The sequence below is a fragment of the Enterobacter cloacae complex sp. P18RS genome (assembly GCF_014982105.1).
Lineage (GTDB): Bacteria > Pseudomonadota > Gammaproteobacteria > Enterobacterales > Enterobacteriaceae > Enterobacter > Enterobacter hormaechei_C.
The window spans coordinates 56,833-287,518 of record NZ_JADCKV010000014.1; the positions used below are offsets into that span (position 1 = coordinate 56,833).

Below are 230,686 nucleotides of genomic sequence, written 5' to 3' on the forward strand. Positions count from 1 at the left end.
CAGCCGAACAAAGCGGGCAAAACAGCGCGCGCCGTTGCCGCACTGGGAAACTTCGCTGCCGTCGGCGTTAAAAATGCGGTAGTGAAAATCCAGGTCAGGATCGTAAGGCGGCTCCACCACCAGCAGCTGATCAAACCCCACGCCCACGTGTCGATCCGCCAGGCGACGGATCAATTCCGGGGAGAAAAAGACATTCTGCGTTACCGCGTCGACGACCATAAAGTCGTTGCCAAGGCCATGCATTTTAGAGAACTGCATCATTTGCTCCATTGCGCGGGTACAGAACGTAATTGTCAGAGATTGACCTGAGTCGGGCCGCCGTTATTGCCGCGATCGTTGGTATCCGGCGTAGATGACTCGATACCACTTTGCACCGGTTTTGTCGGCGGTGGTGCGTTTTTATCCTCTGGCGGGAAGTACAGTGGTCCCTTCAGTCCACAGCCGGTCAGGCTAAACAGAGTGACAAGAACGACAAGCGTTCGGAAGACGTTTTTCATGTAGAGGTTGCCCGTAAGTTCAAATCTGTTTCTATCATCGCAGGAGAAGACACAAAAGCAAGAGTTTGCAGCTTTCCTGCAACGGGAATTATTTAGCGTTATACTGCCGCCATCACGAAAAACAGGAATAAAACCATGAACGACAGTGAATTTCATCGCCTTGCCGATACCCTGTGGATGACCATCGAAGAGCGTATCGACGACTGGGACGGCGACAGCGATATCGATTGTGAAATCAACGGCGGGATCCTGACCTTAAGCTTCGAAAACGGCAGCAAGATTATTATTAACCGTCAGGAGCCGCTTCACCAGGTGTGGCTGGCGGCGAAACAGGGCGGCTATCACTTTGATCTGAAAGGTGACGAGTGGGTCTGCGATCGCAGCGGCGAAACGTTCTGGGATCTGCTGGAGCAGGCGGCGACGGCGCAGGCGGGCGAGGACGTAAGTTTCAGATAGTTGCGTTGCCCGGTGACGGCTACGCCTTACCGGGCCTACAACGACTCGAACCGTAGGCCGGGTAAGCGTTAGCGCCACCCGGCAACAGCGGCTCAAACCGTAGGCCGGGTAAGCATTAGCGCCACCCGGCAACAGCGGCTCAAACCGTAGGCCGGGTAAGCGTCAGCGCCACCCGGCAACAGCGGTTCAAACCGTAGGCCGGGTAAGCGTCAGCGCCACCCGGCAACAGCGGCTCAAACCGTAGGCCGGGTAAGCGATAGCGCCACCCGGCGAAAAGCCTCAGGAAAAATACTGCTGCAACAGCGGTGCAGTTTCCTGGTTAGCGGGCGCCGCAGGGGTAATCGCCTGCGTACGGAACGGGATCACCTGCGCTCGCCCATCCACATTCACAATCTGGTAGAACTGCGGCAGGTTGAAGTTGATAAAGCTTGAGCCGTAGGTAAAGCGATCGTGCGAGGACGAATAGAAGCGGCTGACGTCGCGCACCAGCTCCTCTTTGCTGCCTTCACAGTGGTGATACACCTCGGCACGGTTGGTTTCATCCAGAATGTAGATGTTAAACCCGGCGTTATCGCCCGACTCTTCGAAGAAGAACTGAATAATCCCTTCACTCGCAAAGCCATCCACCACCTGCGGCAGCTTAACGTGGTTGGTTTCCACCTGAACCGACAGGCCATGCAGTTTGTTGTGTGAAATCGCGCCGTAGAATTCAATGGCGTTCTCCAGCTTCTGCACCGACACGTTCAGGCGCTCAAAGAACAGCCCCCAGGTCTGGCCAGAGACGCGCAGCGCTTTAAAGCGCCCGGTTTCCTGTCGGGTGCTGGAGAGACGCAGTTCTATGCACTCAGACACCAGTTGCTGAACGCGGGTACGAATCAGGCCGCGCAGGTGCTGGCTGTAGCAGAACACCTCCACGCTGTCCGGCGGCGCGGCGTCCTGGTGCATCTTGCCGAGGATCGTTTTCAGCGCCTCGATCATCGCCTGCTCGCCGTTAAAGTGCAGGGTACGCACTTCGTTCCACGAGTTGCGGTACAGCAGATCCACGCTGCCCACCAGGCAGTTTTGCTGCTCGCCAAAGCTAAAGACGTCCAGCTTGCGGAAGTCAAAGTGAACCACCTGATTGCGGAAGGCCGCCGTCGGGTCGTATTCCAGGTTGACGATGATCGCCAGATGGCGAATCTCACACGGGCTGTAGAGCGCTTTTGGCGTCGGCGCAGGCAGACGCAGCGGGAAGTGGTGCGAGACATCCGCCACCATCTCCTGCAACTTGGCTAAATCGACCACCTCGTTGCCTTTGATAAACAACCGGGTACGTGAGGTGAGAAGGCCGTTAAACCAGGCCCAGGCCACCAGCTTGTTCAGGTAGCGGTTATATTCCAGCGGCTGATGGCTGATGATCGAATCCATGCTTGGCGCACGGTTGTACAGATACCACCCGGTGCGGTTCGCGCGGCCCGGCGGTACGTAGATAAAGGTCAGATTCGGTTCAGACAGGTCAGGCGAAATCTGTGGGTTAACCAGCGTTACCTTGCCCGGCAACGCTTCAAACGCGGCGTACAGTTTGCGGGTCAGCACCCCGATATCCTGTGGGCTGGCAGAAACGCTAAGGTTGTTACGGCGGGCAAAGCGGATCAGGTTGCGGTAGCTCTGCATCATCGCATCAAGCAGTTCGTTGTGCGCCTCACGCACCTGATCGATCTTCCAGTTGGCGCGGTTGTCGAGCATGGCGAGACGCTCTTCGTCCCATCCCCACTCTTTGACTAACTGGCTGACGACTTCACGACGCCAGCCCACGCAGGCGCGTTCGCGGCTCAGTTTTTCACAGACTTTGAGATAGAAACATCGACGCACCAGGTCAAGACGCGTGGCGTCCTCAATGGCTGTCAGGTATTCGGTGACGCGTTCCAGCATCATGCAGTAGGCATCAAGACCGTAGGAGACGATCTCCCCGTCGTGCAGACGCTGTTTAATATCTTTCGCCAGCAGGCGCGGCGTGGGGTATTCCCAGGAGTAGGCTTCCAGCAGCAGGGTTTTCAGCACCGCTTTGTACGGTGAATCAATGCTCTTATAAAGCTGCCAGAGGCTTGCGCCAAAGTACTCTTCGGCGGACAGGGAGCTCAGGCCGCCCAGATCCAGCCACTCGTTTGGCGTCAGAACGCCCTGCGAGTAAAGCGACATGACGTAGTCGTCATAATTCTCTTCTTCATCGCACGGCACCATATTCCACAGAATACGTTTCCCGGCCAGGCGAACGGCAGTACGGTAAAACTCATCCAGCAACAGGATGTGCTGAGTCGAGCCGCAGTCTTCACCACCCAGACTGCCGCTTTCGTTATGGCGGAAACGGTTTTCATCAATCAGGAAGAAGCTCACTTCCACGCCGAGCGACGCCGCCCAGCTCTCCAGCAGGCTGCATTTACGCTGCAACAGCTGGCGCTCTTCATTGTCGAGCCAGGACTGATGGCAGACCCAGATATCCAGGTCAGAAGAGCAACTTTGCCCAACCGATGACGTGCTGCCCATGGAGTAAACCCCGGTAATCGGCAGCTCGCCTTTCGGCGAATCCTGCGGCGGCATACCACGGTAGAGTTCAAGTTCAGTCAGGTAATGCTGTTGGGTTTCATCAGGCGTGAAGAGGCAAATGCCCTGGGGAACGTTACCATCAAGGTAACCCGGCATCAGCGGATGGTGATAGTGCAACAATGTTGGCAGTAGACTGTATACCTGCTGGAAAGCAGGGCCCATGGCAGCAAGCGCGCGATCCACACGCAATTGATTGATGGCATCCAGTCTCTGTTTCAGAGTCTCAATATAGAGGTACAAGACGTATCGCCTGATGTTTCCGGGTGTCGCACGCCAGTCAGAACACAAAAAGCAGCGGACCCGCAGTATTTCAAAAAATAACCGTTACCCTTTTTTCGCCTTTTGCTTTTCTGGTGGTACAGACGAAAAAATGGTCTAAAACGTGATCAATTTAACACCTTGCCGGTTGACCGTAAAGAAAGATGCGCTACATACAAGTGTAGCACCGTTCTTGACGTGTAAATTCCTGAATACGGCGATGGCTGACGAGTACGCCGCCCTGTCCCTCTCACTCTTCATCAACCGTAAAACTGCCATCCGAGTGTCAACAATGTTAGGATGGTTAGCGATTGATAATGACGGTAACAAGCATGTTAGACAATGTTTTGAGAATTGCCACACGCCAAAGTCCTCTTGCACTCTGGCAGGCACATTATGTTAAGCAGCGCCTGGAAGCCTGCCACACCGGATTACGCGTTGAGCTGGTGCCAATGGTCACGCGTGGCGATGTCATTCTGGATACGCCGCTGGCCAAAGTGGGCGGAAAAGGTCTGTTTGTCAAAGAGCTGGAGCTGGCATTGCTTGAAAACCGCGCCGATATCGCCGTGCATTCGATGAAGGATGTGCCCGTTGAGTTCCCGGAAGGGCTGGGGCTGGTGACCATCTGCGAGCGCGAGGATCCGCGCGATGCGTTTGTCTCTAATCGCTATGACTCGCTCGATGCGTTGCCGGCAGGCAGCGTGGTCGGCACGTCAAGTTTACGCCGCCAGTGTCAGCTGGCTGAACGTCGCCCGGATCTGGTGATCCGTTCGCTGCGCGGGAACGTCGGCACACGCCTTGGCAAGCTGGATAACGGCGACTACGATGCCATTATTCTTGCGGTTGCGGGCCTGAAACGCCTGGGGCTGGAAGAACGCATTCGCGTCGCGTTGCCGCCGGAGCTATCGCTGCCCGCCGTCGGCCAGGGTGCCGTCGGCATTGAGTGTCGTCTGGTTGATGCGCGCACTCAGGCACTGCTCGCGCCGCTGAATCATGACGATACCGCAGTTCGCGTAAAAGCCGAGCGCGCGATGAATACTCGCCTCGAAGGAGGCTGTCAGGTGCCAATTGGCAGCTATGCTGAATTAACTGACGGTGAGCTGTGGTTGCGTGCGCTGGTTGGCGCGCCGGACGGCTCACAGATGGTTCGCGGTGAACGTCGCGGCAAGCCGCAAGATGCCGAGGCGCTTGGCGTATCGCTGGCGGAAGAGCTGCTGAATAACGGCGCGCGTGAAATTCTGGCTGAGGTCTATAACGGAGAGCCCCCTGCATGAGCATACTTGTCACCCGCCCTTCTCCCGCAGGAGAGCAGTTAGTGAGCCGTCTGCGCGCACTGGGGCAGGTGGCCTGGAGTTTTCCGCTGATTGAATTCTCCCCCGGTCGCGAGCTGCCTGCGCTCGCTGACCAGATGCGTCTCTTGCAGGAAGGCGATCTGCTCTTTGCGCTGTCGCAGCATGCCGTGGAGTTTGCCCATGCGCAGCTGCAACAGCATGCCGTTAGCTGGCCTCACGCCCCCCGCTATTTCGCCATCGGGCGCACCACGGCGCTGGCCTTACATACCGCGAGCGGAATCGATGTTCGTTACCCGTTAGATCGGGAAATCAGCGAAGTCTTGCTACAATTACCTGAATTACAAACCATTGCCGGAAAGCGCGCGCTCATTTTGCGCGGCAACGGTGGCCGCGAACTGCTGGGCGAAACGCTGCGCGAACGCGGCGCAGACGTGACGTTTGTGGAGTGCTATCAGCGCTGTGCGAAACACTATGATGGCGCGGAAGAAGCAATGCGCTGGCACGCCCGCGGTATTAATACGCTGGTGGTCACCAGCGGTGAAATGTTACAACAGCTTTGGTCGCTGATTCCGCTTTGGTATCGCGAAAACTGGTTACTCCGCTGTCGGCTTCTGGTCGTCAGTGAGCGTCTGGCGAACCACGCCCGGGAACTGGGCTGGCAGGATATTCGGATCGCTGAAAACGCCGACAACGATGCGCTGCTGCGCGCATTACAATAACTCTCAAATGGGAAGCCATAATGACGGAACACGAAAAATCCTCCGCCGTGGTTGAAGAGACCAGGGAGACTGTGGACACCACGTCACAGCCAGAGACGACAGACACAACCGTTGAGAAGAAAAACGGCAGCAACAAAACCAGCCTCACGCTGAGCGTGATTGCCATCGCGATTGCGCTGGCCGCAGGCGTGGGACTCTACGGACTGGTGAAGAAACAAGGCACCAACCAGACGGCCACCAGCGACGCGCTGGTTAACCAAATCACTGCCCTACAGAAAGCGCAGGAGACGCAAAAAGCTGAGCTGGAAGGCGTGATCAAACAGCAGGCTGCCGCCCTCGCCGACGCGAACAGCAAACGTGAAGAGTTGACCAAACAGCTGAGCGAAGTGCAGGAAAAAGTCGCCACAATTTCGGGAACCGATGCCAAAACCTGGCTACTTTCACAGGCCGATTTTCTGGTGAAACTGGCCGGGCGCAAGCTCTGGAGCGATCAGGATGTCACCACCGCCGCCGCGCTGCTGAAAAGCGCCGACGCAAGCCTGGCGGACATGAACGATCCGAGCCTCATCAACGCTCGCCGCGCTATTACGGAAGATATCGCCAGCCTGTCCGCGGTTTCTCAGGTCGATTACGATGGTATCATCCTTAAGGTAAATCAGCTCTCCAACCAGATTGATAACCTTCAGTTGGCCGATAACAACGACGATGACTCCCCGATGGATTCTGACGGCACCGAGCTGTCCAGCTCCCTGAGCGAATGGCGTATCAACCTGCAAAAGAGCTGGCAGAACTTTATGGACAGCTTTATTACCATTCGCCGCCGTGATGAAACTGCCGTGCCGCTGCTGGCGCCGAACCAGGACGTCTATCTGCGTGAAAACATCCGCTCCCGCCTGCTGGTGGCTGCCCAGGCCGTACCGCGTCACCAGGAAGAGACCTACAAACAGGCGCTGGATAACGTTTCAACCTGGGTACGTGCTTACTACGATACCAATGACGCAACCACGACCGCGTTCCTTGAGGATATCGACAAGCTGAGCCAGCAAAACATCACCATGAACGTGCCGGACAAGCTGGAAAGCCAGCCGATTCTGGAGAAGCTCATGCAGACGCGCGTGCGTAACCTGCTGGCCCAGCCGGGCGTTCCGGCAGAGCGTCCGGCTGAAGCACCTGCCGCCGCGCCAGCGCCTGAAAGCGCGCCGCAAGGAGAGTAATGATGCTAAAAGTCTTCTTACTCTTCATCCTGCTGATCGCCGGGATTGTACTGGGGCCGATGCTCGCGGGTCACCAGGGTTATGTATTGATCCAGACCGATAACTACAATATCGAAACCAGCGTAACAGGGCTGGTAATTATTCTGATCCTGGGTGTGGTCGTTCTGCTGGCAGTGGAGTGGCTCCTGCGTCGTATTTTCCGTACCGGCGTACATACGCGCGGCTGGTTCGTTGGCCGTAAGCGCCGTCGCGCCCGCAAGCAGACCGAGCAAGCGTTGCTGAAGCTGGCCGAAGGCGACTATCAGCAGGTTGAAAAGCTGATGTCGAAAAATGCCGACCATGCAGAACAGCCGGTTGTTAACTATCTGCTGGCCGCTGAGGCGGCGCAACAGCGAGGCGATGAGGCCCGCGCCAATCAGCATCTTGAACGCGCGTCTGAGCTCTCTACTAAAGATCCGATTCCGGTTGAGATCACCCGCGTTCGTCTGCAACTGGCGCGCAATGAAAACCATGCCGCCCGTCACGGCGTTGACCGTCTGCTGGAAATTACCCCTCGTCACCCGGAAGTGCTGCGTCTGGCTGAGCAGGCATATATTCGGACCGGTGCCTGGGGCTCGCTGCTGGACATTATCCCTTCCATGGCGAAAGCCGACGTGGGCGATGATGAACATCGTGATGAACTTCAGCGTCTGGCCTGGATTGGCCTGATGGATCAGGCGCGCGCCGATCTCGGCAGCGACGGCCTGAAAACCTGGTGGAAAAACCAGAGCCGCAAAACGCGCCAGCAGGTTCCTCTTCAGGTGGCGATGGCAGAACATCTGATTGAGTGTGACGACCATGACACCGCGCAGGAGATCCTCCTCGACGGTCTCAAGCGACAGTATGATGACCGCCTGGTGATGGTCATCCCGCGTCTGAAAACCAACAATCCGGAACAAATTGAAAAAGCACTGCGCCAGCAGATCAAAACCGTGGGCGATCGTCCGCTGCTGTGGAGTACGCTGGGCCAGTCTCTGATGAAACACGGCGAGTGGCAGGAGGCGAGTCTCGCCTTCCGCGCCGCGCTGAAGCAACGTCCGGACGCATTTGATTACGCCTGGCTTGCTGATTCGCTGGACAAGCAGCATAAGCCGGAAGAGGCCGCAGCTATGCGCCGTGATGGGCTGTTATTGACGTTGCAAAATAACGGAACGCAGCAGTAATTAACAGGAGGCCAGATGGCCTCCTTTTTTACGCCCATAAAAAAACGCCTGCTATAAAAGCAGGCGTTAAAACAGGTCTGTAAGACAACATATTTGGTGCTTCACTCAACGTTGTGTCCATGGTGTCTGATGAGGCCGAAGCGACATCTGTCAGTGGACGATAAGCACCGTAAACGGCTCTGCGTCATTCCTGAGTTTATGAGGCCTTAAGGCGAACATAAGAGATGGAATGAGCATCTACACGCATATTATTGCATGTAATGTGCCAGTTTTACACGCAGAACTTTTACATCGCGCAACATTTTAAGATAAAAGGAAATTATGCTGTTAAGAACCGCCTGAAGCCATACAACATCGCGCTGAAGTCGGCGATATGTCGTCACCAGGAGACAGGTTAAGAGGTAAAATAATAAATTCTTAAATATTAACGGGTTATATGTCGCTGAATCGCGACAAGGATATAGAGTGTTGTCGGGGAAAGGCTACAGGATAAAAAACGCAGAAAACAAAAAACCCCGCCGAAGCGGGGTTCAAAATTGGTCGGCGAGAGAGGATTCGAACCTCCGACCCACTGGTCCCAAACCAGTTGCGCTACCAAGCTGCGCTACTCGCCGATGTACTGCTTTTTTGAATTTTTAGTTCAACTCATTAAAAGTCGTGGTGCGAGGGGGGGGACTTGAACCCCCACGTCCGTAAGAACACTAACACCTGAAGCTAGCGCGTCTACCAATTCCGCCACCTTCGCAATTCACAACTCTTTCAATAATGGGGTGGCTAATGGGATTCGAACCCACGACAACTGGAATCACAATCCAGGGCTCTACCAACTGAGCTATAGCCACCACTGTATTCTTTCACGCGGTTCTGACTACTTCTCAGACCACCGCAGCTCTAGCGCCGGGACTAAAATGGCGCGCCCGACAGGATTCGAACCTGAGACCTCTGCCTCCGGAGGGCAGCGCTCTATCCAGCTGAGCTACGGGCGCTTAGCGCCGTTGCGGGGCTGGATATTACGTACCTCCGTCCCCGCTGTCTAGTGCTTTTTTGAAAAAAATGCGCGTTTGGTTATGGTTTGCACATTTTGCCGCTTATTCCTCCACTTTATGGGCGGAGCCACGGCGGCCCAGGCCAAAAAGTTTATATGCAGCTGTGACGGCAGCCAGGAAGATCATCCCGACAAACAGCGACATGCGGGTATCTTCATTAAAGTACATTCCAATTAATACGCAAATCAGGAACGCCATCGTCAAATAGTTCGCATACGGGAACAGAATGGAGCGGAACGGATGGCTGGCGATCGCTTTTTTGTGCGCCTGTCGGAAACGCAGCTGGCTAATCAAAATGACAAACCACGGTACCATTCCCGGCAGCACGCTGGCGCTATAGACATAAACAAACACGCGCTGCGGATTCGGGATGATGTAGTTCAGGCAAGAGCCAATCAGCAGAATCACAATCGACACCGCTACGCCCGCCACCGGTACACCCACGCGGGAGACTTTACCCATCACCGCCGGCAGCTGTTTGTTTTGCGAGAGCGCGTAAAGCATACGCCCGCAGCTGTACATCCCGCTGTTACAGCCGGAGAGCGCCGCCGTCAGCACCACAAAGTTGATAATGGCGGCCGCCGCCGTGATGCCAATCTTAGCGAAGGTTAAGACAAACGGGCTGCCGGTGGTGCCGATCTCGTTCCATGGGAAAATGGTCACGATAACGAAGATCGCGCCCACATAGAAAATCAGGATACGCCACAGCACCTTGCCTACCGCGCTACGCAGCGTGACCTGCGGGTTTTTCGCCTCACCTGCGGTAATGCCGATCAGCTCAACGCCCTGATAAGAGGCGACAACGATACAGAGTGCGGTCAGGAAGCCTTTCCAGCCGCCGGCAAAGAAGCCGCCGTGTCCGGTCAGGTTACCGAAACCAATCGCGTGCCCGCCGTTACCGAAACCAAAGAAGATGACACCCAGACCCACAACAATCATCACGATAATGGTGGTGACTTTGATCATCGCAAACCAGAACTCGATTTCACCGTAAAGGCGAACGGCGGCAAGGTTCGCCAGCGCCACAAGCCCTACGGCGATGAGCGCGGGTATCCACTGGGCCATCTCCGGGAACCAGAACTGCACGTAGACCCCGATGGCGGTGATCTCCGAAATCCCGACGGCCATCCACATAAACCAGTACGACCAGGCCGTGAGATAGCCAAAGAACGGGCTCATATAACGGTGGGCGTAAACGGCGAAAGAGCCCGTTACCGGCTCCAGAAACAACATTTCGCCCATTGAGCGCATGATGAAGAAGACGAACAGCCCGGCAATAATATACGCCAGCAGGACGGAAGGCCCCGCCCATTTCAGCGTGCTTGCCGAGCCCATAAACAGGCCAACGCCGATAGTGCCGCCCAGCGCGATCAATTCAATATGTCGAGCTTCCAGCCCACGCTGAAGCTCCGGTTTTTTCTCTGCCATAAATCCTCGGTTGTGTTTGCTGTTTCCCGACTTATTGCCGGGTATTGTTTTGAGGGGTACTGAAATACGGAGCGAATGGTTTCTTAAATTCTGGCAAATGGCAAACAATGCATTAAAAAAATGAATGCATTGCACAGAAATCCAGCAGTTTTACAGGGGGGGTTGCAGCGCGAACAGCAGATCGCGCTGCATATTGATTACATTTTCCCGGTGTAGTGCCAGGCGAGGTAGCGCAGCAGACGAATCTGTCGTTTGATACGCGTCGGTTGAGAGAGCAGGCGGTAGAGCCACTCCAGCCCCAGGTTTTGCCAGACTTTGGGCGCACGCTTAACGTGGCCAGTAAAGACGTCGTAGGTGCCGCCAACGCCCATATAGAGCGCATCCGGGCTGACCAGACGGCAATCGCGCATCAGAATTTCCTGCCGCGGCGACCCCATGGCGACAGTGACAATTTTCGCCCCGCTGTCGCGCACGCGCTCATATAACGCCTGGCGATCTTCCGGCCTGAAATAGCCATCCTGGCTGCCCACGATGTTAACATTCCACTGGCTACGCAGCTTTTGTTCGGTCTGCGCCAGCACCTCTGGTTTGCCGCCAATCAAAAATACCGGCGTGCCTTCAGCGCCTGCGCGTTCCATAAGCCGCTCCCAAAGGTCAGCACCCGCCACGCGAGACACATTAGCGTCAGGAAACTTTTTACGAATTGAACGCACCACGCTAATACCGTCGGCATATTTAAACTCCGCGGCTTCAATCAGGCTTTTCACTTCCGCATTATCTTCAACCGCCAGCATTTTTTCTGCGTTGATGGCCACCAGCGTGCCCGATTTCATCTGCCCGTCCGCGAACAGGAAATCCAGCGCGTGTTGCATGTCACGCCAGCCAATAAGCTGTAGCCCACGCAGCGCATAACGCGGGGCTGAAGTTGTATCCGTCATGATAATCCCTACTCAGACTTGCGACAGCGTTGTGCTGCCCTGTGGCTCACGTCTGTGCACAAGCCCTGCACTGTCAAACAACCAGTACAGCAGTTTTGCCAGCAGCAGACAGAGACCGAAAACGACCATAAAAAACACCACGCGTGAGACGAACGAATCCAGTCCCTCGCGCGCCAGAACGATCATATTGAAAATGGCACCGAAACAGAAACTGTGCAAAACAGCGGCTTTGTAGCGGTTGGTCTCTTCATTACCCAGCGTATATAGCCAGTCGAACCATTTTATTATCAGCCCGACCGCGATCGCGCCCGGCAGGATAAACCACGTTCCGCCCATCACTACCAGCGAGCCAATCAGGGTTGGGGAAATCGCCAGGCCCGAATGGTTGTTCAGCACTTCCCAGGTAAAGTAGTTCGCCGTGTTCAGGACAATACCGGGACGGTCAGGCCACAGCCACGTCGGTATAAAGACATAGAAATCGCGAACAATCGGCGCCAGCCCCTGGAATTCGATTTTGTCGTAGTTTTGCAGCAGCAATGCCAGGTTTTCCCACGGCGAGAAGGTGTCGCGCGTCAGATACAGGAAGGTATAAAACGCTTCGTCGCCCGCCACGTTCAGTCCGTAGCGCTTCAGCGCCAGCCAGAACATCCCCACAATGCCAAAGACGCCTGCCGCCGCCAGCATCCACAGCGAGATCCAGCCGCGAATAATGCCGATAAACAGGAAAATCGCGAAGGCGATAATGATGTTGGCGCGGGTGCCGCCGACGATCATGTAGGTCAGAATGCCAAATGCGACGGTGCTGACCAGGAAGAACAGCCAGGCTTTACTGTCCTGACGCAGGAAAAAGACCACCAGCATCGCCGGAATGAAGAAATAGAAGAAACGCTTGAGCGCGACGCCGGAGACTTCGGCGGAGAAAATCTGGCTATAGGACTGCAACTTAAACAGTAAAAAGCCGTTATGCATGAAGAAAATCGCCACGCTGACGAGGGCGATGGTCATCAGCATAACCCACGTCAGATGGGTTTCTACCCGGTTCATGGTAAACAGCGGACGACGGGGTGTGGTGTCTTTCGCCGCGCGCAGGCGCGTTTTATAGGTGACGTAATACACCGCGTAGAAGCAGGTCGCAGAGAGCAGCGCCTGCAACAAGATTTCCGGCGGAGCGACGCCAACATCAAAGCGGAACACGAGGATGCTGGTCAGCGGGAAGCCAAAGAAAAAGGTCAGCAAAAACAGCAGCGAGAAGAATACGTTGAAGTTAAAACGTACGCGCCGGAATTCAAACCAGGTGAGCGTGGCGATAAACAGCGTGCTCAGCAGCCAGACCACCAGCAAGCCGCTAAATTGCAACTGGCTCATGCGTTGTCTCCTGAAGCAATACGCAGCGCGCGGTGCCACGGCGTGAGGTAGTTCGGGCTGAAAAAGTCGATGCTATTTTTATCCACCAGCGTGAGCTGACGCTGCGCTTCCCGTACCACCTCGACATTAAGCGTGTCAGAGGTAAACAGCACCGGAATATGCTGTTCGGCCATGTCCTGCCAGAACGGGTTTTCGCGGTTGAGCACGCACGGTACGCCCGCCTGAATCAGCAGACACAGCGTACCAATCCCCTGCTGACGGGCAAAGATGAAATAGCCCAGATCGCATTTTCGCAGCAGCGCGAGATAGTCATCAAATTCCAGCTTATCGCTGAGAATGTGCAGATTTTCCGCGCTAAACAGCGCAAGCCCCTGCTGGCGAACGTCATCGATGTAGGCGTCGTTATTGGCGGGATAGCCCATTGGCACCACCACGTTCACCGTATCGCCAAACTGCTGATGCACCGCCCGCAGCGCCGCGACATGCTCGTTACTGCGATCGCCTGAATTTCCCACCAGGATGGTCAGTTTGCCTTCACGAACCGCGTCATTCGCCATGGTATTCAGTGCCGGATCCATACGGGTCGGAAAATAGAGCAGTTCCCCGCGAACCTTCGGGTGCTGTTTAGCAAAATAGTTGAGGTCGCCACGGGTAGCAAAAACGCAGCCCACGCGCGCCTGCGCCAGACGACGCAGCGGATAGAAAAGACGGAACTTCCAGCCGTGGGAGACTTCGTAGAGATCCGCTCCCCAGATATGCCAGCTGAACTGGGAAGGTTTTATCCCGCCGCTTAACAGCGCCAGCCACAGCCCGGTATTGAATTGTCCGTGGAAGAAGAAACGCTGGCTTCGGTCCGCTTTGGCTTTCGCGACAACGGCTTTGGTCAGGGCCGCTTTGTCTGGCCAGAAGGTGATGTGCAATGCCGGACACGCCGCGCTCAGGCCGTTATCGCGTCCAACGACCATAAACTCGCGCGCATCGGGCGTGCCGGATGCCAGTTCATCGTTGAAGAACCGCAGAACGGTCTGGTTATGATGCGGGATATCCGATCCCAGTATGTGTATCAGTGCAGTCATGCGCGTTTACGCCAAAGTAAAAATACGCCGCAACAGGCAGCGAAATAAACGATATAAGTTGCCATATAGGCCTGAGCCGCCCCCAGCGCACCGTGGGTGGGGATCAGCCAGTGAGAAAATGCCGTCAGCAGCGCAAACTGGCCGATCTCTGCCAGGATATACAACCGCAGCGAAGCCTTCGCAATCACCAGATAGCCGAAAACGTATGCCCCCACTTTCAGCACATCGCCGACCAGTTGCCAGGCAAACAGATCGCGCATGGCGGTAAACTTCGCCGAAAACAGCAGCCAGATGGCGAAATCACGCAGTAACCAGACGGTAAAGCTGGCGATCGCAACTGCCGGCAACACAAAACGCAGGGAGCGAAAAATCTCGCGGGTAATATCCTGCCTGGAAGTCAGGCGCGATAAGGTTGGCAGTAAATAGACGCTAAAGGAAGCCGTAATAAATTGGAGGTAAGCATCTGAAATGCTGCTCACGCCCTGCCAGATCCCCACTTCATCCCAGCTGTAATGCGCTGCCAGCAGGTTTCGCATCATCACGTAGGCAACGGGAAGCGTTACTGAAGTGATGAGCGCCATCAGGGTAAACTTTCCTAGCTGCCCCGCCAGCATCTTGTCCCACTGCGGTTTCAGGTAATTCAGCGGGACATTGCCTCTGCGCATCAGCATAAACGCTGCCGGAATGACAACGAGCGCAGGCACCAGCGCCAGCCCCAGCAGTGCGCCTTCATAGCCGCCCAGCCGATAGCAAAAGTAGTAGGCGATAACGCCGATGATGCTGCCGAGGATCAGCGCCAGCGCATTCCCGGCGGCATCACGGAAGCCTTTCATCAGCGCCAGCAGCAGGTTTGCCCAGGCGATCCCCATCTGAACGAGCGCCACCAGGCGCACCAGCCCCTGATAATGCGTGTGTCCGAACAGCCCCTGGCTGATGGGTGCCGCCGCCAGCAAAAAGACGACGGCCAGCAACGTAGAGAAGCCCAGCACCATAGCAGAGGAGGTGCCCACCACCGTGCGGAGCTTTTCGGCATCGTCATGATGCTGCGCGACGTATTTGGTGACGCCATTGAATATCCCGGCTCCCGCCAGCACGCCAAGCACCGTGACCAGCTGGCGGAAGTTCCCTGCCAGCCCAACGCCTGACGGACCAAATGAGACGGCCAGCAGCTTGACGACCAGTAACCCGGCGCCAATTTTTACAAGCGTGGACGCTGCCGTCCACACCGACGCTTTTGCCAGAGACATATCAGGCGAAATAACTCAGAAGCGAATTGATCACCGTACGCTGGTTCACCGGCGCGAGGTTGTAGAACAGGGGCAGGCGGAGCAGACGTTCGCTCTCTTTGGTGGTGTAGCGGTCTTCACCGGCAAACATCCCGAAGGCTTCGCCAGCCGGGCTGGAGTGCAGCGGAATATAGTGGAATACCGCCATAATTTCCGCCTCTTTCAGCCAGGCAATCAGCTTGCTGCGATCGTCGTTATCGCGCAGCTTGATGTAGAACATGTGAGCGTTGTGGATGCAGTCTGCCGGAATAGTCGGCAGTTCAATACGTCCGGCTTTTGCCAGCGGCTCCAGCGCGTCGTAGTAGGTTTGCCACAGGGAGAGGCGTTGCAGATTGATTCGCTCTGCCGCTTCCAGCTGCGCCCAGAGATACGCGGCCTGCAAATCCGCCATCAGGTAGCTTGAGCCGATATCGCGCCAGGTGTACTTATCCACCTGACCGCGGAAGAACTGGCTGCGGTTGGTCCCTTTTTCACGGATCACTTCCGCACGCTCCACCAGGGCACGATCGTTAATCAGCGTCGCGCCGCCTTCGCCGCCTGCGGTGTAGTTTTTGGTTTCGTGGAAGCTAAAGCAGCCGATATGACCAATGGTGCCCAGCGCGCGCCCTTTGTAGGTGGACATCACGCCCTGCGCGGCGTCTTCCACCACAAACAGGTTGTGCTTTTTAGCGATGGCCATGATGGTGTCCATCTCACAGGCCACGCCCGCGTAATGCACCGGCACAATCGCCCGCGTTTTATCGGTGACCGCCGCTTCAATCAGCGTTTCGTCGATGTTCATAGTATCCGGACGGATATCCACAAACACGATTTTCGCCCCGCGCAGGACAAACGCGTTCGCCGTGGAGACGAAGGTGTAGCTCGGCATGATCACTTCATCGCCGGGCTGGATATCCAGCAACAGCGCCGCCATCTCAAGCGATGCGGTACAGGACGGCGTCAGCAGTACCTTGGCACTGTGAAAACGTTGCTCCATCCACTGCTGGCAGCGGCGGGTAAAACCGCCGTCACCACAGAGCTTGCCGCTGCCCATAGCAGACTGCATGTAATCAAGTTCAGTGCCCACCACGGGAGGCGCGTTAAATGGAATCATCTTGTCACCTGTATAACCAGTAGGCGGTGGCGTCGATGCTGGCACCACTCGCAATATAACGTTTAAGCGCAGCGGTGTTGCCCATCTGGGTTGCGACCCGCAGCGTCGATACCTGTTGTTGCTCCGCCCAGTGCAGCGCCGCCTGCATGAGTTTCTCGCCCATGCCGCGCCCGGCTAACAAACCGATGCGCGCCTCGTGCTCGTTGAGCCTGCGAAGCGAAACAAAACCCTGAATCTGCCCCCCGGCAGTACGGAACACCAGACAGACGTGGTCAAACGTGCCTTTGACCGCATTCTCTATCCACTGGGCATAAAAGCGGCCGCTGTCATCGGGCGCATACCAGGGCGCCCGGAAACGGCTCTGAGCGAAGGCCAGCGCCGCCATCTTACGCAGCGCGGGGATATCCTGCTCCGTTGCAATTTCCGCGCCCGGTGAGGCGTGGAGAGCCACGGTAACAGAGAGATCAACCTCACCCTCGACCAGCCGGAATCCGTGCTGCTGGAGGGCGTCCAGCAGATCGGCGCGGTCCGCCGGGATCTTAGCCTGTACGCGCTGCCAGGCGCTGAAATCTGCTTCCTGCAACGCAGGGGCATTGTCGCGCAGACGCACTATCGCTGAGGGACGCGCAAAGAATGCGCTTTCCCACTCAAGGGCCTCCAGCACGCCGTTGAGGATACTCAACGCCACACGCCTTTGGTATCAACAACATACTGCTGACGTACGGCATCACCGGAAACCGCTTTGAACGCATTGTGATCCACCAGCAGCACCAGCACATCCGCCGTCGCCAGCGCGTCATCCAGGGCGGTAAGGGTGCAGTGACCGGCAAGTTTTGCCGGCAGCGCATGAATATTCGGCTCAACCACCAGCGTTTCACCGCTGTGCCAGGCAGCGATCATTTCGGCAATTTCCATCGCCGGGCTTTCGCGCAGATCGTCAATATTCGGTTTGAATGCCAGACCAAAGCAGGCAATTTTCAGCTCACTGGCGCGTTTGCCGCTGTCGGCCAGGCAATCCGCGACCGTGGCTTTGACTTGGTTGATAACCCAGTGCGGTTTGTGGTCGTTTACTTCGCGCGCGGTGCGAATCAGGCGTGCCTGTTCCGGGTTCTGCGCCACGATAAACCACGGATCGACCGCGATGCAGTGCCCACCCACGCCCGGCCCCGGCTGAAGGATGTTCACGCGGGGGTGACGGTTGGCAAGGCGAATAAGTTCCCAGACGTTAATCCCCTGATCGGCGCAAATCACCGACAGTTCATTCGCAAACGCGATATTAACGTCGCGGAAGCTATTTTCGGTCAGTTTGCACATCTCGGCGGTGCGGGAGTTGGTCACCACACATTCGCCTTCAAGGAAAATTTTATACAGCTCGCTGGCGCGCGCGGAGCAGACTGGCGTCATGCCGCCAATCACGCGGTCATTTTTAATCAGTTCCACCATCACCTGGCCGGGCAGTACGCGCTCAGGACAGTAGGCGATATTGATATCGGCCTCGTCGCCCGCCTGCTGCGGGAAGCTGAGATCGGGACGCGCCTCGGCCAGCCACTGCGCCATCTGCTCGGTAGCCCCAACAGGTGAAGTGGACTCAAGGATAACCAGCGCCCCTTTCTTCAGCACAGGCGCAATGGATTTTGCCGCCGCCTCGACGTAAACCATGTCAGGCTCATGATCGCCTTTAAAGGGCGTTGGAACCGCAATCAGGTACGCATCGGCTTCTACCGGCGTGGTGCTGGCGCGCAGGAAGCCACCGTCCACCGCCTTTTTCACCACACGATCGAGATCGGGCTCCACGATATGAATTTCGCCACGGTTGATGGTTTCCACCGCGTGCGCGTTAATATCTACGCCAACGACCTGCTTTTGACGAGAGGCAAAGGCCGCCGCAGTAGGCAGCCCGATATAGCCAAGACCAACAACAGAGATGGTAGAAAAACTCATAGCGTTACCCGATTGTGTTTAAGTGCGTGCAAAATACGACCACAAGCCTGCCCGTCACCGTACGGATTGTGGGCCCGGCTCATCGCCTGATACTCTTCATCGTCATGCAGTAAGCGCGTGACCTCTTCGACAATACGACGCGGATCCGTTCCCACCAGACGCACGGTACCGGCAGTAACCGCTTCCGGGCGTTCGGTGGTTTCACGCATCACCAGTACCGGCTTACCGAGGGAGGGCGCCTCTTCCTGAATGCCGCCAGAATCGGTCAGGATCAGCCAGGCGTGGTTCATCAGCCAGACAAATGGCAAATAGTCCTGCGGCTCGATCAGGAGCACGTTTTCCACGTGGCCCAGGATACGGTTGACCGGTTCGCTGACGTTCGGGTTGAGGTGCACCGGATAGACAATCTGCACATCCTCGTTCTGCGCGGCGATTTCAGCGAGCGCGTGGCATATTTGCTCAAAGCCACGGCCAAAGCTTTCGCGGCGGTGGCCCGTCACCAGAATCGTTTTCTTGCCGTTATTCAGGAACGGATAGCGCGCAGCAAGTTCTGCCTGAAGCTCGCTGTTAGCCAGCACGCGGTCACGCACCCAAATCAGCGCATCAATGACCGTATTGCCGGTGACGAAGATCTTGCTGTCGCTGATATTTTCGCGCAGCAGGTTCTGACGTGAGTTCTCGGTTGGCGCAAAATGGTACATCGCCAGGTGACCGGTGAGCGTACGGTTGGCCTCTTCCGGCCACGGGGAATAGAGATTGCCGGTACGCAGACCCGCTTCAATATGACCAACGGGGATACGCTGATAGAACGCGGCCAGGCTGGTCGCCACGGTGGTGGTGGTGTCGCCGTGCACCAGCACCACATCCGGCTTGAACGACTCCAGAATAGGCTTTAATTCTTGCAGAATACGGCAGGTGATTTCCGTCAGTCCCTGTCCCGGTTTCATTATATTGAGATCGTAATCCGGGACGATAGAAAAGAGGGTTAAGACCTGATCGAGCATCTCACGGTGCTGGGCAGTCACGCACACTTTCGCTTCAATATCAGGATCTCTGGCCAGCGCATGAACCAGAGGCGCCATCTTGATGGCCTCCGGCCTGGTGCCAAATACGGTTAGTACTTTCACATCGATTCTCTTCGATTAGACGATGAAGGCCGCAGCCTTCATCGTAGACGGCGTTCTTAGTTTGTGCGGCGACGCAATAACGCTACGCCAGCGCCAGTCAGTGCGCCCACAATCCCCCACATGATCATCAGGAATGCGCGACGCGGACTATCGCGTTTTACAGGCTCTTCAGGCGTTCTTAAATAACGATAGGTCTGAAAACGCGGGTCCAGCGTTGGACCGACGTTGAGCGTATTGAGCATGGCGCGGTTTTGGTCGTAATCAAGGTCAAAGTCAGGGCCAACGGCCTGGATATTTTCCAGACGAGCCTGAAGCATTGGGCGACCAAGAAGGAACATTTCTGAATCCGGGAGTTCGTCAGCCGGAACATCCGTTTCGCTACGGGAAATATTGTGCTGTTCCGCAATCTTCAGCGCCTGCTCAATATTATGTACGCGACGGGCGAAGATAGCCTTAGCGACCTCTTCCTGACGTTTGACCTGCGCTTTCATCTGAATAGTACGCGCAGCCCAGGCGCCTTTCAGCTCGTCATTCAGATGACTGGCCGCGCGCTGGCTGGCAAAAGCAACGTACTGACGCAACAGGTTATTGGCGTCCGGCGCCGTTTCCGCAATCAGCTTCACGCTGTCGCTAACGTTACGGAGCACATCGCCAGGCATAAACTGAATGTTATTAATCAGGTCATCCAGCAGCGCGGCATCCGCTTTGCTGTTACCGACCATGCGCTGCTTGTAGTAGTCCGTCTGGGACCAGAAATCGCGACGTGTATCCCACGACGCCAGCTGCATCACAAACTCTTTGTAGGATTCATCCATCACCGAAGCCTGATCCGGGGTCGCCAGATTGGCCTTGATATCAAGATTACGCAGGAATTGCTGCTGGGAGTAGTAGCCTCCAAGCATATTCACCGTTGGTCGGTCTGTGATCGCCGTGGCGCTCCACTCTTGTTTTGCAAAGAAGGTGTAGGCAAGCGCTAACAGCGCGAACCCCAGGGCAATCCCCACAATCCACAGTTTGCCCTGCCATAACACGCGAAACAAACCACGAATATCCAGCTCGTTCTCAGTGCCCACTGATTTCGCTCCCGCCAACGGTTGAGTCATCATAGTCCCGGTTTTACTTAGTTAATGTTGTGTTTTTGCCACTGTTCCGACGCATCCTGCGTTTTAAACGTTTAATAAAACGCGCGACTTTCCATGCACGCTTGATGCAGTAACCGTACATGAAAAATGCTAGCAAGAATAATACCAACATTACCCATTCAGGAATGAAATGTGCGTATTCCGCGGCTACGCCAATCGCAGCCAGAATAGCAGCCGCAAGCGTAATCAACACAAATGCCTGACGAGACGTGAAGCCGGCGCGCATAATCAGGTGATGAATATGCTGCCGATCGGGAGAAAACGGGCTCATCCCTTTACGCAGACGGCGGTACATTATAGCGACCATGTCCATCAGCGGGATGGCGATAATCCAGAGAGCCGTTACCGGGCTGATAGGGTGCGTTTTACCCTGCGTGGTTTCCAGTAGGACCCAAATAACCGTAAAGCCAATCAGGGTACTGCCCGCATCGCCCATAAAGACTTTATAGCGACGCCCTAACACACCCAGATTCAGGCAGATGTAAGGCAGGATGGCGGCAATCATGGCAAAGCACCACATTGACAGGCTGTACTGGCCGTCAAACCATAAGATGATGCCGATAGCGCCAAACGAAACAGAGGACAGCCCACCGAGCAGACCGTCTATACCGTCAACCATGTTAAAGGCGTTGATAGCCGCCCACACGGCAAACAGCGTCAGGAAGAAGCCGAATGGCCCAAGCACCAGCTCCCAGGGACCAAACACGTAGCCCAGGCTTCTTAGATAGAGGCCGCCTACCACCATCATAATGATGCCAATGGCCGCCTGTACCGTCGCGCGGAACTTCACGCTGATATCAAAACGATCATCAAGGGCGCCGACCAGTACCAGCACACCGGCACATGCCAGGTAGAGTGCGGCATGGGGGATATAGTAATCCGCGATCCCGAATGTGAAACAGATGCCTGCGTATACCGAAATGCCGCCCACCAGTGGAATAAGCCCCTGATGACGTTTACGGAAGTTCGGTTTGTCCACTAACCCAATTCTTTTTGCTACCTTGCGCGCAATGAACAAAAAACAGGTTGTGAATAAAAAAATACTGATCAGCTCAGTTACAGCAGTGAGTAGATTCACAATGGATTGCTCTCAACAAATGTTAGTCCCGGAAGTATAACCATGAAGCCTCTGCCTCAGAAGGATTAAAGATGGCTCATCACAACTCCCTTTGTATGTTTTTCAATCAATTATTCCTTTGACTGTGCAAACCTTCTTATTGTCGCACCGACAGGTCTAAATTGGGAGTGTGTGGTAATAGCGTATAGTCCATAAATAAAAAACGCCACGTAAAAACGTGGCGTTTACTGGGATTATTTGCGTTACGAGCGTTTCATCATGTCGAAGAAATCGTCGTTCGTTTTGGTCATCGCCAGTTTGTTAATGAGGAATTCCATTGCGTCGATTTCGCCCATTGGATGGATGATTTTACGCAGGATCCACATTTTCTGAAGCTCTTCCTGAGTGGTAAGCAGCTCTTCTTTACGGGTACCGGAACGGTTGTAGTCGATCGCCGGGAAGACGCGTTTTTCTGCGATTTTACGAGAAAGGTGCAGTTCCATGTTGCCTGTACCTTTAAACTCTTCGTAGATAACTTCGTCCATTTTGGAGCCGGTATCGATCAGCGCCGTCGCGATAATGGTCAGGCTACCGCCCTCTTCCACGTTACGCGCCGCACCGAAGAAACGCTTCGGACGATGCAGGGCGTTAGCATCCACACCACCGGTCAGTACTTTACCGGAAGCCGGCACCACGGTGTTGTAGGCACGCGCCAGACGGGTAATGGAGTCGAGCAGGATGATCACGTCTTTCTTGTGCTCAACCAGGCGTTTCGCCTTCTCGATGACCATTTCCGCAACCTGAACGTGGCGAGAAGCAGGCTCGTCGAAGGTAGACGCAACCACTTCCCCTTTCACCAGACGCTGCATCTCGGTTACTTCTTCCGGACGTTCGTCAATCAGCAGCACCATCAGCACACAGTCTGGATGGTTGTAAGCAATGCTCTGCGCGATGTTTTGCAGCAGCATGGTTTTACCGGCTTTTGGCGGCGCCACAATCAGACCACGCTGGCCACGACCAATTGGCGATGCCAGATCCAGCACACGAGCGGTTAAGTCTTCAGTAGACCCGTTACCACGCTCCATGCGCAGACGAGAGTTAGCGTGCAGCGGCGTTAAGTTCTCGAACAGGATCTTATTGCGGGAGTTTTCCGGTTTGTCGTAGTTAACTTCGTTAACCTTCAACAGCGCAAAGTAGCGTTCACCCTCTTTTGGAGGACGAATCTTACCTGAAATGGTGTCACCAGTGCGGAGGTTGAAACGGCGGATTTGGCTAGGGGATACGTAGATGTCGTCAGGGCCGGCGAGGTAGGAGCTGTCTGCGGAGCGGAGGAAACCAAATCCGTCTTGCAGTATCTCCAGCACACCGTCGCCAAAGATATCTTCGCCACTCTTAGCGTGCTGCTTCAGGATGGCGAAAATGATGTCCTGCTTGCGCATACGAGCCTGGTTTTCCAGTCCCATATTTTCGCCGAGAGTGATCAGCTCAGAAACCGGCGTATTCTTTAATTCGGTAAGATTCATAATGGTGTGGGTTCTTAAACTCGGGGTGATTCTCGAACTTAATGTTGTGAATGGTATGGCAGGGTCATCCATGCCTGTTTAGCGGCCATCACCTCATGTCTGTTCGCTGTCTGGTCACAGGGAAAGAACGCAGAACTGAAACGACAAGACGGATTGAGTGACAAGCCCGGAATCTAGCAACTTCACGCACTGTTTAAGTTAACAACGGGAAGTATCGGGTAAAACAAGATTCAAACAACAAGATATGTTTAAAACGTAGTCATAGCTAACTTAGCACGACTAAAGCCGGGCGTCCAGAGCTCGCCGTTAATTAGGCGTTCTGGACGCTCAGCTGAGAAACCTTACGCCAGGTTAGCGTCCAGGAACTCTTTCAGTTGACCTTTGGACAGTGCGCCCACTTTGGTCGCCGCCACGTCACCGTTCTTGAACAGCAGCAGGGTCGGGATGCCACGGATACCGTATTTTGGCGCGGTGCCCGGGTTCTGGTCGATGTTCAGCTTGGCAACGGTCAGTTTGCCCTGATATTCGTCAGCGATTTCATCCAGAATCGGAGCGATCATTTTGCAAGGACCACACCATTCAGCCCAGAAATCAACGAGGATCAGCCCGTCAGCTTTAAGTACGTCCGTGTCAAAACTGTCGTCAGTCAGGTGAATAATTTTATCGCTCATATATAACTCCACAGGAATAAGCCTGGTACGTTGGTTTTGTCTCCACCAACGACGTGTTGATGTCGCATTAACCAACTAAAGGTTGACTTTATTTCACCGGATACGCTTTCGTAAAGCAATAGTAAGCTGATATTCTACCACACTATGAGCAAAACACATTTAACAGAACAGAAGTTTTCCGACTTCGCCCTGCACCCAAAGGTGATCGAAGCCCTTGAAACTAAAGGGTTTCATAACTGCACGCCCATTCAGGCTCTCGCCCTGCCGCTGACGCTGGCCGGTCGCGACGTTGCAGGGCAGGCGCAAACCGGTACTGGCAAAACGATGGCGTTTTTAACGTCAACGTTTCATTATTTACTTTCTCACCCGGCGATTGCAGACCGCAAAGTTAACCAGCCGCGCGCGCTAATTATGGCCCCGACGCGAGAACTGGCGGTACAGATCCACGCAGACGCTGAGCCCCTGGCGCAAGCCACCGGCCTGAAACTTGGCCTGGCCTATGGCGGCGACGGCTACGATAAACAGCTGAAAGTGCTGGAAAGCGGCGTCGATATCCTGATTGGGACCACCGGCCGTCTTATCGACTACGCCAAACAGAACCATATCAACCTCGGCGCAATCCAGGTCGTGGTGCTGGATGAAGCAGACCGCATGTACGATCTGGGCTTCATTAAAGACATCCGCTGGCTGTTCCGCCGTATGCCTGCGGCAAACCAGCGTCTGAACATGCTGTTCTCCGCTACCCTGTCATACCGCGTACGTGAACTCGCATTCGAGCAGATGAACAATGCGGAATATGTGGAAGTAGAACCGGAGCAGAAAACCGGGCACCGCATTAAAGAAGAGCTCTTCTATCCTTCTAATGAAGAGAAAATGCGCCTGCTGCAAACCCTGATCGAAGAAGAGTGGCCGGATCGCGCGATTATCTTCGCGAACACCAAACACCGCTGTGAAGATATCTGGGGTCACCTGGCGGCAGATGGGCACCGTGTGGGCCTGCTGACCGGCGACGTGGCGCAGAAAAAACGCCTGCGCATTCTCGACGAATTTACTCGTGGCGACCTTGATATTCTGGTCGCGACCGACGTGGCGGCCCGTGGCCTGCACATTCCAGCCGTGACGCACGTCTTTAACTATGACCTGCCAGATGACTGTGAAGACTATGTACACCGTATCGGTCGTACCGGTCGTGCCGGCGCAAGCGGTCACTCCATCAGCCTTGCGTGTGAAGAGTATGCGCTGAACCTTCCGGCCATTGAGACCTACATCGGTCACTCTATTCCACAGAGCAAATACAATCCGGACGCACTGTTGAGCGAGCTGCCGCCACCTAAGCGCCTTACCCGTCCACGCTCCGGCAATGGTCCGCGTCGTTCCGGCGGTGCACCGCGTAATCGTCGTCGTTCAGGTTAAAAAATATGCTCAGCTCCACCTCGCTTTATGCGGCAATTGATCTCGGTTCGAATAGTTTTCATATGCTGGTTGTGCGCGAGGTGGCGGGAAGCATACAAACGCTGACGCGCATTAAGCGCAAGGTCCGCCTCGCGGCGGGCCTGAGCAGCGATAATCACCTCTCCCCGGAAGCCATGGAACGTGGCTGGCAGTGTCTGCGTCTGTTTGCAGAACGTTTGCAGGATATCCCGCTCAGTCAAATTCGCGTTGTTGCCACGGCGACCCTTCGTCTGGCGGTTAACGCTGGCGATTTCATTGCCAGAGCACAGGAAATTCTGGGCTGCCCGGTGCAGGTCATCAGCGGTGAAGAAGAAGCGCGTCTGATTTATCAGGGTGTGGCGCATACGACCGGCGGCGACGATCGTCGTCTGGTGGTCGATATCGGTGGCGCCAGTACTGAACTGGTCACGGGCACAGGCGCGCAGGCGACGTCACTGTTCAGCCTGTCGATGGGCTGTGTGACCTGGCTGGAACGCTACTTTACCGATCGAAACCTTGCCAAAGAGAATTTTGACGAGGCGGAAAACGCGGCGCGTGCGGTCCTGCGCCCGGTCATGGACGAACTGCGCTATCACGGCTGGAAAGTGTGTGTCGGCGCGTCCGGAACCGTTCAGGCGTTGCAGGAAATCATGATGGCACAGGGAATGGACGAGCGGATCACGCTTGCCAAACTCCAGCAGCTTAAACAGCGCGCCATCCAGTGTGGTCGTCTGGAAGAGCTTGAAATAGAAGGGCTGACGCTCGAACGCGCGCTGGTTTTCCCCAGTGGGCTCGCCATTCTGATCGCCATTTTTACTGAACTCAATATCCAGTGTATGACCCTGGCAGGCGGTGCGCTGCGCGAAGGTCTGGTCTACGGAATGCTGCACCAGTCGGTCGATCAGGACATCCGTAGCCGTACGCTGCGTAACGTTCAGCGCCGCTTTATTGTTGATATCGACCAGGCACACAGAGTGAGTCAACTGGCGTCACTGTTTGCCGATCAGGTGAAAAAAAGCTGGGATATTGAACCGTTAAGCCGCGATCTGCTGCTAAGCGCCTGTGCGCTACATGAAATTGGTCTTAGCGTGGAGTACAAGCAGGCACCGCTGCACGCGGCCTGGCTGGTGCGTAATCTCGATTTACCGGGCTATACGCCCGCCCAGAAGAAGCTGCTGGCCACCCTGCTGCTAAATCAGACTAACGCCGTCGATCTCTCTTCCCTTCACCAGCAGAACGCTGTACCGCCGCGCGTGGCGGAGCATCTGTGTCGTCTGCTTCGCCTGGCGATCCTGTTTGCCAGCCGGCGTCGTGATGATTTGCTGCCAGCCATTACGCTGGCGGCAGACGATGAGAAACTGACGCTGACGCTACCGGAAAACTGGCTTGAGGATCATCCGCTTGGGGCGGAACTGATTGAGCAGGAGTACCAGTGGCAGAGCTATGTGCACTGGGCGCTTGATGTGAAGTGACCCTTTGAATCGTGCCGGGTGGCGGCTTCGCCTTACCCGGCCTGCAAATAGTTATCCCTTCTCTTTGGCTTTTGCCAGCATCGCGCGAATGTTTGCCACGTTTGCCTGCCCTTTGTGCATACGCTCTTCAGCGGTAATGACTTTACGCTCCTGCTCCCAGATAAGATCGTCCTGAGGCAACTCCAGCAGAAAACGGCTCGGCTCCGGGCGCACCAGCTCACCATACTGACGGCGCTCTTTGCACAGCGTAAACGTCAGCTCCTTCTGCGCACGAGTGATCCCCACGTAGGCCAGACGGCGCTCTTCGTCGACGTTATCTTCATCAATGCTGCTCTGGTGCGGCAATAAGCCCTCTTCCATTCCCACCAGATAGACATAGGGGAACTCCAGCCCTTTCGAGGCATGTAACGTCATTAGCTGAACCTGATCGGCCTCTTCTTCGCTTTCGCCGCGCTCCATCATATCGCGCAGCGTGAAGCGGGTGACCACCTGCGTCAGGGTCATGGGCTCGTCAATCTCAGATCCTTCAAGCATTTCGGTCATCCAGCTGAAGAGCTGGTTAACGTTTTTCATCCGCATCTCGGCTGCTTTCGGGCTGGCAGAGGTTTCATACAACCAGGATTCGTAATCAATGCCGTGGATCAGATCGCGTACTGCCGCCACAGGCTCGCGCTCTGCCAGACGCTGTACCTCACCCAGCCAGTGGGTAAAGCGGGTTAAGGCGTCATAGCCGCGCCCGGTCAGGGTCTGGCTCAGCCCCATATCGAAGCTGGCGGTGAACAGGCTTTTGTTGCGGGTCATCGCCCATTCACCCAGTTTTTGCAGCGTCGCAGAGCCAATCTCGCGTTTCGGCGTATTCACGATGCGCAGGAAAGCGCTGTCGTCATCCGGGTTGGTCAGCACGCGCAGATAGGCCAGCAGATCCTTGATTTCGGGACGCGAAAAGAACGACGTACCGCCGGAGATTTTGTAGGGGATGCGGTTCTGCATCAGCATCTTTTCAAAGACGCGCGACTGGTGGTTTCCGCGATAGAGGATCGCGTAATCCTTGTATTCAGTTTTGTTGACGAAGTGATGGGCAATCAGCTCGCCCGTTACGCGCTCCGCTTCGTTCTCTTCGTTGTTGGCGCTGAGCACTTTCAGCTCGGTGCCGTAACCCAGTTCGGAGAACAGGCGCTTCTCAAAGACGTGCGGGTTATTGGCAATCAGGATGTTCGCCGCCTTCAGGATACGCCCGGAAGAACGGTAGTTCTGCTCCAGTTTAATCACCTGCAACGCCGGGAAGTCTTTGCTCAGCAGCACCAGGTTTTGCGGACGCGCGCCACGCCATGAGTAAATCGACTGATCGTCATCGCCTACGACGGTAAAGCGTGCACGCTGCCCTACCAGCAGCTTCACCAGCTCGTACTGGCTGGTGTTGGTATCCTGGTATTCATCCACCAGCAGGTAACGAATTTTGTTCTGCCAGCGCTCGCGTACCTCTTCATTCCGCTGAAGCAGCAGCGTCGGCAGCAGGATCAGATCGTCGAAATCCAGGACGTTGCAGGCTTTCATATGCGCGTCGTACAGTCCGTAGCAGTGGGCAAAGATGCGGTCGCGCTCGCCTTTGGCGCTTGGCGCTGCCTGGGCCGGCGTCATCAGATCGTTTTTCCAGTTCGAGATCGTCGAGATCAGCTGTTGCAACAGAACTTTGTCATCTTCTATCAGCCCTTCCGTCAGCTCTTTAAGCAGCGCCACCTGGTCGGTGTCATCGAAGAGAGAAAAGTTGGACTTCATGCCCAGCGCCGCGTATTCGCGCTTGATAATATCCAGACCCAGCGTGTGGAAGGTGGAGATCATCAGCCCGCGCGCCTCTTTACGGCCCAGCGTCTGGCCGACGCGCTCTTTCATCTCACGCGCCGCTTTGTTGGTAAAGGTGACCGCCGCGATATGGCGCGCCTGGTATCCACAACCCCGAATTAAGTGGGCGATTTTGTTGGTGATCACGCGTGTTTTACCGGATCCCGCTCCCGCCAGCACCAGGCAGGGTCCGGTGACGAATTCGACAGCTTGTTGTTGTCCGGGGTTTAAACGCATAAATGGTCACTCAATGAAAGTCGGGAGAGGAGGAAAAACGCGTGGTAGTATACCGACCGTAAACTAGTCGACTCAAGGCACGATCATGGCAAAAACAGCAGCAGCACTGCATATCCTTGTTAAAGAAGAGAAACTGGCACAGGATCTGCTCGAACAGATTAAAAACGGCGCCGACTTCGGCAAACTGGCGAAGAAACACTCGATTTGCCCGTCAGGCAAACGCGGTGGTGACTTAGGCGAGTTCCGCCAGGGCCAGATGGTCCCGGCGTTTGATAAAGTGGTCTTCTCCTGCCCGGTGCTGGAGCCAACTGGCCCACTGCACACACAATTCGGCTATCACATTATCAAAGTGTTATACCGCAACTAATCAAAAGCCCGGTGCATTGACTCACCGGGCTTTTTTATTTAGGTGTTCCGGCGTTCAGATACCGTCGCCGTATTCGAAGGTGTGATGAATACCGTTGAAGTGCTGATCCATATCCATCGACGGCTTATCGCTGTCTGGCTTACCGACGATGCGCGCCGGGACGCCAGCGGCGGTGGTGTGCGGCGGTACAGGCTGGAGCACAACCGACCCCGCGCCAATCTTCGCGCCGCGTCCGACTTCAATATTGCCGAGGATTTTAGCGCCCGCGCCAATCATCACCCCTTCACGGATTTTCGGATGGCGATCGCCGCTGGTTTTACCGGTACCGCCCAGCGTAACGGATTGCAGGATCGACACGTCATCTTCGATCACCGCCGTTTCCCCGACAACAATGCCGGTGGCGTGATCGAGCATAATCCCGCGGCCAATTTTCGCCGCCGGGTGAATATCGACCTGGAAGGTCACGGACACCTGGTTTTGCAGGAAGATGGCCAGCGCGCGGCGTCCCTCATTCCATAACCAGTGGCCGATGCGGTACGCCTGTAAGGCGTGGAAGCCTTTGAGATACAGCAGCGGCGTGGAATATTTATCCACCGCCGGGTCTCGCGTGCGCACAGCCTGGATGTCGCAGGCGGCAGAAGCAATCATCTCCGGATCTGCGGCGTAGGCCTCTTCCACCACCTCGCGAATCGCAATAGCAGGCATGATAGGGGAAGCCAGTTTATTGGCGAGCATATAGCTCAGGGCGCTGCCGAGATTTTCGTGCTTAAGTAGCGTCGCGTGATAGAAACTGGCCAGCATGGGCTCACAGTCGGCCAACGCTCGGGCTTCGGCTTTAATATTATTCCAGACGATATCCAGTTCTTCACACGGCATTGCTTGCTCCAGACGATAGTTAATGACCAGCCAGTTCTGCGCTGGCTGGGTCATTCAGGTGACGATACTTCCCGGCTAATTGCTGCTGCGCTCGTCCTTGCGCGCACGACCTAATAAGGTCAATGCTGCCTCGCGCGCATTTTTTCCGCAATACAATACCTGATAAATTTCCTCGGTTATTGGCATTTCAACACCGAAACGGTGCGCCAGTTCGCGAACTTCTTTGGTATTGCGATAGCCTTCAACCACCTGACCAATCTTCTCCTGCGCGCTTTTTACATCGCTGCCCTGTCCGAGCATCATGCCAAAGCGGCGGTTACGGGACTGGTTATCGGTGCAGGTCAGCACCAGGTCGCCCAGCCCTGCCATTCCCATAAAGGTGGCCGGATCGGCACCCAGCGCTTCGCCCAGGCGGGACATTTCGGTCAGGCCACGGGTGATCAGCGCAGTACGCGCATTCGCGCCGAAACCGATGCCGTCAGACATCCCGGCCCCGATGGCAATGACGTTCTTCACCGCGCCGCCCAGCTGCACGCCGATAAAATCGGGGTTGCTGTACACGCGGAAGCTTTTGCCGCAGTGCAGCAGTTGCTGAAGATCGTCGGAAAATGCCTGGTCGGTGGACGCCAGCGAAATCGCCGTCGGCAAGCCCGCAGCCAGCTCTTTGGCAAACGTCGGCCCGGAGATCACCGCCAGCGGGATCGCTGTTCCCAGCGCTTCGCGGGCAACGTCCTGCAACAGACGTCCGGTTTCCGCTTCCAGCCCCTTCGTCGCCCACACAATACGCGCATCCGCACGCATCAGCGGCTTAATCTGACGCAGGACTTCGCCAAACACATGGCTTGGCACCACAATCAAAATATTGCGGCTGGCCGCCAGCGCGGTCGCGAGGTCGCTTTCCAGATACAGGGAGTCAGGGAACGGAACGTCCGGGAGAAACGCCACATTGCAGCGGTCGTGTTGCAACGTCGCGATATGTTTTGGATCGTGGCCCCACAGGACCACGTCGTGACCATTTCTTGCCAGGGTGATGGCAAGAGCGGTGCCGTAAGAGCCGGCACCGATCACAGTCATTGACGCATTAACAGTGCTCATCAGGCATCCTGATGTTGTTCGGTACCTTCGCCAGCCTGCTGCTGTAGATAGTTCATGAACAGCGCATCAAAGTTTACTGGCGCAAGGTTCAGTTGCGGGAATGTACCGCGAGAAACCAGGCTGGTGATGCATTCACGGGCATACGGGAACAGGATGTTCGGGCAGTATGCACCCAGGCAATGCGCCATCTGGTTGCCTTCGATGCCGCCGATGGAGAAGATACCGCCCTGCTGAACTTCGCACAGGAATGCGGTTTCTTCGCCCAGAGAGGCGGTCACGGTGACACGCAGTACGACTTCATACACATCATCCGCCAGCTGGGTGGATGCGGTATCCAGATCAAGTTTAACCTCTGGCTGCCAGTCTTTCTGGAAAACGTGCGGCGCATTTGGCGCTTCGAAAGAGACATCCTTGGTGTAGATGCGCTGGATCTGGAAAGTCATCTCGGTGTTGTTTTGTTCTGACATGGAAAAACCCTTTTTAATTGTCCTAAAGTCTCTAGCTCAGCAGCGGATCGAGTCCACCACGGGCGTCGAGCGCATACAAGTCATCACAGCCGCCAATGTGCTGCGCATCAATAAAAATCTGTGGAACCGTTGTGCGACCACTGCGTTGGATCATCTCTTCGCGTTTAATCGCGTCACCATCGATCGGCAGTTCCTTGAACGTTACGCCTTTGCTGGACAGCAGCGCTTTCGCTCGGTGGCAGAACGGGCACGTTGCTTTGGTGTAGATCTCAATATTGGCCATCACTTAACTCCTTATTTACCGCGCACTAAAGGAAGATTCTCCCCGCTCCAGCCGGAGATGCCTTCTTTCAGCACCGTTACGTTTTCAAAGCCTGCTTTATGCAGTGCGCTGGCAGATTCCTGCGCCTGCATGCCAGTGCCGTCAACAACAATAATCGGCTGGGCTTTATGCTTCTCCAGCTCACCAATGTTGTTCGCTTTAATTTCCGCGGGCAGCAGGTTGATAGCACCTGCGATGTGGCCCTTGCGGAAATCGTCGCGCTGACGCAGATCGACAACCACGGCGTCCTCTTTGTTGATCAGACGTGTCGCTTCACCGCGGGTGATCACCTTAATTTTAGACGTCAGTCCCTTAAATGTGGTGAACAGTACAGCGACCAGCAGGCCAATCCACGCGATGCTCAGAACCGGGTGGCGGCTAACGAATTGCATAATTTCTTGCATGGGGGGTAACAACTCCCGACTAAGTGATTAAAAAAACCAGGACAGGAGTATACCTGTGCGCTGTGGCAAATACAGCCAGCGACATAAAGCTAATCTATTTTCTGCGGCATGCCACGTAAAAAAAGCCTCAAAATGGCCTGAGAACAGCCTTGCCCCCGCGCTTTCTTTGATCTTCTGCGGCTATTTTATCGATTCAGCTGTAGTAAAATTACGCAAATTTTTTGTCTCTTGAGCATGAGGTTGTCGCAATGTCGGTTTCTAAAAAACCTATGGTACTGGTGATTCTGGATGGCTATGGCTACCGTGAAGATCAACAGGATAACGCCATTTTCAACGCCAAAACCCCGGTTATGGATGCGCTATGGGCAAAACGTCCCCACACCCTGATTGATGCGTCTGGCCTGGAAGTGGGTCTGCCGGATCGTCAGATGGGCAACTCTGAAGTGGGTCACGTTAACCTGGGTGCGGGCCGTATCGTTTATCAGGACCTGACGCGCCTGGACGTTGAAATCAAAGAACGTACATTCTTTGCCAACCCAACGCTCACCGGAGCGGTTGATAAAGCCGTTGCCGCAGGCAAGGCCGTTCACATTATGGGTCTGCTCTCTGCGGGCGGCGTTCACAGCCACGAAGATCACATCATGGCGATGGTAGAACTGGCCGCCGAGCGCGGTGCGGAAAAAATCTATCTGCACGCCTTCCTGGATGGTCGCGATACGCCGCCACGCAGCGCAAAAGGTTCTCTTAAAGCGTTTGAAAATAAATTTGCCGCACTGGGCAAAGGCCGCGTGGCGTCCATCGTTGGCCGTTACTATGCCATGGACCGTGACAACCGCTGGGACCGCGTTGAGCAAGCCTATGATCTGCTGACCCTGGCAAAAGGTGAGTTCCAGTTCCCGACCGCCGTTGAAGGCCTGGAAGCGGCTTACGCGCGTGATGAAAACGACGAATTTGTGAAGGCAACCGTGATCCGCGCTGAAGGCCAGGCCGATGCCGCCATGGAAGATGGCGATGCGCTGATCTTCATGAACTTCCGTGCTGACCGCGCGCGCGAAATCACCCGCGCCTTCGTCAACAGCGATTTCGACGGTTTCGCCCGTAAGAAAGTGGCGAAGATCGATTTCATCCAGTTGACTGAGTATGCAGCGGATATCAAAGCCCCATGCGCGTATCCACCCGCTTCCCTGGAAAATACCTTCGGCGAGTGGATGGCGAAAAACGATAAAACGCAGTTGCGCATCTCCGAAACTGAGAAGTATGCGCACGTGACCTTCTTCTTTAACGGCGGCGTAGAAGAGCCGTTTAAAGGCGAAGACCGCATCCTGATTAACTCGCCGAAAGTCGCCACTTACGATCTCCAGCCAGAAATGAGCTCTGCGGAGCTGACCGAAAAACTGGTGGCCGCGATCGAAAGCGGTAAATACGACACCATCATCTGTAACTATCCGAATGGCGACATGGTGGGCCACACCGGCGTGATGGAAGCAGCCGTTAAAGCTGTTGAAGCGCTGGACCACTGCGTTGAGCAGGTCGCAAAAGCGGTTGAATCCGTGGGCGGCCAGCTGCTGATCACCGCTGACCACGGTAACGCAGAACAGATGCGTGATCCGGCAACCGGTCAGGCGCATACCGCCCATACCAACCTGCCTGTTCCACTGATTTATGTAGGTGATAAATCAGTGAAAGCTGTGGAAGGCGGCAAGCTTTCCGACATCGCGCCAACCATGTTGTCGCTGATGGGTATGGAAATCCCTGAAGAGATGACTGGCAAGCCGCTGTTCATCGTGGAATAATCGCTCCCCATGAGGGGAAAGGCGATTTTTTCAATCACATGGGTCGTGAAGCCGCTTCGGTTATCAGTCAGACCTCTGCTTTGCGCCAGCGCACTCAGCGCTGGCGTATTGCTGTGCGCCGCATCCGCCCACGCGGATGACCGCGATCAGCTTAAATCCATTCAGGCCGATATCGCCGCCAAAGAGCGTGCGGTACGTCAGCAGCAACAGCAGCGCGCCACCCTGCTCGCCCAGCTTAAAAAGCAGGAAGAGGCCATTTCCGCCGCCGCGCGTAAGCTGCGTGAAACACAAAACACCCTTGCCCAGCTCAATAAGCAAATCGATGAAATGAACGCGTCGATTGCGAAACTGGAGCGTCAGCGCGATGCCCAGGAGCGGAACCTTGCTGCACAGCTTGATGCTGCTTTCCGTCAGGGTGAGCACACAGGCCTTCAGCTGATCCTCAGCGGTGAAGAGAGCCAGCGTGGTCAGCGTTTACAGGCCTATTTCGGCTATCTAAACCAGGCGCGTCAGGAGACCATTGCGCAGCTGAAACAGACGCGCGAAGAAGTCACCACGCAAAAAGCCGAGCTGGAAGAGAAGCAGAGCCAGCAGCAAACGCTGCTCTACGATCAGCAGGCGCAGCAGGAGAAGCTTGAGCAGGCGCGCAATGAGCGTAAGAAGACGCTCGCCGGGCTGGAGTCCTCTATCCAGGCAGGACAAAGCCAACTGAGCGAAATGCGCGCCAACGAATCCAGACTGCGTAACAGCATTGCCCGGGCAGAAGCCGCGGCCAAAGCGCGCGCCGAAAAAGAAGCGCGTGAAGCGCAGGCGGTGCGTAATAAGCAGCAGGAAGCCTCCCGGAAAGGCACCACCTACAAACCGACTGAAAATGAACGTTCCCTGATGTCGCGTACCGGCGGCCTCGGCTCCCCGCGTGGTCAGGCTTACTGGCCCGTTCGCGGTACGATCCTGCATCGCTATGGCGAACAGTTGCAGGGTGAGCTACGTTGGAAGGGGATCGTTATCGGTGCGTCTGAAGGTAGCGAAGTGAAAGCCATCGCCGATGGCCGCGTGATCCTGGCCGACTGGCTACAGGGTTATGGGCTCGTGGTGGTGGTTGAACACGGTAAAGGCGATATGAGTCTTTACGGCTACAACCAGAGCGCGCTGGTCAGCGTTGGCACTCAGGTGCGCGCGGGTCAACCCATTGCCCTTGTGGGCAGCAGTGGCGGTCAGGGCCGCCCGTCACTCTATTTCGAAATTCGTCGTCAGGGTCAGGCGGTCAATCCACAGCCGTGGTTGGGAAGATAGGTTTTGCTTCAATTTCGTCGAATTGTTGTTTCCGTAGTCAGCGCACTGGCGCTGGCTGCACCGGTTTATGCAGGCAAACTCGCGATTGTGATTGATGACTTCGGTTATCGACCACACTATGAAAATCAGGTGCTGGCGATGCCGCCAGCCATCTCTGTCGCCGTCCTGCCTAATGCGCCTCACGCGCATGAAATGGCGACCAAAGCGCACAATGGCGGCCATCAGGTCCTCATCCATCTGCCGATGGCCCCCCTCAGCAAGCAGCCGTTGGAAAAAGATACCCTGCGCCCGGACATGAGCAGCGACGAGATCGATCGCATCATCCGCGATGCGTACAATAAAGTGCCGTATGCCGTGGGTCTGAATAACCATATGGGCAGCGCGATGACCTCCAGCCTGTACGGTATGCTGAAAGTGATGCAGGCGCTGGAGCGTTACAATCTCTATTTCCTCGACAGCATGACCATCGGCAACAGCCAGGCGATGCGTGCCGCTCAGGGGACGGGTGTAAAAGTCATCAAGCGCAAAGTATTCCTGGACGACTCCCAGAACGAAGCGGATATCCGCGTGCAGTTCAACCGCGCGGTACAGCTGGCGCGCCGTAACGGTTCGGCGATTGCCATTGGGCATCCGCATCCGTCTACTGTTCGCGTTTTGCAGCAAATGTTGCCGGGCTTACCCGCCGATATTACGCTGGTGCGTCCGAGCGATCTGCTCAATGAACCTCAGGTGGATACTTCTCGTCCGGGTAGCGCGCAACCACCCGCAACGCAGCCGCGTAATCCATTCCGCGGCGTGAAGAACTGCACGCTGAAACAGCCGCCTGAACCGGTCTATGCAACCCGCTTCTTCTCGGTGATTGGCGAAAGCATCAGCAGCAGTACACTGGTTAAATACGTCCAGCAACAGTGGCAGGGTTGGGGAAAAAAAGCCTGATCGGCTAACGCCTATTCTGCCAGATAAGAGTCCGACTGCTCTTTTGCAACGGACTCTCTCTTTTCCCGATCCTGATACCAGGCCTTGAAATACTTCAAAAAACTGTACGCCGTGGCATAAAACCCTGTCACCACACCTACTTTGCCCTGACGCCACGCACCGCTAAACAGATACCATTTGAAAAATGCGCCAATAGCGCTGATCGCGCCGCGACCAAGAGAGGGACGTATCGTCTGATATTGAACCAGGCGAGTGGTATATCCGTTTAATTTATTAAAAAGTTCATGCAGCGAATAAAACGTATCATGTCTGACATAACCTGGAATACGTTCAGAACGGAGAAAACCTTCAACCTGATCGTCTACTGGCCGGTTATTAAATCGCGACTGCGTACGGTTAAAAAGACGCACCGGATAATCCGGTGATGAGACGGGATAAATCGTTCGGACATTTTCTCCCAAAACAAACCAGTGACGACATATCCGCCACGCCATATCCGGTTCGGGTTCATCGCCCATTTTTAATTTTAAAATAGCATCAACGGTTTCTTGATCGAGTATTTCGTCACTGTCCATGCACAGCACCCAGTCGTTGTGCGCATGGGATACGGCATGGTTCATCTGCTCGCCGTGCCAGCTATATTTTTTGAATATGGGCGACAATCCATAACTCTGGCAAATATATATCGTCGAGTCTGTACTTCCGGAATCCACTATAACGAATTCATCTGCTATTTTTAAAAGAGGAGGAATAACATCGTGCAACGTTCTTTCGGAGTTAAACGTTAATAAGCAGACCGTTATTTTAAACATATTTTCACTCTCTCAATAACAACATAAAATTTTTGCACTCATACTATCGAATTGAGAAGAGGCGATTAAAGTCTTAAATCGCACTTTTAAAATAAGCGTGTTTAAAACCTTTGCTTATAAAAAGGCAAATGAATACAAAAAATCTATTTTATTTCAGTAAATTCTTTATAATGCGGTCAGATGAAGGGTAGCATACGGATTCAGACATGCCGCAAAAACGTAAAATCCTCCTCCTGGACACGGGCAAAGAATGGGGGGGAGGTACCAACAGTATGCTTGAGCTTCTGAAGCGAATCAACCGCGACAAATTCGACATTACTTGTTGTTTTTACAGTGATTATAGTCGTGCTGAAGGTCAAACGATTGGCCAGGTGCTCAATAGCATTGGGATCCCGCTACTCGTTATCCCTCAACGTAAGCAACCGGCATGGGCAAAACTACTGAAAGAAGCGGGACGTGGTCTGCTGTTTTTCTCGCGTTCAGCGCGCAAAGCATTTACGCGGCATATCGATACCCTGTGGCGCATTCGCCCCAACGTCAGCAAGATTGAGACCATTTTCAGGGAAGGTGGATTCGATACGCTGTATATGAACAACCAGCCAGGCTCTAACGAAGAAGGGTATCTGGCGGGCGCAAACCTGCATGCGCGGATAATCCAGCACTGCCGGATTGAACCGGTGCTGACCCCGCCGCTGGTGAAGCTGGTCAATGCCCATGCCACAAAAATCATCGCCGTCTCGCACGGCGTTGAACGCGTGTTGCTTCAGCATGGCGTCCGGCCAGCGCTGTGTACCACGGTCAACAATGCTATCGACATCCACCAGCCTTTGCCCGACCGACGCGCGATGCGCCAGCGCCTGAACATTGATGACGACACGTTTGTGTTCGGCAGCATTGGCTCGCTAATCCCTCGCAAAGCCAACCACCATACGCTGGAGGCGCTGGCACAGTTCAGCCAGAGGCACCCGCAGGCAAAATGGAAGATGGTGCTGGTCGGTGAAGGGGCGGAGCGCGGCGCACTGGCGGCACAGGCTGACGCGCTGGGTATTGCTGAGCACGTCATTTTTACCGGTTTCCAGAACACGCCTTTTGACTATCTCGCCACCTTTGACGCATTTATTCTGGCTTCGAAGAGCGAAGGCCTGCCGCGCGTCGTGCTGGAGGCAATGCTGCTGAATATTCCCGTGATTGGTTCAAAGGTGACCGGCACGGCAGAATTGATCGATCATGAGTCGACCGGCCTGCTGTTTCCCTGGAGCGACGTGTCGCAACTTGCTCAACATCTGGATAATATCTGGCAGGATCCTGCTCTGCGCGCCCGGCTCGCCGCTGCCGCACACCAGAATGTCTGCAACATGTATGCCATTGAAAGCTATGTTAACGGTGTCGAGGCCGTTCTTGGCGCGCAATAACCAAACGAGAAGAACATGTTTAAATTCCTGAATGCTCGCTACCGCCACATTACCGGGCGTCATAACATTCCTTACGCTTCCCTTCCGGTCACGCGCGATCTCGTTGCGGTGGATTCCATTGTGATCCCGTGTACGGGCGCGGATTTCGTCGAAGAGGCGTTATTGTCAGCGACCTTTGCAGAGCGTTATGCCACCGACGTCAGCGAGATTGTTATCGTCAGCGATCAGCCTGAATCCGCTTTCGGCGAGCTGCCGCCAAAAACCCGCGTTGTTACCCTCACGCTTCCAAAACGTGAAGAAGGTTACCGCTATAAGCAGATCTACCTCAGTCGTCTGGTGAAGCTTAACGCTCCGTTGCAGGCGCGCGGTGAAGGTGTGCTGATGATCGACTCCGATCTCAACCTGCTTAAAATGCCAGAGATCAACATGGCGGATATGCACATCTACTCCAGCTTCCGTCAGGGCAAAATGATTGCCAAGCTGGACGGCGCGCCAGCGGAGAAAGTGCCGGCATATTACAAAGAAACGGTGCGTCCGTATCTGGTCGATCACGTTAACGGCGCGTTTCTTGCCGCCACCAAAAAGACCTGGCGCCGTATCTGCCCGCTGTGGCTGACGCTGTTCCAGGATACCTGGGAGCTGATGGACGACACGCAGCCGCCGACCGATCAGCTGCCGCTCGCTGCGCTGCTGGACATGCTGGATGTAAAAACGGTTAACCTCGGTGACTGGATGAACTGGCCGGTCTCCAAGAAGATCGGCGGTCAGGAAGCCGTTGTGCCGAAAGAGGTGATTGGCGCGCACGGTGGTTTCCCGCTTTCCGAATGGCAGAAGTATCTGGAATCGCCGGATAACAGGCTGCTGTTCAAAGGGCAGGACTACACCCGCAAGGTGCGTTACCTGACGGACGAAGAGAAAAAGAATCATTAAAAAAAGGGGCCGCTGGCCCCTTTTTAATTACTTATCCCAGCTCAGGATCACTTTCCCTGACTGGCCGGACCGCATTGCGTCAAAGCCCTGCTGGAACTCATCGATGGAGAAACGGTGAGTGATAATCGGGGACAGATCCAGACCGGACTGGATCAGCGCGGCCATCTTGTACCAGGTTTCGAACATCTCACGGCCATAGATGCCCTTAATGAACAGCCCCTTGAAGATGACTTTGTTCCAGTCAATGGACATATCTGACGGCGGAATACCCAGCATCGCGATACGGCCACCGTGGTTCATGGTGTCGAGCATGGTGCGGAACGCCGGTGGCGCGCCGGACATCTCCAGACCCACGTCAAAGCCTTCGGTCATGCCCAGCTCTTCCATCACATCGGTCAGGCTCTCTTTCGAGACATCCACCGCGCGGGTGACGCCCATTTTGCGCGCCAGCGACAGGCGGTATTCGTTCACGTCGGTGATCACCACGTTGCGCGCACCCACATGCTTCGCCACGGCTGCCGCCATAATGCCGATGGGGCCCGCACCGGAAACCAGCACGTCTTCACCCACCAGGTCGAAGGAGAGCGCCGTGTGTACCGCGTTGCCGAACGGGTCGAAGATGGAGGCCAGATCGTCAGAGATATTGTCCGGGATTTTGAACGCGTTAAACGCCGGGATCACCAGGTATTCCGCGAAGCAGCCCGGACGGTTCACGCCCACGCCGACGGTGTTGCGGCACAGGTGGGTACGCCCACCGCGACAGTTACGGCAGTGACCGCAGGTAATGTGGCCTTCACCGGAGACGCGATCGCCAATGTTGAAGCCTTTTACTTCCTGGCCGATACCCACCACTTCGCCGACATATTCGTGACCGACAACCATCGGTACCGGAATGGTTTTCTGTGACCACTGGTCCCAGTTGTAGATGTGAACGTCAGTACCGCAGATGGCGGTTTTACGAATTTTGATCAGCAGATCGTTATGACCGACTTCCGGCTCCGGCACGTCGGTCATCCAAATCCCTTCTTCCGCTTTCAGTTTGGATAACGCTTTCATCATACGTCCTCAGGCAATGACGCCCAGCTGTTTGCCGATGCGGGTAAAGGCTTCCACCGCACGTTCAATTTGTTCAGGCGAGTGCGCCGCAGACATCTGGGTGCGGATACGCGCCTGACCTTTTGGTACCACCGGGAAGAAGAACCCGGTCACGTAAATCCCTTCTTTCTGAAGCTCACGAGCAAATTTCTGCGCGACAACCGCGTCGCCCAGCATCACCGGAATGATCGCGTGATCGGCACCGGCCAGGGTGAATCCTGCGGCACTCATTTTTTCACGGAACAGGCGGGCGTTAGCCCACAGGCGGTCGCGTAGCTCAGCTCCGGATTCCACCATCTCCAGCACTTTAATGGAGGCAGCCACAATCGCCGGCGCCAGGGAGTTGGAGAACAGATACGGGCGGGAGCGCTGGCGCAGCCACTCGACCACCTCTTTACGCGCGGCGGTGTAGCCGCCAGACGCGCCGCCGAGCGCTTTGCCCAGCGTACCGGTGATGATATCCACGCGGCCCATTACGTCGCAGTATTCGTGGGAGCCACGACCGTTTTCGCCGACAAAACCGACCGCGTGAGAGTCATCCACCATCACCAGCGCGTCGTATTTATCCGCCAGATCGCACACGCCCTTCAGGTTGGCGATCACACCGTCCATGGAGAACACGCCGTCGGTGGCGATCAGGACGTGGCGAGCCCCCGCTTCACGGGCCTCTTTCAGGCGCGCTTCCAGCTCCACCATGTCGTTGTTGGCGTAGCGGAAACGCTTCGCTTTGCACAGGCGTACGCCGTCGATGATGGAGGCGTGGTTCAGGGCGTCGGAGATAATCGCGTCTTCTGCGCCGAGCAAGGTCTCAAACAGACCGCCGTTGGCGTCGAAGCAGGAGGAGTACAGAATCGCGTCTTCCATTCCGAGGAAGTTCGCCAGCTTTTGCTCAAGCTGCTTGTGGCTGTCCTGCGTACCGCAGATAAAGCGAACGGAGGCCATACCGAAACCGTGGGTGTCCATGCCGTTTTTCGCCGCGGCAATTAGCTCAGGGTGATTCGCAAGACCTAAATAGTTGTTCGCGCAAAAGTTGATCACATGGCTGCCGTCGGCAACGGTGATGTCCGCCTGCTGGGCAGACGTGATAATACGCTCTTCTTTGAACAACCCTTCCGCACGTGCGGTGTCGAGGTCGCTGTTTAACTGTTTGTAAAAATCACCACGCATTGCAATTCTCCAGACTCGGCAAATTTTGGCACATATTACCCAAACCAATAGTTCATGACGAGATGACGCAGTATCTCTTCTCGTTTTTGCAGCATAAATCACGCGTACCCCTGCTGCATATCGGTGAATGGCTGAAGCCTGAGCATTGTGATGATATGATAAAGAGATTAGCGTTCGGGATATTCCCCGACTCATACTTCAAAGGTTACAGTTATGATCATCGTTACTGGCGGCGCGGGCTTTATCGGCAGCAATATTGTTAAGGCCCTCAATGACAAAGGCATCACCGACATTCTGGTGGTAGACAACCTGAAAGACGGCACCAAGTTCGTGAACCTGGTGGATCTGAACATCGCTGACTACATGGATAAAGAAGACTTCCTTATCCAGATTATGGCGGGTGAAGAGTTCGGCGAGATCGAAGCCATCTTCCACGAAGGTGCGTGCTCCTCCACCACCGAGTGGGACGGCAAGTACATGATGGATAACAACTATCAGTACTCCAAAGAGCTCCTGCACTACTGCCTGGAGCGTGAAATTCCGTTCCTGTACGCCTCTTCCGCGGCAACTTACGGTGGGCGCACTTCAGATTTCATCGAATCCCGCGAATATGAGCAGCCGCTGAACGTTTACGGTTACTCCAAGTTCCTGTTTGATGAGTACGTACGTCAGATCCTGCCAGAAGCGAACTCGCAGATTGTCGGCTTCCGCTACTTCAACGTCTACGGGCCGCGCGAAGGCCACAAAGGCAGCATGGCGAGCGTGGCGTTCCACCTGAACACCCAATTAAATAACGGCGAAAGCCCGAAACTGTTCGAAGGCAGCGACGGCTTCAAGCGTGACTTCGTCTACGTGGGCGATGTGGCGGCAGTAAACCTGTGGTTCCTGGAAAATGGCGTGTCCGGCATTTTCAACCTGGGCACCGGCCGCGCGGAATCCTTCCAGGCGGTGGCAGACGCGACGCTGGCGTACCATAAGAAAGGCAGCATCGAGTACATTCCGTTCCCGGATAAGCTGAAAGGCCGCTACCAGGCATTCACCCAGGCGGACCTGACTAACCTGCGCGCCGCAGGCTACGACAAGCCGTTCAAGACCGTTGCCGAAGGCGTAACGGAATATATGGCCTGGCTGAACCGCGACGCATAAGCATGAAAATTCTGGTGATCGGCCCGTCATGGGTGGGCGACATGATGATGTCGCAAAGTCTCTATCGCACGCTCAAGGCGCGTTATCCCCAGGCGATAATCGACGTGATGGCACCCGCATGGTGCCGTCCGCTGTTATCGCGTATGCCGGAAGTGAACGAGGCGATCCCGATGCCGCTCGGACACGGGGCGCTGGAAATCGGTGAACGCCGCAAACTCGGCCACAGCCTGCGCGAGAAACGCTATGACCGCGCGTACGTGCTGCCTAACTCCTTCAAATCCGCCCTTGTGCCCTTCTTTGCGGGCATCCCGCACCGTACCGGCTGGCGCGGTGAAATGCGCTACGGCCTGCTGAACGACGCCCGGGTGCTGGATAAAGAGGCCTGGCCGCTGATGGTGGAGCGCTACGTGGCGCTGGCCTACGACAAAGGCGTGATGCGCAGCGCGAAAGATCTGCCGCAGCCGCTGCTGTGGCCGCAGCTCCAGGTAAGCGATGGGGAGAAATCCCACACCTGCAACGCATTTGGCATTTCGTCCGAACGCCCGATGATTGGGTTCTGCCCTGGCGCAGAATTCGGTCCGGCAAAACGCTGGCCGCACTATCACTATGCAGAGCTGGCGAAACAGCTTATCGATGAAGGCTATCAGATTGTGCTGTTTGGCTCGGCGAAAGATCATGAGGCGGGCAATGAAATTCTCGCCACGCTGAGCACCGAGCAACAGGCATGGTGCCGAAACCTGGCCGGGGAAACGCAGCTCGAGCAGGCGGTTATCCTGATTGCCGCCTGTAAGGCCGTGGTCAGTAACGACTCTGGCCTGATGCACGTCGCCGCCGCGCTGGATCGCCCGCTGGTCGCGCTGTATGGCCCAAGCAGCCCGGACTTCACGCCGCCGCTGTCGCACAAGGCGCGCGTGATCCGTTTGATCACCGGCTACCACAAGGTGCGCAAAGGCGATGCCGCAGAAGGTTACCATCAGAGCCTGATCGACATTACCCCGCAGCGTGTTCTCGAAGAACTCAACGCACTGCTGTTGAGCGAAGAAGGATAACGGATGCGGGTATTGATCGTTAAAACCTCCTCAATGGGTGATGTTCTGCATACGCTGCCGTCGCTGACGGACGCCATGCGGGCCATTCCCGGCATCCGTTTTGACTGGGTGGTGGAAGAAGGCTTCGCGCAGATCCCCACCTGGCATGAAGCGGTTGATCGCGTGATCCCGGTGGCCATTCGCCGCTGGCGCAAAGCATGGTTCTCCGCACAGATTAAAGCCGAACGCAAAGCCTTCCGCGAAGCGGTGCAGGCCCGGCGTTACGACGCGATCGTCGACGCCCAGGGGCTAGTGAAAAGCGCCGCGCTGGTCACGCGTCTGGCGCACGGCGTAAAGCACGGCATGGACTGGCAAACCGCCCGCGAACCGCTGGCGAGCCTGTTCTATAATCGTCGCCACCATATTGCGAAGCAGCAGCACGCCGTGGAACGTACCCGCGAGCTGTTCGCTAAGAGTCTCGGCTATGCAAAACCCGACCTCCAGGGTGACTACGCCATCGCACAGCATTTTCTGCGCGAAACGGACAAGGATATCGCGCCCTATCTGGTCTTCCTGCATGCCACAACGCGCGACGATAAGCACTGGCCGGAAACGCACTGGAGAAGGCTGATTGAACTAATGCAACCTTGCGGTATCCATATTAAACTCCCGTGGGGCGCTGAACATGAGCGGCAGCGAGCGGAACGTCTGGCAGCAGGTTTTTCCCACGTCGAGGTGTTACCCAAACTCACGCTGGCGCAGGTTGCCGCACAGCTGGCGGGCGCTAACGCCGTCGTTTCTGTGGATACAGGGTTAAGCCATTTAACCGCCGCACTGGATCGTCCTAATATCACGATTTTCGGCCCGACCGATCCGGGGTTGATCGGGGGTTACGGTAAAAACCAGCATCAGATGGTTAGCCCTACGCAACAAACGAAGGATATTAGCGCAGATGCTATTTTTTCATTTTTACAGGGCAGCCATCGGCTTTCCAACAGGGATATTTAACCCATGAGTTATGTATTTCTGCTGATTTTACTCTTTCCGGTGAAACTCATCCGGAAGCTGTTTCGAAAGGACACGGGCAAAAACCTTGTCATTCAGACAGCCAAAATCGGTGACTTTATTAATGCGACGCCTCTTCTGGCATATCTGCAAAAAAGCGATGTGTTGATCAGTCGCAGCGTTGGCGCGCTGGCGAAGCATGATGAGACTATTGAGCAGATCTATTTTATTGAGCAGCATAAGCGCAACCTGTGGCGTAAACTGTGCTTCGCGTGCAGGATCATGAACCGCTACGACAACGTCTACCTGCTACAGCCCAACAGCGTGAACCTCTTTTTTGCCGCCGTCTGCAATGCCAAAAACAAACAATTTTTAAGCATTTACACGCGCAGGTGGTATCACGGGATTTTCTATCTCGCAGCCGACGGCACCGTTGAGCATGGCAAAAAAACGCTTTCGGTGACGAACTACCTGAAACTGGCCGACCGCTCGCTCACGTGGCAAGACTCTCCCAAGCACGCCACAAAGCCACTCTTCAAGCCGACGACCTGGCCGGCCATTCTTGATAAACCTGGCGTTATCCGCATCGGCATCAGTATTGCGGCGGGCAATAAAGCCAAAACCGTCCCTCCGGTTATCTGGAAGCGGATTGTTGATCAACTTGCTGATTTACCCTGCGAGTTTTATGTCTTCGGCGCGCCAAACGAACAGTCGTGGATGGACGATATCACCCGTCTTTACGGTGACATCCCCAATTTTATCAATCTTATTGGCAAAATTTCGCTGGAAGAGCTTCCCTGGGCCATTTCTAAGATGGACTGCTATATCGCGTCTGACTCGGGGAATGTCTACATCGCAGACGCCGTCGGCGTGCCGGTGGTCCTGCTGTTTGGACCGTGTTGTCACTATGAACAGCGTCCGCTTGGCAATGTGATGCTGATCGGGAATGACGATAACATTTGTTCTTATGTGTTTGAAACGCGCTATTACTTCCCGCAAGAACGGGAAGCGCTATTCTCTGTCACTGACTCCGCGTTAAACGATCTTCAGCAGTTTATCCGTACATTACCAAAAGCCCGCTCACTGGCTAGCGCTACCGACGCTCAAGGAAACTAATTTTTATGGCTTTTTTAAGCGTCATTATTGCTGCGCATAACGCTGAAGCTACGCTGCACGCCACGCTTTCAAGCCTGCTGGCAGCAACCGATCAGGACACTGAAATTATTATTTTCAATGACAGTTCTGAGGATGCCACGCAGGCAATAATTGATGAGTGGTCGCCGAAATTTCCTCAGATCATAACGCGCACCGTGAACTTTCGTAACGTAGGCCGGGTAAGAAACAGCGCTGTCGCGCTGGCATCGGGTGAGTATATTACGATGCTCGACAGTGATGATTGCTTAAAGCCGGGCAGCCTCAGGGACGCAATAGCCTTCCTGAAAGCGCAACGTCCGGACATGTTACTGACTCGTTTGCTTGAGATTCGCGATCCCCGGAAAATAACGTCAGACTGGCAGGGATTTAATCCTGTGCCATTGTCACAACATGAAGCAATTACTCGTTTCTTACGTCATAAAGACTTTCAGGCACATCTCATTGGCCAGTTTATTCATCGTAGCCTTTACGAGAAAAATCCCATACCTCCGATGTTATGTTATGAGGATTTCGCTGTCTTCCCGGGAATGTTGATGCAATCGAGCAAAATAGCCTATCAACGCCAGGGGCATTATTATTACATCAAGCGTCGCGACAGTTTGTCGAGCAGTCTGGACGCCAGCAAAATTTCAACGCTTGTCGAATGCACGTTACAGATGGAAAGAAAATTTCCGTCACGCTACAAACATCTCGTCAATTGCCACTGGTTTGATATTTACAGCAACCATCGGTCCTGTCTGACAGACCAACAATTGCAGCTCGTGAAACAACGCGTAAAGACCATGTATACATTGTCTTTTTTCCTGTCCACCGATGTTCGTTTTAGCTACAAAAAAAGGGTTATTGAGGCGTTATGGAAAAAATAAAACCACACCTAACGACTCAATACGCCTGGCGGGCATAACTATTTTTTGTACTGGTAAAACTCCGCCAGCGTCATCCCCACGGTCTTATCTGATAACCAGGTAAAGAGTTGCTCCAGATCCTGATACAGCCCCTCAATCGCGGCCTCGTCTTTAAAAGTAGGGCTCCCGCCAGGCATAAATTCCGACGAATGCAGCATGAATTCCACGTAGTCATTCCCCTGAGCCAGGCACTGCTGCGCAACCTTAATCATCTCCGCCGCATTTCCTCCGGACGGACGTAACCAGTTAACTGACGGAGAACGGTATTTACCGCGCAGACGATCATAACCCTGCTTCAGGGAATTCAGCCATGCCGGGTGTTTATACTGGATGCTCATCGGCACTTCAAGGAGAGGGCTGTTTCCCGGCCGGGAAATGTCGTCTACGTCCAAAAAGTAGGCACTATCGGGAAAATGCTGGTAATTCGTTCCGCCATTACCCTGCGGGGCACCTTTCGCGTTGCGCCAGTTCACGCGCGGCGTAACGGAACAATCTACCTGATACCCCAGCTCAATCAGCAACTGGGCGTAACGGCTGTCGAATGCCCAGCGCCCGGCGCGATGGCTGAGCATTTTTGTCTGGAAAGTCTCTTCCAGTAAGCGGGTCATGAAGAGCACTTTCTCACGCATGACCTCGTCTGAAAACTCAATCAGATAAGGCTGCCAGCGCCAGTCATCACCGGTCAGATCGTGCTCCGGAGGGCTATTCCAGGCATGGAGATGCATTCCCACCTCACCCTGGCCGCGGGCTATGACCTCTTTCGCGAACTCAATGAATACCGGTTCGACTGCCATCTCGTAGTTGGTCAGCCAGACGGGCTTAAAGCCGAAGCGTTCACAAAGCGCCTGAAACCGCGCCAGGTAGCGCGCGTTTTCCGTTTTGATCACCCGGTGGTTCTGCCAGAGATTATCCCCTTCGGTATCGATCGTGATGATAAACGCTGGTTTTTTCATAATGAGCCCGCAAGACAAAATAGTTAGCGCTATGTTACGCACGCCCGAAAGCAGGAGTAAACCCTTCCAGGGAAATTCCTGACATTATGGAGAAAGAGTGCAAGTCGTTACCAGGTCTATTAGAATTGCCAATAGTACAACGCCGATAAGATGATGATGAATAACTTACCTGACACGCCTGATTTGCGCATTTTACTGATCAAACTTCGCCATCATGGTGACATGTTACTCACCACCCCCGTCATCAATTCATTACGCCAGAAATGGCCTGACGCCCAAATCGACGTGCTTCTCTATGAAGAGACGCGAGACATGCTCGCCGCGCATCCGGCAATCAGGACGATCTATGGTATCGATCGTAAATGGAAGCAGCTGGGGACGCTGAAGCACCTGCAAAAAGAGTGGCAGTTGCTTCGTGCTTTACGTGCTCAGCATTATCATCTGGTGATCAATCTTGCCGATCAGTGGCGCAGCGCGATTGTTACCCGCTTCACCGGCGCACCGGTTCGGCTCGGGTTCGCTTTTAACAAGCGCAATAATGCCTTCTGGCGTTTTTGTCACAGTGAACTGGTCTCGGTCGCCAGCCATCAGTCGCTGCACACCGTTGAACAAAATCTCTCCATACTGTCAGCGCTGCCGGTAATGGCCAACCCTACCGTGACCATGGCTTACAGCGCGGATGACTGGCGCCATGCTCACCAAAAGCTGTCGCAAAAGGGCGTGGGAGACCGCTACATCGTTATTCAACCCACTTCACGCTGGTTCTTTAAGTGCTGGGATGAAGGCAAAATGGCGCAAACTATCGCCGCGTTGCAACAGGACGGCCACACTATCGTCCTCACGGCGGGACCGGACAAGAAAGAGCTGGCGATGATTGACCGCATTCTTGCCGCCTCCCCGCAGACGGGTGTTGTATCGCTGGCAGGGCAGTTAACCCTGCGCCAGCTGGCCTCGCTAATCGATCACGCGATCCTGTTCATTGGCGTTGACTCCGTACCCATGCACATGGCCGCCGCTCTTCAGACGCCCTGCGTGGCGCTGTTTGGCCCGTCAAAATTGACGTTCTGGTCGCCATGGCAGGTTAACGGAGAGGTCATCTGGGCAGGTAACTACGGCCCGCTTCCCAACCCTGACGCCATTGATACAAAAACGACGGAACGTTATCTCGACGCCATCCCCGTTGATGTTGTCGTCTCCGCCGCAAGGAGATACCTGCAATGAAGCTTCATCGTCTGGCCATTGTGCGCCAAAAATATCGTCCGGATGGGGGAGCAGAACGTTTTGTCTCCAGGGCACTTACCGCGCTGAGCAATCAAAATCTTGAGCTCAACGTCATCACCCGCGAGTGGCAGGGCGAAAAGCAGGACGACTGGCATATTCATATTTGCGATCCCCGAAAGTGGGGCCGCATCAGCCGTGAGCGCGGCTTTGCACACGCCGCGCGCGCGCTGTGGCAGCAACAGCAGTTTGATATTGTCCAGAGCCACGAACGTATTCCGGGCTGCGATATTTACCGCGCCGGGGATGGTGTACATCGACGCTGGCTGCTACAGCGTACGCGTATTCTCCCCGCCTGGCGCGCGAAGCTGCTTATGCACGATCGCTATCACCGCTACGTGATGCACGCAGAACGTGAAATGTACCAGGCTCCCGAGTTGAAAGCCGTTATCTGTAATGCGGAGATGATCAAGCGCGAAATCGTCGAAGACTTTGATATTGACGCAAAAAAGATACATGTGATTTATAATTCAATAGATTCCAGCCGCTTCGTTCCGGCAGAAGAGAGGCAACGCGCTGTACTGCGTCAGCAATTTGGCTTACCCGCTGATGCCGTCATTTTCTGCTTCGTGGGTTCAGGGTTTGAACGTAAGGGGCTGGCAAGCGCTATTCGGGCTATAGCAGGAACCTCGGCGTGGCTGGTTGTGGTCGGTCAGGATAAAGCGGAAAGCCGTTATCGCGACCTCGCCCGTTCATTAGGCTGTGAGGGGCAAATCCGTTTCCTGGGGATGCAAAAAGAGACGCTGCCATTTTATCAGCTTTCTGATGGTTTACTGCTGCCGACGCTGTATGATCCTTTCCCTAACGTCATACTTGAAGCGATGGCCTGTGGTTTGCCCGTCATTACGTCAGAGAGTTGCGGTGGTTCAGAATTTATTGAGCAAGGCCAGAACGGGTTTTACTGTGATGCACTTGATATCCACACATTGAAGGAGGCCGTCATGTCCATCCCTTCACTGGAAAAAAATAACAATATGGGGCTTGCGGCGCGTGAACGCGTCAGAGAAGCAACCCCTGAAAAACTATCAAGTCAGCTTATTTCGCTTTATCAAAAATTACTGGATTAATAATGCGCATCCTAATGATTATTGATGGTTTACCCGGTGGAGGAGCCGAAAAAACGGTTCTCACCCTCTCCAGCGGACTGACAGAACTGGGGCATCAGGTCACCCTTTTCTCCTTACGGAAGGTGTGCGACTACGCCATTCCGGAAGGCATCGATTTTCAGGTTGTGCAGGATACCTGTAAAAAACCCTGGCGGAAGCTGACCGAGATCCCGCGTCGCGCCCGTTTGCTGGATCGCGCCATCGAGCAGGCAGAACGCAGCGGTAAATTTGACGTCGTGTTCTCACATCTGCATAAAACCGACCGTATCGTGGCGCACAGCCGCGTGCTGGATCGGGATAAGGTCTGGTTCTGCGTACACGGGATGTTCTCCTTCTCCTATTTGCGCCATCGCAGCGGGATTTCTCGCTGGTTTAAGCATTATAAGATCCGTCATACCTATGAAAACCGCAACGTGGTGGCGGTATCCGGCGCCGTGCTGCACGATCTGTCTGAAGTACTCGCGATCCCCCTGCGGCGCAAAGCGGTTATCCATAACCCCTTTGATATCCCTGAAATTCAGCGTCTGGCGGAAGCGCCCTTTGAGATGCAGGGGCAGGATTACATTATCCACGTTGGCCGTTTTCATGAACACAAACGTCACGACAGGCTGCTGCGGGCGTTTGCGCTGAGCAAGATCGACGCATCGTTGGTGTTGATGGGCAAAGGTTCTGACGCGAAAATAAATCAGCTCAAACAGCTTGCCGCTAAGCTGGGAATTGAAAACAAGATCGTCTTCCGCCCGTTCGAAACCAACCCCTACCCGTGGATCAAAGGGGCACGCCTTTTAGTGTTAAGTTCCGACTGCGAAGGTTTTGGTAATGTACTGGTAGAGTCCATTATCTGTCAGACCCCACCGGTGAGTACAAACTGCCCTGGCGGCCCTGCTGAGATCCTTACTGGCCCCCTGGCGCGTGGTCTGACAGCGTTAACCGACGAATCACTGGCGAAAACACTGGCAGAACTGTATGCCTCTCCGCCGGTTGTTGATCGCGAAACGATCGCATCGTTCGGTATCAACGCCATTTGCCAGCAATACATTGCTTTGGTCGACAACCAAAAATAATCAGGTTTCATATGCAAAATTCAGCGCCTTTATTAAGCGTGGTGGTGGCCGTTTATAACGGTGAAGCTTTTCTCGATCAGTTCTTTACCTGCCTTGTAAATCAACACATCGACAGTATGGAAGTCATCATCGTGAATGACGGTTCCACTGACCGCTCGATGCAGATTGTCGAAAAATGGCGCGAAAAGCTGCCACAGATGCAGGTTATTGAACAACCTAATCAGGGCGTGTCCATCGCGCGTAATACTGGCCTGGCCGTTGCGACCGGGCAGTATCTCTCTTTCCCGGATATTGATGATGTCTTCAAACCCGGCATGTACCAGCGTCTGCTGGATATGGCCGTCACGCAGAACCTGGATGTCGCCACCTGCAATGGCAACTACGTCTGGGAAAATAACAAAAAACCGTCTCGCCCTATCTTCCCTGAAGATAAGCTCGCCTCAACGGGCGTCATGAATGGCGCGGCATGGTTAAAAAAGGCGCTGGATTCACGTAAGTTCCTGCATGTGACCTGGCTGAATATCTATCGTCACGATTTTATTCGTCAGCACGGCTTCCGTTTCGAGCCAGGCCTGCGCCATCAGGATATCCCGTGGACGACTGAGGTGCTGCTTGCCGCGGAACGCGTTCAGTACACCAGCGAACGCTTTTACGACTACTACATTCACTCCGCCTCGGTATCGCACACCCCGGATAATGACGACACGCTGATTCGCTCTGCGCGCCATTATATGAAGATCCTGAAGATGCTTGATGCCATTAACCAGCGCTACCCGGATAAAGTGAAAAATATCCCGGCCTGTTACTGGCAAATCGCTAAAGAGGGTCTGGGAATTATTCATACCTTCGACAACATGAAGGATGAGGCGAAGAAATCAATGATAATCAAAGAGTTCTTCGACACCGGGATCTGGAAGCTCATCTGGAAAAGTGCCAAAAGCCCGCGTTTGCGCTGGCGCCTGGGCCGGCGCTACTTCCGTTTAAAACGGTATCTGGCATAAGAGATAGCTTTAGCACGCTTAAATGCTTAGAATTTCCCGGCCGAAACTAAAAAAACGGATAATCGCTTGGAATTGTTGTATACCGCCCTGCTCTACATCATTCAGCCACTGGTGTGGCTGCGACTGTTGCTTCGTAGCCGTAAAGCGCCTGCGTACCGTAAACGCTGGGCCGAACGTTATGGCTACTGCCGCAATAAAGTGGCGCCGGACGGTATTCTGCTGCATTCCGTGTCAGTCGGGGAAACGCTGGCCGCCATTCCACTGGTGCGTGCCCTGCGCCACCGTTATCCGTCACTGCCCATCACCGTCACCACGATGACGCCAACCGGCTCAGAGCGCGTGATGTCTGCCTTCGGTAAAGACGTGCATCACGTCTACCTGCCGTACGATCTCCCCTGCGCCATGAACCGTTTCCTGAATACCGTGCGCCCTAAACTGGTGATCGTCATGGAAACCGAACTGTGGCCGAATATGATTTCCGCCCTGCATGCCCGTAAAATTCCTTTGGTTATCGCCAACGCGCGTCTGTCGGAACGCTCGGCGAAAGGGTACGGCAAGCTGGGTAAATTTATGCGTCGCCTGCTCAGCAAAATCACGCTGATCGCCGCGCAGAACGAAGAAGATGCCGCGCGCTTTATCGCCCTCGGCCTGAAGCGCAACCAGCTTGCGGTCACGGGTAGCCTGAAGTTCGATATTTCCGTCACCCCTGAACTCGCCGCCCGTGCGGTAACACTGCGTCGTCAGTGGGCGCCGCGTCGCCAGGTCTGGATTGCCACCAGCACCCATGATGGCGAAGAAGCCATTATTCTTCAGGCTCACCGCCAGCTGCTGGAAAAATTCCCTGATTTACTGCTGATTCTGGTTCCTCGCCATCCTGAGCGTTTTAAAGATGCCCGCGAGATGGTGCAAAAAGGCGGTTTCAGCTTCACCCTGCGCAGCAGCGGCGAAATCCCCTCTGGCAGCACGCAGGTGGTGATTGGCGATACGATGGGCGAACTGATGCTGCTGTACGGGATCGCCGATCTTGCATTCGTTGGCGGAAGCCTGGTGGAGCGCGGTGGTCATAACCCGCTGGAGCCAGCAGCCCACGCCATCCCCGTACTGATGGGGCCACACACGTTTAACTTCAAAGATATCTGCGCGAAATTGCAGCAAGCCGATGGCTTAATCACCGTGACCGACGCGGATTCGGTGGTCAAAGAGGTCTCTACCCTTCTGACTGACGAAGATTACCGCCTGTGGTACGGTCGTCACGCCGTTGAAGTCCTGCATCAGAACCAGGGGGCGCTGACCCGTCTGCTGCAACTTCTGCAACCTTACCTGCCGCAGCGGAGCCACTAATGTCAACGCGTCTGTCGGTCGTGATGATCGCCAAAAACGCCGCCGACCTGCTTCCGGATTGCCTGGCCTCTGTTGCCTGGGCTGACGAAATCGTCATTCTCGACTCCGGAAGTACGGACAACACGGCGGACGTTGCCCGTGCAGCCGGGGCAAAAGTCTTTACCGACACCGACTGGCAGGGCTACGGTATTCAGCGCCAGCGTGCGCAGGGTTACGCCACGGGCGATTACGTGTTGATGATCGATACCGATGAGCGCGTCACCCCGGAACTCCGACAGGCCATTCAAACGGTGCTTGCCGCGCCACAGCCCGGCGCGGTCTACAGTATCGCGCGTCGTAACTATTTCCTGGGCCGCTTTATGCGCCACAGCGGCTGGTACCCCGACCGCGTGATGCGCCTCTATGCGCGCGAGCGTTATCAGTACAACGACAACCTGGTCCATGAATCTCTGGCCTGCGATAGCGCTCAGGTCATCCCTCTGACGGGCGATCTGCTTCATCTGACCTGCCGCGATTTCGCCAGCTTCCAGCGGAAACAGCTGAACTATGCCACCGCCTGGGCACAGGAGCGGCATACGCGCGGCAAGAAGGCCACGCTGACCGGCATCTTCACCCACACGCTGGGCGCGTTTCTGAAAACGCTGCTGCTGCGTGGCGGCGTGCTGGACGGCAAACAGGGCTGGTTACTGGCCGTAGTGAATGCCCAGTATACTTTCAACAAATACACCGAGCTGTGGGCGCTGAACCGCGGCTACTCAGAGAAAACGTGAGCCATGAGCACAAAAGCGATTTATCCGGGTACCTTCGATCCGATCACTAACGGTCATCTTGATATCATCACCCGTGCGGCGTGTATGTTCGACAAGGTGATTCTGGCCATTGCCGCCAGCCCGAGCAAAAAGCCGATGTTCGACCTGAACGAACGCGTGCAGCTTGCCACCGATGCGATTTCGCATCTGTCGAATGTTGAGGTCGTCGGATTCAGCGACTTGATGGCAAACTTTGCCCGTGACCGGCAGGCCAATATCCTGATCCGCGGTCTTCGCGCGGTAGCAGACTTCGAATATGAGATGCAGCTGGCACACATGAACCGCCATCTGATGCCGGAGCTGGAGAGCGTATTCCTGATGCCCTCCAAAGAGTGGTCCTTCATCTCTTCCTCACTGGTGAAAGAGGTGGCGCGCCATCACGGGGACGTTACCCACTTCCTGCCGGTTAACGTCCACCAGGCGTTGATGGAAAAGCTAAAGTAACCCTACTTCTGGCACTGACGGCAGTAAAACGTGGCGCGCTGAGCGTGCTTCGTGGCAATAATCGGCGTCCCGCAGGCTCTGCACGGCTCACCCTTACGGCCATAAACCTGCAACTCCTGCGCAAAATAGCCCGGCTTCCCGTCGCTTTGCAGGAAATCCTTCAGCGTCGTCCCGCCCTGCTCAATTGAGCGCAGCAGTACCGCTTTAATTACTCTGACCAGCAGCTCGCACTCCTGCGCCGACAGCGAGGAGGCCAGCCGATCGGGATGGATCCCGGCGGCAAACAACGATTCGCTGGCATAGATATTTCCCACGCCCACCACCAGCTTGTTATCCATCAGCCAGGGTTTAATCGGGGTTTTCTTTTTCGCGCACTTCTCTTTGAGATAATCCGCGTTAAACGCCTCTGACAGCGGCTCAGGTCCGAGATGCGCCAGCACGTTGTGTCCTTCCAGCTCTTTGGTCCACAGCCATGCGCCAAAGCGACGCGGGTCGGTGTAACGCAGCACTTTGCCGTTACTCATCACCAGATCAACGTGGTCGTGCTTTTCCGCAGGCAACTCTTCGGTGAGGATGCGCAGGCTTCCCGACATGCCCAGATGGATAATGATCCAGCCGTCAGGCAGCTCCAGCAGCAGGTATTTCGCGCGGCGCTGCACGCTCAGGACGGGTTTGTCGCTTAACGCGTGGATCTCATCGGACACCGGCCAGCGCAGACGCCCGTTGCGAACGACAGCATGAAGAATAGTCGCGCCAACCAGATGGGGCTCAATGCCGCGGCGGCTGGTCTCTACCTCAGGTAATTCAGGCATGGTTCCTCCGTTGAGATGCAGAATGCAAAAAACCCCGCAGTTGCGGGGTTTTTCAATACAAGGAGACTAAAATTATTTGATTTTAGCTTCTTTGTACAGTACGTGCTGGCGTACAACTGGATCGAATTTTTTCAGTTCCAGTTTTTCCGGCTTAGTACGTTTGTTCTTCGTGGTGGTGTAGAAGTGACCTGTACCAGCAGAAGAAACCAGCTTGATTTTCTCGCGAATACCTTTAGCCATGATTTATTTCCTCTTTAAGTACTTAGTACTTTTCGCCACGGGCACGCAGTTCGGACAGAACTGTATCGATGCCTTTCTTATCGATTACACGCATACCTTTAGCAGATACGCGCAGGGTGACAAAACGCTTCTCGCTCTCAACCCAGAAACGGTGAGAGTGCAGGTTCGGCAGGAAACGGCGTTTAGTCGCGTTCAGTGCGTGGGAACGGTTGTTACCGGTCACCGGACGCTTGCCAGTAACTTGGCAGACTCGGGACATGTCTATTCTCCAAAAATCAAATTAGCTCGAGCTTCGTATGGGGTATCGGCGCCTCGTCAGGCTTTACAGCCCGGTCATCGCATAGTTCTATTGAACTCTCGATTGCCAGGCCCAAATGCCAAACCCGAGATTCTCAAAGGTGGCGTAGTATACGCTGACTCGGCGGTGTGCTCAAGTCCCGAACAGACAAAGATCCCGATGGATCGCGAGAAAAGGCCTAAATCCAGCCACGTTCGGCAAAAGAAATGTACTCTCCGCGGCCAATTATCAGATGGTCCAGCACACGAATGTCCATGAATTGACAGCATTTGATAATACGTTCGGTAATTGCTTTGTCAGCTCTGCTTGGTTCTGCACAGCCAGAGGGGTGATTATGCGCGAGGATCACGCCGGCTGCATTCACTTTTATCGCTTCCCGCACAATTTCACGCGGATGCACCTCAACGTGGCTCAATGTTCCCGAAAAAAGGCGGGTATGTTTCAGTACCCGGTTTTTGTTATCGAGAAAGATCACCATAAAGATCTCCCGCTCCAGATCGGAGAGCTGGCTTTGCAGAAATTCGCGGGTCATGTCGGGGGTGAGGATCGGGTCTTCTTCCTCCATACGCACGTTGTAAAATCGCCGGGCCAGCTCGGCAATGCCCCGTAACTGGGCATATTTCGCCACGCCAATGCCCTCAACGTGCGTAAACGCCTCCAGCTCAGCGGTCAGCAATCCATACAGTGAACCGAAATGGTCTATCAGTTCTTTCGCCAGCGTAAATACCGTTTTCCCCGGCGTGCCTGTGCGTAAAAAGAGCGCCAGCAGCTCGTCGTCCTTTAACAACGTGACGCCATGACGCAGCATTTTTTCACGCGGTAACAGCAGTTCAGTCTCTTCCATGCCCGGCCTCCTTCTGTTTGCCATTATGCTGCCACAGGCAAATTCGGGGTTCGACGCTGGCATTTCGTTCTTGCGTAACGCCTCGCAAAGTGAATTAAGGACATCATCACCCCGTTTTAGGGATTGTGATAAAATGCCCGCTCTCTGGTGAAACCCAACAGGAAAGAATCATGATGAGCCTGGCCGGTAAAAAAATCGTTCTTGGCGTCAGCGGCGGTATTGCTGCCTATAAAACGCCAGACCTGGTGCGCCGTTTGCGCGAGCGCGGGGCCGACGTACGGGTCGCGATCACCGAAGGCGGCAAAGCCTTTATCACCCCGCTGAGCCTGCAAGCCGTCTCGGGATACCCGGTATCCGACAGCCTGCTCGACCCGGCAGCCGAAGCCGCAATGGGCCACATTGAGCTGGGGAAATGGGCCGATCTGGTTATCCTTGCCCCCGCCACGGCAGATTTAATTGCCCGCGTGGCAGCCGGTATGGCGAACGATCTGGTAACGACCATTTGCCTCGCCACGCCTGCGCCCGTCGCGGTTGTGCCCGCAATGAACCAGCAGATGTACCGCAACGCCGCTACCCAGCATAATCTGGACACGCTGGCCTCGCGCGGCCTGCTGATTTGGGGACCGGACAGTGGCAGCCAGGCCTGCGGCGACGTTGGGCCAGGGCGTATGCTCGACCCATTGACGATTGTTGATATGGCCGCCGCCCATTTCTCGCCTGTCAACGATCTGCAACATCTCAACATCATGATTACCGCGGGCCCCACGCGCGAGCCGCTGGATCCGGTGCGTTACATCACCAACCACAGCTCCGGCAAAATGGGCTTTGCGATTGCTGCCGCGGCAGCCAAACGCGGCGCGAACGTCACGCTAGTGAGCGGCCCGGTGTCGCTTACCACCCCTGCGTTTGTGCAGCGTATTGATGTAACGACCGCGCTGGAAATGGAAGCCGCCGTACAGGCACATGCTCAACAGCAGCATATTTTTATCGGCTGTGCGGCCGTCGCTGATTACCGCGCCGAAACCATTGCCGACGCTAAAATTAAAAAGCAAGGTGATGAATTAACAATAAAAATGGTGAAGAACCCGGATATCGTTGCCGGTGTCGCCGCATTGAAAACTCATCGACCTTACGTTGTTGGGTTTGCCGCAGAAACGAATAATGTGGAAGAATATGCCCGGCAAAAACGTACCCGCAAAAACCTCGATTTGATTTGCGCGAACGACGTATCGCTGTCCACGCAAGGATTTAACAGCGACAACAACGCATTGCACCTTTTCTGGCAGGATGGAGATAAAGTCTTACCGCTTGAGCGCAAAGAACTCCTGGGCCAACACTTACTGGACGAGATCGTTACCCGTTATGATGAAAAAAATCGACGTTAAGATTCTGGACCCGCGCGTTGGCGAGCAATTTCCGCTGCCAACGTATGCCACCTCCGGCTCTGCCGGTCTTGACCTGCGCGCCTGTCTTGATGACGCCGTAGAACTGGCGCCGGGTGCAACGACCCTGATCCCGACCGGGCTGGCGATTCACATTGCTGACCCGTCACTGGCAGCGGTGATCCTGCCGCGCTCTGGCCTGGGCCACAAGCATGGCGTCGTGCTGGGTAATCTGGTCGGCCTGATCGATTCTGACTATCAGGGTCAGCTGATGGTATCCGTCTGGAACCGTGGCCAGTACAGCTTCACCATTGAGCCGGGCGAGCGTATCGCGCAGATGGTGTTTGTACCGGTGGTGCAGGCAGAATTTAACCTGGTGGCAGACTTCGACGCTACCGACCGTGGCGAAGGCGGCTTCGGCCATTCCGGGCGCAAATAACCGCCCGACAAACACGCATCTCACAGCGCCATAATGCAATAACAAACCGCAAACGTCAGTTTGCGGGTCGCTGTGTGGTTGCCAGCCTGACAAGTGCTTATTTTCAGGGGTATTTTGTAACATGGCAGAAAAACAAACCGCGAAAAGGAATCGTCGCGAAGAAATACTTCAATCTCTGGCTCTGATGCTTGAATCCAGCGACGGCAGTCAACGCATCACCACCGCAAAACTGGCGGCCTCTGTGGGCGTGTCAGAGGCGGCGCTGTATCGTCATTTCCCGAGCAAAACCCGGATGTTTGACAGCCTGATCGAGTTTATCGAAGACAGCCTGATCACGCGCATCAACCTGATTCTGAAGGATGAAAAAGACACCAGCACGCGTCTGCGTCTGATTGTGCTGCTGATTCTGGGCTTTGGTGAACGTAACCCGGGTCTGACCCGTATTCTGACCGGCCACGCGCTGATGTTTGAACAGGATCGTCTGCAAGGCCGTATAAACCAGCTTTTTGAGCGTATCGAAGCCCAGCTGCGTCAGGTTCTGCGCGAGAAGAAAATGCGGGAGGGCGAGGGATATAATACGGATGAAACCCTGCTGGCAAGCCAGATCCTGGCATTTTGCGAAGGGATGCTCTCCCGGTTTGTGCGCAGCGAGTTTAAATATCGACCAACGGACGATTTTGACGCCCGCTGGCCGTTAGTGGCTGCTCAGTTACAGTAACGCCATCGCCGGATGGCGGCTTTGCCTTATCCGGCCTACGAACGGGTAGGCCCGGTAAGCGTAGCGCCACCGGGCAATTGAATTATACGCCAAACTCTTCGCGGTATTGACGCACCGCCGCCAGATGATCAGCCATCTCAGGCTTCTCTTCCAGATACGCAATCAGGTCTTTCAGCGTGATAATCGACGTGACCTTGCAGCCATAATCGCGCTCCACTTCCTGAATAGCAGAGATGTCGCCGCGCCCGCGCTCCTGACGATCGAGCGAAATCAGCACACCCGCAAGCGTTGCGCCGTTAGCCTGGATAATCTCCATCGATTCACGGATCGCGGTACCTGCGGTGATCACGTCATCCACCAGCATCACACGCCCCTGCAACGCACTGCCTACCAGATTGCCGCCTTCACCGTGGGTTTTGGCCTCTTTACGGTTAAAGCAGTACGGTACGTCGCGGTCATGGTGCTCCGCCAGCGCTACCGCCGTGGTGGTTGCAATTGGAATGCCTTTGTACGCGGGGCCAAACAGCAGGTCGAAATCAATCCCGGAATCCACCAGCGCTTCGGCATAGAAGCGGCCTAACAGTGCCAGGTCGCGCCCGGTATTAAACAGCCCGGCGTTGAAGAAATACGGGCTTTTACGCCCGGATTTCAGCGTGAACTCGCCAAACTTAAGTACCTGCTTGTTAAGCGCAAACTCAATAAACTGGCGCTGATACGATTTCATGGATTTGCTCCTTTGTCTTTTCAGTCTTACAGGCAAAAAAAAGGCGACTCATTGGTCGCCTTAAAATCAATTTTCTAACGCCGCTTTCTGCGTCGCTACAATAGATTCGATTCCCCCTCGGGCCAACGCCAGCAAGGTGAGCAGTTCTTCGTGGGTGAATGGCTCGCCTTCTGCCGTACCCTGCACTTCAATGATGCGACCATCTTCGGTCATCACCACGTTCATGTCGGTTTCTGCGGCAGAATCTTCAACGTATTCCAGATCGCAAAGCGCCTCGCCGTTAACGATACCAACGGAGACAGCAGCAACCATCCCTTTCATTGGGTTGGTTTTCAGCTTACCGGCGGCAACCAGCTTGTTCAGGGCATCTGCCAGCGCCACACAGGCACCGGTAATAGAGGCCGTACGCGTGCCACCATCGGCCTGGATCACGTCGCAGTCCAGCGTGATGGTGAACTCACCCAGCGTTTTCAGGTCAACCGCGGCGCGGAGCGCACGCGCGATCAGGCGCTGGATCTCCATAGTACGGCCGCCCTGCTTACCTTTTGCCGCTTCACGGGCATTACGGGTATGGGTTGCGCGCGGCAACATACCGTATTCGGCGGTGATCCACCCCTGGCCCTGACCTTTCAGGAAGCGAGGCACGCCCTCTTCAATGGACGCGGTGCAAAGCACCTTGGTGTCACCAAACTCAACCAGCACGGAGCCTTCAGCGTGTTTTGTATAGTTACGGGTCAGGGTGACGGGACGCACCTGGTTGGCGCTACGACCTGCTGGACGCATGATGGATTCTCCGGCTTGAAACGAATGTGGCTGCGCATTATACGGATAAAGGACGCTTATTCCTATCCTGAGAAGCCCCTGAAAGCTATAATCCCCCCATCTCTCCTTTAAAAACGGGAATGTCTATGATCCGCAGTATGACCGCCTACGCCCGGCGTGAAATCAAGGGTAGCTGGGGTAGCGCTACCTGGGAAATGCGCTCGGTAAACCAGCGCTATCTGGAAACGTATTTCCGTATGCCGGAACAGTTCCGCAGCCTGGAGCCTGTGGTGCGTGAGCGTATCCGTACGCGTCTGACCCGCGGGAAAGTGGAATGTAATTTGCGTTTTGAGCCCGATGCCAGTGCACAGGGCGAACTGATCCTGAACGAAAAGCTGGCAAAACAGCTGGTTAATGCGGCGAACTGGGTCAAAATGCAGAGCGATGAAGGCGAGATCAACCCGGTTGATATTCTGCGCTGGCCTGGCGTGATGGCCGCCGGAGAGCAGGATCTGGACGCGATTACCGCTGAAATCCTGGCTGCACTCGACGGCACGCTGGACGACTTTATAGTTGCCCGCGAAACCGAAGGCCAGGCGCTGAAAGCGATGATTGAGCAACGCCTTGAAGGCGTGAGCGCCGAAGTCGCTAAAGTGCGCGCTCATATGCCAGAAGTGCTGCAATGGCAGCGTGAGCGTCTTGTCGCCAAACTGGAAGAGGCGGAAGTTCAGCTGGAAAACAACCGTCTGGAACAAGAGCTGGTGCTGATGGCGCAGCGTGTGGACGTGGCTGAAGAGCTGGATCGTCTGGAAGCGCACGTTAAAGAGACCTACAACATTCTGAAGAAGAAAGAAGCGGTAGGCCGCCGTCTCGACTTTATGATGCAGGAGTTCAACCGCGAGTCGAACACGCTGGCGTCTAAGTCTATCAATGCAGAGGTAACCAATTCAGCGATTGAGCTGAAGGTCCTGATTGAGCAGATGCGCGAGCAGATCCAGAATATCGAGTAATTCCTTTCAGGGTGGTGTTGCCTCGCACACCACCCATTACTTTTTCTAATCCTTATTTAGCCTTACTTTCTTTTTCTCCCGCCTTATCACAAGCCCGCCAGGCATGCGTTGATAAATTTCTGTAGGGCAAACCCCCTCGCCTTAGAAAATCTCAATCGTGATCTTCCGCACAAATCGCTAATCTCCTCCTCTTCATTCCGGAGGGTTTATGCTGCTTCACATTCTCTATCTTATTGGCATTACCGCAGAAGCCATGACCGGCGCGCTCGCTGCCGGACGTCGCCGTATGGACACCTTCGGCGTGATTATTATTGCCACGGCCACCGCGCTCGGCGGCGGGTCCGTGCGCGATATTCTGCTTGGCCATTATCCGCTCGGCTGGGTCAAAAACCCTGAGTACGTCATTATCGTGGCAACGGCAGCCGTGCTAACCACGATTGTGGCGCCGGTGATGCCTCATCTGCGCCGCTTGTTTCTGGTGCTGGATGCGCTTGGGCTGATTGTTTTTTCCATCATTGGCGCACAGATCGCTCTCGATATGGGTGAAGGCCCGGTTATCGCCACCATTGCTGCCGTGATCACGGGCGTGTTTGGCGGGGTGCTGCGGGATATGTTCTGCAAACGTATCCCGCTGGTTTTCCAGAAGGAACTGTATGCCGGCATCTCCTTTGCCGCGGCGGTGCTTTACGTCGCCTTGCAGCACTATGTCACCAGCCACGATGTGGTGGTTATCTCCACGCTGCTGTTTGGTTTCACCGCGCGTATGCTGGCATTGCGCCTGAAGCTGGGCCTGCCCGTTTTTCATTACAAACACAATGCGCATTAATGTCAGAGCGGGCAGGCGCCGGATAATCAGTTACTCGAATAGTTGTAACCGTAGTGATGGTAGCCGTAGCCGTAAGCGTTGCTTGCCCGCTTAACGACGCCGTTGAGAATCACCCCTTTGGTATTGACGCCACTCTGCTCCAGACGCTGTACGCAGACCAGCATCTCCTTCACGCTGTTCATCCCGAAGCGGGCGACCAGCAGCGTGGTGCCTGCGCGACGACCGACAACCGCCGCGTCGGTGACCGCCAGGATCGGTGGCGTATCGATAATCACCAGATCGTAGCGTTCATTCGCCCAGTCCAGCAGCTGCTGGAAACGCGTATGCATCAGAAGCTCCGCCGGATTAGGGGGGATCTGCCCGCGCACGATGGTATCGAACCCGCCTTTATCGAAGGTCTGAACGCCCAGGGTATATTCCGCCTTACCGGACAACATCTCCGATAAGCCGCAGGTATTGTCGAGCTTAAACAGATCATGGGCATACCCGCGACGCATATCCGCATCAATATAGAGCACTTTCTGTCCCGCCTGCGCCACGACGGCCGCCAGGGTACTGCTGACAAAGGTTTTACCGCTGTCAGGCGTGGCGCCAGAGATCATCAGTATATTGTTCGCTGACTCCATCATCGCAAAATGCAGACTGGTGCGCAGGCCGCGAATCGCCTCCACGGAGAGATCGACCGGGTTATCCGCCGCCAGGAAGGGGATATGTTTGGTCTTATGGCGCAGCCCTGAGGACATAAAGTCTTTTTTGCGCAAACGCATCTTTTTAGCCAGCCATTCCGACAGCGGTACGGTGGCATAGACGTTAATCCCATGCTCCTCCAGCTGCTCCGGCGTTTCAATGCCCATACGCAGCATACTGCGCGCCAGGATCCAGCCCACAGAGACGAACAGACCCAGGAGAACCCCCAGAACGACAACCAGCGCTTTTTTCGGCTTGACTGGCTGCGGCCGGGTCACGGCCGGATCGATAATGCGGACGTTACCAATTGCGCTCGACCGGGCGATGCTCAGCTCCTGTTCGCGGTTAAGCAGCTGCTGGTAGATAACGCGTCCCGACTCCACATCACGGCTCAGGCGCAACACCTCCTGCTGGGTTGACGGCATGGACGATACCCGTTTATTCAGGCGGTTTTTTTCCTGCTCCAGCGTCTGGCGTTTCTCAATCAGCGCCCGGTAGGTGGGGTGATCTTTTTTGTAGAGCTGCGAAATTTCCGCTTCCCGGAAGGTCAGTTCATTGAGCTGATTGTCCGCATTCACAATCTGCTCCAGCACCGCTTTTGCCTCCAGGTTCAGGTCAACGGAGTCGTTTTGCTGGCGATAGCGGTTGAGCTTCTCCTCGGCCTGGTCCAGCTCGCTGCGCACCTGCGGAAGCTGCTGCTTCAAAAATTGCAGGCTTTTCGCATCCTGCGCCGCCTGGCGAGCCACGTTCTGTTGTAAATAGTTATCGGCGATGCAGTTAAGCACGCGCGCCATCTCATCGGGATCTTCCCCCGTGATGGTCAGGCCAAGCATCCCACTGTCCTTGCTGCGCTCGCTCACGGAAAAACGCAGCTGTAGCGCGTCAATGGCCTCCAGCTCGCTCAGCTGTGTAATCGTAAATTGCGTACCCGGCTTCGCCTGGATAGCGGCAATGGTAATGGCGATATTCGCCGCGCTCAGCGGCTGTCCCACGACGCCCTGTAACGTCACGTTATCGCCTTCCAGCTGATAGTGGCCCTTCTCGCCGACGGTCAGCGTCAGCTTTTGCGCCCGACCCGCGACAGGGGGAAGATTGAGCATACGGATATCGACGATGCCAGGCTGTTGCCCGGTGAGCCGCGCCCAGCCGCGTCCGACAAGGGGAAAATAGTTTTCACTTACCTGCGTGCGCAGGTTCAGGTCATCAATCGTTTTACCGAGGATCATGCGCGACTGGAGAAGCTGAAGCTCCGGCGCCGACTCAGGCGAGGAGTCAGGGATGAACTCGCTAAGGTTACTGAGTAGCGCGTTGCCCTGCTTCTGTTCCACCTGTATCAGTGCATCGGCCTGATAAACTGGTGTGGCAAAGAGCGCATAAAGCAGTGCCGCCAGCGTGAACAGCGCGGTAAGGATGAGAATAAATTTTCGGTGGTCGAGCAACTCACCCAACAGGCGCACAAGATCGATCTCGTTATTCGCGGCAGACGCATCATGGGCGTGAAGGTTATTTGTTGACATAAAACGTAACTATCCCGTGTGATTAACTGAGCCGTTTCGCCCATTCCAGACTGGCCTGCTCCAGCAGCCCATAAACATATTCAAATGCGTCCCGGTTTTTACGGTAGGGGTCCGGGATCTCTTTTCTGCCCGTCCAGTGACCAAAGAGCATCATTTTGCCGCGCGCCTCCGGTGCGATAGCCGTGACCTGCTCGATATGTTCCAGCTCCATCGCCAGAATCAGATCGTAGTCGCGCACCATGGCGGCGGTGAGCCTGCGCGCCACGTGGCCCTCAAGCAGGGTGCCGCGTTCGGCGGCGATCTCTGTCGCCTGTGAATCGGCGGTGCGCCCTTCCAGGCCACAAATTCCCGCTGAATCGACCCGGGCGGCGGGAAGCAGCCGGCGCAGCAGCCGTTCCCCAATGGGAGAGCGGCAGATATTGCCGGTACAGATCACCAGGATGGCGTTAAACGTTAGTTTGGCCATGTTCTGATATATCTCCCTGTTTCAGTCAGGTCATGTACGCCGGTAATGGTCGGCACAAGCTGAGAGATCACGCGGTTCCAGCGCACCAGCGGCGCGGTGGTGACATAGACGATGTCGTAAGGCTCAAGCTGAAATTCGGTGCTCAACACCATCGCGGTGGCATCCCGGGCGTTAAGCTGGTAGACGTTGGCGATTTTGCCGTTCTGCTTGCCCTGCAACGGACGAATCACAAAGATCCCTGTGGCGTCGGCCATATCCTGATTTACGCCCTGCGCATTACCCAGCGCTTCCGCCAGCGTCATGCCGCTACGGTCCATCTTCAGGGTGCTCTGTTTACCCACCTCGCCCATGACAAACACTTTCAGGTCGTCATTACGGGGAATGAAGAGAATATCGCCCGGATAGAGGAGTTTGTTCTGGGTGAGATCGCCGCGCTGCATCAGCGCGTAGAGAGAAATGTGCGTGTCCTGGCCGTTATGGGTCAGCACCACGTGGCGCCAGTCCGCCTCCGACGTCAGGCCGCCTGCCGCATTGATCGCATCCATTATGGTCAGCGGAATGTTAGTGATGGGCTGCTGGCCCGACTTAGCCACTTCGCCCGTCACGTAGGCTTTTTGCGAGCGGAACGCCGCGACGCTGACATCCACCTGCGGGCTCTCAATCACCGAGTCCAGCCGGGCGGCGATCTCATCGCGCACCTGGGCCAGCGTTTTGCCGACGACGCGGATTTTGCCGATATAGGGGTAGAAGATCGTGCCATCGGCATTCACCCAGTTGCCCGTATCGCTGGCGCTACGGTACTGACCTGCGGGGGTGGTCAGCTCCGGGTGGCCCCAGACGGTAACCATCAGCACGTCGCCGACGCCGATGCGATATTGGTAGTTCTGAAGCTGGCGATCCAGTTCAGGATTCGCGCGGGAGTCGACTTTGCCAGGCAGCAACTGCTCCACCAGCCCCGGCGTGAGCGGATAGACGTTGACCATCTTATTCAGATCGTAATTGCTGTCAGGCAGATCGATAATATCTTTGCCCTGGGTGCGAAGTCCCTGGCCCGGTACGATAGTACAACCGCTTAACGCCATCATAGCCAACGCAAGCACGGAAAATTTAACGTTTTTCATTCAGGAAAATCATCTGGTTAAGTAATGCCTGTTTCATCCGGTACTACTGCCCTACCGGGGTTTCGCGTTCTGACGTCATGTCATAGAGCTGATATTTACGGCCTAACGTCTGGCCGCCATCACGCGTGAGAGGCGTCCACGAGACCACCGCCCGGTTGCGATTTGGGCCGATCGTCATCAGATCAAGCGGGATCGAGATGTAGAAGCCTTTGCTAAAGCCACCTTCGCCATAATCCTCTTTCGAGACGTTGGTCAGCGCCGCCCAGGCGCCTACCGTCACGCCGCTGTCGAATCGCTTCGCGACGTCGAGGGTGGCGCCTTTATCCTTCGCCAGGTACTGCCCGACGCTCAGCTTCATCAGCACGCTGTTGAGCTTCGCCGGGTTCCAGTAGGCGGTGATAAATCCGGTTGGCGCGCTGTAGTCGGTGAAGCGCATCATGTCGTCCCAGTCGCGCTGCTTGACGTAGTTCGCATCCACGCCCAGCGCCCAGTCGCTATCAAGCGGGCGCCAGAGCGCCTCTACTCCCACACCGCCGTACATGGTTTCGAGGTAGCCGCCATAAATCTGGGCATAGAAGCCGTGCCCCAGCGCATCGACATAGTTGGCCTGTAAGTTGTTGATGTAGACGTCATTGCTGACATAATCGCGAATATGGGTTCTGACGCGCGGCAGGCTGGAGTCAGCGGGAAGCAGCGAGGATTTGAACTTGTCGTAGTTGTTATAGAGGTTGGCGAACACGCCGCCGTCGAGCAGCAGACGATCGGTCAGCCAGTAGCTGGCGCTGGCCATCAACCCCACCTGGAACATATAGAAATCTTCCGGACCGCCCAGCGACTGCGCCAGCGTCGGTTTGACGCTGTAGCTGAAGCGATCGGCGCGAATACGGTAGCCGCGCGCGAACGCTGTGGTATCCACAGGCTCGACGCGCTGCTGCCTGAGCGCCTCCTCCTGGCCGAGCGGCTGTCCCGCCAGCTGTTTGCGCAGGCTGGTGACATCGGTTTGCGTCGTGACCAGCGGCAGATGGTCACGCCGCTGGGTGATAGCGATCGTGTCGACCCCGTCGGGCAGGTTATTGATCAGAATACGGTTGGCGCGATCCACCGCTTCGCGCGGATCGCGATAGCGATACTGTTCGCCGGTCATGTATAAGGTATTGCCGTGCTGAAGGATCTCCGGCGCATCGAAGCCTGCGTTGTACTTAAGCGCGGTGAGCTGGTTTGCCGCCGAGGTATAGTCCAGCGTCTCGCCTGCCGGTGCCGGTTTCCAGGCCGGTTTCGGGTTATCACGCAGCGCGGGGCGCAGATCGTTAAAGTTGGTCCGCAGGGTGAAGCCAAACATCAGCGTATTGCCGCGCTCGTAGCTGAGGTTGAGATCGGCCCAGTCGGCAACGCGATAGACTGCCCCCACGTTGATATGGCTCGACTGCTTAATGGAGCCGGCAAAATCATCGGCATAATTGTTGCCGTCATACTCGAGCTTCAGGCGCAGGGGCTGCCAGGGCGTCTGATACTGGAGGCCGCCAAACAGCGACGTCGGACCACGAAACATATCGCTAAAGCTGATATCCCCGGCATCATGTGATTCGCCGCGGGTGCAATACTTATTGTTGTCGTGGCACAGCGGGTTACCCACGTTGTCGCTATTACCGGGATATCCCCAGGCTATTCCAAAGGTAAAATCGACCGGTCCGGCCATTTTACTGGCAACCAGATATTCACCGTCGAACAGGCCGGTGCCCGCAATATCGCGCTTGCCGAGCGCCACCTGCGGCAGGCTATAGTCCTCTTCCCACAGACGAACCTTAAAATCGAACGACTTATCCTTGTAGCTTTGATCGCCGCTGAAATCCTCGTCGCTGCTATATTTGCGGGTGCGGACGTCGGTATAACGAATCGTCCCTTCCAGCCACGGAAAGAGCACGACCGAAGAGGAGTAAAAACGATACTGGTCGTTATCGCGGTAGTTGACGCTGAATTCCCCTTCCCGACCAAAGCGCGCGTCGGGCATTTGCATCAGGCCGGTGCCGCCAAAGTCGGACTGTGAAGGTCCGGTCGGATCGGGCCAGGTACGCAGCTCCGCGTGGCAGGCAGAAGAGATCGCCAGAGCAAGGCCGCTCAGTAAAAAAAGTTTGTTCATCAGTCAGGTATCCGCCGCGTCAGGAGCGCAACGATTTGCTCATTCAGACCGGTAAAATCGTCCGGCACCGCCCGGGGATCAAACCCCACCCACAGAACAGCGCCCGGCTCTGCTTCAATATGGCGTGCGTTCCAGTACGCCACCGGCGCAACAACCGTACTGCCGTCAGGATCGATAACGGTCACGTTATTCCTGTCGGCGCCAGCCAGCCGCAGCTGCCCCTGTAAGTAATCCCTGATGCTTGCGCCCGGACGCCAGGCCAGTTTCCCCGGTGTGGCGACCGCCCCCATCAGCGTGACGGTGCGGGGCGCAGGCGAGACCCACAGATCGTAACGGCCCTCAAGGGAACGATCGCCGCGGGCGTCGGTACGCACGGCGTCTGGATCGAGGCTGATAAACTGCCGCCCGACGATCCGCAGGGAGCGGGTCTGTGTAGCGACAGCGCGAATGGTCGCGATCCGCTCGTCATCGGCGCGATTCTGCCAGGCTGAAAGCGACGCCAGCACCTGCTGTTGCGTCTGTTGCGCTCGCCGCGTGGCGGAAGGGGTTGCGATGACAGCGCCCTGCCACCAGACGTTGTTCAGCTGCGGCTGGGTGACCAGCCGGGAGAGCGTATCGGCCTGTCCAGCAGACCACGTTTTGCCCGGCTGATGCACGGTAACGACACTTGCGCATAAGGCGGGCAGGCTGAAGAGAGATAGCCCTACGCCAGGTAACCATTTTCTGAGTCTGTTCATGGGGCGGGCTTCAACATCGTCATGGTGACAGGGAATACGCCCGCGCCGAGCATCTGTTCGCTCTGGCGTACCTGGCCGGTGGCGGAATCAATCCAGAAGGTGTTATGCCAGCGACGATCGAGGCCGTCGGCCTGCACCGTCTCCTGCCAGACCTGACAACGTAGCGTGTTTCCGGCAAGGGTCAGGTTTTCCGTCCCGCTCAGGGAGAAGCGCGAGGTCAGGTGTGCGGAGCGATACCGCCCCTCTTCCTGCCAGCGCACATCACGCGACCACTGGCTGCCGTCGCGGAGCTGCGGCGTGTGGCGCAGCGGATCGTGCTCAAGGTTGGTTACCTCAAGCAGGTTATAAGGGAGCTTGAGCGTGTGGATAAGGCGACCGTTATGCGTGACGATCATCGCATTATCCTGCGATAACCACTTACTGTTTCCCTGTTCGATGTATCCGAGAACCACCAGGATCCTCGGGCCATTATCCAGACGCAGGTACATGGTTGAGTATGGGAGCACCTGAATCTGCCCGTCCGTTACCGTCACATCCTGGCGCCCGTCCAGGCTGGCGTTAAAGGTCTCAATAATGCTCTGCTGGCTCGGCGTACATCCCTGGATCAGCAGAGTCATGATGAGCAGAATAAACAGTCTCACCAGAAATCCTTGATTAAATAACATTGAAATCAATCAAATACCCGGCTTTGATATCGCCACCGGGTCAAGTCGTTGCGCTGTTCAGCGCAAGGCTATATCGCCTTGCGCACCAGCCTTAGCGGGTAACTGTCGTCGTGGAAGTACCATTGCCTGAGTCATCGCCACTGTCGCTTGCCGCGACAACGGCTAACGTCGCTACGCCGGCAATCGCAGCGGTGGTGACAACAGCGGTTGTCCCAATCGCGCCTGCCGCCAGTCCCCCCGTAGTGCCAGCGGTAGTTCCCACCGTTGCTCCGGTTGTTGTACCGGTTGTTGCTGCGCTGGTACTACCTGCTTCGGTGGTAGCGCCTATAGCAGGCAGGGCAGTCGCCAGCGTGAGTGCCGTCAGCACTGTACAAAGCGTCCTTTTCATTTTTGGTCCTCATTCAAATGAAGGAAAATATGAGCACCTGGAAACCAGGTCCCGGTTAACGGGCATAAAGCCCGGGGCTGAATTCCGGCCCGACAGGGACGGAAAATCATCCATGTAAAAGCCCTGGGCTCTGAACACCAGCGCATATAAACCGCCAGGATATATTTCGGTACCCTTAATTGCTTCAATTGGAGTTCAGATAGTTAACTCCCTCACGGGGTGCAAAAAGAAAGGAAAACGCAGAAGTGATGCGAAATGCACCCCAGCGGTAACTACCTTAAAAATTTTGGATAAGATAATTCTTATAATAATTTGACGCAATGATTTCCGGCAGAATAAATATGACTAATTGTTAACCAGAAAACACTCAACATATTATTAATAAAATAGTTAAGCAGCTGAAATTAAAAGCAAAAATACGAACAATACTCAGGCTGCATTGCCTATAACTCCTTCATTCCCGGCTATTGCCCTCGATTAATAGTGATTGAGATCAATTAAGCCGTTCTCTCAAAGAAAATAAAAACGCAAGCAGAGCAAATTCTGAAATTGGGTTCAGGGATAATATTTCCTCAAAATATATTTACCATGAATAATTCATTTATATTCATAATTATTGCGTATATAAACCGCGTCTCATAAATACGCTATTCACGGCAGCGGAAGTGTGCCCCCTCGCCAGTCTGTTCAGGAGCGCACGCAGATTAAAATCCACCGATGTGCTCTGCGGCCAGCCATTTTGCCAGGGCATCAATCTGAGGCTGATGCAGCCAGTTTACGATCTGGCGGGCCTTCTCCTGCCCGACACCCGGCAGCATCCGCCACTCCGCTTCGCTTCGCTGAATCAGCGCCTGCCAGGTGCGATCCCCTGCCGCCTTGAGCGTCGACCGGGCCAGCGGTATTCCCATCGCGGTGATCCAGCGGATAAAAGGTCGCTCCCGCGCCAGGTTAAACTGATGCCACAGCGCAGCGCCATGCGATGCCGATATCCCCGGCGTCGCGGTGAGCTGCGCCTGCGTGAGCTGTAGCCAGGAGAAGAGGTGCTCAAACCGATGCGCCTGATAGAGGGTCCGCCATCCTGATTCGCCCACTCCTTCGATATCTAACGCCTGCCTGGAACTTAGCCACGTCAGCCGGGCAAAAAATTGCTCCATGCACTCCGGGGAGGCATAGAAACAGGTTAAACCGTTATAGCGCGATGAGGGCGGCTGCGGTTTACGGCGATCCACATTGCGCCACACCACGTTATCCAGCCGGGGAATACCTTGTCCCGCCAGGCTTACCAGCACCTGATCGCCGGGGGCAATATCCAGCCTCTGCCAGCGGTTAACCGACCCTAAGCTGACGCGCTGTACGCGTTTATCGTCGAGCATCAGCGGCTCAAGCTGCGCAATCGCGGTGATCCGCCCGGTACGGCCAACGGTAAAGTGAATCGCTTTGACTTCCGTCACCTGGGCCACAGGAAGGTATTTCCATGCGACGACCCAACTCCCTTCCCCCGGCAGCCATCGCTCGCCCGGCGGCTCTGCCGAGGCGCGAACCACAATGCCATCCGTGGCGAAGGGCAACGAAGCCTTAAACCAGGCCGTCCGCTGCGCCTCCACATCAGCCGCGTTTTTAACCGGCACGGTATAGCGGGCCGTCAGGGTAAAACCTGCCTCCGCCAGCGCGGAAAGGCGTGCTTTCATCGCTTTTGGGCCGTTCGGCCAGGCCCAGATAAAAATGCCTGTCTGCTTCAGCGCTGCGCGATCGGTCGCGCGCATCATCGCTCCCGCTACCTTCGCACGCGCGTTCATCCCTCCCATCCGCTGCTGGATATGCCCCTCGCGCAGCAGAAAAAGTTCACCCTGCAACACGCTGTTGGCAAGCGGCCCGGCCAGCGTTTGCGGAATAGCGGGAATTATTCGCGCCTGTGCCGTCCACTCTTCCCCCTGTAAGCCGTCGCCCCGACTAATCGCCTGCGCCAGCTTGCCGTTTTTGTAGACCAGGGTGACCGCAACACCATCCACCTTTGGCTGTACCCAGAGATCCTGCTGCGTCGCCATCCAGCGGCTTAGCGCCTGCTTGCTTTCTACCTTATGCACGCCGGTATGGGCGAAGGGATGCTTCACCGTCCCACTGGCGGCTGGAAGATCGTCGTGCAGCGGTTCATCGTGAAAACAGCGCTGCCACTGTTTTAAGCGGGCGTTAAGCCTGTCGTAAACGTCGTCGCTCACCTCGCTGCGGCCCTGTTTCCAGTAATCATCATTCCAGCGGGTCAGCTGCGCCTTCAGGGCCGCGATCTCCTGCCCGGCTTTAGCCGGTGACCAGACCGGGCAGATTGCCATCGCCCCGCTGCTTAAGAAGATCATCAGTATGCTTATCCATTTCACCATTATTACCCCTCCCTGTTTTGCGAAGGGTATACCCTGCCCGGGAGCCGCAGACCAGCTGCAAAATTGCATTTTACGAGCGCGCTTCAGCGCATTGTTTTTATTGCAGCAAAAAGAAGGTAAAAGCTGAAAACGGCACGCAAAATTTAATCATCCAGGGGAAAAAGTGTGACAAAGGCTACGTCACACAGCGGCGACGTGTATAATAAGCCCGTATGTAGGACTTCTTCGTTAACACATACAAAAGACTCTCATGGCTCAAGGCACGCTTTATATTGTTTCTGCCCCTAGTGGCGCGGGTAAATCCAGCCTTATTCAGGCACTGTTAAAAACCCAACCGTTGTACGATACGCAGGTTTCTGTTTCTCACACCACGCGAGCACCGCGTCCGGGTGAAGTGCACGGTGAACACTATTTCTTTGTGAATCACGACGAATTCAGAGCGATGATTGGCAGAGACGCGTTTCTTGAACACGCAGAAGTTTTCGGTAACTACTACGGTACTTCGCGTGAAACCATTGAGCAGGTACTGGCGACCGGCGTTAACGTGTTCCTGGATATCGACTGGCAGGGCGCACAGCAAATTCGTAAGAAAATGCCTGATTCGCGCAGTATCTTTATTTTACCGCCATCGAAAGATGAACTGGATCGCCGCCTGCGTGGTCGCGGCCAGGACAGCGAAGAAGTTATCGCGAAGCGTATGGCGCAGGCAGTTGCAGAAATGAGCCATTACGCGGAATATGATTACCTTATTGTGAATGATGATTTTGATGCCGCGCTGAGCGATCTCAAAACTATCCTTCGCGCAGAACGTCTGCGTATGAGCCGCCAGAAGCAGCGACATGACGCATTAATCACCAAACTGTTGGCAGACTGAACCCACTTTCAGTATCATGCCCAGTCATTTCTTCACCTGTGGAGCATTTTAAGTATGGCACGCGTAACTGTTCAGGACGCTGTAGAGAAAATTGGTAACCGTTTTGACCTGGTGCTGGTCGCCGCGCGTCGCGCTCGTCAGATGCAGGTAGGCGGTAAAGATCCGCTGGTACCGGAAGAAAACGATAAAACCACCGTTATTGCACTTCGCGAAATCGAAGAAGGTCTGATCAACAACCAGATCCTCGACGTGCGTGAGCGCCAGGAGCAGCAAGAGCAGGAAGCCGCTGAATTACAAGCTGTTACCGCTATTGCTGAAGGTCGTCGTTAATTAAACCTGCGGGTCGCCCTTGTATCTGTTTGAAAGCCTGAATCAACTGATTCAAACCTACCTGCCTGAAGACCAGATTAAGCGTCTTCAGCAGGCGTATCTCGTTGCACGTGACGCTCACGAGGGCCAGACACGTTCAAGCGGTGAACCCTATATCACGCACCCGGTAGCGGTGGCCTGTATTCTGGCCGAGATGAAACTCGACTACGAAACGCTGATGGCCGCCCTGCTGCACGACGTGATCGAAGATACCCCTGCCACCTACCAGGACATGGAACAGCTGTTTGGCAAAAGCGTTGCCGAGCTGGTGGAAGGGGTCTCTAAGCTTGATAAGCTGAAATTCCGCGACAAGAAAGAGGCGCAGGCCGAAAACTTCCGCAAGATGATCATGGCGATGGTGCAGGATATCCGCGTCATTCTCATCAAACTGGCTGACCGCACCCACAATATGCGCACGCTGGGCTCACTTCGCCCGGATAAACGTCGCCGCATCGCCCGTGAAACCCTCGAAATTTACAGTCCGCTGGCGCACCGTTTAGGTATTCATCACATTAAAACCGAGCTGGAAGAGCTGGGTTTTGAGGCGTTGTACCCGAACCGCTATCGCGTGATTAAAGAGGTGGTGAAAGCCGCTCGCGGTAACCGTAAAGAGATGATTCAAAAGATCCTCTCTGAAATCGAAGGGCGTTTGCAGGAAGCGGGCATTCCGTGCCGCGTGAGCGGTCGCGAAAAGCATTTGTACTCTATCTACTGCAAAATGGTGCTCAAAGAGCAGCGTTTTCACTCGATCATGGATATCTACGCGTTCCGCGTCATCGTCCACGATTCAGACACCTGTTATCGCGTGCTGGGGCAGATGCACAGCCTGTACAAGCCGCGTCCGGGGCGCGTCAAAGATTACATCGCCATTCCAAAAGCGAACGGATACCAGTCTTTGCACACCTCCATGATTGGCCCGCACGGTGTCCCTGTTGAGGTGCAGATTCGTACCGAAGATATGGATCAGATGGCGGAGATGGGTGTCGCGGCGCACTGGGCTTATAAAGAGCACGGCGGCGAAAGCAGCACCACCGCGCAAATCCGCGCCCAGCGCTGGATGCAGAGCCTGCTGGAGCTGCAACAGAGCGCAGGTAGCTCGTTTGAATTTATCGAGAGCGTTAAATCCGATCTCTTCCCGGATGAGATTTACGTTTTCACGCCGGAAGGGCGCATTGTCGAACTGCCTGCGGGCGCGACACCAGTCGACTTCGCTTACGCCGTGCATACCGATATCGGCCATGCCTGCGTAGGTGCCCGCGTCGACAGGCAGCCTTATCCGCTGTCGCAGCCGCTTTTCAGCGGACAGACGGTGGAGATCATTACCGCGCCGGGGGCACGTCCTAACGCCGCCTGGCTGAACTTTGTCGTGAGCTCAAAAGCGCGCGCAAAAATCCGCCAGCTGCTGAAAAACCTCAAGCGCGACGACTCCGTTAGCCTGGGGCGTCGTCTGCTCAATCACGCGCTGGGTGGCAGCCGCAAACTGGCAGAGATCCCGCCAGAAAACATTCAGCATGAGCTGGAGCGTATGAAGCTCGCCTCGCTGGATGACCTGCTGGCAGAGATTGGTCTCGGCAACGCCATGAGCGTGGTCGTGGCGAAGAATCTGCAACAAGGCGAAACGACAGCCGTTCCTGCCACCACGCAAAATCATGGTCACCTGCCGATCAAAGGCGCTGACGGGGTGCTCATCACCTTCGCCAAATGCTGCCGTCCTATCCCGGGCGACCCGATTATTGCGCATGTCAGCCCGGGTAAAGGGCTGGTGATCCACCATGAATCCTGCCGTAACATCCGTGGCTATCAGAAAGAGCCTGAGAAGTTCATGGCGGTCGAGTGGGATAAAGAGACGGCCCAGGAATTTATCACTGAAATCAAGGTGGATATGTTCAACCACCAGGGTGCCCTGGCGAACCTGACGGCAGCGATCAACACCGCCTCATCCAACATTCAAAGCCTGAATACGGAAGAAAAAGATGGCCGCGTTTATAGCGCCTTTATTCGCCTGACCGCCCGTGACCGTGTGCATCTGGCCAATATTATGCGCAAGATCCGCGTGATGCCGGACGTCATTAAAGTCACCCGTAACCGAAACTAGCATTATGAATTCAAAACGTTACGAGCGAATCTGCGAAATGCTCGCCAGGCGTCAGCCTGATCTGACGGTCTGCATGGAGCAGGTCCATAAACCTCATAACGTCTCTGCTATCGTCCGCACCGCAGATGCCGTCGGCGTGCATGAAGTCCACGCCGTCTGGCCTGGCGCACGTATGCGTACCATGGCCTCCACCGCCGCAGGCAGCAACAGCTGGGTATCCGTGAAAACTCACCAGACTATTGGTGAAGCGGTCTCGCACCTGAAAGGGCGTGGCATGCAGGTTCTGGCAACCAACCTCTCTGCTAAAGCCGTGGATTTCCGTGAGATCGACTACACCCGTCCGACCTGCATTTTAATGGGCCAGGAGAAAACGGGGATCACGCAGGAAGCACTGGATTTGGCCGATCGGGACATCATCATCCCGATGATCGGCATGGTCCAGTCACTCAACGTGTCGGTCGCCTCAGCGCTGATCCTGTATGAAGCGCAGCGCCAGCGTCAGAATGCCGGAATGTACGAGCGCAGCAACAGCATGCTGCCTGAAGAGGAGCAGCAGCGCCTGCTGTTTGAAGGTGGCTATCCGGTGCTGGCTCGCGTTGCGAAGCAGAAGAAATTGCCTTACCCCCACGTCAACGCGCAGGGCGAAATTGAAGCCGATGCCGAGTGGTGGTCCACCATGCAGTACGCGGGGTAAATCATGAAAGGCCGCCTGCTGGACGCCATACCGCTCAACAGCCTGACGGGCGTGGGCGCGGCACAAAGCAGTAAACTGGCGAAGATAGGCCTGCACACCGTGCAGGATCTCCTGCTCCACCTCCCCCTGCGCTACGAAGACCGTACTCAGCTTTATAAGATTGGCGATCTGCTGCCCGCTATTTACGCCACCGTTGAAGGGGAAGTGCTGAACTGCAACATCACCTTTGGCGGACGCAGGATGATGACCTGCCAGATCAGCGACGGCACCGGCATTCTCACCATGCGCTTTTTCAACTTCAATGCGGCAATGAAAAACAGCCTTGCCACTGGACGACGCGTACTTGCGTACGGTGAAGCCAAACGGGGCAAATACGGCGCGGAGATGATCCACCCGGAATACCGCGTGCAGGGCGATCTCAGCTCACCTGAGCTACAGGAGACGCTCACGCCGGTCTATCCAACCACTGAAGGCATTAAGCAGGCTACGCTGCGCAAGCTCACCGACCAGGCGCTGGAGCTGCTCGATACCTGCGCCATTAACGAGCTGCTGCCGCCGGAGCTGGCACAGGGCATGATGAGCCTGCCGGAGGCGTTGCGCACCCTGCACCGTCCACCGCCAACGCTTCAGCTTGTTGATTTAGAAAGCGGTAAACACCCCGCCCAACGGCGTCTTATCCTTGAGGAATTACTGGCTCACAACCTGAGCATGCTGGCTCTGCGCGCAGGTGCGCAGCGCTTCCACGCGCAGCCATTAAGCCAGCGTGATGAGCTCAAAGATAAGCTGCTGGCCTCACTGCCGTTTAAACCCACCGGCGCCCAGGCGCGGGTGACTGCCGAGATCGAACGCGATATGGCGCTGGATGTGCCAATGATGCGCCTGGTGCAGGGCGACGTGGGTTCCGGGAAAACGCTGGTCGCCGCGCTGGCCGCTTTGCGCGCCATCGCCCACGGTAAGCAGGTGGCGCTGATGGCACCGACGGAACTGCTGGCCGAGCAGCACGCCAACAATTTCCGGAACTGGTTTGCCCCGCTGGGAATTGAAGTGGGCTGGCTGGCCGGGAAGCAGAAGGGCAAAGCGCGCCTTGCGCAGCAGGAAGCCATTGCCAGCGGGCAGGTGCAGATGATTGTCGGCACGCACGCCATTTTCCAGGAACAGGTGCAGTTTAACGGCCTGGCGCTGGTGATTATCGACGAACAGCACCGCTTTGGTGTTCATCAGCGTCTGGCGCTGTGGGAGAAAGGTCTGCAACAGGGCTTCCACCCACATCAGCTGATCATGACCGCCACGCCGATTCCGCGCACCCTGGCGATGACGGCCTATGCCGATCTGGATACCTCCACCATCGACGAACTCCCCCCGGGCCGTACGCCGGTGACAACGGTCGCCATTCCGGACACGCGCCGCAGCGACATCATTGACCGCGTGCGCAACGCCTGCACCCAGGAAGGGCGTCAGGCTTACTGGGTCTGTACCCTGATTGAAGAGTCTGAGCTGCTGGAAGCGCAGGCTGCCGAAGCCACATGGGAAGAGTTAAAGCTCGCCCTGCCGGAGCTGAACGTCGGTCTGGTTCACGGGCGCATGAAGCCTGCCGAGAAGCAGGCGGTGATGCAGTCGTTCAAACAGGGCGAACTGCATTTACTCGTTGCGACCACGGTCATCGAAGTGGGCGTGGACGTGCCGAACTCCAGCCTGATGATTATTGAGAACCCGGAGCGCCTGGGCCTGGCGCAGCTCCACCAGCTACGAGGCCGCGTGGGCCGTGGTGCGATCGCCTCTCACTGCGTGCTGCTCTACAAAGCCCCTCTGTCGAAAACCGCGCAGATGCGTTTGCAGGTATTACGCGACAGCAATGACGGCTTCGTCATTGCGCAAAAAGATCTGGAGATCCGCGGCCCGGGCGAATTGCTGGGCACGCGTCAGACGGGTAACGCCGAGTTTAAAGTGGCGGATTTATTGCGCGATCAGGCCATGATCCCCGAAGTACAACGCCTTGCGCGTCATATTCATGAACGCTACCCCGAACAGGCGGCAGCGTTAATTGAACGCTGGATGCCGGAAACCGAGCGGTATTCCAACGCCTGACGGTCAGCCAAACATCGGCAGCATCAGGTAGAGCTTAATGACCAGCGCGTTGACGATATCAATGAAGAATGCGCCCACCATCGGCACCACCAGAAACGCCATGTGCGACGGACCGAACCGTTCGGTGATCGCCTGCATATTCGCGATGGCCGTTGGCGTCGCCCCCAGACCAAACCCACAGTGGCCCGCAGCCAGTACCGCCGCATCATAGTTTTTGCCCATCATGCGCCAGGTAACAAAGATGGCATACAGCGCCATGAACACGGCCTGCACCGCCAGGATCGCCACCATCGGCAGCGCCAGCGAGGCCAGTTCCCACAGCTTGAGGCTCATCAGCGCCATCGCCAGGAACAGCGACAGGCTGACGTTCCCCAGCACGGACACTGCACGCTCAAAGACGCGGTAGAAGCCCATCTGCGCCAGACCGTTGCTCAGGATCACCCCGATAAACAGCACGCAGACAAAGGTTGGCAGTTCGAAAGCCGTTCCCGCCAGCCATTGCGCAACGATTTTGCCCACGGTAAGGCAGATGGCAATCATGGCGATGGTTTCAATCATTACCAGCGAGGTGATGCTGCGGCCAACGTCCGGTTTTTCAAATGCGGTCGGCACCATTTCATCGTCTGGCCTGCCTTCCGGCGTGGTGGAGTGTTTCACCAGATAGCGCGCCACCGGGCCGCCAATCAGGCCGCCAAGCACCAGGCCAAAGGTCGCGCAGGCCATTGCCACTTCCGTTGCGTTTTCAAAGCCATAGCGTTCGATGAACAGCTTGCTCCACGCCGCGCCCGTTCCGTGGCCACCTGACAGGGTAATCGACCCCGCCAGCAGACCCATCAGCGGATCCAGCCCCAGCAATGACGCCATACCGATGCCGATGGCGTTTTGCATCAGCAGCAGGCCCACCACAACAATCAGAAACACGCCCAGCACCTTGCCGCCCGAACGCAGGCTTGCGAGGTTAGCGTTCAGGCCGATAGTGGCAAAGAAGGCCAGCATCAACGGATCTTTCAGGGACATATCAAAATCGATTTCCCAGCCCATGCTTTTTTTCAGCACCAGCAGGGCCAGCGCCACCAGCAATCCACCGGCGACAGGTTCAGGAATGGTGTACTTTTTCAGAAAGGAAACACTGTGTACCAGCTTGCGACCAAGCAGAAGAACCAGCGTTGCGGCAACAAGGGTCGACAACGTATCGAGATGAATCATAAAAGGCTCCTGTTATGCGCGTGTTCCATACACACGCGGCGTTATCCTGGGCCGGGTGATGCTCGTCATGAGCCGCCGGCGCGAAAAGTGTAATTTTTTTTTCCTGTTCGTTGTAGAAAACCTGCTCACACCGGCAGATTTTCTCTCTTTTTTTTGCTGGCAATCGTTTGCTTTTACCAGGTGGTCAGCTAAAATGCCCGCTTTTCCACCGTGGGATTGCCGCCGATGTCTGTTAACACTCTGGAGTCTGCTGATGCACAACCGATTGCGCAGAAGCAAAACAGCGAACTGATTTACCGCCTTGAAGATCGTCCCCCGCTGCCTCAAACCCTGTTTGCCGCCTGCCAGCACCTGCTGGCGATGTTCGTTGCGGTCATCACGCCGGCTCTGCTGATTTGCCAGGCGCTGGGGTTACCGGCGCAGGATACGCAACACATCATCAGTATGTCTCTGTTCGCTTCCGGCGTGGCCTCCATCATTCAAATTAAAGCCTGGGGTCCGGTGGGCTCGGGTTTGCTGTCGATTCAGGGCACCAGCTTTAACTTTGTGGCGCCGCTGATCATGGGCGGTACGGCACTGAAAACCGGCGGCGCAGATGTCCCGACGATGATGGCGGCGCTTTTCGGCACCCTGATGCTGGCAAGCTGCACAGAGATGATCATTTCCCGCGTTCTGCACCTGGCGCGCCGGGTGATCACCCCGCTGGTCTCCGGCGTGGTGGTGATGATTATCGGCCTGTCACTGATCCAGGTGGGTCTGACCTCCATCGGGGGCGGCTACGCGGCAATGAGCGACCATACCTTCGGCGCGCCGAAAAACCTGCTGCTGGCAGGCGTCGTGCTGGCGATCATTATTCTGCTTAACCGCCAGCGTAACCCGTACCTGCGCGTGGCATCGCTGGTGATCGCCATGGCGGCCGGTTACCTGCTGGCGTGGGCGCTGGGCATGTTGCCGGGAAACACCGCGCCGACCAACAGCGCGCTGATCACCGTTCCAACGCCGCTCTACTACGGCCTGGGCATTGACTGGAGTCTGCTCCTGCCGCTGATGCTGGTCTTTATGATCACTTCGCTGGAAACCATTGGCGATATCACCGCCACCTCCGACGTGTCCGAGCAGCCGGTCTCCGGCCCGCTGTACATGAAACGTCTGAAAGGCGGCGTGCTGGCGAACGGACTGAACTCGTTTGTCTCGGCGGTGTTCAACACCTTCCCGAACTCCTGCTTTGGCCAGAACAACGGCGTGATCCAGCTGACCGGCGTGGCCAGCCGCTACGTGGGCTTCGTGGTAGCGCTGATGCTGGTGGTCCTCGGCCTGTTCCCGGCGGTAAGCGGCTTTGTGCAGCACATCCCTGAGCCGGTTCTGGGCGGCGCGACGCTGGTCATGTTCGGTACCATCGCGGCCTCTGGCGTGCGTATCGTCTCCCGCGAGCCGCTGAACCGCCGCGCAATCATGATTATTGCGCTGTCTCTCGCCGTAGGGCTTGGCGTCTCCCAGCAGCCGATGATTTTGCAGTTTGCCCCGGACTGGGTGAAAAACCTGCTCTCTTCCGGCATCGCCGCGGGCGGTATTACCGCTATCGTGCTGAATCTCATTTTCCCGCCTGAAAAGAACTGATGCCCACACGGCAGGCTGTCAATGCCTGCCGTGACATCTCTTTACACCATTCCCGCCTTGAGCATTGCGCATAAATCGTGCATAACACCCTTATGTGCGTTTCGCGGGAAGGAAGACCATGAAATTTATTGGAAAGCTGCTTATCTATCTTCTGGTAGCCCTGCTCATTGTAGTGCTCGCCTTTTATTTTCTGCTCCAGACCCGCTGGGGCGCATCGCAGGTCAGCAGCTGGATCACGGTGAATACCGATTACGAGCTCAACTTTGACCTGATGGATCACCGCTTTTCATCCCCTTCTCACATCCTTCTGGAAAACGTTACCTTCGGACGAGATGGCAAACCGGCCACGCTGGTCGCTAAAAAAGTGGATATTGGCTTAAGCAGCCGCCAGATCACCGACCCGCTGCATATGGATGCCATCACCCTGTTCGATGGCACGCTGAATTTATCGCCGCAGACGGCGCCGCTGCCGTTCCAGGCCGACCGTCTGCAACTGAATAACATGGCCTTTAACAGCCCGAATACGGAGTGGGATCTCAGTGCGCAAAAGGTGACCGGCGGCGTCAGCCCGTGGCAGCCCGAGGCGGGGAACGTACTGGGGAAAAATGCGCAAATCCAGATGAGCGCCGGGTCTCTCACCCTCAACGGCATACCGGCCAACAACGTGCTGATTCAGGGACAACTCAACGGCAAAGAGGTGGTGCTCAATACCATCGGTGCCGATATGGCGCGCGGCTCGCTGACGGGCTCGGCTCTGCGTAATGCCGACGGTGGCTGGGTTATCGACACCCTGCGTCTGAATGAGATCCGCCTGCAAAGCGACAAATCGCTGCTGGATTTCTTCGCCCCACTCTCCACCCTGCCTTCGTTACAGATTGGGCGACTGGAAGTGACCGATGCCCGTCTACAGGGGCCAGACTGGGCGGTAACCGACCTTGATCTCAGCCTGCGTAACCTCACCCTGAGTAAAGGGGACTGGCAAAGCCAGGAGGGACGGTTATCCATGAACGCCAGCGAATTTATCTACGGCTCGCTGCATCTGTTTGACCCTATCCTGAATGCGGAATTCTCCCCGCAGGGCATTGCGCTGCGTCAGTTCACCTCCCGCTGGGAAGGGGGCATGGTGCGCACCTCCGGCAACTGGCTGCGCGAGGGTCAGGCGCTGGTGCTGGACGACGTTGCCATTGCCGGGCTGGAATATACGCTTCCGGAAAACTGGAAAACGCTGTGGATGGACCCGCTTCCGGCATGGCTGAACAGCGTGACGCTGAAAAAATTCGGCCTGAGCCGCAACCTGGTGATCGACATCGATCCGGCGTTCCCGTGGCAGATCACCTCCCTCGACGGTTATGGCGCTAATCTGCGGCTGGCGCAGGATCACAAGTGGGGCGTGTGGGGCGGTAACGCAACCCTGAACGGGGCGGCAGCAACCTTTAACCGCGTCGACGTGCGTCGCCCGTCGCTGGCGCTGAATGCCAACGCCGCAACGGTAAATATTACCGACCTGAGCGCCTTTACCGAGAAAGGTATTCTGGAAGCGACCGCCACCGTGTCACAGCTGCCACAGCGACAAACCACCGTGAGCCTGAACGGGCGCGGCGTACCGCTCAACGTTTTGCAGCAGTGGGGCTGGCCAGCGCTGCCGATTGCGGGCGACGGCAATATTCAGCTCACCGCCAGCGGCAGCGTGCAGGCCAATGCGCCGCTGAAGCCGACGGTGAATGGGAAGCTGAGCGCGGTGAATATGGATAAACGGCAGGTGCAACAGACGATGACCGGCGGGATGGTGTCGACGGTGGCTCCGGCACAGTAAAAAGCCGGGTGGCGGCTTCGCCTTACCCGGCCTACGAGGTTTTGGTTCCTTCTACCGTGGGTGAGGGCATCAGACCGCATAATTACCGTAGGCCCGGTAAGCGAAGCGCCACCGGGCATTTTTCCAGCTCAGAGGTGAACCACCACCTCATCCCCCTCGGCTTTCACCACCACACCCCATTCGCTGCCCGCATGTGAACCGCCTTTTACGCCGCCGACCTTCTGCACGTTGCGCAAGCACACCGACCAGTTTTGCGCATCTCCCGCGCCGGTAAAGGTCACGACGTCGCCCTGACGTGACGCCTTCAGCGTAAACACCACAGAGCCTTCCGCCGCAGGCACTTCACTCACCGCCGTTGCGCCATCGCTCAGGTTAAAGAGCTGGAAGGCCGTCCCCTCGTGCCACGCATAGTCTGGCTTCTGGTTATTGTTACCCAGCGCCAGCAGCGTGTTGTCGCGCACATAGACCGGCAGGCTCTGGAAATCGTGCTGCTGCTTATGCCAGCGGCTACCCTCGATTTCATCGTTGTGCCACAGGTGCGTCCAGCGCCCTTCCGGCAGGTAGAACTGCACGTCGCCCGCCTCGGAGAACACCGGCGCCACCATCATTGAATCCCCCAGCATGTACTGGCGGTCGAGGTAATCGCACGCCGGATCGTCCGGGAACTCCAGCATCATCGCCCGCAGCATCGGCGTGCCGAACTCGCGGGCCAGCGCCGCCTGACGATACAGGTACGGCATCAGCTGACACTTCAGCTGCGTGAAGTGGCGCACCACATCGCAGGACTCGTCATCGTACGCCCACGGCACGCGGTAGGATTTGCTGCCGTGCAGGCGGCTGTGGCTGGAGAACAGCCCGAACGCGCACCAGCGTTTGTAGACGTGCGCCGGAGCGGTGTTTTCGAACCCGCCGATATCGTGGCTCCAGAACCCGAAGCCGGACAGGCCAATCGACAGCCCGCCGCGCAGGCTTTCGGCCATCGATTCGTAGTTGGCGTAGCAGTCGCCGCCCCAGTGTACCGGGAACTGTTGCGCACCCACGGAGGCAGAACGGGCAAACAGCACCGCCTCTTCTTCTCCCACCGTCTCTTTCAGCACGTTCCACACCAGCTCGTTATAAATGTAGGCGTAGTGGTTGTGCATCTTCTGCGGATCGGAACCGTCAAACCACTGGACCTCAGTCGGGATACGCTCGCCGAAGTCGGTCTTGAAGCAGTCGACGCCGATCTCCACCAGGCCTTTCAGTTTGTCCGCATACCACCTGCACGCGTCCGGGTTGGTGAAGTCGTAGATCGCCAGCCCCGGCTGCCATTTGTCCCACTGCCACAGGGAGCCGTCCGGGCGCTTCAGCAGGTAGCCCTTCTCTTTCAGCTCCCGGAAGATCGGCGATTTCTGGCCGATGTACGGGTTGATCCACACGCAGACCTTCAGCCCTTTCTCTTTCAGGCGGCGGATCATGCCTTCCGGATCGGGGAAGGTCACCGGGTCCCACTCGAAGTCGCACCACTGGAAGGCCTTCATCCAGAAGCAGTCGAAGTGGAACACGTGCAGCGGCAGGTCGCGCTCGGCCATGCCGTCGATAAAGCTGTTAACCGTCGCTTCGTCGTAGTTGGTGGTGAACGAGGTGGTCAGCCACAGGCCGAACGACCACGCAGGCGGCAGCGCCGGACGGCCGGTGAAGCGGGTATAGCGGTTCAGCACTTCTTTCGGCGTCGGGCCGTCGATCACGAAGTACTCGAGATATTCCCCTTCCACGCTGAACTGCACTTTGGAGACCTTCTCGGAGCCGACTTCAAACGAGACGTTCTCGGGGTGATTCACCAGCACGCCGTAGCCGCGGTTGGTCAGGTAGAACGGAATGTTTTTGTAGGACTGTTCGGTGCTGGTGCCGCCGTCGCGGTTCCAGGTTTCGACCGTCTGGCCGTTGCGCACCAGCGCGGTAAAGCGCTCGCCCAGACCGTAGACCGTTTCGCCCACGCCCAGATCCAGACGTTCGAACACGTAATTGCGGTCGGTATTGCTGTCCTGCACGTAGCCGTTGTTTTTCAGCTGGCTGCCGGTAATGCGCTGGCCGTTGCGCAGGAAATCCAGCCCCCAGAACTCGCCTTTGGCGACGCGCACGCTGACGCTGCCGCTTTTCAGCTCGGCAAATTCGGCGTTGTTTTCAATCTCAACTTTTACATCCTTCAGAACGTTCAGCGGATAGTGCGGGCCGTTGTTCAGCGCACCCTGGAAGTGCTCAATGCGCACCCCGACAATCCCTTCCTGCGGGGCAAACAGGCGCACCGTGAACATCAACGTGTCGAGCTGCCAGGTGCGTTCGCGCACGTCACGCGGCGCCACATACACCACCAGGTCATTGCCCTGCTGCTCCACGTCGAACACCTGCACCGGATAGGTCACATTCAGGCCCGGTTGAATAAGCCAGTTTCCATCACTGATTTTCATGCTTACGTCCTCTTAGTTCTGCAATTCTTTGCTGACCGGCAGGTTTTCAAACTCCTGCTGATTGCGGCGCGCGCCCTGCGCCAGCTCGCGCAGAATTTTGGTCAGGAAGGGGGTTTTCAGCGTGTAGTAGCGTTTGGCGATGATGGCGCTCAGCACGTAACAGATCGCCGGTGCCAGGGTAAACAGGCCGATGATGATGCTGATGGTCGCGCTGTTCTGGGTTTTGGCTGCCGCGTCGTAGCCGCCGCCTGCCAGCATCCAGCCTATCATCGCTCCGCCCAGCGCCAGGCCGAGCTTCAGCACGAACAGCGTGCCCGCAAAGCTGATGCCAGTCAGGCGCTTGCCGTTGGTCCATTCGCCGTAGTCGACGGTATCGGACATCATTACCCACTGAATCGGCGTCACCAGCTGGTGCAGCACGCCGATAACGAAGATGAAGCCGAAGGCTTTGTCATCACCGCCAATCAGGTTCACCAGCGGCATCATCAGCACCGTAGAGAGCATACCGCCCGCCGTCGCCAGCACAAAGCGCCAGGATTGAAGGGAGATACGCTGCGTCGGGTCGTTGGTGATCACGCCGCCCAGCGCGCAGTACGGGATATTGACCACGGTATAGAGCAGGGTCAGCAGCGTGTATGTGATGGCGGCGTAAACCATTTTTCCGTTAAGGCTGAGGTCCGGCGTGGTGTAGGCCAGCACGCAGACGATGCCGAACGGAATGGCGCCGAACAAAATCCACGGACGGAACTTGCCCCAGCGGCTGCGGGTGCGGTCGGCAATCAGCCCCATGCACGGGTCGGAGATCGCATCCAGTGCGCGGGCCAGCAGGAACATGGTGCCGACAAACCCGGCGGGAATACCAAAAATATCGGTGTAGAAAAACATCATATAAAGCATGACGTTATCAAAAATGATATGGCTGGCGGCGTCTCCCATGCCGTAGCCAATCTTCTCTTTTACTGACAGTACTTCGCTCATATTTTTATCCTTCACGCTGTAGGGGGCGCTGAGACCGGTTGCATTGGTTTTAAACCATTGTTTCAGGGGCGGGTATTGCGTTTTCTGGTTAAGAGATTACGTTTCTTGTTTTTTGTGATCGGGATAAAAGTTGATGAGCACGAAATGCTAACCTGAGGATTTTCTTAAGAATTAGCTGAAACAGGGGGGTTAAGGTCAAAAGAGAGGTGAAAAAAGTGGTGTGGGGTATGTGGTAAATGCCTGAAAGTAGCTATAATGCGCCCCGCCTCCATGTAGCAATGCAGGCGCGGAAGATCGTCATCTCCGGTGAGGTGGCTGGACTTCAAATCCAGTTGGGGACGCCAGCGTTCCCGGGCAGGTTCGACTCCTGTGATCTTCCGCCAAAAATGCTTTTATTTCATCATAATTCTACTTATCACCAACTCTCCACTAGGTTGGATATCAAACGGTTTTGATCTACTATATTCACTATAAATGCACGTTACATTATCGAAAAATAAACCTGCCAATGTGGATGAAATAATATGGGGTTTTGGCCCAAACTGAATAATTGTAATATTATATTCATTTTTTAAAGGTTGGATTATTTGGCATAAATGTTCAAACGTAATTGATAAACTTGCAATAGGTAGTTTTAAAAGATTACGACCTCCGGACAGTTGATGCTCAATAAAATCTTTATTTATTAACATAGCCTGTGTTTCATAATCTGGTAAAGACCCAGGGGAAGCAATTACGCCAAAAGTTAAATCTGGCTCAAGAAGATTGAAGAAACTTTGTGGCCCTATTTTATCAAATCCTAACATAAAGATAGCACATTTTTTCTTCTTAGTAATTGAAGAACCCTCACAACCAGGCAATATTTTTACATCACCTAATTCAAAATTTAAGAAGTCGTCATTTTTTGGATATTCAGCAGTAGCATAAACCAAATCAATAGTAAGCTTTTTAGAACAAACTTTTAAACAGTAATTTAATATCGCAGCATACCAATTCCTTGACATTGAACTGTAATCAACAATTATTCTAATTTCATTTTTTGTTATTTCCGATATTTTTTTATTTAGAATAGCATAAACTTGTTGAGTATGTGAGTGTTCAAGGTTTACAACAGTTGTTTTAGAGCCCCATTTTTTTTGCAATTTTTCATAGCTTTGTATCCGGCTTCTATTTTGTGAACTTTCATTAAAAGAAAGAATCACAACATCCGCAATTTTCTTTACATTAAGCAACTTTGAAATATAGGTGCAGCGAGGTTCATAACCCAATCCTAGAAATGCAACATCATATTGCGAATCCAGCATCTCGGCTCTCGATAAATCAAGTAATTTAATCTTCATCTTTGAACAACTCCATTTGATCTTCTTCACTCAACAGAGCGTTAGAATTAAAAATATTATGTAATTGGATGGGACGACCTACACGTGGGAACAGATTAAAGTTCGGAGTAAGGCAATTGGCTATTACAAATCGGCCTTCTTTTGATGGGAATAGGGACTTTGCATTTCTATCTTTTTTTACATAAGGATATAGTAACCCTAGATCTACTGCTGTTTTAATACACCCCCATTGTTCTTCCGATATAGAGTTATCTATCCTAAAAGACTGTGGTGTATCACTGCCAAGCTTCTCAACCAAACTTTTTTCTTTAAAATAACCCCCTATTTTATTAATAAACTCAAAAGCTTTAATCCCATCTTTTTCAAATTTAACAACCTCAAGCTCTCTATAGGAGTAACTTTTGATACGTTCGCTTTGGCTTGCATCAGGAATTCTCGTAGACTGATTCTTTAGATTTCCAAGCAAATGATTAAACAGTCTAAAGAGGCGCCTTGGATTACCGTCTGAACAGCGTGATATAATAGCAACTCCAGAATATAATGTTGAGGCAGAGTTGCCTGACTTATTATTATATTCTTCACGCAGGAGAAGCATCCCTCGCAACTTCCTAACTATAGCATCATCAAACTTACCGGGATCGCTAGCTAGTAAAGACTTAGCACGACTGATTGTGTCAGCATTGCAATGTTTTTCAATTAATTGAATGACATATTCGTTTTCGACGATATCAGGTGTTGACTGCGTTAGGATAGATTTTCCAACTAACTGTTCAAGCGTCAAAAAATTTTTATGATGGTATTTCAGCCGATTAACAAATAATTTTTCAGCGAAATCCTGAATGATTTTATCTGAAGCTTGCTGGTTAAGGTGAGATGTACCTAGTTTATCTATATATATATACTCAAGATCGTGTCCTATATTAATATTTGCGGCCACATTTGTATCTAGAGTATGATGTCTATAAGGCATAGTTGTTATTTTAAAGACCAAATCACTCGCTGATCGCATAAATGTGTTAAGCGTTTGATGATGATTTTTTGTTAGAAACTCAGCCTCATCAATGCATACAACCCAACGATTATTCTCTGGTAAAGATAATTTCCTTTTGATTATCCTAGATGCAAATTCAAAAGGTTTAAATAAAGTTGTGTGGAATACTTCGCCTATTCTGGTTTCCTCCACCGTCAAAGCGATTCCCATAGCCTCTTTATTAAATACTAAGTTTTTTCTAAACTCCACTTTCTCGAGTTCGTTTCTAATAAGATTCAAATTATTTAAAGAGTTATTTTCATCTGTAAACCAAACTTCAGAAATAGCTAGACAAATATCTCGCTCTACAAATAATTGTTCTATCTCATCTTCAATATAAGAGTCGATACAACTCCTGATAGTGTCAAGAAGTTTAGCACATAATGAAAGGTTAAGGCTCCAAATAAAATACTCTTCTTTTTTTAATTCATAGTTATTTAATGAGTTAACCCATTCAACTCTTAATGGAACATAAGTAGCTATGAAATTTTTCTCATCGATAATAGCTTTCGCTTTTGGATAAAAAGAGGCTAGTTTACTTAAATTTTCATGTGCTAACATTTTAACTAGCGCAGTTTTTCCAGATCCTCTGGAACCAAGTATTACTTGATTCTGACTAGTAAAAAGTGCTTCGAATGATTCTGTCCAAATAAATTCATTTGCAAGCTGGTTGGTATTTAAGCCTCTTGCATTTGAATTTTCAAATAATGTACTTAGCTCACTGAAATTCATATTAATTCTCCGCCCATAATAAAACGAAGCTATCATTTTTACTTGGCATTACCTCATACTTTAATTCACTAGAAAGATCATCAACAGCATGAGACAATAACTGTTTATTACAATATCTTAGATTCGGTTCTATTTTTACTAAATCGTGCCACTTAGCGTAATTACTTTTTTCTCTGCAACTTTGTATTATATGGCGAAGTTTAATCTTCAGTTGATTCCTTGAAACCATATAACCGTAATACTCTTCATGGCTAATATGGTCTCTGTCGAAAAGAGAACGCGTCCATTTATGGTTTGTAAAATATGACCAAGAAATTACTTTCCCCCTCGAAAAATTATTCTCGGGACAAAAATCGTGATGTTCAATTAAATGAAAAAAGTTGGCAACTCCATTATGCCAGTCTTTTAACTGAGCAGCAAAACTACCAGCACTTAAAATATTTACAAAAAAACCCTCTGAATCCATTTGAAAGTTATATCGTGGTATATGTTTATGACCATGAACAATGAAGTCGAATTCGTTGTGGCTTGCAAAACGCATAAAATCTTCCGCATTTTTCATTTGACTTAGATCAGGATCTGGAAATGTAGTATCTGTATAATTTTTGGGATGGTGATGTGTTAGTAAAATCCTAAACTTACGTTTATCTTTCGTCCTTAACTCATCCAATTTTGATTGTAACGTTGATAAACATCTAAGGTCTACCTCCCCAAATTTTACTTCTTTATCACAGCTGTCTAGCGCAGAAGAGTTAACACCAACGACGATTAAATCCTCATGTTCCCAAATAGCCGAATATGGATCAGAATAATAGGATGAAAAGGTTGAATTATATAATAAAGAGGAAAAAAAATCATTACTCCGAATATTAGCGTATTTTGCTAAGATGATTTTACTTTTATCAGAATATCTTTCGCTTGCATCTTTTTCCTGTTGCCAATTTCCATCATGATTGCCAGGGACGAAGAAAATATTGTTATCACTTATGTTTAATATATTCTTTATCTCTTTAATCCTTTCAGCTGCAATTTCAAACTCATATGATTCTGCGCGATTTGTGATATCTCCAGCAATTAAAAGATGCGTTGCTGTGATTTTCTCAGCGGTTACTAAGTCTTTAAAGTCCTGTATGAAATTTTCAGTAATAGCTGATGTCCCACTTACTTCAGTACAAAAATCTTTTGCTCTCGCTGTAGTACCCACATGTAGATCACTAATTACCAGTATTTTCATAATTAAACCATCTTCATATATTATACTGTTCAAGTTATTATATATTTATACGTTCATCATTAACCTTTAGGTATTTTACCCCGCAATAATAATTCTTTTCTTGCTAGCTCCTTCAACCAACTTGCGAGGCTCACCCCTTCCTCAGCCGCCACAGCATCCAACTGTTCCTTCAATGCCGGATCAATACGCATCTTAAACTGCGGAGACTGCCCGCCGCCTTTTGGTTTTTTTTCGCGCGATATGATTGACATGAGGCCACCTATCCATCTACTCTGATACATATAGGAGGCCACCTAAACCTCCTGTATTTCAACGCCCCGATGTGCGGGAACACAACCGGAGCGTCTAACCTCACCAACTATCAAGGAGTTGATTATGGCTGATTCGCATTCTACCCCAGACACCGACCAATCCGGAACCGAGCGTTCGTTAATTGTGGGATACCGCCCGAATGTTTTCGACAAATCCACGCCGAAAATCATCCTTTCCGGCAAGTGGCTGCGCGCGGCAGGTTTTGATACAGGACAGCAGGTCACAGTAAAGGTCATGAAAGGATGCATCGTTCTGGTGGCGTATAACGAGCAGGAGCAGCGTTTGCAGGATGATTATAAACGGACGAAAGCAAAGCTTATTGAGATAGAGGACGCGCTTGCAGCGATCCAAATTCCACATGCTGGAAAGCGCCTCGCAAAATCAAATACAAACCACCTGGCTTAACGGCTGTTTCTGGCATACTACCTGCCAGGTGCATTAGATGTGGAGGCGACATGGCAGATAAAGACGTAATCCAATCCCCGACAGGCGAATTTGTTATGTTTGCCAGTGATGATGGAACGGTTCGCATCACATGTCGCTTTGAACATGAAACACTCTGGCTGTCGCAAGCAGCCATTGCGTCTCTTTATCAGGTCACTCCTCAAGCTATTACTCAGCATATTAAAGCTATTTACGAAGAAGGTGAGCTTGAACAAAAAGCAACTTGTAAGGCTTACTTACAAGTTCAGCAAGAAGGTCAGCGCAAGGTCAATCGCAACACACTTCACTATAGCCTGCCCGTCATTCTCGCCATCGGCTATCGTGTCCGGTCCACGCGAGGCACACAGTTCCGCCAGTGGGCCACCCAAACGCTCCAGGAATACCTGGTTAAAGGCTTCGTTATGGACGACGAGCGCCTGAAAAATCCGCCTGTAGGATCTTCCGCCGTCCCTGACTATTTCGATGAAATGCTGGAACGCATTCGCGATATACGTGCCAGCGAACGCCGGGTCTATCTTCGCGTGAGGGAGATTTTCGCATTAGCTGCTGACTATCAGCCGTCGCTCAAAGAAACCACGCAATTCTTTCAGACCATCCAGAATAAACTGCATTTTGCCTGCACTGGGCACACCGCTGCTGAGTTGATTCACCAACGTGCGGACGCCACTCAACCGCATATGGGGCTGACCAGCTATAAAGGCGAAGAAGTCCGTAAAAGCGATGTCACCACCGCAAAAAATTATCTGTCTCAGGATGAGGTGAGCGAGCTTAATCGCGTCGTTAATATGTGGCTCGATTTTGCCGAAGATCAGGCCAAACGCCGCAAGCAGGTATTTTTACGAGACTGGCAAACCAAGCTCGATCAGTTCCTGCAATTCAACGACCGGGACGTTTTAGAAGGCGCAGGAAAAATCAGCAAGAAAGCGGCTGATGAAAAGGCGTGCTCAGAATACATCGAATATGAAAAAAAGCAGCGCCTGCTGAAAGAGGCCGAAGGTGAGAAAGATATTGTCGGCTTATTAAAATGGGATAAGCGGGCTAAGCGCTAATCCCGGTATTTCTGCTCAGCTTCATATGCAACAGCGGAAACGGATTCCCCTGCCCATCCAGTTCTGAACGCCCGACCTGCTCAAACCCCATATGGCGATAAAACGCCACCCCCTGCGGATTCTGCTCGTTCACATCCACTTCATTTACGCCGAATTCTGCAATGGCATATTGCAGCAGCATTTTCCCGATACCCTTCCCCCGGCTCGCATCATCCACAAACAGCATTTCAATGCGATTTTTATCCACGCCCAAAAAGCCGTGAATAATACCCACGTCATCCCGGGCAATCACAACCCTGAGATTAGGCAAATATGCGTTGAGCAATAACGGACGCAGCGCCGCGATATCGCTTTCCTGCAAAAAGCGGTGCGTGGCGCGAACGGACGACTCCCAGACTGCGACGAGACGTTCAAATTGTGAGGGGTGTGCGGCTTCTATTTTCATGATGATATTCCGGTTGAGTAAAGTTTCAGGGCAGCAATGTAATGATATTCAGCTCTGCGACGTGCGCCACACGCCAGGCGTACAACCATACTCCGTCTGAAAATGACGAATAAAGTGCGCGCAGTCGCTGAACCCCATCCGCTGCGCAATATCCGTCACGCTTTGCTGTGAGTTCTTCAGCAGCCAGCAAGCATAGCGCAGTCTGGCACTGCGGATAAATTCGCGGGCCGTTTTGCCGAATTCTGCGTGGAACAGACGGTTGAGCTGGCGTTCACTCAATGCCACTTCTCGCGCAAGCCCGGCGGTGGTGAGCGGCCGGGTCAGGAACTGTTCTATCAGCATGACGGCGCGGCGCAACCGCGAGTCAGGGATAAGCGCAAAATTCGCCGGACGCGGGGTGGCAATTTCATGCGGAACGAGCGACAAACGCTGACAGGTGGTGCTGGCGATATCATCCCCGGCATGGGCGCGGATAAGCTCAGTTGCCAGCGTCAGGGTGGAAATACCGCCCGGGCAGGTCAGCACATCGCCATCGTCGATGAAATCATACCCTTGCTCAGCATAAACCAGCGGGAAAGCCTGCCGAAATGCATCAAGGTGGAAAGGATGGATGGACGCTCGTCGTTCATTCAGCAATCCTTCCTGTGCGAGGACAAAACTGCCGGTGCCAATGCCAATGAGCGGAACCCCGGCATGGTGGGCATGTGCCAGATACGCTTTATCCCCCTGATACCCTAAGTCCAGATACTGCAATTCACCGCCGATAACAGCAAGGTAGTTAAAACTGTCCGGCGGCGCATGGGGAGAATCCGGTCTCATGACAATCCCCGCATTGCTGATAATCGGGATATCAGGAAATTCACTTATCAGGCTGATTTTAAATGCTAATTTATCCTGAGCTTTCGCTGCATAACGCAGCGCCTCCAGCAACCCGGAGACGGCCAGGAGTGAATAACGGGGCCATAATATCAACCCAATATGCAGACACTTTTCCGGTACTGATTTCCCCCCATCGGAGGAGTCAAATACACTTTTCATTTACTTGCCAAATTTAAAATTAATTACATTATCGCAACATGATCTGTCGCACTTTTTATTTCTAAGGTAATCCTGATATTTTAAATCAAGCATAAATGAGACGGGAGGAAAATATAATGTTTTTCTCGTTTATATCATTCTTTTTTTGAGCCACGACACACATATGTCGGTAATGTTCCTAAGGTAAAGATATAGTTACCATTATGTTGTTCATTGATCCGCATATAAATACTCTTGCCCGGATAGACAAAGAATTGCGGTTCATATTTTTCCAGCCAGCTGTCGTCGACATTATCGTCCGGGAACGTCATATTTTTTTCTGACGTCAGCAAATAGAGATGATCCTGTCTATCCACCCGAAAGGAAATTTTCCTGTCGATGGTTTTACCCGGATCGCTCTTTGCCCGGCCATTCATGCTCAGGGTGCCGAATTTCCCGTCGAAGGTGTAATTCAGCCAGACCGTCAGCGTCTCATCCGGATGGTGCTGGACCAGATTAGCCTGGCATGAAAAAGGCTGAACGTAAGTTCGGTGCCACAGGTAATAGCCCGTCAGCACGCCTGCCGTGACGAGGCCCGTCACGATGATATACAGCATCTGCCGAAAACGAGTCATGCTAGCTATCCTTCAGGAAATAATCAGATATGCAGCGGTTCGGTTCTTTCATTGGCCGGTCGCAGCGAATAACCGACGCACGAGGAAGCAGAGCGTACCAGCTGATGTAAACCCAGGGATATTGCGCGCATTCAGCCTTGAATTGTTCCACATAGGTCAGCGCGGAAGCGCGTTCAGCGTGGGTCTGAATGTCGTTCGCAAGATAAACGCGACAGGCTCCGACGGATGCCGCAAAACGGTAATCCTCAACAAAACGGTTTTCTGAGGCGTTCATATATCCCGTCACGCCTGCCCCGGCCAGGATGATCAACAGCCCCATGACAACAGCCAGCCAGCGCGTGGGCTTCCTGGCAACGGGCGTTGCTGGCTCGGAGGGTGCAGAGACCTCCTCGATCGCTGGCGCCTCTACACATTGTCCCTCTGCGGGTTGAGGCGCGACGGGTGAAGACTCTCTGACGGTTATTTGCGTGTCGCTTGCCAGCGTCAACCCAATCCGCGGAATGGTAACGATAGGGTCAGTTTCAAAACCAATCTTTTTGAGCCCTTTGCGCAGGATGGAGATGTTCTGGTAATAGGTATTGGAGGAGACAAGCATGCCGCGGCTTTGCCAGACAATATCAAGGAACTCTTGCTGAGTGACAATCGACCCCGCTCTGTCGATTAATAACAACAGGCATCGGCCTGCTGGCGAATTTAACACAACCACACGGTCAGGATTGTTGATATCACGTAACGTGCTGGCCGCAGGATGAAATTCGACGATATTATTTATAATGTAATGCTTATGCATAGGGGCAGTATGAATTCTCCGGTTAACAGATGTTGAACCTGGGTCACCGCATGTATGGGATGACATTCACGTCGGGATTAATGTGACTGATTAACGTCATGCTGTATATCTTCGCCATTGGCGAAAAATCTTAATTTATATTTCATCCCTTAAGCTTCACTGAACCTGCATAAGAACTCAACCCTTGTAGAATGCGGCTTGCAGAGCCGCTTCATCCGCGATCATCCTCATTATGATGTTTTGTGAAGTGAATTTCCGCTCCACAGAAGTATCTGACTACCGGCAGCATCTCATTTATCAGGGCCTCATCTTTTGGCGCGCTCCTCGCCTCTTGACATTGACAAATATCTACATAAAAAAACATTGTACGCCACGGACACGCGTGTCTGAAATATTCAGCACCCTTAAGCCTTAAGTTTTCTCAACCTGACCAATATCAATAACTTACATGGTTTTTGTATGCTTTTAAGCCACCTTTCTATCAGTTTTTATCGATGATAACATTCGTAAATTGTTATTCCCCGTCAGCAACTTCACACCCGCACTGACACCAAAAGACAAACTCCTTACAAAACATTTATCAAAGCTAAATTTTCATTAAAAATAGCGGCTATCATAATTTACAGAAAGCGAAGCGGAATAAGACCAATCAGAGGGAAGCGTCGTAACCGGTCTCGATCTTAGTAATTAATACAATTTTAGATTAATTCAGATTACCTCTTTATTGGCCGACGTATAGTAGGCCTACAGTATGCAATACGTCATTGCTTCGAGAATACTGGCGATAACCTTATAAATAATTCGCCTGATTACTATTATAAATCGAGGAATAACATGACGAACAATAGCCAAATAACACAGCATATAACTGTTGCACTGATGGGCGGCGATCATTATGCAAGAAACGGCATTAAAACGTTATTAAGCAGCATCCGCGACGACCTTCACATCATTATCATCGAAGGAGGTTATCAGGAACTGGATAAGGCGCTGTCGTCGATTCGTATCGATATCTTATTTATATCCGGCGCAGAGAAATACCATACAGGGTATGACTCACTGAAATATTTAAAAAAAATCAAAGTCACGCAGCCTGAAGTGATTATCTGCCTGTACTCAACCTCTGCCCATTCCCTGTTATGGGTCCGGGAAGATATTGATGCCTATATCTCGCTACAGAACACGGTTTATCAGTGGCGGATAAAGCTAGCAAAAATGGTCGATAGCCATTATCGGCCCCAAAAGCAGCCAGCGGCGTTATCGCTGACGCCTGGAGAAAGGAGGGTATTAAAGGAACTCAGGAACGGACTGGATATACGTTACATCGCAGAACTGGAGAAACTTTCTTATCGCCGCGTGAGCGCCTTAAAAAGCTCAGCGATAAGGAAACTCGGGCTCAGGAATAAGACAGATTTGCTGGTCTTTTTAACCAGTTAGACCTGCCGCTTTCAGAGCAAATCTCGTAATAAAAAAATCAAGGAACTATGAAATGAAAGCACGCCTTACTTGCCATTCTCTGCTGGCATTAAGCATTGCCGCCCTGCTGCCAGCGGGCTCAGCACTGGCCGCCACCACCAGCGGCGGCACGGTTAACTTCAGCGGTAAAGTGGTGACCTCCGCCTGTGCCATCAGCGCCGGTAGCGCCAATATCGACGTCGACATGGGTGAAGTGCGTACCGCCACGCTGGCTGCCGCAGGCAGTGAAGCCAGTACCGCAAAAGCCTTCTCCATCACCCTGGAAGATTGCGAAATCGCCGATACTTCCGCGTCCACGGAAGATAACCCTATTGCCGCAACGACCGTGGCTATCACCTTCACCGGTACACCGGACAGTACCGATGTGAATAGCCTGGCCGCGGGAGTAAACGGCGGCGCGGGCTCGGCGCAGCATGTCGCTATCCGTCTTTATGACGAACAGGGCAACGTCGTCAGGCTGGGTGAGCCGGCAGCAGCGATCCCCCTGCGTGCGGGGGCGAACATCCTGAACTTCAGCGCGAAATATTACTCCCCACTGGGCAACGCCACGGCGGGTGATGCCAGCGCGGTCGCCACCTACACCGTGACCTATTCGTAATCTTCAGGCCCGGTCTGCTGGCCGGGTCTGACTCAGCTTTCAGGAGACGCACTATGCGCGTAAACACATGGATTTGTCTGGCTGGCACGTTATGTTCATCCGCCGTGTACGCAGGCGGCGTGGGGTTAGGCGCAACGCGGCTGATCTACACCGGCGCGGCTACGCAGACGATGATGCAGGTAAGAAATACCCACCCTGATGCCACGTTTCTGATCCAGTCCTGGATGGAAGACGAGAAAGGGAGCCGTACCAACGACTTCGTCATCACGCCGCCGCTGTACGTCATGAAGCCCGCCAGCGAAAGCGCGGTGAAAATCATGTTCAGCGGCGACGCCCTGCCAGCCGATCGCGAGACGCTGTACTGGATGACGGTCAAAGCTATCCCACAGCAGGTTAAAAACGGTTCCGGCAATTCGCTGCAATTCGCCTCTGCCAACCGCATCAAGGTCTTTTATCGCCCGGAGCGGCTCAGGGAAGGTGCAGGGGAGGCATGGAAAAACCTTGCCGGCGCCTACCGCGCGGGCAAGGTCACGCTGACCAACCCAACGCCGTATTACCTCACCACCATTAACGTGAAAATTGATGGCAGGCCGGTGTCGCCCGTCATGGTACCGCCGAAATCCAGCGTGACGCTGGCAGACACCTTCAGCCATGCGAGCAGCTTAAGCTACCAGACGATTAACGATTATGGCGCCTGGACGCCCGTTACCCGCACGTCATTGTCCCAATAATAAAAACAGTAAGGCGTGACCACATGAAAATTAAAATCCTGTGCGCCACGGCGATCGCCCTGGTGATTCGGCAAGCCGTGGCTGCCGAAAGCGAGCTGCAATTTAATCCTGCGTTTCTCAACGGCGAGCGCGCCAACAGCGCCGATCTCGCCTGGGTCAACGCCGGGAGCGCGTTGCCGCCGGGCGAGTACAATCTTAACGTGTATATCAACACCCAGTTCGCGTTCACAGGTAACGTCACGTTTCGCGTCGCTGAAAACACCGCCGGTGAAGCCCTGCCGTGCCTTACGCCTGCGCAATTCGCCGCACTTGGCATCGACAGCCGTCAGGCTAAAGGGGGTGAGCTGCCGCCTGCGCAGCGCTGCATTTTTTTAACCCGGTCATTCGCCGATACCCGGTTTGATTTTGACCAGAGGACGCTTACCCTCAACTTCACCGTACCGCAAAGCGCGATGCGTGCTCTGCCGCGCGGGTACGTCAGCCCGGAGAGCTGGGAGTCCGGCATCCCTGCCGCGTGGCTGAACTATGTGGTCAATGGCGCGAATAATGACTACCGGGGCGAGACGCGCACGCGGGAACAACAGCTGTTTGTGAGCCTCAACAGCGGCGCCAACCTGGGCGCATGGCGGCTGCGTGATTTCACCACGTGGACCAAAGAGAGTAACGAGCTCACCCACGTCCAGACCTGGCTACAGCGGGATATCCGCGCCCTGCGTGCCCAGGTTTATGCCGGTGAAACGTTCACCTCATCGCAGGTGTTTGACGCCGTTGGCCTGCGTGGGGTTGCCCTGAAGACCGATGACAATATGTTGCCCGCCAGCCTGAGCGGTTACGCGCCCGAAGTGCGTGGCATCGCGCGCAGCAATGCCACGGTGACGGTTCGCCAGAACGGTAACGTCATCTATCAAACCTCCGTTCCGCCGGGGGCGTTTGTGCTGAAAGATCTCTATCCGACCTCTTCCGGCGGCGATCTCGCGGTCACCATTCAGGAGAGCGACGGTAGCCAGACGCAATACACCCTGCCCTTTGCCAGCGTGCCGAATCTGGTGCGTAACGGTCAGGTCAAATATGCTCTGGGGGCGGGGAAATACCGCCCTGCGGGCAATCAGATCTCGCCCTCCTTCGCGCAGGGCGAGCTGTTCCTGGGCTGGAGATACGGCCTCACGTTTTATGGCGGGGCGCAGTTTTCCGATCGCTACAACGGCCTGGCCTTCGGTATCGGGCAGAATCTCGGCCGCTTTGGCGCCTACTCCCTCGACCTCACCCATGCCCGCAGCCAGCTGGCTGATAACCAGCACTACACCGGTGATTCGGTGCGCCTGCGGTACAGCAAGCTGCTGAACGATATCGGTACGCGAGTCAATTTCTTCTCGCTGCGTTACTCAACGGCAGGGTTTTATACCCTCAGCGATACCACTTACAAAGGCATGGCGGGCGGAGCGCCAAAACAGACCGTGGAAGACGATGGCACCGTCACCACTCACTACGACACGGTTTACAACCTGCATATGTCGCGTAAGGCAAAAAATCAGCTGCTGTTGTCGCAGCCGATGGGCGAATACGGCGCGCTGTCGCTGTCCTGGGATCAACAAACCTACTGGAATACGTCAAAAACCACGCAAAGTTTGCAGTTCGCGTGGAACGCGACGTTTCGTAACCTGTCGCTTGGCATCAGCGCCCAGCGTAGCTCTGGCCTGTACGACAACAAGAAAGACAATATCCTCGCGTTATCCCTGTCGGTGCCGCTGGGTAACCCGGCGCTGTCGACCCGTCTCCGTTTTACCGCTACCCATGCGGATCCCGCCGGCACCACCGCCAGTACCGGTGTCAGTGGTTATCTGCCGGGGCAGGAGAATCTTTTCTATAGCGTCAACCAGCGCTACAGCGCGCAGCAGCACTACGGCGGCGATGCCGCGCTGCAATACGAGGGCGCGTGGGGAGACTATAACCTGGGCTACAGCTACGCCGGTGACTCCCGCAACCTCAGTTACGGGATGAGCGGCGGTGCGGTGCTGCATGAGGATGGTCTGACGCTGAGCCAGCCGCTCGGGAACACCAATATTCTGGTGAAAGCCCCGGGCGCCAGTCATGTCGCCGTGCTCAACCACAAGGGCATCAAAACCGACAGCCAGGGCTATGCGGTGATCCCGTACGCCACGCCGTATCGCGTTAATCAGGTTGCGCTGGATGTCACCACCGTGGGCAATGACGTGGAACTTGAGAACGCCATCGCCAATAAAATCCCCACCGACGGGGCACTGGTTCGCGCCACCCTCACCACGCGTCAGGGGGCAAAAGCGATGTTTATCGTACGTCACGCTAAAGACGTGCTCCCCTTCGGTACGCTGGTCTCGTCAGAGGATGACAAAGCCAGCGGTATCGTCGGCGACGGCGGCAGCGTGTATCTGACCGGCCTGTCAGCGGAGGGAACCTTGCATGCCGTATGGGGGCGCGACAGCGCCCAGCGCTGCACGATCCGCTATGCGTTGAACCCGCAGAATTATCACGCCCGCACCGGGCTTTATTCCCAGGAGGTCCTATGTCAGTAACCATCCGGTTCCTCCCCCTGATCCTGCTGATGTTCATCACCGTTCCCGCGCGCGGCTATGACGTGCTGGTTTCCGTGACCGGCAACGTGATCGGCAATACCTGCATTGTCTCGGAAGATTCGAAGAAGCAAAACGTGCCGCTGGGCACCCTCGGCGTGAAGCAATTTAGCGAGGCGGGCGCGGTCAGCAATATCAAAACGCCCTTCACGCTCACCCTTGAAGCATGCGGCCCCACCTTTGCTGGCGTGAAAATCCGCTTCAGCGGTACGCCGGATGACGAGAACCCGCAGCTTCTGAAAGTCGCTGACGGCGGCGCGACCGGCGTGGCGGTGCAGATTCTGGATAAAGACAGCGTACTTATCCCGCTGGACACCCAAACCGCTGCTTACGGCGCGGCGGGGGATGACAGCGTAAAAATGACCTTCTATGCGCGACTGGCCGCCACGGGTGCGCCGGTCAATGCCGGAGACGTTTCGGCAGTGGCGACCTGGACGACGGAGTATCAATAATGCGTTTACTGTTTTTAGCCCTGTTTTTCATGTCCTCTCAGGCACTTGCCCTCTCCTGGACATCGGATATTACCCTCTCGCCAACGCCCATGTCGTGGTCCGGCCCGGCAGACTCCATCGTGCCTGGAAAGACGATCGGCTCTGAATGGAGCGCCTCTGCGAGCGTCTCGGAAGTGTTCTGGTGCGGCCTGGTATTTACCTGCTCCAAAGGGACGCTGGAGCCGAGCAGCAGTATAACCGCCACCGGCATCACGGTTATTCTTGATGGCGCAAATTACATGGTATTTGAAACGGGCGTGCCCGGCATCGGCTTCATTCTTGGGCTTAAAGATTATAACGGCACCACCTATGTCCCGATGCAGACGGGCATTACGCAGAGCTATCCGGCCGATGGGACTAACGGTTACGCCACCGCACTGGGCTGGTCGGCAAAAGTGACGTTTATCAAGACCGGCGTTCCGCTGAAATCCGGCGTATACCAGACCCCGACCATTAACGCGGCGATCCTGACGGCCTATAACAACGAAGTGAAAACCGCGCAGGTGATCATCAACCCCACCACCATCACGGTGACGGCAAGCGGCTGCACGGTAGGCACGAAAAGCGCCAACGTCGACCTGGGCACCATTGATATTCACACGCTGCCCAGCGTAGGCAGCACCTCGCCGTCGGGGGAGTTTAACGTCAGCCTGACCTGCGATGAGAACGTGGCGGTTAACGCAGTGATGACCGATCAGACCACACCGTCAAATACCTCGTCGGTCGTGACGCTGACCGGGGACTCCACGGCCTCCGGCATTGGCGTACAGTTTTTCTATAACGGTACCGGGCCGCTGATGATGGGGCCGGACAGCTCGTCCGCAGGTACGACGGGACAGTTTTTCATCCAGACCACCAGCTCGGCACAAACGCTGTCCCTGCCGTTCCAGGCGCAGTACATCCGAACCGGTGAACTGGTCCCCGGCTCGGCCAACGCCCTGACAAGCATCACCTTTTCGTATCAGTAGGTTAGTGCTTCACCCACACCAGCTGATCGACCCGGAAGCCCAGCTCGCGTGCGGTGTTCAGGTAGTCCTGTTTTACCGCATCCGGAATGGTCGGGGTGCGCGATAAAATCCACAGATAGTCACGGTTCGGGCCGCTGACCAGCGCGTACTGGTACTTATCATCCAGCTTGATCACGTTATAGCCGCCGTAGAACGGGCCGAAGAACGATACCTTCAGCGCAGCCGTGGTCGGTTCGCCGGTAAAGTACGCCTTTCCTTCGCTCTCATTCCATTTTTTCTTCACCGGATCGTAGCCGCGGTTCAGTACGCTGATACCGCCATCGCTACGCTTGCCGTACGTCGCGGTGACCTGTTCCAGACCGCGCTCGAAGCGATTTTCCAGTCGGGCGACTTCATACCATTTGCCGAGATAGCGGCTGGCATCAAAGCCGGTAATGGGCTGCACGCCTTTCGGCGGCGTGGGAGATTTACAGGCAACCAGCGTCAGCGCAATGGCGACACCGGTAACGACAGGCCATAGCCTCATGAGAACTCCTTTCATTTACGCGGTTGGACGTTAAGTGTAGCGCACCCGTGCGGCGCTTCATCCCGTCGGGGAATATTCGTAGTATATTGAGACAACTCCTTCTCTTCGGATGCAGACATGGCTTACTCCATCGGCGAATTCGCCAGACTCAGCGGCATCACCGCCACCACGCTGCGGGCGTGGCAGCGACGCTATGGCTTGCTCAAACCCGAGCGTACGGACGGCGGTCACCGCCTGTACAGCGATGAGGACGTTCAGCAGGCGCTGAAAATCCTCGACTGGGTAAAAAAAGGCGTACCCATCGGTCAGGTAAAATCACTGCTGGAACGCCCTGCGCCGCGCCGCGCCAATAACTGGCAAACCCTGCAACAGGCCATGCTGCAAAAGTTGCAGGAGGGGAAAATTGAGTCCCTGCGTCAGATAATTTACGACGCCGGACGCGAATACCCAAGGCCAGAGCTGGTCACTAACGTGCTGCGTCCGTTGCGCAGCCAGATATCGGCCAACGTCGCCGCCGCCATGACGCTGCGTGAGATCCTCGACGGCATCCTCATCGCCTATACCTCGTTTTGCCTTGAGGGCGATAAAAAAGCGCCGGGCGATAACATCCTCATCAGCGGCTGGCATCTGAACGACCCCTGTGAGATCTGGCTTGAAGCTCTGACGCGCACCGGCCAGGGCCACCGCATCGACATACTGCCGGTTCCCCCTGCCGCGCTGGCCCCGGAAATTTTCCCGGACCGCAAATGGCTGCTGGTCACCAGCGGTAAACTTACCGCCGTGCGGAAAAAGCAGGTTGCGCAGTGGCAGCAGCAGGTTTCCCTTGAGGTGATTATCCTCTGATTATTTTCTGCTGAGGCAATCTTCACGAAAAGTTGAATATTTTTTCGCACAGCGAGTGCTAACGTTTTCCTGTCACCGACAACTCAACAGGAAAACACGATGAAAAAGACACTCCCTCTGATGATGCTGGCTACAATGGCTTTCGCGCCTGCCGCGTTCAGCGCCCCGGCAGGCACCCTGAGCGTTCACGTTCTGGACCAGCAAACCGGTATGCCGCCAGCGGATGTGGCCGTCACGCTGGAGAAGCAGGAGCAGGACAAGTGGACCCCGATTGCCAGCGGTAAAACCGACCACGACGGGCGCATCAAATCGCTCTATCCGCAGGATCAGGATATGGCGCCTGGCGTGTATAAAGTGACCTTCAAAACCGCCGATTACTTCCACGGTAAAAAGCTGGACTCCTTCTTCCCGGAAGTGCCGGTGCTGTTCACCGTCACCCGCACCAATGAAAAACTGCACATCCCGCTTCTGCTCAGCCAGTACGGTTACTCAACCTACAAGGGCAGCTGATTGCTCTTGATTTTAAAGACGATTTAAAAATAATCCCGCCAATACTTGGACAAATACGCATTCTTGTGTAACTTTTAGGTATGAGATCGGGAGGTGCACACCATGACAACAAAACCTGTGCTGGGTATTAGCGGATGTTTGACCGGTTCCGCCGTTCGCTTTGACGGCGGGCATAAGCGTATGGGCTTTGTGATGGATGAGCTGGCGCAGTGGGTCGCTTTCCGTCCGGTATGCCCTGAAATGGCTATCGGCCTGCCCACGCCTCGTCCGGCGCTGCGTCTGGTGATGACCACCGGCGGCGAGACAGAAATGCGGTTCAGCAAAGCGCCGCACGATGACGTCACGCAGAAGATGGCCGCATTTACGGCAGATTATCTGCCGAAAATCGGCGATCTGGCGGGTTTTATCGTCTGTGCAAAATCCCCCAGCTGCGGCATGGAGCGCGTGCGGCTGTACGACGAAAACGGCAACCGGGGCCGCAAGGAGGGTGTCGGGCTGTTCACCGCCGCCCTCCTTGAAACTTTCCCCTGGCTGCCCGTCGAAGAAGACGGTCGCCTGCACGATCCGGTACTGCGGGAAAACTTTGTTGAGCGCGTTTTCGCTCTCCACGAACTGAACGTAATGCGTAAAAATGGCCTGACGCGCCGTGCCCTGCTGGACTTTCACAGCCGCTATAAGCTTCAGCTTCTGGCGCACCATCAGGCAGGCTACCGTGAAATTGGCCCGTTCGTGGCATCACTGCACGAGTGGGACGATTTGGACGCGTTTTTCGTGGCCTATCGCGACAAGCTGATGACCATCCTGAAAAAACCCGCTTCGCGGAAGAATCACACTAACGTGCTGATGCACATTCAGGGCTATTTCCGTAACCAGCTGAACAGCCGCCAGCGTGGAGAACTGCGGGATGTGATCCTGCATTACCGGGACGGGCTGCTGCCGATCCTCGCGCCGCTGACGCTGCTGAAGCATTATCTGGCTGAATACCCTGACCGGTATCTGATGACGCAAAACTACTTTGCTCCCTATCCTGATGATTTGGGTCTGCGTCTGGCCGTTACCTGATAAGAAAGAAGCGAAGGCCCTGTTGACCCACAGAGGCCCAAAGCAGTACCCCGTTTAGACGACACCCTCACTGTCGTCTTTTTTTTGCGCTCAGCGTAAAATACTGTAATTCTGTACAGGTTAAGCGTGCACAGCGGAGTACCCCGATGATCAAAAATTTGCATATTCAGAACTACCGCTCAATTCGCGATATGTCGCTTGAGCTGGAACAGCTCAATATCGTGTTCGGCCCCAACGGCACCGGAAAATCTAATATTTATAAAGCGATTTACCTGATGCACAGCGCGGCGCAGGGGCAATTCTCCCAGGCGCTGGCGAACGAGGGGGGAATTTTGAAAGTGTTCTGGGCGGGAAAAACCCGCAGCGACCAGCTGCGACGCATGAACCTGGCGGTGGAAACGGAAACCTATGAATATGAGCTTCAGGTCGGGTTCGTGGAAAAGCTGCCCTACCCCTCACAGTTTCAGCTCGATCCGGTGATCAAGGAGGAATCTATCTGGCTCGGCGGACAGCACCGTCGCCCGTCGTCACAGCTGATGAAGCGTAAGAATCAGGCGGTTTTCCTGAACAACGTGCATCACGAAAAAGTGACCCACAGCGGTACGCTGTATGAGAACGAGTCGGTGTTCGGTCAGCTCGGTGAACCGCACCTCTACCCCGAAGTGTCGCAGATGCGCGAGTCCCTGCGTAACTGGCGATTTTATCACGAGTTTTCCGTCTCATCCGGCTCGGCGATCCGTGCCCCGCAGGTGGGCTTTCGTTCCCCGGTGCTGGCCAGCGACGGCGCGAACCTGGCCGCCGCGTTTCAGACCATTGTCGAAATTGGCGACGAGCTGCTGCTGATGCGCATTCTCGACCAGGCCTTCCCCGGCTGCGTGTTTTACAGCGACAACACCGGCGGGCGCTTCCGCATGATGATGCAGCGCGAGGGGCTGAGCAGACCGCTGGAACCGGCAGAGTTCTCCGACGGCACGCTGCGTTTTTTGTGCCTGGCGGTGGCGCTGTTAAGCCCGCGCCCTCCCGCATTCATCGCCCTCAACGAACCGGAAAACAGCCTGCATCCGCAGATGCTGCCCGCCCTGGCAAGCCTCATTGCCGAGGCCAGCCGCTATTCGCAGATCTGGCTCACCAGCCATTCGCCGGAGCTGGCGCATTTGATTGAGAAGCACCGATCGTTTTCGCTGTATCAGCTGTCGATGGCGGAGGGGGAGACGAGGATGGAGAGGCTGGGGTAATTGCCAGGTGGCGCTACGCTTACCTGGCCTACTGGCGAGTACGAAACGTCTTGCGCCACTCCGCCGGGCTGACGCCAAAGCGCGCCTTAAATTGCTGCCGATACGTCACCGCTGATAAAAACCCCACCTGCCCGGCGACATTTTCGATTGGCAGGTTGCCGGACTCCAGCAGGATCTGGCTGCGCCGCAGGCGCTCGGCGGTAAGCCAGTCGGCAACGCTCATGCCCGTCGCCTTGATAAAATGGCGGGTCAGCGTGCGCCGGCTCATCGACACCACTTCCGCAAGAGAGTCCAGGTTATGCGGTTCGGAAATATGCTGCTGAAGGTAGTCAATCAGACAGTTAATCCGCCCATCACGGGTATCTTTCGGCACAGGTTGCGCAATAAACTGCGCCTGCCCGCCCTCTCGGTGCGGCGGGACGATCATCCGGCGGGCAATCTGATTGGCGACGACGCTGCCAAAGCGCTGACGGATGATGTACAAACAGCAGTCGAGCGCGGCGGCGGTACCCGCCGAGGTAATCATATTGCCGTCATCCACGTAGAGGGCGTTGATATCCAGTCGGACGTCCGGAAATAGCGACTGGAACTGGCGTTCAAACTCCCAGTGTGTGGCGGCCCGTTTGCCGCTGAGTATGCCCGCATAGCCCAGCACAAATGATCCCAGACACAGCCCAACAATTTCCGCCCCGTTGTCTCTGGCCTGAACCAGGCTGTCGAGCAGCGTCTGAGGCGGGCGCTCCAGAACGTGCTGCCAGTAGGGTACAACCACAATTTCAGCCGATGCGATCGCGGAAAAATCCTGCGTCGCATGCAGGGCAAAACCGTCTTTCGAGTTCAGGAATCCCGGTTTTTCAGCGCAGATCGTGACGTTAAAGCGCTTTTCCCCGGATACAGTGTCGCCAAACAGGATGCAGGGGACGGAGTAGTGGAACGGGCTAAACCCGTCCACCGCGACAATGGCAACGTTAATAAGCGGCATCTGTCTCTCCTGTCCCCTTTAACAGTCAGAATATAACGGTTTCGCCGTCCTGGGGAATGCTCACCGCGTCACCTGCCTCGTTGGCATCAACATACTCGCGCAGCGCGCGGCGGGTCAGCAGGCAGTGGTTGAGAGCTTCCATATGGGTCGCCACGATTTTCGCCTGCGGCAGCAGGAAATGCACGTTAAGCAGATCTTCTTCCCCCATGATAATCGGCCCAAACCCAATGACATGAGCGTAACCGGCGTTGAGCACGACGATATCCGGCTGGTGCTTTTGCAGATCGGCCGCCACCGCATCGCGCCAGATGGTATCCCCTGCGATATAAAGCGTCTTCTCATCGGGATGACGGAACACCACGCCGCAGGCTTCCCCCAGAAACTCTGCCAGCTCCGGCACGGCGTAAGCGCGGTCAGTACCGTGCTGGCCGCCGTGGGTTTTCACTATCCGGATATCGCCGTACGTTGTTTCCCCGGTCATGATCGTCAGGTTGGTAAATCCCTGGCTGCGCAGCAGCGCGGCATCACTATCATTTTGCACGTAGATCGGCTTGCCTTTGGCGATCAGCTCAACGGCGTACTGATCCCAGTGATCGGCATGGGTATGGGTGACGATCACCGCGTCAGCATCCAGAAGCGTTTGAACGTCAACGGGAAGATCGACCATCGGGTTGCGAATATCAGCCCGCGCCGTGCCGGGAAAACCCGGATAAGTGCCTTTTGGCGCCAGCATTGGGTCGATTAAAAAGCGTTTTCCCGCGTAAGTGATAAGCTGGGTGGCATTGCGAATTTGCGTAATGTTCATGGGCTATCCTCCGGTTGGTATGAGAAGGAGAATAGCCCCAGGGTGCCGTTAAGAATGTGGGCTAAAGGGCGATGATCGATGAAATCGGGTCAATCAATAAACCGCTTGCGTACCCTTTCCAGCGGCGCAATCAGCAGATTGATAAGCGGCTTACGATCGATAACGATATCGGCGTTCACCGTCATTCCGCCCATCAGCATGCGCTTTTTCTTGTCCGGGTCGGTAAACCAGGAGGGGACGCGCACTTTAGCCAGGTAGTAGTTCTGCCCCTCCTGGAGCGGGATCAGCGCCGAATGGGCATCAATGTTTACCTCATAGAAATCGGACAACGTCGCCTCCACGGAACCGTATTTGTCCACGGGCCACGAGTCGAAGCGCAGCTTGACCTTATCGCCTTTCGCCACGCGCCCCACCCCCGTTGCCGGAACATACAGGTACCCCTCCATCGTCGCCGCGGTATTTTTACGGATCACCACCACCACCTCGCTATTTTGCGTAATGGCCCGGCCAGGCGGGAAGTTAATCGCCACCACGTAACCGTCGGAAGGGGCCAGCATCGCCATGGTGGAACTTCCCCGGCTGGACAGGTTGCGGTCAATTTCGCTGATGCGGTTTTTCACATACAGCTGCTCTTCGCTCAGAGAGTCAATTTGCGACTGGGTGCTGTCGGTCAGGCTGGTTTTTCGTGCCTCAAGCTCAAGAATAGTGCTCTCCTCCAGCGTCAGGTTGAGCTGCGCATTGAGCACATCGTTGTGGCTTTTATCGAGATCCACTTTGGATACATAGCCCTTCCCGGAGACGGATTTCCACGCCTCGTAGGTGTCGGTGCTGTTTTTTAACAACGCGCGCAGCTTCTTCACCTTATCGCGGGAAACGGCGATCTGCTTGTCAGTGAGAGCCAGCTGCTGCGCCAGATTTTTGCGATACGACGCAATCGAGTCCTCAATGGCCTGGATGCGCTGCTCGCTGCGCTTCTTCTCCGCTTCCATCTGCTGGCGGTCAAACTGCACCACCGAGCCCTGCTTGCCGCCATAGTCCTGTGACACGGTGAACAGCGGATCGTTTTCCTTCACGTACTGACCTGGCCGTACGGCAAAATCCACAAGCGTACCGGACTCCCGGGCGCGGACTTCCACATCGCCCTGCGCCGGGATCAGCACCCCGCGCGCCAGGGTGGTTTCCGAAAAGTTAAAGACAATCGCAAAGACCAGCAGGCAGAGAAAAAAGGTGATGAACAAGGTCAGCACGGCTTTCAGCCGTGGCGCGTTGATGTGATAGCTTTTTGAGAAATGATGCGGGATCAGCGCCCGCCGCTGTCGGCTTCGGTTTTTTAATTTCACGATATGTCATCCATGATAAATCACTGAAAGATCGTCCCATGCACTCCAGAGCGTGGGGGTTTTGCGCAGCGCGTTCAGCGTGTCGGCGGCGGCCTGACGGTAATCCTCTGGCGCATACGCCTGACTCTCCAGCCCAAACTCCGCCGCGTGCAGCGAACAGATCGGCAGCAGCGTTCGGACGCTGTAGCCATAGCGCGATAAAAACCGCGTTGAGACGTCCGTTAACCACGCCTTTTGATCCCCTGCCTGGGTGGAGAACAGCGGCGCATCCGGCAGGCGTTCGTCCATCAGCAGCACCGTCACCAGGCGGTGAGGGGCGAAAAACGAGCTGGCGCGTCGGCCTTCGTGCGCGGCCATTAGCTTATGCAGCGCAGGGTGACGGGTAATAAACTGAAAGCGCACATCGGCTGGCGCGGTGGCGAGCAGCGCATCCACGATCAGACCAAAGCCCGCCCAGCGCATTCCCAGAAGCAGGGTGCGAGATGAACTGTAAAACGCCTGCTCCTGCGTCCACTGCGCCACGTACGCGTGCAGATCGAAGCGGACGTTGCGCGCCCAAAGCGCGGGCGGGAAGATCTGCTCCACGAAGTTAAACCCGCTCAGCTCATGGGCGTTCTGATGCAGAAAATCAGCCGGGACATCGGTCTCCGGGCAGCGCATAAACTGGCTGTAGTTTTGCGTGATCCGGTTTGCCAGCAGCGTGCGCCCGGCCTGGCGCGCGCAGAGTCGCGCATAGAGACGCGGCAGAAACATCATTGCTCACTCTCCCGCAGGGTGCCGTTTTCCATGGTATAGAGACGCCCCTGGCAGCCCACCACGTCCGGCGAGTGGGTGACAAACACCAGGCCAATCCCCAGGCTACGCAGGTTCGCCAGCACTTTCTGCGCGGTCGTTTTATCCAGGTTCGCCGTCACTTCGTCACAGAGCAGAAGCTTAGGCTGGCTGTACAGGGCGCGCGCCAGAACCAGACGCTGCATCTCCCCGGCAGAGAAAAAGGTGTTCCCCGGCAGCATCTCCGTTTCGTAGCCGTGCGGCAGCCTGGCGACGACGTGGTCCACCTCCGCCAGCCGACACGCGGCAATGACCTGCTCTTTATCCGGTGCGCTGTCAAAGCAGGCGATGTTGTCCAGAATCGAGCCGGTGAAGAGAATATCGTCCGCATGGACGATGCGGATGTGCTGACGCAGCGAGGAAAGATCGCACTCCTCAATGGGGATCTTATTGATCCGCAGCGTGCCAGACGATGACAGCAACATGCCGGAGATCAGACGCAGCAGCGTGGTTTTTCCCGACCCGCTCTGGCCCACAATCACCGCTTCTTCGCCCTGCTTCAGGGTCATATTGATATGCTGTAGCGTGGCCTCCCGGCCAGGATAGGCAAATGAGACATCCTCAAATTGCAGACAGACCGGCGAGGTGACAATCCGCTTCCCAAACTGGCTGGTTTCAGAGGGGGCAAACAGCAGGTCGCCCACGCGATCCAGCGGCCCCTTGAGGGCATTTTTGTCCAGCAGCTTCTGCGCCACCTGCACCATGGCATCGGAAAAATAGCGCTTATAGCTGATATAGGCGTAAAGCATCCCGATGCTCATCTGCCCTTCCAGGATCAGCCACGCGCCAAAGCAGACCACCAGCAGCTGCTCGGCATTGATCACCAGCAGCGAAGCCACGTCAAAGCGGGCCAGCAGCCGCTCTTTACGCATCAGCCCGGCGATGTGCTCACGCTGTGATTTGTCCATCACCGCATCCCGGGCCTGCTCCATATTGTTCGCTTTGAGCGTAATGATCCCTTTCTGCGTCTCCACCAGCAGGGATTCATACTGGGCGGTGCGCTCGATGGAGTCATCCACCGCGCGTTGATAGGGGCCGATCAGCGAAAAGCGGATCAGGAAAAACACGCCCATCAGCAGCATCGTCAGCAGCGCAATTTTGACGTTATACAGCAGCATAAACAGCAGGCTGGTGACGGCGATCAGGCTGGAAAAGAGAATTTGCACGTAACCATTGCTGATGAACTCCGCGCAGGCGTGGAGCGATTTTTCAATGGCCAGCACGATGCCCGGCGGGCGCGAGCGGAACCAGCTGGTCTGGGTGCGCAGCATGTAGTGGCGCACGGACTGGCTTAAATCGTCATAGGCAATGTTACGCATCAGGATCTCAAGCAGCTGCTTGAGGAATTTACCGATGACTTCAAAGATAAAGACAATAGCGAAGATCGCGGTGAGCAGGATCACCAGATCGCTGTCGCTGCGGGAAATGGCCTCATCCATAATCAGCTGCACGTAGGTGGGGCTTGCCAGCATGGTGATGAGGGTAAAAATACAGAGCACAAACAGCAGCAGCTGGCGCTGGAACAGGCTCGGGGATTTATTGGCTAACCGGCCAAGCGTGAGCTTTTCATCCGGGGATTTCTTTTTGAAGCACGGCGTGGGCTTAAGCTCAAGAACATAGCCGGAAAAGAGTTTTTCCGCCTCTTTCAGACGGTAACGACGCACGCCGCTGGCGGGGTCGTGAACGGTCACGCTGCGGCTGTCGATCTTCACGATGACCACGAAATGGTTGCCGCGCCAGAAGGCGATGAGCGGCAGCTCAGACGTTTCTATTTCAGTGATTTCGCCTTTAAGCACCCGGCCAGACATATTTTTATCGCTGGCAAGGGTCATCAATTCCGCCATTGAGGTTCCCGCATCGGCGGAAACGGAAATCTCCCGGCGCAGCTGGCTGACGGAGACATGGTGGTCGTAGTGCCCCAACACCATCGCCAGGCAGGCCAGTCCACATTCGGTAAATTCATGCTGGCGAATAACAGGGGTCTTACCCTGTTTTTTATACTGAAAGAGCGAAAACATAATGATCCGTGGCTGAAATAAAAAAATGGCCCGGCAATGCGGGCCATGCGTACAACGTGCTTCTCGCTTAGGCGCTGAAGAAACCGCCGATGAAGCCGCCCACCAGGCCGAACACGCCGCCGATGGTGCCGCCCAGCGCGCCTAACATCTGGCTGCCCGCGTTATAGCCCGCGCTTGCGCCCTGAATAGCGGCAGCAAACGGATCCCAACCACCGATGATGGCCTGTGCTTTTTTGAAATCGATAACTTGCATGAGTCTTTTCCTGTTAACGTGAATTAGTTGTAGCTACCAACCAGCGCACCCAGGAAGCCCATTGCGCCACCCAGAATTCCGCCAACCACACCGCCAACCATGCCCATGATGCTTGCGCCGGTGTCGTAACCCAGCTGTGCACCTTTAACCAGACCAGCGAACGGGTTTAACGCGCCACCGATAATGTCTTTCGCTTCTACGAATGAAATCGCTTTCATTTTTATCTCCTGTAGTGATGGATCTTTAGCATGATGCTAAAGGCTAATTTCCTTTTATGAAGGAAAGCGGTTGCTACGGGCAGGTGGTAAGCGGAATGATTTTATTGCCATAAATAATCATCCGCCTTGCAGCCTGCCCGGCATTATCTATTTCCAGCCGTTGCCCCGGCGGAATATATTTTGAATTGTTGTATTGCGTACTGCACCCGACCGAGGAAACATATTTAAAATAGGTATTCCCGGTATTACTCACCACCCCGTTGCTAAACGCATAATCAAAATGTCGTGTCCATGGACGGACAATCAAAATAGCCTCAAGCGAGACCACCACATCCGACTGGATGCGCTGGCCTTTGCGCGTGATAACCTTTGCCTGGAGCGGCGTCTCGGTGAATTTTACGCGATAGTATCGCTCTTTGTTGTCATGCGGGCCGGTATAATAAAATTTAAAACCCGCGCGTTCACCGCTCCCCAGCGTTAATTGCTTAGGCGAATACATGACTTCGCCATCTTTTATTTCGGTTTCTTTTCCCTTCTCTTTAGGAACGTCTACCTGAATAAGCGAAACGGTATAATTCTGACGCTCGCTGGTATCGTTTTTTATCGGCTGAAAAACAACTTCTCTTTCGGGAAGAAAATCAATATTCAGACTTTCGATAATTAAAGCATTTGCCCCTGTGGAAATGAAGCAATTTATTGCAAAAATAGCCAGGAATTTTCCAGTCATGGTTGATTAATTCCAGGATGCGCTAACATCTATTCTTCCCTGCGCGGTCACTTCGCCAAACCAGCTATTTCCGTCATAGGTGGTTTTCGATACCGGATTATCCATAACGAACTGGAGGACCAGCGGTGTTTTCCAGAGCCACATATCGGTCACGCCGGAACTCATTTTGTCCCACTCTTCCGCATGGGTGGCCGGTGCCGGGATCGACAGTACTTCGCCTTTACAGTTGTGCGCCATCAGCGTCTGGCTTTTCCCCACCAGCACGTTGCCCGGAATGGGAACCGTGAAGCCGTTGCCGCTAAAGGCGCAGTAGTCCACCCCATTCAGGCTTTGGGTAGGCCCGGTGACTTTTACCGTGACCGCAATCGCCGCATCTTTTTGCGCCCCGCTGTAGGTGATGGTGTAGGGGATCTCAATGGGCGCTTCGCCGATAATACCTTTCCCGGAGCCGCCCAGACCGTCAGGATCGAGGGTGTAATCCGGGTTGTCTGGCACAATCTCCAGCCCGGGCTCGATAGGGTTAATCACCAGGCCGCCCCCCGGCTGGAAGCAGAAATCCGCCGCCAGCGAGCTGTTGCCGGGCGTCAGACACAGGCTGACGATATTGCCAATGTTGCTGCCGTCCCCCGCCTGCGCCACGCTCAGAATTAACGCTTTCGGCAAAAAGATTTTAAGGGACGCTTTGCCGCCGTTTTTCTGCGGCGCTGCAAGGAAGGTGTTCGCCAGGACACGCGTATCGCTCAGGATACCGCCGGAGATACTGTACCAGGTGTTTTCATCGAAGGTCAGCTCGGCGGCAAGCCCGGTGCCGCCGCTCATGTGCGATTGCAGCACGCTGTTGACGCGGGAAGAGGTGAGCGCCAGCCCCCCGTTGTAACCGGAGATATCCTCCCCAACAAACGTGTATTCGAGCAGGTCGCACAGGACGCCAGAGACCGTGTTGCGGGTGTATTTGGTGCAGGTGGCCCCCGTTGATCCATCGACAATCGTCACCTCACCGCTGATCGGGTCAATCCCCAGGTTAAGCGCTCTGGCGTTGGTCATGGTCAGCGTGCCCACCTTGTGAAGCGTATTGGTGGTGGTCACTTTGTTGATAGAGCTGATTTGCGGCGTGGAGGTGATGGTCACTTCATCCCCTGGCGCGGCGTTGAGCAGATAGTTAAAGAACGGATCGCCCAGTACCCAGCGCCCGTATGACGTGCCGGGCTCCATCACCGGCGGCTTAACCACCATCGACGTGTCGGTATAGCTGGTCGTCGGGGTGTACCCCGTGTTGCCGCAGGACGAGGAACACGCCGTCCCTTTGAAGAACGGAGAGGCGCTGGAACCGGTCACCGAAAAGTCGATGGTCAGCGCGCTGCCTGCCGGACCGCTGTAGCTGTTGTCCGGGATGTAAGTGGCAATACCGTTATTCGTTTTCGCACTCAGGGTCGGCCACTCGCGCGAACCGTGTAAAAACGCGGTCGACGTGCTGTTCAGACTAAACAGCCCCGCGCTGTTTCCCGTACCGTTATTGTCCGGGTTATTAATGGCTAAATAGGGCAGCTCCTGCGCCTGGGCCGCCGCGCTCATCAGCAGTAAATTAAGAGCGAATATCTTTTTCATCGTCACGTTCCTGCGTTCCTTTTGCTTCCTGCCAGACAAAATCGCCTTTGTCGCAGGAGATGTCCCCGAGCCACAGCGCACCGCGGTTAGACTCGATGTCCAGGCGCACTTCGCAGACGCTGTCGTCCGGCGTGGCGATACTCAGGACAGGGTTGTTCTTATCAACGTCGATCACGAAGCGTCCGTCGTTTTCCGTCCGGGTCAGCCCGACGTGGTTTTTGATCTGCATGGCGCCAACCGGGGCCCCGTTTGCATCCACAAGACGACCAAACAGGGTGACGATTTTCTTCACCTGCGGCTTCATCACCACGGTATTACCCGGATAAACCGTGATATGGCGACGCGCATTCGCGCCAATCTCATAGCTTTCCGTACCGGTTTCACTGTTCATCACTTCCAGGTCATAAGCCTGGTATGCCGGCAGCGACAGCCAGGTCTTATCCCCTTTGATGCGTTCTGCCCGGCCGTTAAGCTTCAGGGTCAGCGCTTCATCAGATTTGAGACCGGTACTGACAATCACCCCTGCGCTTTCGGTGCCTTTCCCGGCGGCGATGGCCTCTTTGGACCAGCCCACGCTGCCGTCACTGGTCAGCGTGGAGTTCCAGCCTTTACTCATGCCGCTCTGGACGCTGAGGATGTTGCTGTTCCACGGCGTGTCGAAGTTCACGCTGCCGCCGCCGCTTACGCTGCGATCCTGGCGGCTGTTAAAGGCTTTCGAGACGTTGGCGGTAGCCGATTTCAGGTAATCGCCCTCAAACTGGCGGCTGGCGCTGACGTTCAACGCCGTGCCGGTATCGCGATTGTGGGAAACGCCAACCGACACGGTATTGCCGAGCGGTATGGCGAAATCGAGCATTACGTAACGATCTTTCTCTTCGTAATACCCGTCGTATTTGTTGCGCGACATCCCCACCCGCAGGCGCGCCGTGCCGTAGCGACCGGCGTATAACCCCTGGGAGTAATCCAGCTGATAGCGTTTATAGCGATAGAGGTCGTCTTCCTGACGCATCAGGCTCAGGTTGCCTGCCGAGGGCAGGCCGAATGACGGCAGGCTAAAGGAAGCGCCCCAGGTGTTGCCCTTGCTCTCATAGATATCCAGGAACTTGCCGCTGGAGAGCTGTTCATGGGAGTACCACACCGAGCCGATCTGCCACGGCAGGCTGAGATTCGCCCCATAGTTGGCGCGATACGTTCCGTCGGAGGCGGCCATGGTCTGGGTATTCACCGAGAAATAGCCCGTCAGGTTCAGGGAGGCCCACAGCTCGCTGACGATGTGTTCCCGCATCATGTAGGTAGAGGCGTTCCAGTCGACCATCCCGCTGCGCTTGCTGAACGAGGCTCCCACCAGCGACATGGTGTCTTTATGTTTGGTGTCGTAATCGTAGTAGTAGGTGTTATCCTGCTCGTTTTTGCGTTTCGCGTATTTTTTATAATTGACGACGGATTTATCGCGGCTATACATCCCGCCCCACATCTGCCAGCGCAGCGTTTCCGACACGTTGCTGGAGAACGGTTTATTTACGGTGTACATGCTGCGCGACACGGTGCGGCTTCCGCTCACCACTTCAACTTCGACGCTGTAGATCCCGTAGGGCAGGCTGCTGGTGTCAATTTCATGGTTGCCGACGTCAAAGCGCTGAATGCCGATAAGCTGCCCGTCACGACGAATACGGGCCTCGCCCGCCGTGGGAAAATAGACCACCACCGGCGTCAGAGAGAGCGTGTTATCGCGCTTGCGGGAGTTGGCCTGGTTGCCCATGGAAACGCCGTAGACTTCACCGCCGGAAATCCCGCTGACGCTCGCCAGAGACTGCATCGCCCAGCCGTTCAGCATGCCCGCGGCGTAGCGCATCCCCTGATAGTCGCGCTCCCACATAACCGCGTTCATCTGGGTATCGCTGCTGTTCTCGTTGACGTAGCCAGAGCCGTCGATCAGGACATGATCGACGCCCATTGAGATCCAGTTTCTCGCGTTCAGATAGCCCGACGACCAGCTGTCACCGTAGCCGCTCTCGGTGTGATACGCTCCGAGGTTGTAGGAGAACGTGCCGCTCAGGTCGTCAGACTCCGGCGCATCAATGTCCACCTCACGCGGGCGAATATTCACCCCGTAGTCGCTCTGCGACAGATTCAGCAACAGGCGCATTTTTTTCTGATCCAGTTCGAACGCCGAACCCGCGCTAACCGGAATACGCATCTGGTCATCAAACTGCTTATCGTTAATGCTTTGCAGTAACGCCCGCATCTCTTTTGACAGACGAATGCCGTTATCAGACTCCTGGACCTGAACATCCCTCAGCCCCAGCTTCAGATCTTTTGCAAAGAGCGTCACGTCACCGATACGAACATATTCGCTCGCCGTGCCTTCGTGGTTCCCTTGTTGTGCTGAGTGTGGACGCGTATTCACCAGATAGACGGGAATTTTGATCCCCTGCTCCAGCAGTGCATAAAGCGAGTCGGGAAAACGGTAATTAGCGATAACCACGGAGCTTGAGGCTGCATGCGCAAGCGCGGGCAGCGTGCCGGATGCGCAAGCCATCATCACCGGCAACACTAATTTATTTTTCACCATGCATCCTTACTTAACAGGAATGAACTGTTTCAGGTCCCATATTCCGAGATGAAAATGGTTATCCGTAACGTTGATATCCTCGATAGCGCGCGAGGTCTCTGGCATCAGGTAGAAGTTTTTGCTACACGGCGTGCCGGGGGATTCCGGATTCGGCTTCAGGCAGGTCCCGGTCGCATTGACGCGAAACGAGGTGTTCCCTTTATTGGTTATTTTTCCCGCCACATAGACGAAATCAATCTTCTTATCCCGGGGCTGAACCACCAGAATGGTGCTCACCACCGCACGCGTCATCCCGGTGCCGTTTTTTGGCGAACCGCTGTCCACCTCTTCGCTTACCCCTTCATCCGTGAAGGTAATGCGGTAGTAACGCTCTTTGTTATCGGCGTTCCCGTGATAGTAAAATTTGACGATATTGCTGGTACCGGCGGGCATTACCATGCGCGTGGGCGTCAGCAACAGTTCGTCCACTTTCTCCGGATTAATGACGATCCCTTCATCCATTGGGCTGCTGATCCGCTGTGCGCGAACAGAAACAATACGCACGCTGTCTGCTTCGTTTTTTATTTCCTTGGCGGTGGAGTCAGCATCCGCAGAAATAATGGTGGTGACTTTTCCCACATTAATGGCCAGCGCGGAGGAAGAGATAAATAATAAAAATAAGAAGGTGGATTTGAGGTTAAACATGCTATTTCCCTAAACAGGGGCTTGCGCCCCTGGATCGATCAGGCCTTAGCCCCAGGTTGCGCGGAACGCAACAGACACGGTCCCTTCCCACAGGCTGTTGGTCAGGTCTTTGAACTCTTTCGCAGTACCCGCGTTGTCCTGAGCGGAGTCAACGTAGAAGACGAATTTGTCCTGGCCGGTAATTTCGGTATCTGCCGCCGCGCCTGCGCTGGTGGTCAGGTTCCACAGGCCAGAAGAGACGCCGGTGTTAGAAGAAGAATCAACCAGCGTGGTCCATGCGGTCGATTTCGCCCCCACGGTGCCACCGATAGAGCCCAGGTCGTTACCGCCCCAACGCGCACCCACTTTCAGCTTGGTCGCTTCACCACCCACGCTGAACAGCGTGTTGTTTGAATCGTCGAGGATAGCTTCGAGTTTGAAGCTGGTCGCCGTAGAGTGATCGCCACGGATAGCCACATCAAACAGACCGGTATCGGTGTTGAAAGATTTGGTATTGGCGCTGTAAACGAAGTTCAAAGCACGCGTTGGCGTAACAACCAGATCGGATTCGCTGTCTTTGGTCGCGGTTGCCTGCCAGGTGGCAGAAGCCGTGGTTTCAGCTGCATTAACTGCGCTCAGGGCAGAAACAGACAGCAGGGAGCCCAGAACGATAGCGTTCAGTTTGTTCATTTATTTAGTCCTTCAAAAAAGAATCCACGTGTATAAAAAGGGGAGCCCCTTTTTCGAGGCGGAGTATAGACAGCCGCAAAATAACGAGGCAATACAGAAAAATTCACTCGACGGAGAGTAACAATAAAAATATAAATAAATTTCTCGTATCTTATTGTTACGTATTGAGTAAATTACTCAATTTCCCGAGCAATAGATAAATATCGATTTTTCAATAAAGAGAAATATCAGGACGTCGGGACAGCCACACACATCATTACAGGCAACACCAGCCCCTTAATTAACCACGCATGTTTTTTTACGCTGGTAATATAGAAGAAGTTGATATTATCAAGTAACATTTCGTTTACAACGCCATCCGGCGCCGCATCATCTTCAGATTTATTCAGCTTTTTATCCTTAATATAAAAGATATTGCTGCCGTCGACTTTTTCCACGCTGAGCGTGTAATTTCTGTCAATCAGGTAGCTTTTGCCCTCTTTCTTGAGTACGCCTTTATGAATAACCGTCACAACATCTTTGTTGTTAAACAGGAAAAGCGTGGTTAGCGACATATCGGTTGACTCACCCGTGGAATAGGTTTTCCAGGAAATGGTATCTGACTGGCAGCCAAACCCCTCATCCTGCGTTCTGGTAAAATAGACCCATAACAACGCGATGACAGACAGCGCCAGTACGATACTGAACAGTACACTCATTTTAGTCCTTGACATATTTTAACTCCCGGTCAGGCTTCTGTAAGAAATGCAGTTCTTATAATCGTCGATACTGTCCTGCTGATAACAGATGGCCAGGAAATAATTTTCTATCTGCGACTTTTTAAACCTGGAATAGTAAGCATCTGCAACCTGATGTTGACAGTCGATATGTTGACTGGCGATGACCTCTTTTACGTGATTAAAGTAGTGCTGTCGCGGCTGATACATATTCTTATCGATCAGGTATATCGTACACCTGTCCACTTTACCGAGCAGATGCATATCAGAATCTTTCAGGCTCTCGGCATAGGAATCCCGCTGGTGCAACAGTAAAACAGCGGTGCCGGTAACAATAATCAATAATAACGTGCAGAGAGAAATAAAGAGTCTGTGCAGCGATATTATTTGTTTAGGCGGATCGGCATCTTTCTTATGCGCTAGCGTATCGAATGCTTCAGAAGCAGATTCTTCGCTAAGCGTTGAAATAACCGGCGGCCTGACCGTGTGGTGTTCAATATGCGCGGCAAGGCTAAATCCCTTGCCACGTATCGTTTTTATCAGTAAAGGGTCGCAGCCTAATGTACGAAATGCTTTTCTGATTTCACTTATGGCAACATTTAGACTCACCGAAGAACCAGAGAAACCATGATCCTCCCAGACCTTCTTTATCAGGTCGTCTCTGTCGAGTGTTTTACCATTATTGATGATAAGTTCATAAAGCAGACGACCCGCCTGGTTAGATAACTTAATGGATGACTCTTCCTCTCCATTAATCATGATCATACCGGTGTCGACTTCATAAAGCATTGTAAGATCAATGAGATACTTCATATTATTATTACGCCATTGTTAAATTTTTGTGCATTTGCCAGGCAATAATAAGTCTAAAGTTTGTGTGGTCAAGTCGCGTGATATTAATTGAGAGATGAATTCATAAAGCTTCATTAATTAACGATTATTAAAGCATTAATAAAAATCTTCGAACCAACGTATTTAGGTTAAAACATTAAAAAAAACATACTGACAAGATTATAATCTTAAACTTTAGAAGTTATTGGAATAATGTTTTGTTATATACTTTTTTAGTGCAACATAATATCGTCAAAGCATTCTCCCGAGTCGCCATGCGTCTAGCCGGTACATCAGGGACATGTGTAGCCGATTAACATTCATTTTAAATAACACAAATCTTCATGGAGTTTATCATGTTCAAATCGATCATGACCGTATCACTGCTGGCCGCCGCTATTGCCTCTACCAGCGCAGTGGCCGCAGACAATTCGGCGGGTGGTATCATTAACTTTACCGGCGCTATTACCGATACAACCTGTACCATTAACGGCGGTAAAAGCGCGGACTTTACCGTTGCGCTTTCCCCTATTTCGGTAAAAGATGCGGGCACCACGGTTGGCCTGATCACCCGAAATAAAAAATCTATTGCGCTGACATTCTCTGGTTGCTCACCAGCAGCCGGAACGACCGGTACCCCTCTGAAAGTTTATTTCTCCAGCGCGGATAATATTTCCACTGACGGTAAATACCTGCTGAATAACAGCGTGAACGAAAGCGATGCCAGCGTGGCACGTAATGTCGGCTTTGCGTTAGTGGAGCCAGGTTCGTCTACGCCTATTACCCTGAACCAGCCTTACACGACAAATATTATGGGTACAGCGACCGCGCCAGATTCCGAAACGCTGACGCTGGACGTTTATTACTATAAAACAAACGCCGCTGCCGCCACCGTGGGCGAGTTAAGCTCCAACGTAACGTATACCATTTCCTACCTGTAATAGTGATTATTCAGGCTCTGTTTTCGCAGAGCCTGTATTTAAGGTTGCAATCATGCGCAAGGCAATTTTGCTGGCAGGCTTACTGCTAAGCACGGGTCACTCATGGGCCAATATTGTCATTAATGGCACCCGTGTCCTTTATCCTGAAAATAACAAAGAGGTGATCGTCCAGTTAATGAATACGGGCGATGCGCCGGCTCTGGTACAATCCTGGATAGATGACGGTGATATTAATTCCACGCCGGAAACAGCCAATGTGCCGTTTCTGTTGTCGCCGCCGGTGATAAAGGTTAACGAACATAATGGTCAACAGCTTCGTATTAAAAAGCTACCGTCCAGCTTGCCTGCGGATCGCGAATCCGTCTTTTTCCTGAATGTCCTCGACATTCCGCCCAGACCTGAAAATCTGCAAAACCAGAATACCGTTCAGCTGGCGATTAAATCCCGTATCAAACTTTTTTATCGGCCCGCTGCGCTAAAAGGCACGCTGGATGACGCGGTGGCGAAACTGACGCTCGCCGCCGACGGCGATCGCTTTCGCATTACAAATAACAGTCCGTTCCATATTACGGTCGCCAATATTTCGCTGGGTAAAACGAAATTGCTCCAGGAGTCCCCGATGGTTTCCCCGTTTGGGCAGCTGACGGTCGCCGCCAAAAATACGGTTAAGCGCGGACAGACCTTCCAGCTGATGTATGTGGACGATCTTGGCGCGTATAAAACCCGGACTTTCACCAGTCAGTGATCGGAAAGACTCACCATGAAAATGAAACAAAACAGACTCTGTCTGCTGGCAGTCTGCACGCTTCTGCTTTCGCATAAATCAGGGGCCGTCTCGTTTGATCCCTCCCTGCTTGCTGGCGCATCCGGTGAGTCCGATCTGTCTCGCTTTTCCGAAAACAACGCCATGCCTGCCGGCAGTCAGGAGATGGATATCTACGTAAACGGCAGCTGGAAGGGACGTTATACCGTCATCTACGGCGAGCAGCGTGACGACATCCGCCTTGCCTGGAAAGATGCCCGGTCGCTGGGCATCAACACCACGTCCGTGCCTGCGCCCGCCATTGCGCACGGGCAGGTCCAGCTGCGCGATCTGGTTCAGGGCGGTGAAGTCAAAACCGATACCAGCACCCTGAGTCTGGCGCTTACCGTTCCGCAGGCGGCCGTGCAGCGTACTGAAGAAGGTTACATTGCCCCCCAGTTCTGGGACGAGGGGATCCCGGCGCTGATGCTCTCGTGGAACACGACCTGGTACAACACCCGCGCGAAAGGCACTGCGAAAGACACAAATGATGATTTTTATGCCGGGCTGGATTCCGGCGCCAACCTGTTCGGCTGGCAGTTTCGCGACAGCAGCGCCTGGCGGAAAACCGCCAGCGGAGAGAGTAGCTGGCAGAATAATACCCGCTACCTGCGCCGTCCCCTGGCCTCGCTGAAATCCAACCTGACGCTGGGTGACTTTTATATTCCTGGCGATCTGTTTGATTCCCTGCGCGTGCGCGGCGTGTCGCTGGCGTCGGATATGAAGATGCGCCCAAATTCACAGCAGGGTTTTTCACCGGTGGTTCACGGCGTGGCAAGGACGAACGCCCTGGTGAAAGTTATCCAGAATGGCAACGTGATCTATCAGGAGAACGTGCCGCCGGGCCAGTTTACCCTCGACAGCATTCAGCCTACCGGCTCCGCGGGCGATTTGCTGGTGGTGGTGCGTGAAGCGGACGGTTCACAGCAGTCCTTCACGGTGCCGTTTTCCGCCGTGCCCGGGATGCTAAAAGAAGGGGTGAGCCAGTACAGCGTAGTGGCGGGTAAAGTGCATCAGAACACGCTCGATGCCGAACCCGCATTCATGCAGGCCACGCTGCGCTACGGGTTTAATAACCTCATCACCGGGTATACCGGGACGATTATTAGCGATAACTACCAGGCCGGGCTTATCGGTACCGGGTGGAACCTTCCCTTTGGCGCGGTCTCGTTTGATGTCACCCACGCCAAAACCACCCTACAGGATCGCACCAGCAGCGGTCAGAGTTATCGCGTGTCGTACAGCAAATTTATCGATACCACCGCCACCAACTTCACCCTGGCGGCCTATCGCTATTCCACTAAAGGCTATTACAGCTTCAGCGACGCGCTCTATTCGCGCGAAGGGTATCAGCGCCTGAGAGCGCAGTACGACGACTATGAAGATCGGTTTGGCGTTGCGCCCGACATGTCGCTAAGCACCTGGGACGCCCTGCGCGCGGCGCAGCCCAAGAATACCTTTACGCTTAACCTTAATCAGCGCCTGCTCAATAACTGGGGCACGGTGTTTGTCTCCGGCACACAGCGCGATTACTGGAACTCACAGCAAACCACGCGCGAGTATCAGATGGGCTATTCCAACGCCATCGGCCGCGCCAGCTATACCCTGTCGGCCAGCCGGGTACGGAACAGGGACAGCGAAGAAGAGACGCGCCTTTACCTCTCCCTCAGCCTGCCGTTCTCGCTGTTTGATAATAATGCGTGGATCACCTCCAGCCTGACGGCCAGCGATTCGCATTACGAACAGAGCAATATCAGCATGAGCGGGAACGCGCTGGCGTCGAACCGCCTGAGCTATACCCTCTCCGGCAGTAATGCGCGTGGGGGTAAAAATGCGGCAAGCGTTAACGCCGCGTACCGTTCGAACTTCGCGACACTCGGTGGCTCTTACAGCGAATCCTCCGACTACCGCCAGACCGGGCTCAGCGGGCGCGGAAGCCTGGTGGCCTACCCGTGGCACGTTCTCGCCTCAAACGAAACCGGCACAACCATGACTATCGTCGATGCGCCAAAGGCGGAGGGACTGATGGTGAACGGCGATGAAAGCATTATGACGAACCGCGATGGCGTGGCGCTGGTGCCTTACGCCACCCCGTATCGCAAAAACGCCATTACGTTAACCGAAACGGAAAACAGCGCTGGCGCGGAGGTGATCGGCAATATGGCTAACGTGGCTCCTTACGACGGGGCGGTGAGTTATATCCGCTTCGAAACCGATAAGCGCCAGTCATGGGTACTTCATGCGACGCGCACCGACGGTAAACCGCTGCCCTTTGGCACTGAAGTGCTGGATGAACACGGTGAATCTGTCGGGTATGTCGGCCAGGCCAGCGTACTGTATATCCGTGCTGAACAGCCGCCACGCGCGCTCAACGTGCATCTCCGCGGCGGAAAGTGCGAAATCTCCTCCCCGGCCTGGGGGCTGAACAGCCCCTCATCGGTTTGCCATTAATTACGGATTATCAAAATGTTACGATCATTCATGTTCCTGCTCCTCACCAGCATTAGCGGGATGAGCTATGCCACCTGCTCCGGCAGCAGCATCGTTTATGGCACACCGATTACCATTGATTTATCGGATAAGCTGAGCCCGGCCACGCCCACATGGACCGGCAGCTTCAGCACCCAGTACAGCGGCTCGTTCAACTGTACGACGGGTAACAGTGAATTTTCTTACACGCCGATCCTCTCGACCGACAGCAAATACGCGACCATCCTCGGGTTCAGCAATAACAAGTATATGGTGCGGGCGGAGATCACCAATCCCCCGGCCAATAAAACCCTGTCTGCCAGCGGTAGCCATACGGCGTCTGAGCTGAACACACCGTTTACGGTTCGCTTCACCCTCGTTAACCAGAGCGGTACCACCCTGACGGGGGATACGGCGAACATGAGCGACGTTCTGTTCGTCAGCGACATGAGCGGGTTATCCATCTGGGAAATCATCACCTGGCCAATCAATCAGGTCATCAAGATAGCGCAGTGGTTATTCAGCGGGTTCAAGTGGCCTTACGACAACCGCGATATGTTTGGTCAACCGATGATCATCAAATACGCGCCGAAACTGACTACCTGTTCCTTTGATAATGCGGGGCTGACCGTGGCGCTGCCGACGCTCGGCATTCCCCAGCTCAGTGCATCCTCACAGCCGGGGCTGACGCCTTTTTCACTGAACATGAGCTGTCAGAACGTCGGGGTTAATGGCAATTCCGATCGGGCAATTGAGATGTTTCTGTCCAGCACGCAGCTGCTCTCAACCGACAGCTCGGTGCTGATCGACAGCAGCAGTAGCGCGGCGCAGGGCGTGGGGCTCCGCCTGATAAAACGTGACGCCCCGCAAACGCCGGTGACCTTCTCTACCTCAACCACCAGCCGTGGCAACGCCACGATGATTTTCAGCGTGGCGGCTGGCGCGGCGCTGGACGAACATTTCACCCTTCCGATGGCGGCGTACTATTACGTGTGGGCGCCCGCCCAGGTGAGCCAGGGTAAGATCAATACATCGGCTACGCTGAATATTATCTATCCCTGATGTGAACTATTCCTCCATCTTTCCAACCGCTTGCACATACTTAATCAGTTCGCTGTGGTTGGAAAGATTCAGCTTTTTCATTGCATTGTGTTTCTGTGTCGCAATGGTACTGACCGAACGGTTTCGATGACGGGCAATCTCCGTCGTTGAAAATCCTTCCACGATAAGATGAAGCACCTCCCACTCTCTGGCCGAGAGGATGGAACGCGCCCGGGAGCCGGACCGCATTACCCGCCTGAGCCACGAAGAGATCGACGGTTTTTGCCCGTCCGCCATGAGCAACGCGGGTAATTCCTTTTTCAGTTCAGTCAATTCATCCTGCTGACTGATGGTTAATTCAAATTTCATCTCCAGAACTTTTTTTAACAGCCCGTAAGGCAGCTCGGGCACCAACAGAACACGCCTGACGTGATGGGTTTTACATAAAGATGTAAAACGGCTGCTGACCTCCGCACTCCACTCTTTATGATTAAGCAGATAATTAAATTCAGTGAAGAAAACATCCACGTTATTATCCGCCACCGCCGCCAGCGCCTGTTCTGTGGAATCGACCTGAGTAATGTTCAGTACGTAATCGGGTAAAAGATCCTGGAGCGCCCGGAATATTATCTCTTTAAATATATTTATTTTGTAAAACACCATTACCCTTACGATACGTTCAGTATTATTCATGTCTTTTCTAAATTCTCGTGACCGGAGGAAAATGATAATAGTTTATGTACTCACCACTCACAACCTCTTCGCGCCAGGATTTTATCCTTCTCAGGCTTAAAAATCTGAACAAGGACATTAAATTTATAGAAAAAATTCTATTTTATTCTGCGCGCCGTTTCCCCTCGCAGATAAAGCCCTGTCGATAACCCTGCCACGATCACAATTTTTCTTACAGAAACAGCAGTAAATCACTGAAAAGGCGGTGGATTAACCCCATTAATCAACCTTCTGATGCTTATTATCCGCTCATTTACAGAATAAAAATCTGGCATGAATATTATTAGAAGATTAAAACAATTGCATATACCATTAAAACCATTTTTCAATTTTATCTTCCGCTAATAATTGGCTTCAGCTTTACTCAACGGTTTGTATTGGCTTACATTGATGCCATCGCATCGCGTTATTTAAAAAGTGCTCGCTATTCTTTTAATAAGAGAGTGCGAACCGCCATTTTCTCTTATATGGACTGTTTACTCAGCGAAAGGAGAATGCCAATGCAAAATAAAAAAACAATTCACGTTGCCGTTGTTGACAGCTGCGAATTCACGATGATTGGCCTGCAATCGCTTGGAAAGCGTGAGCCTGATGAAAAACACGACGTTATTTTCCATGGATTTACCCATATCGAAGAACTTGCTATGAGTGAACAACTCTTTGATATCATCATTTATGATCCGTTGAATACGCGTCATTTCCGGGTGACGACGAATGACGACATTCTCTGTATTAAACAGAAACAAGTGACAGCGAAGATCTATATCTATTCGTTATCCGCCGGCTATTTGAAATTCAAACATGTTGATGGAGTCATCAGCAAAAGAGTCTCCCTGGGGGATATCAAAGCGCTGTGGCAAATACTGATGAGCCAGACGCCGCAAGAGTCTGGCCGTTACAACGTAGGCATGACGACCCGCTTACGCACCCCGGCGAGGCTGTCCAGCGAGGAGGCCAGCGTATTGCGCGGCTATTCCTGCAATCTCAAAACCAAGCAAATAGCCCGTCAGCTGGGGTGTAACGTCAGGCTGGTTTACTTTTATAAGAACAACGCCATGAACAAGCTTAAGGCCGTGCGTGGCCCCTCGTTTTACCAGAGCATTCGCTGGATCCTGAATTAAGAATTTGACCGTGTGTCGTTTGCCTTTTGTTCCCGTGTCCGCGGGAACCTTTTTTCATTTCCTGAAGGCTGTTCCATGTATACCGTTCTTCCCTCTCCCCTGTTGCAACGTATCTCAGGGCTGCGATTCCAGCCGCTTGTCGATCTTCATTCGGGCCAGGTGTTCGCGCATGAAGTTCTCGTGGAGATCCATAACGTCAATCTTGAGGTGCTGTTTGCCTCGCTGCCCTCGCGCAGCGCGCTGCAAATCTTCTTCTGGCAGGCCAACACCCTGTTACAGATACCCGCCCGGGACGCTTACTGGCTAAACCTTCCGGCAGAACACCTTCTCAACGAACGCGCTATCCGGTTGTTGCTGGCGTTACGCCATCAGCAGCGGTTAACGATTGAAATTCAGGATCCCCTCACCATCACACGGCTGAGCGAGGATGAGCAACGTCGTCTTCATGCCACGCTTGTTCGGTTAAAAGAGGCGGGATGGCAAATCTGGCTGGACGATTTAACCCGGGAGTTGGCGGAGGCGTTCGCGCGGCTTGCGCTGCCGCTGGATGGGGTAAAAATTGACCGCTCAGCGCTGCGCGAGCGCGCGCCGCTTGCCCCGTTTGTGCAGCAGGTCAGGGCAGGTATCGCGCAATCGATTCTTATCGAAGGCATCGAAAACTCGCGGGATCTGGCGCGCGCCCGCGCGTCCGGCGCACAGTCTGGTCAGGGTTTTCTGTGGCCCGAAAGCCGAACCGATGCCCGCGTAACGCTTTGACGGCCAGCGGAGCGCTGGCCTTTTTACCGGGGCTTACCAGCCCGGCACCGCACCACCGTTAAAAATGGTCTCCGCCGCTTTCGCCACTTCCGGCGACTGATAGGACTGGATAAATTCCTTCACGTTTTCGGCGTCTTTGTTCTCTTCACGCGTGACCACAATATTCACGTAGGGTGAGTTTTTGTCTTCGATAAAGACGCTGTCGTGTACCGGAGAAAGCCCCGTTTGCTGGAGATAGGTGGTACTGATGATGGCCACATCCACTTTCGGATCGTCCAGCACGCGCGGCAGTTGCGCCCCTTCCAGCTCCATAATCTGTAAGTTTTTCGGGTTCGCGGTAATATCCAGCGCCGTTGGCAGCAGGCCAACATCCGGTTTAAGGGTAATCAGCTTCTCTTTTTGCAGCAGCAACAGCGCGCGGCCAAGGTTGGTGGGATCGTTTGGAATCGCAATGGTTGCGCCGTCCTTCAGCTCAGAGACCGATTTAATCTTTCGGGAGTAACCCGCCATCGGGAAGACGAAGGTATTGGCCACGGCGACCAGCTTGTAATTGTGCGCCTTGTTATCTTCTGCGAGGAACGGGCGATGCTGGAAGACGTTGGCATCCAGTTCGCCCTGGTTGGTGGCATCGTTGGGTAGCAGCGAGCCGCTAAAGCCCACCAGCTCAACATCCAGACCGTATTTCTCCTTTGCCACCTTTTTGGCGACTTCCGCCACGTCCTGCTCAGCGCCATTGATCACGCCGACTTTAATGTGTCTGGCATCATTGCCGCCCTGATCACAGCCCGCGAGCAGCAGGCCAGTCAGGAGAAGCGCACCCAATCGAAGTTTCACGAGACAGTTCCTTTTGATAGACGTTTTGAAGACTATATCGACAACGAGACGGCAGGCTAAAAAACGAAAAGGAATCAGTAAGACGGTTAAGTTATATGCGGCCTGTTGCCGGGTGGCGCTGCGCTTACCCGGCCTACGTAACGGGCGAAGTGTAGGCCCGGTAAGCGTAGCGCCACCGGGCGATGGGCATCAGGCTACGGTAGTCCAGGCGCAAGCAGAACCGCTTCCCTCACGCCTGCCGACGCAGCGGCGCTTCGCGCAAAAACCACGACAGCACAAACGCCAGCACCATAATCCCCGCCGCCAGCATGAATACCGCATGGATCGCCGAGCCGAACGCATCCAGATAGTCCAGACGCAGGGCATCAGGCAGATGGTGTATGGCAACGGGATTAAGTTCGCGCGGCAGTTCCGCCCCTTCCGGCAGCCTGTCGATCAGGCCTGATTGCAGAATATGGGTGAACACCGCGCCAAACAGCGCAACGCCAATCGCCCCGCCAATGGAACGGAACAGCGTCACCCCAGACGTCGCGACGCCGTATTGATCGGCTGACACGCTGTTCTGCACCGCCAGCACCAGCACCTGCATCACCAGTCCCAGCCCCATGCCCAGCACGCCGGTAAACAGGTACAGCTGCCAGGTTGGGGAGGTGATTGAAATGCGCGTCAGTAACACCATCCCCACCACGCCGAGCAGCGTGCCGAGGATCGGGAACAGACGATATTTCCCGGTACGGCTGATGATGCGCCCGCTGATAATGGAGGTGAGCAACAGCCCCCCCATCAGGGGGATCAGCTGCAAACCGGCCTGCGTCGGCGTGGCGTCTTTTACCACCTGTAAATAGAGCGGCAGGAAAGTGACGGAGCCAAACAGCGACATGCCGATAATAAAACCGATCAGACTACAGAGCAGGAAGCTGCGGTCACGGAAGAGCGACAGCGGGATAATCGGCTCCCACGCCAGCCGCTCTTCGTAGATAAACCCGGCGATCCCCGTCAGGCCGAAGGCCAGAATACACCACAGCTGCGGGTCGCTCCATTGGCGGATAGTCCCACCCTCGGTGGTAAACAGAATGATGCACAGCAACGCCATGCTGAGGTAAATCGCCCCCAGGTAGTCAATCTCATGCTTGCTGCGCCGCGCGCTGCCGTGGAAAACCGCGCCAATCACCAGCAGGGCAAACAGCCCCAGCGGCAGGTTGATGTAGAAAATCCAGCGCCAGGATGCGTGCTGAACGATAAACCCGCCGATCAGCGGCCCTATCACCGTCGCCAGGCCAAACACGCCGCCAAACAACCCCTGATAGCGACCCCGATCGGCAGGCGGGATCACGTCCGCCACGGCAGCCATGCTGATCACCATCAGACCGCCGCCCCCCAGCCCTTGCAGGGCGCGCATCAGCACCAGCTGGGTCATGTTCTGCGCCAGACCGCACAGCGCGGACCCTACAAGAAACAGCACAATCGCGATTTGCAGAACGATTTTTCGGCCAAACAGATCGCCGAATTTGCCGTACAGCGGCACCACGATGGTCGAACTGAGGATATAGGCCGTTACCACCCACGAGAGCTTATCCAGCCCGCCCAGCTCACCGACGATGGTCGGCAGCGCGGTGGAGACAATGGTCTGATCCAGCGCCGAGAGCAGCATCACCAGCAGGAGTGCGCTGAACAGCAGCTTAATCGACGGCGCCTTTTTCGCAGGTTGAGTCATTACGTCGGACTCCATAAGACATCACTTGTAATTAATTAATCGTATAATTAATATTTGTGGAAGTGATGAATAAGATCAAGAGATACGGTGACCATGCCAGCACAAAAGGACAATTCTGAACCCCGCCGCCCCGGTCGGCCACGCGGCGGCAAGCGCGTTACCGCCAGCCGTGAACAGCTGCTGGATATCGCCCTGAACCTCTTTTCCCGCCAGGGGATCGCCAATACGTCGTTGAACGCCATCGCCCGCGAAGCAGGCGTGACGCCCGCCATGCTGCACTACTACTTCAACTCCAGAGAACAGTTGCTGGATGCGATGATTGAGGAGCGCTTCCTGCCGTTACGCGAGCGGATCGGGGCGATTTTCGCCGACAACCGGGATTCGCCGGTGGATGCCCTGACGGAAATGGTCAGGGTGCTGGCCGAACTGGCGGAAAAGTATCGCTGGTTTGCCCCGCTGTGGATGCAGGAGGTGATTGGCGAGATGCCGGTACTGCGCACCCATTTGCAGGCACGCTTTGGCGATGAGAAATATCACACCACGCTGGCAACCATCAAAAGCTGGCAGCAGGAAGGAAAGCTGAATCCGGCGCTGGCCCCCGAACTGCTGTTCACTACGCTGCTGAGCCTGGTGCTGGTGCCGTTCTCCCGCATGCGCAATGACGAGAGGCTTAACGCCCTCTCGCCGGAGATCGTGGTGCGCCACGTGTTAGCCGTGACAGGCACCGGGATCGGCGGTTAAAGATTTTTGGACAGATAGTGTCTCTGCATTCCCTGATAAGGGTAATCCTGCAAGGACATCTGCACCTGATAACCCTGTTTTTCATAGAACGGACGCGCCTGGAAGCTGACCGTATCCACCAGCGCGTGACGACAGCCTTTGCGACGGGCCTCCTCTTCAGCCGTTTTGATAAGCTGGCTTCCCACGCCCGTTCCCCGCACGCTGTCGCTGACCCACAGATAGTCGATGTTCAGCCAGTCGCCTTTCCGTACGCCGATTAACCCGCCCAGCATGACGCCATTGTCGTCTCGCATATATACGCCAATATCGCCGCCAAATGTCGACAGATCTAAAAACTGCGCGTTATAGGCTCTTAGCCCCGTTAATAATTCTTCTTTTTCTTCGGCTGTGACATTATCTGTAATGCTCAGATGCATAATTCTCTCCTTATTTTCAGCGCAATCTGAATATCTCACAGCTTAACCTTCATAAAAACTCCTTATTTTCTCCATTGTTTATACCTGGAAATATTCATTCAATATGTAAATAAAAAAAGCCTTTCCAATAGTCTCCGAAAACGTATAATGAGAACGATCATTCTCACTTTTTACGGTAGCCGACAATGAGTACAAAGCTGGAAGAACGACAAAAACTGCGCCAGGACGAAATCATTACCGCCGCGCGCCGCTGCTTTCGCGCCAGCGGGTTTCACGCTGCCAGCATGTCGCAGATCGCCAGCGAAGCCAGGCTCAGCGTCGGACAAATCTATCGCTATTTCAGTAACAAAGACGCGATTATTGAAGAGATGATCCGGCGCATTATCGACTCACGTATTGAAGAGATGCAGGGCAAAACCCTGGTTGAAGGGATGCCGCAGGCGCTTGCCTGGCGCCAGACGCTTAACGAAGACGATGACGCGCTGATGCTCGAAATGTCCGCAGAGGCCACGCGCAATCCGCTGGTGGCAAACATGCTGATCGAAGCCGAAGCCCGCATGTTCGCCAACGCCTGTGAGCACCTGAAAAAGCAGTTCCCTCACCTGAGCGATGAGCATATTCGCTGCTGCGTGGAGATTACCGCCGTGATGATCGAAGGCACGATTTACCGTCGACTCACGCCTTTAAAAGTACCATCAGAACAATTAGAGCCTATATACCAGAATATTTTAAATATGATTTTCTCTGCGAAGTAATCGCATGTGAATAATTAGCGGAAATAAGTAATTTCCCTTTTTTCATTTCTGGCTCAGCCAGAGATGCGGGATCGCTGTGCTTTTAATTAGCCCTCCTCCCTGTTAAGCGATTAACAGGGCAGGCTTCGTTCACCCTGGAAAAAGATTATGAAAACCATAACAACCTCCATCGCGGCATTACTCCTCCTGACAGGGTGCGATAATGCGCAAACATCTGCTCCTCAACGTCCTCTTCCGGAAGTGGGGATTGTCACCCTCATGAGCCAGCCGGTGTCCGTCGTCAGCGAGCTGACCGGCCGCACCGCCGCCGCAATGAGCGCCGAAGTGCGCCCCCAGGTGGGTGGCATTATCCAGAAACGGCTCTTCACCGAAGGCGATACGGTCAAGGCCGGGCAAGCGCTGTATCAGATCGATCCTTCCAGCTACCGCGCCGCGTATGATGAAGCCGCCGCCGCACTGAAACAGGCGCAGGCGCTGGTGCAGGCCGACTGCCAGAAAGCCCGGCGTTATGCGCAGCTGGTGAAGGACGACGGCGTATCACGTCAGGATGCGGAAGACGCGAAGTCCACCTGCGCGCAGGACAAGGCCAGCGTCGAGTCAAAGAAAGCCGCGCTGGAAAGCGCCCGCATTAACCTCAACTGGACCACCGTCACCGCGCCGATTGCCGGACGTATCGGCATCTCCTCTGTGACCCCCGGCGCGCTGGTGACCGCCCAGCAGGATACCGCGCTGGCCACCATTCGCGGGCTGGACAGTATGTACGTCGATTTAACCCGTTCCAGCGCCGATCTGCTGCGTTTACGCAAGCAAACCCTCGCCAGCAACAGCGATACGCTGAACGTGTCGTTGATTCTCGAAGACGGCAGCAGCTACAGCGAAAAAGGCCGCCTGGCGCTGACCGAAGTGGCGGTGGATGAGTCTACCGGCTCAGTCACCCTGCGCGCCGTCTTCCCGAACCCGCAGCATCAGCTTCTGCCGGGCATGTTCGTCCGCGCCAGAGTGGATGAAGGCATCATGAATGACGCGATCCTCGCCCCGCAGCAGGGCATCACCCGCGACGCCAAAGGCACCGCCACCGCGCTGGTGGTGAACGCCAGCAACAAGGTCGAACAGCGTCAGCTGGAGACGGGCGACACCTACGGCGACAAATGGCTGGTGCTGAGCGGTTTGAAGGCGGGCGATAAGCTGATTGTGGAAGGCACCGATAAAGTCACCGCCGGGCAGGAAGTGAAAGCTGAAGAGATGAAAACCAACGGAGGAAACGCCTGATGTTTTCCCGTTTCTTCGTGCGTCGCCCGGTCTTTGCCTGGGTTATCGCCATTCTCATCATGCTCGCCGGAATGCTGGCGATCCGCACGCTGCCCGTTGCGCAGTACCCGGACGTGGCTCCGCCGTCGATCAAAATCTCCGCCACCTATACCGGTGCCTCCGCACAGACGCTGGAAAACAGCGTGACGCAGGTGATCGAGCAGCAGCTCACCGGGCTGGATAACCTGCTCTACTTCACCTCCACCAGCAGCTCGGACGGGTCGGTGAGTATTAACGTCACGTTTGAACAGGGAACCGATCCGGACACCGCTCAGGTACAGGTGCAGAACAAAGTCCAGCAGGCGGAATCGCGCCTGCCGACCGAGGTGCAACAGTCCGGGATCACCGTCGAAAAATCCCAGAGCAACTTCCTGCTGATCATGGGCGTATATGACAAAACCGACACCGCCAGCAGCTCGGATATCGCCGACTGGCTGGTGAGTAATATGCAGGATCCGCTGGCGCGCGTGGATGGCGTCGGTAGCCTACAGGTGTTCGGTGCAGAATACGCGATGCGCATCTGGCTCGACCCGGCGAAGCTGGCGTCGTACTCGCTGATGCCCTCCGACGTGCAGAGCGCGATTGAAGCGCAGAACGTGCAGGTTTCCGCCGGTAAAATCGGCGCACTGCCCTCGTCGAACGCCCAACAGCTGACCGCCACCGTCCGCGCTCAGTCGCGTCTGCAAACGGTCGATGAGTTCAAAAAGATCATCGTCAAGAGCCAGTCCAACGGTGCGGTGGTGCGCATCAGCGACGTCGCGCGCGTGGAGATGGGCAGCGAAGATTACACCGCCACCGCGAAGCTGAACGGCCACCCGGCGGCGGGTATGGCGGTGATGCTCTCGCCGGGCGCCAACGCGCTTAACACCGCCACGGCGGTAAAAGACAAGATTGCCGAGTTCAAAAAGTCGATGCCGGAAGGCTACGACGTGGCCTACCCGAAAGACAGCACCGAGTTCATCAAGATCTCCGTTGAGGACGTGATTCAGACCCTGTTCGAAGCCATTATCCTCGTGGTGGTGGTGATGTACCTGTTCCTGCAAAACATCCGCGCGACGCTGATCCCGGCGCTGGCGGTGCCGGTGGTGCTGCTGGGCACCTTCGGCGTGCTGGCGCTGTTCGGTTACTCCATCAACACCCTGACGCTGTTTGCGATGGTGCTGGCTATAGGGCTTTTGGTGGATGACGCCATCGTGGTGGTGGAAAACGTCGAGCGTATTATGCGCGACGAAGGGCTGCCCGCCCGGGAAGCGACCGAAAAATCGATGGGCGAAATTTCCGGCGCGCTGATCGCCATTGCGCTGGTGCTCTCTGCGGTATTCCTGCCGATGGCCTTCTTCGGCGGCTCTACCGGGGTCATTTACCGCCAGTTCTCGGTCACCATTATTTCGGCGATGTTCCTCTCCGTGGTGGTGGCGCTGACCCTGACGCCCGCGCTGTGCGGCTCGATCCTGAATCACACCGCTCCGCACAAAAAGGGCTTCTTCGGCGCGTTTAACCGCTTCTACAGTAAGACCGAGCACGGCTATCAGAACAAGGTGCTGCGCGCCCTGCGCCGTTCCGGTGGCATGCTGGTGATCTACGCCCTGCTCTGCGGCGCGATGGGGTTCGCCATGCTAAAACTGCCGGGCAGCTTCCTGCCAACCGAAGACCAGGGTGAAATCATGGTGCAGTACACCCTGCCTGCCGGCGCAACCGCGGTGCGTACCGCCGAGGTAAGCCGCCAGGTACGCGAGTGGTTCCTCACCAAAGAGAAAGCCAATACCGACGTGATCTTCACCATTGAAGGCTTCAGCTTCAGCGGCAGCGGCCAGAACGCCGGGATGGCGTTCGTCTCCCTGAAAAACTGGTCAGAGCGCAAAGGCGATGAGAATACCGCCCAGGCCATTGCCCTGCGCGCCACGCAGGAGCTGAGCACCATTCGGGATGCCACAATTTTCGCCATGACGCCCCCGGCGGTGGATGGTTTAGGCCAGAGCAACGGCTTTACCTTTGAGCTGATGGCCAGCGGCGGCACCGACCGCGACGCGCTGCTGAAACTGCGTAACCAGCTGATTGGCGAAGCCAACCAGGACAACTCGCTGCACGCCGTGCGCGCCAACGATCTGCCGCAGATGCCGCAGCTTCAGGTGGATATCGATAACAACAAAGCCGTGTCGCTGGGGCTCTCCCTGAGCGATGTTACCGACACCCTCTCCAGCGCCTGGGGCGGCACCTACGTGAACGACTTCATTGACCGTGGCCGCGTGAAAAAGGTCTACATCCAGGGCGACAGCGACTATCGCGCGGTGCCATCGGATCTTAACAAATGGTATGTGCGCGGCAGCGACAGCACCATGACCCCGTTCTCCGCCTTCGCCACCACCCGCTGGGAGTATGGCCCGGAAAGCCTGGTGCGCTACAACGGCTCGGCGGCGTATGAGATTCAGGGCGAAAACGCCAGCGGCGCCAGCTCCGGTACGGCGATGAGCAAAATGGAGCAGCTGGCGAATAACCTGCCGTCCGGCAGCACCTGGGCATGGAGCGGTTTGTCGTTGCAGGAAAAACTGGCGAGCGGTCAGGCAATGAGCCTCTATGCCCTCTCGATCCTGGTAGTGTTCCTGTGCCTGGCGGCGCTGTATGAGAGCTGGTCGGTGCCCATTTCGGTGATCCTCGTGATCCCGCTTGGGGTGCTTGGCGCAGCGGTTGCCGCCTCCCTGCGCGGCCTGAACAACGACGTCTATTTCCAGGTGGCGCTGCTGACCACCATCGGTCTGTCGTCGAAGAACGCCATTCTGATTGTCGAGTTTGCCGAAGCCAAAGTGGCCGAAGGCTACTCCCTGACGCGCGCCGCCCTGCGGGCCGCCCAGACGCGTCTGCGTCCGATCATCATGACCTCGCTGGCGTTTATCGCAGGCGTGACGCCGCTGGCGATTGCCACCGGCGCCGGGGCCAACAGCCGCGTGGCGATCGGTACCGGTATTATCGGCGGGACGCTGGCCGCGACGCTGCTGGCCATCTTCTTTGTTCCTTTATTCTTTGTACTGGTGAAACGTCTGTTCTCCGGTAAGCACGCAAACCGGAGGTCATAATGTTTCGTGTAACCGTATTAACATTAGCGCTGCTGAGCGCGGGCTGTGTGTCATTAGATCCCACGTATCAGCGCCCGGACGCCCCCGTCCCGGCGACGTTGCCGGGCGCCCATGGCGAAGCCAACGCCGTGGTGAGCCAGTGGCAGCAGGTGATGAATGATGCGCGGTTGAAAAGCGTGGTGACGATGGCGCTCAACAGCAACCGCGACGTGCAAAAAGCGATTGCGGATATCGACGCCGCCCGTGCCCAGTATGGCGAAACGCGCTCGTCCCTGTTCCCGACGGTGGACGCGGAACTGAGCCACACCCGCAGCCGCACGCTGGCGAGCGGCGTCGCGACAAGTGACGAAGCCAACGGCGCGGTCTCCAGCTTCGAACTGGATCTGTTTGGCCGCAACCAGAGCCTGTCGCGTGCCGCGCGTGAAACCTGGCTTGCCAGCGAATTCACCGCGCAGAACACGCGCCTGACGATGGTCAGCGAGCTGACCACGGCCTGGGTGACGCTGGCGGCGGATAACAGCAATCTGGCGCTGGCGAAGTCCACCCTGGAGAGCGCCGCAAACTCACTCAAGATTGTGAAGCGCCAGCAGGAAGTGGGTGTGGCAGCGGCAACGGACGTCAGTGAAGCGATGGCGGTTTACCAGCAGGCGCGCGCCAGCGTGGCGAGCTACCAGACGCTGGTGATGCAGGACAAAAACGCTCTCAACCTGCTGGCGGGCGATACGGTGCCCGAGAACCTGCTGCCCGGCACGCTGGAGAGCCTGAGCGACAACGCCATCACGCTGATCCCGGCGGGCGTCAGCTCCAGCGCGCTGCTGCGTCGTCCGGACATTCAGGAGGCGGAACATAACCTGCTGAGCGCCAACGCCAACATCGGCGCGGCGCGCGCCAACTTCTTCCCGACCATCTCGCTCACCGCCAGCGCGGGCGTCGGCAGCGATTCGCTGTCGTCCCTGTTCAGCCACGGGATGAAGGTCTGGTCGTTTGCACCTTCCATCACCCTGCCGCTGTTCAGCGGCGGCAACAATATGGCGCAGCTGCGCTATGCGGAAGCCGAGAAAAAAGGGTTAATTGCGACCTATGAGAAAACCATCCAGAGCGCGTTCAAGGACGTGGCCGACGCGCTGGCCCGGCGCGAAACGTTGAGTGAACAGCTTGATGCCCAGCGTGAATACGTGGCGGCGGAGCAAAAAACGCTGGATGTGGCGACGCGCAGTTACAAGGCTGGCGCGGGCGATTATCTGACGGTGCTCACCGCGCAGCGGTCGCTGTGGTCGGCGCAGGAATCACTGATTGCCTTGCAGCAAACCGACCTGGAAAACCGCATCACGCTGTGGCAGTCGCTGGGCGGCGGGATTCAGTAACATCACTGCCGGGCGGCGCAACGTTGCCCGGCCATCAGAGTAAATACCTATGGCAAAACTCTCTTTTTCTTTCGCGGCCATCCTTGGCCTGCTGACGGCGATCGGGCCGCTGTGTTCCGATTTTTATCTTCCGGCGCTGCCGGAGATCGCCACCCAGCTCAACACCTCCACAACGCTGACGCAGCTTTCTCTTACCTCGGCGCTGATTGGCCTGGGGCTGGGACAACTTTTTTTCGGCCCGCTAAGCGATCGCATCGGACGTAAAACGCCGCTGCTGTTCTCACTTTTGCTGTTTGTACTGGCTTCAGTGCTTTGTGCCAGCACGCAGAATATTTACGCCCTGATCGGCTGGCGATTTGTGCAGGGCGTTGCCGGGGCGGGCGGCTCCGTACTTGCCCGCTCCATCGCCCGTGATAACTATCATGGCACGATGCTAACGCAGTTTTTTGCCCTACTGATGACGGTCAACGGCATCGCGCCCGTGGTGTCCCCGGTACTCGGTGGCTATATCGCGTCGCATTTCGACTGGCGGATGCTGTTCTGGGTAATGGCAGGGGCGGGTCTGGCGCTGCTGATCGCCAGCCAGCTTTTTATCCGCGAGTCCCTCACAGAGAAACAGGGCGGGGGATCGCTGACGCAAACCGCCAGGACGGTACTTAAAAATCGTCGCTTTATGCGCTACTGCCTGATCCAGGCCTTCATGCTGGCGGGGCTGTTCGCCTATATCGGGGCATCCTCCTTTGTGATGCAAAACGAGTATGGCCTGAGCGCCATGCAGTTCAGCCTGCTGTTCGGTGTGAACGGTATCGGCCTGATCGTCTCAGCGCTGATTTTCTCCCGTCTGGCACGCCGACACCCGGCGGAAGGGTTAATGCAAATAGGTCTGGTTTTGGCCGTAACCTGCGCGGGGCTGACGTTGCTCTTTGCGTGGATGCAGCTTTCCGTTCCGGCACTGATTGCACTCTTTTTCACCGTCGCATTTAACAGCGGGATCAGCACCATTGCGGGTTCAGAAGCGATGAGCGCAGTCGACGCGAAGGAGTCCGGCACAGCGTCAGCCATTCTGGGCATGCTGATGTTTTTATTCGGCGGGATCGCAGCGCCTCTCGCCGGTATCGGCGGAGAAACGATGCTGAAAATGAGTCTCGCGGTGTTAGTAAGCTATGGCATTGCACTGGCGATCGGATCCCGCACGCAGAAAGCGTAAATTCATACTTTTGGCTTGAATCGCGTTGATGAATGTAACGATATATTTCAGGGGAAGCATGTGACTTTCAAAGGAGGTTTCGATGAAATCTGCACACCTGGTTTGCCTGCTCGTTTGCCTGATTTTCGCTGCGTTTGTTCACGCGCAGGAGAAGAGCGCTCCGGAGAAAGAGGCCCAGATAAAACAGCAGGTCCTGAAAGATGTGAAGAAAACCTGTACCCCGCAGAAAAAGCAGAGCGATAAGGCCTGGCAGGCGATGATTTTGTCGTCTGAGGCCAATCAGCTGCTGATCAAAAACGCCATCACCGCCGTGAAGCGTGACAACCTGGACGCCTACTGGGATGCAGTAAGTCAGGTGGATTGCATGGAAGATTACTGAGGGTTGAGCGCCGGGTGGCGCTGCGCTTACCCGGCCTACATCACACGTTTAACGCTTCCGCACATCCGGAATAATCAAATCACCGCGCAGAACGTAGGACCCGAGCATCTGCGTTTTCTCTGTCAGCCAGCTCACGATGCGCGCCGCCATGGCGTCCATGGAATACTCAATGGCCGGGATCACCGGAATACCCGGCAGATGCAGCGAACCGCCGAGGCTGAAAACCATGATGTCTTCCGGTACCGATTTATTAAACGCCTGTAACTGCGGGATCACCCGCTGGGCTTCCTGCTCATCCGCCACCAGCAGCGCGTTGAAGTTCAGCGTGGACGCGTTGTTGAGTAATTCCTGAAGCGCAACGGACGATGAAGTCGCGTCCATAAACACGAGGTTGCGATTAAAGGGCAGGAAGTTTTTCTCCAGCGCGTGTTTGTAGCCCAGCAGCACCTGATCGGCAAAGCCGCTGCCGTGCGGGTGGATCAGCGCTATCTGGCGACGCCCCTGGCTGGTGAGATAGTTACAGGCCGTTTCAGCCGCGAACGCGTGATCGAACTGAATGCTGTTGGCGTTATCGGCTTCCATACAGTCGACCAGAATCACGTTGTCCATGTCCACGTCCAGCGGGAAACGCGCGCCAATCACCAGAATGTCATCACATAAGCCGCAGGAGAGTTCTTCAAGGGCGTTCATCACTTCTGTTTTTGTGTGTGCGAAACGCAGCAGCAGATGTTTTTGATGCTGGCTGAGGTGTTTTTCCAGCGCGTACAGGTAACCGGTGGTCTGGTTAATGTTTTCCTGCGCGCAAATCACTCCAATGCAGCCCGTCGACTGGCTGAGCAGCGACTGGGCGATCACGTTGGGACGATAGTTCAGCTCATCCACCGCTTTCAGAACAGCCTGGCGGCTGGCTTCTTTAACGCCACGCGACCCGCTCAACACCCGTGATACCGTGGCTTTGGACACCCCGGCCAGACGCGATACATCGTTAATTGTAGACATCTCTCTCCCCTGTCAGACGCAACTGGCGTCTGTAATTTCCATCACCGCTACGGCTCACATTATAGCCAGAACGGAGTATATCCGTTTCCGTTTTCCATGGAAACCGATTTTCCGTTTCCACTCAATTTGATGCCAAAACAGCCAAATTATGTGACCCACATCCGGTTAATTAGCCTCATAAGTATTGGATCTTGATGGTTGTCACACTTCTGTCTTTTATAAATGGAAACCGGTTTCCGTATCATGTCCAATCATCCTTGCAATAACTTTTTACATTTTGAGGATGGTTGTCGATGTTCAAGATTATGCTGTGCTGCTCTGCCGGGATGTCCACCAGCCTGCTGGTCAGCAAAATGATCGATGTTGCAAAAGAACGGGGCTTGCCCGTGAAGATAGATGCGTATGGCGTATCCGAATTTGATACGCAGTTTCCGCACTATCAGGTGGTGCTTCTCGGACCGCAAGTGAAATACATGTTAAAGACGCTCTCAGACAAGGCAGCGACGCAAGGCATTCCGGTGCAGCCCATCGACATGATGGATTACGGCATGCAGCGTGGCGATAAAGTACTGGACTATGCTCTGTCGCTCATCGAAGCGGCACACTAAAAGGTGTTCACATGAGTTCGTTATATCAATCCATGGTCGCGGTGATTGAGCAGTCAATTACGCCGCTGGCCGCGAAGCTCGGTCAGCAAAAGTATGTGATTGCCATCCGCGACGGCTTTACCGCTGCGCTGCCGTTTATGATCATCGGCTCGTTTATGCTGGTGTTTATCTTCCCGCCGTTTTCGGCGGATACCACCAACAGCTTCGCCCGCGGCTGGCTGGATTTCTCCGAGACCTACCGCGAACAGCTGATGCTGCCGTTTAACCTCAGCATGGGCGTGATGACCTTCTTCATCTCGGTGGGGATTGGGGCAAGCCTGGGGCGTCAGTTTAACCTCGATCCGGTGATGTCCGGCCTGCTGGCCTTTATGGCCTTCCTGCTGGTCGCCGCGCCCTATGCCGATGGCAAAATTTCGACCCAGTATCTCTCCGGTCAGGGGATCTTCACTGCGCTTATCACCGCGATCTACTCCACTCGCGTCTATGCGTGGCTGAAACAGAACAACGTCACCATCCGCCTGCCGAAGGAAGTGCCGACCGGCGTGGCGCGTTCGTTTGAGATCCTGATCCCGGTGATGGTGGTGATCGGAACGCTGCACCCGCTGAACCTGTTCATTGAAGCGCAGACCGGGATGATCATCCCGCAGGCGATTATGCACCTGCTGGAGCCGCTGGTGTCGGCGTCTGACTCGCTGCCCGCCATTCTGCTCTCCGTCCTGCTGTGCCAGATCTTCTGGTTCGCTGGTATCCACGGGTCGCTGATTGTCACCGGCATCATGAACCCGTTCTGGATGGCGAACCTCTCTGCAAACCAGGCGGCGCTGGCGGCGGGCGCGGCGCTGCCGCACGTTTATCTGCAAGGTTTCTGGGATCACTACCTGCTGATTGGCGGCGTAGGCTCCACCCTGCCGCTGGCGTTCCTGCTGCTGCGTAGCCGCGTTACCCACCTGCGCACCATCGGCAAAATGGGCGTGGTGCCAAGCTTCTTTAACATCAACGAACCGATTTTGTTCGGCGCACCGATCATCATGAACCCGATGCTGTTTATCCCGTTCGTGTTTGTTCCGCTGGTCAACGCCTGCCTGGCGTACGGCGCAACCAAACTCGGCTGGCTGGCTCAGGTGGTTTCGTTAACCCCGTGGACCACCCCCGCGCCGATTGGTGCGTCGTGGGCGGCGAACTGGGCGCTCAGCCCGGTGGTGATGTGCCTGGTCTGTATGGTGATGTCCGCGCTGATGTACCTGCCGTTCCTGCGTGCCTATGAGCGTACGCTCATCAAAAATGAAGAGCAGAAAGCTCAGGCGACCGTCGGTAACGCTGAAGCCGCCAGCAATTAAGTCAAAGAGGAAGAGTCATGAAATACGCATTTCCCGATAACTTCTGGTGGGGCAGCGCAAGCTCCGCTCTCCAGACGGAAGGGACACGAGAGGGTGAAACCACGTGGGATTACTGGTTTGCCCGCGAGCCGAACCGTTTTCACAACGGCGTGGGGCCGCAGCACACCTCCACGTTTTATCAGCACTGGAAAACGGACATTCAGCTGTTAAAGCAGCTGAACCACAACAGCTTTCGTACCTCGATTAGCTGGGCGCGCCTGATCCCTGACGGTATCGGTGAAGTGAACCCGGACGCGGTCGATTTTTACAACCAGGTCATTGATGAGCTGAATGAACAGGGCATCACGCCGTTTTTCACCCTGTTCCATTTCGACATGCCGATGGCGATGCAGGAGATTGGCGGCTGGGAAAACCGCGACGTGGTGGACGCATACGCCCGCTATGCGCAGATGTGCTTCGAGCTGTTTGGCGATCGCGTGCTGCACTGGTTTACCTTCAACGAGCCGATCGTGCCGGTAGAAGGCGGTTATCTGTACGACTTCCACTATCCGAACGTGGTGGATTTTCGTCGGGCAGCCACCGTGGCGTATCACACCGTGCTGGCCCATGCGAAGGCGGTGCAGGCCTACCGCGCCGGGCATTACGCGGGGGAGATTGGCATCGTGCTGAACCTGACGCCGTCATACCCGCGTTCGCAGAATCCGGCAGACGTGAAGGCGGCGCACATAGCGGACCTGATGTTTAACCGCAGCTTCCTCGACCCGGTGCTGCGCGGGGAGTATCCGGCGGACCTGGTGGCATTGCTGAAATCTTACGATCAGCTGCCCGCCTGCAAGCCGGAAGACGGTTTCCTGATTGCGGAAGGGAAAATCGACCTGCTCGGCGTTAACTACTATCAGCCGCGTCGCGTGAAGTGTCGCGACAGCGCGGTGAACCCGCAGGCGCCGTTTATGCCGGAGTGGTTCTTTGATAATTACGAGATGCCGGGCCGTAAGATGAACCCGTACCGCGGCTGGGAAATCTACGCGCCGGGTATTTACGATATTCTGGTTAACCTGCGCGACAATTACGGCAACCCACGCTGCTTTATTTCTGAAAACGGCATGGGCGTCGAAAATGAGCAGCGCTTTATTGAAAATGGCCAGATTAACGATCACTACCGCATCGAGTTTATTTCCGAACATTTAGCCTGGCTGCATAAGGGTATTAGCGAAGGGTGCAATTGTCTTGGTTACCATATGTGGACGTTTATTGATAACTGGTCGTGGTGTAACGCGTATAAAAATCGCTACGGATTTATCCAGCTCGATTTAAAGACGCAGCAGCGCACCATTAAGAAAAGCGGAGAGTGGTTTGCCGCCACCGCCTTAAATAATAGCTTTGATAAAGAGTAATGATGATGATCGCACTAGAAGAAGCCGTAATGGAAATTATCGTCAACGCCGGCCAGTCCCGCAGCTTGTGCTTTGAAGCCCTGCACGCGGCGCGTCAGGGCAACATTGACGAGGCCAAAAGCCTGCTGCGCGAAGCCGACGGCTATTCGCGCCAAGCGCACAAGATGCAGACCAAACTGATCGAGCAGGATGCGGGCGAAGGACGTCAGCCGATGACGTTAATCATGGTGCACGCGCAGGATCATTTAATGAATTCCTTATTAGCGCGTGAATTATCCGAAGAAATTATTCATTTATATCAGAGATAGTCTATGGCGAAATAAATTACTGTAATACCTCTTTACCTTAAATAGAATTCCACTTGTTCTGATGATAGCGACATACTCTGTCAGATCGGAGCGGGATGGTTATTGTCTGAATAAAATTAAACTATATTGAGATAACCATGAATACGATTAAAAAACTTCCATTAACCATGGCGGTTATCGCCGCGCTTTGCCCAATTTCCGTTCTCGCTCAGGAATTCACTCAGGAGCAAATCGACGCCATTGTGGCGAAAGCGGTGGATAAAGCCCTGGCCGAGCGTCAGGCCAAAATGGATGCTGCGGTCGCGAAAAAAGCGGACGTGGTGACCGAGCCGCAGAGCGCGGCGCAATCTCCGGATATGGCGATCCCGTTCGGGGTTAAATTTACCGGCTACGCCCGCTACGGCGCGCACTTCCAGGCCGCCGATCAGAAATACGTGGCGGTGGACGGCTCCTACAACGGCGCGTCCGCCATTGGTCGTCTGGGCAACGAAGGCAACGGCGGCGAGTTCCAGCTCTCTAAAGCCTTCAAGGGCGAAAACGGCGCCATCTGGGACATCAACGTGATGATCGACCACTGGGGCGACGAAGTTAACCTCAAGAAAGCCTACGCCGGCGTGACCAACATTATGGCCTCCAACCCGAACGCCTACTTCTGGGCGGGTCGCGACTTCCACCAGCGTCCGCAGCAGGGCATCAACGATTACTTCTGGATGAACCACGACGGTCAGGGCGCCGGGGTGAAGAACTTCGACATCGGCGGCGTGCAGTTTGACGTGGCCGCCGTGGCAGCGGTGGAATCCTGTAGCCCGGAAGTGATGGAGGACGAAGCGAACCCGTCGCGCATCACCTGTACCGGCGGGTCCGGCACGGGCGACAAAGGCAACTACGCCGCGACGTCTAAAATCCACGGTATGAAGCTCGGTCCGCTGGATCTGGAGCTGTACGCCAACTACGGCTTTGACTCCAAAGCCGTTGAGAGCGACGAACGTCTGAACGCCTGGCAGGGCGGCGTGGTGCTGAGCCACACCAACGACAGCGGCGTGAACAAGGTGATTGCCCGCTACTCCGATAACGCGGACAACAGCGTGTTCAACAAAACCGAGGATCTGACCACGGTCTACGCCAGCTTCGAAGGGCTGTACAAATTCACCCAGGCGACGCAGGTGGAGTACCTCCTCGCCTTCCATGACTACGACAACAGCCGCGATAAGACCGACAACCGCAAGAACTACAACGCCATCGTGCGCCCGATGCACTGGTGGAACGACGTTCACTCCACCTGGCTGGAAGCGGGCTGGCAGCACGTGGATTACGACAACGGCGGCGACAACAAGGGCTGGAAGCTGACCCTGTCGCAGAACATGTCTATCGCCATGGGGCCGGAGTTCCGTCCGATGCTGCGCTTCTACGTGACCGGCGGCAAGGTGGATAACGAACGTACCGCGCGCGTGAACAACACCAAAGATGAAACGCTGGACGACTTCAACGTCGGCGCGATGTGGGAGGCGTGGTTCTAGTAGAGCGTCGTTTGTTTCGCCCGGCTGCGCTGCGCTTGCACGGGCCTACAAGGTTTTGTAGGCCGGGTAAGCGTAGCGCCACCCGGCAAGATCCCATGTTATGCTACAAAAAAACCAACATAACAGGGGAGAACATGGGTTCCACACGCAAAGGGATGCTCAACGTCCTGATCGCCGCCGTTTTATGGGGCAGTTCCGGGGTTTGCGCGCAGTACATCATGGAGAAAAGCCACATTTCTTCGCCTTACCTGACCATGGTTCGTCTGCTGTTTACCGGCGTGATCCTGCTGACGCTCTCCTTCGTTCACGGCGACAAGATTTTCTCGGTCATCAAAAACCGCAAAGACGCCCTCAGCCTGCTGTTTTTCTCGCTGGCTGGCGCGCTTACCGTGCAGCTCACCTTCCTGCTGACAATTGAAAAATCCAACGCCGCGACGGCCACCGTGCTCCAGTTTCTGTCGCCGACCATTATCGTGGCATGGTTTGCGCTGGCGCGGAAAACGCGTCCCGGCCTATTTGTCTTATCCGCGATTTTCACGTCGCTTGTGGGTACCTTCCTGCTGGTAACCCACGGCGACCCGACGTCGCTCTCCATCTCACCGGCCGCGCTGTTCTTCGGTATCGCCTCGGCGTTTGCCGCGGCGTTTTATACGACGTACCCGTCGACGCTTATCGCCCGCTACGGCACGCTGCCGATTGTCGGCTGGAGTATGTTGATTGCGGGACTAATGCTGACGCCGTTCTACGCCGGACGCGGCACCACCTTCGTGATCGACGGCGGCCTGCTGCTGGCGTTTTTCTACCTGGTGGTGATTGGCACCGCGCTGACGTTCAGCCTGTATCTGAAAGGCGCACAGATGATCGGCGGGCCGAAGGCGAGCATTCTGAGCTGCGCCGAGCCGCTGAGCAGCGCGCTGCTGTCGGTGGTGTTGCTGGGGGTGGCATTCACCCTGCCGGACTGGCTGGGGACGCTGCTGATTGTGTCGTCGGTGGTGTTGATTTCGATGGATTCGAGAAGACGGGTTCAGACATCGGCGTAGCCTGATGCCCTCACCCCAACCCTCTCCCACGGGAGAGGGAGAAAAGCACTACTTCGCCTTAACCTTCCCCGCCACCAGCAGCGCGGTCAGCAGCATCAGCGTGCCGGAAATTACCAGCGGCGAGGTCAGCCCCAGGTGGTCGAGCGCTACGCCGCCCACCGCCGCGCCGCAGGTATTCGCCAGCTGGATCACCGCCACCTGAATCGACCCGGCTTTTTCCGCCTGATCGGCAAGCGAGCGGGTGATCCACGTCGACCAGCCCACCGGCACCAGCGCAAAGGCAAAGCCCCAGATAATCGCGATCGCCGAAGCCACCCACTTATCGCTGCCCCACAACACCAGCACCGCGGCGCTGATCGCCAGCACCAGCGGGGCACCCGCCAGCGCCACCTTCAGGGAGCGCTTCAGGAACTGGGACGACAGCGAGGTGCCGACAAAACTGGCGATCCCGAAGCTCAGGAGCACCAGCGTCAGGCCGTCCACATCAAAGCCCGCCATGGTCATATACACCGGACGGATATAGGTGAAGAAGGCAAACTGCCCGGCAAAGGCCATGAAGATGGCGGTCATCCCCGCCAGCACGCCCGGGCGCTTCAGCAGCGCGAACATGTTCTGTTTGTGGTGCGCCGCTTCCCCCGGAAGGGACGGCAGCGCCTTCCACACCCAGATAATGCACAGCACGCCCATCACCGCCGCCGCGTTGAACACGTTACGCCAGCCGATAATCCCGCCGAGGAAACTGCCCAGCGGCGCGGCAATCACCAGCGCGATCGAGACCGCGCCGAAGATGACGGACAAGGCTTTTGGCACCGTACGCGCGGGCACCAGGCGCATGGTCAGCGAGGCCGACATCGCCCAGAAGCCGCCTAATCCCAGCCCCAGGCAGGCACGGCCGAGCAGCAGCAGGGTGAAGCTTTCAGCGAAAGAGACCAGCAGGCAGGAGAGCGTCAGCAGCACGCTGAACAGAATGACCACCTTGCGGCGGTCGATGGTGCCAATCGCCTGGGTGATAAACAGGCTGGCGAACATCGCCACAAACGCGGTGACGGTCACCGACTGCCCCGCCACGCCCTCGGAAATGCCCAGATCCTGTGCCATCGGCGTCAGCAGGCTCACCGGCAGGAACTCGACGGTGATCAGGCAGGCGACGCAAAACGCCACGGAGAAAACCGCCGACCAGTTGGGGCGTGAAACCTCTTTGGCCTGCGGTGTGGTCGTGGGCTGGGTATGTTCTGTCATGGCATCACCTGAAGATAAAAACGTGCGGAAAAGTCGCGCAGTTTATCATCAAAAGTGTGACGAATTTAACGTTTCGACAACTTTTGTCGTTTTTTAATGCCGGGCGGCGCTGCGCTTGCGCCGGCCTACGGGCTTGTAGGCCCGGTAAGCAAAGCGCCACCGGGCAAAATTACCCGCGAGCCTTAAGAGCGGCATTCGCCAACCCGACAATCCACTCCTGATGCCCGTTAATCATTGGGTTCGGCACCGTGCGCGCTAACTCCTGCGCCGGCACGCCTTTCTGCGACTCCTGAGTCAGAATGCGCACGCGGTTTCCCGGCAGGTCTTCAAACAGCCAGGCGTGGATCACGTCCAGACGCGAATTTGCATCCCCTTCTACCCAGCCGTGCCACGCGATACGCGCGGCTTCGCCCTCCACGGGCGGAACATACTCCGTCACCTGCGCCTCAACCGGGAAGCCAAAGGTGGTGAAGCGGAAGCGGGCGTTGGCGCTCAGCGCCGGGCCGCTGCCGTCGTGAAAACGGATATCTTCGGCGTTGCTGTAGTAGTTCGGCCACAGGGTGGTGTCGTTGAGCTGCGCCCAAATCTCTTTTGCGCTCAGCCCGGCGACGATGATTTCGTTGGAGGCAAAGTTATCGGTGGTGCCGGGCAGGTAGTCGTTCGGCCAGATAATGGCGGATTGTTTCATGGTTCACCTCATCGGTTAGTTGATAAGGTGATGGTGCGCCTGCGGGTGATATAAATCTAATGACGATGCTTTATACTCTTCATCACGTTTCGTGATATCAGTGCAGGTAAAACACGCCCTCTTCCGGCAGGAAAAGCTGGTTGTAGCGCAGCTGGAAGGCGTTAAGCTCCTGCGGGTCAGGCTCTATCTCGCGCATAAAGCCGAGCGCGAGGCGGATTTGCGCGTCGGTGATCGGCGCGGCCAGACGGGCTTTACGCAGCATGCGGTGCCAGGTATGCAGATTCTCTTCGCTGGCGTCGACGATGCAGACCTGCCAGATCAGCAGCACCTGGGCGGCATTTTGCAGATGCGCCTCGTCGGGGCGTTCAAGATAGCGGATAAACTCATTGCCCGGCGTTTTACCGAACTGGTCAATCATCGACTCGACCGGCATCGGGGTGATCCCCAGCCGCTCGCTTAAACGTTTGATGGCGCGGCGGGAGTCTGAGGTCAGGACACGAAATCCAACCACAAACACCACGGCAAGCGTTGCCAGCATTATCCAGACCATGCGTTCTCCTTAGACTAGCCGCCCATCATAGCGGGAAACGCAGCGCGTCAACAGCGGGCAGCGCCATAATAGTAAACGGAAAAGAGGTGGAAAAACGTCATGAAAGCGGATCTGCGCACGCTGGATCTTAACCTGCTGAAAACGCTGGATGCCCTGCTGGACGAACGCAGCGTCACCCGCGCGGCGGCGCGTCTTGCCCTGACCCAGCCAGCGGTAAGCGGCATGCTTAACCGCCTGCGGGATTACTTTGAAGACCCGCTGTTTATCCGCGCGCCGCACGGCATCGTGCCTACCACCCGGGCGGAAGCAATGGCGGCTCCCGTCAAACGCATTCTGGCAGATATCGACGAGCTGCTTCAGCCGATCGCCTTTGATCCGCTCACCGCAACGTTCACCTTCACGCTTGCCGCGACCGACTACGCCCTGCGCGCGGTCGTCGTGCCGTTTATCGCTGCGCTTAAGGTACAGGCGCCGGGTATTCGCGTGCGCGTGGTGCCTGTGGAATCTGACCGTCTGGTCAGCCAGCTCGAACAAGGCTCTGTCGACGTGGCGCTGATCACCCCGCACACCACGCCAGATGAGCTTCACAGCCGGGCGCTTTATGATGAACGGTACGTTTGCATGATGCGTGCCGACCATCCGGATGCCGGACAGCCCATGACGTTAGACCGGTTTTGCGCCCTGGAGCATGTGCTGGTCTCTTACGAGGGCGACGGTTTTCGCGGCGTAACGGATGGCGCGCTGGAGAAAACTGGCCGAACGCGGCATGTTGGCTTATCGGTGAGTAACTTTTTAGTCCTGCCGGACGTGCTGGCCCTCAGCGATATGATTGCCGTTGTGCCATCACGCATAGCGGAAAAGCAGACGGGGATGTTCGTCTGCGAGACGCCGGTTCCCGTGCCCGGTTTTACCAAAAGCATGGCCTGGCACGGCAGAACGCACCGCAACCTCGCGCAGGCGTGGCTGCGCGGGCTGTTGCTGGAGACCAGTCAGCGCGCCTGAAGCCCTTTCAGCAGCGCCTCGTGGAAGCGGGCAGGATCCTGCATCTGCGGCGCGTGGCCCATGTCGTTAAATTCAACCAGCGTCGCGTGTGGAATGCGCTTCGCCGTCTCTTTGCCCAGCACCGCGTAGTTACCGAGCGTCTTGCGGATCTCCGGTGGGGCGAGATCTTTCCCGATGGCGGTGTTGTCCTTCGTGCCGATCATCAATAATACTGGCATCTTCAGCTCGTTAAATTCATAGACGACCGGCTGGGTATAAATCATGTCGTAGAGCAGCGCCGAGTTCCACGCCACGCGCGCTTTGCCCGGCCCGTTGTTCAGCCCGGCAAGCATGGTGACCCAGCGCTCGTACTCCGGCTTCCACTCCCCGGCGTAGTAGGTGTTTTTCTCGTACTGACGAATACCGTCGGCGCTGACTTTCAGCTCGCGCTGGTACCACTGGTCGACCGTAATATGCGGCACGCCGCGCGCTTTCCAGTCTTCAAGCCCTATTGGGTTCACCATCACCAGCTGCTCCACCTGCTGCGGCCACATCAGCGCGTAGCGGGTCGCCAGCATGCCGCCGGTCGAGTGGCCGATGACCGTCACGCGATCAACGCCGAGCGTTTTCAGCAGCGCGTGGGTGTTATCCGCCAGCTGCTGGAAGGTGTACTGATAATGCTCCGGCTTGGTGGATTTACAGAAGCCGATCTGGTCGGGTGCGATCACGCGATACCCGCTGGCTGAAAGCGCGCGGATCGTGCCGTCCCAGGTGCCAGCGCAGAAGTTTTTGCCGTGCATCAGCACCACGGTGCGGCCGTTGGGTTTTTCCGGCTTCACGTCCAGGTAAGCCATATCCAGAGGCTGGTTCTGCGAGGTAAAGGCAAAGTGTTTTACCGGCCAGCCGTAGTCAAAACCTTCCAGCTTCTCGCCGTAGGTGGGGGCATCCGCGGCCATTGCGGGGGAGGCCAGCGCCATCAACAGCGCCAGGCAGGACAATCGTCGGGTCAACATGCAAGCTCTCCGTTAGCAAAAAGGGCTAAGGCTGCACGAAAGGCGGCAGCAAAAAAACTGTAGAGCATGGAGAGGGGCGGGTGTGTAAAGCGGGGTAAAGGTAAAAGGCAGGCCGTGAAAAATAAAAAAGCCCGGCATCACACACCGGGCAAAGAAGTTACCTGCACACTCAGGCTACTTTTAATTTCTGCGCACGATTCTCGCGGCGGATCTTACGCTCTTCCAGCACCGCAACCATCGCCATCAGGACGATACAGCCAATCGCTGCCGCATCCAGCGCGGCAAAGGTGCCCGCCCAGCCGGTGAGGCCGAAAATTGGCGTGCCGTCGGCGATCATGCCCAGACCGAGCTTGGCGAAGCTGTCGCCGATCAGGTAAGCGAAGGTGCCCTTAATCCCATCGGCTGCGCCGATCGCTTTTTTCGGCACAAAGCCAACCGCCGCCACGCCGATCAGCAGCTGCGGACCGAACACCAGGAAGCCGAGCGCAAACAGCGACGCCAGGTAAACGTACTGGTTGCTGGCGTGCTGGTAAACGCCGAGCGTGGCGATAATCAGCGCCAGCGCGACGCAGGCCACCAGCGCGCGACGACCGTTGGCGAGGTCCGAGAGCCAGCCCCACAGCAGGGTACCGACCAGCGCGCCTACTTCGAACAGGGTGAAGCCCTGAATCGCCACCTCTTTCGAGAGCTTCAGCTCCTGGAAGGCATACACGGTGGACCACTGGTCGATACCGATACGCACCACGTACAGGAAGATGTTCGAGAAGCAGAGCAGCCAGATCACTTTGTTTTTCAGCACGTACTCAACAAAGATCTGCCATTTGGACATCTCGTTTTCTTCGGTCTCTTTGTCCTCCTCGCTGATCTCCTCCCCGAACAGCTCTTCAGCTTTGCCGAGGCCGTACGATTCCGGTGAGTCGCTGCCGAAGCGCAGGCCGATGAAGCCGACAATCAGGGCGATAATCGACGGGAAGATAAACATGCCGATCACGTGACCGTCGAACAGGTAGTTCGCGCCGAACAGCGCCACGCCTGCCGCACCCGCTCCGCCGAGGTTGTGTGAGATGTTCCACATGCCGAGGTAGGAACCCCGCTTGCGGCGCGGGGTCCATTTGGTGATGGTGGAGTAGCTGCACGACCCGCCGGTACTCTGGAAGAATCCGCTCAGGGCGTAGAAGGCGATCATCAGGAACAGGCTGACGGAGCCCGCGCCCATGCTGGCGCTGAAGCCGAGCATACAGATAGCGGAGAGGATCAGCATAAACGGCAGGAACTGCTTGGTGTTTTTGCCGTCCGCGTAGTAGGACACAACCGTTTTCCCCACGCCGTAGGTGATGGAAAAGCCCAGGCCAATCATCCCCAGCTGCGTCATGCTCAGCCCGTAGGTGGAGATCATGTCGTTCTGCGCGATGTTAAAGTTTTTGCGGATCAGGTACATGGTCAGGTAGCCGATGAAGACCACCAGATAGGACTGCATGAACGGTTTGAACCACATCTTGCGCCGCACGTCGAGCGGCAGATCCAGGGTCGGCTTGCGCACCTGATTTAAGAAGGCCAGCATGACTGAGTTACTCCTGAGCTGATTTTTGCAGCATTGTAAAAACCAGCCAGGAGAGATGCCTGAGACAGCGTCCAGGTGAAACCGGGAAAATTTCTTAGTTTTGCGCGTCTCGGCAGCAAAAGGTGAGGCGCGTCACGCTTCGCGCGGTGCCTGCGCGTGCAAAAACGGCAGCAGCAGCAGGGCGGAGATGCCCGCCGCGATGGCGATCACCGCGAAGAACCCGCTCCAGTGCCAGATGTCGATCACCCGCGCCAGCGGCCAGCCGGAGAGCGATGCGCCGAGGTAGGCAAACAGCCCGACAAAGCCCGTCGCCGCGCCTGCCGCCTCTTTGTGGGAACACTCCGCCGCCGCCATGCCGATCAGCATTTGCGGGCCAAAGACGAAGAAGCCGATGGTGAAGAAGCACGCCGCCTGCATCACGTAGCTGGCGAACGGCATCAACCACAGCGACCCGACGGAGAGCAAAATCCCGGCGGCAAAAATCAGGTTCATCGGACCGCGGTTGCCGTTGAACAGCTTGTCCGAGCCCCAGCCCGCCACCAGCGCGCCGATAAACCCGCCCAGTTCAAACATGGTCACCGCCGAGTTGGCGGTCACCAGGTCCACGCCGAGAGTTTCGGACATGTACAGGTTGCCCCAGTCGTTGATGGCCGCGCGCACCACGTAGACCAGCACGTAGCAGAGCGACAGCAGCCAGATGTAGGGGTTTTTCAGCACGTATTTGGTGAGGATCTCCTGGCGGGACAGCCCCGCGCCTTCCTGCTGCTGGGCGATCTCCATCTTGTCGTGCCGCCAGTCGCCCACCGGTGGAAGGCCGACGGTTTGCGGCCTGTCGCGCAGGCGCCAGCAGAGGTACAGCCCGGCGACAATCGCGAGGCCACCGGCAATCATCATCCCCGCGCGCCAGCCGTAGTGCAGCGCCGCCGCGCCGACCACCATCGGGATCAGCGCCCCGCCGACGTTATGCGCGGTATTCCATATCGCCCACCAGCCGCCGCGCTCGTTGCGTGAGTACCAGGCGGTGAGCAGGCGGGCGCAGACCGGCGCGCCCCAGCCCTGGAAAAAGGCGTTCAGCGCCCACAGCAGGGCGAAGGCCCACAGCGAGGTGGAGAAGCCAAACAGGATGTTCACCACGCCGGTGGCGATCAGCCCAACGCCCATAAAATAGCGCGCGTTGGAACGGTCGCTGACGATGCCGGAGAAGAACTTCGACAGGCCGTAGGTGATGTAAAACAGCGTCGCCAGCAGGCCGATATCGGTGCGCGTCATCACGCCGCTGGCGAGGATTTCCGGCGCGGCGGCGTTGAAGCTTTTGCGGGTGAAATAGAACAGCGCATAGCCGAGCCAGATGGTAATCAGGATATGGCGACGCCAGTAGCGGTAGCGGGCATCGATTTCCGCTTTGTTGCTTAGCGGGGCGGCGCTGGCGGGGGTTTTAAACATGGTGCGTCCTTAACGGCAAACTGACGCTGACGCGCGTCCCGTGGGTGCAGGAGATCGTCAGCGTGCCGCCCAGCGCCTTTACGCGCTCGCGCATGCCCGCCAGGCCAAACCCCTGCTGGCCGGAGCCCGGCGGCAGGCCGCAGCCGTCGTCTTCAATCACCAGCATCAGGCGCTCGTCCTGCTGCCAGCCCTGGATCGTTACCGCGCTGGCGCTGGCGTGTTTGACGATGTTGTTCAGCCCTTCCTGGCAGACGCGGAAAAGGGTCACGCGCTGGCCTTCGCTCAGGGTAGCTTCATTGATGCGCCAGTCGAGATGGCTGACAATCCCGCGGCTCTCCAGCTCCATCTCGCGCATCAGAGAGCGTATTGCCTGCTCGAGCGAGAGATCGTCAAGCTGGCGCGGGCGCAGCCGCCCTAACAGGCGACGAACGGAATCATAGACGCCCAGCGAAAGCTGTTCGATATGCGCCCCGCCCTGCTTCACGCCCGCGTTTTCTGCCGCCAGGCGCTGAACAATGCCCGCCTGGGTGCGGATGGCGGTGATGGTCTGGCCGATGTCATCGTGCAGCTCGCGAGCAACCTCCTGGCGCACGCTCTCTTCCGTCTCCAGCAGACGCTCCGCCAGACGGCGGTTGCGCGCCAGCTCGGCTTGCAGAGACTGGTTCAGCTCGCGCAGGCGCTGTATGCCCGCGCCGAGCAGCAGCCCGGTCAGGCTCTGGGCCAGCAGCGAGAGCAGCAGATCTACCGGGTGATCGTGCCAGGTCTGGCTGGCAATCAGCGCGATGGCGTTCATCAGCGTGGCGATCAATGCGCCCTGCCAGCCGTAATGCCAGGCAAGGGCGATGATCGGCAGCGCCAGACAAAACGGCGTGAAGCGTGATAATTCAGCGGGCAGACCAAGCTGCAACCACAGGCTCACCACAAACAGCAGCAGATACCAGATCAGGTGCCGGGCGCGCCAGTTCACCGGCTGGGAGACCAGCGCCGGGCCGAGCGGCTGCCAGACAGTGCTGGTAAGGTAATGCCAGAAAACAAGGCAGGTCGGGGCCAGCGTCAGGCCGCCGGTGAGGGTCAGCAGCAGGGCGTTGAGCCCCTCCTTTTCACCCACCCACGGCAGGGACTGCAACAGCGCGGCGGCAATCAGCGCCGCACCCTGACGCAGCAGCGTGCGCCAGTCGCGCTGGTGACGGTAGCGGGAAATCAGGGCGACCGGGATAAGCGTGAGCAGGCTTCCGGTCATCAATAAAGGCAGATGCGCCAACGCCACTTCCTGCGCCAGCCAGATCAGCATCAGCCACTCTGCGCCCAGCAGCACCGGCCAGTAGCCGCGCGGACATTGCAGCATTAGCCCCAGCCGCAGGCCAAAGGGGAACAGCAGCACCGCCAGCTCCGGGCGCTCGACAAGATGCAGGCTGATACTCCACAGACAGAACCACGCGGCGGAGAAGATGAAAAAGCTGGCAACAACGGCGATCAGCCGCGAAAACAGGGAGTTCATTGCCAGCTGTCAAACATACGGCGCGCCAGCTCGACATCGTTACTGACGTTGAGTTTTTCCATCAGGTTGGCGCGATGAACGTGAACGGTCTTTGGCGACAGCCCCAGCTCTACGGCAATCTCTTTCACCGACATGCCCTGGGCAAGTTTCTCTGCCACCTGGCGCTCGCGTCTGGTGAGCGGATCCTGCCGTCCCGCCGCCAGCTTGATGGCAATATCCGGCGTCAGGTAGCAGCCGCCGGTGGAGACGGTACGCACGGCGGCAATCAGCTCGTCCGGGCTACAGCGTTTAGAGAGAAACCCGCGCGCCCCCGCGTTGAGCGCCTGCTCGACCAGCGCCGGGCTGTCGTGGACCGAGAGCATAATCGTCGCCATCCCTTTCGGCAGCTGGCTTAACAGCTCCAGCCCGGAGAGGTCCGGCATTGAGATATCGCAGATACAGACCTGCACCCCGCGTCCCGGCAGGCCCGCCAGCGCCTCGCGTCCTGAGCCAAACTCGGCCACGACCTGAAAATCCGGTTCGAGGTTTAAAAGCTGGGCAAAGCCGGAGCGAACGATAAGGTGGTCGTCGATAAGGGCGATGGTGGTCATGGTTTGATCCTGATGCGTGAACGCGCCGGATGGCGGCGCAAAAGCCTTATCCGGCCTACGTGTAACGTCCTTGCAGGCCGGATAAGCGCAGCGCCATCCGGCAAAAGCCTCTTACCTTAAGTGATTTACTCAAAAAACACCGCAATTTTGTTAAACATGGTGGGATCGGACTGGTTGCGTGCCACTTTGGTGACGTCCTCCAGCTTGTCGATCTGCGCCATCATCTGCTCCAGACGCTGGTCGTCGTTCACCAGTAGCCAGATGCGGCTGTGCTCGCTGCCCTGAATCGGCAGGCACAGAATGCCTTCCACGTTAAACGCCCGACGGGCAAAGAGCCCACAGACGTGGGTCATGACGCCTGGGTGGTTGCGGACGGTGAGTTCCAGAATGACGTTATCACATTGTTTCTGCATGGCTTATTCCCCCACCATCTCAGTATTTGCCGCACCCGGCGGCACCATCGGATACACTTTTTGTTCAGGGTCGATACGCACGTGGATCAGCGCCGGGCCAGGGCGAGAAATCGCATCCTGCAACGCCGCGTGGGCATCTTCTTCGGCGTTCAGATCGCAGGTGTGCAGGCCAAAACCAGCGGCAATCTGCATGAAGTTGATCATCCCCGGATAGGTCGCCGCAAACACGCCCTGCTTGTAGAACAGGCTCTGCTGCTGGTGTACCAGGCCCAGCGCCTCGTTGTTCATCAGAATGATTTTAACGTCTAACTGGTTTTCGGCCGCCGTCGCCATCTCCTGAATATTCATCATCAGGCTGCCATCACCGGAGAAGCAGATCACCTTGCGGTCCGGGTTGGCGAGCGCCGCGCCAATCGCTGCTGGCAGGCCGAAGCCCATGGTGCCAAGGCCGCCGGAGGTCAGCCACTGGCGCGGGCGGTTCAGCGGATACGCCTGGGCGGTCCACATCTGATGCTGGCCGACGTCGGTGGTGATAATCGCGCTGTCATCCACGCAGGCGGCAACGGCGTTGATAAGACCATAGTGGCTCAGCGGGTCGCCCTCGGTTGGGATAGCGCCCGGGAACTCCCGTTGCAGATCGGCCACCAGCTGGCGCCAGTCGGCGCGGTCGGTTGCCTCCGTCTGCGGGATCAGCTGCGCCAGCACCTCGGCCACGTCGCCCTGGATCGCCACGTGCGGCTGCTTGATTTTACCCAACTCGGCGCGGTCGATATCCACGTGAATGATTTTGGCGTTCGGGCAGAACTGCTCGGTTTTGCCAATCGCCCGGTCATCAAAACGCGCCCCCATAACTATCAGCAAATCCGCCTCTTGCAGGATGTAGTTGGTGCTGCGCGCGCCGTGCATGCCCAGCATGCCGAGAGAGAGCGGGTGCGCTTTTGGCAGCATACCCAGCGCCATCAGGGTCATAGTGGTGGGCAAATTAGCTTTTTCAGCGAACTGGCGGATTTCATCCGCGGCGTTGATCGTCCCGCCGCCCAGATAGAGCACCGGGCGTTTGGCGGCGTTGATCATCGCCGCCGCATCGCGCACGCTCTCAGCGCTGAATTCTGGCGCGGGGGCACGGTCACCCGGCTCCGGCAGAACGTCGATCTCAATTTCTGCGGTCTGGACATCCTTAGGAATGTCTATCCACACCGGGCCCGGGCGGCCAGACTGCGCAATGCGGAACGCATCGCTGATAACCTGAGGCAGCTCGCTGATATCGCGAACTAAATAGTTATGTTTGGTGATGGGGATAGAGATGCCGTAGGTGTCGACTTCCTGGAACGCATCGGTGCCGATCATCGAGGACGGTACCTGACCGGTAATGCAGATCAGCGGAATGGAGTCGAGACGCGCGTCGGCGATGGCGGTCACCAGGTTAGTGGCGCCCGGCCCGCTACAGGCCATACAGACCGCCGGTTTACCCTGGGTACGCGCCATGCCCTGGGCGATAAAGCCTGCGCCCTGCTCGTGGCGCGCCAGCACGTGGCGGATCTGTGTGCTTTGGCTTAACGCATCATACAGCGGCAGTACGGTCCCACCCGGGATGCCCGCAACGGTGGTGATGCCCTGTCGTTCCAGTAAATGAACAATCAGCTGCGCGCCTGTAAAACGCGTCTTGGTGGATGTTGTGCCCGAACTTGCCATGCTCCAGTCCTTTTCTTCTGAGCCAGCCTTCCGGGGAGGGTCTAAACGAAAAACCCCGCCCGGTTTGCGCCGGCGGGGTTTTGGATTCGTGTGTTGATCCAGTCCCTACGGCGCATTGCCGACGACCACCACCACACGCACGACGACCACTGCGGCAGGTTGCGCAGTTTTTAGTAGGGTCGAAGTGAAGATGGATGAAGTCATTGGGGACCTGTGTTTGGAATCATTGATTGAATTTATACAAACACAGGTTTTCGGATGTGACAATGGAAATATTTTCATCTACGCAAAAATGCGTCAGGGATCACGTTTTGTTTGTTGGGTGGTGACACTCAATAAAGGGTTTTTACTCACTCAATAAATAACGCAGGTGATACCCCAAATCTGGCCGCCAGCTTTTTGATATGGTTCAGAGTAAGCTGTCTCTGACCATTCAGAACCCGTGAAACCATCGATTTACTACCAATTTCATCCTTAAAATCCGATATCGTCAGATTGTATTGATCCATCAAGGTTCTTAAAACTGCAATTCCAACGGGAACGGACTCCATCTCCTTGCGTAATGCGACTATCTCTGGCCGATTAGCTTCGAAATGGCTAATTCTGGCGCACACAATATCCAGCAAGGGGCTATTGGGCTCGTTCATAAGGAGATACTCAACCAGCTCAAGCGCATCCTTATAATCTTTCTCGCTCGGCTGTTCACCCAGTAAAGGAACGGCCGCAACAAGGGCGTGCGTAGCTTTCATTGCATCAGCGACGATCATCATTTCTTCCCCTTAGTGCGATGTTTCTCCGTAAAACGGTCATATTCCTTATGAGTAAAAACATGGCGCACATAAAACTTTTGGCTTTCAAAGAAGATGAGAGCCACTACTCTGAGATTGTTATTTGCAATATCAATAACATAATGCTTATCAAGATACTTGAAGTTATCCAGCGTTGGGAAAAGTTTTCTCAGTGCAGCGGGCGTCGGGCAGTGGTTCTTTTCAATAACTCGTCCTAAAAAGAGAAGCTCTTCTCTGTGTTGCGGGAACTGGCTTACCGCATCCAAAATTGCCTTCATTGAGATTAAATGCATCCTGCTTGCCTGCCGCGTCCATTGCCATTATGGCAACGATAACACCTATTGCCAATAAGTCAACGAAGGAGACTATTTTCACTTCGTCAGAAAACAAAAAACCCCGCCTAAGCGAGGTTTTTATCAGGGTTTTGCGGTTGGTTGCCGCAGAACACACTGTGTTACGTCAACGCGAAAAGTATACGCGATCGAAGACGAACGCGCAATTCCGGCACGGATTTTGACGTTTTTGAGTATGGATCGCCTTCCAAATTTTGTCCATAAAATACTGTTCATACATACAGTATTTATCTATACTGAGGGTGTTCGCAGTGAGCGAGGGGGCCGCAGTTTACCGGCGCAACGAAGTCCTGGCTGAAACGGGTGGTGCCGTCAGTGCCTTAACCCCTGAAGTGAGCACACTGTGTTACGTCAATCCAGGTGCTGGCCACAGGCGGCGGAAAGGTACGCCAGCATCGTGCTCCTTTTAACCAAAAGGAGACGCGTATGAGCGTCGTGGATATGGTCATACTTGTCCTCAAACTCATTGTTGCTGTATTGCAACTGCTTGATGCTGTCCTGAAATACGTTCGGTGATTCAGGTTCAAGTCGCACCTGAGAGGGGCGGGCAACCGCCCCTCTTTAATAACGAGGGAATGCTATGTCGCGTCTGTTAATTGAGCCTGTCACGCCCGATGAACCCGGGTATATCGCCCTGAAGGCGGAGAGTATCGCGTTGAATTTCAATATGCTGCGCAGGCTGGAAGAGAACTGGCAGCGGGGTGAAAACCGCTTTAACGCGCCGGGTGAAAAACTGCTGGGGGCGTTTCTTAACGGCAGGCTGGTGGGCGTGTGCGGCCTTAATCGCGATCCGTTCAGCCAGCAGCCGCGCGCCGGACGTATTCGTCATCTCTACGTCAGCGAAAAGTGCCGTGGGCAGGGCATAGGCAAACAGCTTTTGACCGTGGTGATGGCGGATGCCAGCATCTGGTTTGATTTTCTTAATACCCATGCGCCGGAAACCGCGTACGGATTTTACCATCGGGCGGGCTTCAGGCTGGTGTCAGACGAACCCCGGGTGACGCACCGCCTTTTTTGCGCAGTGTAAGCGGCTGGCAGCATCGACGGGTGAATGTTACAGTTGGATGACATTTCACCAACCGATACGCCATGACCATCACCGTTTTCTGCATTTTACTGTTCGCCGCACTGCTGCATGCCAGCTGGAACGCCATCGTTAAAGCCGGAACGGATAAGCTCTACTCGGCGATCGGAGTCAGCGGTTCAGCCGCACTTATTGCCCTGATTTTACTGCCCTTCTCTCCTCAGCCAACTGCCGCAAGCTGGCCATATTTGTTCGTCTCCTGTGCGTTACAGGTGGTGTACACCGTGCTGGTAGCGAAGACCTATCAGGTCTCCGACATGAGCCAGACCTACCCCCTTATGCGCGGGACGGCCCCTCTGCTGGTGGCGCTGATCAGCGTATTGGTGCTCGGGGATCATCTCTCCTGGCTTGCCTGGTCCGGCATTGGGGTCATTTGTCTGTCGATTCTGGCCATGGCGATGAACGGCCGCATGCAGTCACGCAAGGGGATCTGGCTGGCGCTGCTGAACGCCTGTTTTATCGCCGGGTATACCCTGGTGGACGGCACCGGTGTGCGACTCTCGGACACTGCGCTGGGCTATACGCTCTGGACCTTCTTCATGAACGGTTTCTGCCTGCTGAGCTGGGCAATGGTGGCGCGGCGTCGCGAAGCGTCCAGCTACCTGCGCCTGCACTGGAAAAAAGGGCTGCTCGGCGGTGTCGGGACGATGGGATCTTACGGTCTGGCACTCTGGGCGATGACCCAGGCACCGCTGGCTGTGGTCGCGGCACTGCGTGAAACCTCTATTCTCTTCGGCGCATTAATCGCATTTGTGCTTTTAAAAGAGAAGGTTGCCGGCCTGCGCATCGCGGCGGCACTGGGTATTGCTGCCGGTGCGGTCCTGCTGCGCCTGGCGTAATTCACTGGCAACATTAGTTGCCGATCTTGTTTACAAATCCTGCCTTCACGCCTTCTGTCATTCATCACAGTAATGCTTAAATTGTCATCTCTCTGTGGTAGATTCCTCGCGCATTTATGGGAATGAGTAGTCACTTATTCTTTATTTATCTCTTTTGGCAAAAGTATTCAGCGACATGAAAAAGCAACGGAACGTGAACTTATTGTTGATGCTGGTGTTACTGGTGGCCGTCGGGCAGATGGCACAAACCATCTACATTCCGGCGATTGCCGATATGGCAAAAGATCTGAGCGTCCGCGAAGGTGCAGTCCAGAGCGTGATGGCAGCCTATCTGCTGACCTATGGCGTTTCACAGCTGGTTTATGGTCCCCTGTCCGATCGCGTCGGGCGTCGTCCGGTTATTCTGGTGGGCATGAGCATTTTCATGGTAGCGACGGTGATTGCCATTACCACTCACAGCCTGACCGTCCTGATTGCCGCCAGCGCCCTCCAGGGCGTGGGCACCGGCGTTGGCGGGGTTATGGCGCGTACCCTGCCGCGTGATATGTACCAGGGCACACAGCTTCGTCACGCCAACAGTCTGTTAAATATGGGTATTCTGGTCAGCCCGCTGCTGGCCCCGCTGATTGGGGGTCTGCTGGACACCGTCTGGTCCTGGCGCGCCTGTTACGCCTTCCTGCTGGTGCTGTGCATTATTGTCACCTTCAGCATGGCGCGCTGGATGCCGGAAACCCGCCCAAAAGACGCGCCGCGCACGAAGCTCATCGCCAGCTACAAAACGCTGTTCGGTAATGGGTCCTTTACCTGTTATCTGTTGATGCTAATCGGCGGCCTGGCGGGCATTGCGGTGTTTGAAGCCTGTTCCGGCGTGCTGCTGGGCGCAGGCCTTGGCCTGAGCAGCATGGTGGTGAGTATTCTGTTTATTCTGCCGATCCCGGCGGCGTTCTTCGGTGCATGGTTCGCCGGACGTCCGAACAAGCGTTTCTCCACGCTGATGTGGCAGTCGGTGATCAGCTGTCTGCTGGCCGGGCTGATGATGTGGATCCCGGGGCTGTTTGACGTGATGTCGGTCTGGACGTTGCTCATCCCGGCGGCGCTGTTCTTCTTCGGCGCGGGCATGCTGTTTCCCCTCGCCACCAGCGGCGCGATGGAGCCGTTCCCGTTCCTCGCAGGCACGGCAGGCGCGCTGGTGGGCGGTTTGCAGAACATCGGTTCCGGCGCGCTGGCTTGGCTTTCGGCTATGATGCCGCAGACCGGGCAGGCGAGTTTAGGCTTGCTGATGACCCTGATGGGGCTGCTGATTTTGCTGTGCTGGCTGCCGCTGGCGTCGCGTGTCTCGCATCACGAACAGCCGGTTTAACCGCATGATGGCCCGGCTTCTCGCCGGGCTTTTCACAGACGGGCGCAATCATCGCCTGCAATAGCCGCTCTGGGGCAGGCCGCCACGCCCCCTCTTCCCCGTCATAAAACTGAACATCGGCGTTTATCGCATACGGGATGTTGGCCTGTTGCAGCTCGCACGCCATAAACGTGGCAAACGCCATCTGCGAGGCGGTTGGCGTCAGGCTTTTCGATTCGCCCACCCCCCAGCCGCCAACCCAGCTCACATGCCCGGTTTTTTGTTGCCAGTGCAGCGCGGCGTTGATTCGGTTACGGATAGCCGCTTTCTCAGCCGCAGTTCCGGACGTCCACGGGTATTTACCGTTCGTTTTCAGCGGGCCCCAGGGGAAAATATGCCACTCCGCCAGCAGGTAATTCTGGCTGTGCGCGGGCAGCTTCAGGCTGGATAAATCCTCCGGCGCGGCGCGCAGACGAGGGGCGATAAAAATCATGCGGCTGGCATCAATGGCGTGAATGTCTTTGATCGCTTTCTCATACACCCGGTTGAGCGAAGCAACGTTGTGGTTGAGCTTGTCCGCCGGTTCGTAGATCAGGTCAAAACCCAGCAACGGCGAGCGCTGACCAAAATAGTGCGCCACGGCAATCCACCAGTTAATCACCTCTTTTTCGGTATCCGCTTTCGGGTCGTTTTTATATTCATCGGCCTGATAAGCGATGATGGGGATGACGCCGTATTGCTCGCAGGCCTCCACCAGCTTACGCAGGTGAATCAGCCGCGCTTCCGTCGGTTCGCCCGCCACCCGAATACGGACATGGTGTATGCCTTTCGCCTGAAAATCACGGACCACCAGCGGGTCGAACTCGCGGATACCGCGCTCGGTGCGTGCCCAGTCGACATCCATTCCGACGCCCAGCATCTGCGCGTAACGGGCAGCCGTCAGCGGCGGCTCAGCGGCAATCGCCCAGCCGGAAGAGAGTAAGATCGCAGTGGCAATAAAAGGCTTTAACACGGTTTACCCTGGATAAATCAAAAGCATTACCTGTATTTAGCACGCTTTTTCACATTTGGTGTAGAGCGAAAGCGTAATAATTCTTCAACCCGCCAGCTCTCTTAGCCAGCCGATAAAGGCGTCAATTTTCGGCCACTGACGGCCGGGAAGCGTTGAGACGTAATAATGCTGATGGCACTTGAGAGTTTTCCCATCAAAGGGTGCGATCAACTCCCCCCGTTCGAGACGTTTTTGCACCAGCCGCTTTCTCCCCATCGCTACCCCCACATTATTCATGGCCGCGATAATGGCTAAATCAGAGCGATCGAAGCCAATACCCGATGATAACGGCATATTCGCCGCGTAATGCTGCGCCCAGCTCAGCCACTCATCCGTACCGGAATCATTGCTCCAGGCCTGACGGTCGTGCAGTAACGTGCAGTGGCTGAGGTTATGGGGGTTTTTCAGCAGTTCATGCTCCCGGGCATACGCCGGCGAGCAGACGGGCAAAATCTCTTCATCCATCATAAAGTGATGAGAAAGGTGGTTTGGCGGCGTATCGTCGAAATAGAGCGCCAGATCGATGCCGGTTCGCTGCATGTTGACGTAATCATTACCAGTCAGAATAGTAAGTGAAATCGACGGGTAGCGGCGGGTAAAATCCCCCAGCATCGGCACCAGCCAGCACTGTGCGATCGACGGCCGGGAGTACACCGTTAGCGTACCTGACAGCGCCTGGTTTTTAATATCCAGGATCTCCTGATTCAGGGTGTCGAGGGACGATTTCAGCGTCCAGTAAACGCGCTTGCCTTCCTGCGTCAGCTCCACTTTACGGTGTGAGCGGACAAACAGCTGAATGCCCAGCTCCTCTTCCAGCAGATTTATGCGGTGGCTCACCGCGCTGGGGCTGAGCGACAGCTCCGCCGCCGCCAGCGCGAAGGACTCATGCCGGGCGGCCACTTCAAAGGTGTACATTTTCGACAGCTGCCAGCCGTTTAAAAGCCGGTTTCTGCCTTCATTCGCATCGGTCATCACAATTCCCACACGTAATTTCTGCGTTCAGCATACCGCTCAAGAATGAATTTATGTGAACCTAATACGAGTTAAGTGCGCTTTTTAGAGTCCAGTCACTCAGTTGATCCAATCTGGCTCATCTGAACGCCAATTTATATCGTTTGTCAGCCCACGCCGTTTTTTCGTCCAATACCCCCAGATGACATAAGGGTGAGGTGAGATATGGGATCTCAGGTCTGGGTTGTGGCAACGCTGCTTGTCAGCATCGTATTGATTGTTTTAACCATCGTAAAACTGAAGTTTCACCCGTTCCTCGCGCTGCTGCTGGCAAGCTTTTTCGTCGGCGCGATGATGGGGATGAGCCCGCTGGATATGGTGAACGCCATTGAGAGCGGGATTGGCGGTACGCTGGGCTTCCTGGCGGCGGTTATCGGTCTTGGCACTATTCTCGGCAAAATGATGGAAGTCTCCGGCGCGGCAGAGCGCATCGGGATTACGTTGCAGCGCTGCCGCTGGCTGTCGGCGGACGTGATTATGGTCCTGGTCGGCCTGATCTGCGGCATTACGCTGTTTGTGGAAGTGGGCGTGGTACTGCTGATCCCGCTGGCGTTTTCCATCGCCAAAAAGACCAACGCGTCGCTGCTCAAGCTGGCCATTCCGCTCTGTACCGCACTAATGGCAGTGCACTGCGTGGTGCCTCCGCATCCGGCCGCGCTGTTTGTCACCAATAAATTAGGGGCGGACGTCGGGACGGTGATTGTCTACGGTCTGATGGTGGGCCTGATGGCGTCTCTGGTTGGCGGCCCGCTGTTCCTGAAGCTGCTCGGCGATCGTCTGCCCTATAAGCCGGTTCCGGCGGAATTTTCAGACCTGAAGGTGCGGGAAGAACACACGCTGCCGTCGCTGAGCGCCACGCTGTTCACCGTGCTGCTGCCGATTGCCCTGATGCTGGTGAAAACCATTGCCGAGCTGAACATGGCAAAAGAAGGCTCGCTGTATACCCTGCTGGAGTTTATCGGCAACCCCATCACCGCGATGTTTATCGCCGTGTTTTTTGCCTACTACCTGCTGGGGATCCGCCAGCACATGGGCATGGGCGCAATGCTGACCCATACGGAGCACGGCTTTGGCTCTATCGCCAACATTTTGCTGATTATCGGCGCGGGCGGCGCGTTCAACGCCATCCTTAAAACTAGCGGTCTGGCGGAGACGCTGGCGCATATTCTCTCGAACCTGCATATGCACCCTATCCTTCTCGCCTGGCTGGTGGCACTGGTGCTGCACGCCGCCGTCGGTTCGGCAACGGTAGCGATGATGGGTGCCACGGCGATAGTGGCGCCGATGCTGCCGCTCTACCCGAACGTAAGCCCGGAGATCATCACCATTGCCATCGGGTCCGGCGCTATTGGCTGCACGATCGTGACCGATTCTCTCTTCTGGCTGGTGAAGCAATACTGCGGCGCGACCCTGAACGAGACCTTCAAATACTATACGACGGCGACGTTTATCGCCTCGGTGCTTGCACTTGGCAGCACATTCCTGCTTTCTTTCATTATCTGAGCGCGAAGAGACGTATTATGGAAAACGCAACTATCACTACTTTAACCGCACAGTTTCCTCTGGTTGAGGATCTGATTGCCCTGAAAGAAACCACCTGGCTTAACCCGCGCACCACGACGCTGGCGGAAGGATTGCCGTATGTCGGGCTGACCAAAGCCGACGTGGACGACGCGCACGCGCGCCTGAAACGCTTCGCGCCGTATCTGGCGAAAGCGTTCCCGGAAACGGCGGCAACGGGCGGGATTATCGAATCCGACCTGGTCGCGATCCCGGCGATGCAGGCGCGGCTGGAGAAAGAGTCCGGTAAGGCCATTCCAGGCACGCTGCTGCTGAAAAAAGACAGCCATCTGCCGATTTCCGGCTCGATCAAAGCGCGCGGCGGCATCTATGAGGTGCTGACCCATGCGGAGAAACTGGCGCTGGACGCCGGGTTGCTGAGCCTTGAAGACGACTACAGCGTTCTGCTGGAGCCGCGCTTTAAGAACTTCTTCAGCCAGTACAGCATAGCGGTGGGCTCAACCGGCAACCTGGGGATGTCCATCGGCATTATGAGCGCCCGCATTGGCTTTAAGGTGACGGTGCATATGTCCGCCGACGCCCGCGAGTGGAAGAAAGCCAAACTGCGCAGCCACGGCGTGATCGTCGTGGAATATGAGCAGGATTACGGCGTGGCGGTGGAGCAGGGACGCAAAGCGGCGGAAAGCGATCCGAACTGTTTCTTCATTGACGATGAAAACTCCCGTACGCTGTTCCTGGGCTATGCGGTTGCTGGCGAGCGCCTGAAGGCGCAGTTTGCCGAGCAGGGCCGCGTGGTGGATGCCGATCATCCCCTGTACGTCTACCTGCCGTGCGGCGTCGGCGGTGGTCCCGGCGGTGTGGCGTTTGGCCTGAAGCTGGCCTTTGGCGATAACGTCCACTGCCTCTTCGCGGAGCCAACGCACTCGCCGTGCATGCTGCTGGGCGTTTACACCGGGCTGCACGATGAGATTGCGGTGCAGGATCTGGGCATTGATAACGTGACGGCGGCGGACGGTCTGGCGGTAGGACGTGCCTCCGGCTTCGTGGGCCGCGCGATGGAACGCCTGCTTGACGGGTTCTACACCCTTTCCGACCAGAGCATGTACGACATGCTCGGCTGGCTGGCTCAGGAGGAAGGGATTCGCCTCGAGCCGTCGGCGCTGGCGGGCATGGCCGGGCCGCTGCGCGTCGATGCCGATGAGAACGTTACCCACCTGGTGTGGGCGACCGGCGGCGGCATGGTGCCGGAGGATGAGATGGCGAAGTATTTAGCTAAAGGGAAGTAATTATGCCGGGTGGCGGCTACGCCTTACCCGGCCTACAGTTCGCGGCAGTTGTAGGCCCGGTAAGGCGCAGCCGCCACCGGGCTTATAAGCTCATAATTTGCTGAATGTGAGTAACTGCAAAGAGTAAAGACAGAGATAGCACAGCCAACGCAATCAGGAACTTATCCCGCACCGCTTTCGGCTGCGCAAAGTCGTTCTGCGCCACGTCCATCAGGTTACGGCTGCGGGTGTAGCGCCATAAAATGACGGCTACCAGCGCCAGCACAACAATGGAGATCCAGAATGGCGCCCCCGTGCGGTGCCAGTTGTGCTTAATGGCAAGAGCGATCAGCGCGCCATACCCCAGCAGCGTGCGCAGCCAGGCCAGCGAGGTTCGCTCCGGCTGAAGCCCGGGGTCCGCTTCCCGCCGTGCTTTGCGGCTATCCGGCATACAACACCAGTAACATCACTACGCCCGCAACCATCAGCAAAATCGTACTAATGATGAGCAAGCCGCGCGTGTAGGGGAGATCCTGCTTCAGACGCATCGCCTTTTCATTTCTAAGCCAGCGCAGATAGCCATAAATCGCCAGCACACCGGCAATCAGGCACAGCAGCAGGGCCAGCACTTCGCGAATCAACGGGGTGGCAAAATCGGGGGCGAGCTGATCAAGACCGACACCTGCGGCCAGAAAGCCCAGGGCGGTGCGGATCCACGCTAAGAACGTGCGTTCGTTAGCCAGTGAGAAGCGGTAGTCCGGTGCTTCACCGAGGCGGGAAATGTTCATGAAGGTTCCTTGTCGTGCTGCATGCAGGCTTCAGCATAGCGTAATTCAGCCAGGACAAGGAGACCGGCATCTGGCGATGCCGGTCAGGAAAATTAATGCAGTTCCGGCCAGTACTCTTTGTTGGCTTCAATCAGATCGTCCAGAATCGCCTTCGCCACCGACGCGCTCGGTACGGTTTTCGACAGGGTAATCGCCTGCCATAGTTTCTGATACGAGCGCTGCTCCCAGGCGTCCACCACCAGTTTTTCCACCGCCACCTGCTGGCTCATGAGCCCTTTCTGGAAGTGCGGAATATCACCCACGGTCAGCGGCTCCGGTCCGTTGTGGCCGACCAGACACGGAATTTCTACCATCGCGTCGGCGTCAAAATTATGGATAGCCCCATTGTTAGGCACAATCAGCAGCATGCGTTCCTGGGTATTAAAGGCGATCGCGGTCGCCAGATCGACGATGTACGACGCATGTTCGTCGATTTCCAGTTCACCGGCAGAAGAATGACCGGCTTCGATAATCGCCCGGCATGAACTGAATACATGCTTCTCACGGTGATCCATCACTTCATTGGCGCGGGTACGCTCCGGGTTGGAATGGGCGACCACATAGTCCGGGAACAGGTAATACTTCAGGTAGGTGTTCGGCATGGTGTCCGGATCCAGCGCCTGTACGTCTTTAGCCTTGGCGAAAGTATCATTCCAGCTCGCTTCAGTATGCGCATCTTCCGAAGGCGGAACATAACCGTTTTTCGCCACGTATTCGCGCAGTTTCGGCATCAGATCGTTGCCGTTCAGATCTTCAATCGACGTCCACCAGCCGAAGTGGTTCAGACCGTAGTAACGCACGCGCATCTCTTTGCGATCTTTCAGGCCGACGATTTGCGCCATACGTCCTTCAATGCCGATCGGCATGTCGCAGATGTTGAGAATTTTCGCGTTCGGACGCAGGCGGCGCGTGGCTTCCGCAACAATCGCCGCCGGGTTGGAGTAGTTCAGCATCCACGCGTTCGGGGAGTACTGCTCCATGTAATCCACCAACTCCAGCACGCCGCCGATGGAGCGCATGCCGTAGGAGATGCCGCCCGGCCCGCACGTTTCCTGGCCCAGCACGCCGTGGCGCAGCGGGATTTTTTCATCTTTTTCACGCATGGGGTATTTGCCCACGCGAATATGCGCCATCACGAAATCCACATCGGTAAAGGCCGCTTCAGGATCGGTGGTGTAACTAAATTCAATCTCCGGCGCCTGCTCCTTAAGGATGATTTTGCACGCCTCGGCGATGATCTCCTGACGTGCTCCGTCATTGTCATAGAACTTCAGCGCACGCAGCGGGAAACGGTCACGGTTGGCTAACAGCATCAGGACGATACCAGGCGTGAATGTACTGCCGCCGCCTGCAATAACAACTGAGAATTTTTTCATGATATAGCCTCTGTCAGAGTGGTTTGTTCGTTTGTTAAGGGGGTTTTCATCAGCGATTCCAGCTGGTCGCGCACCTGAGGAACGTGCAGACCGACAATCACCTGTATGCCGTTGCCGCGCCGCACCACACCGTGTGCGCCCAGGGCTTTGAAGACGTCGTCGCTTTGGGTTTTCGTCATATCCACCAGGGCGATACGCAAGCGGGTGGCGCAGTTATTGATACTTTCGATGTTTGCTGCACCGCCGAGCGCCTGTAAGAACCCAGCAGCCTGCCCGACCTGCTGGCTGGCTGCCGCCGGGGCGGTGGTTTGCCCGCGCGCGGCCTTATAGTCGGCTTTGTTGTAGAGTTTGATTTCGCTCTCTTCCCGGCCCGGCGTTTTGAGATTCAGACGTTCGATAAGCGTCCTGAAAACCACGAAATAGAGAGCGGTGAAGCAGAGGCCGATGCCAATCTGGGTGAATACCGTCGAGGCGTGGTTATGGAACATCGGGATCCAGTTTTGCGGCAGGAACTGGTCCAGCAGACCGCCCCCCATGTTCCCCACCACCCCGAAGGTATACATCACCGTCGCCATCGTTGCGGCCAGCACGGCGTGGATGGCAAACAGCAACGGCGAGATAAACAGGAAGGTGAACTCCAGCGGTTCGGTAATGCCCACCAGCACGGCGGTAAGCGTGGCCGGGATCAGCAGACCTGCCACTTTGACGCGGTTCTCCGGCGACGCGGTATACCAGATAGCCAGCGCAATACCGACTGAGCCAAACACCTTAGAGTTGCCGTGCAGCGCGAATCCGCCCTCCGGGAACAGCGTTTTCAGCGGCACAGTGCTCTGGCTGAATTCCTGAAGGTGCTGTGCCCAGTAGACCTGAATGCCGCCTTCTACCGCAGCCGGGCCGAAGATAAATGGGCCGTAGACAAAGTGGTGTAATCCGGTTGGGATCAGAATGCGTTCCAGGAAGGTATAAACCCATACGCCCAGCGCGCCAGCGGTACGTAGAAAGGCCTGCAACGACTCAATGCCCATCTGCACTTTCGGCCATCCCAGCAGCGTCAGCCAGGCGCAAGGGATCATGACGAAGAACGCGAGGATAACGACAAACGAGGTGCCCTGGAAAATCCCCAGAAAGACCGGCAACGGCTTGTCGAAAAATCGGTTGTGGATGGCGGTGACGAGCCCGGAAATGATAATCGCCCCGATGATGCTGGTATCAAGCGTTTTGATTCCGGCAATCATCGCCAGCCCGCTGCCGGCAGTGGGTTCAGCAGAGAAGTCGACGCCAAAGAAGTGACCCCAGGTCATCCCCATCGCGTTGATAAAGTAGTTCCAGGTCAGGAAGCTAATCAGCACCGCCAGACAGGCGCGGCCCTGCGCCTGCTTTGCCAGGCCAATCGGTAAGCCGACAGCAAAAATCAGCGGCATATTTCGGAACACCGCCCAGCCGCCCTCTTCGATGATGTGAACAATTTGCGCGAACAGATTATCCGGCGCGGTTAAGGCCTCACCGACAAACAGCGGATTGCGAAGCATGATGGCGATCCCAACCACGATCCCGGCAAAGGGAAACAGCAAAACCGGGGTGAACATGGCGCCGCCAAAACGTTGTATTTGACTGAGCATTTTTAAATCCTCATGAAACAACCTGTAGGGGATAGAGGCCTTTATGGTTTTTTACTGGCCTGAGGTGAGCATAAGAACTTACTGATGCGGCAACATGGTATGCCGCTGCGATTCGTGATCGCATTCATGGTTTTAATTTGACCAATCAGGTCTACTTTTTAAACTAAACATAGACAAGTTAAGACGTAATCCACGCCATGATGTGCGCAGAGAGGTCTACTGGTGATCTACAAATCAATTGCCGATCGGCTGCGGCTGCGGCTGAATTCCTCGGACTACAACATTGGCAGTCCGTTACCCGGAGAAAAAGCGCTGGCAAAGGAGTTTGGCGTAGCCCGGATGACCATCCGCAAGGCGCTGGATCTGCTGGTAAGCTGGGGGCTGGTTGAACGTCGACACGGCAGCGGGACGTTCGTGGCGCGCAAAGACGTTCATCATGAAACGACTAACCTGACCGGGCTGGTGGAGGTGCTGCGCCAGCAGGGGAAAGAAGTGCAGAGCAAGGTGTTGCAGTTTGAAGTGATGCCCGCGCCGCCCGCCATCGCCAGCCAGCTGCGGATTCAGGTTGATGAGCGGATCTATTTTTCAAGGCGGGTGCGTTACGTGGACGGAAAACCGCTGATGCTGGAGGACAGCTTTATGCCGGTGAAGCTGTTCCGCAATCTTTCCCTGGCGCATCTCGAAGGATCTAAGTTTGATTACATCGAGAAGGAATGCGGGATCACCATCAGCGGCAACTACGAGAGCCTGACGCCGGTGCTGGCAGATAAACAGCTGGCCGGTTATATGAATGTGCCGGAACAGACGCCGCTGCTGCGCATCACCTCCCTTTCCTACAGCGACAGCGGCGAGTTCCTCAATTATTCCGTGATGTTCCGGAACACCAGCGATTACCAGGTGGACTACCATTTGCGGCGCATCCACCCGGAAGACTTATTAGCCCATCCCCCAGAACAGCACCGCCAGTAGCTGCGGGGTGATGATGCGCAGAAACATCACTAGCGGATAAACCGTGGCGTAGGACAACGCCGCCGCGCCGCTGGTGGCGTGCAGGTTATTGGCGAACGCCAGCGCGGGCGGATCGGTCATGGAACCGGCCAGCATGCCGCACAACGTGAGATAGTTCATTTTAGCGAAGATACGTGCCAGTAATCCGACCGTTATCAGGGGGATAGCGGTAATAAATATGCCGTATCCTACCCAGCTCATCCCTTCGCCGTTGACCAGAGTATCGACAAAATCGCCGCCGGATTTCAGCCCCACCACCGCCAGAAACAGCACGATGCCCAACTCCCGCAGCGCCAGGTTAGCGCTCGGCGGCATAAACCAGTAGAGCTTACCGATGGAGCCGATACGCCCGAGGATCAGCGCCATAATGAGCGGCCCGCCTGCCAGACCCAGCTTCAGTGCTACCGGGAAGCCGGGCACGTACAGGGGGATGGAGCCAAGCATGACGCCAAGCCCGACGCCGATAAAGACCGGCAGCATCTGCACCTGCTGGAGTTTTTGCTGGGCGTTGCCCACCATGTCCGCTACGGCATCAATGGATGAGGGACGCCCGACGAGGTTGAGAATATCACCGAATTGCAGGCTGGCATCCTGGCTGGCCACCAGCTCGACACCGGCGCGGTTAAGCCGGGAGATCACCACGTCATAACGCTCTTTAACCTGCAAATCGCGTATTTTCTTGCCCAAAACCTTCTCATTGGTCACTACCACCCGCTCCACGCGCATGTCCGTTCCACGGGTTGAGAGTGAGGTATCCACCTCCTGACCAATCACCAGCCGGGCATTGTTTAAATCCGCCGGTTGCCCTACCAGATGCAGGAGATCGCCGTGCTGAATAAGGGTATCCGGTGAAGGCACCATCAGCGTTTCATCACGTTTCAGGCGGGAACAGATAATGGTCGCGCTGTTCAGAATGGGAACATCCTGAATCGCCATATTGTTCAGATTAGGGTTTTCGACGCGAATATTGATAGTTTTAATGAGCGCATGGCCGTTGGTCAGCGTGCTTTCATGCTCTTTTGCCTCCTGCTCGACGTTAACGCGGAACAGCACGCGCACCAGCCACATCGAGAGCAAAATACCGCAAATGCCAAACGGATAGGCCATGGCGTAGCTCATCCCCATCTGATCGACGACATCAGCAGGGATACCCAGATCGCGCAGAATTTGCTGGCCCGCCCCGAGCGCGGGCGTATTCGTGACGGCGCCGGAGAAGATGCCCAGCACGACGGGCAGCGGAATCGCGAAGAGTTTATGCAGAATGGCGGTAACCAGCCCCCCCATCACGACGATGCCGAAGGCAAAGAGATTAAGGCGTAAACCGGAGACGCGCAGGGAAGCGAAGAAGCCCGGCCCCACCTGAATACCGATGGTATACACAAAGAGGATCAGGCCGAACTCCTGGATGAAATGCAGCATATCGGCGCTGAGCACCCACCCAAGCTGGTCGGCAAAATGGCCGACAAAAATCCCGCCGAACAGCACCCCACCGATGCCAAATCCGACGCCGCGGATTTTGATATTCCCCAGCCATAGCCCCACTACCGCGACAAGGGCCAACACGCTAACGGTTAACGCGATATCACTCATGATCCACATCCTGTGTATAACCATAGTTATGCTAAGGATTCTCTCAGAGCTGACGGCGGTTGTATGGGCGATGGCGCACAAAAAAGCCCTGCCGGGGCAGGGCTTCATGGCATCTGTGAGCGAGTCGGGTGGCGGCTGCGCCTTACCCGACCTACAGGATCGGCAGGTTTGCCACCCGGCAAAAACGTGGTTTAGCTGTTCAACGCCGGGCGTTCGCTAATGGCGATGCGCTGAGGCGCAATGGCTTCCGGCACGTTACGGGTGAGGTCAATGTTCAGCAGCCCGTTAGTGAACGTCGCGCCAGAAACTTCCATATGGTCTGCCAGGGTAAAGCTCAGGCTAAACGGCTGAGTGACAAGCCCCTGATGCAGCCATTTGGTCTCGGTGTCTGGTTTTTCCGGTGACCCTTTCACGGTCAGGCGCGTACCCTCAAGCTGGATGTCGAGATCTTCCTGGCGGAACCCGGCCAGCGCAAGCGTGATGCGGTAGTGGTTATCATCGCTTTTTTCGATGTTGTACGGCGGAAAGGTCTGCTGTTCGGTTGCGCTTTGCAGCGCGTTAGCCAGTTTGTCAAAACCGATCCACTGACGCAGCAGGGGGGATAAATCGTAGTTACGCATACTAAATCTCCTTCTGAGAAGCGAGTTCGGCACAGTTTAATTTTGTGCACAGTTGTACCTGCAAACCCTTGCGGATTCGCATATGCTCCCGTTACGGCAAGCAAGTTCGGGTGGGCCGCTCACGCGACCCGCGTAATTAGTTGATTTCGATACGACGCGGTTTTTTCTCTTCCGGAATCACACGTTCCAGTTCGATAAACAGCAGGCCGTTCACCAGGTTCGCGCCCTTGACGTGGATGTTCTCAGCCAGCTGGAACTTGCGCTCAAAGTTGCGCTCTGCGATGCCCTGGTAGAGGTAGGTTCGTTCTTTCTGCTCGGCCGTATGGGAGCCTTTCACCACCAGCAGATTGTCCTGCGCGGTGATCTCCAGTTCGCTCTCTGCGAAACCGGCAACAGCAATCGCAATGCGATAGTGGTTTTCGTCAACCAGTTCAACGTTGTAAGGAGGATAGCCGTTGCTCTGGCTCTGGTTGTTTTCTAAGTGGTTGAACAGACGATCGAAACCAATGGCAGAACGGTATAGCGGAGAGAGATCGAAATTACGCATGGATAAATGCTCCTGAAATCAGCGAGAAAATGTAGCCTTCCACCATGGACAGGCTTCTGCTTCCCCGAACACCCATCAGGCGTGTCCGTTATCGGGTTACATTCTTAAAATGGGTCTGGATACGGCCTTTTCAAGACTGTTGATGTGAGATTTTTTTGCACTTTGCTGGTTGTCGCATAGACTCAGGGGCACAGCACAAAGGGTTAAATTGCGATGACGACCACAGTGCGGGAGTTTTGAGCTATCCATTTTGGACGCGCCTCGCTATAACCCTGAGTTGCAGGTCAATGCCGTGCTACTAAAGATGACTGAGTGATGATGAGAAATGTTCTGATTAAGCTGGCGTCGTTCAGCGGGGTTGTTTTACTTTGCGGGTGTTCGAGCGTGATGTCGCACACCGGCGGTAAAGAAGGAACATATCCGGGGACGCGCGCCAGTGCCGCAATGATCTCTGATGATGAGACAAACTGGGGTACCAAATCTCTGGCGATTCTTGATATGCCGTTTACGGCGGTTGCCGATACGCTTCTGCTGCCGTGGGATATGTTCCGCACCGACAGCTCAGTGCGTTCGCGCGTTGAGAAAAGCGAGCAGGAAAAGCTGGCGACCAATTCCGTCATCCCGCCCGCAGAGATGCCTCCACGCTAATTCTGTGCGGTTTCCGTTAGCCACAGCTGGCGGAAACCGTCCTTCTCTTCCATCCATGCAATAAATCGTCCGTCCGGGGAAAACACCACAGCGTCAGCAGACGGCGGATTGCCGTGATCGGACGTCAAAAACGTCACCTCTCCGGTCTGCGCATCGCAGCAGGCAATACGGCCTGCAAGCACAAATCCCAGCCCGTTGCCGGAAGGATGCCAGTTAAAGGCCGACTGAATATCACGCTCAGTGTGGGTTAGCTGACGCGGCTCGCCGCCCTCAGGGGAGATAAGCCACAGCTGCACAACGGCGTTATCGTCCCGCATTAAAAACGCAATCTGCGTCCCCTGCGGATTGCTGCGCACCCAGTGGCGCGGTACGTTCACCAGCCCCGGATACGCCTTCTGATGGGTGAAGGTTAAGCGACGTTGCGTTACGCCCGCAGGCGGCGCGGGCATTGTATCAGGCGTTCCCTGCAACGGCGCATCGCCCGCCCGTTTCCAGCCCTGCTCGTCTTTGGGGAGATCGACAATAAACAGTTCGGGCACTTTCTCGCCTTTCGCAGACACCGTATCGCCGATAAACGCCAGCCTGTCGTTGCCCACCCAGCCCTCTTCATAGGCGCGGTTTACCTCATCGCTGCCCGGTTTCGGGTTCGGCGTTGTACGGCTTACCAGTACGCTCCAGAAGGTGCCGGCATATTCCCGCGGATGGTTCCCCTGTGGGTTTACTGGGCCAAAAGGCGCCGCCACCCCGACGTTACGCAAATCCAACTGCGGATCGCGCGCGTGCAGCACATGGTCGTTGTAGGTAAAGCTGACGAACTGCCCGTTCGGGCTAAAAACGTGGACGTGGCTGCCGCCACGCAGCGCGCCTGCGGTGTAAGGCGCGGTGATATCCATCGCATCAAGATTGCTCACCTGACCATTGTGCGCAATCACCCCCTGACGATGGTGAAAATCATACTGCCAGTCTGCATCCGGGTTTTTCGGGCCGTGGATAAAAACATATTTGTCCTGCGCCGGATGAACGGTTACCACGCCGACATGCGCGCCGTCAGTCGCACGGTAGATCGCCTCAACCTCGCCCGTACTAACATTGACCCGCTCAATGGTTTCACCGGTAAACGACGCGCCGGACGGGCGGACATCATAGACAAGCCACTGGCTGTCTGGCGTCCAGGTGTTGATGTTGGTGAGCTGGTGGTTGCGGGAAGCGAAGGTGATTTGTTTCATGAAAATACCCTGATGCGCGGTTATCGCATCAGGGTAAAACATCCGAAGGGATTAGCCTACTCGTTTAACGTCGCCGACCAGCAGGATGTAGGAGAGCGCCCCGATCAGCGCCACGGCAGAGATATACACCAGAGCCGGACCAAAGCCGTAGTCCTGCGCCAGGTAACCGATGACCAGCGGTACGGTGATCCCGCCCAGGCCGCCAACGAAGTTAAACACGCCACCAGTCAGGCCGATCAGACGCATCGGCGCCAGGGACGACACCAGCGACCAGGTGATGGAGGCAAAACCGTTTCCGAAGAACGCTACCGCCATCAGGGTCATGATCCACACCGGATCGTTGGTGTAGTTCGCTCCCATGATGCAGGTAGAGATCAGCAGTCCGCAAATAATCGGCGTTTTACGCGCAACGCCCAGCGAGAAACCTTTTTTCACCAGCTTATCCGCCAGCCAGCCCGAGAGCAGGACGCCGAAAAACGCCGCAAGGAAGGGTACGGTGGTCATAAAGCCCGCCTTCAGCGCGGTAATACCTTTTTCCTGGGTCAGATAGTTCGGGAACCAGGTGAGGAAGAACCACAGCGTGGAGGTCACCGCGAACTGTCCCAGATACACGCCCACCAGCTTACGGTGGAAGACCAGCTTCCAGTCCGCTCTGGTCAGCGGCTGGCGCGCCTCTTTTTTCACGGGCGCATCGCCATCCACCAGGCCACCGCCGTCGCGGATGTAGTCCAGTTCGGCTTTGGTGATGCTTTTGGTCAGGCGCGGCGGCTGATAAACCTTAAACCAGATGAGCGACCAGATAATGCCGATCCCGCCGGTGACGATAAACACCCAGTGCCAGCTCAGCAGCTCCTGGATCCAGATTAACAGCGGCGTCAGAAACGCCAGACCAACAAACTGCCCGGAGGTGTAAAAACCAACAGCGGAAGCGCGTTCGTGTTCAGGGAACCAGCTGGTCACCATGCGGTTGTTGGTCGGAAACGCCGGCGCTTCAAACACCCCGGTGATGGCGCGCAGGCCAATCAGCGACATCAGCCCGGTGGCGAAGCCCTGGAACAGGGTCGCCACGGACCAGCCAAAAATAGCGATAAAGTAGGTCAGACGTGAACCCACGCGGTCAAGGAACCAGCCACCGGGGATCTGACAGAGCGTATACAGCCAGGCAAACGCCGAGAAGACGTAGCCCATTTCCGCTTTGGTGATGCCAAACTCTTCCTGAATATGAGCCGATGCCACGGCAAGGTTGGCGCGGTCGACATAACAGATGACCACGGTAATAAAGATCATGATCAGCGTCAGGTAACGACGACGCCCGGTTTTTGCAGCAGTAACTGGAATATCCATCGCAATCTGTCTCCAGATTTTGGGCATAGCGAAGCCGCTCACCATGCCCTGTAATTTACAGAGGGTTATATTTTTTCTATGTACGTTTTTTTTGCCCGGTGGCGCTTCGCTTACCGGGCCTACGAGAGAGTAGGCCGGATAAGCGTAGCGCCATCCGGCGATTTACCACTCGGCTACGGAACCGTCTTCATGACGCCACAGTGGGTTACGCCAGTCCGGCGCACTTTTACTCAGCTCAATGACTTTAGCTTCGTCGATCTCCACGCCAAGGCCCGGCTTCGTTAACGGTTTAAAGAAACCACCTTCCATGCTGAAGTCTTCTTTGTTTTTCACAAAGTCGAGCAGCTCCGCGCCCTTGTTATAGTGAATGCCCATGCTTTGTTCCTGGAACACCGCATTGCGGGAGACGAAGTCGACGTGCAGGCAGGCCGCCAGCGCAATCGGCCCAAGCGGACAGTGCGGCGCCAGCGCCACATCGTAGGCTTCTGCCATTCCGGCAATTTTGTAGCATTCGGTGATGCCGCCCGCGTGGGAGAGGTCCGGTTGCAGGATCGCAATACCGCCCGCTTCCAGCACGCGTTTAAACTCGAAGCGCGAGAACATGCGTTCCCCCGCCGCGATGGGAATGTGCGTCTGTTCAGCCAGTTTCGGATAGTATTCCGCCTGCTCGGCCAGCACCGGCTCTTCGATAAACAGCGGGCGATACGGCTCCAGCTCTTTAATCAGCACTTTGGCCATTGGCGCGCTGACGCGGCCGTGGAAATCCAGACCAAACTCAATCTCGTTGCCGAAGGCTTCACGGATTTGCGCCACGGTATTCACCGCCCGGTCTACCGCGCGCGAGTTGTCGATAACGCCCATTTCTTCGCAGCCGTTGAGTTTGAAGGTGTCAAAACCGATGTTGCGCAGTTGCCGGATACCGTCGATCACTTCCGCAGGGCGGTCACCGCCCACCCAGCTGTAGGCTTTGATTTTGTCGCGCACCAGGCCGCCCATTAATTGCCAGACCGGGGCATTCAGCACTTTGCCTTTGATATCCCACAGCGCCTGATCAATACCGGCGATGGCGCTCATCAGAATCGGCCCCCCGCGGTAGAAGCCCGCGCGGTACATCACCTGCCACAGGTCGTTGATGCGTGCCGGATCCTGGCCAATCAGGTATTCGCCCAGCTCGTGCACCGCGGCTTCAACGGTGCGCGCACGGCCTTCAATCACCGGCTCGCCCCAGCCAACCACGCCTTCGTCGGTTTCGATTTTCAGGAACATCCAACGCGGGGGTAAACGGTACGTGGTGAGTTTGGTTATTTTCATTGCACTGCCTCTCGATACGCTTTCACAAATGCTGCCGCCTGCTGTGCGGTACGCTCAACGGGCTGACCGGCACGATAGAGATCGCTGCCCAGCCCCGCGCCCACACAGCCCGCGCTCATCCACTGGCCCAGGTTTTCCGGCGTGACGCCGCCCACGGCAAAGACCGGCACGCTGGCGGGTAAGACCGCTTTCAGCGCTTTGATGTAATCCGGACCAAAGGCCGACGACGGGAAAATTTTGAGAGACTGTGCGCCCGCATCGAGGGCGGCAAAGGCTTCTGTGGCCGTGGCGCAACCCGGGCAGACGGTCATGCCGTAATCCACCGCCCGGCGGATCACCTCGGGGTTGATATTCGGTGTGACGATAAGCTTGCAGCCCATTTTCGCCAGTTCATCCACCTGCTCCGGTTGCAGCACGGTGCCTGCGCCAATCAGCGCCTTATCACCAAACGCCTTCACAATTGCCGGAATGCTTTTTTCCCACTCCGGGGAGTTGAGCGGGATTTCCACCGCGTCGAACCCGGCGTCGATCACCGCGCCAACGTGCGCTAAGGCCTCACCGGGCGTGATACCGCGCAAAATCGCGATCAGGGGAAGTTCAGTTTGCCACTGCATGAGCGATGCTCCTTATGCCTGCCTGAAATGCCGTGTCGCCTTCCACCGCAGCAACATCCCGTCCGATAGCGTGGAACGCCTGGCGGTAACGAGACGTCAGCGATGAACCCGCGACGAGCGTGATGGCCTGCTGCCCGGCGAACGCGTCGCTCAGAGTGGCGACTTCTGCGCCAATCAGCAGGCCGGACAGAAATTCGCTGACCTGTTCGCGCGGAAGATTTCCCAGCACGTGCGAGGCGCGAACCTCAAAAAGTTGCGGCAAAACGGCAGGGGATGCGATCCCGCGCTCAAGCCCGGCGGCAAAAGCTTCCGGCGAAGGGGTCTGCTCCGGCAAACCGGCCCCCACCAGCGAATGCTTAAGCAGCAAGTGGTGCAGTTCGCCGGTCATCACGGTGCGGAAATCATGAATTTGCTCAGCATCCGCCTGGACCCATTTGCAGTGCGTCCCGGGCATGACGTAGACAGAAGAAGGAGAAAGGGTGCGCGCCCCGAGCAGCTGCGTCTCTTCGCCGCGCATCACGTTATGGTTATCGTCGCGAGAGACACATAAACCGGGAATAATCCAGACATTGTCGCCAACGGACGTTAACTGCTCGCCAACGGCGGTGAAATGCACCGGAACCGACAGGTAAGGCGCGACCTTCCAGCCCACGTTACTGCCGACCATTCCGGCCATCACCACTGGCGTAGTACCGTCGCGCCAGTTTTGTGTCACTTCTGCTAACACCGCTGCGGGGGATTTACCGTTCAGGCGCGTCACACCTGCTTCTGATTGCCTGCTTTCCAGGCACTGCTCACCCTGGTAGAGCCAGGCGCGCAGATTGGTCGATCCCCAGTCAATTGCGATGTAGCGTGATGTCATGTGATTTCCTTCAACCTTCGTGTCGAGCTGGCGATCATGGTCAGCGCCGCCTGCTCTGCCGCATCGCCGTCCTGATGCCGTATCGCATCGAACAGCGCTTTATGTTCCTGAAGCGTTTTCGGCATGTTGGCCTCATCGCCCATCCAGGTACGTTCAAATACTGCTCGCTGTAGCGAGCTGATCGCCACGCTAAGCTGCTGTAAAACCGGGTTATGCACCGACTGCAATACCGCTTCGTGGTAACGAATGTCCGCTTCGTTGAACGCCTCCCGATTCTGGTTATTGGCGATCATGTCGTTTAAAGCCGACTCAATCTGTGCCAGGTCACCTGACGTTGCGCGCTCTGCCGCCCAGCGGGCGATGGCCGGTTCCACCAGATTTCGGACTTCGCTCATCGCGCCGATGAGCCGTGGGTCATAGTCGTTTTCCAGCACCCATTGCAGAACATCGGTATCGAGGTAGTTCCACTGGTTACGCGGCGCCACAAACGCGCCGCGATAGCGCTTCATTTCAATCAGCCGCTTCGCCATCAGCGAGCGGAACACTTCCCGAATGATGTTGCGCGAGGTTTCAAACTCCTCGCACAGTTCCGCCTCTGCTGGCAGCGGCGAACCGGGAACGTATTTGCCACCCACAATCTGAGTGCCCAGCGTGATGACAATGCGATCGGTTTTATTGAGTGTCATGGAGAGTCCTTGTGCTCTGTAAGTCCATCACTACTTTACCGCGACCGCTGAATTTCGCCTCACTTTTGCAGTACAAACGTGAGGCCTTTCGTCTTTGCCGTGGTGACAATGTAGTACAATCAATTAATGTTGTACTACAATCCAGATCACAAAAAGAACAATTTGATAAATTCAGGGCCAAAAAAAGCCCCGGTTAATAACCGGGGCTAATCTTTCAAAGCACTTGTTACGACAGAACGAATTTCTCGATCGCCCAGGCAACGCCGTCTTCCAGGTTAGATTTAGTCACGAAGTTCGCCACTTCTTTTACCGACGGGATGGCGTTATCCATCGCCACGCCCATGCCCGCATATTCGATCATCGCAATATCGTTTTCCTGGTCGCCCAGCGCCATGATCTCCTCAGGCTTGATGCCCAGCGCATCGGCAAGCGATTTGACGCCCGTGCCTTTATTGACGCGTTTATCGAGAATTTCGAGGAAGTACGGCGCACTTTTCAGCACGGTGTATTTCTCTTTTACCTCAGCCGGAATGCGTGAGATGGCTTTGTCGAGGATCGCGGGTTCGTCGATCATCATTACTTTCAGGAACTGGGTTGCCGGGTCCATGTTTTCCGCTTCGCAGAACACCAGTGGAATGGTTGCAACGTAGGACTCGTGCACCGTGTAGTAGCTGATATCGCGGTTGGCGGTGTAAAGCGTATTGCGATCGAGCGCGTGGAAGTGAGAGCCCACGTCGCGGGAGAGTTTTTCCAGGAAACGGTAGTCATCATAGCTCAGTGCAGTTTGCGCCACCGTGCTGCCATCGGCTGCCTTTTGCACCAGCGCGCCGTTATAGGTGATGCAGTAATCGCCAGGCTGGTTCATGTGCAGCTCTTTCAGGTAACTGTGCACCCCGGCATACGGGCGTCCGGTGGTGAGCACCACGTTCACGCCTTTTTCGCGTGCGGCGGCGATCGCATTTTTAACGGCAGGAGAGATAGTGTGGTCTGGCAGCAGCAGCGTGCCGTCCATATCGATTGCAATGAGTTTGATAGCCATGAGGTCCCCGGGATAAATGAGTGCTACCTCATGCTAACGCGATTAAGCACACAAAAATAGAGCTACCTTGCGCAACAAAAAGCCCCTTTTACGTTTATCCCGGGAACGGGAACTCACTCGCGGGTGAGAACGATTTTGCCAAACGCACCGCGATCCAGATGTTCAAGCGCCTGTTCCAGCTCGTCAAAGCGGTAGCGATGCTCAATCACCGGTTTTAACTCCGTGACATCAACAGCACGGACAAAATCTTCCAGCGCCCGGCGGTGTCCAACCCCAATCCCCTGAATGACGGGAGATTTCAGCAACAGCTCGCTTGCAGGCAGAGAAATTTCTGTCCCGGCCAGCACGCCAATGACCGATATCCGCCCATGAACGGCAACGGCGCGCAGGGAATGTCTCAGGTTCTCCCCACCCACCGTTTCGATAATATGGTCGATGCCGCGATCCTGCGTCAGTGCCAGCGTATTTTCAGCCCAGTCGCCTTTCAGTCGGTTGATGCCCTGGCTGGCCCCCAGCTTTTTGGCCCGCGCCAGTTTTTCATCACTCCCCGACGTAACAATAACTTCTGCGCCGTGCGCTTTTGCTATCTGCAAAGCGTATAGCGCCACACCGCCCGTCCCTTGTACCAGCACCGATTGCCCGGCGCGCAGCTGACCACGTTCCACCAGCGCAAACCAGGCGGTGAGCCCCGCGCAAGGAAGCGTGCTGGCCTCAGCGTCATCCAGGCTTTCCGGGGACGCCACCAGCGCGTTTTCACTCACAATCACATATTCGGCCAGCATGCCCTGGAAGTATCCACCGGACGTTTTATAGGGCAAATCGCGCGCGTCTGCCTGCGGCTTGCCGTCGATCCATTCCGGGAAGAAGGTTGAGATGACGCGTGCGCCGGGCTTGAAACGCGTAACGCCTTCGCCGATGCTGTCCACTACGCCTGCCATGTCAGATGCTGGGGTAAACGGGAAGGAAAGCGGAATCGGCATCGTGCCTTCAATCACCATTTTATCCCGGTAGTTGAGCGCAACGGCTTTAACCCTTACGCGAACCTCCCCCGGGCCTGGCTGTGGAACAGGCTCCTGAACGAGCCTGAGGCTTTCACGACCAAGGGCATCCATTGACCAGCGTTGCATTGTTTCAGTCATTTTTTTCTCCTGTCATCAGATGATTTTCAGTTCTGACAGTCTACCGTTGACTCAGCGTCGCCAGTGGCGATAAGTTTTCCCTTCATTGATGACCAAATTGACACAATCCGTCCATGACCGATACGCTGAAAGATATTCCCGTTTTCGTTGCCTCCGTTGAGGCAGGAAGTTTTGCCCAGGCCGCCGTCCGTCTGCATTTGTCGCGCTCGGCGGTAGGAAAAAGCATTGCTCGTCTTGAAGAGAGGCTGGGGGTTCGTCTGTTTCATCGGACCACCCGCAGTCAGAGGCTGACCGATAACGGCGCGCTTTTTTATGAACGCTGCCTGCGCGCGCTGGAGGAGATCCGTGGCGCTGAATCGCAGCTTGAAACCGGAAAACATCAGGTCAGCGGTCGGCTGCGTGTTGCCGTGCCGGTGCTGTTTGGTCGCCAGTGTATCGCCCCGCTGCTAATAGAGCTGGCGCAGGAGCATCCCGGGCTTGAGCTTGAAATGTCCTTCAGCGACCGCGTCGTGGATCTCGTGGAAGAAGGGTTTGATATGGCGGTGCGCAATGGCGCTCTGGCTGACAGCAGCGTGCTGGTCGCCAGAAGGCTGGGGGAGCACCGGATGGTGCTGTGCGCCGCGCCGGATTATCTGTTTAAGAATGGCCAGCCGCAAACCGTTGATGATCTACGCCAGCATACGGCCATTAACTACACGCGTGCGGGCAGAGTCCTACCCTGGCAGCTGATGGATTACGATGGCACGTCGCGCACGTTTATTCCCCGCTCATCGCTCAATATGGATGATTTGCAGGCGATCTGCGACGCGGCGCTGGCCGGCCACGGCCTTGCATGGTTACCCTGCTGGATGGTCATTAAAGAAATTCAGCAGGGAGATCTTGTCCCGCTCTTAAAGCAGGCCCCGGATGTACGCTTCGACGTTCATGCCGTCTGGCAGCAGACGCCACACCTGCCGCTAAGGGTAAGAATTGCCATAGATATGCTGGTCAAACGTTTACCGGCAGTGATGTCGCTGGAGTTTCCTGCGTCCATAAAAAAGCCGCGCTGAAGCGCGGCCAGTTATGCTGTCGTAAAGCGACGATTAAATATCGATATTCGCCGCCTTCAGGGCGTTCTCTTCGATGAAGGCGCGACGTGGTTCAACCGCATCGCCCATCAGGGTCGTGAACAGCTGATCCGCTGCGATTGCGTCTTTAACGGTGACGCGCAGCATGCGACGGCTTTCCGGATCCATGGTGGTTTCCCACAGCTGATCCGGGTTCATTTCGCCCAGGCCTTTATAACGCTGAATAGAGAGACCACGACGGGACTCTTTCACCAGCCACTCCAGCGCCTGTTCGAAGCTGGCTACCGGCTGACGACGTTCGCCACGTTCGATAAACGCATCGTCTTCGATCAGACCGCGCAGCTTCTCGCCGAGGGTGCAGATACGGCGGTATTCCGGACCGGTCACAAATTCGTGCTCCAGCGGGTAGTCGGTATCGACGCCGTGGGTACGCACGCGGACGATCGGCTCGAACTGCTGCTCAGCGTTCTGCTGAACGTCGAACTTCCACTGGCTGCCATGCTGCTCTTTCTCGTTCAGCTCGCTCACCAGGGTGTTCACCCAGCGGGTGACGGTCTGCTCGTTGCTCAGATCGGCTTCGGTCAGGGTCGGCTGGTAAATCAGCTCTTTCAGCAGCGCTTTCGGATAGCGACGCTCCATACGGCCAATCATTTTCTGCGTGGCGTTGAACTCGGAGACCAGACGCTCCAGCGGCTCACCGGCCAGCGCTGGCGCGCTGGAATTTGCGTGCAGGGTCGCACCATCAAGGGCGATCGCGATTTGGTACTGATCCATCGCGTCGTCATCTTTAATGTACTGTTCCTGCTTGCCTTTCTTCACTTTGTACAGCGGCGGCTGGGCAATGTAAACGTGGCCGCGCTCAACGATTTCCGGCATCTGACGATAGAAGAAGGTCAACAGCAGCGTACGAATGTGCGAGCCGTCGACGTCCGCATCGGTCATGATGATGATGCTGTGATAGCGCAGTTTGTCCGGGTTGTACTCGTCGCGACCAATGCCGCAGCCGAGCGCGGTGATGAGCGTCGCCACTTCCTGAGAAGAGAGCATCTTGTCGAAGCGCGCTTTCTCAACGTTAAGGATTTTACCCTTCAGCGGCAGAATCGCCTGGTTCTTGCGGTTACGGCCCTGCTTCGCAGAACCGCCCGCGGAGTCCCCTTCCACAAGGTACAGTTCAGACAGCGCCGGGTCGCGTTCCTGACAGTCAGCCAGTTTGCCCGGCAGGCCTGCCAGGTCCAGCGCGCCTTTACGACGGGTCATTTCACGCGCTTTACGCGCCGCTTCACGGGCACGCGCCGCATCGATAATTTTACCCACCACGATTTTCGCGTCGGACGGGTTTTCCAGCAGGTATTCGCTCAGCAGTTCGTTCATCTGCTGTTCAACCGCCGATTTCACCTCAGAAGAGACCAGCTTGTCTTTGGTCTGTGAGGAGAACTTCGGATCCGGCACCTTCACGGAGACCACGGCAATCAGGCCTTCACGGGCATCGTCACCGGTGGCGCTGACTTTCGCTTTTTTGCTGTAGCCTTCTTTGTCCATGTAGGCGTTCAGGGTCCGGGTCATCGCCGCGCGGAAGCCCGCCAGGTGCGTACCGCCATCGCGTTGTGGAATGTTGTTGGTGAAGCAGTAGATGTTTTCCTGGAAACCGTCGTTCCACTGCAAGGCCACTTCCACGCCGATACCGTCTTTTTCAGTAGAGAAGTAGAAGATATTCGGGTGAATTGGCGTTTTGTTCTTGTTCAGATACTCAACGAACGCCTTGATACCACCTTCGTAATGGAAGTGGTCTTCTTTGTTGTCGCGTTTGTCGCGCAGACGAATCGACACACCGGAGTTCAGGAACGACAGTTCACGCAGGCGTTTCGCCAGAATGTCGTACTCGAATTCGGTGACGTTGGTGAAGGTTTCGAGGCTCGGCCAGAAACGCACCATGGTACCGGTTTTCTCGGTATCGCCCGTGACGGCCAGCGGCGCTTCAGGCACGCCGTGCTGGTAGATCTGACGGTGAATTTTGCCTTCGCGCTGGATAACCAGCTCCAGCTTCTGCGACAGGGCGTTTACTACGGATACGCCTACGCCGTGCAGACCGCCGGAAACTTTATAGGAGTTATCATCGAACTTACCGCCTGCGTGCAGAACGGTCATGATGACTTCCGCAGCAGATACGCCCTCTTCCGGGTGAATACCGGTTGGGATACCACGACCGTCATCGGTAACGGACACGGAGTTGTCCGCATGGATCGTGACCACGATGTCTTTACAGTGACCCGCGAGCGCTTCGTCGATAGCGTTATCTACCACCTCGAATACCATGTGGTGCAGACCGGTGCCGTCATCCGTGTCGCCGATATACATACCCGGGCGCTTACGCACCGCATCCAGCCCTTTCAGGACTTTGATACTGGAGGAGTCATAAGAATTCGACATCAACGTTTCTCGCTCATTTCAACTTGGGTTAATCCGTTATTTTACCCTTTTCCACGGTAAACATCTTCGAATTTTCGTCCGACATGTCTATAACGTGTTCAGCGCTAATGGCGCTGACGAAAACCTGCGACTGCGTGGCTTTTAAGCGGCTGGCAAGCAGCCCGCGCCGCGCGTCGTCAAGTTCCGAGGCAAAATCATCTATCAAGTACAGGCAGCGTCGCCCGCTCTCTCGAGTGAGGAACTCCCCCTGCGCCAGGCGCAGCGCGCACATCAGGAGCTTCAGCTGCCCGCGCGACAGCGTGTCTTCCACCGGCGCACCGTCGGCACGAATGCGGAAATCCGCCTTGTGCGGGCCGTGCGCGGTGTAGGTCAACATGCGATCGCGCTCGAAGCTTCTCTCTAACACCTCGGCATAATCCGTCTCTTTTTCCCAGCCACGCTGAAAAGAGAAGGTGAGAGAGAACTCGGGTAAAAACTGTTTGCAGGTGTCGGCCATGTCTTCGGCGATACCTGCGCTGTATTCGGCACGCCAGCGGCTGATTTGTTCCGCAAGAGGGATGAGTTCCATGTCCCACGGACGCAGCTGAGCGTAGCGCGTGACCTGGCGCAATGCGGCGTTACGCTGTTTAAGCAGACGCTTCAGGTTGCTCCAGGCGTTAAAGAAACCGGCTTCATTGTGAAAGCATCCCCAGTCGAGGAACGCTCTTCTGTATTTGGGGCCGCCGTTGAGTAAAGTAAACCCCTCGGGCGTAATCAGCTGCATCGGCATCAGCAGCGCCAGCTCCGCCACTTTGTGGCCATCGGTGCCGTCGATGCGCACCTTGCTGTCGCCCTGCTTGTCTTTGGTCAGGCCGATGGCGGTTTCCCGCTCTGCTCCCTGCAAACGCCCGTGCAGAACAAAAGATTCCTGCTCGTGGCGAATCACGCGACCAATCTGCAAACTGCGAAACGCCCGGCCGTGGCCGAGCGTATAGATGGCTTCCAGCACGCTGGTTTTGCCGCTGCCGTTCGCGCCAACCAGGAAGTTAAAGCCAGGGGATAAAGCGAGATCCGCGCTTTCGATATTGCGAAAGTCGCGGATCAACAGACGGGTGAGCGACATTACAGTCTCATTGGCATGACAACATAAGCAGCCGACTGCGATGCGGCATCTTCAATCTGTACGCTCGAAACGGAGTCAGTCAGCAGGATGCGAACGTTCTCGCATTTCAGTGCATTCAGCACATCCAGCACATAGCTGACGTTGAAGCCGATTTCCATCTCAGCCCCGGCGTAGGTGACGTCCAGAATCTCTTCTGCCTCTTCCTGCTCCGGGTTGTTGGCGGTGATTTTGATCTGGTTTTCACTCACGTACAGACGTACGCCGCGGAATTTCTCGTTGGAGAGAATAGCGGCACGCGCGAACGCCTGCTTGAGGATGTCGCAACCCGCCTCCAGCGTTTTATCCGGGTTCTTCGGCAATACGCGGCGATAATCCGGGAAACGACCGTCTACCAGCTTCGATGTGAAGACAAAATCGCCCACGTGGGCACGAATATTGTTGCTGCCGATCTGCACGCGCAGCGGCGTGTCGCCGCCGTCGAGCATACGCATCAGTTCAATTACGCCTTTACGCGGTACGATCACCGAATGGTTTGGCAGTGAATCGCCAATCGGCATGGAACAAACCGCCAGACGGTGACCGTCGGTCGCCACGGTACGCAGCTCTTCACCTTCGGTTTCGAACAGCATGCCGTTTAAGTAGTAACGAACGTCCTGATGCGCCATGGAGAACTGCGTGGCTTCAATCAGACGCTTCATCGTCGCCTGCGGCAGGGTAAATTCAACTTCGCTCTGCCAGTCATCCAGGTTCGGGAAGTCCGCAGCGGGCAGCGTGGAGAGGGAGAAACGGCTGCGGCCAGAGCGCACCAGCATGCGGTCGCCCTCCAGCTGCACGGCGATTTCAGCGCCTTCCGGCAGCCCACGGCAAATATCAAAGAATTTACGTGCCGGAACCGTGGTCGCGCCCGCGTCGTGCGGCTGAGTCAGCGTAACGCGCGCGATCATTTCCATTTCCAGATCTGTGCCGGTCAGCGACAGCGTACCGTCCGCGACCTGAAGCAGCAGGTTTCCAAGAATAGGCAGCGTAGGGCGGCCGCCTAATGGGCCACTCACCTGTTGCAGCGGTTTTAATAAATGTTCACGTTCAACGGTAAATTTCATAGCGTCACGATGATAATGTTCTGATTAAATTGGAAAAATCTTCTTTTATGTCGTGGCTTTCTTCGCGTAACTGCTCGATCTTGCGACAGGCGTGCAGCACGGTCGTATGGTCACGGCCACCAAACGCATCACCGATTTCCGGCAGGCTGTGGTTGGTTAGCTCTTTTGCCAGCGCCATCGCCATCTGACGCGGACGCGCCACCGAGCGGGAACGACGTTTAGACAGTAAATCTGCCACTTTGATCTTGTAGTACTCAGCCACCGTCTTCTGAATATTGTCGATAGTGACCAGTTTTTCCTGCAAAGCCAATAAATCGCGCAGCGCTTCACGCACAAAATCGATGGTGATCGCCCGACCGGTGAAGTTGGCGTTGGCGATAACGCGGTTCAGCGCCCCTTCCAGCTCACGCACGTTGGAACGCAGGCGCTTGGCAATGAAGAACGCCACTTCACCCGGCAGGCGAATGTCGTTCTCGTCGGCTTTTTTCATCAGGATCGCGACGCGGGTTTCCAGCTCCGGCGGCTCGATCGCCACGGTCAGGCCCCAGCCGAAGCGGGATTTGAGACGATCTTCAACGCCGTTGATCTCTTTTGGATAACGATCCGAGGTCAGAATGATCTGCTGATTGCCTTCCAGCAAGGCGTTAAAGGTATGGAAAAACTCTTCCTGCGATCGTTCTTTATTGGCAAAGAACTGAATGTCATCGATCAGCAGCGCATCAACGGAACGGTAGTAGCGTTTAAACTCTTCGATCGCATTGTTTTGCAGGGCTTTTACCATGTCCTGAACGAAGCGTTCGGAGTGCATATACACCACTTTGGCATTGGGCTTACGCGCCATAATGCCGTTGCCCACCGCATGCAGCAGGTGCGTTTTACCGAGACCCGTGCCGCCATACAGGAACAGCGGGTTGTAAGCGCCACCGGGGTTATCGGCAACCTGACGAGCCGCCGCGCGTGCCAGCTGGTTCGACTTACCTTCAACGAAGTTATCGAACGTGTGTTTCACGTTAACGTTAGAGCGGTAGGTAGGCTCAGCGGGGGCCGGAACGTTATCCCAGCCCTGACGAGCCGGTGCAACGCGAGGCGCTGGCGCGGGCGCCGCCTGTGCAGGGGCTGCCACATTGACAACTTCACGAACGGTTTGGGTGACCGGCTTTGTGCCCACTTCAAAACGCAGCTGTGGGGCATCTGACCCGCAGAAATCGTTCAGCAGTCCATTGATGTTATTAAGGTATTTATCCCTTACCCAATCGAGCACGAAACGGTTTGGCGCATACAAAGCCAGCGTGTTATCGCTCAGTTCCGCCTGCAACGGGCGGATCCACATACTGAATTCTGTGGCTGGTAACTCATCCTGCAATCGGGCAAGACACTGCTGCCAAAGCGAAAGTGACACGGCGGACTCCACTCGAACAATAAAAGAAAACTATTGAATATTCATGATTGTTGGCGCACATCGACATGACCCCATCAGGGTGATGTGCGAACCGCTATCTGCGGTTATACACGCTATCGTTGATACAACCTGAACGATGTTGTGTTTATGCCCGACCAGGATCGCTGGATCCCGATCGGGACCGCGGATCATAGCCTAAACTGAGCCAGAGATCTTCTGTTTCTCACAGATTCTTCCCGATTTATCCACAGGAAGATCCGGAATCGGGTAAGTGTAAACGATCCTGACGCGAGTGCCTCGCGATTTAGGCCGCATATTGGAAAATTTAATGAGCACAGACAATTTTTGGCTTAAATGATCTAACGAAGATCCGGGACGATCCTTGCGCTTTATCGTTGAGCCCGTATAATCCTCGACCCGGCGCGTGATGCTCATCTTCCTGCGTCGTCCGCTGCTCATTTTCCACGCGAAAACGTGCGGAAATACACAGGGATTTAAGGAAAGAGAATTGACTCCGGAGTGTACAATTATTACAATCCGGCCTCTTTAATCACCCACGGCTTCGGCGTCCGTCATTCGAAACTCGGTCGGGCATCCGCAAAAGTCATGAATTTTTTCAAGTTTAGGTAGAAATCGCCATGAAACGCACTTTTCAACCGTCTGTACTGAAGCGCAACCGTTCTCACGGCTTCCGTGCTCGTATGGCTACTAAAAATGGTCGTCAGGTTCTGGCACGTCGTCGTGCTAAAGGCCGCGCTCGTCTGACCGTTTCCAAGTAATAAAGCTAACCCCTGAGTGGTTAAGCTCGCATTTCCCAGGGAGTTACGTTTGTTAACTCCCACTCATTTCACTTTCGTCTTCCAGCAGCCATTACGGGCTGGCACGCCGCAAATCACCATCCTCGGCCGCCAAAATTCGCTGGGGCATCCCCGCATCGGTCTCACAGTCGCCAAGAAAAACGTTAAGCGTGCGCATGAACGCAACCGGATTAAACGTCTGACGCGTGAAAGCTTCCGTTTACGTCAGCACGAACTGCCTTCAATGGATTTCGTGGTGGTGGCTAAAAAAGGGGTTGCCGACCTCGATAACCGTGCTCTCTCGGAAGCGTTGGAAAAATTATGGCGCCGCCACTGTCGCCTGGCTCGCGGGTCCTGATAGCCCTCATTCGGGTCTATCAACGCCTGATTAGTCCGCTACTCGGGCCACACTGCCGTTTCACGCCAACATGCTCAAGCTACGGAATTGAGGCATTGCGCAGGTTTGGAGTGATAAAAGGCAGTTGGTTGACGGTGAAACGCGTATTAAAATGCCACCCTTTACACCCAGGTGGAGACGACCCCGTCCCTCCAGGACCTTTTGATACCAGAGAACACTAACGATGGATTCGCAACGCAATCTTCTTATCATCGCTTTGTTGTTCGTGTCTTTCATGATCTGGCAGGCATGGGAGCAGGATAAAAATCCTCAACCCCAGCAGCAGACCACGCAGACCACGACCACCGCAGCGGGTAGCGCCGCCGACCAGGGCGTACCGGCCAGTGGCCAGGGGAAACAGATTACGGTTAAGACCGATGTGCTTGAGCTGACTATCAACACCCGTGGTGGTGATGTTGAGCAGGCGCTGCTGTTGACCTACCCGAAAGAGCTGAAGTCTACCGAACCGTTCCAGTTACTGGAAACCACGCCTGAATTTATCTACCAGGCGCAGAGCGGCCTGACCGGTCGTGATGGCCCGGATAACCCGGCTAACGGTGCGCGTCCACTGTATAACGTCGAGAATGACACGTTTGTGCTGGCTGATGGTCAGAACGAACTGGTTATCCCGATGACCTACACCGACGCGGCAGGCAACACCTTCACCAAAACCTTCACCCTGAAACGCGGTGAGTATGCGGTGAACGTGGGCTACAGCGTACAGAACGCCGGTGCGAAACCGCTGGAAATCTCTACCTTTGGTCAGCTGAAGCAGTCCATCAATCTGCCGTCTCACCGTGACACCGGAAGCAGCAACTTTGCGCTGCATACCTTCCGTGGCGCGGCTTACTCCACGCCAGATACCAAGTACGAGAAATACAAATTCGACACCATTGCCGATAACGAAAACCTGAACGTCAGCTCTAAAGGCGGTTGGGTCGCAATGCTGCAACAGTATTTCGCGACGGCGTGGGTACCGAATAACGACGGTACGAACAACTTCTACACCGCGAACCTCGGCAACGGTATTGCAGCCATCGGCTACAAATCTCAGCCGGTTCTGGTGCAGCCGGGTCAAACCGGTAAACTGGCAAGCACCCTGTGGGTCGGCCCGGAAATCCAGGACAAAATGGCTGCCGTTGCGCCGCACCTGGATCTGACCGTCGATTACGGTTGGTTGTGGTTCATCTCTCAGCCGCTGTTTAAGCTGCTGAAGTTCATCCACAGCTTCCTGGGTAACTGGGGCTTCTCCATCATCGTTATCACCTTTATCGTTCGTGGCATCATGTACCCGCTGACTAAAGCGCAGTACACCTCCATGGCGAAGATGCGTATGCTACAGCCGAAGATTCAGGCTATGCGTGAGCGTCTGGGCGATGATAAACAGCGTCAGAGCCAGGAAATGATGGCCCTGTATAAAGCAGAGAAAGTGAACCCGCTGGGTGGCTGCTTCCCGCTGCTGATTCAGATGCCAATCTTCCTTGCGCTGTACTACATGCTGATGGGTTCTGTTGAGCTGCGCCATGCGCCGTTTGCACTGTGGATCCATGACCTGTCTGCACAGGACCCGTACTACATCCTGCCGATCCTGATGGGCGTGACGATGTTCTTCATCCAGAAGATGTCTCCGACCACCGTGACCGACCCGATGCAGCAGAAGATCATGACCTTTATGCCGGTCATCTTCACCGTGTTCTTCCTGTGGTTCCCGTCAGGTCTGGTGCTGTACTATATCGTCAGCAACCTGGTGACCATCATCCAGCAGCAGCTGATTTACCGTGGTCTGGAAAAACGTGGCCTGCATAGCCGCGAAAAGAAAAAGTCCTGATTCGGTAAGTTAACGCTAAAATAAGGGCGGTCGATTGACCGCCTTTTTTATTTGTATTGAACGAGACCAACCATGAGCCATAACGACACTATCGTCGCCCAGGCAACCCCACCGGGACGCGGTGGTGTAGGCATTCTGCGCATCTCCGGCCTGAAGGCGCGTGAGGTGGCCGAAGCGGTGCTGGGTAAACTGCCAAAGCCGCGCTACGCTGATTATCTGCCGTTTAAGGATGCCGACGGCACACCGCTGGACCAGGGCATCGCGCTGTGGTTCCCCGGCCCAAACTCCTTTACCGGCGAAGATGTGCTGGAGCTTCAGGGTCACGGCGGCCCGGTGATCCTCGACCTGCTGTTAAAACGTATTCTGACCCTGCCTGGCCTGCGCATTGCAAAGCCGGGTGAGTTCTCCGAGCGTGCTTTCCTCAACGATAAGCTCGACCTGGCGCAGGCCGAGGCGATTGCCGACCTGATCGACGCCAGTTCCGAACAGGCAGCCCGCTCCGCGCTGAACTCGTTGCAGGGGGCATTTTCCACACGCGTGAATCACCTTGTGGAAGCACTTACTCACCTGCGAATCTATGTCGAAGCGGCTATCGACTTCCCGGACGAGGAGATCGACTTCCTCTCAGACGGTAAAATTGAAGCTCAGCTCAACCAGGTGATGAACGATCTCGATGCCGTTCGCGCCGAAGCGCGCCAGGGCAGCCTGCTACGTGAAGGAATGAAGGTGGTGATTGCTGGTCGCCCCAATGCCGGAAAATCGAGCCTGCTGAACGCCCTGGCGGGCCGTGAAGCGGCGATCGTGACCGACATAGCCGGCACCACCCGCGATGTCCTGCGCGAGCATATCCATATCGACGGCATGCCGCTGCACATCATCGACACCGCTGGCCTGCGCGATGCGAGCGATGAAGTCGAGCGTATCGGTATCGAACGCGCCTGGCAGGAGATCGAGCAGGCCGACCGCGTGCTGTTTATGGTGGACGGCACGACAACCGACGCCGTTGACCCGGCTGAAATCTGGCCAGACTTTATCGCCCGTCTCCCGGCTAAACTGCCGATCACCGTGGTGCGCAACAAGGCCGACGTTACCGGCGAAACGCTGGGCATCAGCGATGTGAATGGTCACTCACTTATTCGCCTGTCGGCCCGTACCGGTGAAGGCGTGGAAGCCCTGCGTAGCCATCTCAAACAGAGCATGGGCTTCGACACCAGTATGGAGGGCGGCTTCCTGGCACGTCGTCGTCACTTGCAGGCGCTGGAAGAGGCGGCTCGCCACCTTGAGCAGGGTAAAGCCCAGCTGATCGGCGCGTGGGCCGGTGAACTGCTGGCGGAAGAGCTGCGTCTGGCGCAGCAGAACCTGAGCGAGATCACCGGGGAGTTTACGTCGGACGATCTGCTGGGACGGATTTTCTCGAGCTTCTGCATTGGTAAGTAATTCCCGTTAATACAGGGTGATTTCCTCCAGGGAAATCACCATTGTCCAAATGGCAACTCGCTTAATCCCTCCACGCCCCCTATCCTGCTTGCCTGCATCTATGGGGGATTTATGGCTCGTTTTCTGTTCTGTAGTTTTGCGCTGGTTCTGCTGTATCCGTCCGGCATTGATATGTATCTGGTGGGGCTACCGCATATTGCCCGCGATCTGGGCGCCAGCGAGGCGCAGCTGCACATCGCGTTTTCGGCCTACCTCGCGGGAATGGCGTCGTCGATGGTATTTGCCGGGAAAATCGCGGATAAAGCAGGCCGTCAGCCCGTCGCCATTACGGGTGCAGTTATCTTTGCGCTGGCATCAGTACTGTCTTCAGTAGCTCAGGAAAGCACAATGTTCCTGTCAGGCCGTTTTATCCAGGGCATTGGCGCGGGTGGCTGTTACGTGGTGGCGTTTGCTATTCTTCGCGATACCTTAAGCGCCCAGCGCCGCGCTAAAGTGCTGTCGATGCTGAACGGCATTACCTGCATCATCCCGGTGCTGGCACCGGTTGTAGGCTACCTGATTATGCTTAAATTTCCGTGGCAGAGTCTTTTCTGGACCATGGCCGCAATGGGTGCCATCGTCTTTATCCTGTCCGTGACGGTGCTGAAAGAGACCCATCCCGGTTCGCAACAGCCATATCACACCGCAACCCTCCATCCGGCTGAAAAGCTGATGAATCGCTTTTTCCTGAGTCGGCTGACAATCACCACGCTTAGCGTGGCGGTGATCCTCACCTATGTAAACGTTTCCCCGGTGTTGCTGATGGAGACGATGGGCTTCGATCGCGGTGAGTATTCGACGGTGATGGCGCTAACCGCGATGGTGAGCATGGCGGTTTCATTCTCCACGCCCTTTGCGCTCAACATCTTCCGCCAGCGCACGCTGATGCTCACCTCACAGACGCTGTTCCTCGCCGCAGGCGTGATCCTGGCGACCGCCACCTCACACGCTGTAATGCTGGTGGGCATTACTCTGATCTGCGCCGGATTCTCCGTCGGCTTTGGTGTGGCAATGAGTCAGGCACTTGGCCCGTTTTCATTGCGGGCAGGCGTGGCAAGCTCGGTGCTGGGCATTGCGCAGGTCTGCGGTTCGTCACTGTGGATTTGGCTGGCGGCGGTGATCGGCCTTAACGCGCTGAATATGCTGATCGGGGTTCTGATTGGCTGTAGCATACTCTGCATTACCTTACTTATGGTCATCCAGCCCGCGGCGCACTATGAAGAAGCCCATCAGCAGTCTCGATCTTAATCTTTTACTTTGCCTGCAACTTTTGTTGCAGGAGCGCAGCGTCACCAAAGCCGCGAAGCGGATGAACGTGACGCCGTCCGCGGTGAGTAAATCGCTGGCGAAGCTGCGCGACTGGTTCGACGATCCGCTGTTTGTGAAAACGCCTTTAGGGCTATTGCCCACACCGCTGACGGTGAGTCTGGAACAGGATTTGGCCGACTGGATGCAGATTGGCAACCAGATCCTCGATAAATTCCACCATAGCTCTCCAGGCGGGCTTAAGTTTGTGCTCGCCGCCGAAACACCGCTGATGCTGATCCGCTTTAATACCCTGCTGGAGCAGGTGAATGAACGCTACCCACAGGCGACGGTGAAGCTGCGCCAATGGGATTACGATTCGCTGGACGCCATTACGCGCGGAGAAGTGGATCTGGGCTTCACCGGGCGTGAAACGCACCCTCGCTCGCGCGAACTGCTAAAGCTGATGCCGTGGTTTATCGACTACGAAATCCTGTTCAGTGACCGTCCGTGCGTGTATTTGCGCGAGGATCATCCCGCGCTCCAGGAAGCGTGGGATCTGGAGACGTTTCTGCGCTACCCGCATATCAGCATCTTCTGGGAACGCAGCGACACCTGGGCGCTCGACGAGGTGCTAAGAGAGATGGGTCGGGAGCGTAACATCGCCATGAGTTTGCCCGGTTTTGAACAGTCGATGTTTATGGCGGCCCAGCCGGATCACAACTACATTGCCACTGCGCCGCACTACTGCCATCACTACAATCAACTCCACCAGCGTAATCTGGTCTGTCTGCCCATTCCCATCGATGAGGCGCAGGCAGAAAAGCTCACCGTCCCCTTCACGCTGATCTGGCATAAACGGAACAGCCATAATCCGAAAATCCTCTGGCTGCGCGAGACGATCAAAGCGCTGTATACCGCACCAGGTCAGGTTTTTGCCTAAGATAATGTAAAGTTCGGTGCTCAGGCTTCTCTTATTTCCATTTACTGATTAAAACAGAAGCTGAGTTAAGCGATAATCATGTAACCGTTTAACCGACTACGACCATTATCAAGGAGCGAAAAATGGCTACGCACTTTGCACGAGGAACATTAACGGAAGGGCATCTCGTATCGGCCAGACTTTCTTCAGCCTGTCACAGTGAGGCGCTCAAACTACCTGAACACCGCAGGACGCGGTTTTTAGCTTCCAGAGCGCTCCTCGCAGAACTGCTTTTTATGCTCTACGGCACCAGCGAATTACCGGACATACTCACCCAGCCAGAAGGTCGTCCGGTTTTTGCGGACCCGGCACTCCCCCATTTTTCCATTGCGTACACCGGCAACATTGTTGGCGTCGCGCTGACGACGGAAGGTGATTGCGGCCTGGATATGGAGCTACAACGCGTCACGCGCAGCTTCCATGGTGCTAACGCGCTCGATGAATACCCGCTCTCCAGCAATGAAAAGCTGTGGATACGTAACCAGAACGACCCCGTTGAAGCCAGAGCGCAGCTCATCACCCTTCGCCAAAGCATCCGCAAACTGAGCGGCGCGGCGTCAGACGACGCCAGCCTGTTGCAGCTGCTCCCCGGCTCCGGACGCCTGCGCGCGACAAAAGCCTCGCTGGTAGAGGCACTCTGCGACGCTGAGGACGTACTGATCTGGTCCGTTGCGGTGACCCCCGCCATCGAACGGCTGAAAATCTGGGAGTTTGACAGCACTCGCGGTTGGCGTAGTCTTCCGGATGTACCTGAGCGCGCCAACGAGCCCGCCGCGCGCCTGATGCGATTAACCAGTTTACCGGCAGAAAAAGCATACACCCATAGCTGATCCGTCCAGGATCATCATGATGAAACAGGAGTAATCATGTCTGATACGTTGAAAGTTGTTACGTTACTGGGAAGCCTGCGCAAAGGTTCTTTTAACGGGATGGTTGCCCGTACGCTGCCGCAGCTGGCGCCTGCGGGAATGGAGATCAGTGCCCTGCCGTCCATTGGCGACATCCCGCTTTATGATGCTGACGTTCAGCAGGAAGAAGGGTTCCCGCAGAGTGTGGAAGCGATAGCCGAGCAAATCCGTCAGGCTGACGGCGTGGTGATTGTGACGCCTGAGTATAACTACTCGGTGCCGGGTGGTTTGAAGAACGCCATTGACTGGCTGTCCCGTTTACCGGAGCAGCCGCTGTCTGGTAAACCTGTGCTGATCCAGACCAGCTCAATGGGTGCCATCGGCGGCGCGCGCTGCCAGTATCACCTGCGTCAGATCCTGGTGTTCCTGGATGCGATGGTGATGAACAAGCCGGAATTTATGGGCGGCGTGATTCAGAACAAGGTCGACCCGCAGACGGGTGAAGTGGTGGATCAGAGTACGCGTGACCATCTCTCTGGCCAGCTGACCGCGTTTGGGGATTATATTAAGCGGGTGAAGGCCTGATAAAAAAGCCCGGTGGCGCTAGCGCTTACCGGGCCTACACTCGTCAGTAGGTCAGGTAAGCGAAGCGCCACCTGACACCACCAGCATCTTAGTGTGCATCAATAAACACAATCTTCAGCACAAACAGCAGCGCCACAATAATCACGCACGGGCTAAGTTCGCGGAAGCGGCCGGTACCGATCTTCATCACGCAGTAAGAGATAAAGCCCAGCGCGATACCTTCGGTGATCGAGAAGCTGAACGGCATCATCACCGCGGTAATAAATGCCGGAACGGCTTCCGTCAGATCTTCCCACTTCACGCGCGCCAGGCTTGAGGTCATCAGCACGCCGACGTAGATCAGCGCGCCGGCTGCCGCGTATGGTGGCACCATCCCCGCCAGCGGAGAGAGGAAGATCACCAGCAGGAACAGCAGACCCACAACTACCGCCGTCAGGCCGGTACGACCGCCCACGGACACACCGGAAGAGGATTCAATGTAAGCGGTAACAGACGAGGTACCGATGAAAGAGCCAGCAACGGAAGAGATGCTATCCACATACAGCGCCTGCTTCATGCGCGGGAATTTGCCTTTTTCATCTGCCAGACCCGCTTTGTCGGTCACGCCAATCAGCGTACCGGAGGAGTCAAACAGGTTGACCAGCATGAAGGAGAAAATCACCCCGGCCAGTCCCAGGTTCAGCGAGCCCGCCAGATCAACGTGGCCAATCACGGTAGAGACGCTCGGTGGCGCAGAGACGATACCGTTGTAATGCACGTCACCCAGCATCCAGCCCAGCAGCGTGGTCACAATGATAGAGACCAGCACCGCAGCATGGATGTTGCGCGATGCCAGGATCGCGATGATAAAGAAGCCCAGCACGCCCAGCAGCACGCTGTGAGAGGTCAGATTACCAATGCTCACCAGCGTTTCCGGGTTCGCCACGATAACGCCAGCGTTTTTCAGCCCCATCATGCCGATGAACAGACCGATACCGCTGGTGATGCCCACGCGCAGGCTCACGGGAATGTTCGCAATCATCCAGTAGCGCACGCGGAAGATGGTCAGCAGCAGCAGGCCGACCGCGCCCCAGAAAATAGCGCCCATCCCAACCTGCCACGGCAGGCCCATCGCCTGAACCACCACGAACGCAAAGAACGCATTCAGACCCATTGCCGGGGCCAGCGCCACGGGCAGATTAGCGAAAACGCCCATCAGGATGCTGCCAAGGGCCGCGATCAGACAGGTGGTTACAAAGACGGCGCTGGTGTCCATGCCAGCTACGCCCAGAATTTGCGGGTTAACGAAAACGATATAGACCATCGTCAGGAAGGTAGTAAAACCGGCGATCACTTCGGTGCGTGCCGTTGTGCCGTGCTCGCGCAGTTTGAACACGCGCTCAAGCAGCCCCTGACCAGATGTCTGGGTAGTGTGTTGTTGACTCATCATCAATTTCCGAACAAGGAGGGAAAATTCGTCGCTATCCTATACCAAAATGCGACAATAGTGGCGGTTACGGGATACTTTTTTCATTGATTTTGCTTATACGGCAACGATTGCGTCCCGGTGAACTGCCGTACGAAAACGTTAAACTTGTTAAAAGGGAAAGGCATGTCCGGAATTGAAGCGGTATTTTTCGACTGTGACGGTACGCTGGTCGACAGTGAGGTCATTTGTTCCCGCGCGTATGTCGCCATGTTCCATGAATTTGGTATTACGCTCGATCTCGAAGAGGTGTTCAAACGCTTTAAGGGCGTGAAGCTGTACGAGATCATCGACATCATTAACGAAGAGCACGGGGTGGATCTGGTGAAAGCGGATCTGGAACCGGTGTACCGCGCCGAGGTCGCACGCCTCTTCGACGCCGAGCTGGAAGTTATCGCCGGCGCTAACGCGCTGCTGGATGCGATGACGGTGCCGATCTGCGTGGTGTCTAACGGACCGGTCAGCAAAATGCAGCACTCGCTCGGCAAGCTGGAGATGTTGCACCACTTCCCGGAAAAACTGTTCAGCGGCTACGATATCCAGCGCTGGAAGCCCGATCCGGCGCTGATGTTCCACGCGGCGAAGGCGATGAACGTCAACGTGGAGAACTGCATTCTGGTGGATGACTCATCTGCCGGCGCGCAGTCAGGGATTGATGCGGGGATGGAGGTGTTTTACTTCTGCGCCGATCCGCACAACAAGCCGATCGACCATCCAAAAGTGACAACCTTTACCGATCTGGCGCAACTGCCAGCGTTGTGGAAGGCGCGCGGGTGGGATATTACGCGTTGAATTAACGTAGGGCGGGTAAGCGTTAGCGCCACCCGCCACACATATCACTCTTTCGGATCTTTACCCGCCAGCAGCTTGTCCAGCTCGTCGCCGCCCACGTGTCGGAAATCCTGCCCCTTCACGAAATAGAAAATGTATTCGCAAATGTTCTGGCAACGGTCACCGATACGCTCGATGGAGCGCGCACAGAACAGCGCGGTCAGTACGCTTGGAATGGTACGAGAATCTTCCATCATGTAGGTCATCAGCTGACGCACAATGCCTTCGTATTCCTGGTCAACTTTCTTGTCTTCACGGTAGATACGGACCGCTTCGTCCAGATCCATGCGCGCGAAAGCGTCCAGCACGTCGTGCAGCATCTGCACGGTGTGGCGCCCGAGAGACTCCAGGCTCACCAGCAGCGGCTGGTGCTGCTGGGAGAATTTCTCCAGCGCGGTACGGCAGATTTTATCCGCCACGTCACCGATACGCTCCAGCTCGGCGATGGTTTTGATGATCGCCATCACCAGACGCAGGTCGCTCGCCGTCGGCTGACGCTTCGCAATGATGCGCACGCAGGCTTCGTCGATGGCGACTTCCATCATATTGACGTTGTGGTCGCCTTCAATAACGCGCTTCGCCAGCTCGCTGTCCTGGTTGTGCATCGCCGTGATCGCGTCAGAAAGCTGCTGCTCGACCATGCCGCCCATGGTCATCACCTGGGTGCGAATGCTTTCCAGCTCTGCGTTAAACTGGCCGGAAATGTGTTTATTAAGATTGAGGTTGTCCATGGTTTCTCCACATGCACTAAGGCAAATCAACCGTAGCGGCCAGTAATATAATCTTCGGTTTGTTTCTTCGCCGGACGAGTGAACAGCGCGTCCGTATCGCTGAACTCAATCAACTCGCCCAGATACATAAACGCCGTGTGGTCAGAACAACGTGCAGCCTGCTGCATGTTGTGGGTCACGATCACCACGGTGTAATCCTGCTTCAGCTCGGTGATCAGCTCTTCGATACGCCCGGTTGAGATCGGGTCCAGGGCTGAGCACGGCTCATCCAGCAGCAAGACTTCCGGGCGAATGGCGATACCGCGCGCAATGCACAGACGCTGCTGCTGACCACCGGAGAGAGAGTACCCACTCTGGTGAAGTTTATCTTTGGTTTCGTTCCATAATGCGGCCTTGGTCAATGCCCACTGCACGCGCTCGTCCATATCCGCACGGGAGAGCTTCTCAAACAGACGCACACCAAAGGCGATGTTGTCATAGATCGACATCGGGAACGGCGTGGGTTTCTGGAATACCATCCCCACTTTCGCACGCAGCAGGGCGATATCCTGGGTATTGGTCAGGATGTTGTCACCGTCCAGCAGAATTTCACCTTCTGCGCGCTGCTCCGGATAGAGCGAATACATTTTGTTAAAGGTGCGCAGCAGCGTGGATTTGCCACAGCCGGACGGACCGATGAATGCCGTTACCTGGTTCTTTGCGATATCCAGGTTGATATTCTTCAGGGCATGGAATTTGCCGTAGTAGAAGTTCAAATCACGAACCTGAATCTTACCCGGGGCTGTATCAACCATACTCATTGACTCATTTCCTCATTCGGCGCCGCGAGCTGCCGCGCCGTAAAAATTTAACCGTGTTTCTTCTTCGCGAAAATGACGCGCGCCAGAATGTTCAGCAACAGTACGCAAAGGGTGATGATCAGCACCCCGGCCCAGGCCAGCTGCTGCCATTCCGCGAATGGGCTCATCGCAAATTTAAAGATCGTCACCGGCAGGTTGGCGATCGGCTGCATCATGTCCGTGCTCCAGAACTGATTGGAGAGGGCGGTAAACAGCAGCGGTGCGGTTTCACCGGCGATACGGGCGATAGCCAGCAGGATACCGGTCATGATCCCCGAGACGGACGCTTTCAGGGTGATAGCCGAAATCATCTTCCATTTAGGCGTACCCAGCGCGTAAGCCGCTTCACGCAGGCTGTCCGGCACCAGTTTCAGCATGTTTTCAGTGGTACGAATAACGATAGGCACCTGCAACAGCGCCAGCGCAATCACACCCGCCCAGCCGGAGAAGTGTTCCATTTGCGCCACCACGATGGTGTAAACAAACAGACCCACGACAATCGACGGGGCAGAAAGCAGAATGTCGTTAATGAAGCGGATGACTTCAGCGATCCAGGACTTGCGGCCATATTCCGCCAGATAGATACCCGCCATGATGCCCAACGGCGTACCGAAAACAGTCGCCCACAGGATCAACAGGCCGCTGCCCGCCAGAGCGTTTGCCAGACCACCACCCGCCGTGTTCGGCGGCGGCGTCATCTCGGTGAACAGCGCCAGGGACATTCCATCAATACCCCGGGTGATGGTGGACATCAGGATCCAGATCAGCCAGAACAGGCCGAACGCCATCGTCGCCATGGAAAGCGTCAACGCAATGCGGTTTTTAATCCGGCGCTTTGACTGCATTTTGCGACGGGATTCCGCAAGCTGAGCGGTGTTTTGCATGTCGAGAGTTGCCATTAGCGTGCCCCCTCGTTTTTAGCCAGACGCATAATCATCAGCTTGGAGATAGCCAGCACAATAAAGGTGATAACAAACAGGATCAGACCCAGTTCCATCAGCGCGGCGACGTGCAGCCCGGATTCCGCTTCGGCAAATTCGTTCGCCAGCGCAGAGGTAATACTGTTCCCCGGCATATAAAGCGAGGCGCTGTCGAGCTGGTAGGTGTTGCCGATGATAAAGGTGACCGCCATGGTTTCACCCAGCGCGCGGCCTAAGCCCAGCATAATGCCGCCAATCACCCCGTTTTTGGTGAACGGAAGGACGATGCGCCAGATAACTTCCCAGGTGGTGCAGCCGATGCCGTAGGCGGACTCTTTCATCATCACCGGGGTTTGTTCGAAGACATCGCGCATGACCGCCGCAATGTACGGAATAATCATGATGGCGAGGATCACACCTGCCGCCAGAATGCCGATACCGAATGCCGGGCCGGAGAACAGCGCCCCCACAAACGGAATGGCAGAGAGAACGTTACCGACCGGCTCCTGGAAGTACGTCGCAAACAGCGGCGCGAAGATAAACAGGCCCCACATGCCGTAAACGATACTTGGGATGGCCGCCAGCAGTTCAATGGCGATACCCAGCGGACGTCGCAGCCAGCCTGGCGCCAGTTCCGTCAGGAACAGGGCAATACCAAAGCTCACCGGAACCGCAATCAGCAGGGCGATAAAAGAGGTCACCAGCGTGCCGTAAATCGGCACCAGCGCACCGTAAATATCGTTCGGCGCATCCCACTCTTTGGTCCACAGGAAGGCGAAACCAAATTTTTGAATGCTCGGCCAGGAGGAGAAAATCAGGGACACGATAATGCCGCCCAGCAGCAATAGCACAATCAGCGCAGCCAGTTTCACCAGCGCGCTGAAAATCATGTCACCTTTTTTACCCGGAGGGTTAAATGCAGGCTTGGTTGCAGCCATAAATTACTCTTCTGTTTGAGACGTTTTTACGAATATGCCCGGTGGCGCTGACGCTTACCGGGCCTACAGGATGAACCGTAGGGCGGGATCGCTGCGCGCCACCCGCCATCTTCGTTAAATATATCCTGTTAGTACAGCGCTTTACCGCTGCTGTCTTTCACGTTGGTTTTCCATGCAGCACGGATCTGCTCAACCACGCTGTCTGGCAGGCTGGCGTAATCCAGATCGTTAGCCTGTTTGCCGCCATTTTTATATGCCCAGTCGAAGAACTTCAGCACTTCAGCACCCTGCTCAGGTTTCTTCTGCTCTTTGTGGACCAGAATGAAGGTGGTAGACGTGATAGGCCATGCATCGTCGCCTTTCTGGTTGGTCAGGTCCTGCGCGAAGGATTTGCTCCAGTCAGCGCCTTTCGCGGCGTTGGCGAAGTTCTCTTCGGTCGGGCTAACCGGTTTGCCGTCGGCAGAAACCAGTTTGGTGTAAGCCAGGTTGTTCTGCTTAGCGTAAGCGTATTCTACGTAACCGATGGAGCCTGGCAGACGCTGTACGAAGGCTGCGATACCGTCGTTGCCTTTACCGCCCAGACCGGTTGGCCAGTTAACGGTAGAGCCGGAACCGACTTTAGATTTCCACTCTTCGTTCACTTTCGCCAGGTAGCTGGTGAACACGAAAGAGGTACCAGAGCCGTCAGCACGACGAACCACCGCGATATTCTGCGAAGGCAGCTTAACGCCCGGGTTCAGCTTAGTGATGGCTTCGTCATCCCATTTTTTGATTTTGCCCAGGTAGATGTCACCCAGGGTTTTGCCGTCCAGCACCAGCTCGCCTGATTTCAGGCCAGGGATGTTAACAGCCAGCACAACGCCGCCGATCACGGTCGGGAACTGGAACAGGCCTTCCTGATTCAGTTTCTCATCAGACAGCGGAGCGTCGGATGCGCCGAAATCAACGGTATTCGCGGTAATTTGTTTTACGCCACCGGAGGAGCCGATACCCTGATAGTTGACCTTGTTACCGGTCTCTTTCTGGTAGGTATCCGCCCATTTGGCATACACCGGCGCAGGGAAGGTTGCACCAGCGCCAGTCAGGCTTGCTGCTGCAAAGGCAGAGAAAGCGCTCATTGATAAGGTCGCGGCGACAACAGTTGCGACAGTGGTACGCATAACTTTCATAATGTCTCCTGCAAGGATTTCGTAAATCATTGTTTAAGTGGCTACGATGAGCAAAATAGGACAAACAGGTGACAGATAAATGTACGAAATATGACAGTTTTATGACAAAGAAAGTTTCACTTAAAGAAAACCAAAAAGATCTTTAATTCTCATCCACTTAAATGGGAACATGACGGCAGGATTTCAGTAATATTTTCTTTATGTGACACTGAAAAAATAGCTGAAAATGACAGGTTGTCATAAAAAAAACTCCACCCGAAGGTGGAGTCTGAAGGAGTTATTCTACGGTAACAGACTTCGCCAGATTTCGCGGCTGATCAACGTCGGTGCCTTTGATCAGCGCGACGTGATAAGCCAGCAGTTGCAGCGGAACGGTATAGAAGATCGGCGCAATCACCTCTTCCACATGCGGCATCTCGATGATATGCATGTTGTCGCTGCTGGCGAAACCGGCATCTTTATCCGCAAAGACGTACAGAACACCACCACGGGCGCGCACTTCTTCGATGTTAGATTTCAGTTTTTCCAGCAGTTCGTTGTTCGGTGCCACCACGATAACCGGCATATCCGCGTCGATCAGCGCCAGCGGGCCATGTTTCAGTTCACCTGCCGCGTAAGCTTCAGCGTGAATGTAAGAGATCTCTTTCAGCTTCAGTGCGCCTTCCAGCGCAATCGGATACTGATCGCCACGCCCCAGGAACAGGGAGTGATGTTTGTCAGAGAAATCTTCCGCCAGCGCCTCAATGCGTTTGTCCTGAGACAGCATCTGCTCGATACGGCTCGGCAGCGCCTGAAGGCCATGCACAATGTCGTGTTCAACGGAGGCATCCAGACCTTTCAGACGCGCCAGTTTCGCCACCAGCATCAGCAGAACGGTTAACTGGGTGGTAAACGCCTTGGTGGAAGCCACGCCAATTTCAGTACCGGCTTTGGTCATCAGCGCCAGATCGGATTCACGTACCAGCGAAGAGCCCGGCACGTTACAGATGGCCAGCGAGCCCAGGTAACCCAACTCTTTAGACAGACGCAGCGCCGCCAGGGTATCAGCCGTTTCGCCAGACTGAGAAAGGGTGATCATCAGGCTGTTACGACGCACCGCAGATTTGCGGTAGCGGAACTCAGACGCGATTTCCACATCACACGGCACGCCCGCCAGGGATTCAAACCAGTAGCGCGAGACCATACCGGAGTTATAAGAGGTACCGCAGGCCACGATCTGAATGTGCTCGACTTTGCCCAGTAGTTCGTTGGCATTGGCGCCCAGCTCACTCAGATCCACTTCGCCGTGGCTGATGCGCCCGGTCAGGGTGTTTTTAATGGCGTTTGGCTGTTCGTAGATCTCTTTCTGCATGTAGTGACGGTAAGCACCTTTGTCGCCCGCGTCGTATTGCAGGTTTGATTCGATCTCCTGACGCTTAACCTGCTCGCCTTTCGTGTCGAATACGGTCACGCTGCGACGTGTCACCTCGGCAATGTCTCCCTCTTCCAGGAAGATAAAGCGACGGGTAACTGGCAGCAGCGCCAGCTGGTCGGAAGCGATAAAGTTTTCACCCATGCCCAGACCAATCACCATCGGACTACCGGAACGCGCGGCCAGCAGCGTGGACGGGTCGCGGGAATCCATGATCACCGTACCGTAAGCACCACGCAGCTGAGGGATAGCGCGCAGCACCGCATCACGCAGTGTACCGCCCTTTGCCAGCTCCCAGTGCACCAGGTGAGCAATCACTTCGGTGTCGGTTTCAGAGACGAAGGTATAGCCGCGCGCTTTCAGTTCTTCACGCAGCGGTTCGTGGTTTTCGATAATGCCGTTATGCACCACCACAATGTGTTCAGACACATGCGGGTGTGCGTTGCCTTCAGATGGCTCACCGTGGGTCGCCCAGCGGGTATGTGCAATACCGGTGCCACCGTGCAGCGGATGTTCTTCCGCAGCCTGGGCCAGCATCTGCACTTTACCGAGACGACGCAGACGGGTCATATGACCTTCTGCATCGACCACAGCCAGACCGGCTGAGTCGTAACCACGGTATTCCAGACGACGTAAACCTTCGAGAAGGATTTCAGCAATATCACGCTGCGCAACTGCGCCAACAATTCCACACATAGTTAGATTTCCTGATTATGGCGTTATGCCATGCGTTGTCGCTGACCTGTATTTGCCCTTTCCGGGCGCCCCGAGCCTTGTAGAGAGTGGGGTTATTTTTATGGGTACTGCTTGTGGGGGGAGATATATATTTATCTCCTCTCCCGGGTTTGCCTGATGTCGGCTACGCCTTATCAGGCCTACTCAATCGTAGGGCGGGTAAGCATAGCGCCACCCGCCTTGTTGTTACTTCTTCTTCACCGGGCGTTTCCAGCCCTGCTTGCTGACCTGCGGCACACGGCTTAACACCAGCTCGTTCTCGGCCACATCGCGCGTAACGGTTGTCCCGGCGGCAATGGTCACGCCTTTGCCCACGGTGACAGGCGCCACCAGCTGGGTATCGGAGCCTACAAACACATCATCACCGATGATGGTTTTAAACTTATTGGCACCGTCATAGTTACAGGTGATGGTTCCAGCACCGATGTTTACGTTGTCGCCAATTTCCGCATCGCCCAGATAGGTCAGATGACCGGCTTTCGAGCCCTTACCCAGACGCGCTTTTTTCATTTCCACAAAGTTACCTACGTGAGCGCCTTCCAGCAGCTCAGCGCCCGGGCGCAGACGCGCAAACGGGCCGATGGTACATGCCGCCTCAAGATGGGCATCTTCCACCACGCTGTACGGGCTGATTTCGCAGTCGTCACCGATCACGCTGTTTTTAATCACGCAGCCAGTGCCGATTTTGACGCGGTTGCCCAGCGTGACGTTACCTTCCAGGATAACGTTAGTATCTATTTCAACGTCGCGCCCGTGGGTCAGCGTGCCACGCAGATCGAAACGCGCCGGATCGCGCAGCATAACGCCAGCGAGCAACAGCTTTTCTGCCTGCTCGGACTGATAAATACGCTCCAGGCGAGAAAGCTGGAGACGGTTGTTTACCCCGTCCGTTTCGCTGATGCGAGCCGGGTGAACGGCGGCAATCTCACGCCCTTCCTGGTAAGCCATCGCAATGATGTCGGTGATGTAGTATTCACCCTGCGCGTTGTTATTATTGAGTCTGGACAGCCAGCGCTTCATATCCGCACCGTTCGCAATCAGGATGCCGGTGTTGATCTCCTGAATCTGGCGCTGTTCGTCAGTGGCATCTTTATGCTCAACAATCCCGGTTACCTTGCCGTTTTCACGCGTAATGCGGCCATAGCCGGTTGGATCGTCCAGCACGACGGTCAACAAACCGATGCCGCCCTGCGGTTTGGCTTCACGTAGGCGAGTGAGGGTTTCAACGGAGATCAGCGGGACGTCGCCGTAGAGCATCAGGATATCTTCATCATCAGAGAAGAAGGGTGCAGCCTGCTGCATCGCATGGCCTGTACCCAACTGTTCTGCCTGTAGCACCCAGTTGAGATTGTCATCACGCAGCGTTTTTTTCAGCAGGTCGCCGCCATGTCCATAAACCAGATGCACCTGGCTGGCGCCCAATTCATTCGCTGCATCAATAACATGCTGAACCATTGGCTTTCCTGCCAGCGTGTGGAGCACCTTAGGCAGATCGGAATACATGCGGGTACCTTTGCCTGCGGCAAGGATCACCACGCTCATCGCACTGTTTAACATACGCATCCTGACGGTAGTTTGTGTGAGAAGTAAAAACGTTTGATGCTTAAAATTCTACATCTTTTTCATCATGAATTAAGGCCGAAAAAAAAAGCCAGCCTGGGATCCAGACTGGCTTTTGTGCTTTTCAAGCCGGTGTTACATCGCTTTTTTGGTCAACTCGATAACGCGCAGTTTCGCGATCGCTTTGGCCAGCTCCGCAGACGCCTGAGCGTAATCCACGTCACCATGAGAGCTGCTAATGTGCTCTTCAGCCTTACGCTTCGATTCCAGGGCTCGCGCTTCGTCGAGATCCTGGCCACGTATAGCGGTATCGGCCAGAACGGTCACACTGCCTGGCTGCACTTCAAGAATGCCGCCGGACAGATAGATAAACTCTTCATGACCGAACTGTTTAACGATGCGGATCATACCAGGCTTAATGGCGGTGAGCAGCGGTGCGTGACCCGGGAAAATACCCAGTTCACCTTCACTACCCGTTACCTGGATTTTCTCGACCAGACCAGAGAACATTTGTTGCTCTGCGCTGACGACGTCCAGGTGGTAAGTCATTGCCATATCACCCTCCGATTAAGGCGTTAAAGTTTTTTGGCTTTTTCCACGGCTTCTTCGATGGAACCAACCATGTAGAACGCCTGCTCTGGCAGGTGATCGTATTCGCCTTCCATGATGCCTTTAAAGCCACGGATGGTGTCTTTCAGGGAAACGTATTTACCAGGTGCACCGGTGAATACTTCCGCAACGAAGAACGGCTGGGACAGGAAGCGCTGGATCTTACGCGCACGTGCTACCACCAGTTTGTCTTCTTCAGACAGTTCATCCATACCCAGGATGGCGATGATGTCTTTCAGTTCCTGATAACGTTGCAGCAGGGACTGTACGCCACGCGCGGTGTCGTAGTGCTCCTGGCCAACAACCAGTGGATCCAGCTGACGGCTGGTGGAGTCCAGCGGGTCAACGGCCGGGTAGATACCCAGAGACGCGATCTGACGGCTCAGTACCACGGTTGCATCTAAGTGAGCAAAGGTGGTGGCTGGGGATGGGTCAGTCAAGTCATCCGCAGGAACGTATACCGCCTGAACGGAGGTGATAGAACCGGTTTTGGTAGAGGTGATACGTTCCTGAAGAACACCCATCTCTTCCGCAAGCGTAGGCTGATAACCTACCGCTGAAGGCATACGACCCAGCAGTGCAGATACTTCAGTACCGGCCAGGGTGTAACGGTAGATGTTATCAACGAACAGCAGAACGTCACGACCTTCGTCACGGAACTTCTCAGCCATGGTCAGGCCGGTCAGCGCAACGCGCAGACGGTTTCCTGGTGGCTCATTCATCTGGCCGTAAACCAGGGATACTTTATCCAGAACGTTGGAGTCGGTCATTTCGTGGTAGAAGTCGTTACCCTCACGAGTACGTTCACCCACGCCCGCAAACACGGAGTAACCGGAGTGCTCGATCGCGATGTTACGGATCAGCTCCATCATGTTTACGGTTTTACCTACACCCGCACCACCGAACAGACCGACTTTACCGCCCTTCGCGAACGGACACATCAGGTCGATAACTTTGATGCCGGTTTCCAGCAGTTCCTGAGAGCTGGACAGCTCTTCGTAGGAAGGTGCCGCGCGGTGGATAGCCCAACGCTCTTCTTCACCGATGTCGCCTTTCATGTCGATTGGCTGACCCAATACGTTCATGATACGACCCAGTGTTGCTTTACCTACCGGGACTTCGATCGGGTGCTCAAGGTCTTTTACTTCCAGACCACGACGCAGACCGTCGGAAGAACCCATGGCGATGGTACGCACGATACCGCCGCCGAGCTGCTGCTGAACTTCCAGCACCAGGCTCTCGTTACCATTCTGTACCTCAAGCGCGTCGTACACGCGTGGTACGGCGTCCTGAGGGAACTCGACGTCCACCACGGCGCCGATTACCTGGACAATCTTTCCAGTAGCCATCTTGAATCCTCTACGTAATTCGTAAACCTGGTTAAACCGCGGCGGCCCCCGAGACGATCTCGGTGAGTTCCTGAGTAATGCTGGCCTGACGAGCTTTGTTGTAAACCAACTGCAGCTCTTTAATCAGGCTGCCGCCATTATCGGTCGCGGCTTTCATCGCCACCATTCGTGCGGCCTGCTCGCTGGCCAGGTTTTCTACAACGCCCTGATAAACCTGAGATTCAACGTAACGACGCAGCAGGGTATCCAGCAGCGGTTTCGGATCGGGTTCATACAGGTAATCCCAGGCTTTCTGTTTCAGCTCGTCATCTTCTGATGCCGGTAACGGCAGCATCTGAGTGAGCGTAGGCACCTGAGACATGGTGTTAATAAATTTGTTGCTGACAACGTACAGTCTGTCCAGACGGCCTTCATCGTAGGCCTGCAACATCACTTTAACCGGGCCGATCAGTTCGGACAGGGACGGGTTATCACCCATACCGGTCACCTGAGCGACAATGTTGCCGCCAACGGAGTTAAAGAAAGAGACGCCTTTAGAGCCAATCAGTGCCAGATCGCACTGAACGCCTTTATCGGACCAGCCTTTCATATCCGCCAGCAGTTTTTTGAACAGGTTAATGTTCAAGCCGCCACACAGACCACGGTCAGTCGACACCACCAGGTAGCCCACGCGCTTAACGTCGCGTTCTTCCAGGTAAGGGTGCTTATATTCCAGATTACCGTTCGCAAGGTGACCAATCACTTTGCGCATGGTCTCTGCATAAGGACGGCTGGCCGCCATGCGATCCTGCGATTTACGCATTTTGGAAGCGGCGACCATCTCCATCGCTTTAGTGATCTTTTGCGTGTTCTGGACGCTTGCGATCTTACTACGTATCTCTTTTGCGCCGGCCATGAGCTTCTCCTCAATGCCAGACGGCTTGTCCTGAGACAAGCCGCCGGACGATTACCAGGATTGGGTTGCTTTGAAGGAATCGAGGATAGCTTTCAGCTTGCCTTCGATTTCGTCGTTATAGCCACCGGTCTGGTTGATCTCTTGCATCAGCGGAGCGTGATCACGGTCGACGTAAGCCAGCAGAGCGGCTTCGAAGCTACCGATTTTCGCCAGTTCCACATCTTCGAGGTAACCGCGTTCAGCCGCGAACAGTACCAGGCCCTGCTGAGCAACAGACATTGGCGCGTACTGTTTCTGCTTCAGCAGCTCGGTCACTTTCTGACCGTGGCTCAGCTGTTTACGGGTTGCTTCGTCCAGATCGGATGCGAACTGAGAGAACGCAGCCAGTTCACGATACTGTGCCAGCGCGGTACGGATACCACCGGACAGTTTCTTGATGATCTTGGTCTGAGCAGCACCACCCACACGGGATACGGAGATACCCGGGTTAACCGCCGGACGAATACCGGAGTTAAACAGGTTGGTTTCCAGGAAGATCTGACCATCGGTAATGGAGATTACGTTGGTCGGAACGAACGCAGAAACGTCACCCGCCTGGGTTTCAATGATCGGCAGAGCGGTGAGAGAACCTGTTTTACCCTTCACTTCACCTTTGGTGAAGTTCTCGACGTATTCCGCGTTAACGCGGGAAGCACGCTCCAGCAGACGAGAGTGGAGGTAGAATACGTCGCCCGGGAATGCTTCACGTCCTGGTGGACGACGGAGCAGCAGGGAAACCTGACGATAAGCAACGGCCTGTTTAGACAGGTCATCGTATACGATCAGCGCATCTTCACCGCGGTCACGGAAGTATTCGCCCATTGCGCAACCGGCGTATGGCGCCAGGTATTGCAGTGCAGCAGATTCAGACGCGGTTGCTACCACAACGATGGTGTTAGACAGTGCGCCGTGTTCTTCCAGTTTACGAACCACGTTGGAAATGGTGGACGCTTTCTGGCCGATAGCCACGTACACACATTTGATGCCGGAATCACGCTGGTTGATGATGGCGTCGATTGCCATCGCGGTTTTACCGGTCTGACGGTCACCGATGATCAGTTCACGCTGACCACGACCGATTGGGATCATGGCGTCAACGGACTTATAACCCGTCTGCACTGGCTGATCAACGGACTGACGGTCGATAACGCCTGGTGCGATAACTTCGATTGGGGAGAAGCCATCGTGCTCAACCGGACCTTTACCGTCGATTGGCGCACCCAGGGTGTTAACAACGCGCCCCAGCAGGCCACGGCCAACCGGTACTTCCAGAATACGGCCAGTACACTTAACCTTCATGCCTTCGGCAAGGTCAGCGTATGGACCCATCACAACGGCACCTACGGAGTCGCGCTCCAGGTTCAGTGCGATAGCGTAACGGTTACCCGGCAGGGAAATCATCTCACCCTGCATACAATCGGCCAGGCCGTGGATGCGGATAACACCGTCACTTACAGAAACAATAGTACCTTCGTTGTGAGCTTCACTCACAACATTGAACTGAGCAATGCGCTGCTTGATCAGTTCGCTGATTTCGGTGGAATTCAGTTGCATGCTCCAGTCCCCTTAAGACTGCAAGACGTCTGCAAGGCGCTCAAGACGGCCGCGTACGCTGCCATCAATGACCATATCACCCGAGCGGATGATTACGCCTGCCATTACAGACTTATCGATTTTGCAATTCAGCTTAACTTTGCGTGACAGACGTTTTTCCATCGCGGCGGTGATTTTCGCAAGCTGTTCGTTACTCAGTTCAGTCGCAGAAGTTACTTCAACTTCAGCGGTAGCTTCACTAAGGGCACGTAAGTGCTCAAACTGCTCGAGAACATCCGGGAGCACACGGAGACGACCATTTTCCGCCATCACCTTAATCAGGTTCTGGCCGTTGGCATCCAGTTGCTCTCCGCACACGGCGATAAACGACGCGGCGAGGGTTTCAGGCGCTAACGCACCAGAAAGCAACTCGGCCATTTGTTCGTTTTTCGTCACCTCAGCGGCAAACGCCAGCATATTCTGCCAGCGATCGACATTTTGGTGTTCGACAGCAAAGTCAAAAGCTGCTTTGGCGTAGGGGCGAGCTACCGTAACAAATTCAGACATCAGCCCCTCCCTCCTTACAGTTCAGCGACAAGTTTGTCCACGATGTCGCTGTTAGCAGCTTCATCCACGGAACGTTCGATGATCTTCTCGGCGCCAGCAACAGCCAGAATCGCAACCTGCTTACGCAGTTCTTCACGAGCACGTTTACGCTCAGCTTCAATTTCAGCCTGAGCCTGTGTCACGATCTTAGTACGTTCCTGTTCTGCTTCAGCTTTGGCTTCGTCCAGGATCTGAGAACGGCGTTTGTTAGCCTGTTCAATGATTACCTGAGCTTCAGCTTTCGCTTTTTTCAGCTGGTCTGTCGCGTTGGCCTGTGCAAGGTCCAAATCTTTCTTAGCGCGTTCTGCGGAAGCCAGACCGTCAGCAATTTCTTTCTGACGTTTTTCGATGGCAGCCATTAAAGGCGGCCATACATACTTCATGCAGAACCAGACAAAGAGAATAAACGCGATGGCCTGGCCGAGGATTGTTGCGTTCATGTTCACAGCACAATACCTCTTAAATTTCTGTGGCTTGGGGTTTTAAAACAACTACTACGCGACAGCAAACATCACGTACAGACCCAGACCTACAGCGATCATTGGGATTGCATCCACCAGACCCATAACGATAAAGAACTGAGTACGCAGCAGAGGAATCAGATCAGGTTGACGCGCTGCGCCTTCCAGGAATTTGCCCCCGAGGATGCCGATACCGATCGCAGCACCGATAGCCGCCAGACCCATCATCACAGCGGCAGCCATGTACAGCAGATCCATATTCAGGTTTTCCATGACAGTCTCCAGTTTGTTTCAATTAAAACGTAGTAGTGTTGGTAAAAAATCAGTGCTCTTCAGACGCCATCGACAGATAGACGATCGTCAGAACCATGAAGATAAAGGCTTGCAGCGTAATGATCAGGATGTGGAAAATGGCCCATGGCACATTCAGAATCCACTGTGACCACCACGGCAGAAGACCCGCGATCAGAATGAAAATCAGCTCACCCGCATACATGTTGCCGAACAGTCGCAGACCCAGTGAAACAGGTTTGGACAGCAGGCTAACGCCTTCCAGGATCAGGTTGACCGGAATAAACGCCCAGTGGTTGAACGGCTGCAAGGTAAGCTCTTTCACAAAGCCGCTTACGCCTTTCATTTTGATGCTGTAGAACAGAATGAGGATAAATACGCCCAGCGCCATCGACAGGGTGATGTTCACGTCGGCAGACGGAACCACGCGCAGTGCAGGCAGGCCGAGTACGTGCTCACCGATCCAAGGTAAGAAATCGATAGGCAGGAGGTCCATCAGGTTCATCAGGAAGACCCAAACGAACACGGTCAGGGCCAGCGGAGCAATCAGTTTGCTCTTACCATGGTACATGTCTTTCACGCTGCCATGGACGAAGCCGATGATCATCTCGATGAACGTCTGGAATTTCCCTGGAACACCGCTGGTCGCCTTTTTAGCAACGCTGCGGAACATGGCCAGGAACAGAAGACCCAAAACCACCGAGAAGAACATGGAGTCGATGTTGATCGTCCAGAAGGTGGCCGGGGGGTTATGTGGATCCACCAGCGAGAATGTACGCAGGTCCAGCTGAAGGTTATTCAGATGGTGACCTATGTAATCCTGCGGCGTCATATTTTCTGAAGCCATGATGCCTTTTACCCTTTGTTATTGATTACAGCTGGAGCCAGAACTTGTACCACCAGCACCAAAACCCACGTTGCTATCAGCGGCATGAATACCACTTTCAAAACCGCCAGCGCCATCACCAGTAGAGCAAAGGTCAGCAACACCTTACACACTTCGCCGAGAGCGAAGGACCAGGCCACGCGGCCTTTGGCGGGTGTATGCGCCTGATGACGCCAGGCAAAAATCATAAACAACACGTTTGGCAGAACCACCGCCAAACCTCCGCACGCGGCGGAGATGCCCCAGAAGGGGTCTTTGAGGCTAAACAGCAGTCCACTTGCTATCACAGCCAGAAACTGAATGAACAGAAGCTTACGAGCAACGTTTCTACTCAAGAGCGACACAGACATCACGTTTTTACTCCTGCTCCCTTCGAGGTATGCCGCGTGTCGTATAAAACGTCCTTTAAGGCTCAGAGTCAAGCATCAAAAAGCGGTCAAATTATACGGTGCGTACCCGTGATTTCAAACATTAAGTAGCGAAAAGGTGAATAAATGTTTAAATATTTTTCCCCAGTCCTATTTTTCAACTTTTGACCTAAGTGCCGACCTTCAGGCAAAACTGCAAACAGCGCGGAAACGTTGGTGATAAAGCGTGCACGAGATCACAAAATACACATTTGCGATAAAGTGGTATTTATCAAAGACGTAAAACGATTTATTTCATCTGTATGAAATTAAAGCAAAAAAATCGCAACTATTTTTAAAACAGAGCCGTATACAACAAAAACCTTTTATTGACATTCTTAATAAATATTTAACATTCCATTCTTGTTGCCTTTACCCACTTTTAGCAGGCTGATATTTTCATGGTTGATTATCCTCAGAGTGAACAACTCACTTCAGGTTAACCATAAGAAAACCCATGGTAACAACAAGGTTAAATTAACAACGGCCAAAACAGACGGGATGTGCTGCTTTTTAACACGATCAAAACAGCACAAATTCCACATTTTTTATTAATTTTTAAAAAGTGTTTGGCTTAATTATCACCAGATGACGCTCACCTTCGAGCTGAGGGATCTGAAGTTTCTCAATGGATTCGACAGCAAAACCGTCCGGAAGCTGCTCGATTTCGTCCCCCGGAAGTTGCCCTTTCAGCGCATAAAAACGCCCCTTCTCCGCCGGCAGGTGTTTGCACCAGCTCACCATGTCATTGAGTGACGCAAATGCGCGGCTGATAACGCCGTCAAACGGTGGCTCAGCCGGGAACTCCTCTACCCTGCTCTGCACGGGCGTGATGTTTTCCAGCTTCAGCTCATGCTGGACCTGGCGTAAAAAGCGTACGCGCTTACCCAGGCTGTCCAGCAGCGTGAATTGACTCTCCGGTCGAACAATAGACAACGGAACGCCCGGCAAGCCCGGGCCGGTGCCCACGTCGATAAAACGTTCCCCGTTCAGATATGGCGCCACGACGATGCTATCGAGAATATGGCGAATCAGCATCTCGTTGGGATCGCGTACGGAGGTGAGGTTGTACGATTTATTCCATTTGTTCAGCATATCGACATAGGCCACCAGCTGATTTTTCTGGTGATCGGTGAGCGAAATACCTGCCTGTTCCAGCAGACGAGAGAGTTTATTGAGCACGGTGGATACCTGTTGAGAAACTTAAGTGGCGGGTGGCGCTTCGCTAACCCGCCCTACGGGTTCAGTAGGCCCGGTAAGCGCAGCGCCACCGGGCAATTTTCAGAGCATTACGCGCTGCGGCGCAGCATACCCTGCTTTTTCAGCCACACCAGCAGAATCGAAATCGCAGCAGGTGTGACGCCGGAGATACGTGAGGCCTGGCCAATCGACACAGGTTTGTGATCGTTCAGCTTAGCGATCACTTCGTTGGAAAGGCCCGTCACCTGACGATAGTCCAGCATTTCCGGCAGCAGCGTGTTTTCGTTGCGCTGCTGTTTTTCGATCTCATCCTGCTGACGCGCGATGTAGCCTTCGTATTTCACCTGGATCTCGACCTGTTCAGCCGCTTCCGCGTCTTCAAGGCCCGGCGCGAACGCGGTCAGTTTGACCAGATTCTCGTAAGTGACTTCAGGACGACGCAGCAGATCTTCCCCGCTGGCTTCGCGCGACAGCGGTGCTGTTAAGTGAGCGTTTACTTCGGCAGCGGTTTCCGCCTGCGGATTCACCCAGGTGGTTTTCAGGCGCTGACGTTCCTGTTCGATACGCTCCAGCTTCTCGTTGAAGCGCGCCCAGCGTTCGTCATCCACCAGACCCAATTCACGGCCCACCTCAGTCAGACGCAGATCGGCATTGTCTTCGCGCAGCATCAGGCGATATTCCGCACGAGAAGTAAACATGCGGTACGGTTCTTTGGTCCCCAGCGTGCAGAGATCGTCGACCAGAACGCCCAGGTAAGCCTGAGAACGCGCCGGTGCCCAGCCCTCTTTCTCGGCAGAGAAGCGAGCGGCGTTCAGACCGGCCAGCAACCCTTGTGCGGCAGCTTCTTCGTACCCGGTGGTACCGTTAATCTGGCCTGCGAAGAACAGACCCTGGATGAATTTGCTTTCCAGCGTCGGCTTCAGGTCGCGCGGATCGAAGAAATCGTACTCAATAGCGTAGCCAGGACGAACGATCTTCGCGTTTTCCATGCCCTGCATTGAACGCACAATCTGCATCTGCACGTCGAACGGCAGGCTGGTGGAGATGCCGTTTGGATAAATTTCGTTAGAGGTCAGCCCTTCAGGTTCGAGGAAGATCTGGTGCTGGTTACGATCGGCAAATCGCATCACTTTGTCTTCGATCGACGGGCAATAACGTGGGCCGATCCCTTCGATCACACCGGCGTACATTGGGCTGCGATCGAGGTTATTGCGGATCACGTCATGGGTTTTTTCATTGGTGTGCGTGATGTAGCACGGCACCTGCTGCGGATGCTGAGCCGCATTGCCCATGAACGAGAACACCGGCATCGGATTATCACCGTGCTGTTGCGCCAGCACGCTGAAATCAATGGTGCGCGCGTCAATACGCGGCGGTGTACCGGTTTTCAGGCGGCTGACGCGCAGCGGCAGTTCACGCAGACGACGTGAAAGTGGGATAGACGGCGGATCGCCAGCACGGCCACCGCTGTAGTTATCCAGGCCGATATGAATTTTTCCGTCCAGGAATGTCCCGACGGTCAGCACAACCGCTTTTGCGCGGAACTTGAGCCCCATCTGGGTTACGGCACCCACGACGCGATCGTTCTCGACGATAAGATCTTCAACTGCCTGCTGGAAGATCATCAGGTTCGGCTGGTTCTCCAGCGCGGTGCGCACAGCCTGACGGTAAAGCACGCGGTCTGCCTGTGCGCGGGTCGCACGAACAGCAGGCCCTTTACTCGCGTTTAGTATCCTAAACTGGATGCCTGCATGATCGATCGCTTTCGCCATCAGGCCGCCAAGTGCATCCACTTCTTTTACCAGGTGTCCTTTCCCAATGCCGCCAATCGCCGGATTACAGGACATTTGTCCCAGCGTGTCGATATTGTGTGTCAAAAGCAGGGTCTGCTGACCCATTCGCGCTGCGGCCATTGCGGCCTCAGTGCCTGCGTGACCCCCGCCAATGATGATGACGTCAAAAGGATCCTGATAAAACATGGTGGTCTGCCTCGCGTAAAGCGGTATGAAAATGGATTGAAGCCCGGGCCGTGGATTCTACTCAACTTTAGTCTTTCGAGAAAGCATTGGGATCCCGGGCTATTAAAAAGAAGATCTTTTTATTTAGAGATCTGTTCTATTGTGATCTCTTATTAGGATCGCAGACCTCTGTGGATAAGTCCGATCCCATAAATAAGATCATGCAGTTAGGAAGGATCGTTTGCTGTGAATGATCGGTGATCCTGGACCGTATAAGCTGGGATCAGATCGCCACTTTATACACAGGTCAAAAACTAAACCAACGTTGTTCTTTGGATAACTACGGCTTAATACGAGCTTTTAACCAGAGTTATCCACATCTGATCGCACGATCTTTAATCGTTTTTGAGTAAATTTTTCCATTCCGCGAGCCAGATCTCGGCTGGATCTTCGGGAATATCATGATCGAGGATGTTGATCTTTAGCGTTTCACCCAGCTGTTTTGCTCCGCAGGCGGTCACCGCAGCTTCTACTTTCTCTATGGCGCCACAGAAAGTGTCATATTCACGGCTGCCGATCCCCACAGCGCCAAACCGGACGTTTGACAGATCGGGCTGTTGTTCCAGCAGTTCGTCATATAAAGGATGCAGGTTATCCGGCAGATCGCCCGCGCCGTGCGTGGAGGTGATCAGCAGCCAGACCCCGTCAGTCGGGAGATCTTCCAGCAGCGGTCCGTGCAGCGTTTGTGTAGAAAAGCCCGCATCTTCCAGCTTCTCAGCCAGATGTTCCGCTACATATTCCGCACCGCCCAGGGTGCTGCCGCTGATAAGAGTAATGTCCGCCATTGATCGCTCGCTCAGATAAAGAGGCGGCCATTGTACGCTGTGAACGAGCTGGGATCTACCTGTGGAAAATGTGGGAATGAAATTGCCCGATCACGGGCGGATAGTACGCATGATCGGGTTTTGCAGGGAGATCAGGGTTTCAGTGGACTGAATTTCATCGATTGTTTGGATCTTGTTGATAAGTACCTGCTGGAGGGCGTCAATGGATCGGCACATCACCTTTATAAAGATGCTGTAGTGCCCGGTGGTGTAGTACGCCTCGGTGACTTCATCCAGCGCGTTCAGTTTCTCCAGCGCGGAGGGGTAATCTTTGGCGCTTTTCAGAATAATGCCAATGAAGCAGCAGACGTCGTAGCCAAGTTGCTTCGGGCTGACATCAATGCGTGCGCCGGTGATGATCCCGGCCTGCTTCATTTTCTCGACGCGAACGTGAATGGTCCCCGGGCTGACGCCAAATTGTTTCGCCAGTTCGGCATACGCGGTGCGTGCGTTGGCCATTAGCGCTTCCAGAATGCCGCGGTCCAGATTGTCGATCTGATAATTTTCCATAGGTTTTTCTTATGAAGATTAATGATTCTCTCTATTCTAGCGTCTTATTTTAACGAATCAAAAGTGAAGGCGGCTTTTTGTTGATAGGTTATTGAATTAAGCGCCTGTTCTGTTGCTTAATCAGTATCAACAGGACGCAGGAGTATAAATAATGAAAACCGCTTACATCGCAAAACAACGCCAGATCAGTTTCGTAAAATCCCATTTTTCCCGCCAGCTGGAAGAGAAGCTTGGCCTTATTGAAGTTCAGGCGCCGATTCTGAGCCGCGTGGGTGACGGGACGCAGGATAACTTGTCTGGTTGCGAAAAAGCGGTACAGGTAAAAGTGAAAACACTGCCAGACGCCCAGTTCGAAGTGGTTCATTCCCTGGCGAAGTGGAAGCGTCAAACCCTGGGACAACACGACTTCAGCGCGGGCGAAGGGCTTTACACGCACATGAAAGCCCTTCGCCCCGATGAAGACCGCCTTTCCCCGATTCACTCTGTCTACGTTGACCAGTGGGACTGGGAGCGCGTAATGGGAGATGGCGAGCGTCACGTCGGTACGCTGAAATCCACCGTTGAGGCGATCTACGCCGGGATCAAAGCAACCGAAGCGGCCGTGAGCAAAGAGTTTGGTCTGGCACCGTTCCTGCCGGAAACGATCCACTTTGTTCACAGTCAGGAATTGCTGAGCCGTTTCCCGGATCTGGATGCCAAAGGCCGTGAACGCGCGATCGCCAAAGAGCTGGGCGCGGTATTCCTTATCGGCATTGGCGGGAAATTGTCTGATGGTAAACGTCACGACGTCCGTGCGCCGGATTACGATGACTGGAGCACCGTGGGCGAAAGCGAATATGCCGGTCTGAACGGCGATATTCTGGTCTGGAACCCGGTTCTGGAAGATGCGTTTGAACTCTCTTCGATGGGGATCCGCGTGGATGCTGAAGCACTGAAGCGTCAGCTGGCCGTGACCGGTGATGAAGATCGTCTGCAACTGGAGTGGCACCAGGCACTGCTGCGCGGTGAAATGCCGCAGACCATCGGCGGTGGTATTGGCCAGTCTCGTCTGACCATGCTGCTGCTGCAACTCTCTCACATTGGTCAGGTACAGTGTGGGGTCTGGCCGCAGCAGGTACGTGAGAGCGTCGGTTCTCTTCTTTAATTAACGTCGCCAGCGTCTGAGCAGGCGGCTACGCAACCCGGTATCAAAGCGCCAGATATGATCGAAGATGCGCATGATGCCGGGTTTTCCATGTGCAGACATCGCCACGGCATGGAAACGGTGCTGGTGCACGCGCTGCATCTCCTTCACTTTATTCACGACGTCGTCCGGCAGCCGCTGGGCGATAAAATCGGAAATCACCACCGCATCCGCGTCGTACCAGTCTCCGCCCTGCATGCGCTCAATGATGCTGCGAAAACAGCTGGCCAGATCGGTGCCGCCGCGAAAGCGCTGGCTTAAAAAGCGGATCGCCTGCTCCAGCCCCTGTGGGCTGGTCAGTTCATACCCCACCACTTCGCTGGAAAATAACATGATGTAGCAGCGACGACGATCGGCGAGCGCCACGCGCATCAGGGCCAGGCAGAACGCTTTTGCACACTGTTCATTAAAGCCCCCCATCGATCCGGACGTATCGACGCAAACAATAAATGGGCCGCGCGGTTGCTCATCAAAATCCTGGTGCACCACCGGACGCTGGCTGATCTTCTCGCGCCAGGCTTCGCCATGCAGTCGATAGGTAATGAGCTGTTTTTCCACCAGCCGACGATAAAACTCATACTCCAGTTCGGTCATGCCCAGCGTGCTGAGTTCCGTAGGCAGCAGGCGCAGGATGTCATCGCTTTGCTGTAGCCCGTCCACCTGCTCCGGTACGGTGGAGGGTTCACGTACCAGCGTACGAAAGGTCTCCATCGGCGCATCTTTCTTTGGGACCGACCGGGCCTCCCGGGAACGGCCGAGCTGTTCTGCGAGCTTCATCAGCTCCGGCTGTTGTGCCAGAAAGTCGCCGTACTTCACGATCAGCTGATAATCGCCCCGCTTTAACTGGCCGGCACTCATATCCCAGAGTCGACCGGCGGCGTTTTCATTCTCCACCAGCACCTGTTCTAACTGGCCGCTCAGGGTCATTCGCTCCTGGACTTCACTGAGCAACTGTTCGCGCTCTTCGTCCAGCAACTGCTGATTAAGGGCCGTGGCCTGGACCACAAGGCTCAGACGCCAGCGCTGTAAAAACAGCGTATGCAGGGCGGGAGTAAAGCTGGGGTTGTCCGTGACCAGCGCTCTGGCCTGGCTGGCAAACGGGGAGTGAACGTTATCAAGCAGCGTCAGGGTTTGCTGTAGCTGGGCAATAAACTGCGGTGTTGAAAGCCGCTGGCACTGCTGGTAACCAGCCACTTCCTCTGTCAGTTCCGGCGGGACTTCCGTCTCCTTAAACCGCTGTCGCAGGTTATCGCGCCAGCGGGGCAGATCGTCCGTCATTGCTTTTCGGAGCTTCGGGAATTTTTCAAAGAAGGCCGCCAGCTGCGGTGAAGCGAGCAGGGTAATGACGACCTCTTCGATCAACCCTTCCTCGCTAACCGCCAGCATGACGTTAAGCGTGTCCAGCGTTAGCATTGACGCGCCTGTTTGATCTGCGCGCTGACATCCTGCAAGCTGGCTTCAATGCGACCTAACCAGTCGCTATGGATAAAGAGGCATTTCTGCTGTTCGCTGAAGCGCGTGTGCTGCTGATGCCATTCGTTATCCAGCGCGTCGAGCTGCTGTTTAATCTCCTCCGGAACAGTATCGGAGGCCGTGCCCGGCAGCGCCAGGCGCGATCCCTGAAGGCTGACGTCACGGATCACAAGGTGCTGGCTGCTGTCGACTTCCATCGACAGCGGCTGTGCAAAGCCTATACCGTTGAGTTTACCGCGGATCTCACCGCCTTTATCCAGCCACTGAACCAGCGCAACGCGTTCGATCGTCACGTGCACAACCTGCATATCATGAAGCTTCAGCGGTTGCTGAAGAAGAAGCGTGAGCGAGGCGTCAGTCAGCCCGGCGGGCAGTTCATAGTGCGGTTTACGGGCAAACATCCCGCCAAGACGGTTCACCTTCAGCGCGGTTTTGTCACTTTGCTGCTGCTGGAGCTGAAGGCGACGTTGGGCAATCGCGCCCAGTTGATTAAGCATGGATTGTTGACCCCACGCGTGTCCGGTCATCAAAACGTCCAGCTGCTGTTGCATCAGATTCATCCCTTCTGCGTCGTGCCACAGGCAGTCTTTCAGCAGGATCAGATCGATTGGGGCGACAGCATCGCGGCCGCTAAACAGCGCGCTTGCCTGGAGCAGGCGAATGGCTTTTTTCCAGCGACGATCGGAGACGTACGGCGCGGAGGGCAGCAAATCAAGCTGCTGGCGCAGCATGAAGATCAGCTCAAAAACGGGATCGGGCAGTTTTATCTTGCCGATCTCCTCCTGCCACTGGTGGTATTCCTCGTCCGTGACCTGCAATGACGCTGCCACCGGGTTTTCGTTTTCATCCTGCTGGCTTACCAGCATGGAACGGAAGTTTGATTTATCCTGGACTTTATCCAGCCACAGACGGATCAGCATACGGTCATACAGCGCTTCCAGGCTGCTGTCGGCTTCGGGCAATTCGTTAGACGCGGCCACCAGCAGGCGCATGGGGATCTTCTCTTCGCTGGCGCCGTTACGGAATCGACGTTCGTTAATTGCCGTCAGCAGGGTATTCAGAATGGCCGGGCCGGCTTTCCAGATCTCATCAAGAAAGACGATTTCCGCTTCCGGAAGATAGCCCGCCGTCAGACGTTCATAGCGTCCCTCATCTTTTAGCGCCTGAATGGAGAGTGGGCCGAAAACTTCTTCCGGCGTGGAGAAGCGCGTCATCAAATACTCGAATGCGCGCGCGTTCTGGAAAGCGAATTTGAGGCGGCGTGCGATCAGACTTTTGGCAATGCCCGGCGGGCCCAGCAGAAACACGCTTTCCCCGCTCAGCGCCGCCAGTAAACAGAGGCGAATGGCGTGGCTACGCTCGTAAAGGCCTTTCTCCAGCGCACTGCTGAGGCGGGAAATTCTTTCTGCTAATAAATGTGAGTGAGCCATAATAGTTTTGCATCCTTTCGCCGTCGTGGCGGCTAATTGAAGCGAGTATAGACGTTTCGGTCTGGCCTGGTAATAGGCTGAAGTGCGGCGCTATTTTCTTTGCGCTACATTAATGCGGCTGCATTTAGGGGTACGATTTTGCATTGAATCGTGCATACTGTGCGCTTTTTGTGGGCCAAGGGACTAAGCACACATTTGTTATTCAAACGAAAAGACTAGTCTATGAGCACTGATAATAAGCAATCATTACCCGCAGTAACGCTTGCGGCGATCGGGGTTGTCTACGGTGATATCGGCACCAGCCCGCTTTATACGCTTCGTGAATGTCTGTCCGGTCAGTTTGGTTTTGGTGTAGAGCGTGACGCCGTATTTGGTTTCCTCTCGCTCATCTTCTGGCTGCTGATCCTGGTGGTCTCCCTTAAGTATCTCTCTTTCGTAATGCGGGCTGATAACGCGGGCGAGGGCGGTATTCTGACCCTGATGTCCCTTGCCGGGCGCAATACGTCCGCAAGAATGACCTCCGTGCTGGTCATCATCGGCCTGATTGGCGGCAGCTTCTTCTATGGAGAAGTCGTGATTACGCCGGCGATTTCTGTAATGTCGGCCATAGAGGGGCTGGAGATTGTCGCGCCACAGCTTGATACGTGGGTGGTGCCACTCGCTATTATCGTGCTGACGTTGCTGTTTGCCATACAAAAACACGGTACCGGGCTGGTGGGTAAGCTGTTCGCGCCTATTATGCTGGCCTGGTTCCTGATCCTGGCGGCGCTGGGCTTACGCAGTATTATCGCCAACCCGGATGTCCTGCACGCGCTGAACCCAATGTGGGCGGTGCATTTCTTCCTTGAATATAAAGTGGTGTCGTTTGTGGCGCTGGGCGCGGTGGTGCTGTCCATTACCGGTGTTGAAGCGCTGTATGCAGATATGGGCCACTTCGGGAAACTCCCTATTCGCGTCGCCTGGTTTAGCGTGGTCTTGCCTTCACTGGTGCTGAATTACTTCGGTCAGGGCGCGCTGCTGCTTGCACACCCTGAAGCGATTAAAAACCCGTTCTTCCTGCTGGCGCCGGACTGGGCGCTGGTTCCGATGCTGATCCTGGCGACGCTGGCGACGGTCATTGCCTCTCAGGCTGTCATTTCCGGCGTATTCTCCCTGACGCGTCAGGCCGTGCGTCTGGGATATCTCTCCCCAATGCGCATTATCCATACCTCGGAGATGGAGTCTGGCCAGATCTACATTCCCTTCGTCAACTGGCTGCTCTATTTCGCGGTGGTGATTGTTATCGTCAGCTTTGAGCACTCCAGTAATCTGGCGGCGGCGTACGGTATCGCGGTAACCGGAACGATGGTGTTGACCTCTATTCTCTCCACCACCGTGGCGTACCGTAACTGGCACTGGAATAAGTTCCTCGTGGGGCTGATCCTGGTTGGCTTCCTCTGCATCGACGTGCCGCTGTTCTCTGCGAACCTCGACAAGATTGTCTCCGGCGGCTGGCTGCCGCTGACGCTGGGTCTGGTGATGTTTATTGTGATGACGACGTGGAAGAGCGAACGTTTCCGCCTGCTGCGTCGTATGCACGAGCACGGTAACTCTCTTGAGGCGATGATCGCCTCGCTGGAGAAGTCCCCACCGGTGCGCGTGCCGGGCACGGCGGTGTATATGTCTCGCGCGCTGAACGTGATCCCGTTTGCGCTGATGCATAACCTCAAGCACAACAAAGTGCTGCACGAGCGCGTGATCCTGCTGACGCTGCGTACCGAAGATGCGCCGTACGTTCACAACGTGCGTCGCGTACAGATTGAACAGCTGTCGCCAACCTTCTGGCGCGTGGTGGCAAGCTACGGCTGGCGCGAAACGCCGAACGTGGAAGAGGTGTTCCACCGCTGCGGTCTGGAAGGCCTGAGTTGCCGCATGATGGAGACGTCGTTCTTTATGTCCCACGAGTCGCTGATCATCGGCAAGCGCCCATGGTATCTGCGCCTGCGCGGCAAGCTGTATCTCATTCTGCAACGTAACGCCCTGCGTGCGCCTGACCAGTTTGAGATCCCGCCTAACCGCGTGATTGAGCTGGGGACGCAGGTCGAGATTTAACCCTTCTGAATATGCCGGGTGGCGCTGCGCTTACCCGGCCTACCAGACCCGTAGGCCCGTGCAAGCGTAGCGCCGCCGGGCAATTTTCCTCTATTGCATTTCACTTAGCGAAACGTTTCGACGTTGATCACAAATCCGTTACGTCATGATGGTTTTCTGAACACTTCTGCGGCTACACTGTTTTTAGCGAAACGTTTCGCTAGTGGAGCAAAAAATGAAGAAAGGCACAGTACTCAACTCAGAAATCTCATCGGTGATTTCCCGTCTTGGGCATACCGATACGCTGGTGGTTTGCGATGCAGGCTTACCGGTTCCGCGCAGCACAACCCGTATCGATATGGCGTTAACGCAGGGCGTACCCTCGTTCATGCAGGTACTGGAAGTGGTCACCGCGGAGATGCAGGTTGAGGCGGCCATTCTCGCGGCGGAAATCAAACAACATAATCCGCAACTCCACGAAACGTTGCTCAGCCACATTGAGCAACTGCAACAGCACCAGGGAAACACCATAGAAATTCGTTACACAACGCACGAGCAGTTCAAACAACAAACCGCAGACAGTCAGGCGGTGATTCGCAGCGGGGAGTGCTCCCCGTATGCGAATATCATTCTCTGTGCTGGCGTCACCTTCTGAGGCCATCATGGACGTATTACTGCAACTCAAAGGGATCGATAAGTCGTTCCCGGGCGTAAAAGCCCTCTCCGGTGCGGCGCTGAACGTCTATTCCGGGCGCGTCATGGCGCTGGTGGGCGAAAACGGCGCCGGCAAATCCACCATGATGAAAGTGCTGACCGGTATCTACCAACGCGATGCCGGTTCGCTGCTGTGGCTGGGTAAAGAGACCACCTTTAACGGCCCGAAATCCTCTCAGGAAGCGGGCATCGGCATCATCCACCAGGAGTTGAACCTGATCCCGCAGCTCACCATTGCGGAGAACATCTTCCTCGGCCGTGAGTTCGTGAACCGGTTTGGCAAAATCGACTGGAAAACCATGTATGCCGAAGCGGACAAACTGCTGGCGAAGCTGAATCTGCGCTTTAAGAGCGATCGA

General features: G+C 55.4%; 219 protein-coding genes, 5 tRNA genes, 1 pseudogene and 1 other annotated feature (2 of these 226 running past the window's edge). Of the genes and pseudogenes, 93 read left to right on the top strand and 132 right to left on the bottom strand.

What is annotated here, in order from left to right:
• Nucleotides 1–258 carry the beginning of a diaminopimelate epimerase gene (gene dapF, locus INF61_RS10725; RefSeq protein ID WP_017383590.1) on the bottom strand. It extends 567 nt beyond the left edge of the window, so the window shows 258 of its 825 coding nt (coding positions 1–258); its start codon is at nt 256–258; its stop codon lies off the left edge, out of view.
• 35 nt (nt 259–293) lie between these two features.
• A complete protein-coding gene (locus INF61_RS10730) occupies nt 294–497 on the bottom strand; it encodes a lipoprotein (protein ID WP_003860815.1) in 204 nt (67 codons plus the stop codon).
• A 135-nt stretch (nt 498–632) separates the two neighbouring features.
• On the opposite strand from INF61_RS10730, the gene cyaY reads away from it, so the two are divergent.
• Nucleotides 633–953, top strand: a complete 321-nt coding sequence (cyaY, locus tag INF61_RS10735; protein ID WP_003860816.1) for an iron donor protein CyaY — start codon at nt 633–635, stop codon at nt 951–953.
• Nucleotides 954–1,232: 279 nt separating this feature from the next.
• Here cyaY and cyaA read toward each other — a convergent pair whose 3' ends face one another.
• Nucleotides 1,233–3,776: a class I adenylate cyclase gene (gene cyaA, locus INF61_RS10740; protein ID WP_017383591.1), complete on the bottom strand. Its 2,544-nt coding sequence runs from the start codon at nt 3,774–3,776 to the stop codon at nt 1,233–1,235.
• A 350-nt stretch (nt 3,777–4,126) separates the two neighbouring features.
• Between cyaA and hemC the strand changes: the two genes are divergently transcribed.
• Genes hemC through hemY form a run of 4 tightly spaced genes read left to right on the top strand, consistent with a single transcriptional unit; the run spans nt 4,127 to nt 8,221 of the window.
• A complete protein-coding gene (gene hemC, locus INF61_RS10745; RefSeq protein ID WP_017383592.1) occupies nt 4,127–5,068 on the top strand; it encodes a hydroxymethylbilane synthase in 942 nt (313 codons plus the stop codon).
• Nucleotides 5,065–5,805, top strand: a complete 741-nt coding sequence (gene hemD / locus INF61_RS10750) for a uroporphyrinogen-III synthase (RefSeq protein ID WP_033486955.1) — start codon at nt 5,065–5,067, stop codon at nt 5,803–5,805. The genes hemC and hemD overlap by 4 nt, the downstream gene beginning before the upstream one ends.
• A gap of 20 nt (nt 5,806–5,825) precedes the next feature.
• Nucleotides 5,826–7,019 (top strand): uroporphyrinogen-III C-methyltransferase, encoded by a 1,194-nt coding sequence (hemX, locus tag INF61_RS10755; protein WP_015570012.1) that lies wholly within the window; start codon nt 5,826–5,828, stop codon nt 7,017–7,019.
• Between the two features lie 2 nt (nt 7,020–7,021).
• The gene (hemY, locus tag INF61_RS10760; RefSeq protein ID WP_026080629.1) at nt 7,022–8,221 is read left to right on the top strand and encodes a protoheme IX biogenesis protein HemY; all 1,200 of its coding nucleotides are present in this window, start codon (nt 7,022–7,024) and stop codon (nt 8,219–8,221) included.
• Between the two features lie 537 nt (nt 8,222–8,758).
• Here the strand turns inward: hemY and INF61_RS10765 are convergent.
• From INF61_RS10765 to trxA, 17 genes are all read right to left on the bottom strand, one after another.
• Nucleotides 8,759–8,835, bottom strand: a tRNA-Pro gene (locus INF61_RS10765).
• 44 nt (nt 8,836–8,879) lie between these two features.
• Nucleotides 8,880–8,966, bottom strand: a tRNA-Leu gene (locus INF61_RS10770).
• 21 nt (nt 8,967–8,987) lie between these two features.
• Nucleotides 8,988–9,063: transfer RNA gene (locus INF61_RS10775), tRNA-His, on the bottom strand.
• A gap of 67 nt (nt 9,064–9,130) precedes the next feature.
• Nucleotides 9,131–9,207 (bottom strand) — tRNA-Arg (locus tag INF61_RS10780).
• A 102-nt stretch (nt 9,208–9,309) separates the two neighbouring features.
• Nucleotides 9,310–10,695 (bottom strand): amino acid permease, encoded by a 1,386-nt coding sequence (locus INF61_RS10785; protein ID WP_017693946.1) that lies wholly within the window; start codon nt 10,693–10,695, stop codon nt 9,310–9,312.
• Between the two features lie 197 nt (nt 10,696–10,892).
• Complete coding sequence (gene wecG, locus INF61_RS10790; protein WP_015570015.1) at nt 10,893–11,633, bottom strand: lipopolysaccharide N-acetylmannosaminouronosyltransferase; 741 nt, start codon at nt 11,631–11,633, stop codon at nt 10,893–10,895.
• A 12-nt stretch (nt 11,634–11,645) separates the two neighbouring features.
• On the bottom strand, nt 11,646–12,998 hold the full coding sequence (gene wzyE / locus INF61_RS10795; RefSeq protein WP_017693948.1) for an ECA oligosaccharide polymerase: 1,353 nt from the start codon (nt 12,996–12,998) through the stop codon (nt 11,646–11,648).
• Nucleotides 12,995–14,074 carry a TDP-N-acetylfucosamine:lipid II N-acetylfucosaminyltransferase gene (locus INF61_RS10800; RefSeq protein ID WP_033486959.1) on the bottom strand — a complete coding sequence of 360 codons (1,080 nt, stop codon included), beginning with the start codon at nt 14,072–14,074 and terminating at the stop codon, nt 12,995–12,997. The genes wzyE and INF61_RS10800 overlap by 4 nt, the downstream gene beginning before the upstream one ends.
• Nucleotides 14,071–15,321 carry a lipid III flippase WzxE gene (gene wzxE, locus INF61_RS10805; RefSeq protein ID WP_017383597.1) on the bottom strand — a complete coding sequence of 417 codons (1,251 nt, stop codon included), beginning with the start codon at nt 15,319–15,321 and terminating at the stop codon, nt 14,071–14,073. The genes INF61_RS10800 and wzxE overlap by 4 nt, the downstream gene beginning before the upstream one ends.
• A 1-nt stretch (nt 15,322) precedes the next feature.
• Nucleotides 15,323–16,453, bottom strand: coding sequence for a dTDP-4-amino-4,6-dideoxygalactose transaminase (gene rffA, locus INF61_RS10810; protein ID WP_015570019.1), 1,131 nt, complete (start codon nt 16,451–16,453; stop codon nt 15,323–15,325).
• Between the two features lie 4 nt (nt 16,454–16,457).
• Complete coding sequence (rffC, locus tag INF61_RS10815) at nt 16,458–17,135, bottom strand: dTDP-4-amino-4,6-dideoxy-D-galactose acyltransferase (protein WP_032620667.1); 678 nt, start codon at nt 17,133–17,135, stop codon at nt 16,458–16,460.
• Nucleotides 17,132–18,394: a UDP-N-acetyl-D-mannosamine dehydrogenase gene (gene wecC / locus INF61_RS10820; RefSeq protein ID WP_193547762.1), complete on the bottom strand. Its 1,263-nt coding sequence runs from the start codon at nt 18,392–18,394 to the stop codon at nt 17,132–17,134. Before wecC ends, rffC begins: the two co-directional genes overlap by 4 nt.
• Entirely contained in the window at nt 18,391–19,521 is a 1,131-nt protein-coding gene (gene wecB / locus INF61_RS10825) for a non-hydrolyzing UDP-N-acetylglucosamine 2-epimerase (RefSeq protein WP_006812390.1), read from the bottom strand. Before wecB ends, wecC begins: the two co-directional genes overlap by 4 nt.
• Before the next feature lie 56 nt (nt 19,522–19,577).
• On the bottom strand, nt 19,578–20,624 hold the full coding sequence (gene wzzE, locus INF61_RS10830) for an ECA polysaccharide chain length modulation protein (protein ID WP_017693953.1): 1,047 nt from the start codon (nt 20,622–20,624) through the stop codon (nt 19,578–19,580).
• Between the two features lie 13 nt (nt 20,625–20,637).
• Nucleotides 20,638–21,741: a UDP-N-acetylglucosamine--undecaprenyl-phosphate N-acetylglucosaminephosphotransferase gene (wecA, locus tag INF61_RS10835; RefSeq protein ID WP_001050933.1), complete on the bottom strand. Its 1,104-nt coding sequence runs from the start codon at nt 21,739–21,741 to the stop codon at nt 20,638–20,640.
• Between the two features lie 242 nt (nt 21,742–21,983).
• Nucleotides 21,984–23,243, bottom strand: coding sequence for a transcription termination factor Rho (rho, locus tag INF61_RS10840; RefSeq protein ID WP_001054528.1), 1,260 nt, complete (start codon nt 23,241–23,243; stop codon nt 21,984–21,986).
• 341 nt (nt 23,244–23,584) lie between these two features.
• Nucleotides 23,585–23,914 carry a thioredoxin TrxA gene (gene trxA, locus INF61_RS10845; protein ID WP_006812392.1) on the bottom strand — a complete coding sequence of 110 codons (330 nt, stop codon included), beginning with the start codon at nt 23,912–23,914 and terminating at the stop codon, nt 23,585–23,587.
• A gap of 144 nt (nt 23,915–24,058) precedes the next feature.
• On the opposite strand from trxA, the gene rhlB reads away from it, so the two are divergent.
• Entirely contained in the window at nt 24,059–25,327 is a 1,269-nt protein-coding gene (rhlB, locus tag INF61_RS10850) for an ATP-dependent RNA helicase RhlB (protein WP_006812393.1), read from the top strand.
• 5 nt (nt 25,328–25,332) lie between these two features.
• Entirely contained in the window at nt 25,333–26,817 is a 1,485-nt protein-coding gene (gppA, locus tag INF61_RS10855; RefSeq protein ID WP_017383602.1) for a guanosine-5'-triphosphate,3'-diphosphate diphosphatase, read from the top strand.
• Between the two features lie 51 nt (nt 26,818–26,868).
• Here the strand turns inward: gppA and rep are convergent, their stop codons facing one another.
• Nucleotides 26,869–28,893: a DNA helicase Rep gene (gene rep, locus INF61_RS10860; RefSeq protein WP_193547763.1), complete on the bottom strand. Its 2,025-nt coding sequence runs from the start codon at nt 28,891–28,893 to the stop codon at nt 26,869–26,871.
• A gap of 85 nt (nt 28,894–28,978) precedes the next feature.
• Here rep and ppiC point away from each other — a divergent pair, with 85 nt between their 5' ends.
• Complete coding sequence (gene ppiC, locus INF61_RS10865) at nt 28,979–29,260, top strand: peptidylprolyl isomerase PpiC (RefSeq protein WP_006812396.1); 282 nt, start codon at nt 28,979–28,981, stop codon at nt 29,258–29,260.
• Nucleotides 29,261–29,314: 54 nt separating this feature from the next.
• Here the strand turns inward: ppiC and cysE are convergent, their stop codons facing one another.
• From cysE to INF61_RS10890, 5 genes are all read right to left on the bottom strand, one after another.
• Nucleotides 29,315–30,136 (bottom strand): serine O-acetyltransferase, encoded by an 822-nt coding sequence (cysE, locus tag INF61_RS10870; RefSeq protein ID WP_022646641.1) that lies wholly within the window; start codon nt 30,134–30,136, stop codon nt 29,315–29,317.
• A gap of 75 nt (nt 30,137–30,211) precedes the next feature.
• Nucleotides 30,212–31,231, bottom strand: coding sequence for an NAD(P)H-dependent glycerol-3-phosphate dehydrogenase (gene gpsA / locus INF61_RS10875; RefSeq protein ID WP_006812398.1), 1,020 nt, complete (start codon nt 31,229–31,231; stop codon nt 30,212–30,214).
• The gene (gene secB / locus INF61_RS10880; RefSeq protein WP_014168079.1) at nt 31,231–31,698 is read right to left on the bottom strand and encodes a protein-export chaperone SecB; all 468 of its coding nucleotides are present in this window, start codon (nt 31,696–31,698) and stop codon (nt 31,231–31,233) included. Before secB ends, gpsA begins: the two co-directional genes overlap by 1 nt.
• Nucleotides 31,699–31,729: 31 nt before the next feature.
• Nucleotides 31,730–31,981, bottom strand: coding sequence for a glutaredoxin 3 (gene grxC / locus INF61_RS10885; protein WP_003860837.1), 252 nt, complete (start codon nt 31,979–31,981; stop codon nt 31,730–31,732).
• An 11-nt stretch (nt 31,982–31,992) separates the two neighbouring features.
• A complete protein-coding gene (locus tag INF61_RS10890; protein WP_017383604.1) occupies nt 31,993–32,424 on the bottom strand; it encodes a rhodanese-like domain-containing protein in 432 nt (143 codons plus the stop codon).
• Nucleotides 32,425–32,672: 248 nt separating this feature from the next.
• On the opposite strand from INF61_RS10890, the gene gpmM reads away from it, so the two are divergent.
• Genes gpmM through INF61_RS10905 form a run of 3 tightly spaced genes read left to right on the top strand, consistent with a single transcriptional unit; the run spans nt 32,673 to nt 36,446 of the window.
• A complete protein-coding gene (gene gpmM, locus INF61_RS10895; RefSeq protein WP_040117060.1) occupies nt 32,673–34,217 on the top strand; it encodes a 2,3-bisphosphoglycerate-independent phosphoglycerate mutase in 1,545 nt (514 codons plus the stop codon).
• Nucleotides 34,218–34,250: 33 nt separating this feature from the next.
• Nucleotides 34,251–35,510: a murein hydrolase activator EnvC gene (envC, locus tag INF61_RS10900; protein ID WP_026094345.1), complete on the top strand. Its 1,260-nt coding sequence runs from the start codon at nt 34,251–34,253 to the stop codon at nt 35,508–35,510.
• Nucleotides 35,511–35,513: 3 nt separating this feature from the next.
• Nucleotides 35,514–36,446, top strand: coding sequence for a divergent polysaccharide deacetylase family protein (locus tag INF61_RS10905; RefSeq protein WP_017693955.1), 933 nt, complete (start codon nt 35,514–35,516; stop codon nt 36,444–36,446).
• 11 nt (nt 36,447–36,457) lie between these two features.
• Here INF61_RS10905 and INF61_RS10910 read toward each other — a convergent pair whose 3' ends face one another.
• Entirely contained in the window at nt 36,458–37,258 is an 801-nt protein-coding gene (locus tag INF61_RS10910; RefSeq protein ID WP_023295721.1) for a glycosyltransferase family 2 protein, read from the bottom strand.
• A 206-nt stretch (nt 37,259–37,464) separates the two neighbouring features.
• Here INF61_RS10910 and INF61_RS10915 point away from each other — a divergent pair, with 206 nt between their 5' ends.
• Nucleotides 37,465–38,670, top strand: a complete 1,206-nt coding sequence (locus INF61_RS10915; protein WP_017693957.1) for a glycosyltransferase — start codon at nt 37,465–37,467, stop codon at nt 38,668–38,670.
• Between the two features lie 15 nt (nt 38,671–38,685).
• Nucleotides 38,686–39,600, top strand: coding sequence for a hypothetical protein (locus INF61_RS10920; protein WP_063138718.1), 915 nt, complete (start codon nt 38,686–38,688; stop codon nt 39,598–39,600).
• A 27-nt stretch (nt 39,601–39,627) separates the two neighbouring features.
• Here INF61_RS10920 and tdh read toward each other — a convergent pair whose 3' ends face one another.
• A complete protein-coding gene (gene tdh / locus INF61_RS10925; protein ID WP_017383610.1) occupies nt 39,628–40,656 on the bottom strand; it encodes an L-threonine 3-dehydrogenase in 1,029 nt (342 codons plus the stop codon).
• A 9-nt stretch (nt 40,657–40,665) separates the two neighbouring features.
• Complete coding sequence (gene kbl, locus INF61_RS10930) at nt 40,666–41,862, bottom strand: glycine C-acetyltransferase (RefSeq protein WP_015570030.1); 1,197 nt, start codon at nt 41,860–41,862, stop codon at nt 40,666–40,668.
• 213 nt (nt 41,863–42,075) lie between these two features.
• On the opposite strand from kbl, the gene rfaD reads away from it, so the two are divergent.
• Genes rfaD through INF61_RS10955 form a run of 5 tightly spaced genes read left to right on the top strand, consistent with a single transcriptional unit; the run spans nt 42,076 to nt 47,062 of the window.
• Complete coding sequence (rfaD, locus tag INF61_RS10935; RefSeq protein WP_003860858.1) at nt 42,076–43,008, top strand: ADP-glyceromanno-heptose 6-epimerase; 933 nt, start codon at nt 42,076–42,078, stop codon at nt 43,006–43,008.
• 2 nt (nt 43,009–43,010) lie between these two features.
• Nucleotides 43,011–44,057, top strand: a complete 1,047-nt coding sequence (gene rfaF, locus INF61_RS10940; protein ID WP_015570031.1) for an ADP-heptose--LPS heptosyltransferase RfaF — start codon at nt 43,011–43,013, stop codon at nt 44,055–44,057.
• A gap of 3 nt (nt 44,058–44,060) precedes the next feature.
• Entirely contained in the window at nt 44,061–45,044 is a 984-nt protein-coding gene (rfaC, locus tag INF61_RS10945) for a lipopolysaccharide heptosyltransferase RfaC (protein ID WP_032646779.1), read from the top strand.
• 3 nt (nt 45,045–45,047) lie between these two features.
• Complete coding sequence (locus INF61_RS10950) at nt 45,048–46,157, top strand: glycosyltransferase family 9 protein (RefSeq protein ID WP_193547764.1); 1,110 nt, start codon at nt 45,048–45,050, stop codon at nt 46,155–46,157.
• Nucleotides 46,158–46,162: 5 nt separating this feature from the next.
• Nucleotides 46,163–47,062 carry a glycosyltransferase family 2 protein gene (locus INF61_RS10955; RefSeq protein WP_193547765.1) on the top strand — a complete coding sequence of 300 codons (900 nt, stop codon included), beginning with the start codon at nt 46,163–46,165 and terminating at the stop codon, nt 47,060–47,062.
• A gap of 38 nt (nt 47,063–47,100) precedes the next feature.
• On the opposite strand, the gene INF61_RS10960 is transcribed toward INF61_RS10955, so the two are convergent.
• A complete protein-coding gene (locus INF61_RS10960; RefSeq protein WP_032646773.1) occupies nt 47,101–48,054 on the bottom strand; it encodes a polysaccharide deacetylase family protein in 954 nt (317 codons plus the stop codon).
• A gap of 150 nt (nt 48,055–48,204) precedes the next feature.
• Between INF61_RS10960 and rfaQ the strand changes: the two genes are divergently transcribed.
• The 7 genes from rfaQ to coaD all read left to right on the top strand — a co-directional run bounded on the left by rfaQ (nt 48,205) and on the right by coaD (nt 55,097).
• Nucleotides 48,205–49,275, top strand: a complete 1,071-nt coding sequence (gene rfaQ / locus INF61_RS10965; RefSeq protein WP_060460063.1) for a putative lipopolysaccharide heptosyltransferase III — start codon at nt 48,205–48,207, stop codon at nt 49,273–49,275.
• Nucleotides 49,272–50,399: a glycosyltransferase family 4 protein gene (locus INF61_RS10970; RefSeq protein ID WP_015570036.1), complete on the top strand. Its 1,128-nt coding sequence runs from the start codon at nt 49,272–49,274 to the stop codon at nt 50,397–50,399. The genes rfaQ and INF61_RS10970 overlap by 4 nt, the downstream gene beginning before the upstream one ends.
• A 2-nt stretch (nt 50,400–50,401) precedes the next feature.
• Nucleotides 50,402–51,502, top strand: a complete 1,101-nt coding sequence (locus INF61_RS10975; protein WP_040117054.1) for a glycosyltransferase — start codon at nt 50,402–50,404, stop codon at nt 51,500–51,502.
• Nucleotides 51,503–51,513: 11 nt separating this feature from the next.
• The gene (locus tag INF61_RS10980) at nt 51,514–52,503 is read left to right on the top strand and encodes a glycosyltransferase (RefSeq protein ID WP_015570038.1); all 990 of its coding nucleotides are present in this window, start codon (nt 51,514–51,516) and stop codon (nt 52,501–52,503) included.
• Nucleotides 52,504–52,569: 66 nt separating this feature from the next.
• The gene (waaA, locus tag INF61_RS10985; RefSeq protein ID WP_003860874.1) at nt 52,570–53,844 is read left to right on the top strand and encodes a lipid IV(A) 3-deoxy-D-manno-octulosonic acid transferase; all 1,275 of its coding nucleotides are present in this window, start codon (nt 52,570–52,572) and stop codon (nt 53,842–53,844) included.
• Entirely contained in the window at nt 53,844–54,614 is a 771-nt protein-coding gene (locus tag INF61_RS10990) for a glycosyltransferase family 2 protein (protein WP_015570039.1), read from the top strand. Before waaA ends, INF61_RS10990 begins: the two co-directional genes overlap by 1 nt.
• 3 nt (nt 54,615–54,617) lie before the next feature.
• Nucleotides 54,618–55,097 (top strand): pantetheine-phosphate adenylyltransferase, encoded by a 480-nt coding sequence (coaD, locus tag INF61_RS10995; RefSeq protein WP_015570040.1) that lies wholly within the window; start codon nt 54,618–54,620, stop codon nt 55,095–55,097.
• Between the two features lie 2 nt (nt 55,098–55,099).
• On the opposite strand, the gene mutM is transcribed toward coaD, so the two are convergent.
• The 4 genes from mutM to radC all read right to left on the bottom strand — a co-directional run bounded on the left by mutM (nt 55,100) and on the right by radC (nt 57,291).
• A complete protein-coding gene (gene mutM / locus INF61_RS11000; RefSeq protein ID WP_003860879.1) occupies nt 55,100–55,909 on the bottom strand; it encodes a bifunctional DNA-formamidopyrimidine glycosylase/DNA-(apurinic or apyrimidinic site) lyase in 810 nt (269 codons plus the stop codon).
• A 72-nt stretch (nt 55,910–55,981) separates the two neighbouring features.
• Nucleotides 55,982–56,149, bottom strand: coding sequence for a 50S ribosomal protein L33 (gene rpmG, locus INF61_RS11005; protein ID WP_003024094.1), 168 nt, complete (start codon nt 56,147–56,149; stop codon nt 55,982–55,984).
• Between the two features lie 22 nt (nt 56,150–56,171).
• Nucleotides 56,172–56,408 carry a 50S ribosomal protein L28 gene (gene rpmB, locus INF61_RS11010; protein WP_002436699.1) on the bottom strand — a complete coding sequence of 79 codons (237 nt, stop codon included), beginning with the start codon at nt 56,406–56,408 and terminating at the stop codon, nt 56,172–56,174.
• 217 nt (nt 56,409–56,625) lie between these two features.
• Complete coding sequence (gene radC, locus INF61_RS11015) at nt 56,626–57,291, bottom strand: DNA repair protein RadC (RefSeq protein WP_006812419.1); 666 nt, start codon at nt 57,289–57,291, stop codon at nt 56,626–56,628.
• Nucleotides 57,292–57,464: 173 nt separating this feature from the next.
• Here radC and coaBC point away from each other — a divergent pair, with 173 nt between their 5' ends.
• The 3 genes from coaBC to slmA all read left to right on the top strand — a co-directional run bounded on the left by coaBC (nt 57,465) and on the right by slmA (nt 59,830).
• On the top strand, nt 57,465–58,676 hold the full coding sequence (coaBC, locus tag INF61_RS11020) for a bifunctional phosphopantothenoylcysteine decarboxylase/phosphopantothenate--cysteine ligase CoaBC (protein WP_123249610.1): 1,212 nt from the start codon (nt 57,465–57,467) through the stop codon (nt 58,674–58,676).
• Entirely contained in the window at nt 58,654–59,112 is a 459-nt protein-coding gene (dut, locus tag INF61_RS11025) for a dUTP diphosphatase (RefSeq protein WP_193547766.1), read from the top strand. The genes coaBC and dut overlap by 23 nt, the downstream gene beginning before the upstream one ends.
• Nucleotides 59,113–59,233: 121 nt before the next feature.
• Nucleotides 59,234–59,830: a nucleoid occlusion factor SlmA gene (gene slmA / locus INF61_RS11030; protein WP_003860901.1), complete on the top strand. Its 597-nt coding sequence runs from the start codon at nt 59,234–59,236 to the stop codon at nt 59,828–59,830.
• Nucleotides 59,831–59,912: 82 nt separating this feature from the next.
• Here slmA and pyrE read toward each other — a convergent pair whose 3' ends face one another.
• Both pyrE and rph read right to left on the bottom strand, forming a co-directional pair.
• Nucleotides 59,913–60,554, bottom strand: a complete 642-nt coding sequence (gene pyrE / locus INF61_RS11035) for an orotate phosphoribosyltransferase (protein WP_015570043.1) — start codon at nt 60,552–60,554, stop codon at nt 59,913–59,915.
• Between the two features lie 66 nt (nt 60,555–60,620).
• Nucleotides 60,621–61,337, bottom strand: coding sequence for a ribonuclease PH (gene rph / locus INF61_RS11040; RefSeq protein WP_015570044.1), 717 nt, complete (start codon nt 61,335–61,337; stop codon nt 60,621–60,623).
• Nucleotides 61,338–61,462: 125 nt separating this feature from the next.
• Here rph and INF61_RS11045 point away from each other — a divergent pair, with 125 nt between their 5' ends.
• On the top strand, nt 61,463–62,326 hold the full coding sequence (locus INF61_RS11045; RefSeq protein ID WP_003860907.1) for a YicC/YloC family endoribonuclease: 864 nt from the start codon (nt 61,463–61,465) through the stop codon (nt 62,324–62,326).
• Between the two features lie 208 nt (nt 62,327–62,534).
• Nucleotides 62,535–63,152 carry a trimeric intracellular cation channel family protein gene (locus tag INF61_RS11050; RefSeq protein WP_006812426.1) on the top strand — a complete coding sequence of 206 codons (618 nt, stop codon included), beginning with the start codon at nt 62,535–62,537 and terminating at the stop codon, nt 63,150–63,152.
• Between the two features lie 26 nt (nt 63,153–63,178).
• Here INF61_RS11050 and etk read toward each other — a convergent pair whose 3' ends face one another.
• The 8 genes from etk to ligB all read right to left on the bottom strand — a co-directional run bounded on the left by etk (nt 63,179) and on the right by ligB (nt 73,245).
• A complete protein-coding gene (gene etk, locus INF61_RS11055; RefSeq protein ID WP_193547767.1) occupies nt 63,179–65,356 on the bottom strand; it encodes a tyrosine-protein kinase in 2,178 nt (725 codons plus the stop codon).
• A 22-nt stretch (nt 65,357–65,378) separates the two neighbouring features.
• Nucleotides 65,379–65,822: a phosphotyrosine protein phosphatase gene (locus INF61_RS11060; protein WP_023295706.1), complete on the bottom strand. Its 444-nt coding sequence runs from the start codon at nt 65,820–65,822 to the stop codon at nt 65,379–65,381.
• Nucleotides 65,810–66,943: a polysaccharide export protein gene (locus tag INF61_RS11065; RefSeq protein WP_193547768.1), complete on the bottom strand. Its 1,134-nt coding sequence runs from the start codon at nt 66,941–66,943 to the stop codon at nt 65,810–65,812. Before INF61_RS11065 ends, INF61_RS11060 begins: the two co-directional genes overlap by 13 nt.
• A gap of 43 nt (nt 66,944–66,986) precedes the next feature.
• On the bottom strand, nt 66,987–69,080 hold the full coding sequence (locus INF61_RS11070; RefSeq protein ID WP_193547769.1) for a YjbH domain-containing protein: 2,094 nt from the start codon (nt 69,078–69,080) through the stop codon (nt 66,987–66,989).
• On the bottom strand, nt 69,080–69,817 hold the full coding sequence (locus tag INF61_RS11075; RefSeq protein WP_023302877.1) for a capsule biosynthesis GfcC family protein: 738 nt from the start codon (nt 69,815–69,817) through the stop codon (nt 69,080–69,082). The genes INF61_RS11070 and INF61_RS11075 overlap by 1 nt, the downstream gene beginning before the upstream one ends.
• Nucleotides 69,814–70,458 (bottom strand): YjbF family lipoprotein, encoded by a 645-nt coding sequence (locus INF61_RS11080; RefSeq protein ID WP_023295702.1) that lies wholly within the window; start codon nt 70,456–70,458, stop codon nt 69,814–69,816. The genes INF61_RS11075 and INF61_RS11080 overlap by 4 nt, the downstream gene beginning before the upstream one ends.
• 115 nt (nt 70,459–70,573) lie before the next feature.
• A complete protein-coding gene (locus INF61_RS11085; RefSeq protein ID WP_017383628.1) occupies nt 70,574–70,870 on the bottom strand; it encodes a hypothetical protein in 297 nt (98 codons plus the stop codon).
• Between the two features lie 704 nt (nt 70,871–71,574).
• Complete coding sequence (gene ligB / locus INF61_RS11090) at nt 71,575–73,245, bottom strand: NAD-dependent DNA ligase LigB (protein ID WP_193547770.1); 1,671 nt, start codon at nt 73,243–73,245, stop codon at nt 71,575–71,577.
• 250 nt (nt 73,246–73,495) lie between these two features.
• On the opposite strand from ligB, the gene gmk reads away from it, so the two are divergent.
• Genes gmk through recG form a run of 5 tightly spaced genes read left to right on the top strand, consistent with a single transcriptional unit; the run spans nt 73,496 to nt 79,362 of the window.
• Nucleotides 73,496–74,119: a guanylate kinase gene (gmk, locus tag INF61_RS11095; protein ID WP_006177710.1), complete on the top strand. Its 624-nt coding sequence runs from the start codon at nt 73,496–73,498 to the stop codon at nt 74,117–74,119.
• Between the two features lie 54 nt (nt 74,120–74,173).
• Nucleotides 74,174–74,449 (top strand): DNA-directed RNA polymerase subunit omega, encoded by a 276-nt coding sequence (gene rpoZ / locus INF61_RS11100; protein ID WP_000135058.1) that lies wholly within the window; start codon nt 74,174–74,176, stop codon nt 74,447–74,449.
• A gap of 19 nt (nt 74,450–74,468) precedes the next feature.
• On the top strand, nt 74,469–76,583 hold the full coding sequence (gene spoT / locus INF61_RS11105) for a bifunctional GTP diphosphokinase/guanosine-3',5'-bis pyrophosphate 3'-pyrophosphohydrolase (RefSeq protein WP_003860921.1): 2,115 nt from the start codon (nt 74,469–74,471) through the stop codon (nt 76,581–76,583).
• 4 nt (nt 76,584–76,587) lie between these two features.
• Nucleotides 76,588–77,277 (top strand): tRNA (guanosine(18)-2'-O)-methyltransferase TrmH, encoded by a 690-nt coding sequence (gene trmH / locus INF61_RS11110; protein WP_003860922.1) that lies wholly within the window; start codon nt 76,588–76,590, stop codon nt 77,275–77,277.
• 3 nt (nt 77,278–77,280) lie between these two features.
• Entirely contained in the window at nt 77,281–79,362 is a 2,082-nt protein-coding gene (gene recG, locus INF61_RS11115) for an ATP-dependent DNA helicase RecG (RefSeq protein ID WP_017383630.1), read from the top strand.
• Between the two features lie 3 nt (nt 79,363–79,365).
• Here recG and gltS read toward each other — a convergent pair whose 3' ends face one another.
• Nucleotides 79,366–80,568 carry a sodium/glutamate symporter gene (gltS, locus tag INF61_RS11120; protein ID WP_006812438.1) on the bottom strand — a complete coding sequence of 401 codons (1,203 nt, stop codon included), beginning with the start codon at nt 80,566–80,568 and terminating at the stop codon, nt 79,366–79,368.
• A 225-nt stretch (nt 80,569–80,793) separates the two neighbouring features.
• Between gltS and xanP the strand changes: the two genes are divergently transcribed.
• Together xanP and INF61_RS11130 are read left to right on the top strand one after the other, a co-directional pair.
• On the top strand, nt 80,794–82,185 hold the full coding sequence (gene xanP, locus INF61_RS11125) for a xanthine/proton symporter XanP (RefSeq protein WP_193547771.1): 1,392 nt from the start codon (nt 80,794–80,796) through the stop codon (nt 82,183–82,185).
• Between the two features lie 118 nt (nt 82,186–82,303).
• On the top strand, nt 82,304–83,998 hold the full coding sequence (locus tag INF61_RS11130) for an AsmA family protein (RefSeq protein ID WP_193547772.1): 1,695 nt from the start codon (nt 82,304–82,306) through the stop codon (nt 83,996–83,998).
• Between the two features lie 128 nt (nt 83,999–84,126).
• Here the strand turns inward: INF61_RS11130 and yicI are convergent, their stop codons facing one another.
• Nucleotides 84,127–86,445: an alpha-xylosidase gene (gene yicI / locus INF61_RS11135; protein ID WP_193547773.1), complete on the bottom strand. Its 2,319-nt coding sequence runs from the start codon at nt 86,443–86,445 to the stop codon at nt 84,127–84,129.
• A 12-nt stretch (nt 86,446–86,457) separates the two neighbouring features.
• Nucleotides 86,458–87,423 carry a glycoside-pentoside-hexuronide (GPH):cation symporter gene (locus tag INF61_RS11140; RefSeq protein ID WP_193547774.1) on the bottom strand — a complete coding sequence of 322 codons (966 nt, stop codon included), beginning with the start codon at nt 87,421–87,423 and terminating at the stop codon, nt 86,458–86,460.
• A gap of 288 nt (nt 87,424–87,711) precedes the next feature.
• Between INF61_RS11140 and INF61_RS11145 the strand changes: the two genes are divergently transcribed.
• Nucleotides 87,712–87,806 (top strand) — tRNA-Sec (locus INF61_RS11145).
• 9 nt (nt 87,807–87,815) lie between these two features.
• Here the strand turns inward: INF61_RS11145 and INF61_RS11150 are convergent.
• Genes INF61_RS11150 through INF61_RS11165 form a run of 4 tightly spaced genes read right to left on the bottom strand, consistent with a single transcriptional unit; the run spans nt 87,816 to nt 92,010 of the window.
• Nucleotides 87,816–88,763, bottom strand: coding sequence for a hypothetical protein (locus tag INF61_RS11150; protein ID WP_063136742.1), 948 nt, complete (start codon nt 88,761–88,763; stop codon nt 87,816–87,818).
• Complete coding sequence (locus INF61_RS11155; RefSeq protein WP_063160973.1) at nt 88,753–90,525, bottom strand: hypothetical protein; 1,773 nt, start codon at nt 90,523–90,525, stop codon at nt 88,753–88,755. The genes INF61_RS11150 and INF61_RS11155 overlap by 11 nt, the downstream gene beginning before the upstream one ends.
• A gap of 1 nt (nt 90,526) precedes the next feature.
• Complete coding sequence (locus INF61_RS11160; RefSeq protein ID WP_063136744.1) at nt 90,527–91,759, bottom strand: metallophosphoesterase; 1,233 nt, start codon at nt 91,757–91,759, stop codon at nt 90,527–90,529.
• 59 nt (nt 91,760–91,818) lie between these two features.
• Nucleotides 91,819–92,010: a toxin-antitoxin system HicB family antitoxin gene (locus INF61_RS11165; protein ID WP_063136779.1), complete on the bottom strand. Its 192-nt coding sequence runs from the start codon at nt 92,008–92,010 to the stop codon at nt 91,819–91,821.
• Between the two features lie 124 nt (nt 92,011–92,134).
• On the opposite strand from INF61_RS11165, the gene INF61_RS11170 reads away from it, so the two are divergent.
• On the top strand, nt 92,135–92,476 hold the full coding sequence (locus tag INF61_RS11170) for a SymE family type I addiction module toxin (RefSeq protein WP_023302861.1): 342 nt from the start codon (nt 92,135–92,137) through the stop codon (nt 92,474–92,476).
• Between the two features lie 50 nt (nt 92,477–92,526).
• The gene (locus INF61_RS11175) at nt 92,527–93,564 is read left to right on the top strand and encodes a virulence RhuM family protein (RefSeq protein WP_063136745.1); all 1,038 of its coding nucleotides are present in this window, start codon (nt 92,527–92,529) and stop codon (nt 93,562–93,564) included.
• Here the strand turns inward: INF61_RS11175 and INF61_RS11180 are convergent.
• The 4 genes from INF61_RS11180 to INF61_RS11195 all read right to left on the bottom strand — a co-directional run bounded on the left by INF61_RS11180 (nt 93,554) and on the right by INF61_RS11195 (nt 96,451).
• On the bottom strand, nt 93,554–94,009 hold the full coding sequence (locus tag INF61_RS11180) for a GNAT family N-acetyltransferase (RefSeq protein ID WP_015570066.1): 456 nt from the start codon (nt 94,007–94,009) through the stop codon (nt 93,554–93,556). The genes INF61_RS11175 and INF61_RS11180 overlap by 11 nt on opposite strands.
• A 48-nt stretch (nt 94,010–94,057) precedes the next feature.
• Nucleotides 94,058–94,939, bottom strand: a complete 882-nt coding sequence (locus INF61_RS11185; RefSeq protein ID WP_032620734.1) for a GlxA family transcriptional regulator — start codon at nt 94,937–94,939, stop codon at nt 94,058–94,060.
• Nucleotides 94,940–95,181: 242 nt separating this feature from the next.
• Nucleotides 95,182–95,661, bottom strand: a complete 480-nt coding sequence (locus INF61_RS11190; RefSeq protein ID WP_023302856.1) for a hypothetical protein — start codon at nt 95,659–95,661, stop codon at nt 95,182–95,184.
• A 1-nt stretch (nt 95,662) separates the two neighbouring features.
• Complete coding sequence (locus INF61_RS11195) at nt 95,663–96,451, bottom strand: transcriptional regulator (RefSeq protein ID WP_023302855.1); 789 nt, start codon at nt 96,449–96,451, stop codon at nt 95,663–95,665.
• 834 nt (nt 96,452–97,285) lie between these two features.
• Here INF61_RS11195 and INF61_RS11200 point away from each other — a divergent pair.
• From INF61_RS11200 to INF61_RS11225, 6 genes are read left to right on the top strand one after another with little or no spacing between them, the layout of a single operon-like run.
• Nucleotides 97,286–97,888, top strand: a complete 603-nt coding sequence (locus tag INF61_RS11200) for a helix-turn-helix transcriptional regulator (protein WP_015570068.1) — start codon at nt 97,286–97,288, stop codon at nt 97,886–97,888.
• 52 nt (nt 97,889–97,940) lie between these two features.
• Nucleotides 97,941–98,525 (top strand): fimbrial protein, encoded by a 585-nt coding sequence (locus INF61_RS11205; protein ID WP_015570069.1) that lies wholly within the window; start codon nt 97,941–97,943, stop codon nt 98,523–98,525.
• Nucleotides 98,526–98,578: 53 nt separating this feature from the next.
• Nucleotides 98,579–99,256: a molecular chaperone gene (locus tag INF61_RS11210; protein ID WP_032104018.1), complete on the top strand. Its 678-nt coding sequence runs from the start codon at nt 98,579–98,581 to the stop codon at nt 99,254–99,256.
• Nucleotides 99,257–99,279: 23 nt separating this feature from the next.
• Nucleotides 99,280–101,805 carry a fimbria/pilus outer membrane usher protein gene (locus tag INF61_RS11215; protein WP_193547775.1) on the top strand — a complete coding sequence of 842 codons (2,526 nt, stop codon included), beginning with the start codon at nt 99,280–99,282 and terminating at the stop codon, nt 101,803–101,805.
• Nucleotides 101,796–102,314, top strand: coding sequence for a fimbrial protein (locus INF61_RS11220; protein ID WP_193547776.1), 519 nt, complete (start codon nt 101,796–101,798; stop codon nt 102,312–102,314). Before INF61_RS11215 ends, INF61_RS11220 begins: the two co-directional genes overlap by 10 nt.
• Nucleotides 102,314–103,321: a fimbrial protein gene (locus INF61_RS11225; RefSeq protein ID WP_047746345.1), complete on the top strand. Its 1,008-nt coding sequence runs from the start codon at nt 102,314–102,316 to the stop codon at nt 103,319–103,321. Before INF61_RS11220 ends, INF61_RS11225 begins: the two co-directional genes overlap by 1 nt.
• A 1-nt stretch (nt 103,322) precedes the next feature.
• On the opposite strand, the gene INF61_RS11230 is transcribed toward INF61_RS11225, so the two are convergent.
• The gene (locus tag INF61_RS11230; RefSeq protein ID WP_015570073.1) at nt 103,323–103,847 is read right to left on the bottom strand and encodes a lipocalin family protein; all 525 of its coding nucleotides are present in this window, start codon (nt 103,845–103,847) and stop codon (nt 103,323–103,325) included.
• 117 nt (nt 103,848–103,964) lie between these two features.
• Between INF61_RS11230 and INF61_RS11235 the strand changes: the two genes are divergently transcribed.
• The 4 genes from INF61_RS11235 to INF61_RS11250 all read left to right on the top strand — a co-directional run bounded on the left by INF61_RS11235 (nt 103,965) and on the right by INF61_RS11250 (nt 107,497).
• Nucleotides 103,965–104,690: a MerR family transcriptional regulator gene (locus INF61_RS11235; protein WP_015570074.1), complete on the top strand. Its 726-nt coding sequence runs from the start codon at nt 103,965–103,967 to the stop codon at nt 104,688–104,690.
• A gap of 99 nt (nt 104,691–104,789) precedes the next feature.
• On the top strand, nt 104,790–105,200 hold the full coding sequence (gene uraH / locus INF61_RS11240; protein ID WP_017383647.1) for a hydroxyisourate hydrolase: 411 nt from the start codon (nt 104,790–104,792) through the stop codon (nt 105,198–105,200).
• Nucleotides 105,201–105,302: 102 nt separating this feature from the next.
• The gene (locus INF61_RS11245) at nt 105,303–106,262 is read left to right on the top strand and encodes a DUF523 and DUF1722 domain-containing protein (RefSeq protein ID WP_045343888.1); all 960 of its coding nucleotides are present in this window, start codon (nt 105,303–105,305) and stop codon (nt 106,260–106,262) included.
• Nucleotides 106,263–106,408: 146 nt separating this feature from the next.
• A complete protein-coding gene (locus INF61_RS11250; protein ID WP_023295682.1) occupies nt 106,409–107,497 on the top strand; it encodes an AAA family ATPase in 1,089 nt (362 codons plus the stop codon).
• Between the two features lie 28 nt (nt 107,498–107,525).
• Here the strand turns inward: INF61_RS11250 and INF61_RS11255 are convergent, their stop codons facing one another.
• From INF61_RS11255 to INF61_RS11320, 14 genes are all read right to left on the bottom strand, one after another.
• Complete coding sequence (locus INF61_RS11255) at nt 107,526–108,479, bottom strand: GlxA family transcriptional regulator (protein WP_017383650.1); 954 nt, start codon at nt 108,477–108,479, stop codon at nt 107,526–107,528.
• Nucleotides 108,480–108,504: 25 nt separating this feature from the next.
• Nucleotides 108,505–109,284: an MBL fold metallo-hydrolase gene (locus INF61_RS11260; protein ID WP_017693987.1), complete on the bottom strand. Its 780-nt coding sequence runs from the start codon at nt 109,282–109,284 to the stop codon at nt 108,505–108,507.
• 89 nt (nt 109,285–109,373) lie between these two features.
• Nucleotides 109,374–110,624, bottom strand: a complete 1,251-nt coding sequence (locus INF61_RS11265; protein WP_017693988.1) for an HlyD family secretion protein — start codon at nt 110,622–110,624, stop codon at nt 109,374–109,376.
• Between the two features lie 6 nt (nt 110,625–110,630).
• Nucleotides 110,631–111,380: a hypothetical protein gene (locus tag INF61_RS11270; RefSeq protein ID WP_017694789.1), complete on the bottom strand. Its 750-nt coding sequence runs from the start codon at nt 111,378–111,380 to the stop codon at nt 110,631–110,633.
• Complete coding sequence (locus INF61_RS11275) at nt 111,377–113,473, bottom strand: peptidase domain-containing ABC transporter (RefSeq protein ID WP_032652074.1); 2,097 nt, start codon at nt 113,471–113,473, stop codon at nt 111,377–111,379. The genes INF61_RS11270 and INF61_RS11275 overlap by 4 nt, the downstream gene beginning before the upstream one ends.
• 67 nt (nt 113,474–113,540) lie before the next feature.
• Nucleotides 113,541–113,726, bottom strand: coding sequence for a hypothetical protein (locus INF61_RS11280; protein WP_001196016.1), 186 nt, complete (start codon nt 113,724–113,726; stop codon nt 113,541–113,543).
• A 23-nt stretch (nt 113,727–113,749) separates the two neighbouring features.
• Nucleotides 113,750–113,944: a hypothetical protein gene (locus INF61_RS11285; RefSeq protein WP_013094846.1), complete on the bottom strand. Its 195-nt coding sequence runs from the start codon at nt 113,942–113,944 to the stop codon at nt 113,750–113,752.
• A gap of 73 nt (nt 113,945–114,017) precedes the next feature.
• Entirely contained in the window at nt 114,018–114,671 is a 654-nt protein-coding gene (locus INF61_RS11290; RefSeq protein ID WP_006812468.1) for a hypothetical protein, read from the bottom strand.
• 6 nt (nt 114,672–114,677) lie between these two features.
• Nucleotides 114,678–116,276, bottom strand: a complete 1,599-nt coding sequence (locus INF61_RS11295; protein WP_015570083.1) for a hypothetical protein — start codon at nt 116,274–116,276, stop codon at nt 114,678–114,680.
• Entirely contained in the window at nt 116,254–118,848 is a 2,595-nt protein-coding gene (locus tag INF61_RS11300) for a CS1-pili formation C-terminal domain-containing protein (protein ID WP_040117024.1), read from the bottom strand. The genes INF61_RS11295 and INF61_RS11300 overlap by 23 nt, the downstream gene beginning before the upstream one ends.
• 6 nt (nt 118,849–118,854) lie before the next feature.
• On the bottom strand, nt 118,855–119,532 hold the full coding sequence (locus INF61_RS11305) for a pilus assembly protein (protein ID WP_015570085.1): 678 nt from the start codon (nt 119,530–119,532) through the stop codon (nt 118,855–118,857).
• 45 nt (nt 119,533–119,577) lie between these two features.
• A complete protein-coding gene (locus tag INF61_RS11310) occupies nt 119,578–120,201 on the bottom strand; it encodes a common pilus major fimbrillin subunit EcpA (protein WP_003860995.1) in 624 nt (207 codons plus the stop codon).
• 227 nt (nt 120,202–120,428) lie between these two features.
• On the bottom strand, nt 120,429–120,899 hold the full coding sequence (locus INF61_RS11315) for a hypothetical protein (protein ID WP_017383656.1): 471 nt from the start codon (nt 120,897–120,899) through the stop codon (nt 120,429–120,431).
• Between the two features lie 18 nt (nt 120,900–120,917).
• Entirely contained in the window at nt 120,918–121,730 is an 813-nt protein-coding gene (locus INF61_RS11320) for a winged helix-turn-helix domain-containing protein (protein WP_015570087.1), read from the bottom strand.
• Nucleotides 121,731–122,104: 374 nt separating this feature from the next.
• Here INF61_RS11320 and INF61_RS11325 point away from each other — a divergent pair, with 374 nt between their 5' ends.
• The 4 genes from INF61_RS11325 to INF61_RS11340 are packed head-to-tail and all read left to right on the top strand — an operon-like array spanning nt 122,105 to nt 127,022.
• Nucleotides 122,105–122,689, top strand: a complete 585-nt coding sequence (locus INF61_RS11325) for a fimbrial protein (protein ID WP_017383657.1) — start codon at nt 122,105–122,107, stop codon at nt 122,687–122,689.
• Between the two features lie 52 nt (nt 122,690–122,741).
• The gene (locus INF61_RS11330) at nt 122,742–123,434 is read left to right on the top strand and encodes a molecular chaperone (RefSeq protein ID WP_015570089.1); all 693 of its coding nucleotides are present in this window, start codon (nt 122,742–122,744) and stop codon (nt 123,432–123,434) included.
• Between the two features lie 15 nt (nt 123,435–123,449).
• Nucleotides 123,450–125,942, top strand: coding sequence for a fimbria/pilus outer membrane usher protein (locus INF61_RS11335; protein ID WP_063136751.1), 2,493 nt, complete (start codon nt 123,450–123,452; stop codon nt 125,940–125,942).
• A gap of 15 nt (nt 125,943–125,957) precedes the next feature.
• On the top strand, nt 125,958–127,022 hold the full coding sequence (locus tag INF61_RS11340; RefSeq protein WP_032668888.1) for a fimbrial protein: 1,065 nt from the start codon (nt 125,958–125,960) through the stop codon (nt 127,020–127,022).
• 6 nt (nt 127,023–127,028) lie between these two features.
• Here the strand turns inward: INF61_RS11340 and INF61_RS11345 are convergent, their stop codons facing one another.
• Nucleotides 127,029–127,664: a LuxR C-terminal-related transcriptional regulator gene (locus INF61_RS11345; protein ID WP_015570092.1), complete on the bottom strand. Its 636-nt coding sequence runs from the start codon at nt 127,662–127,664 to the stop codon at nt 127,029–127,031.
• A 569-nt stretch (nt 127,665–128,233) separates the two neighbouring features.
• On the opposite strand from INF61_RS11345, the gene INF61_RS11350 reads away from it, so the two are divergent.
• Nucleotides 128,234–128,854 carry a LuxR C-terminal-related transcriptional regulator gene (locus INF61_RS11350; protein ID WP_015570093.1) on the top strand — a complete coding sequence of 207 codons (621 nt, stop codon included), beginning with the start codon at nt 128,234–128,236 and terminating at the stop codon, nt 128,852–128,854.
• Between the two features lie 75 nt (nt 128,855–128,929).
• Nucleotides 128,930–129,610: an EAL domain-containing protein gene (locus INF61_RS11355; RefSeq protein WP_048973070.1), complete on the top strand. Its 681-nt coding sequence runs from the start codon at nt 128,930–128,932 to the stop codon at nt 129,608–129,610.
• Between the two features lie 33 nt (nt 129,611–129,643).
• Here INF61_RS11355 and nlpA read toward each other — a convergent pair whose 3' ends face one another.
• Both nlpA and INF61_RS11365 read right to left on the bottom strand, forming a co-directional pair.
• Complete coding sequence (gene nlpA, locus INF61_RS11360; protein WP_020480549.1) at nt 129,644–130,444, bottom strand: lipoprotein NlpA; 801 nt, start codon at nt 130,442–130,444, stop codon at nt 129,644–129,646.
• A 229-nt stretch (nt 130,445–130,673) separates the two neighbouring features.
• On the bottom strand, nt 130,674–132,173 hold the full coding sequence (locus INF61_RS11365; RefSeq protein ID WP_015570095.1) for an MDR family MFS transporter: 1,500 nt from the start codon (nt 132,171–132,173) through the stop codon (nt 130,674–130,676).
• Between the two features lie 78 nt (nt 132,174–132,251).
• Here INF61_RS11365 and INF61_RS11370 point away from each other — a divergent pair, with 78 nt between their 5' ends.
• Complete coding sequence (locus INF61_RS11370; protein WP_048973071.1) at nt 132,252–132,899, top strand: TetR/AcrR family transcriptional regulator; 648 nt, start codon at nt 132,252–132,254, stop codon at nt 132,897–132,899.
• On the opposite strand, the gene INF61_RS11375 is transcribed toward INF61_RS11370, so the two are convergent.
• On the bottom strand, nt 132,896–133,315 hold the full coding sequence (locus INF61_RS11375; RefSeq protein ID WP_017383664.1) for a GNAT family N-acetyltransferase: 420 nt from the start codon (nt 133,313–133,315) through the stop codon (nt 132,896–132,898). The two genes, INF61_RS11370 and INF61_RS11375, sit on opposite strands and share 4 nt — an antisense overlap.
• 185 nt (nt 133,316–133,500) lie before the next feature.
• On the opposite strand from INF61_RS11375, the gene INF61_RS11380 reads away from it, so the two are divergent.
• From INF61_RS11380 to INF61_RS11405, 6 genes are all read left to right on the top strand, one after another.
• On the top strand, nt 133,501–134,070 hold the full coding sequence (locus tag INF61_RS11380; protein WP_000104919.1) for a TetR/AcrR family transcriptional regulator: 570 nt from the start codon (nt 133,501–133,503) through the stop codon (nt 134,068–134,070).
• 147 nt (nt 134,071–134,217) lie between these two features.
• Nucleotides 134,218–135,339, top strand: a complete 1,122-nt coding sequence (locus tag INF61_RS11385; RefSeq protein WP_017383665.1) for an efflux RND transporter periplasmic adaptor subunit — start codon at nt 134,218–134,220, stop codon at nt 135,337–135,339.
• Nucleotides 135,339–138,449, top strand: a complete 3,111-nt coding sequence (locus INF61_RS11390) for an efflux RND transporter permease subunit (RefSeq protein ID WP_023295673.1) — start codon at nt 135,339–135,341, stop codon at nt 138,447–138,449. Before INF61_RS11385 ends, INF61_RS11390 begins: the two co-directional genes overlap by 1 nt.
• Entirely contained in the window at nt 138,449–139,813 is a 1,365-nt protein-coding gene (locus INF61_RS11395; protein WP_017694001.1) for an efflux transporter outer membrane subunit, read from the top strand. The genes INF61_RS11390 and INF61_RS11395 overlap by 1 nt, the downstream gene beginning before the upstream one ends.
• Before the next feature lie 49 nt (nt 139,814–139,862).
• On the top strand, nt 139,863–141,020 hold the full coding sequence (locus INF61_RS11400) for a multidrug effflux MFS transporter (protein ID WP_032668891.1): 1,158 nt from the start codon (nt 139,863–139,865) through the stop codon (nt 141,018–141,020).
• Between the two features lie 82 nt (nt 141,021–141,102).
• Entirely contained in the window at nt 141,103–141,399 is a 297-nt protein-coding gene (locus INF61_RS11405; RefSeq protein ID WP_003861030.1) for a YicS family protein, read from the top strand.
• 48 nt (nt 141,400–141,447) lie between these two features.
• Here INF61_RS11405 and INF61_RS11410 read toward each other — a convergent pair whose 3' ends face one another.
• Nucleotides 141,448–142,398: a LacI family DNA-binding transcriptional regulator gene (locus INF61_RS11410; protein WP_003861033.1), complete on the bottom strand. Its 951-nt coding sequence runs from the start codon at nt 142,396–142,398 to the stop codon at nt 141,448–141,450.
• Between the two features lie 293 nt (nt 142,399–142,691).
• On the opposite strand from INF61_RS11410, the gene INF61_RS11415 reads away from it, so the two are divergent.
• From INF61_RS11415 to INF61_RS11440, 6 genes are all read left to right on the top strand, one after another.
• Nucleotides 142,692–143,006: a PTS sugar transporter subunit IIB gene (locus INF61_RS11415; protein WP_003861034.1), complete on the top strand. Its 315-nt coding sequence runs from the start codon at nt 142,692–142,694 to the stop codon at nt 143,004–143,006.
• Nucleotides 143,007–143,017: 11 nt separating this feature from the next.
• Nucleotides 143,018–144,343: a PTS sugar transporter subunit IIC gene (locus tag INF61_RS11420; RefSeq protein WP_023302832.1), complete on the top strand. Its 1,326-nt coding sequence runs from the start codon at nt 143,018–143,020 to the stop codon at nt 144,341–144,343.
• Between the two features lie 17 nt (nt 144,344–144,360).
• The gene (locus INF61_RS11425; protein ID WP_047741037.1) at nt 144,361–145,737 is read left to right on the top strand and encodes a glycoside hydrolase family 1 protein; all 1,377 of its coding nucleotides are present in this window, start codon (nt 144,361–144,363) and stop codon (nt 145,735–145,737) included.
• 5 nt (nt 145,738–145,742) lie between these two features.
• The gene (locus INF61_RS11430; RefSeq protein WP_010426515.1) at nt 145,743–146,045 is read left to right on the top strand and encodes a PTS lactose/cellobiose transporter subunit IIA; all 303 of its coding nucleotides are present in this window, start codon (nt 145,743–145,745) and stop codon (nt 146,043–146,045) included.
• 137 nt (nt 146,046–146,182) lie between these two features.
• On the top strand, nt 146,183–147,562 hold the full coding sequence (locus INF61_RS11435; protein WP_040117018.1) for a carbohydrate porin: 1,380 nt from the start codon (nt 146,183–146,185) through the stop codon (nt 147,560–147,562).
• Between the two features lie 134 nt (nt 147,563–147,696).
• Complete coding sequence (locus INF61_RS11440; RefSeq protein WP_045906963.1) at nt 147,697–148,602, top strand: EamA family transporter; 906 nt, start codon at nt 147,697–147,699, stop codon at nt 148,600–148,602.
• 48 nt (nt 148,603–148,650) lie between these two features.
• Here INF61_RS11440 and nepI read toward each other — a convergent pair whose 3' ends face one another.
• The 3 genes from nepI to INF61_RS11455 form a co-directional block, all read right to left on the bottom strand.
• Nucleotides 148,651–149,841: a purine ribonucleoside efflux pump NepI gene (gene nepI, locus INF61_RS11445; protein ID WP_015570108.1), complete on the bottom strand. Its 1,191-nt coding sequence runs from the start codon at nt 149,839–149,841 to the stop codon at nt 148,651–148,653.
• A gap of 169 nt (nt 149,842–150,010) precedes the next feature.
• The gene (locus INF61_RS11450; protein WP_017694007.1) at nt 150,011–150,529 is read right to left on the bottom strand and encodes an SRPBCC domain-containing protein; all 519 of its coding nucleotides are present in this window, start codon (nt 150,527–150,529) and stop codon (nt 150,011–150,013) included.
• 97 nt (nt 150,530–150,626) lie between these two features.
• A complete protein-coding gene (locus INF61_RS11455; RefSeq protein WP_045343915.1) occupies nt 150,627–151,079 on the bottom strand; it encodes a DUF1198 domain-containing protein in 453 nt (150 codons plus the stop codon).
• 99 nt (nt 151,080–151,178) lie between these two features.
• Here INF61_RS11455 and INF61_RS11460 point away from each other — a divergent pair, with 99 nt between their 5' ends.
• Nucleotides 151,179–152,081, top strand: coding sequence for a LysR family transcriptional regulator (locus tag INF61_RS11460; protein ID WP_015570111.1), 903 nt, complete (start codon nt 151,179–151,181; stop codon nt 152,079–152,081).
• Here INF61_RS11460 and INF61_RS11465 read toward each other — a convergent pair.
• The 10 genes from INF61_RS11465 to INF61_RS11510 form a co-directional block, all read right to left on the bottom strand.
• Nucleotides 152,069–153,073 (bottom strand): alpha/beta fold hydrolase, encoded by a 1,005-nt coding sequence (locus INF61_RS11465; protein WP_032668896.1) that lies wholly within the window; start codon nt 153,071–153,073, stop codon nt 152,069–152,071. The two genes, INF61_RS11460 and INF61_RS11465, sit on opposite strands and share 13 nt — an antisense overlap.
• Nucleotides 153,074–153,242: 169 nt before the next feature.
• The gene (uhpT, locus tag INF61_RS11470; RefSeq protein ID WP_032668898.1) at nt 153,243–154,634 is read right to left on the bottom strand and encodes a hexose-6-phosphate:phosphate antiporter; all 1,392 of its coding nucleotides are present in this window, start codon (nt 154,632–154,634) and stop codon (nt 153,243–153,245) included.
• A 132-nt stretch (nt 154,635–154,766) separates the two neighbouring features.
• Complete coding sequence (locus tag INF61_RS11475) at nt 154,767–156,077, bottom strand: MFS transporter (protein WP_048973083.1); 1,311 nt, start codon at nt 156,075–156,077, stop codon at nt 154,767–154,769.
• Nucleotides 156,070–157,575 (bottom strand): signal transduction histidine-protein kinase/phosphatase UhpB, encoded by a 1,506-nt coding sequence (gene uhpB, locus INF61_RS11480; RefSeq protein WP_039269391.1) that lies wholly within the window; start codon nt 157,573–157,575, stop codon nt 156,070–156,072. The genes INF61_RS11475 and uhpB overlap by 8 nt, the downstream gene beginning before the upstream one ends.
• On the bottom strand, nt 157,572–158,165 hold the full coding sequence (gene uhpA, locus INF61_RS11485; RefSeq protein WP_003861054.1) for a transcriptional regulator UhpA: 594 nt from the start codon (nt 158,163–158,165) through the stop codon (nt 157,572–157,574). The genes uhpB and uhpA overlap by 4 nt, the downstream gene beginning before the upstream one ends.
• Nucleotides 158,166–158,290: 125 nt before the next feature.
• A complete protein-coding gene (gene ilvN / locus INF61_RS11490) occupies nt 158,291–158,578 on the bottom strand; it encodes an acetolactate synthase small subunit (protein ID WP_015570113.1) in 288 nt (95 codons plus the stop codon).
• Between the two features lie 3 nt (nt 158,579–158,581).
• Nucleotides 158,582–160,270 carry an acetolactate synthase large subunit gene (gene ilvB / locus INF61_RS11495; RefSeq protein WP_047734913.1) on the bottom strand — a complete coding sequence of 563 codons (1,689 nt, stop codon included), beginning with the start codon at nt 160,268–160,270 and terminating at the stop codon, nt 158,582–158,584.
• Nucleotides 160,271–160,375: 105 nt separating this feature from the next.
• Complete coding sequence (gene ivbL, locus INF61_RS11500; RefSeq protein WP_057979964.1) at nt 160,376–160,474, bottom strand: ilvB operon leader peptide IvbL; 99 nt, start codon at nt 160,472–160,474, stop codon at nt 160,376–160,378.
• Between the two features lie 146 nt (nt 160,475–160,620).
• Complete coding sequence (locus INF61_RS11505) at nt 160,621–161,040, bottom strand: type II toxin-antitoxin system HigA family antitoxin (RefSeq protein ID WP_127350921.1); 420 nt, start codon at nt 161,038–161,040, stop codon at nt 160,621–160,623.
• Complete coding sequence (locus INF61_RS11510; RefSeq protein ID WP_193547777.1) at nt 161,037–161,351, bottom strand: type II toxin-antitoxin system HigB family toxin; 315 nt, start codon at nt 161,349–161,351, stop codon at nt 161,037–161,039. Before INF61_RS11510 ends, INF61_RS11505 begins: the two co-directional genes overlap by 4 nt.
• Before the next feature lie 486 nt (nt 161,352–161,837).
• Between INF61_RS11510 and tisB the strand changes: the two genes are divergently transcribed.
• From tisB to emrD, 4 genes are all read left to right on the top strand, one after another.
• Complete coding sequence (tisB, locus tag INF61_RS11515; protein ID WP_017383683.1) at nt 161,838–161,927, top strand: type I toxin-antitoxin system toxin TisB; 90 nt, start codon at nt 161,838–161,840, stop codon at nt 161,925–161,927.
• 64 nt (nt 161,928–161,991) lie between these two features.
• The gene (locus INF61_RS11520) at nt 161,992–162,438 is read left to right on the top strand and encodes a GNAT family N-acetyltransferase (protein WP_003861064.1); all 447 of its coding nucleotides are present in this window, start codon (nt 161,992–161,994) and stop codon (nt 162,436–162,438) included.
• A gap of 62 nt (nt 162,439–162,500) precedes the next feature.
• A complete protein-coding gene (locus INF61_RS11525) occupies nt 162,501–163,334 on the top strand; it encodes a DMT family transporter (protein WP_015570117.1) in 834 nt (277 codons plus the stop codon).
• Nucleotides 163,335–163,509: 175 nt separating this feature from the next.
• On the top strand, nt 163,510–164,694 hold the full coding sequence (gene emrD / locus INF61_RS11530; protein WP_015570118.1) for a multidrug efflux MFS transporter EmrD: 1,185 nt from the start codon (nt 163,510–163,512) through the stop codon (nt 164,692–164,694).
• On the opposite strand, the pseudogene INF61_RS11535 reads toward emrD, so the two are convergent.
• Both INF61_RS11535 and dsdC read right to left on the bottom strand, forming a co-directional pair.
• Nucleotides 164,600–165,685, bottom strand: a pseudogene (locus INF61_RS11535) (cellulase family glycosylhydrolase); the annotation flags it as partial. The gene emrD and the pseudogene INF61_RS11535 overlap by 95 nt on opposite strands.
• An 84-nt stretch (nt 165,686–165,769) precedes the next feature.
• The gene (gene dsdC / locus INF61_RS11540; protein WP_193547778.1) at nt 165,770–166,696 is read right to left on the bottom strand and encodes a DNA-binding transcriptional regulator DsdC; all 927 of its coding nucleotides are present in this window, start codon (nt 166,694–166,696) and stop codon (nt 165,770–165,772) included.
• 204 nt (nt 166,697–166,900) lie between these two features.
• Between dsdC and dsdX the strand changes: the two genes are divergently transcribed.
• Together dsdX and dsdA are read left to right on the top strand one after the other, a co-directional pair.
• Nucleotides 166,901–168,238 (top strand): D-serine transporter DsdX, encoded by a 1,338-nt coding sequence (gene dsdX / locus INF61_RS11545; protein WP_126542951.1) that lies wholly within the window; start codon nt 166,901–166,903, stop codon nt 168,236–168,238.
• A gap of 17 nt (nt 168,239–168,255) precedes the next feature.
• Entirely contained in the window at nt 168,256–169,542 is a 1,287-nt protein-coding gene (gene dsdA / locus INF61_RS11550) for a D-serine ammonia-lyase (RefSeq protein WP_126542950.1), read from the top strand.
• A gap of 82 nt (nt 169,543–169,624) precedes the next feature.
• On the opposite strand, the gene INF61_RS11555 is transcribed toward dsdA, so the two are convergent.
• From INF61_RS11555 to INF61_RS11570, 4 genes are all read right to left on the bottom strand, one after another.
• A complete protein-coding gene (locus tag INF61_RS11555; RefSeq protein WP_017383689.1) occupies nt 169,625–169,972 on the bottom strand; it encodes a DUF202 domain-containing protein in 348 nt (115 codons plus the stop codon).
• The gene (locus tag INF61_RS11560) at nt 169,962–170,309 is read right to left on the bottom strand and encodes a YidH family protein (protein ID WP_003861080.1); all 348 of its coding nucleotides are present in this window, start codon (nt 170,307–170,309) and stop codon (nt 169,962–169,964) included. The genes INF61_RS11555 and INF61_RS11560 overlap by 11 nt, the downstream gene beginning before the upstream one ends.
• A 92-nt stretch (nt 170,310–170,401) precedes the next feature.
• On the bottom strand, nt 170,402–171,724 hold the full coding sequence (locus tag INF61_RS11565; protein ID WP_015570123.1) for a 6-phospho-alpha-glucosidase: 1,323 nt from the start codon (nt 171,722–171,724) through the stop codon (nt 170,402–170,404).
• Nucleotides 171,721–173,343 carry an alpha-glucoside-specific PTS transporter subunit IIBC gene (locus tag INF61_RS11570; RefSeq protein WP_015570124.1) on the bottom strand — a complete coding sequence of 541 codons (1,623 nt, stop codon included), beginning with the start codon at nt 173,341–173,343 and terminating at the stop codon, nt 171,721–171,723. The genes INF61_RS11565 and INF61_RS11570 overlap by 4 nt, the downstream gene beginning before the upstream one ends.
• A 222-nt stretch (nt 173,344–173,565) precedes the next feature.
• On the opposite strand from INF61_RS11570, the gene INF61_RS11575 reads away from it, so the two are divergent.
• A complete protein-coding gene (locus INF61_RS11575; RefSeq protein WP_017383690.1) occupies nt 173,566–174,312 on the top strand; it encodes a GntR family transcriptional regulator in 747 nt (248 codons plus the stop codon).
• Here INF61_RS11575 and INF61_RS11580 read toward each other — a convergent pair.
• The 3 genes from INF61_RS11580 to ibpA form a co-directional block, all read right to left on the bottom strand.
• A complete protein-coding gene (locus INF61_RS11580; protein ID WP_017694020.1) occupies nt 174,280–175,941 on the bottom strand; it encodes a putative transporter in 1,662 nt (553 codons plus the stop codon). The genes INF61_RS11575 and INF61_RS11580 overlap by 33 nt on opposite strands.
• Before the next feature lie 191 nt (nt 175,942–176,132).
• Nucleotides 176,133–176,561 (bottom strand): small heat shock chaperone IbpB, encoded by a 429-nt coding sequence (gene ibpB, locus INF61_RS11585; RefSeq protein WP_015570126.1) that lies wholly within the window; start codon nt 176,559–176,561, stop codon nt 176,133–176,135.
• Nucleotides 176,562–176,697: 136 nt separating this feature from the next.
• The gene (ibpA, locus tag INF61_RS11590) at nt 176,698–177,108 is read right to left on the bottom strand and encodes a small heat shock chaperone IbpA (protein ID WP_006177605.1); all 411 of its coding nucleotides are present in this window, start codon (nt 177,106–177,108) and stop codon (nt 176,698–176,700) included.
• Nucleotides 177,102–177,176 (bottom strand) — a sequence feature (ROSE (Repression Of Heat Shock gene Expression) occurs in the 5'-region of heat shock genes and acts as an RNA thermometer to modulate expression.). (Overlaps the previous gene by 7 nt.)
• Before the next feature lie 247 nt (nt 177,177–177,423).
• Between ibpA and INF61_RS11595 the strand changes: the two genes are divergently transcribed.
• On the top strand, nt 177,424–177,756 hold the full coding sequence (locus INF61_RS11595; RefSeq protein ID WP_017383693.1) for a YceK/YidQ family lipoprotein: 333 nt from the start codon (nt 177,424–177,426) through the stop codon (nt 177,754–177,756).
• Here INF61_RS11595 and INF61_RS11600 read toward each other — a convergent pair.
• The 8 genes from INF61_RS11600 to INF61_RS11635 form a co-directional block, all read right to left on the bottom strand.
• The gene (locus INF61_RS11600; protein WP_072204021.1) at nt 177,753–178,982 is read right to left on the bottom strand and encodes a DUF3748 domain-containing protein; all 1,230 of its coding nucleotides are present in this window, start codon (nt 178,980–178,982) and stop codon (nt 177,753–177,755) included. The genes INF61_RS11595 and INF61_RS11600 overlap by 4 nt on opposite strands.
• 51 nt (nt 178,983–179,033) lie before the next feature.
• Nucleotides 179,034–180,371: an MFS transporter gene (locus INF61_RS11605; RefSeq protein WP_015570129.1), complete on the bottom strand. Its 1,338-nt coding sequence runs from the start codon at nt 180,369–180,371 to the stop codon at nt 179,034–179,036.
• 117 nt (nt 180,372–180,488) lie between these two features.
• On the bottom strand, nt 180,489–181,637 hold the full coding sequence (gene dgoD, locus INF61_RS11610; RefSeq protein WP_003861103.1) for a galactonate dehydratase: 1,149 nt from the start codon (nt 181,635–181,637) through the stop codon (nt 180,489–180,491).
• The gene (locus INF61_RS11615) at nt 181,634–182,251 is read right to left on the bottom strand and encodes a 2-dehydro-3-deoxy-6-phosphogalactonate aldolase (protein ID WP_023295663.1); all 618 of its coding nucleotides are present in this window, start codon (nt 182,249–182,251) and stop codon (nt 181,634–181,636) included. The genes dgoD and INF61_RS11615 overlap by 4 nt, the downstream gene beginning before the upstream one ends.
• On the bottom strand, nt 182,235–183,113 hold the full coding sequence (locus INF61_RS11620) for a 2-dehydro-3-deoxygalactonokinase (protein ID WP_003861107.1): 879 nt from the start codon (nt 183,111–183,113) through the stop codon (nt 182,235–182,237). Before INF61_RS11620 ends, INF61_RS11615 begins: the two co-directional genes overlap by 17 nt.
• The gene (gene dgoR, locus INF61_RS11625; RefSeq protein WP_003861109.1) at nt 183,110–183,799 is read right to left on the bottom strand and encodes a D-galactonate utilization transcriptional regulator DgoR; all 690 of its coding nucleotides are present in this window, start codon (nt 183,797–183,799) and stop codon (nt 183,110–183,112) included. The genes INF61_RS11620 and dgoR overlap by 4 nt, the downstream gene beginning before the upstream one ends.
• A 226-nt stretch (nt 183,800–184,025) precedes the next feature.
• Nucleotides 184,026–184,838, bottom strand: a complete 813-nt coding sequence (gene yidA, locus INF61_RS11630) for a sugar-phosphatase (protein ID WP_017383697.1) — start codon at nt 184,836–184,838, stop codon at nt 184,026–184,028.
• Nucleotides 184,839–184,951: 113 nt separating this feature from the next.
• On the bottom strand, nt 184,952–185,977 hold the full coding sequence (locus tag INF61_RS11635) for an NAD(P)-dependent alcohol dehydrogenase (RefSeq protein ID WP_017383698.1): 1,026 nt from the start codon (nt 185,975–185,977) through the stop codon (nt 184,952–184,954).
• A 113-nt stretch (nt 185,978–186,090) separates the two neighbouring features.
• Here INF61_RS11635 and INF61_RS11640 point away from each other — a divergent pair, with 113 nt between their 5' ends.
• Entirely contained in the window at nt 186,091–187,026 is a 936-nt protein-coding gene (locus tag INF61_RS11640) for a LysR family transcriptional regulator (RefSeq protein WP_017383699.1), read from the top strand.
• A 33-nt stretch (nt 187,027–187,059) separates the two neighbouring features.
• On the opposite strand, the gene gyrB is transcribed toward INF61_RS11640, so the two are convergent.
• The 4 genes from gyrB to dnaA are packed head-to-tail and all read right to left on the bottom strand — an operon-like array spanning nt 187,060 to nt 193,072.
• Entirely contained in the window at nt 187,060–189,471 is a 2,412-nt protein-coding gene (gene gyrB, locus INF61_RS11645; RefSeq protein ID WP_003861119.1) for a DNA topoisomerase (ATP-hydrolyzing) subunit B, read from the bottom strand.
• Between the two features lie 28 nt (nt 189,472–189,499).
• Entirely contained in the window at nt 189,500–190,573 is a 1,074-nt protein-coding gene (recF, locus tag INF61_RS11650) for a DNA replication/repair protein RecF (protein WP_000060091.1), read from the bottom strand.
• Nucleotides 190,573–191,673, bottom strand: a complete 1,101-nt coding sequence (dnaN, locus tag INF61_RS11655) for a DNA polymerase III subunit beta (RefSeq protein WP_003861122.1) — start codon at nt 191,671–191,673, stop codon at nt 190,573–190,575. The genes recF and dnaN overlap by 1 nt, the downstream gene beginning before the upstream one ends.
• Nucleotides 191,674–191,677: 4 nt before the next feature.
• A complete protein-coding gene (gene dnaA / locus INF61_RS11660) occupies nt 191,678–193,072 on the bottom strand; it encodes a chromosomal replication initiator protein DnaA (protein ID WP_003861124.1) in 1,395 nt (464 codons plus the stop codon).
• A 638-nt stretch (nt 193,073–193,710) separates the two neighbouring features.
• Here dnaA and rpmH point away from each other — a divergent pair.
• The 9 genes from rpmH to INF61_RS11705 all read left to right on the top strand — a co-directional run bounded on the left by rpmH (nt 193,711) and on the right by INF61_RS11705 (nt 201,230).
• On the top strand, nt 193,711–193,851 hold the full coding sequence (gene rpmH, locus INF61_RS11665; protein WP_000831330.1) for a 50S ribosomal protein L34: 141 nt from the start codon (nt 193,711–193,713) through the stop codon (nt 193,849–193,851).
• A gap of 16 nt (nt 193,852–193,867) precedes the next feature.
• Complete coding sequence (gene rnpA, locus INF61_RS11670; protein WP_006808764.1) at nt 193,868–194,227, top strand: ribonuclease P protein component; 360 nt, start codon at nt 193,868–193,870, stop codon at nt 194,225–194,227.
• Nucleotides 194,191–194,448, top strand: coding sequence for a membrane protein insertion efficiency factor YidD (gene yidD / locus INF61_RS11675; RefSeq protein WP_001307474.1), 258 nt, complete (start codon nt 194,191–194,193; stop codon nt 194,446–194,448). Before rnpA ends, yidD begins: the two co-directional genes overlap by 37 nt.
• A gap of 2 nt (nt 194,449–194,450) precedes the next feature.
• Nucleotides 194,451–196,094, top strand: a complete 1,644-nt coding sequence (gene yidC, locus INF61_RS11680; protein WP_003861138.1) for a membrane protein insertase YidC — start codon at nt 194,451–194,453, stop codon at nt 196,092–196,094.
• A 72-nt stretch (nt 196,095–196,166) separates the two neighbouring features.
• Nucleotides 196,167–197,531, top strand: coding sequence for a tRNA uridine-5-carboxymethylaminomethyl(34) synthesis GTPase MnmE (mnmE, locus tag INF61_RS11685; protein WP_058685129.1), 1,365 nt, complete (start codon nt 196,167–196,169; stop codon nt 197,529–197,531).
• Between the two features lie 111 nt (nt 197,532–197,642).
• Nucleotides 197,643–198,818, top strand: a complete 1,176-nt coding sequence (locus INF61_RS11690) for an MFS transporter (RefSeq protein WP_015570137.1) — start codon at nt 197,643–197,645, stop codon at nt 198,816–198,818.
• Nucleotides 198,787–199,758 carry an HTH-type transcriptional regulator YidZ gene (yidZ, locus tag INF61_RS11695; RefSeq protein WP_017383702.1) on the top strand — a complete coding sequence of 324 codons (972 nt, stop codon included), beginning with the start codon at nt 198,787–198,789 and terminating at the stop codon, nt 199,756–199,758. Before INF61_RS11690 ends, yidZ begins: the two co-directional genes overlap by 32 nt.
• A 122-nt stretch (nt 199,759–199,880) precedes the next feature.
• Entirely contained in the window at nt 199,881–200,627 is a 747-nt protein-coding gene (locus INF61_RS11700) for a 4'-phosphopantetheinyl transferase superfamily protein (protein ID WP_017694032.1), read from the top strand.
• A 36-nt stretch (nt 200,628–200,663) separates the two neighbouring features.
• Nucleotides 200,664–201,230, top strand: a complete 567-nt coding sequence (locus INF61_RS11705) for an NADPH-dependent FMN reductase (protein WP_003861147.1) — start codon at nt 200,664–200,666, stop codon at nt 201,228–201,230.
• 88 nt (nt 201,231–201,318) lie between these two features.
• On the opposite strand, the gene adeP is transcribed toward INF61_RS11705, so the two are convergent.
• A complete protein-coding gene (gene adeP, locus INF61_RS11710; protein ID WP_017383704.1) occupies nt 201,319–202,656 on the bottom strand; it encodes an adenine permease AdeP in 1,338 nt (445 codons plus the stop codon).
• Between the two features lie 165 nt (nt 202,657–202,821).
• On the opposite strand from adeP, the gene yieH reads away from it, so the two are divergent.
• Nucleotides 202,822–203,487, top strand: coding sequence for a 6-phosphogluconate phosphatase (gene yieH, locus INF61_RS11715; RefSeq protein WP_023295655.1), 666 nt, complete (start codon nt 202,822–202,824; stop codon nt 203,485–203,487).
• A 44-nt stretch (nt 203,488–203,531) separates the two neighbouring features.
• On the opposite strand, the gene phoU is transcribed toward yieH, so the two are convergent.
• The 20 genes from phoU to asnC all read right to left on the bottom strand — a co-directional run bounded on the left by phoU (nt 203,532) and on the right by asnC (nt 223,457).
• Complete coding sequence (gene phoU, locus INF61_RS11720; RefSeq protein WP_003861153.1) at nt 203,532–204,257, bottom strand: phosphate signaling complex protein PhoU; 726 nt, start codon at nt 204,255–204,257, stop codon at nt 203,532–203,534.
• 26 nt (nt 204,258–204,283) lie between these two features.
• Nucleotides 204,284–205,057, bottom strand: a complete 774-nt coding sequence (gene pstB / locus INF61_RS11725) for a phosphate ABC transporter ATP-binding protein PstB (protein ID WP_003861154.1) — start codon at nt 205,055–205,057, stop codon at nt 204,284–204,286.
• 47 nt (nt 205,058–205,104) lie between these two features.
• Nucleotides 205,105–205,995, bottom strand: a complete 891-nt coding sequence (gene pstA / locus INF61_RS11730; protein ID WP_003861156.1) for a phosphate ABC transporter permease PstA — start codon at nt 205,993–205,995, stop codon at nt 205,105–205,107.
• Nucleotides 205,995–206,954 (bottom strand): phosphate ABC transporter permease PstC, encoded by a 960-nt coding sequence (pstC, locus tag INF61_RS11735; RefSeq protein WP_015570141.1) that lies wholly within the window; start codon nt 206,952–206,954, stop codon nt 205,995–205,997. The genes pstA and pstC overlap by 1 nt, the downstream gene beginning before the upstream one ends.
• A gap of 128 nt (nt 206,955–207,082) precedes the next feature.
• Complete coding sequence (pstS, locus tag INF61_RS11740) at nt 207,083–208,123, bottom strand: phosphate ABC transporter substrate-binding protein PstS (protein ID WP_017383706.1); 1,041 nt, start codon at nt 208,121–208,123, stop codon at nt 207,083–207,085.
• Nucleotides 208,124–208,400: 277 nt separating this feature from the next.
• Nucleotides 208,401–210,230 carry a glutamine--fructose-6-phosphate transaminase (isomerizing) gene (gene glmS / locus INF61_RS11745; protein ID WP_015570148.1) on the bottom strand — a complete coding sequence of 610 codons (1,830 nt, stop codon included), beginning with the start codon at nt 210,228–210,230 and terminating at the stop codon, nt 208,401–208,403.
• 225 nt (nt 210,231–210,455) lie between these two features.
• Nucleotides 210,456–211,826: a bifunctional UDP-N-acetylglucosamine diphosphorylase/glucosamine-1-phosphate N-acetyltransferase GlmU gene (glmU, locus tag INF61_RS11750; protein WP_017383707.1), complete on the bottom strand. Its 1,371-nt coding sequence runs from the start codon at nt 211,824–211,826 to the stop codon at nt 210,456–210,458.
• A 138-nt stretch (nt 211,827–211,964) separates the two neighbouring features.
• Complete coding sequence (locus INF61_RS11755) at nt 211,965–212,384, bottom strand: F0F1 ATP synthase subunit epsilon (protein WP_006177560.1); 420 nt, start codon at nt 212,382–212,384, stop codon at nt 211,965–211,967.
• A 20-nt stretch (nt 212,385–212,404) separates the two neighbouring features.
• Nucleotides 212,405–213,787, bottom strand: a complete 1,383-nt coding sequence (gene atpD / locus INF61_RS11760) for a F0F1 ATP synthase subunit beta (RefSeq protein WP_015570150.1) — start codon at nt 213,785–213,787, stop codon at nt 212,405–212,407.
• Between the two features lie 31 nt (nt 213,788–213,818).
• Nucleotides 213,819–214,682, bottom strand: coding sequence for a F0F1 ATP synthase subunit gamma (gene atpG, locus INF61_RS11765; protein ID WP_003862364.1), 864 nt, complete (start codon nt 214,680–214,682; stop codon nt 213,819–213,821).
• 51 nt (nt 214,683–214,733) lie between these two features.
• Entirely contained in the window at nt 214,734–216,275 is a 1,542-nt protein-coding gene (atpA, locus tag INF61_RS11770; RefSeq protein WP_003862367.1) for a F0F1 ATP synthase subunit alpha, read from the bottom strand.
• Between the two features lie 12 nt (nt 216,276–216,287).
• Entirely contained in the window at nt 216,288–216,821 is a 534-nt protein-coding gene (gene atpH / locus INF61_RS11775) for a F0F1 ATP synthase subunit delta (protein WP_015570151.1), read from the bottom strand.
• A gap of 14 nt (nt 216,822–216,835) precedes the next feature.
• Entirely contained in the window at nt 216,836–217,306 is a 471-nt protein-coding gene (atpF, locus tag INF61_RS11780; RefSeq protein WP_003862370.1) for a F0F1 ATP synthase subunit B, read from the bottom strand.
• A gap of 48 nt (nt 217,307–217,354) precedes the next feature.
• Nucleotides 217,355–217,594 carry a F0F1 ATP synthase subunit C gene (atpE, locus tag INF61_RS11785; protein ID WP_000429386.1) on the bottom strand — a complete coding sequence of 80 codons (240 nt, stop codon included), beginning with the start codon at nt 217,592–217,594 and terminating at the stop codon, nt 217,355–217,357.
• Between the two features lie 49 nt (nt 217,595–217,643).
• Nucleotides 217,644–218,459: a F0F1 ATP synthase subunit A gene (gene atpB / locus INF61_RS11790; protein ID WP_003862373.1), complete on the bottom strand. Its 816-nt coding sequence runs from the start codon at nt 218,457–218,459 to the stop codon at nt 217,644–217,646.
• Between the two features lie 8 nt (nt 218,460–218,467).
• Complete coding sequence (gene atpI, locus INF61_RS11795) at nt 218,468–218,848, bottom strand: F0F1 ATP synthase subunit I (protein ID WP_003862375.1); 381 nt, start codon at nt 218,846–218,848, stop codon at nt 218,468–218,470.
• Between the two features lie 615 nt (nt 218,849–219,463).
• Nucleotides 219,464–220,087 (bottom strand): 16S rRNA (guanine(527)-N(7))-methyltransferase RsmG, encoded by a 624-nt coding sequence (gene rsmG, locus INF61_RS11800; protein ID WP_193547779.1) that lies wholly within the window; start codon nt 220,085–220,087, stop codon nt 219,464–219,466.
• A 107-nt stretch (nt 220,088–220,194) separates the two neighbouring features.
• Nucleotides 220,195–222,084: a tRNA uridine-5-carboxymethylaminomethyl(34) synthesis enzyme MnmG gene (gene mnmG / locus INF61_RS11805; protein WP_003862379.1), complete on the bottom strand. Its 1,890-nt coding sequence runs from the start codon at nt 222,082–222,084 to the stop codon at nt 220,195–220,197.
• 374 nt (nt 222,085–222,458) lie between these two features.
• Nucleotides 222,459–222,908, bottom strand: coding sequence for an FMN-binding protein MioC (gene mioC, locus INF61_RS11810; RefSeq protein WP_193547780.1), 450 nt, complete (start codon nt 222,906–222,908; stop codon nt 222,459–222,461).
• A 90-nt stretch (nt 222,909–222,998) separates the two neighbouring features.
• Complete coding sequence (gene asnC, locus INF61_RS11815) at nt 222,999–223,457, bottom strand: transcriptional regulator AsnC (RefSeq protein ID WP_003862383.1); 459 nt, start codon at nt 223,455–223,457, stop codon at nt 222,999–223,001.
• Between the two features lie 151 nt (nt 223,458–223,608).
• Here asnC and asnA point away from each other — a divergent pair, with 151 nt between their 5' ends.
• A complete protein-coding gene (gene asnA, locus INF61_RS11820) occupies nt 223,609–224,601 on the top strand; it encodes an aspartate--ammonia ligase (RefSeq protein ID WP_003862385.1) in 993 nt (330 codons plus the stop codon).
• Here asnA and viaA read toward each other — a convergent pair whose 3' ends face one another.
• Together viaA and ravA are read right to left on the bottom strand one after the other, a co-directional pair.
• Nucleotides 224,602–226,053, bottom strand: a complete 1,452-nt coding sequence (viaA, locus tag INF61_RS11825) for an ATPase RavA stimulator ViaA (protein WP_015570153.1) — start codon at nt 226,051–226,053, stop codon at nt 224,602–224,604.
• Entirely contained in the window at nt 226,047–227,543 is a 1,497-nt protein-coding gene (gene ravA, locus INF61_RS11830; protein ID WP_003862389.1) for an ATPase RavA, read from the bottom strand. Before ravA ends, viaA begins: the two co-directional genes overlap by 7 nt.
• A 222-nt stretch (nt 227,544–227,765) precedes the next feature.
• Between ravA and kup the strand changes: the two genes are divergently transcribed.
• The 3 genes from kup to rbsA form a co-directional block, all read left to right on the top strand.
• Nucleotides 227,766–229,634 carry a low affinity potassium transporter Kup gene (kup, locus tag INF61_RS11835; RefSeq protein WP_006808744.1) on the top strand — a complete coding sequence of 623 codons (1,869 nt, stop codon included), beginning with the start codon at nt 227,766–227,768 and terminating at the stop codon, nt 229,632–229,634.
• Nucleotides 229,635–229,848: 214 nt separating this feature from the next.
• Nucleotides 229,849–230,268 (top strand): D-ribose pyranase, encoded by a 420-nt coding sequence (gene rbsD, locus INF61_RS11840; RefSeq protein WP_003862392.1) that lies wholly within the window; start codon nt 229,849–229,851, stop codon nt 230,266–230,268.
• A 7-nt stretch (nt 230,269–230,275) separates the two neighbouring features.
• Nucleotides 230,276–230,686: the 5' portion of a ribose ABC transporter ATP-binding protein RbsA gene (rbsA, locus tag INF61_RS11845; RefSeq protein WP_017383711.1), read on the top strand. Its footprint extends 1,095 nt past the window's final position; 411 of the gene's 1,506 nt are visible here — the first part of the coding sequence; it begins with the start codon at nt 230,276–230,278; its stop codon lies beyond the right edge, outside the window.

Bases quoted from the DNA above. Each gene is read 5' to 3' on its own strand.
- INF61_RS10730 (WP_003860815.1), bottom strand. From the start codon at position 497: ATGAAAAACGTCTTCCGAACGCTTGTCGTTCTTGTCACTCTGTTTAGC.
- cyaY (WP_003860816.1), top strand. From the start codon at position 633: ATGAACGACAGTGAATTTCATCGCCTTGCCGATACCCTGTGGATGACC.
- hemC (WP_017383592.1), top strand. From the start codon at position 4,127: ATGTTAGACAATGTTTTGAGAATTGCCACACGCCAAAGTCCTCTTGCA.
- hemD (WP_033486955.1), top strand. From the start codon at position 5,065: ATGAGCATACTTGTCACCCGCCCTTCTCCCGCAGGAGAGCAGTTAGTG.
- hemX (WP_015570012.1), top strand. From the start codon at position 5,826: ATGACGGAACACGAAAAATCCTCCGCCGTGGTTGAAGAGACCAGGGAG.
- hemY (WP_026080629.1), top strand. From the start codon at position 7,022: ATGCTAAAAGTCTTCTTACTCTTCATCCTGCTGATCGCCGGGATTGTA.
- INF61_RS10785 (WP_017693946.1), bottom strand. From the start codon at position 10,695: ATGGCAGAGAAAAAACCGGAGCTTCAGCGTGGGCTGGAAGCTCGACAT.
- wecG (WP_015570015.1), bottom strand. From the start codon at position 11,633: ATGACGGATACAACTTCAGCCCCGCGTTATGCGCTGCGTGGGCTACAG.
- wzyE (WP_017693948.1), bottom strand. From the start codon at position 12,998: ATGAGCCAGTTGCAATTTAGCGGCTTGCTGGTGGTCTGGCTGCTGAGC.
- INF61_RS10800 (WP_033486959.1), bottom strand. From the start codon at position 14,074: ATGACTGCACTGATACACATACTGGGATCGGATATCCCGCATCATAAC.
- wzxE (WP_017383597.1), bottom strand. From the start codon at position 15,321: ATGTCTCTGGCAAAAGCGTCGGTGTGGACGGCAGCGTCCACGCTTGTA.
- rffA (WP_015570019.1), bottom strand. From the start codon at position 16,453: ATGATTCCATTTAACGCGCCTCCCGTGGTGGGCACTGAACTTGATTAC.
- wecC (WP_193547762.1), bottom strand. From the start codon at position 18,394: ATGAGTTTTTCTACCATCTCTGTTGTTGGTCTTGGCTATATCGGGCTG.
- wzzE (WP_017693953.1), bottom strand. From the start codon at position 20,624: ATGACTCAACCGTTGGCGGGAGCGAAATCAGTGGGCACTGAGAACGAG.
- rho (WP_001054528.1), bottom strand. From the start codon at position 23,243: ATGAATCTTACCGAATTAAAGAATACGCCGGTTTCTGAGCTGATCACT.
- trxA (WP_006812392.1), bottom strand. From the start codon at position 23,914: ATGAGCGATAAAATTATTCACCTGACTGACGACAGTTTTGACACGGAC.
- rhlB (WP_006812393.1), top strand. From the start codon at position 24,059: ATGAGCAAAACACATTTAACAGAACAGAAGTTTTCCGACTTCGCCCTG.
- gppA (WP_017383602.1), top strand. From the start codon at position 25,333: ATGCTCAGCTCCACCTCGCTTTATGCGGCAATTGATCTCGGTTCGAAT.
- rep (WP_193547763.1), bottom strand. From the start codon at position 28,893: ATGCGTTTAAACCCCGGACAACAACAAGCTGTCGAATTCGTCACCGGA.
- ppiC (WP_006812396.1), top strand. From the start codon at position 28,979: ATGGCAAAAACAGCAGCAGCACTGCATATCCTTGTTAAAGAAGAGAAA.
- cysE (WP_022646641.1), bottom strand. From the start codon at position 30,136: ATGCCGTGTGAAGAACTGGATATCGTCTGGAATAATATTAAAGCCGAA.
- gpsA (WP_006812398.1), bottom strand. From the start codon at position 31,231: ATGAGCACTGTTAATGCGTCAATGACTGTGATCGGTGCCGGCTCTTAC.
- secB (WP_014168079.1), bottom strand. From the start codon at position 31,698: ATGTCAGAACAAAACAACACCGAGATGACTTTCCAGATCCAGCGCATC.
- grxC (WP_003860837.1), bottom strand. From the start codon at position 31,981: ATGGCCAATATTGAGATCTACACCAAAGCAACGTGCCCGTTCTGCCAC.
- INF61_RS10890 (WP_017383604.1), bottom strand. From the start codon at position 32,424: ATGCAAGAAATTATGCAATTCGTTAGCCGCCACCCGGTTCTGAGCATC.
- gpmM (WP_040117060.1), top strand. From the start codon at position 32,673: ATGTCGGTTTCTAAAAAACCTATGGTACTGGTGATTCTGGATGGCTAT.
- INF61_RS10910 (WP_023295721.1), bottom strand. From the start codon at position 37,258: ATGTTTAAAATAACGGTCTGCTTATTAACGTTTAACTCCGAAAGAACG.
- INF61_RS10915 (WP_017693957.1), top strand. From the start codon at position 37,465: ATGCCGCAAAAACGTAAAATCCTCCTCCTGGACACGGGCAAAGAATGG.
- INF61_RS10920 (WP_063138718.1), top strand. From the start codon at position 38,686: ATGTTTAAATTCCTGAATGCTCGCTACCGCCACATTACCGGGCGTCAT.
- tdh (WP_017383610.1), bottom strand. From the start codon at position 40,656: ATGAAAGCGTTATCCAAACTGAAAGCGGAAGAAGGGATTTGGATGACC.
- kbl (WP_015570030.1), bottom strand. From the start codon at position 41,862: ATGCGTGGTGATTTTTACAAACAGTTAAACAGCGACCTCGACACCGCA.
- rfaD (WP_003860858.1), top strand. From the start codon at position 42,076: ATGATCATCGTTACTGGCGGCGCGGGCTTTATCGGCAGCAATATTGTT.
- rfaF (WP_015570031.1), top strand. From the start codon at position 43,011: ATGAAAATTCTGGTGATCGGCCCGTCATGGGTGGGCGACATGATGATG.
- rfaC (WP_032646779.1), top strand. From the start codon at position 44,061: ATGCGGGTATTGATCGTTAAAACCTCCTCAATGGGTGATGTTCTGCAT.
- INF61_RS10950 (WP_193547764.1), top strand. From the start codon at position 45,048: ATGAGTTATGTATTTCTGCTGATTTTACTCTTTCCGGTGAAACTCATC.
- INF61_RS10955 (WP_193547765.1), top strand. From the start codon at position 46,163: ATGGCTTTTTTAAGCGTCATTATTGCTGCGCATAACGCTGAAGCTACG.
- INF61_RS10960 (WP_032646773.1), bottom strand. From the start codon at position 48,054: ATGAAAAAACCAGCGTTTATCATCACGATCGATACCGAAGGGGATAAT.
- rfaQ (WP_060460063.1), top strand. From the start codon at position 48,205: ATGATGATGAATAACTTACCTGACACGCCTGATTTGCGCATTTTACTG.
- INF61_RS10970 (WP_015570036.1), top strand. From the start codon at position 49,272: ATGAAGCTTCATCGTCTGGCCATTGTGCGCCAAAAATATCGTCCGGAT.
- INF61_RS10975 (WP_040117054.1), top strand. From the start codon at position 50,402: ATGCGCATCCTAATGATTATTGATGGTTTACCCGGTGGAGGAGCCGAA.
- INF61_RS10980 (WP_015570038.1), top strand. From the start codon at position 51,514: ATGCAAAATTCAGCGCCTTTATTAAGCGTGGTGGTGGCCGTTTATAAC.
- INF61_RS10990 (WP_015570039.1), top strand. From the start codon at position 53,844: ATGTCAACGCGTCTGTCGGTCGTGATGATCGCCAAAAACGCCGCCGAC.
- coaD (WP_015570040.1), top strand. From the start codon at position 54,618: ATGAGCACAAAAGCGATTTATCCGGGTACCTTCGATCCGATCACTAAC.
- mutM (WP_003860879.1), bottom strand. From the start codon at position 55,909: ATGCCTGAATTACCTGAGGTAGAGACCAGCCGCCGCGGCATTGAGCCC.
- rpmG (WP_003024094.1), bottom strand. From the start codon at position 56,149: ATGGCTAAAGGTATTCGCGAGAAAATCAAGCTGGTTTCTTCTGCTGGT.
- rpmB (WP_002436699.1), bottom strand. From the start codon at position 56,408: ATGTCCCGAGTCTGCCAAGTTACTGGCAAGCGTCCGGTGACCGGTAAC.
- radC (WP_006812419.1), bottom strand. From the start codon at position 57,291: ATGGAAGAGACTGAACTGCTGTTACCGCGTGAAAAAATGCTGCGTCAT.
- coaBC (WP_123249610.1), top strand. From the start codon at position 57,465: ATGAGCCTGGCCGGTAAAAAAATCGTTCTTGGCGTCAGCGGCGGTATT.
- dut (WP_193547766.1), top strand. From the start codon at position 58,654: ATGATGAAAAAAATCGACGTTAAGATTCTGGACCCGCGCGTTGGCGAG.
- slmA (WP_003860901.1), top strand. From the start codon at position 59,234: ATGGCAGAAAAACAAACCGCGAAAAGGAATCGTCGCGAAGAAATACTT.
- pyrE (WP_015570043.1), bottom strand. From the start codon at position 60,554: ATGAAATCGTATCAGCGCCAGTTTATTGAGTTTGCGCTTAACAAGCAG.
- rph (WP_015570044.1), bottom strand. From the start codon at position 61,337: ATGCGTCCAGCAGGTCGTAGCGCCAACCAGGTGCGTCCCGTCACCCTG.
- INF61_RS11045 (WP_003860907.1), top strand. From the start codon at position 61,463: ATGATCCGCAGTATGACCGCCTACGCCCGGCGTGAAATCAAGGGTAGC.
- INF61_RS11050 (WP_006812426.1), top strand. From the start codon at position 62,535: ATGCTGCTTCACATTCTCTATCTTATTGGCATTACCGCAGAAGCCATG.
- etk (WP_193547767.1), bottom strand. From the start codon at position 65,356: ATGTCAACAAATAACCTTCACGCCCATGATGCGTCTGCCGCGAATAAC.
- INF61_RS11060 (WP_023295706.1), bottom strand. From the start codon at position 65,822: ATGGCCAAACTAACGTTTAACGCCATCCTGGTGATCTGTACCGGCAAT.
- INF61_RS11065 (WP_193547768.1), bottom strand. From the start codon at position 66,943: ATGAAAAACGTTAAATTTTCCGTGCTTGCGTTGGCTATGATGGCGTTA.
- INF61_RS11070 (WP_193547769.1), bottom strand. From the start codon at position 69,080: ATGAACAAACTTTTTTTACTGAGCGGCCTTGCTCTGGCGATCTCTTCT.
- INF61_RS11075 (WP_023302877.1), bottom strand. From the start codon at position 69,817: ATGAACAGACTCAGAAAATGGTTACCTGGCGTAGGGCTATCTCTCTTC.
- INF61_RS11085 (WP_017383628.1), bottom strand. From the start codon at position 70,870: ATGAAAAGGACGCTTTGTACAGTGCTGACGGCACTCACGCTGGCGACT.
- ligB (WP_193547770.1), bottom strand. From the start codon at position 73,245: ATGGTGAAATGGATAAGCATACTGATGATCTTCTTAAGCAGCGGGGCG.
- gmk (WP_006177710.1), top strand. From the start codon at position 73,496: ATGGCTCAAGGCACGCTTTATATTGTTTCTGCCCCTAGTGGCGCGGGT.
- rpoZ (WP_000135058.1), top strand. From the start codon at position 74,174: ATGGCACGCGTAACTGTTCAGGACGCTGTAGAGAAAATTGGTAACCGT.
- trmH (WP_003860922.1), top strand. From the start codon at position 76,588: ATGAATTCAAAACGTTACGAGCGAATCTGCGAAATGCTCGCCAGGCGT.
- recG (WP_017383630.1), top strand. From the start codon at position 77,281: ATGAAAGGCCGCCTGCTGGACGCCATACCGCTCAACAGCCTGACGGGC.
- gltS (WP_006812438.1), bottom strand. From the start codon at position 80,568: ATGATTCATCTCGATACGTTGTCGACCCTTGTTGCCGCAACGCTGGTT.
- xanP (WP_193547771.1), top strand. From the start codon at position 80,794: ATGTCTGTTAACACTCTGGAGTCTGCTGATGCACAACCGATTGCGCAG.
- INF61_RS11130 (WP_193547772.1), top strand. From the start codon at position 82,304: ATGAAATTTATTGGAAAGCTGCTTATCTATCTTCTGGTAGCCCTGCTC.
- yicI (WP_193547773.1), bottom strand. From the start codon at position 86,445: ATGAAAATCAGTGATGGAAACTGGCTTATTCAACCGGGCCTGAATGTG.
- INF61_RS11140 (WP_193547774.1), bottom strand. From the start codon at position 87,423: ATGAGCGAAGTACTGTCAGTAAAAGAGAAGATTGGCTACGGCATGGGA.
- INF61_RS11150 (WP_063136742.1), bottom strand. From the start codon at position 88,763: ATGAAGATTAAATTACTTGATTTATCGAGAGCCGAGATGCTGGATTCG.
- INF61_RS11155 (WP_063160973.1), bottom strand. From the start codon at position 90,525: ATGAATTTCAGTGAGCTAAGTACATTATTTGAAAATTCAAATGCAAGA.
- INF61_RS11160 (WP_063136744.1), bottom strand. From the start codon at position 91,759: ATGAAAATACTGGTAATTAGTGATCTACATGTGGGTACTACAGCGAGA.
- INF61_RS11165 (WP_063136779.1), bottom strand. From the start codon at position 92,010: ATGTCAATCATATCGCGCGAAAAAAAACCAAAAGGCGGCGGGCAGTCT.
- INF61_RS11170 (WP_023302861.1), top strand. From the start codon at position 92,135: ATGGCTGATTCGCATTCTACCCCAGACACCGACCAATCCGGAACCGAG.
- INF61_RS11175 (WP_063136745.1), top strand. From the start codon at position 92,527: ATGGCAGATAAAGACGTAATCCAATCCCCGACAGGCGAATTTGTTATG.
- INF61_RS11180 (WP_015570066.1), bottom strand. From the start codon at position 94,009: ATGAAAATAGAAGCCGCACACCCCTCACAATTTGAACGTCTCGTCGCA.
- INF61_RS11190 (WP_023302856.1), bottom strand. From the start codon at position 95,661: ATGACTCGTTTTCGGCAGATGCTGTATATCATCGTGACGGGCCTCGTC.
- INF61_RS11195 (WP_023302855.1), bottom strand. From the start codon at position 96,451: ATGCATAAGCATTACATTATAAATAATATCGTCGAATTTCATCCTGCG.
- INF61_RS11200 (WP_015570068.1), top strand. From the start codon at position 97,286: ATGACGAACAATAGCCAAATAACACAGCATATAACTGTTGCACTGATG.
- INF61_RS11205 (WP_015570069.1), top strand. From the start codon at position 97,941: ATGAAAGCACGCCTTACTTGCCATTCTCTGCTGGCATTAAGCATTGCC.
- INF61_RS11210 (WP_032104018.1), top strand. From the start codon at position 98,579: ATGCGCGTAAACACATGGATTTGTCTGGCTGGCACGTTATGTTCATCC.
- INF61_RS11215 (WP_193547775.1), top strand. From the start codon at position 99,280: ATGAAAATTAAAATCCTGTGCGCCACGGCGATCGCCCTGGTGATTCGG.
- INF61_RS11220 (WP_193547776.1), top strand. From the start codon at position 101,796: ATGTCAGTAACCATCCGGTTCCTCCCCCTGATCCTGCTGATGTTCATC.
- INF61_RS11225 (WP_047746345.1), top strand. From the start codon at position 102,314: ATGCGTTTACTGTTTTTAGCCCTGTTTTTCATGTCCTCTCAGGCACTT.
- INF61_RS11230 (WP_015570073.1), bottom strand. From the start codon at position 103,847: ATGAGGCTATGGCCTGTCGTTACCGGTGTCGCCATTGCGCTGACGCTG.
- INF61_RS11235 (WP_015570074.1), top strand. From the start codon at position 103,965: ATGGCTTACTCCATCGGCGAATTCGCCAGACTCAGCGGCATCACCGCC.
- uraH (WP_017383647.1), top strand. From the start codon at position 104,790: ATGAAAAAGACACTCCCTCTGATGATGCTGGCTACAATGGCTTTCGCG.
- INF61_RS11245 (WP_045343888.1), top strand. From the start codon at position 105,303: ATGACAACAAAACCTGTGCTGGGTATTAGCGGATGTTTGACCGGTTCC.
- INF61_RS11250 (WP_023295682.1), top strand. From the start codon at position 106,409: ATGATCAAAAATTTGCATATTCAGAACTACCGCTCAATTCGCGATATG.
- INF61_RS11255 (WP_017383650.1), bottom strand. From the start codon at position 108,479: ATGCCGCTTATTAACGTTGCCATTGTCGCGGTGGACGGGTTTAGCCCG.
- INF61_RS11260 (WP_017693987.1), bottom strand. From the start codon at position 109,284: ATGAACATTACGCAAATTCGCAATGCCACCCAGCTTATCACTTACGCG.
- INF61_RS11270 (WP_017694789.1), bottom strand. From the start codon at position 111,380: ATGATGTTTCTGCCGCGTCTCTATGCGCGACTCTGCGCGCGCCAGGCC.
- INF61_RS11275 (WP_032652074.1), bottom strand. From the start codon at position 113,473: ATGTTTTCGCTCTTTCAGTATAAAAAACAGGGTAAGACCCCTGTTATT.
- INF61_RS11280 (WP_001196016.1), bottom strand. From the start codon at position 113,726: ATGCAAGTTATCGATTTCAAAAAAGCACAGGCCATCATCGGTGGTTGG.
- INF61_RS11285 (WP_013094846.1), bottom strand. From the start codon at position 113,944: ATGAAAGCGATTTCATTCGTAGAAGCGAAAGACATTATCGGTGGCGCG.
- INF61_RS11290 (WP_006812468.1), bottom strand. From the start codon at position 114,671: ATGACTGGAAAATTCCTGGCTATTTTTGCAATAAATTGCTTCATTTCC.
- INF61_RS11295 (WP_015570083.1), bottom strand. From the start codon at position 116,276: ATGAAAAAGATATTCGCTCTTAATTTACTGCTGATGAGCGCGGCGGCC.
- INF61_RS11300 (WP_040117024.1), bottom strand. From the start codon at position 118,848: ATGGTGAAAAATAAATTAGTGTTGCCGGTGATGATGGCTTGCGCATCC.
- INF61_RS11305 (WP_015570085.1), bottom strand. From the start codon at position 119,532: ATGTTTAACCTCAAATCCACCTTCTTATTTTTATTATTTATCTCTTCC.
- INF61_RS11310 (WP_003860995.1), bottom strand. From the start codon at position 120,201: ATGAACAAACTGAACGCTATCGTTCTGGGCTCCCTGCTGTCTGTTTCT.
- INF61_RS11315 (WP_017383656.1), bottom strand. From the start codon at position 120,899: ATGAGTGTACTGTTCAGTATCGTACTGGCGCTGTCTGTCATCGCGTTG.
- INF61_RS11320 (WP_015570087.1), bottom strand. From the start codon at position 121,730: ATGAAGTATCTCATTGATCTTACAATGCTTTATGAAGTCGACACCGGT.
- INF61_RS11325 (WP_017383657.1), top strand. From the start codon at position 122,105: ATGTTCAAATCGATCATGACCGTATCACTGCTGGCCGCCGCTATTGCC.
- INF61_RS11330 (WP_015570089.1), top strand. From the start codon at position 122,742: ATGCGCAAGGCAATTTTGCTGGCAGGCTTACTGCTAAGCACGGGTCAC.
- INF61_RS11335 (WP_063136751.1), top strand. From the start codon at position 123,450: ATGAAAATGAAACAAAACAGACTCTGTCTGCTGGCAGTCTGCACGCTT.
- INF61_RS11340 (WP_032668888.1), top strand. From the start codon at position 125,958: ATGTTACGATCATTCATGTTCCTGCTCCTCACCAGCATTAGCGGGATG.
- INF61_RS11345 (WP_015570092.1), bottom strand. From the start codon at position 127,664: ATGGTGTTTTACAAAATAAATATATTTAAAGAGATAATATTCCGGGCG.
- INF61_RS11350 (WP_015570093.1), top strand. From the start codon at position 128,234: ATGCAAAATAAAAAAACAATTCACGTTGCCGTTGTTGACAGCTGCGAA.
- INF61_RS11355 (WP_048973070.1), top strand. From the start codon at position 128,930: ATGTATACCGTTCTTCCCTCTCCCCTGTTGCAACGTATCTCAGGGCTG.
- INF61_RS11365 (WP_015570095.1), bottom strand. From the start codon at position 132,173: ATGGAGTCCGACGTAATGACTCAACCTGCGAAAAAGGCGCCGTCGATT.
- INF61_RS11370 (WP_048973071.1), top strand. From the start codon at position 132,252: ATGCCAGCACAAAAGGACAATTCTGAACCCCGCCGCCCCGGTCGGCCA.
- INF61_RS11375 (WP_017383664.1), bottom strand. From the start codon at position 133,315: ATGCATCTGAGCATTACAGATAATGTCACAGCCGAAGAAAAAGAAGAA.
- INF61_RS11380 (WP_000104919.1), top strand. From the start codon at position 133,501: ATGAGTACAAAGCTGGAAGAACGACAAAAACTGCGCCAGGACGAAATC.
- INF61_RS11385 (WP_017383665.1), top strand. From the start codon at position 134,218: ATGAAAACCATAACAACCTCCATCGCGGCATTACTCCTCCTGACAGGG.
- INF61_RS11390 (WP_023295673.1), top strand. From the start codon at position 135,339: ATGTTTTCCCGTTTCTTCGTGCGTCGCCCGGTCTTTGCCTGGGTTATC.
- INF61_RS11395 (WP_017694001.1), top strand. From the start codon at position 138,449: ATGTTTCGTGTAACCGTATTAACATTAGCGCTGCTGAGCGCGGGCTGT.
- INF61_RS11400 (WP_032668891.1), top strand. From the start codon at position 139,863: ATGGCAAAACTCTCTTTTTCTTTCGCGGCCATCCTTGGCCTGCTGACG.
- INF61_RS11405 (WP_003861030.1), top strand. From the start codon at position 141,103: ATGAAATCTGCACACCTGGTTTGCCTGCTCGTTTGCCTGATTTTCGCT.
- INF61_RS11410 (WP_003861033.1), bottom strand. From the start codon at position 142,398: ATGTCTACAATTAACGATGTATCGCGTCTGGCCGGGGTGTCCAAAGCC.
- INF61_RS11415 (WP_003861034.1), top strand. From the start codon at position 142,692: ATGTTCAAGATTATGCTGTGCTGCTCTGCCGGGATGTCCACCAGCCTG.
- INF61_RS11420 (WP_023302832.1), top strand. From the start codon at position 143,018: ATGAGTTCGTTATATCAATCCATGGTCGCGGTGATTGAGCAGTCAATT.
- INF61_RS11425 (WP_047741037.1), top strand. From the start codon at position 144,361: ATGAAATACGCATTTCCCGATAACTTCTGGTGGGGCAGCGCAAGCTCC.
- INF61_RS11430 (WP_010426515.1), top strand. From the start codon at position 145,743: ATGATCGCACTAGAAGAAGCCGTAATGGAAATTATCGTCAACGCCGGC.
- INF61_RS11435 (WP_040117018.1), top strand. From the start codon at position 146,183: ATGAATACGATTAAAAAACTTCCATTAACCATGGCGGTTATCGCCGCG.
- INF61_RS11440 (WP_045906963.1), top strand. From the start codon at position 147,697: ATGGGTTCCACACGCAAAGGGATGCTCAACGTCCTGATCGCCGCCGTT.
- nepI (WP_015570108.1), bottom strand. From the start codon at position 149,841: ATGACAGAACATACCCAGCCCACGACCACACCGCAGGCCAAAGAGGTT.
- INF61_RS11450 (WP_017694007.1), bottom strand. From the start codon at position 150,529: ATGAAACAATCCGCCATTATCTGGCCGAACGACTACCTGCCCGGCACC.
- INF61_RS11455 (WP_045343915.1), bottom strand. From the start codon at position 151,079: ATGGTCTGGATAATGCTGGCAACGCTTGCCGTGGTGTTTGTGGTTGGA.
- INF61_RS11460 (WP_015570111.1), top strand. From the start codon at position 151,179: ATGAAAGCGGATCTGCGCACGCTGGATCTTAACCTGCTGAAAACGCTG.
- INF61_RS11465 (WP_032668896.1), bottom strand. From the start codon at position 153,073: ATGTTGACCCGACGATTGTCCTGCCTGGCGCTGTTGATGGCGCTGGCC.
- uhpT (WP_032668898.1), bottom strand. From the start codon at position 154,634: ATGCTGGCCTTCTTAAATCAGGTGCGCAAGCCGACCCTGGATCTGCCG.
- INF61_RS11475 (WP_048973083.1), bottom strand. From the start codon at position 156,077: ATGTTTAAAACCCCCGCCAGCGCCGCCCCGCTAAGCAACAAAGCGGAA.
- uhpB (WP_039269391.1), bottom strand. From the start codon at position 157,575: ATGAACTCCCTGTTTTCGCGGCTGATCGCCGTTGTTGCCAGCTTTTTC.
- uhpA (WP_003861054.1), bottom strand. From the start codon at position 158,165: ATGACCACCATCGCCCTTATCGACGACCACCTTATCGTTCGCTCCGGC.
- ilvN (WP_015570113.1), bottom strand. From the start codon at position 158,578: ATGCAGAAACAATGTGATAACGTCATTCTGGAACTCACCGTCCGCAAC.
- ilvB (WP_047734913.1), bottom strand. From the start codon at position 160,270: ATGGCAAGTTCGGGCACAACATCCACCAAGACGCGTTTTACAGGCGCG.
- ivbL (WP_057979964.1), bottom strand. From the start codon at position 160,474: ATGACTTCATCCATCTTCACTTCGACCCTACTAAAAACTGCGCAACCT.
- INF61_RS11505 (WP_127350921.1), bottom strand. From the start codon at position 161,040: ATGATGATCGTCGCTGATGCAATGAAAGCTACGCACGCCCTTGTTGCG.
- INF61_RS11510 (WP_193547777.1), bottom strand. From the start codon at position 161,351: ATGCATTTAATCTCAATGAAGGCAATTTTGGATGCGGTAAGCCAGTTC.
- tisB (WP_017383683.1), top strand. From the start codon at position 161,838: ATGAGCGTCGTGGATATGGTCATACTTGTCCTCAAACTCATTGTTGCT.
- INF61_RS11520 (WP_003861064.1), top strand. From the start codon at position 161,992: ATGTCGCGTCTGTTAATTGAGCCTGTCACGCCCGATGAACCCGGGTAT.
- INF61_RS11525 (WP_015570117.1), top strand. From the start codon at position 162,501: ATGACCATCACCGTTTTCTGCATTTTACTGTTCGCCGCACTGCTGCAT.
- emrD (WP_015570118.1), top strand. From the start codon at position 163,510: ATGAAAAAGCAACGGAACGTGAACTTATTGTTGATGCTGGTGTTACTG.
- dsdC (WP_193547778.1), bottom strand. From the start codon at position 166,696: ATGACCGATGCGAATGAAGGCAGAAACCGGCTTTTAAACGGCTGGCAG.
- dsdX (WP_126542951.1), top strand. From the start codon at position 166,901: ATGGGATCTCAGGTCTGGGTTGTGGCAACGCTGCTTGTCAGCATCGTA.
- dsdA (WP_126542950.1), top strand. From the start codon at position 168,256: ATGGAAAACGCAACTATCACTACTTTAACCGCACAGTTTCCTCTGGTT.
- INF61_RS11555 (WP_017383689.1), bottom strand. From the start codon at position 169,972: ATGCCGGATAGCCGCAAAGCACGGCGGGAAGCGGACCCCGGGCTTCAG.
- INF61_RS11560 (WP_003861080.1), bottom strand. From the start codon at position 170,309: ATGAACATTTCCCGCCTCGGTGAAGCACCGGACTACCGCTTCTCACTG.
- INF61_RS11565 (WP_015570123.1), bottom strand. From the start codon at position 171,724: ATGAAAAAATTCTCAGTTGTTATTGCAGGCGGCGGCAGTACATTCACG.
- INF61_RS11570 (WP_015570124.1), bottom strand. From the start codon at position 173,343: ATGCTCAGTCAAATACAACGTTTTGGCGGCGCCATGTTCACCCCGGTT.
- INF61_RS11580 (WP_017694020.1), bottom strand. From the start codon at position 175,941: ATGAGTGATATCGCGTTAACCGTTAGCGTGTTGGCCCTTGTCGCGGTA.
- ibpB (WP_015570126.1), bottom strand. From the start codon at position 176,561: ATGCGTAACTACGATTTATCCCCCCTGCTGCGTCAGTGGATCGGTTTT.
- ibpA (WP_006177605.1), bottom strand. From the start codon at position 177,108: ATGCGTAATTTCGATCTCTCTCCGCTATACCGTTCTGCCATTGGTTTC.
- INF61_RS11595 (WP_017383693.1), top strand. From the start codon at position 177,424: ATGATGAGAAATGTTCTGATTAAGCTGGCGTCGTTCAGCGGGGTTGTT.
- INF61_RS11600 (WP_072204021.1), bottom strand. From the start codon at position 178,982: ATGAAACAAATCACCTTCGCTTCCCGCAACCACCAGCTCACCAACATC.
- INF61_RS11605 (WP_015570129.1), bottom strand. From the start codon at position 180,371: ATGGTGAGCGGCTTCGCTATGCCCAAAATCTGGAGACAGATTGCGATG.
- dgoD (WP_003861103.1), bottom strand. From the start codon at position 181,637: ATGAAAATAACCAAACTCACCACGTACCGTTTACCCCCGCGTTGGATG.
- INF61_RS11615 (WP_023295663.1), bottom strand. From the start codon at position 182,251: ATGCAGTGGCAAACTGAACTTCCCCTGATCGCGATTTTGCGCGGTATC.
- INF61_RS11620 (WP_003861107.1), bottom strand. From the start codon at position 183,113: ATGACATCACGCTACATCGCAATTGACTGGGGATCGACCAATCTGCGC.
- dgoR (WP_003861109.1), bottom strand. From the start codon at position 183,799: ATGACACTCAATAAAACCGATCGCATTGTCATCACGCTGGGCACTCAG.
- yidA (WP_017383697.1), bottom strand. From the start codon at position 184,838: ATGGCTATCAAACTCATTGCAATCGATATGGACGGCACGCTGCTGCTG.
- INF61_RS11635 (WP_017383698.1), bottom strand. From the start codon at position 185,977: ATGACTGAAACAATGCAACGCTGGTCAATGGATGCCCTTGGTCGTGAA.
- INF61_RS11640 (WP_017383699.1), top strand. From the start codon at position 186,091: ATGACCGATACGCTGAAAGATATTCCCGTTTTCGTTGCCTCCGTTGAG.
- gyrB (WP_003861119.1), bottom strand. From the start codon at position 189,471: ATGTCGAATTCTTATGACTCCTCCAGTATCAAAGTCCTGAAAGGGCTG.
- recF (WP_000060091.1), bottom strand. From the start codon at position 190,573: ATGTCGCTCACCCGTCTGTTGATCCGCGACTTTCGCAATATCGAAAGC.
- dnaN (WP_003861122.1), bottom strand. From the start codon at position 191,673: ATGAAATTTACCGTTGAACGTGAACATTTATTAAAACCGCTGCAACAG.
- rpmH (WP_000831330.1), top strand. From the start codon at position 193,711: ATGAAACGCACTTTTCAACCGTCTGTACTGAAGCGCAACCGTTCTCAC.
- yidD (WP_001307474.1), top strand. From the start codon at position 194,191: ATGGCGCCGCCACTGTCGCCTGGCTCGCGGGTCCTGATAGCCCTCATT.
- yidC (WP_003861138.1), top strand. From the start codon at position 194,451: ATGGATTCGCAACGCAATCTTCTTATCATCGCTTTGTTGTTCGTGTCT.
- mnmE (WP_058685129.1), top strand. From the start codon at position 196,167: ATGAGCCATAACGACACTATCGTCGCCCAGGCAACCCCACCGGGACGC.
- INF61_RS11690 (WP_015570137.1), top strand. From the start codon at position 197,643: ATGGCTCGTTTTCTGTTCTGTAGTTTTGCGCTGGTTCTGCTGTATCCG.
- yidZ (WP_017383702.1), top strand. From the start codon at position 198,787: ATGAAGAAGCCCATCAGCAGTCTCGATCTTAATCTTTTACTTTGCCTG.
- INF61_RS11700 (WP_017694032.1), top strand. From the start codon at position 199,881: ATGGCTACGCACTTTGCACGAGGAACATTAACGGAAGGGCATCTCGTA.
- INF61_RS11705 (WP_003861147.1), top strand. From the start codon at position 200,664: ATGTCTGATACGTTGAAAGTTGTTACGTTACTGGGAAGCCTGCGCAAA.
- adeP (WP_017383704.1), bottom strand. From the start codon at position 202,656: ATGAGTCAACAACACACTACCCAGACATCTGGTCAGGGGCTGCTTGAG.
- yieH (WP_023295655.1), top strand. From the start codon at position 202,822: ATGTCCGGAATTGAAGCGGTATTTTTCGACTGTGACGGTACGCTGGTC.
- phoU (WP_003861153.1), bottom strand. From the start codon at position 204,257: ATGGACAACCTCAATCTTAATAAACACATTTCCGGCCAGTTTAACGCA.
- pstB (WP_003861154.1), bottom strand. From the start codon at position 205,057: ATGAGTATGGTTGATACAGCCCCGGGTAAGATTCAGGTTCGTGATTTG.
- pstA (WP_003861156.1), bottom strand. From the start codon at position 205,995: ATGGCAACTCTCGACATGCAAAACACCGCTCAGCTTGCGGAATCCCGT.
- pstC (WP_015570141.1), bottom strand. From the start codon at position 206,954: ATGGCTGCAACCAAGCCTGCATTTAACCCTCCGGGTAAAAAAGGTGAC.
- pstS (WP_017383706.1), bottom strand. From the start codon at position 208,123: ATGAAAGTTATGCGTACCACTGTCGCAACTGTTGTCGCCGCGACCTTA.
- glmS (WP_015570148.1), bottom strand. From the start codon at position 210,230: ATGTGTGGAATTGTTGGCGCAGTTGCGCAGCGTGATATTGCTGAAATC.
- glmU (WP_017383707.1), bottom strand. From the start codon at position 211,826: ATGTTAAACAGTGCGATGAGCGTGGTGATCCTTGCCGCAGGCAAAGGT.
- INF61_RS11755 (WP_006177560.1), bottom strand. From the start codon at position 212,384: ATGGCAATGACTTACCACCTGGACGTCGTCAGCGCAGAGCAACAAATG.
- atpD (WP_015570150.1), bottom strand. From the start codon at position 213,787: ATGGCTACTGGAAAGATTGTCCAGGTAATCGGCGCCGTGGTGGACGTC.
- atpG (WP_003862364.1), bottom strand. From the start codon at position 214,682: ATGGCCGGCGCAAAAGAGATACGTAGTAAGATCGCAAGCGTCCAGAAC.
- atpA (WP_003862367.1), bottom strand. From the start codon at position 216,275: ATGCAACTGAATTCCACCGAAATCAGCGAACTGATCAAGCAGCGCATT.
- atpH (WP_015570151.1), bottom strand. From the start codon at position 216,821: ATGTCTGAATTTGTTACGGTAGCTCGCCCCTACGCCAAAGCAGCTTTT.
- atpE (WP_000429386.1), bottom strand. From the start codon at position 217,594: ATGGAAAACCTGAATATGGATCTGCTGTACATGGCTGCCGCTGTGATG.
- atpB (WP_003862373.1), bottom strand. From the start codon at position 218,459: ATGGCTTCAGAAAATATGACGCCGCAGGATTACATAGGTCACCATCTG.
- atpI (WP_003862375.1), bottom strand. From the start codon at position 218,848: ATGTCTGTGTCGCTCTTGAGTAGAAACGTTGCTCGTAAGCTTCTGTTC.
- mnmG (WP_003862379.1), bottom strand. From the start codon at position 222,084: ATGTTTTATCAGGATCCTTTTGACGTCATCATCATTGGCGGGGGTCAC.
- mioC (WP_193547780.1), bottom strand. From the start codon at position 222,908: ATGGCGGACATTACTCTTATCAGCGGCAGCACCCTGGGCGGTGCGGAA.
- asnC (WP_003862383.1), bottom strand. From the start codon at position 223,457: ATGGAAAATTATCAGATCGACAATCTGGACCGCGGCATTCTGGAAGCG.
- asnA (WP_003862385.1), top strand. From the start codon at position 223,609: ATGAAAACCGCTTACATCGCAAAACAACGCCAGATCAGTTTCGTAAAA.
- viaA (WP_015570153.1), bottom strand. From the start codon at position 226,053: ATGCTAACGCTGGACACGCTTAACGTCATGCTGGCGGTTAGCGAGGAA.
- ravA (WP_003862389.1), bottom strand. From the start codon at position 227,543: ATGGCTCACTCACATTTATTAGCAGAAAGAATTTCCCGCCTCAGCAGT.
- kup (WP_006808744.1), top strand. From the start codon at position 227,766: ATGAGCACTGATAATAAGCAATCATTACCCGCAGTAACGCTTGCGGCG.
- rbsD (WP_003862392.1), top strand. From the start codon at position 229,849: ATGAAGAAAGGCACAGTACTCAACTCAGAAATCTCATCGGTGATTTCC.